Source organism: Janthinobacterium aestuarii (assembly GCF_046113285.1).
Lineage (GTDB): Bacteria > Pseudomonadota > Gammaproteobacteria > Burkholderiales > Burkholderiaceae_D > Janthinobacterium.
Window position 1 is genome coordinate 4639464 of record NZ_CP142524.1, and the last position, 225522, is coordinate 4864985.

Annotated in this window: 229 protein-coding genes, 1 tRNA gene, 1 other RNA gene and 1 pseudogene (2 of these 232 running past the window's edge); 94 read left to right on the forward strand and 138 right to left on the reverse strand. The window is 62.9% G+C overall.

What is annotated here, in order from left to right:
• From OX462_RS20785 to OX462_RS20955, 35 genes are all read right to left on the reverse strand, one after another.
• A protein-coding gene (locus OX462_RS20785; protein ID WP_175444759.1) for a glycosyltransferase crosses the window boundary here: on the reverse strand, window positions 1–386 show its start. Its footprint begins 868 nt before the window's first position; only the first 386 of its 1254 coding nucleotides appear in the window; its start codon is at window positions 384–386; the stop codon falls past the left edge of the window.
• Between the two features lie 145 nt (window positions 387–531).
• Window positions 532–2826 (reverse strand): heparinase II/III domain-containing protein, encoded by a 2295-nt coding sequence (locus OX462_RS20790; protein ID WP_227742126.1) that lies wholly within the window; start codon window positions 2824–2826, stop codon window positions 532–534.
• A gap of 121 nt (window positions 2827–2947) precedes the next feature.
• Window positions 2948–3886: a glycosyltransferase family 2 protein gene (locus OX462_RS20795; protein ID WP_070224580.1), complete on the reverse strand. Its 939-nt coding sequence runs from the start codon at window positions 3884–3886 to the stop codon at window positions 2948–2950.
• On the reverse strand, window positions 3886–5319 hold the full coding sequence (locus OX462_RS20800) for an O-antigen ligase family protein (RefSeq protein ID WP_070224581.1): 1434 nt from the start codon (window positions 5317–5319) through the stop codon (window positions 3886–3888). The genes OX462_RS20795 and OX462_RS20800 overlap by 1 nt, the downstream gene beginning before the upstream one ends.
• A 10-nt stretch (window positions 5320–5329) precedes the next feature.
• Entirely contained in the window at window positions 5330–6838 is a 1509-nt protein-coding gene (locus OX462_RS20805) for a lipopolysaccharide biosynthesis protein (protein ID WP_070224582.1), read from the reverse strand.
• 111 nt (window positions 6839–6949) lie between these two features.
• On the reverse strand, window positions 6950–7645 hold the full coding sequence (gene epsI, locus OX462_RS20810) for an exosortase-associated protein EpsI, B-type (RefSeq protein WP_083287180.1): 696 nt from the start codon (window positions 7643–7645) through the stop codon (window positions 6950–6952).
• Entirely contained in the window at window positions 7642–8547 is a 906-nt protein-coding gene (xrtB, locus tag OX462_RS20815; RefSeq protein WP_070224584.1) for an exosortase B, read from the reverse strand. The genes epsI and xrtB overlap by 4 nt, the downstream gene beginning before the upstream one ends.
• Window positions 8548–9423 (reverse strand): chain length determinant protein tyrosine kinase EpsG, encoded by an 876-nt coding sequence (gene epsG, locus OX462_RS20820; protein ID WP_070224585.1) that lies wholly within the window; start codon window positions 9421–9423, stop codon window positions 8548–8550.
• A gap of 15 nt (window positions 9424–9438) precedes the next feature.
• Entirely contained in the window at window positions 9439–10854 is a 1416-nt protein-coding gene (gene epsF / locus OX462_RS20825) for a chain length determinant protein EpsF (protein WP_070224586.1), read from the reverse strand.
• Between the two features lie 62 nt (window positions 10855–10916).
• Window positions 10917–11705, reverse strand: a complete 789-nt coding sequence (gene epsE / locus OX462_RS20830) for a polysaccharide export protein EpsE (protein ID WP_409026962.1) — start codon at window positions 11703–11705, stop codon at window positions 10917–10919.
• Window positions 11706–11752: 47 nt separating this feature from the next.
• Complete coding sequence (locus OX462_RS20835) at window positions 11753–12742, reverse strand: EpsD family peptidyl-prolyl cis-trans isomerase (protein WP_409026963.1); 990 nt, start codon at window positions 12740–12742, stop codon at window positions 11753–11755.
• Between the two features lie 672 nt (window positions 12743–13414).
• A complete protein-coding gene (locus OX462_RS20840; RefSeq protein WP_070224588.1) occupies window positions 13415–14797 on the reverse strand; it encodes an undecaprenyl-phosphate glucose phosphotransferase in 1383 nt (460 codons plus the stop codon).
• Between the two features lie 8 nt (window positions 14798–14805).
• On the reverse strand, window positions 14806–15999 hold the full coding sequence (gene epsL / locus OX462_RS20845) for an XrtB/PEP-CTERM-associated polysaccharide biosynthesis outer membrane protein EpsL (protein ID WP_227742125.1): 1194 nt from the start codon (window positions 15997–15999) through the stop codon (window positions 14806–14808).
• A gap of 103 nt (window positions 16000–16102) precedes the next feature.
• On the reverse strand, window positions 16103–16792 hold the full coding sequence (locus tag OX462_RS20850; protein ID WP_240453558.1) for a CAAX prenyl protease-related protein: 690 nt from the start codon (window positions 16790–16792) through the stop codon (window positions 16103–16105).
• 151 nt (window positions 16793–16943) lie between these two features.
• Window positions 16944–18836 (reverse strand): ATP-binding cassette domain-containing protein, encoded by a 1893-nt coding sequence (locus tag OX462_RS20855; RefSeq protein WP_070224589.1) that lies wholly within the window; start codon window positions 18834–18836, stop codon window positions 16944–16946.
• Window positions 18837–18996: 160 nt separating this feature from the next.
• Window positions 18997–19071: transfer RNA gene (locus OX462_RS20860), tRNA-Arg, on the reverse strand.
• A gap of 96 nt (window positions 19072–19167) precedes the next feature.
• Window positions 19168–20190 carry an SGNH/GDSL hydrolase family protein gene (locus tag OX462_RS20865; RefSeq protein WP_139143016.1) on the reverse strand — a complete coding sequence of 341 codons (1023 nt, stop codon included), beginning with the start codon at window positions 20188–20190 and terminating at the stop codon, window positions 19168–19170.
• A gap of 6 nt (window positions 20191–20196) precedes the next feature.
• Entirely contained in the window at window positions 20197–21669 is a 1473-nt protein-coding gene (locus OX462_RS20870) for an MBOAT family O-acyltransferase (protein WP_070312093.1), read from the reverse strand.
• Between the two features lie 172 nt (window positions 21670–21841).
• A complete protein-coding gene (locus OX462_RS20875) occupies window positions 21842–22588 on the reverse strand; it encodes a PEP_CTERM-anchored TLD domain-containing protein (RefSeq protein ID WP_256267281.1) in 747 nt (248 codons plus the stop codon).
• A 119-nt stretch (window positions 22589–22707) separates the two neighbouring features.
• Window positions 22708–23100: a RidA family protein gene (locus OX462_RS20880; RefSeq protein ID WP_070224642.1), complete on the reverse strand. Its 393-nt coding sequence runs from the start codon at window positions 23098–23100 to the stop codon at window positions 22708–22710.
• A gap of 26 nt (window positions 23101–23126) precedes the next feature.
• On the reverse strand, window positions 23127–24287 hold the full coding sequence (locus OX462_RS20885; RefSeq protein ID WP_070224593.1) for an acyl-CoA dehydrogenase family protein: 1161 nt from the start codon (window positions 24285–24287) through the stop codon (window positions 23127–23129).
• Window positions 24288–24291: 4 nt separating this feature from the next.
• Entirely contained in the window at window positions 24292–25146 is an 855-nt protein-coding gene (locus tag OX462_RS20890; protein ID WP_070224594.1) for an enoyl-CoA hydratase family protein, read from the reverse strand.
• A 2-nt stretch (window positions 25147–25148) separates the two neighbouring features.
• A complete protein-coding gene (locus OX462_RS20895) occupies window positions 25149–25661 on the reverse strand; it encodes a MarR family winged helix-turn-helix transcriptional regulator (protein WP_409026964.1) in 513 nt (170 codons plus the stop codon).
• 13 nt (window positions 25662–25674) lie between these two features.
• Window positions 25675–26475, reverse strand: a complete 801-nt coding sequence (locus tag OX462_RS20900) for an SDR family NAD(P)-dependent oxidoreductase (protein WP_070312088.1) — start codon at window positions 26473–26475, stop codon at window positions 25675–25677.
• A gap of 1 nt (window position 26476) precedes the next feature.
• On the reverse strand, window positions 26477–28852 hold the full coding sequence (locus OX462_RS20905; RefSeq protein ID WP_409026965.1) for a bifunctional salicylyl-CoA 5-hydroxylase/oxidoreductase: 2376 nt from the start codon (window positions 28850–28852) through the stop codon (window positions 26477–26479).
• The gene (locus OX462_RS20910; protein WP_409026966.1) at window positions 28849–30468 is read right to left on the reverse strand and encodes an AMP-binding protein; all 1620 of its coding nucleotides are present in this window, start codon (window positions 30466–30468) and stop codon (window positions 28849–28851) included. Before OX462_RS20910 ends, OX462_RS20905 begins: the two co-directional genes overlap by 4 nt.
• Before the next feature lie 231 nt (window positions 30469–30699).
• A complete protein-coding gene (locus tag OX462_RS20915) occupies window positions 30700–31407 on the reverse strand; it encodes a response regulator (RefSeq protein WP_070312085.1) in 708 nt (235 codons plus the stop codon).
• Between the two features lie 86 nt (window positions 31408–31493).
• Window positions 31494–35657, reverse strand: coding sequence for a hybrid sensor histidine kinase/response regulator (locus tag OX462_RS20920; RefSeq protein ID WP_409026967.1), 4164 nt, complete (start codon window positions 35655–35657; stop codon window positions 31494–31496).
• A 119-nt stretch (window positions 35658–35776) separates the two neighbouring features.
• Window positions 35777–36946 (reverse strand): patatin-like phospholipase family protein, encoded by a 1170-nt coding sequence (locus OX462_RS20925; RefSeq protein WP_070224601.1) that lies wholly within the window; start codon window positions 36944–36946, stop codon window positions 35777–35779.
• A gap of 41 nt (window positions 36947–36987) precedes the next feature.
• Window positions 36988–38763, reverse strand: a complete 1776-nt coding sequence (ggt, locus tag OX462_RS20930) for a gamma-glutamyltransferase (RefSeq protein WP_409026968.1) — start codon at window positions 38761–38763, stop codon at window positions 36988–36990.
• A gap of 84 nt (window positions 38764–38847) precedes the next feature.
• Window positions 38848–39606 carry a 3-hydroxyacyl-CoA dehydrogenase gene (locus OX462_RS20935; RefSeq protein ID WP_070224603.1) on the reverse strand — a complete coding sequence of 253 codons (759 nt, stop codon included), beginning with the start codon at window positions 39604–39606 and terminating at the stop codon, window positions 38848–38850.
• Between the two features lie 160 nt (window positions 39607–39766).
• Window positions 39767–40111 (reverse strand): DMT family transporter, encoded by a 345-nt coding sequence (locus OX462_RS20940; protein WP_071650290.1) that lies wholly within the window; start codon window positions 40109–40111, stop codon window positions 39767–39769.
• A gap of 42 nt (window positions 40112–40153) precedes the next feature.
• The gene (locus tag OX462_RS20945) at window positions 40154–41596 is read right to left on the reverse strand and encodes a UbiA family prenyltransferase (RefSeq protein ID WP_083287177.1); all 1443 of its coding nucleotides are present in this window, start codon (window positions 41594–41596) and stop codon (window positions 40154–40156) included.
• A gap of 4 nt (window positions 41597–41600) precedes the next feature.
• On the reverse strand, window positions 41601–42845 hold the full coding sequence (locus OX462_RS20950; protein ID WP_139143015.1) for a hypothetical protein: 1245 nt from the start codon (window positions 42843–42845) through the stop codon (window positions 41601–41603).
• 232 nt (window positions 42846–43077) lie between these two features.
• The gene (locus tag OX462_RS20955) at window positions 43078–43500 is read right to left on the reverse strand and encodes a hypothetical protein (RefSeq protein WP_070312082.1); all 423 of its coding nucleotides are present in this window, start codon (window positions 43498–43500) and stop codon (window positions 43078–43080) included.
• 279 nt (window positions 43501–43779) lie between these two features.
• Between OX462_RS20955 and OX462_RS20960 the strand changes: the two genes are divergently transcribed.
• Entirely contained in the window at window positions 43780–45837 is a 2058-nt protein-coding gene (locus OX462_RS20960) for a TonB-dependent receptor domain-containing protein (RefSeq protein WP_409026969.1), read from the forward strand.
• On the opposite strand, the gene OX462_RS20965 is transcribed toward OX462_RS20960, so the two are convergent.
• From OX462_RS20965 to OX462_RS21005, 9 genes are all read right to left on the reverse strand, one after another.
• A complete protein-coding gene (locus OX462_RS20965) occupies window positions 45834–46334 on the reverse strand; it encodes a glycine zipper family protein (protein ID WP_409026970.1) in 501 nt (166 codons plus the stop codon). The genes OX462_RS20960 and OX462_RS20965 overlap by 4 nt on opposite strands.
• Before the next feature lie 13 nt (window positions 46335–46347).
• The gene (locus OX462_RS20970) at window positions 46348–46746 is read right to left on the reverse strand and encodes a hypothetical protein (RefSeq protein WP_409026971.1); all 399 of its coding nucleotides are present in this window, start codon (window positions 46744–46746) and stop codon (window positions 46348–46350) included.
• 200 nt (window positions 46747–46946) lie between these two features.
• Window positions 46947–49070 (reverse strand): sodium-translocating pyrophosphatase, encoded by a 2124-nt coding sequence (locus OX462_RS20975; protein ID WP_409026972.1) that lies wholly within the window; start codon window positions 49068–49070, stop codon window positions 46947–46949.
• Between the two features lie 194 nt (window positions 49071–49264).
• The gene (gene adk / locus OX462_RS20980) at window positions 49265–49921 is read right to left on the reverse strand and encodes an adenylate kinase (RefSeq protein ID WP_070224611.1); all 657 of its coding nucleotides are present in this window, start codon (window positions 49919–49921) and stop codon (window positions 49265–49267) included.
• 275 nt (window positions 49922–50196) lie between these two features.
• Entirely contained in the window at window positions 50197–50955 is a 759-nt protein-coding gene (gene kdsB / locus OX462_RS20985; protein ID WP_070312077.1) for a 3-deoxy-manno-octulosonate cytidylyltransferase, read from the reverse strand.
• Window positions 50956–50957: 2 nt separating this feature from the next.
• Window positions 50958–51134, reverse strand: coding sequence for a Trm112 family protein (locus OX462_RS20990; RefSeq protein WP_010395789.1), 177 nt, complete (start codon window positions 51132–51134; stop codon window positions 50958–50960).
• Window positions 51115–52170: a tetraacyldisaccharide 4'-kinase gene (lpxK, locus tag OX462_RS20995; protein WP_070312076.1), complete on the reverse strand. Its 1056-nt coding sequence runs from the start codon at window positions 52168–52170 to the stop codon at window positions 51115–51117. The genes OX462_RS20990 and lpxK overlap by 20 nt, the downstream gene beginning before the upstream one ends.
• Before the next feature lie 74 nt (window positions 52171–52244).
• Window positions 52245–52685, reverse strand: coding sequence for an ExbD/TolR family protein (locus OX462_RS21000; RefSeq protein ID WP_034751736.1), 441 nt, complete (start codon window positions 52683–52685; stop codon window positions 52245–52247).
• Window positions 52682–53287, reverse strand: a complete 606-nt coding sequence (locus tag OX462_RS21005; RefSeq protein WP_070224614.1) for a MotA/TolQ/ExbB proton channel family protein — start codon at window positions 53285–53287, stop codon at window positions 52682–52684. Before OX462_RS21005 ends, OX462_RS21000 begins: the two co-directional genes overlap by 4 nt.
• Before the next feature lie 869 nt (window positions 53288–54156).
• Here OX462_RS21005 and OX462_RS21010 point away from each other — a divergent pair.
• Window positions 54157–54300 (forward strand): hypothetical protein, encoded by a 144-nt coding sequence (locus OX462_RS21010; protein WP_409026973.1) that lies wholly within the window; start codon window positions 54157–54159, stop codon window positions 54298–54300.
• Between the two features lie 316 nt (window positions 54301–54616).
• Window positions 54617–55978 carry an exodeoxyribonuclease VII large subunit gene (xseA, locus tag OX462_RS21015; protein ID WP_409026974.1) on the forward strand — a complete coding sequence of 454 codons (1362 nt, stop codon included), beginning with the start codon at window positions 54617–54619 and terminating at the stop codon, window positions 55976–55978.
• 94 nt (window positions 55979–56072) lie between these two features.
• On the opposite strand, the gene OX462_RS21020 is transcribed toward xseA, so the two are convergent.
• From OX462_RS21020 to OX462_RS21045, 6 genes are all read right to left on the reverse strand, one after another.
• A complete protein-coding gene (locus tag OX462_RS21020) occupies window positions 56073–58526 on the reverse strand; it encodes a TonB-dependent receptor (protein ID WP_121668758.1) in 2454 nt (817 codons plus the stop codon).
• Between the two features lie 107 nt (window positions 58527–58633).
• Window positions 58634–59674 carry an ABC transporter ATP-binding protein gene (locus tag OX462_RS21025; protein WP_409026975.1) on the reverse strand — a complete coding sequence of 347 codons (1041 nt, stop codon included), beginning with the start codon at window positions 59672–59674 and terminating at the stop codon, window positions 58634–58636.
• A 1-nt stretch (window position 59675) separates the two neighbouring features.
• Window positions 59676–61052, reverse strand: a complete 1377-nt coding sequence (locus OX462_RS21030; protein WP_409026976.1) for a GH1 family beta-glucosidase — start codon at window positions 61050–61052, stop codon at window positions 59676–59678.
• Window positions 61053–61084: 32 nt separating this feature from the next.
• Window positions 61085–61903 (reverse strand): carbohydrate ABC transporter permease, encoded by an 819-nt coding sequence (locus OX462_RS21035; protein ID WP_034751746.1) that lies wholly within the window; start codon window positions 61901–61903, stop codon window positions 61085–61087.
• A complete protein-coding gene (locus OX462_RS21040) occupies window positions 61900–62892 on the reverse strand; it encodes a carbohydrate ABC transporter permease (RefSeq protein WP_121668755.1) in 993 nt (330 codons plus the stop codon). The genes OX462_RS21035 and OX462_RS21040 overlap by 4 nt, the downstream gene beginning before the upstream one ends.
• Before the next feature lie 7 nt (window positions 62893–62899).
• Window positions 62900–64189 carry an extracellular solute-binding protein gene (locus tag OX462_RS21045; RefSeq protein WP_409026977.1) on the reverse strand — a complete coding sequence of 430 codons (1290 nt, stop codon included), beginning with the start codon at window positions 64187–64189 and terminating at the stop codon, window positions 62900–62902.
• A 412-nt stretch (window positions 64190–64601) separates the two neighbouring features.
• On the opposite strand from OX462_RS21045, the gene OX462_RS21050 reads away from it, so the two are divergent.
• The 5 genes from OX462_RS21050 (at window position 64602) to OX462_RS21070 (ending at window position 70928) form a co-directional block, all read left to right on the forward strand.
• Entirely contained in the window at window positions 64602–65621 is a 1020-nt protein-coding gene (locus OX462_RS21050) for a LacI family DNA-binding transcriptional regulator (RefSeq protein ID WP_070312070.1), read from the forward strand.
• A 185-nt stretch (window positions 65622–65806) separates the two neighbouring features.
• Window positions 65807–66385 (forward strand): superoxide dismutase [Fe], encoded by a 579-nt coding sequence (sodB, locus tag OX462_RS21055; RefSeq protein ID WP_071078930.1) that lies wholly within the window; start codon window positions 65807–65809, stop codon window positions 66383–66385.
• A 125-nt stretch (window positions 66386–66510) separates the two neighbouring features.
• Window positions 66511–69477, forward strand: a complete 2967-nt coding sequence (locus OX462_RS21060; protein WP_409026978.1) for a sensor histidine kinase — start codon at window positions 66511–66513, stop codon at window positions 69475–69477.
• A gap of 137 nt (window positions 69478–69614) precedes the next feature.
• A complete protein-coding gene (locus tag OX462_RS21065) occupies window positions 69615–69974 on the forward strand; it encodes a lysozyme inhibitor LprI family protein (RefSeq protein WP_230503927.1) in 360 nt (119 codons plus the stop codon).
• A 78-nt stretch (window positions 69975–70052) separates the two neighbouring features.
• Window positions 70053–70928 (forward strand): Kdo hydroxylase KdoO, encoded by an 876-nt coding sequence (locus OX462_RS21070; RefSeq protein WP_409026979.1) that lies wholly within the window; start codon window positions 70053–70055, stop codon window positions 70926–70928.
• Window positions 70929–70962: 34 nt separating this feature from the next.
• Here OX462_RS21070 and OX462_RS21075 read toward each other — a convergent pair whose 3' ends face one another.
• Entirely contained in the window at window positions 70963–72561 is a 1599-nt protein-coding gene (locus OX462_RS21075) for a CYTH and CHAD domain-containing protein (RefSeq protein ID WP_409026980.1), read from the reverse strand.
• A gap of 120 nt (window positions 72562–72681) precedes the next feature.
• On the opposite strand from OX462_RS21075, the gene mgrA reads away from it, so the two are divergent.
• Window positions 72682–73722: an L-glyceraldehyde 3-phosphate reductase gene (gene mgrA, locus OX462_RS21080; protein ID WP_070224627.1), complete on the forward strand. Its 1041-nt coding sequence runs from the start codon at window positions 72682–72684 to the stop codon at window positions 73720–73722.
• Between the two features lie 75 nt (window positions 73723–73797).
• Window positions 73798–74283, forward strand: a complete 486-nt coding sequence (locus OX462_RS21085) for a hypothetical protein (protein ID WP_409026981.1) — start codon at window positions 73798–73800, stop codon at window positions 74281–74283.
• Here the strand turns inward: OX462_RS21085 and OX462_RS21090 are convergent.
• From OX462_RS21090 to OX462_RS21100, 3 genes are all read right to left on the reverse strand, one after another.
• A complete protein-coding gene (locus OX462_RS21090) occupies window positions 74268–74744 on the reverse strand; it encodes a DUF2244 domain-containing protein (protein WP_409026982.1) in 477 nt (158 codons plus the stop codon). The two genes, OX462_RS21085 and OX462_RS21090, sit on opposite strands and share 16 nt — an antisense overlap.
• An 87-nt stretch (window positions 74745–74831) precedes the next feature.
• Window positions 74832–75149 carry a hypothetical protein gene (locus OX462_RS21095; protein WP_409026983.1) on the reverse strand — a complete coding sequence of 106 codons (318 nt, stop codon included), beginning with the start codon at window positions 75147–75149 and terminating at the stop codon, window positions 74832–74834.
• Between the two features lie 115 nt (window positions 75150–75264).
• Entirely contained in the window at window positions 75265–75594 is a 330-nt protein-coding gene (locus OX462_RS21100; RefSeq protein ID WP_409026984.1) for a hypothetical protein, read from the reverse strand.
• 286 nt (window positions 75595–75880) lie between these two features.
• On the opposite strand from OX462_RS21100, the gene OX462_RS21105 reads away from it, so the two are divergent.
• From OX462_RS21105 to OX462_RS21135, 7 genes are all read left to right on the forward strand, one after another.
• On the forward strand, window positions 75881–76198 hold the full coding sequence (locus OX462_RS21105; RefSeq protein ID WP_162995582.1) for a DUF4148 domain-containing protein: 318 nt from the start codon (window positions 75881–75883) through the stop codon (window positions 76196–76198).
• A 132-nt stretch (window positions 76199–76330) separates the two neighbouring features.
• The gene (locus OX462_RS21110) at window positions 76331–77743 is read left to right on the forward strand and encodes an efflux transporter outer membrane subunit (RefSeq protein ID WP_409026985.1); all 1413 of its coding nucleotides are present in this window, start codon (window positions 76331–76333) and stop codon (window positions 77741–77743) included.
• Window positions 77744–77807: 64 nt separating this feature from the next.
• Window positions 77808–78314, forward strand: coding sequence for a MarR family winged helix-turn-helix transcriptional regulator (locus OX462_RS21115; RefSeq protein WP_046682655.1), 507 nt, complete (start codon window positions 77808–77810; stop codon window positions 78312–78314).
• A gap of 10 nt (window positions 78315–78324) precedes the next feature.
• A complete protein-coding gene (locus tag OX462_RS21120) occupies window positions 78325–80469 on the forward strand; it encodes an FUSC family protein (RefSeq protein WP_409026986.1) in 2145 nt (714 codons plus the stop codon).
• Window positions 80459–80659: a DUF1656 domain-containing protein gene (locus tag OX462_RS21125; protein WP_070224633.1), complete on the forward strand. Its 201-nt coding sequence runs from the start codon at window positions 80459–80461 to the stop codon at window positions 80657–80659. The genes OX462_RS21120 and OX462_RS21125 overlap by 11 nt, the downstream gene beginning before the upstream one ends.
• A 38-nt stretch (window positions 80660–80697) precedes the next feature.
• Complete coding sequence (locus OX462_RS21130) at window positions 80698–81594, forward strand: efflux RND transporter periplasmic adaptor subunit (protein ID WP_230503914.1); 897 nt, start codon at window positions 80698–80700, stop codon at window positions 81592–81594.
• The gene (locus OX462_RS21135) at window positions 81591–82502 is read left to right on the forward strand and encodes a LysR family transcriptional regulator (protein WP_409026987.1); all 912 of its coding nucleotides are present in this window, start codon (window positions 81591–81593) and stop codon (window positions 82500–82502) included. Before OX462_RS21130 ends, OX462_RS21135 begins: the two co-directional genes overlap by 4 nt.
• Window positions 82503–82511: 9 nt before the next feature.
• Here the strand turns inward: OX462_RS21135 and OX462_RS21140 are convergent, their stop codons facing one another.
• The 5 genes from OX462_RS21140 to OX462_RS21160 form a co-directional block, all read right to left on the reverse strand.
• Window positions 82512–83042 carry an ester cyclase gene (locus OX462_RS21140; protein WP_409026988.1) on the reverse strand — a complete coding sequence of 177 codons (531 nt, stop codon included), beginning with the start codon at window positions 83040–83042 and terminating at the stop codon, window positions 82512–82514.
• 136 nt (window positions 83043–83178) lie between these two features.
• The gene (locus tag OX462_RS21145; protein WP_409026989.1) at window positions 83179–83925 is read right to left on the reverse strand and encodes an SDR family oxidoreductase; all 747 of its coding nucleotides are present in this window, start codon (window positions 83923–83925) and stop codon (window positions 83179–83181) included.
• A gap of 91 nt (window positions 83926–84016) precedes the next feature.
• Entirely contained in the window at window positions 84017–84241 is a 225-nt protein-coding gene (locus OX462_RS21150; RefSeq protein ID WP_121668743.1) for a hypothetical protein, read from the reverse strand.
• A gap of 14 nt (window positions 84242–84255) precedes the next feature.
• Window positions 84256–84927 (reverse strand): thiol:disulfide interchange protein DsbA/DsbL, encoded by a 672-nt coding sequence (locus OX462_RS21155; protein ID WP_070219418.1) that lies wholly within the window; start codon window positions 84925–84927, stop codon window positions 84256–84258.
• 146 nt (window positions 84928–85073) lie between these two features.
• The gene (locus OX462_RS21160; RefSeq protein ID WP_409026990.1) at window positions 85074–86609 is read right to left on the reverse strand and encodes a TonB-dependent receptor domain-containing protein; all 1536 of its coding nucleotides are present in this window, start codon (window positions 86607–86609) and stop codon (window positions 85074–85076) included.
• 223 nt (window positions 86610–86832) lie between these two features.
• Between OX462_RS21160 and OX462_RS21165 the strand changes: the two genes are divergently transcribed.
• On the forward strand, window positions 86833–89085 hold the full coding sequence (locus OX462_RS21165; protein ID WP_409026991.1) for a M1 family metallopeptidase: 2253 nt from the start codon (window positions 86833–86835) through the stop codon (window positions 89083–89085).
• The gene (locus OX462_RS21170; RefSeq protein ID WP_409026992.1) at window positions 89082–89966 is read left to right on the forward strand and encodes a hypothetical protein; all 885 of its coding nucleotides are present in this window, start codon (window positions 89082–89084) and stop codon (window positions 89964–89966) included. Before OX462_RS21165 ends, OX462_RS21170 begins: the two co-directional genes overlap by 4 nt.
• Here the strand turns inward: OX462_RS21170 and OX462_RS21175 are convergent, their stop codons facing one another.
• On the reverse strand, window positions 89967–90857 hold the full coding sequence (locus OX462_RS21175; RefSeq protein ID WP_070219415.1) for a LysR family transcriptional regulator: 891 nt from the start codon (window positions 90855–90857) through the stop codon (window positions 89967–89969).
• A 112-nt stretch (window positions 90858–90969) separates the two neighbouring features.
• Between OX462_RS21175 and OX462_RS21180 the strand changes: the two genes are divergently transcribed.
• Window positions 90970–91806, forward strand: coding sequence for a DODA-type extradiol aromatic ring-opening family dioxygenase (locus tag OX462_RS21180; protein WP_409026993.1), 837 nt, complete (start codon window positions 90970–90972; stop codon window positions 91804–91806).
• A gap of 202 nt (window positions 91807–92008) precedes the next feature.
• Here OX462_RS21180 and ylqF read toward each other — a convergent pair whose 3' ends face one another.
• The gene (ylqF, locus tag OX462_RS21185; RefSeq protein WP_071650173.1) at window positions 92009–92956 is read right to left on the reverse strand and encodes a ribosome biogenesis GTPase YlqF; all 948 of its coding nucleotides are present in this window, start codon (window positions 92954–92956) and stop codon (window positions 92009–92011) included.
• A gap of 201 nt (window positions 92957–93157) precedes the next feature.
• Between ylqF and OX462_RS21190 the strand changes: the two genes are divergently transcribed.
• Both OX462_RS21190 and OX462_RS21195 read left to right on the forward strand, forming a co-directional pair.
• Window positions 93158–93955 (forward strand): hypothetical protein, encoded by a 798-nt coding sequence (locus tag OX462_RS21190; RefSeq protein ID WP_409026994.1) that lies wholly within the window; start codon window positions 93158–93160, stop codon window positions 93953–93955.
• 179 nt (window positions 93956–94134) lie between these two features.
• Window positions 94135–94440: a hypothetical protein gene (locus tag OX462_RS21195; protein ID WP_409026995.1), complete on the forward strand. Its 306-nt coding sequence runs from the start codon at window positions 94135–94137 to the stop codon at window positions 94438–94440.
• 12 nt (window positions 94441–94452) lie between these two features.
• Here OX462_RS21195 and OX462_RS21200 read toward each other — a convergent pair whose 3' ends face one another.
• Window positions 94453–95379: a histone deacetylase family protein gene (locus tag OX462_RS21200; RefSeq protein WP_070219411.1), complete on the reverse strand. Its 927-nt coding sequence runs from the start codon at window positions 95377–95379 to the stop codon at window positions 94453–94455.
• Between the two features lie 217 nt (window positions 95380–95596).
• Here OX462_RS21200 and OX462_RS21205 point away from each other — a divergent pair, with 217 nt between their 5' ends.
• The 5 genes from OX462_RS21205 to OX462_RS21225 all read left to right on the forward strand — a co-directional run bounded on the left by OX462_RS21205 (window position 95597) and on the right by OX462_RS21225 (window position 101431).
• A complete protein-coding gene (locus OX462_RS21205) occupies window positions 95597–96505 on the forward strand; it encodes an AAA family ATPase (RefSeq protein ID WP_409026996.1) in 909 nt (302 codons plus the stop codon).
• Window positions 96506–96510: 5 nt separating this feature from the next.
• On the forward strand, window positions 96511–97488 hold the full coding sequence (locus OX462_RS21210; protein WP_409026997.1) for a DUF58 domain-containing protein: 978 nt from the start codon (window positions 96511–96513) through the stop codon (window positions 97486–97488).
• Window positions 97485–99506, forward strand: coding sequence for a transglutaminase TgpA family protein (locus tag OX462_RS21215; RefSeq protein ID WP_409026998.1), 2022 nt, complete (start codon window positions 97485–97487; stop codon window positions 99504–99506). The genes OX462_RS21210 and OX462_RS21215 overlap by 4 nt, the downstream gene beginning before the upstream one ends.
• Window positions 99497–100660 carry a lytic murein transglycosylase B gene (gene mltB, locus OX462_RS21220; protein WP_409026999.1) on the forward strand — a complete coding sequence of 388 codons (1164 nt, stop codon included), beginning with the start codon at window positions 99497–99499 and terminating at the stop codon, window positions 100658–100660. The genes OX462_RS21215 and mltB overlap by 10 nt, the downstream gene beginning before the upstream one ends.
• A gap of 438 nt (window positions 100661–101098) precedes the next feature.
• On the forward strand, window positions 101099–101431 hold the full coding sequence (locus OX462_RS21225) for a hypothetical protein (RefSeq protein ID WP_034751784.1): 333 nt from the start codon (window positions 101099–101101) through the stop codon (window positions 101429–101431).
• A 99-nt stretch (window positions 101432–101530) separates the two neighbouring features.
• Here OX462_RS21225 and cysM read toward each other — a convergent pair whose 3' ends face one another.
• Window positions 101531–102433: a cysteine synthase CysM gene (cysM, locus tag OX462_RS21230; RefSeq protein ID WP_035825682.1), complete on the reverse strand. Its 903-nt coding sequence runs from the start codon at window positions 102431–102433 to the stop codon at window positions 101531–101533.
• Window positions 102434–102685: 252 nt separating this feature from the next.
• On the opposite strand from cysM, the gene OX462_RS21235 reads away from it, so the two are divergent.
• Window positions 102686–104455 carry an FAD-dependent oxidoreductase gene (locus OX462_RS21235; RefSeq protein ID WP_121668734.1) on the forward strand — a complete coding sequence of 590 codons (1770 nt, stop codon included), beginning with the start codon at window positions 102686–102688 and terminating at the stop codon, window positions 104453–104455.
• Here OX462_RS21235 and OX462_RS21240 read toward each other — a convergent pair.
• Window positions 104452–105816 carry a M20/M25/M40 family metallo-hydrolase gene (locus OX462_RS21240; protein ID WP_409027000.1) on the reverse strand — a complete coding sequence of 455 codons (1365 nt, stop codon included), beginning with the start codon at window positions 105814–105816 and terminating at the stop codon, window positions 104452–104454. The two genes, OX462_RS21235 and OX462_RS21240, sit on opposite strands and share 4 nt — an antisense overlap.
• A 199-nt stretch (window positions 105817–106015) precedes the next feature.
• Here OX462_RS21240 and OX462_RS21245 point away from each other — a divergent pair, with 199 nt between their 5' ends.
• Window positions 106016–107581, forward strand: a complete 1566-nt coding sequence (locus OX462_RS21245) for a phospholipase D family protein (RefSeq protein ID WP_409027001.1) — start codon at window positions 106016–106018, stop codon at window positions 107579–107581.
• A 94-nt stretch (window positions 107582–107675) separates the two neighbouring features.
• Here OX462_RS21245 and OX462_RS21250 read toward each other — a convergent pair whose 3' ends face one another.
• The 15 genes from OX462_RS21250 to gyrA all read right to left on the reverse strand — a co-directional run bounded on the left by OX462_RS21250 (window position 107676) and on the right by gyrA (window position 124873).
• Window positions 107676–108338, reverse strand: a complete 663-nt coding sequence (locus tag OX462_RS21250) for a ComEA family DNA-binding protein (protein WP_070313774.1) — start codon at window positions 108336–108338, stop codon at window positions 107676–107678.
• Window positions 108339–108504: 166 nt separating this feature from the next.
• Window positions 108505–109458 carry a D-glycero-beta-D-manno-heptose-7-phosphate kinase gene (gene rfaE1 / locus OX462_RS21255; protein WP_070219403.1) on the reverse strand — a complete coding sequence of 318 codons (954 nt, stop codon included), beginning with the start codon at window positions 109456–109458 and terminating at the stop codon, window positions 108505–108507.
• Window positions 109455–110822 carry a UDP-glucose dehydrogenase family protein gene (locus OX462_RS21260; protein WP_409027002.1) on the reverse strand — a complete coding sequence of 456 codons (1368 nt, stop codon included), beginning with the start codon at window positions 110820–110822 and terminating at the stop codon, window positions 109455–109457. The genes rfaE1 and OX462_RS21260 overlap by 4 nt, the downstream gene beginning before the upstream one ends.
• Before the next feature lie 79 nt (window positions 110823–110901).
• A complete protein-coding gene (gene lapB, locus OX462_RS21265; protein WP_070219401.1) occupies window positions 110902–112077 on the reverse strand; it encodes a lipopolysaccharide assembly protein LapB in 1176 nt (391 codons plus the stop codon).
• A gap of 46 nt (window positions 112078–112123) precedes the next feature.
• Entirely contained in the window at window positions 112124–112426 is a 303-nt protein-coding gene (locus tag OX462_RS21270; RefSeq protein WP_029496228.1) for a LapA family protein, read from the reverse strand.
• Window positions 112427–112666: 240 nt separating this feature from the next.
• Window positions 112667–112972 carry an integration host factor subunit beta gene (locus OX462_RS21275; RefSeq protein ID WP_008446215.1) on the reverse strand — a complete coding sequence of 102 codons (306 nt, stop codon included), beginning with the start codon at window positions 112970–112972 and terminating at the stop codon, window positions 112667–112669.
• A gap of 17 nt (window positions 112973–112989) precedes the next feature.
• Complete coding sequence (rpsA, locus tag OX462_RS21280; protein ID WP_071650172.1) at window positions 112990–114702, reverse strand: 30S ribosomal protein S1; 1713 nt, start codon at window positions 114700–114702, stop codon at window positions 112990–112992.
• 119 nt (window positions 114703–114821) lie between these two features.
• A complete protein-coding gene (cmk, locus tag OX462_RS21285; RefSeq protein WP_070219400.1) occupies window positions 114822–115490 on the reverse strand; it encodes a (d)CMP kinase in 669 nt (222 codons plus the stop codon).
• 111 nt (window positions 115491–115601) lie between these two features.
• Complete coding sequence (aroA, locus tag OX462_RS21290) at window positions 115602–116957, reverse strand: 3-phosphoshikimate 1-carboxyvinyltransferase (RefSeq protein ID WP_034751802.1); 1356 nt, start codon at window positions 116955–116957, stop codon at window positions 115602–115604.
• Between the two features lie 18 nt (window positions 116958–116975).
• Entirely contained in the window at window positions 116976–117884 is a 909-nt protein-coding gene (locus OX462_RS21295; RefSeq protein ID WP_409027003.1) for a prephenate dehydrogenase, read from the reverse strand.
• 4 nt (window positions 117885–117888) lie between these two features.
• Window positions 117889–118995, reverse strand: coding sequence for a histidinol-phosphate transaminase (gene hisC, locus OX462_RS21300; protein ID WP_409027004.1), 1107 nt, complete (start codon window positions 118993–118995; stop codon window positions 117889–117891).
• Window positions 118996–119168: 173 nt separating this feature from the next.
• On the reverse strand, window positions 119169–120239 hold the full coding sequence (gene pheA, locus OX462_RS21305; RefSeq protein ID WP_409027005.1) for a prephenate dehydratase: 1071 nt from the start codon (window positions 120237–120239) through the stop codon (window positions 119169–119171).
• Between the two features lie 83 nt (window positions 120240–120322).
• On the reverse strand, window positions 120323–121429 hold the full coding sequence (gene serC / locus OX462_RS21310) for a 3-phosphoserine/phosphohydroxythreonine transaminase (RefSeq protein ID WP_409027006.1): 1107 nt from the start codon (window positions 121427–121429) through the stop codon (window positions 120323–120325).
• A 26-nt stretch (window positions 121430–121455) separates the two neighbouring features.
• Window positions 121456–122040, reverse strand: a complete 585-nt coding sequence (locus tag OX462_RS21315; RefSeq protein WP_070219422.1) for a DUF2059 domain-containing protein — start codon at window positions 122038–122040, stop codon at window positions 121456–121458.
• A 154-nt stretch (window positions 122041–122194) separates the two neighbouring features.
• On the reverse strand, window positions 122195–124873 hold the full coding sequence (gyrA, locus tag OX462_RS21320) for a DNA gyrase subunit A (protein WP_230503859.1): 2679 nt from the start codon (window positions 124871–124873) through the stop codon (window positions 122195–122197).
• A gap of 656 nt (window positions 124874–125529) precedes the next feature.
• Here gyrA and ompA point away from each other — a divergent pair.
• The 4 genes from ompA to ssrA all read left to right on the forward strand — a co-directional run bounded on the left by ompA (window position 125530) and on the right by ssrA (window position 128286).
• The gene (ompA, locus tag OX462_RS21325) at window positions 125530–126240 is read left to right on the forward strand and encodes an outer membrane protein OmpA (RefSeq protein ID WP_070219395.1); all 711 of its coding nucleotides are present in this window, start codon (window positions 125530–125532) and stop codon (window positions 126238–126240) included.
• Window positions 126241–126365: 125 nt separating this feature from the next.
• Window positions 126366–127061 (forward strand): bifunctional 2-polyprenyl-6-hydroxyphenol methylase/3-demethylubiquinol 3-O-methyltransferase UbiG, encoded by a 696-nt coding sequence (gene ubiG, locus OX462_RS21330; RefSeq protein ID WP_070219394.1) that lies wholly within the window; start codon window positions 126366–126368, stop codon window positions 127059–127061.
• Window positions 127062–127129: 68 nt separating this feature from the next.
• On the forward strand, window positions 127130–127834 hold the full coding sequence (locus tag OX462_RS21335) for an HAD family hydrolase (protein WP_409027007.1): 705 nt from the start codon (window positions 127130–127132) through the stop codon (window positions 127832–127834).
• A 91-nt stretch (window positions 127835–127925) separates the two neighbouring features.
• Window positions 127926–128286, forward strand: a transfer-messenger RNA (tmRNA) gene (gene ssrA, locus OX462_RS21340).
• Window positions 128287–128572: 286 nt separating this feature from the next.
• On the opposite strand, the gene OX462_RS21345 is transcribed toward ssrA, so the two are convergent.
• On the reverse strand, window positions 128573–128950 hold the full coding sequence (locus OX462_RS21345) for a response regulator (protein WP_070219393.1): 378 nt from the start codon (window positions 128948–128950) through the stop codon (window positions 128573–128575).
• Window positions 128951–129245: 295 nt separating this feature from the next.
• Between OX462_RS21345 and OX462_RS21350 the strand changes: the two genes are divergently transcribed.
• Window positions 129246–129488: a hypothetical protein gene (locus OX462_RS21350; protein ID WP_139143671.1), complete on the forward strand. Its 243-nt coding sequence runs from the start codon at window positions 129246–129248 to the stop codon at window positions 129486–129488.
• 535 nt (window positions 129489–130023) lie between these two features.
• Here the strand turns inward: OX462_RS21350 and OX462_RS21355 are convergent.
• The 5 genes and pseudogenes from OX462_RS21355 to OX462_RS21375 form a co-directional block, all read right to left on the reverse strand.
• Window positions 130024–130662 (reverse strand): SOS response-associated peptidase, encoded by a 639-nt coding sequence (locus OX462_RS21355; RefSeq protein WP_100429111.1) that lies wholly within the window; start codon window positions 130660–130662, stop codon window positions 130024–130026.
• Between the two features lie 10 nt (window positions 130663–130672).
• Window positions 130673–130999, reverse strand: coding sequence for a hypothetical protein (locus OX462_RS21360; RefSeq protein ID WP_100429110.1), 327 nt, complete (start codon window positions 130997–130999; stop codon window positions 130673–130675).
• A 516-nt stretch (window positions 131000–131515) separates the two neighbouring features.
• The gene (locus tag OX462_RS21365) at window positions 131516–131731 is read right to left on the reverse strand and encodes a DUF2116 family Zn-ribbon domain-containing protein (protein WP_121668727.1); all 216 of its coding nucleotides are present in this window, start codon (window positions 131729–131731) and stop codon (window positions 131516–131518) included.
• Window positions 131728–132731: pseudogene (locus OX462_RS21370) on the reverse strand (phage portal protein). The gene OX462_RS21365 and the pseudogene OX462_RS21370 overlap by 4 nt, the downstream one beginning before the upstream one ends.
• 62 nt (window positions 132732–132793) lie before the next feature.
• Window positions 132794–134605 (reverse strand): terminase ATPase subunit family protein, encoded by a 1812-nt coding sequence (locus OX462_RS21375; protein ID WP_121670971.1) that lies wholly within the window; start codon window positions 134603–134605, stop codon window positions 132794–132796.
• 136 nt (window positions 134606–134741) lie between these two features.
• Between OX462_RS21375 and OX462_RS21380 the strand changes: the two genes are divergently transcribed.
• From OX462_RS21380 to OX462_RS21495, 24 genes are all read left to right on the forward strand, one after another.
• Entirely contained in the window at window positions 134742–135530 is a 789-nt protein-coding gene (locus OX462_RS21380; RefSeq protein ID WP_409027008.1) for a GPO family capsid scaffolding protein, read from the forward strand.
• 47 nt (window positions 135531–135577) lie between these two features.
• On the forward strand, window positions 135578–136597 hold the full coding sequence (locus OX462_RS21385) for a phage major capsid protein, P2 family (RefSeq protein ID WP_121668724.1): 1020 nt from the start codon (window positions 135578–135580) through the stop codon (window positions 136595–136597).
• Window positions 136597–137313, forward strand: coding sequence for a phage terminase small subunit (gene gpM / locus OX462_RS21390; protein ID WP_121668723.1), 717 nt, complete (start codon window positions 136597–136599; stop codon window positions 137311–137313). The genes OX462_RS21385 and gpM overlap by 1 nt, the downstream gene beginning before the upstream one ends.
• A gap of 95 nt (window positions 137314–137408) precedes the next feature.
• On the forward strand, window positions 137409–137912 hold the full coding sequence (locus tag OX462_RS21395; RefSeq protein ID WP_409027009.1) for a head completion/stabilization protein: 504 nt from the start codon (window positions 137409–137411) through the stop codon (window positions 137910–137912).
• Window positions 137912–138121 carry a tail protein X gene (locus OX462_RS21400; protein ID WP_121668721.1) on the forward strand — a complete coding sequence of 70 codons (210 nt, stop codon included), beginning with the start codon at window positions 137912–137914 and terminating at the stop codon, window positions 138119–138121. Before OX462_RS21395 ends, OX462_RS21400 begins: the two co-directional genes overlap by 1 nt.
• Before the next feature lie 64 nt (window positions 138122–138185).
• The gene (locus OX462_RS21405; RefSeq protein ID WP_035820867.1) at window positions 138186–138557 is read left to right on the forward strand and encodes a hypothetical protein; all 372 of its coding nucleotides are present in this window, start codon (window positions 138186–138188) and stop codon (window positions 138555–138557) included.
• Window positions 138557–139117: a glycoside hydrolase family 108 protein gene (locus tag OX462_RS21410; protein ID WP_121668720.1), complete on the forward strand. Its 561-nt coding sequence runs from the start codon at window positions 138557–138559 to the stop codon at window positions 139115–139117. The genes OX462_RS21405 and OX462_RS21410 overlap by 1 nt, the downstream gene beginning before the upstream one ends.
• Entirely contained in the window at window positions 139114–139626 is a 513-nt protein-coding gene (locus OX462_RS21415) for a lysis system i-spanin subunit Rz (RefSeq protein WP_240453552.1), read from the forward strand. Before OX462_RS21410 ends, OX462_RS21415 begins: the two co-directional genes overlap by 4 nt.
• Window positions 139610–140098: a phage tail protein gene (locus OX462_RS21420; protein WP_121668719.1), complete on the forward strand. Its 489-nt coding sequence runs from the start codon at window positions 139610–139612 to the stop codon at window positions 140096–140098. Before OX462_RS21415 ends, OX462_RS21420 begins: the two co-directional genes overlap by 17 nt.
• Window positions 140095–140562 (forward strand): phage virion morphogenesis protein, encoded by a 468-nt coding sequence (locus tag OX462_RS21425; protein WP_409027010.1) that lies wholly within the window; start codon window positions 140095–140097, stop codon window positions 140560–140562. Before OX462_RS21420 ends, OX462_RS21425 begins: the two co-directional genes overlap by 4 nt.
• Before the next feature lie 148 nt (window positions 140563–140710).
• Window positions 140711–141292: a hypothetical protein gene (locus OX462_RS21430; RefSeq protein WP_162995580.1), complete on the forward strand. Its 582-nt coding sequence runs from the start codon at window positions 140711–140713 to the stop codon at window positions 141290–141292.
• A gap of 137 nt (window positions 141293–141429) precedes the next feature.
• Window positions 141430–142101, forward strand: coding sequence for a phage baseplate assembly protein V (locus OX462_RS21435; RefSeq protein WP_240453551.1), 672 nt, complete (start codon window positions 141430–141432; stop codon window positions 142099–142101).
• Window positions 142098–142442 (forward strand): GPW/gp25 family protein, encoded by a 345-nt coding sequence (locus OX462_RS21440; RefSeq protein ID WP_121668717.1) that lies wholly within the window; start codon window positions 142098–142100, stop codon window positions 142440–142442. Before OX462_RS21435 ends, OX462_RS21440 begins: the two co-directional genes overlap by 4 nt.
• A complete protein-coding gene (locus OX462_RS21445; protein ID WP_121668716.1) occupies window positions 142439–143350 on the forward strand; it encodes a baseplate assembly protein in 912 nt (303 codons plus the stop codon). Before OX462_RS21440 ends, OX462_RS21445 begins: the two co-directional genes overlap by 4 nt.
• A complete protein-coding gene (locus OX462_RS21450; RefSeq protein WP_205602330.1) occupies window positions 143343–143963 on the forward strand; it encodes a phage tail protein I in 621 nt (206 codons plus the stop codon). Before OX462_RS21445 ends, OX462_RS21450 begins: the two co-directional genes overlap by 8 nt.
• Window positions 143960–145519 (forward strand): phage tail protein, encoded by a 1560-nt coding sequence (locus tag OX462_RS21455; protein WP_121668715.1) that lies wholly within the window; start codon window positions 143960–143962, stop codon window positions 145517–145519. Before OX462_RS21450 ends, OX462_RS21455 begins: the two co-directional genes overlap by 4 nt.
• 2 nt (window positions 145520–145521) lie before the next feature.
• Window positions 145522–146004: a hypothetical protein gene (locus tag OX462_RS21460; RefSeq protein ID WP_121668714.1), complete on the forward strand. Its 483-nt coding sequence runs from the start codon at window positions 145522–145524 to the stop codon at window positions 146002–146004.
• Between the two features lie 37 nt (window positions 146005–146041).
• On the forward strand, window positions 146042–147217 hold the full coding sequence (locus OX462_RS21465) for a phage tail sheath protein (RefSeq protein WP_121668713.1): 1176 nt from the start codon (window positions 146042–146044) through the stop codon (window positions 147215–147217).
• A gap of 68 nt (window positions 147218–147285) precedes the next feature.
• Window positions 147286–147795, forward strand: coding sequence for a phage major tail tube protein (locus OX462_RS21470; RefSeq protein ID WP_121668712.1), 510 nt, complete (start codon window positions 147286–147288; stop codon window positions 147793–147795).
• 40 nt (window positions 147796–147835) lie between these two features.
• Window positions 147836–148144, forward strand: a complete 309-nt coding sequence (locus tag OX462_RS21475; protein ID WP_121668711.1) for a phage tail assembly protein — start codon at window positions 147836–147838, stop codon at window positions 148142–148144.
• Between the two features lie 8 nt (window positions 148145–148152).
• Entirely contained in the window at window positions 148153–148266 is a 114-nt protein-coding gene (locus OX462_RS21480; RefSeq protein WP_071650284.1) for a GpE family phage tail protein, read from the forward strand.
• Window positions 148267–151170, forward strand: coding sequence for a phage tail tape measure protein (locus OX462_RS21485; RefSeq protein WP_162995579.1), 2904 nt, complete (start codon window positions 148267–148269; stop codon window positions 151168–151170).
• A 14-nt stretch (window positions 151171–151184) separates the two neighbouring features.
• On the forward strand, window positions 151185–151793 hold the full coding sequence (locus OX462_RS21490) for a phage tail protein (RefSeq protein WP_121668709.1): 609 nt from the start codon (window positions 151185–151187) through the stop codon (window positions 151791–151793).
• Window positions 151790–153034, forward strand: a complete 1245-nt coding sequence (locus OX462_RS21495; RefSeq protein ID WP_121668708.1) for a phage late control D family tail protein — start codon at window positions 151790–151792, stop codon at window positions 153032–153034. Before OX462_RS21490 ends, OX462_RS21495 begins: the two co-directional genes overlap by 4 nt.
• 19 nt (window positions 153035–153053) lie before the next feature.
• On the opposite strand, the gene OX462_RS21500 is transcribed toward OX462_RS21495, so the two are convergent.
• From OX462_RS21500 to OX462_RS21510, 3 genes are all read right to left on the reverse strand, one after another.
• On the reverse strand, window positions 153054–153734 hold the full coding sequence (locus OX462_RS21500) for a hypothetical protein (protein ID WP_162995578.1): 681 nt from the start codon (window positions 153732–153734) through the stop codon (window positions 153054–153056).
• A gap of 65 nt (window positions 153735–153799) precedes the next feature.
• Window positions 153800–154207 carry a hypothetical protein gene (locus OX462_RS21505; protein ID WP_121668707.1) on the reverse strand — a complete coding sequence of 136 codons (408 nt, stop codon included), beginning with the start codon at window positions 154205–154207 and terminating at the stop codon, window positions 153800–153802.
• Window positions 154204–154647, reverse strand: a complete 444-nt coding sequence (locus OX462_RS21510; RefSeq protein WP_121668706.1) for a helix-turn-helix domain-containing protein — start codon at window positions 154645–154647, stop codon at window positions 154204–154206. The genes OX462_RS21505 and OX462_RS21510 overlap by 4 nt, the downstream gene beginning before the upstream one ends.
• Before the next feature lie 81 nt (window positions 154648–154728).
• Here OX462_RS21510 and OX462_RS21515 point away from each other — a divergent pair, with 81 nt between their 5' ends.
• The 10 genes from OX462_RS21515 to OX462_RS21560 all read left to right on the forward strand — a co-directional run bounded on the left by OX462_RS21515 (window position 154729) and on the right by OX462_RS21560 (window position 160283).
• Window positions 154729–154932, forward strand: a complete 204-nt coding sequence (locus OX462_RS21515; RefSeq protein ID WP_162995577.1) for a hypothetical protein — start codon at window positions 154729–154731, stop codon at window positions 154930–154932.
• A 10-nt stretch (window positions 154933–154942) separates the two neighbouring features.
• Window positions 154943–155146 (forward strand): hypothetical protein, encoded by a 204-nt coding sequence (locus OX462_RS21520; RefSeq protein WP_121668705.1) that lies wholly within the window; start codon window positions 154943–154945, stop codon window positions 155144–155146.
• Window positions 155147–155193: 47 nt separating this feature from the next.
• Window positions 155194–155382, forward strand: coding sequence for a hypothetical protein (locus OX462_RS21525; RefSeq protein ID WP_121668704.1), 189 nt, complete (start codon window positions 155194–155196; stop codon window positions 155380–155382).
• Window positions 155379–155642 (forward strand): Ogr/Delta-like zinc finger protein, encoded by a 264-nt coding sequence (locus tag OX462_RS21530; protein ID WP_121668703.1) that lies wholly within the window; start codon window positions 155379–155381, stop codon window positions 155640–155642. Before OX462_RS21525 ends, OX462_RS21530 begins: the two co-directional genes overlap by 4 nt.
• A gap of 122 nt (window positions 155643–155764) precedes the next feature.
• Complete coding sequence (locus OX462_RS21535; RefSeq protein WP_121668702.1) at window positions 155765–156166, forward strand: hypothetical protein; 402 nt, start codon at window positions 155765–155767, stop codon at window positions 156164–156166.
• 101 nt (window positions 156167–156267) lie between these two features.
• The gene (locus OX462_RS21540; protein ID WP_121668701.1) at window positions 156268–156621 is read left to right on the forward strand and encodes a hypothetical protein; all 354 of its coding nucleotides are present in this window, start codon (window positions 156268–156270) and stop codon (window positions 156619–156621) included.
• Window positions 156611–158449, forward strand: coding sequence for a replication endonuclease (locus OX462_RS21545; protein WP_121668700.1), 1839 nt, complete (start codon window positions 156611–156613; stop codon window positions 158447–158449). The genes OX462_RS21540 and OX462_RS21545 overlap by 11 nt, the downstream gene beginning before the upstream one ends.
• Window positions 158446–158598, forward strand: coding sequence for a hypothetical protein (locus OX462_RS21550; protein WP_162995576.1), 153 nt, complete (start codon window positions 158446–158448; stop codon window positions 158596–158598). The genes OX462_RS21545 and OX462_RS21550 overlap by 4 nt, the downstream gene beginning before the upstream one ends.
• On the forward strand, window positions 158592–158831 hold the full coding sequence (locus OX462_RS21555) for a hypothetical protein (protein WP_070313737.1): 240 nt from the start codon (window positions 158592–158594) through the stop codon (window positions 158829–158831). The genes OX462_RS21550 and OX462_RS21555 overlap by 7 nt, the downstream gene beginning before the upstream one ends.
• Window positions 158832–159137: 306 nt before the next feature.
• Window positions 159138–160283 carry an Arm DNA-binding domain-containing protein gene (locus OX462_RS21560; protein ID WP_070313736.1) on the forward strand — a complete coding sequence of 382 codons (1146 nt, stop codon included), beginning with the start codon at window positions 159138–159140 and terminating at the stop codon, window positions 160281–160283.
• Between the two features lie 102 nt (window positions 160284–160385).
• On the opposite strand, the gene OX462_RS21565 is transcribed toward OX462_RS21560, so the two are convergent.
• Both OX462_RS21565 and OX462_RS21570 read right to left on the reverse strand, forming a co-directional pair.
• The gene (locus tag OX462_RS21565) at window positions 160386–161393 is read right to left on the reverse strand and encodes a 2-hydroxyacid dehydrogenase (protein WP_070313735.1); all 1008 of its coding nucleotides are present in this window, start codon (window positions 161391–161393) and stop codon (window positions 160386–160388) included.
• 172 nt (window positions 161394–161565) lie between these two features.
• Window positions 161566–161778 carry a hypothetical protein gene (locus OX462_RS21570; protein ID WP_141750100.1) on the reverse strand — a complete coding sequence of 71 codons (213 nt, stop codon included), beginning with the start codon at window positions 161776–161778 and terminating at the stop codon, window positions 161566–161568.
• 109 nt (window positions 161779–161887) lie between these two features.
• Between OX462_RS21570 and OX462_RS21575 the strand changes: the two genes are divergently transcribed.
• On the forward strand, window positions 161888–163447 hold the full coding sequence (locus tag OX462_RS21575) for a recombinase family protein (RefSeq protein ID WP_070313734.1): 1560 nt from the start codon (window positions 161888–161890) through the stop codon (window positions 163445–163447).
• Window positions 163448–163476: 29 nt separating this feature from the next.
• Here OX462_RS21575 and OX462_RS21580 read toward each other — a convergent pair whose 3' ends face one another.
• The gene (locus OX462_RS21580; RefSeq protein WP_070313733.1) at window positions 163477–163938 is read right to left on the reverse strand and encodes a MepB family protein; all 462 of its coding nucleotides are present in this window, start codon (window positions 163936–163938) and stop codon (window positions 163477–163479) included.
• Complete coding sequence (locus tag OX462_RS21585) at window positions 163935–164168, reverse strand: hypothetical protein (protein ID WP_070313732.1); 234 nt, start codon at window positions 164166–164168, stop codon at window positions 163935–163937. Before OX462_RS21585 ends, OX462_RS21580 begins: the two co-directional genes overlap by 4 nt.
• 98 nt (window positions 164169–164266) lie before the next feature.
• Here OX462_RS21585 and OX462_RS21590 point away from each other — a divergent pair, with 98 nt between their 5' ends.
• Window positions 164267–164623 carry a TfoX/Sxy family protein gene (locus OX462_RS21590; protein ID WP_070313731.1) on the forward strand — a complete coding sequence of 119 codons (357 nt, stop codon included), beginning with the start codon at window positions 164267–164269 and terminating at the stop codon, window positions 164621–164623.
• A gap of 397 nt (window positions 164624–165020) precedes the next feature.
• Here OX462_RS21590 and OX462_RS21595 read toward each other — a convergent pair whose 3' ends face one another.
• The 5 genes from OX462_RS21595 to OX462_RS21615 all read right to left on the reverse strand — a co-directional run bounded on the left by OX462_RS21595 (window position 165021) and on the right by OX462_RS21615 (window position 167832).
• The gene (locus OX462_RS21595) at window positions 165021–165407 is read right to left on the reverse strand and encodes a hypothetical protein (protein ID WP_409027011.1); all 387 of its coding nucleotides are present in this window, start codon (window positions 165405–165407) and stop codon (window positions 165021–165023) included.
• A complete protein-coding gene (locus OX462_RS21600) occupies window positions 165401–165769 on the reverse strand; it encodes a hypothetical protein (RefSeq protein ID WP_409027012.1) in 369 nt (122 codons plus the stop codon). The genes OX462_RS21595 and OX462_RS21600 overlap by 7 nt, the downstream gene beginning before the upstream one ends.
• A gap of 13 nt (window positions 165770–165782) precedes the next feature.
• Window positions 165783–166244 carry a M74 family metallopeptidase gene (locus OX462_RS21605; protein WP_139143186.1) on the reverse strand — a complete coding sequence of 154 codons (462 nt, stop codon included), beginning with the start codon at window positions 166242–166244 and terminating at the stop codon, window positions 165783–165785.
• Between the two features lie 283 nt (window positions 166245–166527).
• Window positions 166528–166980 carry an HD domain-containing protein gene (locus OX462_RS21610; protein ID WP_121668697.1) on the reverse strand — a complete coding sequence of 151 codons (453 nt, stop codon included), beginning with the start codon at window positions 166978–166980 and terminating at the stop codon, window positions 166528–166530.
• 123 nt (window positions 166981–167103) lie between these two features.
• A complete protein-coding gene (locus OX462_RS21615) occupies window positions 167104–167832 on the reverse strand; it encodes a hypothetical protein (RefSeq protein WP_409027013.1) in 729 nt (242 codons plus the stop codon).
• Window positions 167833–168159: 327 nt separating this feature from the next.
• Between OX462_RS21615 and OX462_RS21620 the strand changes: the two genes are divergently transcribed.
• Together OX462_RS21620 and OX462_RS21625 are read left to right on the forward strand one after the other, a co-directional pair.
• The gene (locus OX462_RS21620) at window positions 168160–168510 is read left to right on the forward strand and encodes a hypothetical protein (RefSeq protein ID WP_409027014.1); all 351 of its coding nucleotides are present in this window, start codon (window positions 168160–168162) and stop codon (window positions 168508–168510) included.
• Window positions 168507–169088 carry a hypothetical protein gene (locus OX462_RS21625; protein WP_409027015.1) on the forward strand — a complete coding sequence of 194 codons (582 nt, stop codon included), beginning with the start codon at window positions 168507–168509 and terminating at the stop codon, window positions 169086–169088. Before OX462_RS21620 ends, OX462_RS21625 begins: the two co-directional genes overlap by 4 nt.
• Here the strand turns inward: OX462_RS21625 and OX462_RS21630 are convergent.
• On the reverse strand, window positions 169058–170659 hold the full coding sequence (locus OX462_RS21630) for a GGDEF domain-containing protein (RefSeq protein ID WP_409027016.1): 1602 nt from the start codon (window positions 170657–170659) through the stop codon (window positions 169058–169060). The genes OX462_RS21625 and OX462_RS21630 overlap by 31 nt on opposite strands.
• Before the next feature lie 188 nt (window positions 170660–170847).
• Here OX462_RS21630 and OX462_RS21635 point away from each other — a divergent pair, with 188 nt between their 5' ends.
• Complete coding sequence (locus tag OX462_RS21635; protein WP_070313726.1) at window positions 170848–171204, forward strand: hypothetical protein; 357 nt, start codon at window positions 170848–170850, stop codon at window positions 171202–171204.
• 181 nt (window positions 171205–171385) lie between these two features.
• Window positions 171386–172540, forward strand: coding sequence for a sensor histidine kinase (locus OX462_RS21640; protein WP_099410604.1), 1155 nt, complete (start codon window positions 171386–171388; stop codon window positions 172538–172540).
• 45 nt (window positions 172541–172585) lie between these two features.
• Here OX462_RS21640 and OX462_RS21645 read toward each other — a convergent pair whose 3' ends face one another.
• The gene (locus OX462_RS21645) at window positions 172586–172828 is read right to left on the reverse strand and encodes a hypothetical protein (protein ID WP_070221783.1); all 243 of its coding nucleotides are present in this window, start codon (window positions 172826–172828) and stop codon (window positions 172586–172588) included.
• 249 nt (window positions 172829–173077) lie between these two features.
• Between OX462_RS21645 and OX462_RS21650 the strand changes: the two genes are divergently transcribed.
• The 3 genes from OX462_RS21650 (at window position 173078) to OX462_RS21660 (ending at window position 175083) form a co-directional block, all read left to right on the forward strand.
• Window positions 173078–173836 carry a hypothetical protein gene (locus tag OX462_RS21650; RefSeq protein ID WP_409027017.1) on the forward strand — a complete coding sequence of 253 codons (759 nt, stop codon included), beginning with the start codon at window positions 173078–173080 and terminating at the stop codon, window positions 173834–173836.
• Window positions 173833–174075 carry an Imm32 family immunity protein gene (locus tag OX462_RS21655; protein ID WP_070292076.1) on the forward strand — a complete coding sequence of 81 codons (243 nt, stop codon included), beginning with the start codon at window positions 173833–173835 and terminating at the stop codon, window positions 174073–174075. The genes OX462_RS21650 and OX462_RS21655 overlap by 4 nt, the downstream gene beginning before the upstream one ends.
• Window positions 174076–174138: 63 nt before the next feature.
• Window positions 174139–175083: an SMP-30/gluconolactonase/LRE family protein gene (locus tag OX462_RS21660; protein WP_409027018.1), complete on the forward strand. Its 945-nt coding sequence runs from the start codon at window positions 174139–174141 to the stop codon at window positions 175081–175083.
• A gap of 317 nt (window positions 175084–175400) precedes the next feature.
• Here OX462_RS21660 and OX462_RS21665 read toward each other — a convergent pair whose 3' ends face one another.
• The 13 genes from OX462_RS21665 to OX462_RS21725 all read right to left on the reverse strand — a co-directional run bounded on the left by OX462_RS21665 (window position 175401) and on the right by OX462_RS21725 (window position 187818).
• The gene (locus OX462_RS21665) at window positions 175401–176363 is read right to left on the reverse strand and encodes an ABC transporter substrate-binding protein (RefSeq protein WP_070221785.1); all 963 of its coding nucleotides are present in this window, start codon (window positions 176361–176363) and stop codon (window positions 175401–175403) included.
• A 60-nt stretch (window positions 176364–176423) separates the two neighbouring features.
• Complete coding sequence (locus tag OX462_RS21670) at window positions 176424–177398, reverse strand: ABC transporter permease (protein WP_092714916.1); 975 nt, start codon at window positions 177396–177398, stop codon at window positions 176424–176426.
• Between the two features lie 19 nt (window positions 177399–177417).
• Window positions 177418–178977, reverse strand: coding sequence for a sugar ABC transporter ATP-binding protein (locus OX462_RS21675; protein ID WP_409027019.1), 1560 nt, complete (start codon window positions 178975–178977; stop codon window positions 177418–177420).
• Window positions 178978–179031: 54 nt separating this feature from the next.
• On the reverse strand, window positions 179032–179898 hold the full coding sequence (locus OX462_RS21680) for a fumarylacetoacetate hydrolase family protein (protein WP_409027020.1): 867 nt from the start codon (window positions 179896–179898) through the stop codon (window positions 179032–179034).
• A 21-nt stretch (window positions 179899–179919) separates the two neighbouring features.
• The gene (locus OX462_RS21685) at window positions 179920–180675 is read right to left on the reverse strand and encodes an SDR family oxidoreductase (RefSeq protein ID WP_409027021.1); all 756 of its coding nucleotides are present in this window, start codon (window positions 180673–180675) and stop codon (window positions 179920–179922) included.
• Window positions 180676–180752: 77 nt separating this feature from the next.
• Complete coding sequence (locus tag OX462_RS21690; protein ID WP_409027022.1) at window positions 180753–181082, reverse strand: L-rhamnose mutarotase; 330 nt, start codon at window positions 181080–181082, stop codon at window positions 180753–180755.
• Window positions 181083–181201: 119 nt separating this feature from the next.
• A complete protein-coding gene (locus OX462_RS21695) occupies window positions 181202–182029 on the reverse strand; it encodes an amidohydrolase family protein (RefSeq protein WP_409027023.1) in 828 nt (275 codons plus the stop codon).
• Window positions 182029–183045 (reverse strand): aldo/keto reductase, encoded by a 1017-nt coding sequence (locus OX462_RS21700; protein WP_409027024.1) that lies wholly within the window; start codon window positions 183043–183045, stop codon window positions 182029–182031. Before OX462_RS21700 ends, OX462_RS21695 begins: the two co-directional genes overlap by 1 nt.
• 11 nt (window positions 183046–183056) lie before the next feature.
• The gene (locus tag OX462_RS21705; protein WP_070292089.1) at window positions 183057–184280 is read right to left on the reverse strand and encodes a UxaA family hydrolase; all 1224 of its coding nucleotides are present in this window, start codon (window positions 184278–184280) and stop codon (window positions 183057–183059) included.
• On the reverse strand, window positions 184277–184612 hold the full coding sequence (locus tag OX462_RS21710; protein ID WP_070221792.1) for a UxaA family hydrolase: 336 nt from the start codon (window positions 184610–184612) through the stop codon (window positions 184277–184279). Before OX462_RS21710 ends, OX462_RS21705 begins: the two co-directional genes overlap by 4 nt.
• Window positions 184613–184637: 25 nt before the next feature.
• A complete protein-coding gene (locus OX462_RS21715; RefSeq protein WP_409027025.1) occupies window positions 184638–185555 on the reverse strand; it encodes a GntR family transcriptional regulator in 918 nt (305 codons plus the stop codon).
• Window positions 185556–185669: 114 nt separating this feature from the next.
• Complete coding sequence (locus OX462_RS21720; RefSeq protein WP_409027026.1) at window positions 185670–186806, reverse strand: mannitol dehydrogenase family protein; 1137 nt, start codon at window positions 186804–186806, stop codon at window positions 185670–185672.
• A gap of 1 nt (window position 186807) precedes the next feature.
• Window positions 186808–187818: a zinc-binding alcohol dehydrogenase family protein gene (locus OX462_RS21725; RefSeq protein ID WP_409028772.1), complete on the reverse strand. Its 1011-nt coding sequence runs from the start codon at window positions 187816–187818 to the stop codon at window positions 186808–186810.
• 338 nt (window positions 187819–188156) lie between these two features.
• Between OX462_RS21725 and OX462_RS21730 the strand changes: the two genes are divergently transcribed.
• Window positions 188157–189188: a MerR family transcriptional regulator gene (locus tag OX462_RS21730; RefSeq protein ID WP_409028773.1), complete on the forward strand. Its 1032-nt coding sequence runs from the start codon at window positions 188157–188159 to the stop codon at window positions 189186–189188.
• A gap of 69 nt (window positions 189189–189257) precedes the next feature.
• Complete coding sequence (locus OX462_RS21735) at window positions 189258–190337, forward strand: hypothetical protein (protein WP_409027027.1); 1080 nt, start codon at window positions 189258–189260, stop codon at window positions 190335–190337.
• Here the strand turns inward: OX462_RS21735 and OX462_RS21740 are convergent.
• On the reverse strand, window positions 190312–191535 hold the full coding sequence (locus OX462_RS21740) for a D-amino acid dehydrogenase (RefSeq protein WP_409027028.1): 1224 nt from the start codon (window positions 191533–191535) through the stop codon (window positions 190312–190314). The genes OX462_RS21735 and OX462_RS21740 overlap by 26 nt on opposite strands.
• Window positions 191532–191984, reverse strand: a complete 453-nt coding sequence (locus OX462_RS21745; RefSeq protein WP_070221798.1) for a winged helix-turn-helix transcriptional regulator — start codon at window positions 191982–191984, stop codon at window positions 191532–191534. The genes OX462_RS21740 and OX462_RS21745 overlap by 4 nt, the downstream gene beginning before the upstream one ends.
• A gap of 91 nt (window positions 191985–192075) precedes the next feature.
• Between OX462_RS21745 and OX462_RS21750 the strand changes: the two genes are divergently transcribed.
• Complete coding sequence (locus OX462_RS21750; RefSeq protein ID WP_409027029.1) at window positions 192076–193266, forward strand: MFS transporter; 1191 nt, start codon at window positions 192076–192078, stop codon at window positions 193264–193266.
• On the opposite strand, the gene OX462_RS21755 is transcribed toward OX462_RS21750, so the two are convergent.
• The 4 genes from OX462_RS21755 to OX462_RS21770 form a co-directional block, all read right to left on the reverse strand.
• Window positions 193263–193958, reverse strand: coding sequence for a Crp/Fnr family transcriptional regulator (locus OX462_RS21755; protein ID WP_070221800.1), 696 nt, complete (start codon window positions 193956–193958; stop codon window positions 193263–193265). The two genes, OX462_RS21750 and OX462_RS21755, sit on opposite strands and share 4 nt — an antisense overlap.
• Before the next feature lie 166 nt (window positions 193959–194124).
• On the reverse strand, window positions 194125–194772 hold the full coding sequence (locus OX462_RS21760) for a response regulator (RefSeq protein ID WP_175445255.1): 648 nt from the start codon (window positions 194770–194772) through the stop codon (window positions 194125–194127).
• A gap of 53 nt (window positions 194773–194825) precedes the next feature.
• Complete coding sequence (locus tag OX462_RS21765; protein WP_070221801.1) at window positions 194826–196058, reverse strand: GAF domain-containing sensor histidine kinase; 1233 nt, start codon at window positions 196056–196058, stop codon at window positions 194826–194828.
• A 64-nt stretch (window positions 196059–196122) separates the two neighbouring features.
• Window positions 196123–196704, reverse strand: a complete 582-nt coding sequence (locus OX462_RS21770) for a DJ-1/PfpI family protein (protein WP_070221802.1) — start codon at window positions 196702–196704, stop codon at window positions 196123–196125.
• A gap of 171 nt (window positions 196705–196875) precedes the next feature.
• Here OX462_RS21770 and OX462_RS21775 point away from each other — a divergent pair, with 171 nt between their 5' ends.
• A complete protein-coding gene (locus OX462_RS21775) occupies window positions 196876–197310 on the forward strand; it encodes a hypothetical protein (protein WP_070221803.1) in 435 nt (144 codons plus the stop codon).
• 66 nt (window positions 197311–197376) lie between these two features.
• Window positions 197377–197676 (forward strand): antibiotic biosynthesis monooxygenase family protein, encoded by a 300-nt coding sequence (locus tag OX462_RS21780; protein ID WP_070221804.1) that lies wholly within the window; start codon window positions 197377–197379, stop codon window positions 197674–197676.
• A 193-nt stretch (window positions 197677–197869) separates the two neighbouring features.
• Here OX462_RS21780 and pncB read toward each other — a convergent pair whose 3' ends face one another.
• Together pncB and OX462_RS21790 are read right to left on the reverse strand one after the other, a co-directional pair.
• Window positions 197870–199060, reverse strand: a complete 1191-nt coding sequence (gene pncB / locus OX462_RS21785) for a nicotinate phosphoribosyltransferase (protein ID WP_070221805.1) — start codon at window positions 199058–199060, stop codon at window positions 197870–197872.
• Window positions 199061–199139: 79 nt separating this feature from the next.
• Window positions 199140–200003 (reverse strand): cysteine hydrolase family protein, encoded by an 864-nt coding sequence (locus tag OX462_RS21790; protein WP_070292110.1) that lies wholly within the window; start codon window positions 200001–200003, stop codon window positions 199140–199142.
• A gap of 72 nt (window positions 200004–200075) precedes the next feature.
• Here OX462_RS21790 and OX462_RS21795 point away from each other — a divergent pair, with 72 nt between their 5' ends.
• Complete coding sequence (locus OX462_RS21795) at window positions 200076–200315, forward strand: TIGR02450 family Trp-rich protein (protein ID WP_070221807.1); 240 nt, start codon at window positions 200076–200078, stop codon at window positions 200313–200315.
• On the opposite strand, the gene OX462_RS21800 is transcribed toward OX462_RS21795, so the two are convergent.
• Entirely contained in the window at window positions 200297–200521 is a 225-nt protein-coding gene (locus tag OX462_RS21800) for a hypothetical protein (RefSeq protein ID WP_257218104.1), read from the reverse strand. The genes OX462_RS21795 and OX462_RS21800 overlap by 19 nt on opposite strands.
• A gap of 167 nt (window positions 200522–200688) precedes the next feature.
• Here OX462_RS21800 and OX462_RS21805 point away from each other — a divergent pair, with 167 nt between their 5' ends.
• Entirely contained in the window at window positions 200689–200988 is a 300-nt protein-coding gene (locus OX462_RS21805) for a hypothetical protein (RefSeq protein WP_409027030.1), read from the forward strand.
• Window positions 200989–201005: 17 nt separating this feature from the next.
• Here OX462_RS21805 and OX462_RS21810 read toward each other — a convergent pair whose 3' ends face one another.
• Together OX462_RS21810 and OX462_RS21815 are read right to left on the reverse strand one after the other, a co-directional pair.
• Complete coding sequence (locus OX462_RS21810) at window positions 201006–201560, reverse strand: nuclear transport factor 2 family protein (protein ID WP_409027031.1); 555 nt, start codon at window positions 201558–201560, stop codon at window positions 201006–201008.
• A gap of 113 nt (window positions 201561–201673) precedes the next feature.
• Complete coding sequence (locus tag OX462_RS21815) at window positions 201674–202279, reverse strand: FMN-dependent NADH-azoreductase (protein ID WP_409027032.1); 606 nt, start codon at window positions 202277–202279, stop codon at window positions 201674–201676.
• 134 nt (window positions 202280–202413) lie between these two features.
• Here OX462_RS21815 and OX462_RS21820 point away from each other — a divergent pair, with 134 nt between their 5' ends.
• Entirely contained in the window at window positions 202414–203328 is a 915-nt protein-coding gene (locus OX462_RS21820) for a LysR family transcriptional regulator (RefSeq protein ID WP_121668670.1), read from the forward strand.
• Between the two features lie 143 nt (window positions 203329–203471).
• Window positions 203472–203699, forward strand: a complete 228-nt coding sequence (locus OX462_RS21825) for a hypothetical protein (RefSeq protein WP_070221813.1) — start codon at window positions 203472–203474, stop codon at window positions 203697–203699.
• Window positions 203700–203706: 7 nt separating this feature from the next.
• On the opposite strand, the gene OX462_RS21830 is transcribed toward OX462_RS21825, so the two are convergent.
• The 6 genes from OX462_RS21830 to OX462_RS21855 form a co-directional block, all read right to left on the reverse strand.
• Window positions 203707–204018 (reverse strand): chaperone modulator CbpM, encoded by a 312-nt coding sequence (locus OX462_RS21830; protein WP_070292118.1) that lies wholly within the window; start codon window positions 204016–204018, stop codon window positions 203707–203709.
• Between the two features lie 3 nt (window positions 204019–204021).
• Window positions 204022–204942: a DnaJ C-terminal domain-containing protein gene (locus tag OX462_RS21835; RefSeq protein WP_070292121.1), complete on the reverse strand. Its 921-nt coding sequence runs from the start codon at window positions 204940–204942 to the stop codon at window positions 204022–204024.
• Window positions 204943–205038: 96 nt separating this feature from the next.
• A complete protein-coding gene (locus OX462_RS21840) occupies window positions 205039–205704 on the reverse strand; it encodes a beta/gamma crystallin-related protein (protein ID WP_409027033.1) in 666 nt (221 codons plus the stop codon).
• A 160-nt stretch (window positions 205705–205864) separates the two neighbouring features.
• Complete coding sequence (locus OX462_RS21845) at window positions 205865–206857, reverse strand: beta/gamma crystallin family protein (RefSeq protein WP_070221817.1); 993 nt, start codon at window positions 206855–206857, stop codon at window positions 205865–205867.
• Window positions 206858–206959: 102 nt separating this feature from the next.
• Window positions 206960–207838, reverse strand: a complete 879-nt coding sequence (locus OX462_RS21850; RefSeq protein WP_409027034.1) for a beta/gamma crystallin family protein — start codon at window positions 207836–207838, stop codon at window positions 206960–206962.
• A gap of 180 nt (window positions 207839–208018) precedes the next feature.
• Entirely contained in the window at window positions 208019–208690 is a 672-nt protein-coding gene (locus tag OX462_RS21855) for a beta/gamma-crystallin (protein WP_083287163.1), read from the reverse strand.
• 192 nt (window positions 208691–208882) lie between these two features.
• On the opposite strand from OX462_RS21855, the gene OX462_RS21860 reads away from it, so the two are divergent.
• The 3 genes from OX462_RS21860 (at window position 208883) to OX462_RS21870 (ending at window position 213530) form a co-directional block, all read left to right on the forward strand.
• Entirely contained in the window at window positions 208883–210274 is a 1392-nt protein-coding gene (locus tag OX462_RS21860) for an MATE family efflux transporter (protein ID WP_409027035.1), read from the forward strand.
• A gap of 15 nt (window positions 210275–210289) precedes the next feature.
• Window positions 210290–211129, forward strand: a complete 840-nt coding sequence (locus OX462_RS21865; protein ID WP_409027036.1) for a PhzF family protein — start codon at window positions 210290–210292, stop codon at window positions 211127–211129.
• A gap of 190 nt (window positions 211130–211319) precedes the next feature.
• Entirely contained in the window at window positions 211320–213530 is a 2211-nt protein-coding gene (locus tag OX462_RS21870) for a S9 family peptidase (protein ID WP_409027037.1), read from the forward strand.
• A gap of 73 nt (window positions 213531–213603) precedes the next feature.
• Here OX462_RS21870 and OX462_RS21875 read toward each other — a convergent pair whose 3' ends face one another.
• From OX462_RS21875 to OX462_RS21885, 3 genes are all read right to left on the reverse strand, one after another.
• Complete coding sequence (locus tag OX462_RS21875) at window positions 213604–213789, reverse strand: CsbD family protein (RefSeq protein ID WP_034759763.1); 186 nt, start codon at window positions 213787–213789, stop codon at window positions 213604–213606.
• A 174-nt stretch (window positions 213790–213963) separates the two neighbouring features.
• Window positions 213964–214599, reverse strand: coding sequence for a class I SAM-dependent methyltransferase (locus OX462_RS21880; protein WP_070313705.1), 636 nt, complete (start codon window positions 214597–214599; stop codon window positions 213964–213966).
• 70 nt (window positions 214600–214669) lie between these two features.
• A complete protein-coding gene (locus OX462_RS21885; protein WP_409027038.1) occupies window positions 214670–216739 on the reverse strand; it encodes a M13 family metallopeptidase in 2070 nt (689 codons plus the stop codon).
• A gap of 155 nt (window positions 216740–216894) precedes the next feature.
• Between OX462_RS21885 and OX462_RS21890 the strand changes: the two genes are divergently transcribed.
• Together OX462_RS21890 and OX462_RS21895 are read left to right on the forward strand one after the other, a co-directional pair.
• A complete protein-coding gene (locus tag OX462_RS21890) occupies window positions 216895–217722 on the forward strand; it encodes an HDOD domain-containing protein (protein WP_070292133.1) in 828 nt (275 codons plus the stop codon).
• Window positions 217723–217899: 177 nt separating this feature from the next.
• Complete coding sequence (locus tag OX462_RS21895; RefSeq protein WP_070221823.1) at window positions 217900–218196, forward strand: flagellar protein FliT; 297 nt, start codon at window positions 217900–217902, stop codon at window positions 218194–218196.
• 429 nt (window positions 218197–218625) lie between these two features.
• On the opposite strand, the gene OX462_RS21900 is transcribed toward OX462_RS21895, so the two are convergent.
• On the reverse strand, window positions 218626–219744 hold the full coding sequence (locus tag OX462_RS21900) for a type IV pilus assembly protein FimV (protein ID WP_409027039.1): 1119 nt from the start codon (window positions 219742–219744) through the stop codon (window positions 218626–218628).
• Between the two features lie 172 nt (window positions 219745–219916).
• Between OX462_RS21900 and fumC the strand changes: the two genes are divergently transcribed.
• From fumC to OX462_RS21915, 3 genes are all read left to right on the forward strand, one after another.
• Window positions 219917–221311: a class II fumarate hydratase gene (gene fumC / locus OX462_RS21905; protein WP_070221825.1), complete on the forward strand. Its 1395-nt coding sequence runs from the start codon at window positions 219917–219919 to the stop codon at window positions 221309–221311.
• 95 nt (window positions 221312–221406) lie between these two features.
• The gene (locus OX462_RS21910; RefSeq protein ID WP_035825476.1) at window positions 221407–221628 is read left to right on the forward strand and encodes an RNA-binding S4 domain-containing protein; all 222 of its coding nucleotides are present in this window, start codon (window positions 221407–221409) and stop codon (window positions 221626–221628) included.
• Between the two features lie 125 nt (window positions 221629–221753).
• Window positions 221754–222038: a hypothetical protein gene (locus OX462_RS21915; protein WP_070221826.1), complete on the forward strand. Its 285-nt coding sequence runs from the start codon at window positions 221754–221756 to the stop codon at window positions 222036–222038.
• A gap of 4 nt (window positions 222039–222042) precedes the next feature.
• On the opposite strand, the gene OX462_RS21920 is transcribed toward OX462_RS21915, so the two are convergent.
• The 5 genes from OX462_RS21920 to OX462_RS21940 all read right to left on the reverse strand — a co-directional run.
• Window positions 222043–223668: an MNIO family bufferin maturase gene (locus OX462_RS21920; RefSeq protein ID WP_409027040.1), complete on the reverse strand. Its 1626-nt coding sequence runs from the start codon at window positions 223666–223668 to the stop codon at window positions 222043–222045.
• A 17-nt stretch (window positions 223669–223685) separates the two neighbouring features.
• A complete protein-coding gene (locus tag OX462_RS21925) occupies window positions 223686–223988 on the reverse strand; it encodes a BufA1 family periplasmic bufferin-type metallophore (protein WP_070313700.1) in 303 nt (100 codons plus the stop codon).
• 233 nt (window positions 223989–224221) lie between these two features.
• Window positions 224222–224422, reverse strand: coding sequence for a YjfB family protein (locus OX462_RS21930; protein ID WP_034781856.1), 201 nt, complete (start codon window positions 224420–224422; stop codon window positions 224222–224224).
• Between the two features lie 57 nt (window positions 224423–224479).
• Window positions 224480–225004: a molybdopterin-guanine dinucleotide biosynthesis protein B gene (mobB, locus tag OX462_RS21935; RefSeq protein ID WP_070292141.1), complete on the reverse strand. Its 525-nt coding sequence runs from the start codon at window positions 225002–225004 to the stop codon at window positions 224480–224482.
• 94 nt (window positions 225005–225098) lie between these two features.
• Window positions 225099–225522, reverse strand: partial view of an alkaline phosphatase family protein gene (locus OX462_RS21940; protein WP_409027041.1) — the 3' end only. It continues 1085 nt past the right edge of the window; 424 of the gene's 1509 nt are visible here — the last part of the coding sequence; its start codon lies off the right edge, out of view; its stop codon occupies window positions 225099–225101.

Below are 225522 nucleotides of genomic sequence, written 5' to 3' on the forward strand. Positions count from 1 at the left end.
ACAAAGGGAATGCCCTTGAGGCGGGCAATGACGAGCGCCAGCAAGCCGATCGACACCATGTCGCGCACCTGGATGACGTCGCAGGTCGCGCGGTTGACCTTGAGCAAGGCACTCAGGCAGGTGAGTAAAAAAGCCCCTTCCCTCCGCAGCCGCCCGCCCTGCGCGCTACTTGTCCTGACGCGCGCGAATCGGGTTCCTTCGCTGCGGTCCGGCAATACGCCAAGCACGGGCTTGCCAACCAGCTCGCATTCGATGCCGTGGCGCGGCAGGTAGTCGCCAAACAAGGTAGTGACGTCCACGCGGAACGTAGGCAAGGCTTCGGGAACCAATTGCAAGAGACGCAGCGTCGAAGCATTGTCCTGGGCTGCAGCTACCGGTGTACTCATCAAGTGAACCTCTTCATAACATAAATGCATTTATTGCAATAATACCATGATTAACTGATTTTCCTGCTTGCATCGCTATGAACAGGGCATAAAAAAAGCCGCCTGCCTTGAAGGCAAGCGGCTTACTGGACATGCCGGCAGGTAATCAGTTGGCGATGGTGATTTTCTGCGTGCCGACTGTCAATTGCCTGCCGGTTGCCGTTGCAGTGATACTTACGGGCAAGTTCTTGCACCCAACGTCGAGCAGGACGAGGAATTCGCCGCTGCTGGCACTGGTCGTGCGTACCAGGGCGCCGTGCTCTTCGTAGCTACCCGCCTTTGGTGGCGGCCCTGTTCGTTTCTCATAGCGCACCCCCGGATCGGCTATCGGCTTGATGCACACGGAGCGGCCCTGGTTGACGATGGAAATATTGCCGCTGCCATCTACCAAGATTGGTGCTGCCGCATGAAAATTCCATTCGAAGCTGCGCTGGACAGGCGCAGCCAGCTTGTCGCGCACGACGATGGCATCACTGTCGCGCAAGTACCACAATTGCCGTACCGCCAGGCTTAACGCACCGCCATAAGCGGGGGTCGCATTGCCTTCCACGTAGTCCACCGACGGTGTCGTGGAAAAGGCCGTAATGGCGCCGTTGCGCACCAGGGTTTCGCGGTAGCCATCCACCATTTGACCGACGCCGCCATCGAAAGTAATCGTGTTAGCCGACTTCGACTGGCGATACCATGTCGTGTGCATGGGCGAACCGAACCAGTCATACCAGCCCGTCTCGATCAGCAGGGGAACATTGGCGCTCGTCAGCACGAAGGAATTTTGATTGCCATGGCTATGCGAGAACGAACCATAGGGCGTAGATTTGAAATACACGGAAGTGCGTTTCAAATCAGCAAGATTGCTGTGCATCGCGCTCCAGCCGATGCTGGGAAAAAGGGCGCCATTGGCCGGCGGCCGCGGCGTTTCCGTCACGGTCGATACAGGCATAGGATACGGCGCCTGCAGCAAGGTCAGCATGTCCTCGTTCACAGTGATATTCTTGACGTACCAGGCTGCTTCCGGCGTGGCAAAGCGCGATACATAGGCCTTCAGCAAACGGTACACCGGCTCAATCTCCTGCGCATCGCCGAACATATGTGTCTTGGCGCCGGGCGGAACAAATTCCATGAAGAAACGAGCCAGCCCTGCGGACCACGGCTTGGCAAACAAATCGATGCCGCTGGCCTGCAGCAAGGGCTGCCATATCTGCAAGGCGTTATCCGCGCTGAACTCCGCGTAGGCCGTACCTTCCGAAAAACCGCCCTCCGGGCCGCTCCATACCATCAAGGAACCCGAGAAGTAGCGTACGGAAAAGTCGAACCACGTGGTCGCTTCCGGGATTTCGCCCAGCACCAGCGCGGAAATACCGGCAAGAAAACCGATATTGGTAGCCGTGAAGGCATCGTAAGGTTTCTGTTCGATACCACCATTGTTGCTCAGCAGCTCTTGGTAGATAACGGCCGTACGCGTCTTGACCATCGCCATCCAGACAGCACGCCGGGTCGCGTCGAGGTTGGAACCGAGGCTGTCAAGCGCCTTGCTCAACGCCAGGGCAATAGAGCGGCTGCCCTGCGCCTGATTGACATAGCTGGTCGGCCCATTGGGATTGAGCGCCGTCAGGGCATCCCCCCGCCGCAAGGCCTCAGTCAGAAAGCGTTGCTCGCCCGTCAGGCGGAACATCAGCGCGGCGGCCTCGAGCTGGCGGCTGTTCAAGACGATCGAAGTACGTACCGACGTCATCTGCGCCGCATAGGCAGCAGTCATGACGCTGCTGGCAACCAGGGGCCAGTTGGCGTCGGACGGCAGCGCGACATTGGTCGTTTGCAGGACAACTTCATTGCTCATCCCCTGCAAGGCCGGGCCCCGTTCTGCCTTCATGGCAGCGGTCCAGGCGCTCGCTACCGGCAAGCTGGCAGGCAAACCGCGCGGACGCGGACGTTTCAGGATATTGGCGCGCAAGACATCATTGGCCGGCAAAATGAATTGCTTGGAACTGCCACCGATCTCGAAGGCGCGGTCATCCGACCATGCCGAGCTGACGGTGGGGCGCACGCGCCAGGTATAGCTGCCGACAGGAAGCGGCTCGCTGGGCAAATACCAGTTGCGGCTGCTCGTATAGGTGCGCACCACGGTGGTGCCGATGCGGATCTCGAGCGTATAGGAAGTGGTAGTCGCCGAGTAGGGCGCCCACGTAAATGTCGGCGGGTTCTGCGCCTGCAGCTGGCGGTTCGTCGGCATCGCCTTCACGACCAGTGCATCCGCCGACTGGGCCCAGTCGGCACGCGCATAATGACTATAAGGGAACAGCAGCCAGGCTGCGCTGCATAGCAAGGTACGTTTAGCGGCTTTCATGCTTATAGCCTCCATGAGATAGGATGACATCTTTTCTGGGGCAGCTTCATTTTGCATAATCGCCTTCCCTCAAGACGGAGCGGCGCGCCTCGAGCAAAAGGACTCGTGAATTGCAAGTCCTCAACACTGCATGGGCGCAATGTCCATTATACCGAAAGTACTTTCGGTTACTATGACTTTAGTTGCTCTGCTTCAATTCGCGCCACAATTCCCACCGTTTTAGCAAAGAAGCGTTGCCAGCGGTACACATGACGAAAGTCACCAGCCAGCGCATCGACATGCCGCCGCGCAATGCCTTGCATAATTCCACCAAGGCATCGCCACGGCGCCCATCCTGCAAAGCATAGCGCGCCACCTTGATGCGCGCATCGGCGACGATGCTCAAGGCGCCCGGGCGCGATGGGTCGCCGGCAGGCAAGCTCAGGGCGCGCTGCTCCAACCGAAAAAATACCTGTGGCAAGGTGCGCAAGTCATGCACGGCACACAGGCTGCCAGCCACATCCGTGCGATATGCTACAAGTCTGGCAGGCGTGAAGACCAGCTGCAGGCGCTCGGCCAGGCGGAACCATAAATCCTGGTCCTCGCCAAACTGATCGCCTTCGGGAAAACATTGAGACATGGACATTAAATGGCGGCGCGGCACGGCAATCGAGTTAGTGCAATAGAACACTCCGTGGGCTGCCCGGTAGGCATAGAAATTCTTAATCGGCTCAAACCGCGCATCGGCAACCTGGTCGAGCAGGCCATCGGATGGATCGTTCATGCATAAAAATGATGTAGAAAAAAAACTGTTTTCCGGATACTTTTGGTACATGGAAACAATTGCCAATAAAAAATCTGCAGCATACCAATCATCGGCGTCGAGGAAGCAAACCAGCTCTCCTCGCGAGGCCGCGATACCCACGTTGCGCGCGCGTGACACGCCTCCATTCGCTTGTCGGATCAAGCGTATGCGCGGATCGTCCATCGCTTCCACGAGAGCGGCGCCGCCATCGCGCGAGCCATCGTCGACGACCACAATTTCAAAATCCTGGTGGCTTTGGGACATCACAGAGGCGATCGCCGAGACGATATATTGTTCCTTGTTATATAGTGGGATAATGACGGAGCACAACATCAAGACAAACTCCCTTCCATCATATTGCGCCGTGCCAAGGCTTTCTCACGCCGCTGCTGTGCAGCCGGTACATAGTAGCGGACGAGCACCGCCAGCTGCAGCATATGAATCGGCAAATCAGGGCTCATGCTGGCTAGCGACAGAGGCACTTCACTGATCGACTTGCAAATGAGTAGGATAAACAGCGCCAGCGACAGCCCCTGGCTGGCCCGGACGGTATTGGCGACGAAATAAGCGATCACCAGCGTGTAGAAAAGCAGGCCAAACGCCCCGACGCTGCCGGCGCTCGACAGGCTCTGGAAGAACTGGCTGTGAGCATGGGTGGCGAACGGCATGCCGATGCTGTTGCGGAAAGCCTCATCGAAGATATTCAGTCCGTAGCCAAACACAGGATTCTTGCGCCACTCTTCGACGGCGATCTGCCAGATCTGATCGCGCCCCATAAAGGTCATCAGTTCGGCGCCGTCGCGGGTCGTGAAGAAGCGCGCAATCTTGTCGCCGCCGCCGCCAAACATGAAAATCAAGCATAGCAGGGCGCCGCCAAACATCATCATCAGTATTAATAATACTGGTAGATGGGGGCGCCGGAAATCCTGAATGCGGGCGTTGATTTCATCGCGGCGGCTATACCAGGCCAGCACCACCACCGACAGGATAAAGGCGATCCAGCTAGTCTTCGACTGCGTCAGCAGCAGGCTGATGCCGCCCAGCATCCAGCCACCGCGCATCAGCCAGACATTTTTGAAAGGCCGATACCAAAGGCACAGCATGAACAGCACACACAATGGCCCCAGGCTGTTGGCGTGGCTGGTCAGCCCAGCATAGCGCAGCTTCAGGCCTGGTACCAGACCGTGGTAGTTCGTGCTCATTACCAGACCGTGCTTCCATACGATGCAAGCGGCACTGGCGACAAGCAACGCCAGCAGGGCATTGCGCAGCACAACCGTCATGGCGTCCACGTCGGCCTTGGTATTGGCCATCAGGGCCGCCTGGCAAGCCAGCAGCGCATACAGGAATTCATGGGAAAAATATGGATACATGCCGAACAGGGCGGGGGTCAATGTATTGCTCGCGTAAAAAATCCAGAAGCCAAACAGCAGCATGCCGGGCATGCGTTTGTGCTCGCTTCCAGAGTTCAGCACGTAGCGCAATATGCGCTCGCCACATGAGAAGATCAGAAATACCGAACTCAGGCGGCCCAGCCAAGAAACGATGGAACTCTTGTTGACGACAATGGCCAGCACATCATCTGGAAAAGCCAGGTCGCGGCCCGACAAGAAAATGGTCAAGGCATAGGTCAGGAAAATCGGGTACGCAATATATTGCATCAACCCCAATTCCCGCTTGTGTCCCCAGTGGGCACTCAAAGCCATGCCCGCCACGACCAGGATTGCGGCGATCAACACCACCAAGCCGCCAATAAATTCAATCATATCAATCTCATCATACTGAACATTTACTACGAAGATAAACACCGACCCGTGCCGGCACCGGCGGACTGAAGCGTCCAAGCAGGTCGACGATACGCCGTCCCAGCAATTGTGGCTGAAGCAAACCGGCCAGCAAACACAGACCGCCGCCGCCTAGAGAGCCAAACAACAAGGCAGGCAGCGGCCCGTGGCCGATGGCATGCCCCAGCAGTGAGCCGCCATGGGCGCCGGCCGCCGCCAGCAGCATCAGCACGACGGAGCGCCAGACGCTGGGCCACAAGTCGATTATGCCCAAATGCAAGCGCAGGCATGCCGTCATGCCGATCACCAGCGCGCGCGCCAGCAAGGTACCTGACGCGATGGCGGCCACCACCACTACACCCAGGCCGGAAAACTGCCAGAGTGCGATACCCGCCAGCACGATCAGCGGCATCTGCAGCAGCGCTTCCAGGTGCTTGCCGCCCGTATTCCACAAGATGGGCGTCGACATGCCCCACGTGACGTAGGCGGGCATGCCCAGCGCCAACACCGTCAGCACGCGGCTCGATTCGCGCCAGGCATCGCCGTACAGGGTGGCGATCAGGTCGCCGGCGAGGCAGGCCAACACCACGAAGACGGGACCGATGACGATCCAGGTGGCCGCGATGACGGACAGGTACGCCTGCCGCAAGCCGGCCACGTCGTCCTGCAAGCGCGCACCGGCCGCCAGGAAGGCTGGCTGCAGGGCGCTGAGGAACAGCGAATTGGGCGTGTTAGCCAGGTTGTAACCCACCGCATATACCCCGACCGCGTGGGCATTGAGGATGCGCCCCAGGAAAACCCGATCGAGGTTGTTCAAGAACCAGTTGCTCAGGTTGGTAATAAATACTGTACTGCCCGTATGCGTCGAGCGGCGCGCACCCGCGTACCACAGCAATGGACGCAGCGTATGGGGATTGCGGCAATATGTCAGGATCAGCAAGCTCAGCGCCTGTACCAGCCAGGCACTGACCAGGGTCCAGACACCAGCGCCCATCAGTGCCAGCGGAATGCCCACACACAGGTAGCCCAGCGCATAACTGAGGATCTGCGCGATATTGAGCCAGCGGAAATTGAGCTGGCGCCGCAGCAGGTTGCTGCTGGGCGCCGTCATCGCGCTGAGCAGGCACGTCAGGCTCAGCCAGCAAACGATGGACACCAGCCGTGGCTCCTTGAAGTAGGCGGCGATCCACGGCGCCAGCAGGTACAGGCCCAGCATGGCCGCCGCGCCGGACAAGCATTGCCACGTGAAAGCGAAACGGATGTCGTCGTCATGCAATTGCTGGTTTTGCACCAGGCCCCAGGCAAAGCCGAAATCGGCAAGGAAGGTACTCAGTGTCATGACCAGCAAGCCCATGGCGAACAGGCCGTAGATTTCCGGCCCCAGCAGGCGCGCCAGCACGATCTGCACGCCCATCTGCAGCACGAAGCGCGTCACCGTGCCGAGCGCGGCCCATTTGACGGCGCTTACCGCGCGTGTCTTGACGTCAGCGCTGGCAGACATGGCGCGACGCAGGACAGGAGGAGGCGCACTGGCGCTGCAACGTAAGGTTAATGGCAATTCCTATCGACAAAAATATCGGGGCTACGGCCAGGCAGCGCCGGCGCGCTCCGCTTAACCATGGAAGTTGCCGATGATGCGCGCACGGTCCTGCGCCTTCATGCCCGACAACATGGCGCGCACAAAGCCTTCCTGTATTGCGTAGGCGGCGCCCGTATCGCTGTCGATGCTCGACACGCGCACCAGCATGGCATCGGGAATCGCCCCGCTCAAGCCATAGCGCAATTCCTGCATGCGCTGATCCAGGCCCGGCGTGAGCGCCTTGTCGCCGACGGTAATCCAGTAGGTGATCGGTTCCTGGCGCGGGCCATTCGTCGCATACAGATGTTTCACCGGCAAGGTCCCGTAATCGGTGCGCAGCTCGCTGCGGCCCGACTTCTGCACCTCGTAGCCCTGTGCACCATAGCAGACTTCCGGCAAGTGGACGGCCATATTGCTGCTCTGGTCGCCACCATAGGCGATCGACAGCATGACGCGGTTTCCTTGTGGATCGACATACGTGCGCGACAAGGTCTGGTTGTATATCTTGTCCAGACGCGCCTGGGTTTCCGGATCGACTTGCAGCGGAATGATGGTGGTGTCGATGGTCCAGCCGCCAAAGGCCACCGGGATGATGTCCGCGAGTTGGAACTGGCTCTTGCTGTCGGCGATCTTGACGCTGGGCGTCAAGTGCTTGGCCAGCCCGGCCGACGCCACCATCAGGATGCCGGCCAGCACACTGACCTTGACGGAATTGATCATCGATTTCATGCCTGGCTCCCCGACACTCTACGCTCACGCAATTTAACGATCCATTGCAGCAGGGTATCGGCAGAAAGGATCAGGATCAGCGCCGTAATGAACAGCACCATGCCGGCGAAACCGTGCAGGAAGCCCTGCCCCGCGGCATCGCCGAAATAATAGGTAATCAGGGTCAGCACGATGACGCGCACGACGTTGGCCGAGAACGAGATCGGGATGATCAGGATAGCCAGTGCGATATTGCGCAGTGCCGACGTGTGGCGCACGACATTCAGGTAAAACAGGCCCAGCGCCTCCAGCGACAGCAAGGTCTGCAGGCCGGCGCACGCGTCCGCCACCATCAGCTGGTACTGGCCGATCTGCAGGATCACGCCCGTGCGGGCGATCGGATAGCCGGCAAAAAACAGCAGGTGCTCGACCACGTACGACACGGCCATCTTCATCGGCATCGTCAGCATGATGACGATCTGGGCCGGCAAGGGCACCATGAACAGCATGAAGAAGAACGGGAACCACAATATTTTCAAGGCACGCAAGCCCCGCTTCAGCAACAATACGGCTGCCAGCATCCAGATGAAGGAGCCGATTTCAAAGGCGATGATATGTTGCGAACGGCCCAGCACGTACAGCACCAGGGCGATGGCCAGCACCACCCAGCCCAGCGCGCTGGGTTCGCTGCCACGGGTTTTTTCCAGCATGTCGGGCCAGTTGCGCCAGATCAGCCACAGCGACAAAAACAGGATGATGGGACCGTGCGCCTGCTCTTCCGTCGCCCAGATGCCGCCAAACAGGCCGGCAAAGGACGGAATGTACATGGCCAGCAGTCCGACGGCCAACGGCAGCCATTCTGGCAAGTATTCCTTGCATTGCTGCAAGTTCAGGCCCGACCACCGCTTGGCTTGGGTATTCATTTAGAAATCCACCATCACGGAACCGACCACCTTGGCACCGCTCTGCACGATCTGCTCGGCCATGGCGTTGATGTCGCTCAACAGGGATTGATTCTTGCGCGCCACGATCAGCACGCCACCGGCACGGGCCGCAATGGCCATCGCGTCGGAACCGAGCGCATACGCGGCCACGTCATAGATGACGATGTCGAACAGCGACTCGAGTTCCGTGTTCAGGTTGGCAAACGAGCTACGGCTGAGCAGCTCTTGCGGATTCGGCGGCAGTGTACCGGATCCCAGCACGGACAGATCGACGAACGATTCGACCTTGGTGATGGCGTCGAGCTGAGCACGGCCAGCGAGTATGTCGGACAAGCCCTGGCGCGTCTGAACATCGAAAATTTCATGCTGGCGCGGATTGCGCAAGTTGGCGTCGACCAGCAGGGTGCGTTCACCCAGCTGCGAAAACACGACAGCCAGGTTGGCCGCAAACAGGCTGGCACCGTCGCCGGATGCACCGCCCAGCACCACCAGCGCCTTGTGCCCACGGGCAAACCAGCGCAGCATGACCTGGCTGCGGATCGCGCGCAGCGTTTCCACTTGCGGGCTGAACGGTTCATAAGCAGCCACCAGCAGCTCCGAATACTTGCCCTCGCCTTTTTGCAGGTAGGGATAATCGAACTGGCGTGCCAGCACTTGCTGGATGTCGGCCTCCGTGATCAGGCCCAGGCGCAGGGCCGCTTCGCCGAAGCGGATGCCGAGTTCCTTTTGCATGCGCAGCACGCGCTCGGCGTTCTCGGGCGTGATCTTGCCCGACTCGAGCAGCAGACCGCCAATACTGGAGTCGCCGGTACGTGGCACGGTGTTCATCGAAATGGGGAGCGCGGCTTGGTTCATCGTCATATCCATGTTTTAACGTAAGCGCAGGCGGCGCGGCAGAATGCCGTTCAACACACCTTTTTTGCGCGGCGACTTGCGGGCATTCCAGTCGATGGCGCCGAAGACGGGAATCTGCAGCGTTTCTTGCAAGTCGGCTTCCGAACGCACGCGGCGGTACAGCATCTCGATCACGATGGCCAGTCCCACGCCCAGCAAGGTGCCGAGGAAAATCGACAGCAAGGTATTGAGCAGCACGCGTGGACCGGCAGGATCGATCGGCGGCACAGCCGGATTGAGCACGGAAATATCCGACTGCTCCGCCTGGCCCTCGATGCGCGTTTGCGACAGGCGCTGCGACGTCACGTCAAAGGCGCGCTGGGCGCTCTCGACATCTTTCATCAATACGCCCATCTCATCGCGGGTACGGTTCAATTCCAGCACCTTGGCTTTTTGCGCCTGCAGGGCGGCGCGCACCGCCGCTTCGCGCTGCTGCAGGATCTGCGCATTGTTGCCAACGCTGCTGGAGGTATTGGCCAGCTGCTCGCGCAGGTCGGCGCGCAGCTTGTCGACTTCCGCCTTGGCGCTCTCGTATTGCGGGTGGTTGCGGCCCAGGCGCTGGGCGATTTCGGCCAGCTTGCCTTCGGCGTTACCCAGGCCAATCTTCAAGTTCTGGATCAGCGGATTGGACGACACGTCGGGCGAGGCCATGCCATTGCTGCCCTGCGCCATGCGCTGGCGCGACGACGCTTCCATCGTCTGCCCTTGCGCCATGACCAATTGCGCCGACAAGTCATTCAGGCGATTCGATTCGACATCGAGACGGTTGTCGACGCTGACGATGCCATTGTCCTGCTGGTATTTGGAGAGCTTGCTTTGTGCCACTTCCAGGTTATCGCGCAGCAACTTGGTCTGTTCGCTGAAATACGTCGAGACGCGGCGCATCGGATCGACCTTCAGCTGGATGCTGGTCTTCTGGTACTCGTCCGCAAAGGCATTTGCCACGGCGGCAACGAACTGCGGGTCGCTGCCCTTGAAGCTGATGTCGACCACGCTGCTTTCGCGCGATGGCACGATTTCCACTTTTTTCAGCAGCAGATCGGCCAGCCAGTCGCGCACGGTGCCGCCCTTGCCTTCGGTCGCCTCATTGAATTGCGCAATCACGGCCGGGCTTTCCGCCAGTTTCAAATGGTCGACGACGCGCAAGGCAACGTTTTTGCTGCTGATGATGTCGATTTGCGTCGCCATGAAACCAGGCAACAACTGGCCCGGCATGGCCAGGCCCGTCAGCGGGTCGACCCCTTTGTAGTTCAAGAGCAACGAACTTGTCGCCTTGTATGTTTTAGGCAAGAGCAAACTGACCGACAGCGTGCCGAGAACAGTGACCAGCAGCGTGACCAAGATCAACTTCTTGTGCGCACGCAGGATCAGTAGGAGCTGTGACAAATTCATGGGAAAACCTCAACACAGAATGAAAAACATCCGGCTTGCGCCGGAAAGATACGGACACAGGCTTAAAACAGGCTTTCCTGCACGTACACCATATCGTCAACTTGCAGCAGGTCATCATGCTTGGCGTTGATGATTTCCAGCTTGCCAGCCTCGTCGCGGCGCTTGATGCGAATGCCGCGCTCGGTGCCGCGCTGCGTCAGGCCACCGCCGACGGACAAGGCCTGCAGCACCGTCATCGATCGCTCGAGGCGGAAGGCGCCCGGACGCTGGACTTCGCCGTAGATATAGAAGCGCGGCGCGCGCTCGACAAAGATCACGTCGTTGCCAGCCACGTCCAGGTCGCGGTTCAGGTCAGCCGAGCGCACCATCTCGACGATATCGACGATTTCGCGCGTCGTCTTGCCGTTACGCTTGCGAATCAGGTTGACGGCATCTCCGCCGTCCTGGCTGACGCCGCCAGCCATGGCCAGCATGTCCATCAGGCTGCGCTTGCCTTCAATCGGATAGCGCCCGGGACGGTTGACCTGGCCGAGCACCGACACTTGCTGGCTTTGCAGCTGCGTCACGATGATGTTGACCTGTGCCTTGCGCAGGAAGCCGCCGCTTTCCAGCAAGCCGCCCAGTTTTTTTTCCGCTGCCGAGACCGACAAACCGCCCAGGGCCACATTGCCGACCAGGGGGAAGGTGATTTCACCCGCCTCGCTGACGCGCGTTTCGAGCGCCAGGTCGGGATTGCCATAGACGGAAATTTTCAATACGTCGCCGGCGCCCAGCTGTACATCGGCAGCACCGGCAAAGCCTGCGCTCAGGGCCAACAGGGTGGCCATGCACCACATCAAAAGTCGTTTCATGATTCGCTTATTCCATTGATAGAGTTACTTACCTAAAATGCTGCGACTTACTTCAAGCCAGCAACGCCACGATCATTTGCTTCCGAGGAACTCTTCGCCGGTGCTGCCTGGGCCGCCGAAGCAGGTGCAGGTACCGGAGCCGCGGCGCTGGCCGCTGCCGATGCGGCGGCCGGGGGGCCGTCCTTGCCCAGGTATTCGATCTTGGCGGCGGCACGCAGACGCTTCAGTTCGGCATCGGCGGCATCCTTGTTTTTCTTGTTGAATAAAAATTGTTCGATCTGCGGCGCAGCCTGTGCCAGGGTCGCGGGATTGTCGCGGATATCGGCCAGGGAAATGAGCAAGGTGCGGTCCCCTTCGCGGATAATGAACAACTGGCCCTTCGGCATCGACAGCAATTTCGCGCTCAGCTCGGGCGCCAGGTCGGCGCTGGTGCGCGACAACTGTGTACGGGCGAACTTGACCTTATGCGCCTCGAGCCAGGCAGCCACGTCGTCGAGCGTCTTGGCACTATCCATGGCCGCCTTCAACTGGTCGTTCATGTCCGCGCTGGCAATCACCAGTTCGCGCATGTCGAATTGCTTGCGCTCGCTGAAAAATTGCGGGTTCTTCTGGAAGTACTCTTCCACTTCCTGCTTGGTGGGGCGGGCGATCGTACCGATGCGCTTTTGCATATAGGCTTGCGCGACGATCAGCGCCTTGGCGCGTTCGATCGCTTGCACCACCTTGGGATCGCGGTCCGTCTTGTCCTTGGCCGCCTCGTTCTGCAGCAACTGGCGGTCGATCAGCGATTCGAGCAACTGTTTGCTCGCCGCTTCCTGCTGCGGCGCCTGAACATTGGCGCGCTGCATCTCTTCATTGAGCTGCAGGACGGTGATTTCTTCCCCATTTACACTCGCCAGCGCCTGGCCGGGCTTTTTTTCTTTATTGCCACAAGCAGACAATCCTGCGACGGCCAGCACAACCAGGCCTGCGCACAGCAGACGGGAAGGCATGGCGGACGTGCTCGAAGACACACGGGCGATTTGCACTTGGTTCAAAATGACTCCTTCAGTTCAGGTAAGGAAATCCGCTGATAATTTTGTGAACGTGATGATAACTCACTTAGCAACAAAACATTGTCAAAAAAAGCAGATTTCGATTGAAATTATGGGCTTGCGACCACATGATTGTCAATATTATAAATATGATACACAGTGTACTAGCTTACTAGGGAAATATTTGCTTAAAAAACTATTAAAAGATCTTAAAAACAACTGTTTCATCAGAAACACAAGCCTTGCAATAGCGATGCCTCAATAAATAATTTCCACAGGAAAATATTTATTGCGTAGCGAGGGGCACTTGCACTACGCCGCACAATAATCGGAGGCGGGCAAACATGGGAAAGCGGCAGGAATGGGGCCGGTGCCTTGAGGTCTGCCGCTGTTCAACAGCAGACCGACGCCATGCTGGCAGGGCGAGGTTCCAGCGGGCATGTCGCGCATGCCATGGTCGACTAGCTGGCCCGCCGTCAGGCAGGCGGAGCATGTCACCGTGCACATCATGTCGCCGTGCTTGCCTCATAGGGTCGTCTGGCTCATCGAATCACTGTTCGGCCGGCTCCAGGAACCGGCTATTGGACATCTCGCATGATTGCGCCATTTTAACGCGTATTAAATCTCTGCAAAAAATATTCAAGTCCGGTGTGGCGGCCCGCCATCAATGCGCGCTCAATGCGCATTGTCGCGCTTCAGCACCACCTTGACGGTGCGCAAAATGATCCATAAGTCCAACCACAGCGACCAGTTGCGCAGGTAGTCAAGGTCGAAATGGATGCGCGCCTCCATCTTGTCGAGCGTCTCCGTCTCCCCGCGCAAGCCATTCACCTGGGCCCAACCGGTAATGCCCGGCTTGACCTTGTGGCGCAGCATATAGCCCTTGATCAGCTTGCGATACTGCTCATTGTGCGCCACGGCGTGCGGACGCGGCCCGACAATGCTCATGCGTCCCTGCAGCACGTTAATGAACTGCGGCAACTCATCGAGTGAACTGCGGCGCAAGAAGCTGCCCACGCGCGTCACGCGCTGGTCGTTCTTGGTGGCCTGCACTACCTTGTCGCCATCCTCGCTGACCGTCATCGAACGGAATTTATAGACGATGATTTCCTCGCCATACAGGCCGTAGCGGCGCTGGCGGAAGATCACGGGGCCTTTCGATGTTACCTTGACTGCAATGGCGATGACCAACATCACTGGTAACAGCATGATCTGGATCAGCAAGCCCAGCACGATGTCACTGCCACGCTTGACCATGCTGTTAAAACCGGTAAACGGCGACTCGCGGATGGCGATCACCGGCATGCCGCCCACATTGTCGAAACGCGCCTGCATCAGGTCGAAGATATAAATATCCGGCAAGAAGTACACGGACGCCGTCGTATCCTGCAGTTCATCGAGCATTTTACGGATGCGCGGCTGCGCCGAAATGGGCTGACTGATGAATATCATCTTGATATTGTGTTCGCGCACATAGGCGGCGATATCGGCCATCTTGCCCAGCATGGGCTCACGCATTTTCTCGGGCCAGCGGTCATCGGTACGGTCGTCAAAAAAGCCCCGTACGCTCATGAACAGATTCGGATTGCGCTCGACGGTGGCGGCAAATTTCAGGCTGGCATCATTGGCGCCAATGATGACGACGGAGCGCACTTCGCTGTCGCGCCCGGGATCGGCCACCATGCGCCGCGCAGCCAGATGGCTGAGCAGCAATATGAATGGCGTCAGCAGAAACCAGGCCAGCACCAGTTCGCGGTCGAAATGAAACGCCAGTCCTGTCGCCGAACCCAGGAATACCAGAATCAGGGCTGTGATGCCCCAGCTGACAAAAATATCGCGGGTATAGGCCAGCATCCGACCGCTGCGCCAGGTACGATAGGGATCGACATACTGGAATACGGATGATGAAATAAAGAACGCAAGGATCATCAATACCAGCGAATAGCCAGTAAAGGGGGAACCTGACAAGGCGGACAACAGATACAGCGTACCCATGATAATCAATGGGTCGAGTATGCGCTGAAAGAACGAAATCAAGGGTATATCATTAACCGTCATAGTGCTCTTCAGAACTGGACACTGGCGCTGAACGACACGCCTTTGGCGCGGAAACTGCCAGTATTAATAATAGGTGCGCCCTTGCGCGTGTCGCGGAAGGCGTTCAGACCCAGCTGGATATTCGGCTGCGGAGCATAGGTTAGTCCCAGAGATTCGGTATGCGAGGTGTCGCTGACATCGACGGGCAATACGAGGCCGCTGGCGGCCGAAAAGTCGCGCTTCTCGCGGCGCAGTTGCGCATCCATGCGAACCTTGGACGTGATATCCCAGGCGGCGGCAACACTGGCGCCATTATTCAGGCTGCTCGAAATCAGCGCATTTTCCACTACTCCATACTCATGCCACAGGGAACCGGTGAAACGCACCTTGCCCAGCGGCGCCCAGTTCACCACGATGCGCCCGTTGGCGCCGCTCGAATTGCGCCCCGAATAAAAGGAATGGCTGCGGCGCACCCATCCACCCAAGAGTTGCACTTGGGTAATCGCACTGTAATTCCAATAAATATTCGCCTTGATCTCATCCTGGGTATAGCCATCGTCGACGCCGAACTGGCCGCCGTTGACGCGATTCGGATAGCTGCCATTGATATGCCGCAACTGCACGCCGACACGACTATTACTTGCAGGCAAATAATCAAGCCCCAGTTCCGTCGCTTTTTCTTCACGGTTGGACACGCGCTGCGACAGCAAGTCATACGAGTAGCGCTCACGGCTGTAAGCGCCACGCACGCGCCAGCTCGGATGGAAACGCCAGCCGCCATCGACGTACTCTCGCTGACGCGTACGCAAATTGCGTTCAGTGCTCTGGAAATCGCTGAACGGCGTCAGGGTTTGCGAATACAGGGCGCCCGCATGGCCATCGAGATGATTGCCTAGATGCCATTCAAGATCGGCCAGGAAATCCTTGCCGCTGTAGTTGAACTGGTCAAAATGCTGGAACGACACGCGCGACCACTTGGCCTGTCCCGTCAGCACCTGGCGCCCGATTGGCCGGTTGACGAGAAAACCCGCCTGTATCTGGCGCGACGTATCGGAACGGGGACCGTTATAGCCGGGAACATTGTCGTCGAGGCGCAACAGATTGTCGTCATAGGAATACGAGGTCGCCAGGAACGGGGAAATGGTATCGCTCCAGGCGGCCATTGCCGACGAGCTGGCCACACCTCCGACCACGAGCACGCAAGCGGCACGCAAGATAGACATGAGCGGCATGCCAGGCGGCAGACATGGGTGGCTACGGAGGCTTTTTGGCGGGGAATTCAACATGGGCATTGTCTTTGAAAGAGCAAACAGTTAGTTGGCAATATTACCAGTAAGTCCAGTGTCCACCGGAAACAATCCAGAGGCCCAGCACGCCATTCGTCACGCCATGCGCGAGGATCGGCGACCATAGGTTCTGGCTGCGCATGTACAGCAAGCTATAAGCAGCACCGGCAACGATACCGGCCAGCCACAAATTGTGTTCGAAGCCAAACAGTACCACGCTGACAACAAAGGCCTTTGCACTCGCCAGACGCGGGTTAAATTTCAGAAAGTCCGGGGCATCGATCCAGCGCAGCAGGAAGGAGCGCCAGAACAGCTCTTCCATCACAGGCACCACGAGCGCCGCGCCGGCGATGCGCAGCACCACCAGCGTCCACTCGATGCTGCCGTCATTGCGGGGATCGAAACCGTCGGCGCTGCCGATACTCATCCAGCCCGCATTCAAATTAATCCACAGCAAAAAAACAACAAGTCCGGCGGAGATGGCGACGGCAATAGCGCGCGCACCCAGCCCTGTCCAGACCAGTTCTGTATAGCTGCGGCGCCAGTACAACAACATGCCCAGCACGACGCCGATCTTGACGGCGTACAGCCAGCGCAAATCCTGCGCGGCAAAGCCGGCCCGGCCCAGCATGTCGGCGATGAAGATAAAGGAGAGGTAGGCCAGGAATGGCGCTACCCGGGGCAAGGCGGCGCGGTCAAACATGCCGATGCGCACCGGAGGTGGAACCACGCGCCGGACGCCGTGGTCCGGAGCGCGTGTTTTTGATAACAAACATGCATCCCCCGATGTAAAAAATATAATTATATAATTATATCAAGCAGAACCGTTGCCGTGGCAAGTAATCCTAACTTAAATTACAACAGGGTATGCAAGAAACTAATCAGGCATTGCTGCGCGCCTCGATCTGCTCCCACTTTTCCAGCGCTTCCAGCAGTTCGCCTTCGATCTCGGCCACGCGCGCATTCAGGCGCTTGCCTTCGGCCGGCGTCTTTTTGTAGAAGTCCGGATGCGACAGTTCGGCGGCCAGCACCGATTGCTCGTCTTCCAGCTTGGCGATCAGTTTCGGCAACTCTTCCAGTTCGCGCTGCTCCTTGTAGCTGAGCTTTTTCTGCTTGGCAACGGGTGCGGCAGCTTCGACCTTCACGGCCGGCTTGCTGGCAGGCGCCGTGGCGATCGGCAAGGTGCGCACGCGCTCCCAGTCCGTGTAGCCGCCGACGAATTCGCGCCACTTGCCCTCGCCTTCGGCGACGATCACCTGCGTGACCACGTTGTCGAGGAAGGTACGGTCATGGCTGACGAGGAAGACGGTGCCGGTGTATTCTTCCAGCAACTCTTCCAGCAATTCCAGGGTATCGATATCCAAGTCATTGGTCGGCTCATCGAGCACCAGCACGTTGGCCGGCTTGGCGAACAGGCGCGCCAGCAGCAAACGGTTGCGCTCGCCACCGGACAGCGACTTGACGGGCGAACGGGCACGTTCCGGCGCGAACAGGAAGTCGTTCAGGTACGTCATCACGTGACGGCGCTGGCCATTGATCTCGACCCAGTCGCTGCCAGGCGCGATGGTCTCCATCAGGTTCGCCTCTTCGTTCAGCTGCGTGCGCATCTGGTCGAAATACGCGACCTGCAGCTTGGTGCCCAGGCGGATGGTGCCCGTGTCCGACTGCTCTTCACCCAGAATCATTTTCAGCAAGGTGGTCTTGCCGGCGCCGTTGGCGCCGATCAGGCCAACCTTGTCGCCGCGCAAGATGGTGGCGCTGAAATCCTTGACGATGACCTTGTCGCCGTAGATCTTCGAAACGTTTTCCAGGTCCGCCACGATCTTGCCCGAGCGTTCGCCGGCCGACACGTCCAGTTTCACTTGGCCCTGCTGCTCGCGGCGCGCATTGCGCGTCAGGCGCAGCGCTTCCAGGCGGCGCACGCGGCCTTCGTCGCGCACGCGGCGCGCCTTGACGCCCTTGCGTATCCACACTTCTTCTTGCGCCAGGAACTTGTCGAACTTGGCGTTTTCCACTTCCTCGATTTCCAGCTGCTCCGCCTTGCGCGTCTGGTAAGCCGTGAAGTTGCCCGGATACGACAGCAAACGGCCGCGGTCGAGTTCGATGATGCGCGTGGCAACGTTGTCGAGGAAGGAGCGGTCATGGGTGATGAACAGCACGCTGCCTTTGAAGTCGCGCAACAAGCCTTCCAGCCACAGGATGGAACTGAAGTCCAGATGGTTGGTCGGCTCATCGAGCAGCAGCACGTCCGGTGCCGACACCAGCGCGCGCGCCAGCGCCACGCGCTTCTGCATCCCGCCCGACAGGGTTTTCATCAGCATGTCGCCCGTCAGGTTCAAGCGGTCGAGCACGGTTTCCACCTTGTTCGGCAAGCTCCACGCATCGGCCGCATCGAGTTTGACCTGGATGTCGTGCATGCGTTCCATCAGTTCGTCGTCATTTCCCTGGCCGAACTGGCCCGTCAGCGCATCGTATTCCTTCAGCCATGCCTGCGATTCGCCCATGCCGGAAGCGACGGCGTCGAAGACAGACATGTCCGGGTCAAATTGCGGCTCCTGCTCCACGTACGCGATCTTGATGCCTTGCTGCATCACCAACAGGCCATCATCGAGCTTGAACTTGCCCGAAATGACTTTCAATAAGGAGGATTTGCCTGTGCCGTTGCGGCCGATCAAGCCGACCCGTTCCGAGGTTTCCAGTGAAAATTCCGCGTGATCGAGCAGCGCGACGTGACCGAACGCAAGTTGCGCCGATGAAAGAGAAATGACAGCCATAATGAGTAAAGGTGTACGGGCGCCGCCTCGCGCGCACCGCGTGGTGCGCCAAACAGCTGCCGATTGGATGAATGAAGCACGCATTGTACCGACAACTCGGCACCACCAGTACATTGCAGCCAGCATGAACTCAGGCCACCGGCGCGCGTTGCGTGGAATGTGGTGTCGCCAGCAGGAATCGAACCTGCATTTAAGTCTTAGGAGGACCTTGTACTATCCATTGTACGATGGCGACACGCGCAGCGGCATTATACAGGGTGGCGCGCACCGTGGACATAGCGGACGCTGGTACGCAACGGAAAATCCGGCTGGCGTGGCGCGCGGCTCCCGGCTATGGCTGCCCGGCCGGCAACAGCAAGGGCATGACATGCTGCGCCGCCAAGCCATGCGCCACCTTGTTCCAGTGGCCATCCATCGGCAGAAAATCGAGCCGCTCGGCATGCTCGCGCCAATGCTCCTCGAACACGGGCTGCATGTCGACCACGACGTGGCCATGCTGCCTCGCCTGCGCCATGAAAACTTGGCGGTCATCGCCGTGCCACGACGGTTTGCCCTTCTTCGGCTCATACAAGGTGTTGCGCTCCCCATCGACCACAAAGACCATTTGCCTGTCGGCGGCGCCGGGAAGCGCCTTGATCTGCGCGAAATAGTAGGCCAGCATCTGGTCGCGCGCCGCCGCCCCGGTATCGTCGGCCACTGGCGCGTGAGCTGCGCGTCGCAGCGACGATATCCAGTCCGGCAGCTTCAGGTTGTAATAGGTATAGCGCACAAGGGCCGAGTGCGCCAGCCAGCGCTTGAGCTTTGATTCGACATAGTCGACATGGACCGTCCGCACACCATCAGGGCCGGCCACGAACTGGTTGTGGCTGCGTGGTGCGGGCAACAGCAGGTTGTTCAGATTTCCCGAATCGATCAGAACGACCACGTTGCGTGGATGCAGGCGCGGCGCATAATGGCGCAGCATCTCGAGCGTATCGGCCAAGCCGTTGCCCGAACTGGCGGCCGACACCACGGCCCCGCCCAGCATGCGGTCCAGCTCCCCCTGCAGGGTGTCGGGGTAGTCGAGCATCAGGCTTTCGACAAAGCTGTCGCCCAGCACCAGCACGGCGGGATCCGGCTTGAACTCGGCGGAATTGGCAAAACCCTGCCCGTTGGTGACACCGCGGCGCGCGTTCGACAATGCCCAGCCATGCGAATACACATACTCCTGCCGGGGCAAGTAACGGCTGAGCGGCATGCTTGCACTGCTTTGCGCGAGGCGCAAGCCGGACGACACCGGCAGGCACTGCAACACAGCCTCGAGCACCAGCGCCATCAGCAGCACACCGATTCCTATCGTAATGGATGAACGCATGATGATTTAAAAGTTAAAATACAGAAATTCGGATACGCCACGGGTCTCGCTGATCGACAGCAAGAACAGGCACAACAACAGCAAGGCACCCAGCAACAAGTTGCCGCGCCCGCCTTCCAGACGGTTTTCCTGCTCCAGACGCAAGCCACGGCCCAGCAGGTCATAGGCATTCGGCAAAAAGAAAGCGATAACGGCGCAGGCGCCCAGCCACCACAGGCAACTGCCAAGCTCCATGATGCGGTTCATGCCCAACACGGTCTCGCGCATGGCTGGCGTCAGAGTGCCACCCCACATCGCATGCAGCACTTCCAGCGCCACACCCACCGAATTGGCGCGGAAGAAGACCCAGGCCACAACCACGGCCAGGAAGGTGGCGCAGGCGCCGCCCAGGCGCAGCGCCCAGTTGCTACGCCCGCCCAGCATGTGCCGCAAGGCATGGTTAATGATCAGATAAATACCGTGCAACATGCCCCACAGCAAGAACGTCCAATTGGCGCCGTGCCACAGTCCACCCAGCAGCATCGTCAGCAACAGATTGCGGTAGCGCAAGAACGCGCTCTTGCGATTGCCGCCCAGCGGAATGTACAGGTAGTCGCGCAGAAAATTGGACAGGGTGATATGCCAGCGGCGCCAGAAATCGATGATGGACGCCGCCTTGTATGGCGAGTTGAAATTGATGGGCAAGACGATGCCGAACATATAAGACAAGCCATAGGCCATGTCGGAATACGCCGAGAAATCGAAATACAACTGGAAAGTATAGGCCAGGGCTCCGGCCCAGGCTTCGAGCATGCTCAGGTGCTGATGATGCAGGTCAAAGACGGGCCCTACGAAGCGGGCCACGCCATCGGCCAGGACGACCTTCTTGAACAGGCCGATGGTAAAGAAACTCAGGCCCACCACCAGCCGCCCGCGATGCGGAACGTGCCGGGCCGGTTCCGAGAACTGCGGCATCATCTCCTTGTGATGCAGAATGGGGCCGGCAATCAGGTGGGGGAAGTACGTAACGAACAAGCCGTAGCTTTCAGGTTGATAGTCCTTGACCTTGCCGGCATGGCAATCGACTAGATAGGCGATTTGCGTGAAGGTGAAGAAGGAAATACCGATGGGCAAAGTAATCCCGATGGGCTCTATGGGCGCCCCCGTGAGCGCGGCAATATTGCTCAACAGGAAGTCAAAGTACTTGAAAAAGACGAGCAGGGACAGATTAAAGACGAGTCCGCCGATCAGCCACAGCTTTGCCCGGCGCAGGCGGCCCTGTCCATGGTGCAGCGAAATGGCGCGCCCGACGGCAAAGTTGGTGCAGATCGACAAGGCCAGCAAGGGCAGGAAGGCGATATCCCAGTAACAATAGAATGCAACCGATGCCAGCAATAGAAAGATGATGGACAGGCGCAGCGAATAGCGTGACAGGACAAAGTAGCCCAGCAGTGCCAGCGGAAGGAAAATGAGGAAAAATGAAAAGGTATTAAATAACACTACAAAATCCCAAGCGTGGGTGGTTGCTCATACGACAACATCAAGCCTCGGCGACTGCCGATGAGCTAATGGCCATCAATCATTTTTCCGGCAACGAGGGCGCGGCAGGCGACATGGCGCACCGCTCCTGCGGCACGCGCAAGCGTATCCGATATCGGCGCGACTGCAGCATTCAGCTGCGGGCGCGCAAGCTTGTCCGCTGCTGACGCAAATGCATGCCAGCGAGCAAGATCAGCCCCGCCAGCAGCACGCCATAAGTGGTAGGCTCCGGCACCGCACTGATGGTAAACACCTGTATCGCGCCGTACGTAATGTTCGGTACCGTAAAACTGGAACCATCGATCAGGCTGATCCCGCTCGCCGGGTGTCCACGGTAATTGTAGGTGTAAAGGGAAGAATAGCCGCCGTGCGTCAAGTCCTGCGGTACATACAGATCATGGCCGACACCAAAGGTGGGACCATAATTTTCCTGATTGTAGGTCTGATCCTTGCCGATGCCATCGCCGCTGAAATACTGCTTCAATTGCGGCAGCATGAAACCCGCTGTCAGATTAAACAGGAAGCCTGTGCGCTGGCTATCTTCCATGGTCACATGCATGCCGTCGGTCGAACTCCAGCTTTGCGGGTTATAGCCACCGACGAGCCAGGTTTGCCCCGAGGCATTGGTCGCTTCCATGACGGAAAACGTGCGCCCCTTGCCATCGGAGGCCTTGTGAAAATCCAGCGAGGTGTCGCCCGCCGCCTTGCTGTAGATATTCGTCAGCGCCAGGCGGCCTTCGCCAAGCCAGCTTTCCAGTTGCGTTTGATAGCCGGGAGAGAGTAGCGACGTGCCGGTTCCGGCCTGCGCGCCCAGGCAAACACCCATACCGGCCACGGCCAGCACCACACTTCTTACCGCCTTAAAATTATTGTGCATCATCTGCCTCGACTGTCAGTATTTGAAGCCGGCGTATTTTCCGGTTGCCAAATATAACATAGCAGATATTGTTTTTATATTTCTTATTTTAGCGCAAAAAATATAATTTTGACAAAAACAATTCATTCAGGCAACACGGCCGTCACTTCGATCTCGACCTTCGCTCTGTCCTCGATGAGTCCCGCCACCTGCACGGCCGTCATGGCTGGAAAATGCTTGCCGATGATTTCCCTGTAGGCAACGCCAATGTGTGGATATGCCGCCACATATTCCTTCTTGTCCAGTACATACCAGGTCATGCGCACGATGTGCTCGGGCAAGGCGCCCGCCTCGGCCAGCACGGCGACGATATTCTGCAAGGCCTGGCGCACCTGTCCCGCAAAATCGTCCGTATGAAACTGGCCCTGCGCATCCCAGCCTATCATGCCGCTGACGTACACCGTGCGTCCGCTGGCGGCAATACCGTTCGCATAGCCGCGCGGTCTTGCCCATCCCGCTGGTTGCAGCACTTGCATCGTGTTCTCCTCGTTGTTCTTGCCGTTCATGCGTTCCCCGCCTCGCGCAGCAGTTCGCGCGCGATGATCAATTGCTGCACTTCGCTGGCGCCCTCGTAGATGCGCAGCGCGCGGATTTCGCGGTACAGGCGCTCGACCGGGTGCCCGCTGACGACGCCCATGCCGCCAAACAGCTGCACGGCCGCGTCGATCACCTGCTGCGCCGTTTCCGTGGCCGTCAGCTTGGCCATCGCGGCCTCCTTCGTCACCTTGCGGCCCTGGTCGCGCTGCCAGGCGGCGCGGTAGGTCAGCAGCGCGGCCGCGTCGATGCCGGTGGCCATCTGCGCCAGTTTCGCCTGCGTCAACTGGAAGTCCGCCAGGGTCTGGCCGAACATCTGGCGCTTTGTCGCGTGGCGCAGCGCCTCGTCGAACGCGCGCCGCGCAAAGCCCAGCGCGGCGGCGGCCACCGACGTGCGGAACACGTCGAGCGTGGCCATCGCCACCTTGAAGCCCTGCCCCGCCTCGCCCAAGCGCTGCGACACGGGCACGCGGCAATTGGCAAAGCGCAGGCGCGCCAGCGGATGCGGCGCGATGACGGCGATGCGCTCGGCGATTTCCAGCCCCGGATTGTCGGCGTCGACGATGAAGGCGCTGATGCCGCGCGCCCCTGGCGCCTCGCCCGTGCGGGCGAACACCACGTAAAAGTCGGCGATGCCGCCGTTCGAGATCCACGTCTTTTCGCCGTCGAGCACATAGTCGTCGCCGTCGCGGCGCGCCGCGCACGCCATGGCCGCCACGTCGGAGCCGGCCTGCGGCTCGGACAGGGCAAAGGCGGCGATACGCTTGCCGCTGGCCACGTCCGGCAGATAGCGCGCCTTGTTCCCGGCGCTGCCGAACAGGCCGATGGCGCCGGAGCCGAGTCCCTGCATGGCGAAGGCGAAATCGGCCAGGCCGTCGTGGCGCGCCAGGGTTTCGCGCATCAGGCAAATGGCGCGCGTGTCGATCTGGCCATCGGTGCCCGTGGCGTAGGTCAGCCAGCCGCCCTGCCCCAGTTGCGCCACCCGCGCGCGGCAAGCCGCATCGACGTCGCCGCCATGCTCGTCGTCCAGGTGCTGCGTCGCCCACGCATCGAGGTCACGCTCAAGTTCCGCATGGCGCGCTTCGAAAAACGGCCAGTCCAGGTAAGTGGTGTCGCGTGTCTTGTTCATCTTCTTAATCGCCCTCGAACTGCGGTTTTTCTTTCGCCACGAAGGCGTGATAGGCGCGATGAAAATCGTTGGTGGCCATGCAGATGGCTTGCGCCTGCGCTTCCGCCTCGATGGCCTCGTCGACGCCCATGTTCCACTCCTGCTGCAGCATTTTTTTCGTCATGCCGTGCGCGAAGGTGGGGCCGCTGGCCAGGCCGGCGGCGAACAGCTGCGCCGCCTCGGCCAGTTCTTCCGGCTCGACCAGGCGGTTAAGCCAGCCCCAGCGTTCGGCCTCGGCTCCGGCCAGGGAGCGCCCCGTGTACAGCAGTTCGGCGGCGCGGCCCTGGCCGATCACGCGCGGCAGCAAGGCGCAGGCACCCATGTCGCAGCCGGCCAGGCCCACGCGGGTAAACAAAAAGGCCGTCTTGCTGCGCGCCGTACCGATGCGGATATCGGAAGCCAGCGCCAGCATGGCGCCGGCGCCCGCGCATATGCCGTCGATGGCGGCGATGATGGGTTGCGGGCAGGCGCGCATAGCTTTCACCACGTCACCCGTCATGCGGGTAAACGCCAGCAGGCCGGGCATGTCGAGCCGCGTCAGCGGGCCGATGATGTCGTGCACGTCGCCGCCCGAGCAGAAATTGCCGCCGCTGCCCGTGATGACCACGGCCTTGACGTCGTCCGCATGCGCCAGCGCGCGGAACAGCGCGCGCAGCTCCGCATACGAATCGAAGGTGAGCGGATTCTTGCGCTCGGGCCGGTGCAGGGTCAAGGTGGCCACGCCGCCTTCGACGGAAAACAGAAAATGCCGCGCGGCGTAGCCGGTCAGGCTGGCGCGGTTGCCTGGCAGGTCTTGCGGCTGGCCCGGTAGATGGCGCATGCTCAGTCCTTTAGAGGGGTGTTATTCAACTGCTGCTTCATGTGCGACAGCAGGTCGATCAAACGGGTTTTGTCATCGGGCGTCACGCCGTGCAGCAGTTCGGCGATCCAGCCCTCATGCACGCGCGCCATCTCGTCGAAGGCGCGCCGGCCGGCCAGCGTCAGCTTGACGCTGTACGAGCGGCGGTCTTTCGGGTCGACCACGCGCACCACGAGTTTTTCCTGCTCCAGCTGGTCGGTGATGCCCGTGATATTGCCGCCTGTGACCATCATGCGCCTGGACAGTTCGCCCATGCGTAAACCTTCGGGAAAGCGTTCGAGCTGCGCCATCAGGTCGAAGCGGGGCAAGGTGATGCCGAAGGTGGCGCGCAGGCGCGTGCGCACTTCGTTTTCGATTTTCACTGTGCACGAGAGCATGCGCAGCCACAGCTTGAGCGACTGGTGGTGGTCCTGCGTCAGCCGGCTGGCCAGATCCAGCACGGGTTCGTCCTGCACATTTTCGTTTTCTTTGTCCATGATCTTCATTCTGTTACATGACTTCGCCGCCGGCGACGGCGATCGATTGTCCATTCATGGCGGACGACGCGGGCAGGCAAAGCCAGGCCACCGCATCGGCCACTTCGCGCGGCTGCACCAGCCGCTGCTGCGGATTGGCTGCCGCCAGTTCCGCGCGCGCAGCGTCTTCGCCGCGCCCCGTCTTGCGCACGATGTTCTGCACGGCTTGCGCCACCATGTCCGTTTCCGTGTAGCCGGGGCAGACGGCGTTGACGGTGACGCCGCGCGGCGCCGCTTCCAGCGCCAGCGCGCGCGTCAGGCCGATCACGCCATGCTTGGCGGCGACATAGGCGCTGACGTAACGATAGCCTTTCAGGCCCGCCGTCGACGCCACGTTGACGATGCGCCCCCAGCCCGCGTCCAGCATGGCCGGCATGGCCGCCTGGCAGCAGTGGAACACGCCCGTCAGGTTCACGGCCAGCATCTGCTGCCAGATGGCGGCGTCCGTCTTGCCGAATGGCGCAGCATGCGCCTGGCCCGCGTTATTGACCAGGATATCGATGCGGCCGAAATGCGCGGCGGCCTGCGCGAAGCCCGCCTGCACGGACGCTTCCACGCTCACGTCGAGCACGCAGATGGCCACCCGGCCCGAATGGCCCGCCTCTTCCAGCTGCATGCGCGCGCGCGCCAGCCGCGCGCCATCGCGCCCGGCCAGGGTGACCCTGGCGCCCGCGTCCAGCAAGGCGTGTGCGCAGGCCAGGCCGATGCCGCTGCCGGCGCCCGTCACCAGCGCATGTTTTCCTGATAATGCGTCCATCGATGCTTCCTTGTTCATGTCATCCCTCCAGCAGCCGCGCGGCCACCTGTTGCGGGGTGAGAACCGTGTTGGCGGCCGCCAGCTGGCGCTCGCGCTGCAGATTGCGTTCCAGCTGCTGCTGGCCCGGCCGGTACTGTTTCGGCCAGACTGCGCCTGCGCCGCTGTAGCCGATGCGCGCCATTTCCGTCAGGGTCCAGGCCGGGTTGGCCAGGTGCGGACGGCCCACGGCGCACAGATCGGCGCGCCCGGCGGCGATGATGCTGTTGGCGTGGTCGGCTTCGAAAATCGAGCCGACGGCCATGCTGGCAATGCCCGCCTCGTTGCGCACGCGGTCGGCGAACGGCGCCTGGAACATGCGCCCGTACACGGGCCGTTCGAGCTTGCTGACCTGGCCCGAGGAACAGTCGATCAGGTCCGCGCCCGCCTGCTTGAACAGGCGCGCGATGACGACCGCATCGTCGGGCGTGATGCCGCCTTCGACCCAGTCGTGGGCCGAGATGCGCACGCTCATCGGTTTATCCTGCGGCCACGCCGCGCGCATGGCGCGGAACACGCGCAAGGGATAACGGCAGCGGTTTTCCAGGCTGCCGCCAAATTCGTCCGTGCGGCGGTTGGTCAGCGGCGAGATAAAACTCGACAGCAGATAGCCGTGCGCGCAATGCAACTCCAGCCAGTCGAAACCGGCGACGGCGGCGGCCAGGGTGGCGCGCACGAAGTCCTGCTCGATGCGCGCCAGGTCGCTTTCCGTTGCCGCGCGCGCCACCTGCGACACGCCGGCCAGGTACTGCTGCTCCGAGGCCGAGATCAACGGCCAGTTGCCCTCCCTGAGCGGCTGGTCGATGCCGTCCCACATGGGCCGCGTCGAGCCTTTCGCGCCCGCGTGGCCCAGCTGCAGGGCGATCTTCGCATCGCTGTTCGCATGCACGAAATCGACGATGCGCCGCCACGCCTGCGTATGCGCTTCGCTGTACATGCCGGGGCAGGCGGGCGTGATGCGCGCATCGGCCGACACGCACGTCATCTCGGCAAACACGAGACCGGCGCCGCCCATGGCGCGCGCGCCCAGGTGCATCAGATGGTAGTCGCCCGCCACGCCATCGACGGCGCTGTACTGCGCCATCGGCGAGACGGCGATGCGGTTTTTCAGCAGCACGCCGCGCAGCCGGAACGGCGTGAGCATGGGTGGCAGAGCCGCTTGCGGCAATGCCACTCCGGCCTGTTCGCCGGCGCGCCGCGCCAGCCACAGTTCATAGCCGGCCACGTAGGCGGGATCGCGCAGGCGCAGGTTTTCATGCGAGATGCGCTGGCTGCGCGTGAGCATGGAATAGGCAAACTGCGGCGCCTCCATGGCGCTGTAGCGCTCGACGTTTTCAAACCACTCCATGGAATTGCGCGCCGCGCTCTGGATCTTCAGCACCTCGATGGCGCGCAGCTGCTGGTAGGCGGCCAGCGCGGCATCCGTATCCCCATGCTGGCCGAAGCAGCGCGCCAGCTCGATCGCGTCTTCCAGCGCCAGCTTGGTGCCGGAGCCTATCGAATAATGCGCCGTGTGGGCCGCGTCGCCCATCAGCACGACGGGCACGCCGTCCTGGCGGTGCACCCATTGCCGGCAGACGATGCGGGGAAAGGTGATCCACTGTGCCGAGCCGCGCAAGTGCGGCGAATTGCTCAGCAAACCGTGGCCATCGAGTTCCTCGGCGAACAACGCTTCGCAAAAGGCGATGCCCTCTTCCTGGCTCATGGCGTCCAGTCCCGCCGCGCGCCACACGTGTTCGGGCGTTTCGACGATGAAGGTCGAGGTCTCGCCGTCATACTGGTAGATATGCGCCTGGAACCAGCCGTGCGGCGTCTGGCGGAAGGCAAACGTGAAGGCCTCGAATTTCTTGCGCGTGCCCAGCCAGACGAAGCGGCAATGGCGCTGGTCGATCTCGGGCTGGTAGCTGGCCGCATAGCGCGTGCGGATGCGGCTGTTCAAGCCGTCGCTGGCGAGCACCAGGTCGGCGCCGTACTGCTTCGCGATGGCCTGGTCGTCCAGCACTTCCGTCTCGAATACCAGCTGCACGCCGAGTTCCTCGCAGCGCGCCTGCAGGATATTGAGCAGGCGCTTGCGGCCGATGCCGCAAAAGCCATGGCCGCCGGAGCGCACGGTCTGGCCCTTGAAGTGGATCTCGATATCGTCCCAGTGGTTGAACGCCTGCAGGATGGCGCGCGCCGTCGGCTCGTCCGCATTGGCCAGGTTGCCCAGGGTCTGGTCGGAAAACACCACGCCCCAGCCAAACGTGTCGTACGGGCGGTTGCGCTCGATGACCGTGATGCGGTGATCCGGGTTCTGCTTTTTCATGAGCAGGCTGAAATACAGGCCGGCGGGGCCGCCGCCGATGCAGACGATATTCATGGGGTGTCCGTGCGAAGTTTGAAGCGCTGCAGCTTGCCCGTTTCCGTGCGCGGCAAGGCAGGCAGGAAACGGATGGCGCGCGGGTATTTATACGGGGCGATCTGCTGGCGCACGAAGTCCTGCAGTTCGGCCGCCAGCACGTCGCCGGGCTGGAAACCATCTTTCAGCACCACGTGCGCCTCGACGATCTGGCCGCGTTCGGCATCGGCGCGCCCGACCACGCCGCATTCGGCCACGGCAGGGTGGCGCAGCAGCGCCTCTTCCACTTCCGGGCCGGCGATGTTGTAGCCGGCCGAGACGATCATGTCGTCGCTGCGCGAGCGGTAATAGAAATAGCCGTCGGCATCCATCTCGAAGGTGTCGCCCGTCAGGTTCCAGCCGTTCTGCACGTACTCGCGCTGGCGCGGATCGGACAGGTAGCGGCAGCCGGTGGGGCCTTTCACGGCCAGGCGGCCCGTCACGCCGGGCGGCTGCGGCACGCCCGCATCGTCAACGATGCATGCCTGGTAGCCGGGAATGGCCTTGCCGATGGCGCCGCGGCGGATGCCCTCGCCCGTGGCGGAAATGAAGATGTGCAGCATTTCAGTGGCGCCGATGCCGTCCGTCATGGCCAGTCCCGTCACCGCCTGCCAGGCGTCGCGCGTGGCCAGCGGCAGCGCCTCGCCTGCCGACACGCACAAGCGCAGGCTGCTCAAATCGTGGCCGGCCGCCAGGGGCGCCATCTGGCGGTAAAAAGTCGGCGCCGTGAAGCAGATCGTGGCCTGATAGGCAGCGATGGCGCGCAGCAGGCCGTCGGGCGTGAGTTTTTCCAGCAGCACGGTGGCCACGCCAAAACGCAGGGGAAACAGCAGCAGGCCGCCGAGGCCAAAAGTAAAAGCCAGCGGCGGCGTGCCGATGAAGATATCGTCGGCGCGCACCTGCAGCATGGAACGGGGAAAGCAGTCGCAGATGGCCAGCAGGTCGCGGTGCATGTGCATGGTGCCCTTGGGGACGCCCGTCGTGCCCGAAGTAAAGCTGATCAGGCAGACGTCGTCGGCCGCCGTGTCGTGCGCGGGAAATGGCGCATCGTGGGCCGCCATGCGCCGTTCCAGTTCCGCATCGGCGGCGCCAAAGCACAGCATGGCCGACAGGCCGGGCAAGCCGTCGAGCTCCGCGCGCAAGCCCTGCGCGCACAGCACGGCATTGACTTGCGCTTTGGTCAGGATGGTGGACAGTTCGCGCGCGCGCAGCAGCGGCATGGTGGGCACGGCGATGCAGCCGGCCTTCAGCACGGCCAGCAGGCAGGCGGCCATCATCGGGGTATTCGCGCCGCGCAGCAGCACGCGGTTGCCGGGGATCAGGCCCAGGTCGGCGCGCAGCACGTGGGCGATGCGGTCGACTTGCCGCGCCAGATCGGCGTAGCTCCAGCGCTGGCCGTCGGCAAGGATGGCGGTGCGCTCGCCGCCGCCTTTGGCCACGGCCGCATCGAGCAGCGCGGCGACGCAATTGAGGCGCGGCGGATACTGCAGCTCGGGCAAATCAAGGCACAGCTGCGGCCAGAGTGCGCGCGGCGGCAGGTGCGCGCGCGCAAAGTCGTCCTGGGGAGATGCGGTGGTAGGCGAAGGGTCGCTGCTCATGCTCATCCTGGCTGGTGACGGGCGCGTGCACAAGGCCCGGAAGCAGATACTTTAAACCTAAAGTATTTTTCCAGCAAGCAGAAAACGGCAATTTCAACACACCTAACAAAACCGTAGCGAGCGGATGGGAGGCTCGGCGCCCCCGTTGACCCGAGAAGCGGAGCTGTGCGGATGCACAGTGAGCATCGGAAGCCGCAAATCACGACGCGCAGTAGGTTTTGTTATGGTGTATCAGTCGGCGCCGTCCTGGCGCAGCAAACGCGCCTGCTGCGCCGCGCTGCGCGCCAGCGCGGCCAGGGCCGCCTGTATCTGCTCGCCATCGAGCACGGCCGACTGCAGCAAGGCGCTCATGCCGGCTTCCGCACCATGCAAGCCCAGGGTGCGGCAACCGAGGTGCAGCCGTTCGAGCTGCTGGCGCGCCTGGGCCGGTTCGCCGCGGGCCAGCAAGGCGTCGACCTGTTCGCTGGCGGCGACTATCTGCCCCTGGAAGCCCGTCAAGTAGGCCAGCAGGCGTTCGCCGTCGATGCCCAGCCGCTGCAAGGTGTCGCGCGGCGCTTCGGCCGGCAAGGCGCAGACGTCGAAGCAGGCGTCGATATGCTGGCGCACCTGCTCCGGCTGAAAGGGCTTGACGATGTAGCCGGCGGCGCCGGCCTGCACGGCGTCGCGCACCGTGTCGTGGTCATTGGCCGACGAGACCAGCACCAGCGGCATGGCGTCGAGCGCGCTGTCGGAGCGGATTTTCTGCAGCAGCTCCATGCCTGACAGGCGCGGCATGCGCAAGTCGCAAAAGCACAGCGCGGGGCGCAAGCCGCCTTCGAGCTGCTCCCACGCCGCCGCGCCATCTTCGGCTTCCACGATATCGTGCACGCCGCAGCTGTCGATCAGATGCATCAATACCATGCGCGACACGACATCGTCGTCAACCACCAGTACTTTCATTGCTTTCTCCATTGGCGGCAGCGTCAGAGTGCCTGGCCGCATTCTACCCAGTTTCGCCGCGCGCTCCACGGCAGGAATTGCCTATTTTACATTTCCTTGCCCGAAACGGCTATTTGCGTCAACAGTGCGCGCAATTGCGGCAAATGCAGGGCCACCTGCGTCCAGCGCCCGCCATCGGCCGCCTCCTCCATTTCCGTGCACAGCATGTGCAGCTGCGTTTCGTCGAGATAGGCGGCGCTGCCCTTCAATCCGTGCAACAGGCGCCCGGCGTTGTCCTGGTCCTGCGCCGCCAGGGCATCGTCGAGTTCGCGCAGGCGCCCTTCCAGGTCGGCGACGAAGGCGACGCGGATGCGCCGCTGCAGTTCGCCACTGCGGATGGATTGGGCGGACGCCGCCGCCGGGATGGCCGGCGCGACGCCGAACAGGGCGTCGAGTTCCGCCTGCCCCCGCGCGCTAGCGCGCGGCGCGTTCGATGGCATGCGCGGCAACATGAAACCGCGCTGCAGCTGGCGCTCGATGGCGCGCGCCAGCAAGCCATGCAGCGCCGCCTCGTCCACCGGTTTGCTGAGGAAATCATCCATGCCGACGCCCAAGTAGCGGCTGCGGTCTTCTTCGCTGGCGTTCGCCGTCAGGGCCACGATCATCAGTTCCTGGTCGCGCACGGGCTGGTCCGGCCAGCCGCCCACGCGGATCAAGCGCGTCGCCGTGGCGCCGTCCATCTCCGGCATGCGCCCGTCCATCAGGATCAGGTCATAGCGCGTATGCACGCAGGCCGCCACCGCCAGCACGCCGTTGGCGACCACGTCGACCCGGTGCCCCAGTTCTTCGAGCATGACGCGGATGATGATCTGGTTGGTGGGGAAGTCTTCCGCGCACAGCACGCGCAGCTGGTGGCTGTGCGGCGCCAGCGCCACCTGCGGCACCAGCGGTGGCGCCACGCCGTCGGCCAGCGGCAAGGTGAAGGCAAACGTGCTGCCCTGCCCCGGCGTGCTGGCCACCTCGATCTCGCCGTCCATCAGTTCGACCAGCTGGCGGCAGATCGCCAGACCCAGCCCCGTGCCGCCGTAGCGCCGCGTGGTGCTGGCATCGGCCTGCTCGAACTTCTGGAACAGGCGCGCCATCGCGTCCGCATCGATGCCGATGCCGCTGTCGCTGACGCTAAAGCGGATCAGGTTGACACGGCGTCCGCCGCTGCCGCTGGCCACGCCGGCCCGCTCGACGCACACGCTGACGCCGCCGCGCTGGGTGAACTTGAAGGCATTGCCGACCAGGTTGACCAGCACCTGGCGCAAGCGGGTCGGATCGCCCACCACGAAGGGCGGCAGGTCCGGCGCGAAATCGATGGAGAAACCGATGCTGCGCGCGGCCGCCTGCTCCTCGAACAGGGTCACGACCGTCTCGATGGCCGCGCCGAGCGCGAAATCGATGTTTTCGATACTCAGCTTGCCCGCCTCGATCTTGGAAAAATCGAGCAAATCATTGATGATCACCAGCAGCGATTGGGCATTGGCCTGGCCGCGCAGGATCTGCTCGCGCGTGGCGTCGTACAGCTGCTCGTCGCGCAGGGCAAAGCCCAGCATGCCGATCACGCCGGCCAGCGGGGTGCGCATCTCGTGGCTCATATTGGCCAAAAATTCCGACTTCTGGCGCGTCGCATCCTCGGCCTTGCGCTTGGCCTGGCGCAGGCTTTCCTCGTTTTTCGTCAGGCTGCTGTTGACTTGCGCCAGCTTTTCCGACTGGGCCAGCACCTCGATTTCCTTGCTCTGCAACTCGGCCGTGCGTTCGCCGACCAGTTTTTCCAACTCGTTCTGCTGGCGCCGCAGCGCGCGCACGCGCTGCCGGTACGCGCCATACACGGCGCCCAGCAGCAGCAGCGCCATCAGGGTGCGGAACCACCAGGTCTTCCAGAACGGCGGCAAAATCGTGATGGCCAGCGTGGCGCCGCTCTCGTTCCACACGCCGTCCTTGTTGGCCGCCTTGACGCGAAACACATAGTTGCCCGCGTCGAGGTTGGTGTAGGTGGCAAAGCGCCGCCCCGCATCCGTCATGACCCAGTCCTGGTCGAAGCCTTCGAGCCGGTAGGCGAACATATTGCGCTGGGGCGCGGCGAAATGCAGGGCCGCGAATTCCAGCGAAAAAACGCTTTCACGGCTGGTCAGCACCAGCTCGCGCGTATGGTCGATGGCCTTCTTGAGCACATGCGCGAACTCGCCGCGGCCGATGGCCACCGGCTTGTTGAAGATCTGCAGTTCCGTGACGGCCACCAGCGGCGGCACGCGGTTGTCGTGGATATCCTGCGGCATGAACGCCGTCATGCCGTTGAAGCCGCCGAAATACATGGTGCCGTCCGACGCGCGCAGGGCAGCACCGTCAAAGTACGAGCCTTCCACCGTGCCATCGGCGCTGTCGTAGTTGCGAAACAGGCCGCTGCGCATGTCGAGCCGCGTGATGCCGCTGTTCGTGCTCAGCCAAAGCTGTTCGTTGTCGTCGCCGAGGATGCTGGCGACGGCGTCATCGGCCATGCCATCCTTGCGCAGGAAGCGCCGGAAGCGGATCCCGCCCTTGGCGTCGACGTCCATGCGGTTCAAGCCATTGGCCGTGCCCACCCACAGCACGCCGCGCTTGTCTTCGTGCAGGAAATGCACTTCATCGTGGCTCAGGCTCTGCGGGTTTTGCGGATCGTGGCGGAAATGGCGGAAGCGGCCGCTGGCGCGGTCCAGCAAGTCCAGGCCGTGAAAGGAGCCTATCCACAACCGCCCCTTGCCGTCTTCCAGCACGGGCCGCACCATGTTGTCGGACAGGCTGTTCGGATCGGCCGGGTCGTGGCGGTAAGTGGTAAAACGCTTGCTGGCCGGGTCGAAACGGTGCACGCCGCCCCGCGTCGACACCCACAGCATGCCGCTGCGGTCGCTCACGACATTGCGGATGGTGTCGCTGTTCGGGTCGCCGGCGGCAAAGCGCATGGTAAAAAAACGCCCCAGTGCCGGATCGAAGCGGTGCAAGCCCGTCGAGCCGCCCACCCACAATACGCCGTCCGGCGCCTTGTACAGGGTCGTGACCTGCTCGTCGCGCGACATGCCGGGTGCGCTGCGCAGGTCGAACAGGCGCGAGCTGCCGTCGCGCGTGTCGTACAGTTTCAGGCCGCCCTTGGTGGCCAGCCACAGCTTGCCATTGCCCGCGTCGGCCACGGCGCGCACTTTCTTGTCCGCCAGCGCGCCCACGTCGCCGGGCGCGCGCGCCATGCGCGCAAAGCCGCCGCTGCCCAGGTCGACCCGGCTCACGCCGTTGTACCAGGAACCGACCCAGAAGGTGCCGGCGCGGTCGCGGTAGAGCGACGACAGCTGGTTGTCGGCGACGCTGAACTTGTCGCCCGTCTGGTGCCGGTACTGCAGGAAGGTGTCGCTGTCGGGCAGCCAGCGGAACAGGCCATCGGCATTGCTGCCCAGCCAGACGGTGGCGTCGACATCCTGGTACAGGCTGGCCACGCGGATGGCGGAAAAGCCATGTTTCTCGCCGAAGCGCACTCTTGCCTGCGGCGGCTGGCCGGCGCCACCCAGACGCCAGCGCTCGGCGCCGGCCATGGTGCCGATCCACAGGTTCTGCTGGCGGTCGACCAGCAGCGACTGGATCACGTTGTACTTCGAGCCGGGCGTCGCATCGACGGCGAAATGCTCGAAGCGCTCGCTGCCCGGCGCCAGCATGTCCAGGCCCGTTACCGTGCCGATCCACAGGCGCTGTTGCGCGTCCAGCGCCAGCGCCTTGATTTCATTGTCGCCCAGGCTGTGCGGGTTGCCTTCTTCATGGTGCCAGGTGCGGAAGGCGCCGGTGGCGGGGTCGAAATGCTGCAAGCCGTCCGAGGTGGCGATCCAGAAGCCGCGCGCGCCATCGTCGAGGATGGCGTGGATATGCCGGTTGCCGTTGCCGCGCTTGCTCTTTTCGCCGGGACCATAATGGATGAAGGTCTGGCTGGCGGCGTCGAAGCGGTCCAGCCCATTGTCGGTGCCCACCCACAGCTGGCCCTGGCTATCGACATGCAGCTCGCCGACCCAGTTGTCGGCCAGGCTGGTCTTGTCGCCCTCGATATTCTTGTAGACGACCATGCGGTAGCCGTCGTAGCGGCTCAGGCCGGACTGGCTGCCGAACCACATATAGCCCTGCCGGTCCTGGGCGATGGCCAGCACCGATTCCTGCGCCAGGCCCTGGTCGACGCTGAGCTGGTCGAAACGCAGGGTGGGCGCAGGCGCCGCCATGGCCCAGCCGCCCAGCAGTAAAATTAACAGTGAGGCAACATCGCAAACACGTCGAAATACCAGCACAATCGTCCTGTCAAAAAAAACGCGAAACTCCGGCAACTGTTCCGGGGGCCGTCTCAAGAACCAAAAAACGCCAGTACATCGTCCTTGCGGGCCTGCGTATCGCGCTGTCCAAGACGGATCAGCTCGTTAGTATACGTCGATTCGAACAATAAATACGATGCCAGCGCCGCGCCGCGCGCTTCGGCCGCGCCGATGCCCGACAACATGGTGCGGATGGGACGCGGCAAACTGCCGATATGCCGGCTGGCGATGGCGTCGAGCCGCTCGGACGGCGCGATGACCAGCAATTCCACCGGCCGCAAGGCCGTCTTGCCCAGCAGCTCGGGCGGCAGCATCGACAAGGTCAGGTTGATGCGGTTCAGACGCTCGATGTCGACAGCCAGGCCGTCGAGGAAGATCGACGACAGCGCGTGGCCGGCGATCTGCGCCAGGCTCGGGTAGCGCGCCGCTTCCGACGCGGCCGGTGCCGGTTCCGTCATGCGTCCCGCGCCCACCACCAGCACCTTGTTCGCGCCCAGGTGGATGGCCGGCGAGATCGGCGCCAGCTGGCGCATGGAGCCGTCGCCGCAGTATTCGCGCTGGCCGCCCACGTACAGGGGCACGGCGGGAAAGATAAAAGGGATGGCGGCCGAGGCGAGCAAGTGTTCCACGCCGATCTGGTCGGGCAAGGCCAGGCGCTGCGTGCGCACCCAGGGCGCGATATCCCCGGCCGTCTGATAAAACGTCATGTGGCGGCTGCCCGAATACGACGACGCCGTCACGGCCAGCGCATGCAGCAAGCCGTCGGCCAGGGCCGCGTCCAGGCGCGGCAGGTCGAGCATGCGGTGCAGCAGGCTGACCAGCGGGGTATTGTCGAGCAGGGAATTGGGCGGCGACGCATGCCACTGGCGCAGCAGCCAGCCGAACGACAGCAAGGACAGCCAGCGCGCGCCCGAGCGTATCACGCCCAGCGAATCGGCACGGTAGACCTGCTCGACTTCGATGTGCTGCCACACGTCGAGCAGCTTTTGCACGCCTTCGCCGAAGTTATCGGCGCGGCAAGCCAGCGCCGTGGCGTTGATGGCGCCGGCCGAGGTGCCGCAGATGATGTCGAACGGGTTGCGCGCCGGCGCCCAGCCCGCTTCCCACAGAATCGCCGAAATCGCCTGCAGCACGCCCACCTGATAGGCGGCACGGGCGCCCCCTCCCGTGAGTATCAAGCCTGTTTTATTTTGCATTCCCATGCCGGCAGATTAGCAGGGTCTTGATACTTTGTGGAAAAGTTTCAATCTCCCTTGACCATGCCTTCACGACGCGGATCGGCGCCGCCAAACCAGAAATCCTTGCCATGCGCGTTCAGCCGCATGATGCCCTGCAAGCCGGAATTCTGCTCAATCACGCGCACCTCGTGGCCCATCGCCTGCAGCGCCTCGACCTGGGCGGCCGGCGCGCGGCCCTTTTCCAGCTCCGTCGGACCGTTGCGGCTGCCGAAGTTCGGCAGGCTGATGGCCTGCTGCACGTTCAAGCCCCAGTCCATGGTGCCGACCAGGACCTTGGCCACATAATTGATGATGGACGAACCGCCCGGGGAACCCGTGGCCAGCACCAGCTTGTGCGTGCCCTTCTCGAACACGAGGGTGGGCGACATGGCGCTGCGCGGACGCTTGCCCGCCTCGACCCGGTTGGCAATCGGACCGTCGGCATCGCGCGAATCGAACGAGAAATCCGTCAGCTGGTTATTCAGCAAGAAGCCGTCGACCATCTGGCGCGCGCCGAACGCGTCTTCCACGCTGGTGGTCATCGACAGGCCGCCCCCAAAAGCGTCCACGGCCACCAGGTGCGACGTCGACGGACGCTGCAGGGCATTGTCCATGCCCCACGCCACCTGCATGCCGGGCGGCGTGCCGGGCAAGGCTTTACCCATGGATTTGTCGCCGATCAGGGCGGCGCGCTGCGCCAGGTAGGCTTTGTCGAGCATCGAAGCGACGCCATTGCCCGGCAGCGGCACGAAGTCCGTGTCGGCCACGTAGCGGTTGCGGTCCGCGTAGGCCAGGCGCCCCGCTTCCGAAAACAGGTGGATCGCCTGCGCATCGGGCACGCCGTCGACGGGCGCATACGGGCGGATGTCCTTCACTTCCAGGATGCCCAGCATCTGCGCGATGGCGATGCCGCCCGACGATGGCGGCGGCATGCCGCACACGGTCCAGGCCTTGTAATCGCTGCAGACGGGCTCGCGCACCTTGGCCTTGTAGCCGGCGATATCCTGCGCAGTCAGCTTGCCCGGATTGGTCGGGTGCGACGCCACCTTGGCGGCGATGTCGCGCGCGATGCGGCCCTGGTAAAAGGCGTCGGCGCCGCCGCGGGCGATCTCGCGCAAGGTGCGCGCCAGCTGCGGATTTTTCAGCACGTGGCCGACGGGCCAGGCCTTGCCCTCGCCGTCATAAAAATACGCGGCGGCGACAGGGTCGCGCTTCAGGGCCTGGTCCCAGGTCAACAGGCCGTTGAGGCGCTGGCTGACGGGAAAGCCGCCGTGCGCGAGGCGGATGGCGGGACCGAACAGGGTCGCCCACGGCAGCTTGCCATGCTCCTTGTGTGCCAGCTCCAGCATGCGCAGCACGCCCGGCGCGCCCACGGAGCGCCCGCCCACCACGCCCGTGGCACGCGAGACGGGGCTGCCGTCCGCATTCTGGAACAGGTGTTCATCGGCGGCGGCCGGCGCCGTTTCGCGCCCGTCGAACGCCTGCACGCCCTTGGCCGTGGAGTACAGCAGGAAGGCGCCGCCGCCGATGCCCGACGATTGCGGCTCGACCAGGGTGAGCACCAGCTGCGTGGCGATGGCCGCGTCGATGGCGCTGCCGCCTTTTTTGAGCATCTGGTAACCGGCATCGGCGGCCAGCGGATTGGCGGCGGCGACCATGAATTTCTGCGCCGCCCAGCCACTTTTTTCCGCATACGCGGTGGCGATTTCCGGCGCCTTTTGCGGCACTTCGGCAAATACGGGACTGGCGGCCAGCGCCCCCAGCAAGGTCAGGCTCAGCGCCAGCGGCTTCAATGCGATCATGGATTCTCCGATAAAAAAAGGGCGCACAGCCAGGCAAGGCTGTACGGCCCATACGGGGGTATCCTACATCAAATCACGCCACGCTTATTTGGGCTGCATGCGGATGGCACCATCGAGACGGATGGTTTCGCCATTGAGCATGACGTTTTCCACGATGGCCTTTACCAGTTGCGCGTATTCGCCGGGCTTGCCCAGGCGCGAAGGGAACGGCACCATCTTGCCCAGCGCATCCTGCACTTCGGCCGGCATGCCCAGCAGCATCGGCGTCTCGAAGATGCCGGGCGCCACCGTCATCACGCGGATGCCGTTGCGCGACAGGTCGCGCGCCATCGGCAGGGTCAGTCCCACCACGGCCGCCTTCGACGAGGCGTAGGCCGCCTGGCCGATCTGGCCATCGTAGGCCGCCACGGAAGCCGTGTTGATGATGATGCCGCGCTCGCCTTCCGCCGTCGCGTCCTGTTTCGCCATGGCGTCGGCCGCCAGGCGGCACATATTGAAGGTGCCCACCAGGTTGATGTTGACGACTTTCTGGAACAGGGCCAGCGGATGCGGGCCATCCTTGCCCACGGTTTTCACGGCCGGCGCCACGCCGGCGCAGTTGACCAGGCCGCGCAAAGTACCGAGCTTGGTGGCCGCAGCCACCACGGCCAGGCCGTCCTCTTCCGACGTCACGTCGCATTGCACGAACACGCCGTTCAGTTCAGCAGCCAGCGCCTGGCCCGCCTCCGTCTGCACATCGGCCAGCACGACCTTGCCGCCTGCTGCCGTCAGCATGCGCGCCGTGGCCGCGCCCAAACCCGATGCGCCGCCCGTGATGATGAATACATTGTCCTGAATCTGCATGAAAACTCCTGAGTGATAAGGGCCGTGTTCCCGGCGCCTGATGGTTGCATGGTGCCATAGTTACGTTTACGTAAACGTAATGTCGGCGACAATTGTAGCCATTTTTTGCGCAACACAGCCAAAAGTTATGGATAAACGGAGCAGGCCGGCGTTGGAGCGCTCAGCGGGACAGGACGAAAGCACCCGCCGTGATCAGCAGAATGCCGATCACTTTCGGCATGGTGAGCGCTTCCTGCAGCACGCAGCAGCCGATCAGGGTCACCAGCGCCATCGTGATGGCCGTCATGACGGGATAGGCCAGGCTGATTTGCAGCTTTTCCAGCGCCACCGCATAGCAGATGAAACCGAGGGCATAGGCTCCCCCTGCGCCGCCCAGCCACAGCAGGCGGACGATATTCAGGCCGCTGCCATACTGGCTGGACATTTTGATCAGCAAGGTGGCCGCCGCGCTGGCCACTGAGGCCAGCGCGCACCATAGGAAGCCTGCAGAAGCGGAAGTCATCATCGGTAGCAGTTCGGGTACGGTTTCGGGAGAGGGTGCGACATTCTACAGGCTGGCGCCGACCGCCAGCGCCATGCAGGCGGCGATGACCACGAGGCTGACGGGATCTTTACTCACATACAACACGGGATCCTCGTTGACCTCGCCCCTGAAGGCCAGCGTCCACAATCGTCCCAGCCAGAACACCAGCAGGGGCACGATACCCAGCAACAGGTAAGGGCGCGCATACAGCACCAGGATATTTTGGGAATTAAAGTACAGCATGAACACCAGCAGCGAAATGAATCCGCTGTTCACGCCCATGATGCCGATCGGCGCCTTATCGGCCGTCGTATAGCTGCGGCCGCGCGTCTTTTCCTTGCCTTGGCGCTCCAGATTGAATAACTCGCTATAGCGCTTGAGCAGCGCCAGGCTAAGGAAAATAAAGAAGGAAAAGGCCAGCAGCCAGAACGACGGTTCGATATGCGTCGCCGCGCTGCCCCCCAGTATGCGCAAGGTATACAGGATGGCGAGGGTGACGATATCGACCATCAGCAAGCGCTTCAGGTAAATCGAGTACGCGAGGGTGGTGGCGAAGTAAATCGCCACGGCCAGCAACAGCAGCGGATCGAACAGTGCGCAAATGGCCAGCGCCAGGATGGCCAGCAGCGGACTGGCCAGAAGGGCAACGGGCAGCGGCAGGCTGCCGGCGGCTATGGGCCGGCGGCACTTGCTGGGGTGGCGTCGGTCATCGGGCGCATCGAGCGCATCATTGAGCAGATAGGCGCTAGAGGCGCACAGCGAAAAAGCCACAAACGCCACCAGCGCCTGCAGGAAAGTCGGCAGATTCAGCGCATGGCCGGCCAGCATCGGCACAAAGACCAGCAGATTCTTCAGCCACTGGCGGGGCCGCATTGCCTTGAGCAGGGGCGCGCCCCACCCGGTGCGCGGCGTGCCCGCTGGCTGCGTGGCGCCGCCACCCGCCAGCCGGAACGGCGTGCGCGTGACGGAAAGCGCCACGTTGCTGGCATTCCATACCGCGACGTCAACACTGGCATTGCCTATGTAATCAAACCCCCTGGCACCAAACAGTTCGCTCAGTTGATGCGCCTTGTTGTGCGAAGTGAGATTGATCCCGCCCTCGGTGGCCAGCACGCGGTCAAACAGCCCCAGGTGGACGGCGATGGCATCGGCGAAACGGCGCTGCGAACCTGTCGCCAGAATGATCTGGCGCCCTTCGCTGCGCTGGCGCGCAAGGTCGGCCAGCAAAATCTGATCATACGGCAAGGCTTGTGGATCGATCTCCACCATGTCCGCCATTTTTTCCTTGAAGCCAGCCTTGCCGGAAAATAGCCAGAACGGCAAGCGCCAGAGCTGCAGGAAGCGCACTTTGATAAAGATGAGAATCGCTTCCCACAGCAAGTCCGAATGGATCAGCGTACCGTCGAGATCAACCACCAGCGGTACACTCTTCTGTTCACCCTGCGCGTGCAACATCGGTTCGGCCATGATATTACCTTCCCGTGCCGGATGCCGGCATGCGTAACAGCAACCAGGCGCTGTCCCGATCCAGCGTGGGCATGGCTGGCGCACCGACACGCGCACTCAGTGCGCACAACATGAATGCCACGGCAACGGGGATGAACGCGTCAAACTGGCGCCCTTCATTGAACTGTCCCACCATAAAGGTCATGGTCAGCAAACACGGCAGGATAATCAGGCAGCGCCGCAGCGGCGCCGACGCATAGCGCCAGCCGCAGGCGGCCACGAGATACCACAGCAATAAAGGGCCAACGTTCTGTACCAGCGTACGCGGATGGTGCAGGAAGAGATTGATATTGTTGTCAATCTTGCCGCCCTCCCATGCCTGATGAGCTGGCAACACATAAAACATCAGTACGCGCACCAGGCCGTACAGCAGCAGTTGCAGCAAGATCCATCCCGCCAGCGAGCGCAGCTTCATCTGTCCAAGCAAGACAAAGCCGCTCGTCACGATCAGGAAAAGCGTTATCTCGTGATTGAACGTTCCCGCCACCAGCATCGCCACATAGGGCAGCATTTCACGGCGCAGCAGGTGGTAAAGGCAAAAGGAATAGACAAAAATAATACCGATATCGTAAAACGTGTAATAGGTGACCGTGGGCGCCCACATGCACAACACCAGAAACTGCGCCACGAAGGCCAGGTCTCGTCGGATGAAGAGAGCCGCAAAACGCCGGACCGACCACAGCATCAGCACAATGGCCAGTACCTGGGACCAGAGAAAACACTCGATAGCGCCCAGGCGGGGGAACAGGTACTGCAGGACCTGTGCCGGGAAAATGAACATGACGCGGTGCTGGAACGGCGGCGTACCTTTGAATGCCATAATGTCATCGATCATGTACCAGCTTTCCTGCGTGCCGAAACGCAGGAGCATTCCGGCAAACACTGCGGTGTAAATGGCGAACAACAGGTAGTCGAGCCCATCGTCGCTCTTTGCTGCGGGCCGATGCAAGCGATACAGGAACACTGCGGCAGTGACGGTGAATGCCAGCCAAAGCAACAGGTAAAAGCTTACCAAGGCATCCATTTTCTGAATATAGAATGCCAGCGGGTGGCGGTCAGCGTGTCCCAGTACCTTATTGAGGACCGACCATGAGCGCCCGTCATAGGCCGCCTCCAGCAGTGCGTTTCCTGCCAAAAAATACCAGGAAAATACAGCCAGGGCACAGATGGAAAACGTGACGAACAAGAGACGAAGATGGGCTGGTTTCATTGTGGATTGCTAACAATACGATGACAACAATAAATTATTAAATATTTATTGTTATTGTTTCATGATATATACAAAAAAGCAATAATTAAATCCCGGCCACTCATCCTTGATATTTGTTTTTTATCAATATTTAGAAAATGGAGCCGTGGCAGCATGCATGGCGCCCGGCGGCAACGCACAGGGCCTGCCTATTGCTTCCGGCATGGCAGCGCGATGCGCTGGCACCGACTCCTTAGAAACACTGCATGAAAGCGCCGTTGCGGTGGCAGATGCGCCCGTTGGCATCGAGCGTGGCGTTGCCCGCGCCGTTGTAGCGCGTGCCGGCAGCGTCGCGGCAGCCGCCCGTGTCGCAGGCACCGATGGGCTGCGGCGCGCGCGGCATGGGCACGGCCGGGCTGGGCGGCAGCGGCGCCATGGGCACGACCGGTGGCGCTGGCTGGGCCGGCATGCGGCCGATCACCTGCGCCACGGAACGGCGCGGCTGCACGGGCGGCGCCGGGCGGCACGGTTCCACCGCGAGCTTGCCGCTGTCGCGCGGGTCGAGCTGGCACACGGGCAGTTGATCGGACGCAGCAGGTTCCTGCGCCCAGGCATCGCCGCCAGCGAGCAGCAGGGCGCCGGCCAGCGCCAGCATGGTTTTTGTCATCGTCTTCATGCCCCCTCCCCAAGCATCGATCATACCGCTTTCATTATTGGCACACACGGCGCCAGATGCCAGCGCGAGTAACACGCACACGCTGGCAGCCGCCATGTCCACGCTGCAACGGTGTTTTATTTCCTTTCAGCACTTTCCTTCTTGCCAGGATGGCATTACAATAAGAACGATTCTTATTCTCATTCGCGGAATAGGAGCGCAGTTTATTGCATTTTCAATCATTCATACCCGAGCCACCCGGAAGGCAGCCAGGAAAAAACAACATCCGGAAAGTTCACCATGACCAAGCGCAGTCCCGCCTTCATTCATCCTGTTACGCCCGCCCGCCCCATCCATTGCGCCACTCTGCTTCTGCCCTGCCTGCTCTCCTTGGCCGTCAGCAGCGCCTGGGCCGAAGGCAATGCGGCCGCCGATCCCACCATGAACACGGTGGTCGTCACGGCATCGGGCACGGCCATCGACATCAAGGATGCGCCGGCCAGCATCAGCGTCATCACGCGCGAGGAAATCGAGCGCCAGCCCGTGTATGACTTGAATACCCTGCTGCGCCGCATCCCCGGCGTGACGGGCGGCACCAGCCCCGTGGGCGAAGAGTCGAAGATCAAGCTGCGCGGCCTGCCAGACAAATACACCTTGATCCTCGTCGACGGCAAGCGTGTCGGCAGCTCGGCCGACACGGCCTACCGTCCCGACCTGGGCCGCCAGGACTTGAACTGGATCTCGCCCGACATGATCGAGCGCATCGAAGTGGTGCGCGGCCCCATGTCGTCGCTGTACGGCTCGGACGCCATGGGCGGCGTGATCAACATCATCACGCGCAAGGTGCCGGGCAAGTGGAACGGTTCGGCCACGGCCAACTACACGCAGCCGCAGGACAGCGGCCGCGGCACGGCGCACCAGTTGGGCGTGAACCTGGCCGGCCCCTTGTCGGACACGGTGGGCATGCGCCTGGGCGTGGGCCAGACGCGCCAGAATCCCGATGAAAAAGCGATCGGCAAATCGGGCGGCATCGGCGGCGAACGCAACCAGACTGTCTCGGGCCAGCTGAACTGGGCGCTGGACAAGAAGCAGAACCTGTCGCTGGACGCCAGCTACGGCAAGCAGCAATCGACGGATTCGACCACGCTCGACGCGGACGGCTACCCGCTGTTCGGCGCCTGGGGCGCGAGCAAACTGATACGCAAGAGCGCCAGCATCGGCTATGAAGGCCGCTGGGACTTCGGCAAGGCCGTGGTCAACCTGTACCACAACGATTTCGACAACGAAGTCGTCGGCACGGTGGCCAAATCCAAGGACAGCACGCTGGACGCCAGCCTGGAAAAACGGGTCGGCTGGGGCGGCATCGAGCAAATGCTGGTGATGGGCGGCCAGTGGAAGCACCAGGAATTGACGAACACGGACACCATCGGCACCGTGCCCACCGATTACCTGGGCAACCCCGTGAGCGGCGCCACCCTGTCCGGTACCACCTCGGCCCTGTTTGCGGAAGATCAGCTGTTCCTGCGCGACAACCTGACGGCCACGGCCGGCCTGCGTCTCGATCACCACAGCAAGTTCGGCAACCACTACAGCCCGCGCCTCTACCTCGTGTACCACCCGGCCCCCGCCTGGACCATCAAGGGCGGCATCTCGCAAGGCTTCCGCGCCCCCAGCCTGAAGGAAAACTCGCCGGCGGCGGCCACGCAGTCGGGCGGACGCGGTTGCGGCAGCCTCAAACCGCTCGGCTACATCACGGGCGGCTGCTACATGGCCGGCAATGCGGACTTGAAGCCGGAAACGAGCACGGCCGGCGAGATCGGCGTGGCGTGGGAACAGAATGGCTGGGACGTGGGCCTGACGTACTTCCACACGGATTTCAAGAACAAGATCGACTACGCGCCGCTGGGTTTTTACCAGAAGCAGTGGTGGACCAAAATGACGAATATCCAGAAAGCGCGCACCAGCGGCCTGGAAGCGACGGCGAATATCCCGCTGACGAAAAACCTGAACTGGCGTAACAACGTGACCTACATGGCCGAGGCGAAAAACCTGACCACGGGCGCCAACCTGCTGTCGACGCCGAAGCTGTCGTGGTATTCGGCGCTGGGCTGGCAAGTCAACGACCAGCTGTTCGGCGAAGTGTCGGCCCAGTACACGGGCAAGGAACTCGACGCGGGCAAGCTGGCCGACAAGGCCTACACCATCGTCGACACCGTCGTGTCGTACAAGGTCACGCCCCAGTGGACCGTGCGCGGCGGCGTGCAAAACCTGTTCAAGAAGGGACCGATGGCCGATGGCCTGGTTGACTACTACGTGCCGGGACGCCGCATGTTCGTCGGCCTGACCTCACGGTTCTAATAACGGGGCGGCGGCGTATCGGGCGGCGGCGTGGCGGCATTGGCCGGGACGCTGCTCAGCATCTGCCCGGCGACGGGCACCTTGTGGCCGCTCGCATACATGCATTGCTGGTAGGCGTAGTCATAGCGGCGCTGCATGCCATACGCGGAACTGTCCGCCGCGCCCGTGCCTGCCAGCGCGCCGAACAGCAAACCCGTGCCCGCGCCCACGCCGGCGCCATGGCCGCCATCGATGGCGGCGCCGGCCGCCGCACCGAGCACCGTACCCAGCGCCGCGCTGCGCACGCCGCTGTCGACGCTGGCCTGCTGCGCCGAACTGCCGCCCAACTGGCCTTGCGCATAGCCGCGGCACTGCAGATCGTCGCGGCGGAATTGTTCGAAACTCTTGCCCGTGCCGGGCAAGACCATGGCCGACGGCCCTTCCGGCATCACCGTGCAGGCAGCCAGCAGCAGCGGCGCCAGCAGGCCGGCACGCCCCATTAACGCTCTCGTATTCATGTTGACCTCCCCGTCAGCGCACGCTGGTCGGCAGCACGGCACGCCATGCCGTACTGCAATTTTTCACGTAGGGATAATAGCCCTGCGGCCGCGCGCAGTAGTACCACATCTGCGCCGTCGGCTCGCCGCCCTGCTCGATGTAAACGGGAGGCACGACGGGCGGCGGCTGCACGACCACCGTGCGCCCATACGGATAAGGATAGCCATACCACGGGTCGCCATACCAGCCCGGCCCATAGCCATACAACAAGGGCGCTCCCACCCAGACGCCCACGTGCGAATGGCCATGGAAGTGGCCGTGATGGCCGTGGAAACCGCCGTGCCGGCCCGGCTCCGCCTGGGCCAACCCGGCAACACCGCTCAATATCAGCAACGCCAGCAGCGCGCCGCCCTTCCTGTTGATGCTGTCCATGACATCCTCCCGCCTTCCCTGCCAGACTGTGAAGCTCACCTTTTCACTCCATTATTGGCAAGGGGCCGGCACAAGCAAAGGCGCCGTAACAATTGCTCACTTTTGATACGCCGAGGATATGGAGTGCAGGAAAGTTTCACCTGCAGAAAATGCAAACAGCCCCGCGGCGCGGGCCACGGGGCTGCATGGAGTGGCGCGGTCTATTGCGCCGGCAAGCTTTGCACGGGTGTCGCCGGCGCCAGGATGGGCGGCACGGGCGCGTGGACAGGTGCCGGCGCCTTGACGGCCAGCCAGCCCGTGGCCGGCAGCAGCGGCACCAGCAGCAGGGCCACGATATTGATGATCTTGATCAAGGGATTGACGGCCGGTCCCGCCGTATCCTTGTACGGGTCGCCCACCGTGTCGCCCGTGACGGCCGCCTTGTGCGCGTCGGAACCCTTGCCGCCGAAATGGCCATCCTCGATGTATTTCTTGGCATTGTCCCAGGCGCCGCCGCCCGTGGTCATGGAAATAGCCACGAACAGGCCCGTCACAATCGTTCCCATCAGGAGGCCGCCCAGCGCCGCCGGCCCCAGCAGCATGCCCACGACGATGGGCACCACGACGGGCAGCAAGGAGGGCACGATCATTTCGCGGATGGCCGACGCCGTCAGCATGTCGACGGCCTTGTCGTATTCGGGCCGCGCCGTGCCTTCCATGATGCCCTTGATGTCGCGGAACTGGCGGCGCACCTCGACCACCACGGCGCCGGCCGCGCGGCCCACGGCTTCCATCGCCATGGCGCCGAACAGGTACGGTATCAGGCCGCCGATGAACAGGCCGACGATCACCATGGGGTTCGACAAGTCGAAGGTGATGTGCTGGCCCACGGATTCGAGCGCATGCGTGTAGTCGGCGAACAGCACCAGCGCGGCCAGGCCCGCCGAGCCGATGGCGTAGCCCTTGGTAACGGCCTTGGTCGTATTGCCGACGGCGTCGAGCGGGTCGGTGATGGCGCGCACGGAGTCGGGCAGGCCCGACATTTCCGCGATGCCGCCCGCGTTATCGGTGATGGGGCCATACGCGTCGAGCGCGACGATGATGCCCGCCATCGACAGCATCGAGGTGGCCGCGATGGCGATGCCGTACAGGCCCGCCAGCTGGTACGAAACGAGGATGGCGACGCAGACGGCCAGCACCGGGTAGGCGGTGGACTTCATCGACACGCCCAGGCCGGCGATGATATTCGTGCCGTGGCCCGTCGTCGACGCTTCGGCGATATGGCGCACGGGCTTGAAGTCCGTGCCCGTGTAGTACTCGGTGATGTAGACCATCAGGCCCGTGAGGACGATGCCGACGACGGTGGCGCCCAGCATCTTGTAGCGCATGGCGTCGTCGGGCCACAGCAGCCACGTGACCACGGCAAAGCCCACCAGCGACAGGCCGGCCGCCCACCACAGGCCCGTGTACAGGGCCGACATGATCTTCTTCCCGGGTGCCGTCTTGACCATCGAGCAGCCGACGATGGAGGCGAGGATGGAAACGGCGCCCAGCAGCAGCGGATAGAGGATGGCCGTGCTGCTCGCTTCGGCCATCAGCAGCGCGCCCAGCAGCATGGTGGCGATCAGGGTCACGACATAGGTTTCGAACAGGTCGGCCGCCATGCCGGCGCAGTCGCCCACGTTGTCGCCCACGTTGTCGGCGATGACGGCAGGGTTGCGCGGATCGTCCTCGGGAATGCCCGCCTCGACCTTGCCCACCAGGTCCGCGCCCACGTCGGCGCCCTTGGTGAAAATGCCGCCGCCCAGACGCGCGAAGATGGAAATGAGCGAGGCGCCAAAGGCCAGGCCGATCAGGGGCTTGATCAGGTCATGCTGGGTCAGGCCTGGCGCGCCCGTCGTCACCAGCAGCCAGTAGAACAGGGTCACGCCCAGCAAGCCCAGACCGACGACCAGCATGCCCGTGATCGCCCCGCCCTTGAAGGCCACGTTCAATGCCTGATTGATGCCCAGGGTGGCCGCCTGCGCCGTGCGCACATTGGCCCGTACCGAGACATTCATGCCGATGAAGCCGCAGGCGCCCGACAGCACGGCGCCGATCAGAAAGCCCAGCGCCGTATGCAGGCCGAGCAAGATATAGATGGCTATCAGCAGCGCCACGCCGACGATGGCGATGGTGCGGTACTGGCGTGCCAGGTAGGCGGCCGCGCCCTGCTGGATGGCCAGCGCGATTTCCTGCATGCGCGCGTTGCCGGGATCCTGGCGCAGGATCCAGCTGCGCGACACCAAACCATAGATGACTGCGACCACGCCGCAGGCTACCGCAAACCACAAACTGGCTGCCATATCGTCCCCTTCTGTTTTTATCCGACGTCATTGCCGACAGCTGCAGACCGCACCGGGTAGGCGCGCGCAGCCAGGAAAACACGACCTGCAAAAAACTTCAACTACGAAAACGTAAGACATACAGCCATGCTTGCAGTCTGCCTGAAAAGCGGGCACAAAAAAAGCGGACACTGAGGTCCGCTTTTCAATACTGCTTATTCCGCCAGGGCGGCAAATGCGCTGTCGCGGATTTGCTCGACCGGACCGACGCCGGCGATGCGGCGGTATTTCGGCGCGCCCGGCAGGCCGGATTTGGCCCAGTCGTTGTAGTAACCGAGCAAGACCTTGGTCTGGTTGTGGTACACGTCCAGGCGCTTCTTGACCGTTTCAGCCTTGTCGTCGTCGCGCTGGATCAGCGGCTCGCCCGTGATGTCGTCGACGCCGTCGACCTTGGGCGGATTGAATTTGACGTGGTAGACGCGGCCCGAACCCGGGTGGCTGCGGCGGCCGTCCATGCGCTCGATGATCGACTCATCCGGCACGTCGATTTCCAGCACGTAGTCGACATTGATGCCGGCATCCTTCATGGCGTCCGCTTGCGCGATGGTGCGCGGGAAACCGTCAAACAGGTAGCCATTGGCGCAATCGGCTTCCTGCAGGCGGTTCTTGACGAGGCCGATCATGATGTCGTCCGACACGAGGCCGCCCGCATCCATGACTTTTTTGGCTGCCAGGCCCAGTTCGGTGCCTTCCTTGATCGCCGCGCGCAGCATGTCGCCCGTGGAGATTTGTGGAATATTGTATTTTTCTTTGATGAAGTTAGCTTGGGTGCCCTTGCCGGCACCGGGTGCTCCTAAAAGTATCAGACGCATTGAAAAGTTCCTAAAAAACAGATTTTGGATGGTGGTATGTGTAATTATTTTTAGATGATGTTGCTATGGCTATCTTTCCCTACGAAACTTACCACAAAAAATCCCCGGAACGCCAGTTTGCTGTCGAATTGCTATGCCCTGATTGATCAAAGCCAGCAATTAGCGAAGCAGGTGTTTCAAAATGTGGTTTTTTGTGGCAGGCCCCGCATAAAGTTTTTCTCGCGCACGCACGACGCCTGAAAAACGTTCAGGGCAAGGCAGCCATGGACGTTTTCTCAGGTGGCGTGGCGGTAGTGCGCCTGCACGCGTTCCAGATCTTCCGGCGTGTCCACGCCGGCGGCCGGGGCCGAGTCCGTGACGTGCACGGCGATGGCATAGCCGTGCCACAGCACGCGCAACTGCTCCAGCGCCTCGATCGCTTCCAGAGGCGACGCGGAGAGCGTGGGATACGTTTGCAAAAATGCATTGCTGTAGGCATACAGGCCGATATGGCGCAAGGGCACGTAGCCGGCCGGCAAGCTGTCTTTCGACTGCGCGAAGCCGTCGCGGTGCCAGGGGATGGTGGCGCGCGAAAAATACAAGGCGCGGTTTGCCTTGTCCAGCACCACCTTGACGACATTCGGATTGAAGGCGTCGACCACGTCATGCAGCGGATGGGCGCACGTGGCCATGGGGACGGCGGCGCTGATCTGCGCCGCGCAAGCGGCCAGCAGGGCCGGATCGATCAGCGGTTCATCGCCCTGCAGGTTGACGACGACGGCGTCCGGCGGCAACGCGAGCGTACGCGCCACTTCGGCGATGCGGTCCGTGCCCGACGGATGGTCGGCAAGCGTCATGCACACTTCCACGCCATGCGCGGCGCAGGCGTCGCGGATCGATGCATGGTCGGTGGCGACGATGACGCGCGCGGCGCCGGACAGGACTGCCTGCTCGGCCACGCGCACCACCATGGGCTTGCCGCCCAGGTCGGCCAGCGGCTTGCCCGGCAGGCGGGTCGAAGCCAGGCGGGCCGGGATGATGACGATGAACGCCATCGTTATTCCACTGCGTCTTGCAGGGTGCGCGCTTCGTCCGCCCACATGATGGGGATGCCATCGCGGATAGGATAGGCGAGGCGGTCGGCGCGGCAAATCAGTTCCTGCGCCTTCTTATCGTGTTCAAGCGGACCCTTGCAAACAGGGCAGACCAGGATATCAAGCAGTCGAGCGTCCACGACATTTCTCCACAATTTGTTGGGCCAGCGCGCTATCGATGCGCGCACTGACGGGGACGACCCACAGTCTCGGGTCATCTTTGAGATATTCAATTTGCGCACATTTTACTGCATCCTTCTCGGTGATCAAGATCACATCCGTGTCGAGGGCCGCAAATGGCTGGTCGAGAAAGTCGTGATGGTCGGGCAAGGGCAGCTCCGCGAAGTCCAGTCCGGCCCCGCGCAGCATGGCAAAGAAACGCCGGGGGTTGCCGATGCCGGCCGCCGCCACGATGCGCTGGCCGCCGGCCGCCAGGGTTTCCAGGGGCATGCGTTCGCTGCGGTCCGTCAAGCGCTCAGCCACGCCGCCATCGAGCCGCATCTGCACCACCAGCCCGCCCTTGGGCGCGACCTGGTCCACCAGCGCCGGCGCCAGCTCGGGCGCATTGATCACCGTCACGTCGCGCCGGCGGCGCGGCGATTCGCGCAAGGGGCCGGCCGGCAGCAGCCAGCCATTGCCCGCGCCGCGGCCGTCGAACAGCACGATTTCCACGTCGCGCCGCAAGGCGTAATGCTGCAAGCCGTCATCCGTGACCAGCACGTCGACGTCCGGGTGCGCGGCCAGCAGCGCCCTGCCCGCTTGCGCGCGGTCGCGCCCCACCATCACGGGGCAGCCGCCGCGCTGGAAGATCAGCAGCGGCTCGTCGCCCACCTGCTGCGGCGTGGACGCGGCGGTGACGGCGCGCGGCGAACGGTCGGCGCTGCCATGGCCGCGCGAAATGACGCCCGGGCGCATGCCCGCGTCGCGCAAGGCTTGCACCAGCCAGATCGTCAGCGGCGTCTTGCCCGTGCCGCCGATAAAGATATTGCCGACGACGACGACGGGCACGGGCAGGCGCGCGGATGTCAATACGCCGGCGCGATACAGGCCGCGCCGCACGGCGCTCAGGGCGCCGAACAGCAGCGAGACGGGCCATAGCGCGCACGCCAGCGGCCCGCGCGTCAACCAGGCGCGGGTCAATGTGGTTTCAAGCTTGGCGGGGGAGGATGTGGGCATGCGGTGAGGAGTAAAGGGCTGGGGTCTGACCCGGCGGGTCAGACCCCAATTATGTTGCCGGTAACGGTGGGAATTTACTTGCCGCCCGCCTGCGCCGCAAACGTCAGCTTTTCATAGCCGGCCAGGCGCGCCGCTTCCATCACGTGGATGACCATCTGGTGCATGGCGAACTGGTCGGCGTTGACGACGACCACGGGCGTCTGCGCGGGCGCCTTGCCGCCGTTGGCCGCCTTGGCCGCGTTTTGCAGGGCGTCGGCCAGGCCGGCCACGTCGCGGAACGAGACGGGTTCGCGGTTGACCGTGTAATTGCCCTTGGCATCGATGGTGACGTCAATCTGCTGCGGCTTCTCCTTGGCTTGCTCGGCGTCGGCCGTCGGCAAGGTGATCTGCAGCTCCGTAAACTTGCTGTAGGTGGTGCTGACCATGAGGAAGATCAGGATCACCAGCAGCACGTCGATGAACGGGATCAGGTTGATTTCGGGGTCTTCACGCCCCTTGCCTTTGCGGAAGTTCATTTGCGGCCACTGTGGACGATGTCGACGAACTTGACCGCTTGCTGCTCCATGTCAATGACGAAACTGTCGACGAGGGCGCGGAAATGGCGGTAGAAGACGAGGGTCGGCATGGCGATGGCCAGGCCGAAGCCCGTGTTGTACAGGGCCACCGAAATACCGTGGGCCAGCTGGGCGGGATTCGAGCCGCTGGCATTTTGCGAGCCGAAGATTTCGATCATGCCCACCACCGTGCCGAACAGCCCCATCAGCGGGGCCAGGGTGGCGATGGTGCCCAGGGTCGTCAGGAAACGTTCCAGCGTGTGGGCCACGCCGCTGCCGGCCTCCTCGATCGATTCCTTCATCACTTCGCGCGGCGCGTCGACATTGCGCAAGGCGGCGGCCAGCACCACGCCCAGCGGCGAATTGTCTTCCAGCTTGGCCACCGTGTCCGGCGTGATCTTGCCGCTGCGATATACCTGCACCACTTCATCGAACAGCTTGCGGGGCAGTATCTTGGCGCGTCGCAAATACAGCAGGCGCTCGATGATCAGGGCCAGGGCGACGATGGAAGCGATCAACAACAGCCAGATGGGCCAGCCAGCGGCTTGAAATATAGCGAGCAAAAGAAACTCCTGGTAAAGGGAAGGCGGTGAACCGCCCGGACAGCCTGTATTGTACCGAGCGCCGAAGACCGATGGCACGTGCGCGCAGGAATGGCGCAATGTAGCGCGTTGCCGCGCCGGCGGCAAGTGGCGCCTGCATGTGCCCTTATCCACATCACGCTCCGGGCTGCGGCTCCAGCGCACAGTTTTGCACACTTTGTGTGGATAAGATTGTGAGCAAGCATGAAGTCCAGCGCACAAGTCCTTGATTTACATGGGAATTATCATGCTGCGCAAAATACAGGCATAGCAGCTTATCGGCAGTAATCAATGTCAATAAATTAATACTTGCAGAGTTCTGCACATTTACTGTGGACAAGATTGTGCGCAAAGCCGTGAAATTCAATTAAGCCATTGATTTTAAAAGAAATTAAATCAATGAGTAAAAAAGTGGCAGACGGCGCACAATCGGCGGCAGAGGGACCGTCAAAGTTCTGCACACAATCTGTGGACAAGATTGTGCGCAAGCGCAAAGATACGCGCTAAGTACATTGATTTATATCGTTTTTATTGCCGTGCATAAAAATGTAGCAAGGGCTGGAAAGCGCGATTTTCAGCGTCACATTTCACGGCAAAAAGGCAGTTTTCCACGGCGAACGCAGTTCCACACATAAAGTGTGGATAAGATTGTGAGCAAGCCGATTGACTCCATGCAAGAGCATTGATTTTAAAGGAGTTTTTTTCGATGCTGAAAAATAAGGCAGCGCAAGCATCTGCTCGCGCCGTGGAAAGCTCCCGGAAAAGACGAAACGATTTATGCGGTTTTGCACATATTCTGTGGATAAGATTGTGAGCAAGGCGCACGGTCGAACGCTAGGCCCTTGATCTATATGGCTATTTTTATGCTGCGTAAAATTCAGGCAAGCCATGCCATGGGCATTCCGGTGGATAAATCCGCTGCCGCGCGGGAGTTCTGCACATTTTTTGTGGATAAGATTGTGCGCAAGGCCATGCATGGCATACTAAGCGCTTGATTCCTATGCACTTTATTTCCGTGCGCAAAAATGTAGCAAGGCACTTTTATCGTTCAATCAGGGCCAGCCCGGCCATGTTTGTCCAAGGCAAAAAGTTCCGCACACTTTCTGTGGATAACTTTGTGCGTAAGTGGCAGGGGCTGCACTGATGTGCTTGATATTAAAGGATTTTTTCCCTGTGCACGCAAATCAGGCATACGGGAATTCATCATGAAATCAATTACTTAGAAATAGAACTTGTTGTTTTGCACGATATATGACATAAGCATGACCTCGCCGATAATATGTGGACAGTTCCCTTCCCGCTCCCAGCTTTATGATGACAGACACCCCGACTGACAGCGGCTTTGCCGTCCCGCCCGTGCTGACCGTCAGCGCCCTGAACCAGGCCGTCGCGCGCCTGCTCGAGCGCTCGTTCCCCCTGACCTGGATCGCCGGCGAGATTTCCAACTTCACGCGCGCCGCTTCCGGCCACTGGTATTTCACCTTGAAGGACGATGGCGCCCAGGTGCGCGCCGTGATGTTCCGCGGCCGCGCCCAGTACGCAGGCTTCACGCCGCGCGAAGGCGACAAGGTCGAAGTGCGCGCCCTCGTCACCCTGTACGGCGCACGCGGCGACTACCAGATCAACGTGGAAGCCATCCGCCGCGCCGGCGTGGGCGCCCTGTACGAAGCGTTCCAGCGCCTGAAGGAAAAGCTGGCCGCGCAAGGCCTGTTCGACCAGGAACGCAAGCGCGCCATTCCCATGTTCGCGCGCAGCATCGGCATCGTCACCAGCCCGCAGGCGGCCGCCCTGCGCGACGTGCTGATCGCGCTCAAGCGCCGCGCGCCGCACGTCAACATCATTCTGTATCCCACGCCCGTGCAGGGCCAGCAGGCGCCGGAAAAAATCGCGCACGCGATCCGCACGGCATCGGCCAGGGCCGAGTGCGACGTGCTGCTGGTGTGCCGTGGCGGCGGCAGCATCGAGGATTTATGGTCGTTCAACGATGAAGCCGTGGCGCACGCGATCGCCGACTGTTCCATGCCCGTGATCAGCGGCGTGGGCCACGAGACCGATTTCACCATCGCCGACTTCGCGGCCGACCTGCGCGCGGCCACGCCGACGGCGGCGGCCGAACTGGCGGCCACGCCGCGCGCGGACTGGATGGCTTCCCTGCGCGCCGATGCGGCCGACCTGCGCCGCGCCATGCGCCGCCGCCTCGACGACGCGGCGCAGACGCTGGACCGCCACAGCCGCCGCCTGCTCAACCCGAAGGCGCAGCTGCAGCAGCAGCGCTTGCAGCTGCTGGCCCTGTCCACGGCCATGACGCATGCGGCGCGCGCGCCCGTGAACCAGTCGCAGTACGCACTGGAACGCCTGCGCAACCGCTGGGCCGCCTTGCGGCCCGACGTCACGTCATCGCGCGCGCGCCTGCTGGAAGCGCAGCGGCGCGGCGGCGCGGCCATGGCGCAGCTGCTCAGCCAGCGGCGCCACCGCCTCGACGGCCTGGCGGCGCAGCTGGAGCTGTTGAATCCGCAGCGCACCCTGGAACGCGGCTACGCGATCCTGCGCGACGAAAAAGGTGCCATCGTGCGCTCGCCGGCGCAGCTGCAGGCGCGCCAGAACGTCAACGTGCGCCTGGCCGAAGGCAGCGCGCAGATCGGCATCGCCAGCGTGCAGGCAACGCTGGAATAAGCGCTGGAATAAAAAAGGCCGGGGAAGCTCCCCGGCCCAACACCTTCCCCTACTGAGTGGACTGCGACTGCAACTGCTCTTTCACACTACCTCATCAAAACTTCATCGACACGCGCGCGCCAAACGTGCGCGGCGCGTTGTAGAAAGCGCCGTAGATCTGCTGCGTCGGCTGGCACGGCATGCCCACGTCCGTGCAGATTTCATTGACGTCCAGCTTGACCGCCTTGTCGGTGGCGTTCTGCACGAACGCTTCCACCGTGTACGCCTTGTTCGCCGGCTGGAAGCGCAGGCTCAGGTCCAGGGTCGTGTAGGCTTCCTGGCGCTTGACGCCCGCATGGCCCGGCACGTCGCCGTTGAACGCGCCCGCACCCACGTACGACATGGTTTCATAATGCACCGAGGCGCGCGGCGTGAGCTGGCCGCCGGCCACCGTGAAATCATGCTCGTACTGGACCGTGGTGGAAAACTTCGGCGCGTGCTTCATGGTGCTGCCGCCCACGTTCACCAATGGCGCCGTCGAGCCGCAGGACTGGCCATTCGCGCGCGCCGCATCTACGTCGCACGACATGAAGTCGTCATACACGGCTTTGAGCCAGGTGGCGTTGCCCGTCAGGCGGTCGACCTTCGTCGGCCGCCACACCCATTCCGCTTCCAGGCCCTTGACGGTGGCGCCGGCCGCATTGAAGTTGGCCAGCACGCTGTTGACCACCTGCGATTCGAGCTTGTCCTTGTACTTCATCAGGAAGGCATCGAGGTTCAGGGTCAGTTCGCGGTTCAGCAAGTCCGACTTGAAGCCGATTTCATAGCTGGTCAGCTTTTCCGGCTTGGTCGTGGCGCCGCCGTCGCCGATGGCCGGCGAATGGAAGCCCGTCGTCACGGAGCCGAACAGCAGAATGTCCGGACGCAGCTTGTACTCGATGCGGCCCAGCCAGGTGGCCTGGCCGTATTTCAGGTCGGCCGTATTGTCGCCCGGCGTATTGCCGCAGGCGGCCGCCGTGATGGCGCCACCGGGGCCGATATTGTGCGTGTTGGCCAGGCCCGTGCCCGGCGTGACCAGCTGGCGCAGCTGGTCGGCAGTCAGCACGGTGGTGCCCAGCGGCGTGTTCGCGGGCCAGTTCGGGCACGCCCAGTTCTGGCCGCCGATGTCGAATTTATGGTCTTTCGTGTAGCGCGCGCCGGCCGTCAGCTTGATCTGGTCCGTCAGCTGCTGGCTGACCTGGCCGAACACGGCTTTCGATTTGAGCTGGCGGTCGCCCTGGATGAAGGACATGGACGACGCATACTGGCCCACGGTGGGCTGCACGAAAATCACGGCGCCGTTGGCGATATCCTGCTGCACGGCCGCCTGCGAAATCTGGCTGCGGTCGATATCGAAGCGCACCTTGTTCTTTTCGTTGAACAGGAACAGGCCGGCCACCCACTGGAATGGCGCATCGTCGTCCGAGCGCGCCTGCAGTTCGTGCGAATAGCTGTCGAACTGCGCCCAGTCGGTGCGGTTTTCCGACTTGAAGCCGGGGAACAGGCCCGCATCGGCATCATTGCTGTTCTGGCGCTTGTAGCGGCTCCAGCTGCCCAGGTACGTGAAGTCCAGCGCATCCGTCGGCTTGTAATTGAGCTTGCCCTTGTAGGTCAAAATCGACTGGTCCAGGGTGCCCGGCGTGTCGATCAGGGCCGAGCGCAGCTTCTCGCCCGTTTTCGGTTCCGCCGCCAGGTAGACGTTGCCGGCGCCCTGGTCGAGGAAGTAGTCGGCGATGAAGGTGCCGCGCAGCTGCGGCGTGAACTTCCACAGCAGCGAGGCGCGCACGCCCATCTGGTCGCCGGCGCCATACTTGGCCGTGCCCGGCATGACGTTCGAGCCGCGGCGGAAGTCCACCGTGCCGTCGTGGCTATCCTTGATGGCGGCGATGCGCAGCGCCACGTCGTCGGAGAACGGGATATTGATCATGCCCTGCGTCTGCAGGTGGCGGTAGTCGCCGACGGTGATGCCGGCCGAGCCCATGAACTTCGATGTGTTTGGCGCGGCGGAGACGAGATTGACGGCGCCGGCCGTCGAATTGCGGCCGTTCAGGGTGCCCTGCGGTCCGCGCGCCACCTCGACGTGGCTCAAGTCGTACATCAGCGCCGTGGCGCCCTGGGGACGCGGCGAATACACGCCGTCGACATAGAAGGCGACGGCCGGGTCGCCCAGCTCCGTGTGGTTGGCCGAGCCCACGCCGCGCATGTAGACGTGCACGCCGCCCGAGTCGCCATGCTGCTCGACGACGAGGCTGGGCACCATCGTGGCCAGCGACGCCAGATCCTTGACCTGGTTGTTTTGCAGGGTGTCCTGGTTGAAGGCGGTGACGGCCAGCGGCGTCTCCTGCACAAAGGTATTGCGGCGCGTGGCCGTGACGACGATGCGGTCCATCTGTTCGGCTGCCGGTGGTTTTGCCGCGTCCGTGGCTGCAGCCTCCTGGGCCATGGCGGCGCCGCTGCCCAGCAAGATGAACTGGGCGAAGGTCGCATGCGCCAGGCTGAGGGCGATGGTATTGCGTTTGAGCTGTTGCATTGTTGTTGTCTCCTGTACCGCTGGTTGAATGATGATCACATAGCTCTTTGGCTATTGCTGCACATTTTTTGGGTGTCAATCTGAAGTCATGTCGCCTCCGTGCGGGGTCAATGGGTGGCCACGGCGCGCCCGGCCGTGTCGAACAGAAAGGCATGGCCTTCTTCCGGCGCGAAGCCGATGGCGCTGCCCTGTGCCAGCGCGTGGCGCGCCTCGCCGTGCAGCTTGATGGCCACCGCATGCGAACTTCCCTCCAGCGTCGCGTGGATGATCTGCGCATCGCCCAGCTGCTCGATCAGGGTCACCGTGGCGCCGTAGCCCTCGTTGCGCGGCACCAGGCGCAGGTGTTCCGGGCGTATGCCGACCAGCATGCCCGCCGCGCCGCCAAGCTGGCTGGCCAGGGCCGGGACGGCGGCGCACGGCAAAAAGTTCATGCGCAGCGCGCCGATGAAACCGGCCACGAACTGGCTGGCCGGATGGCGGTACAGGGCCAAAGGCGCGCCCACCTGCTCCAGGTGGCCGCCATGGAAGACGGCGACCCGGTCACCGAGGGTCATGGCCTCGACCTGGTCGTGCGTCACGTAGATCATCGTCGTGCCCAGTTCCTGGTGCAGCTTGGCCAGCTCGATGCGCGTCTGCACGCGCAAGGACGCATCGAGGTTGGACAGCGGCTCATCAAACAAGAACACCTTGGGCTGGCGCACGATGGAGCGGCCGATGGCCACGCGCTGGCGTTCGCCGCCCGACAAGGCCTTGGGTTTGCGGTCGAGCAGGTGCGTGATCTGCAAAATCTCGGCCACCTTGCCGACGGCGGCGCGCACTTCGGCTTCCCCCTTGCCCGCCAATTTGAGGGCAAAGCCCATGTTGTCGCGCGCCGTCATGTGCGGGTACAGGGCATAGCTCTGGAAGACCATGGCGATGCCTCGCTCGGCCGGCGCCACGTCGTTGGCCAGCAGGTCGCCGATGCGCAGCTGGCCCGCGCTGATGTCTTCCAGTCCCGCGATCATGCGCAGCAGGGTCGACTTGCCGCAGCCGGACGGCCCGACGAAGACCATGAATTCGCCGTCGTGGATATCGAGATCAAGGCCCTTGACGATTTCCGGGCCGTCGCCGTAGGTCTTGCGGATGCCGCGCAGCGAGATGGCGGCCATGTCAGTGCTCCCCGGCCAGGACCAGCTGGGCCGGTGCGTGGGATGCGCGCTGCGCGGCGATGAAATCGCGGTACCACAGGGCGCTGTCCTTGAAGCTGCGCTGCTGCGTGGCGTAGTCGACGTACAGCATGCCGAAGCGCTTGGCGTAGCCCGAGTTCCACTCGAAATTGTCCATCAGGCTCCAGTAGAAATAACCGCGCACGTCGATGCCCTGCGTGATCACGGCGCGCAGGGCATCCAGGTGCAGCCGCACGTACTCGATGCGCGGTTCGTCGTGGATCTTGCCGCCGACGGGCTTGTCGGCGACGGCCATGCCGTTTTCCGTGATGTAGACGGGCGGCAGCCGGTACTCGCGGTGCAGGCCCACGAGCAGCTCCGTCAAGCCTTGCGGATAGGTTTCCCAGCCCATGTCGTTGACACCGAGCTTGCATTCGGGCTTGCGCGGCGGCGTCTCGGCGCTCATGTAAGCGCGCGTGTAATAGTTCACGCCGAGGAAATCGATGGGCTGTTTAATATCGATGAAATCGTTTTCAAAGATAGCCAAAGCAGAAGCGTCGGCGTGTTTCAGGGCCAGGGCCGGGTAGCGGCCCTTGAAGATGGCGTCCATATACCACTGCACCGAGCGCGCATATTCGAGTTCGGCCAGTTCGCGGTCCTGGGCGCTGTCGGTGGCCGGCGTGGCCGTCCACTGATTGAGCACGATGCCCAGTTTCGCCGGCGCATTCACCGTGCGCATCGCCTGTATGGCCAGGCCGTGCGACAGCAGCAGGTGGTGCGACACTTGCACGGCGGCGGCCGGATCGGCCATGCCGGGCGCGAACTGGCCCGTGCCGTGGCCCAGCACGGCCGTGCACCACGGCTCGTTGTGCGTGGCGATGCTGGCGACCTTGTGGCCGAAGCGGCGCGCCACCTCGGCCGCGTAGGCGGCGAAGTGATAGCAGGTGGCGCGGTTGAGCCAGCCGCCCTCGTCCTGCAAGGCTTGCGGCAAATCCCAGTGGTACAGGGTCAGATGGGCATCGAGACCCTTCGCGGCCAGGGCGTCGAGCAGGCGCGCATAGAAATCGAAGCCCGCCTCGTTCCAGGCGCCGGAACCCGTCGGCTGGACGCGCGACCAGGACATGGAAAAGCGGTAGGCGTTGACGCCCAGGCTGGCGATCAGCTCCACGTCCTCGGCATAGCGGTGGTAATGGTCGCAAGCCACGTCGCCATTGCTGCCGTCGATGATCTTGCCGTCCGTGTGGCTGAAGGTATCCCAGATGGACGGGCCGCGGCCGTCGATGGCGGCGGCGCCCTCGATCTGGTAGGCGCTGGTGGCCACGCCCCAGGTGAAGGTGGCGGGGAAGTTGGTGTCGATGTCGTCGTTATGCATGGTGGTCATGTCAGTGTGAGGGGTTGAGATAAATGTGTGGATCAGCCTTTGACGGCGCCCTGGGTCAAGCCTTCGATCAGGCGCTTCGAGGCGACAAAAAACATCAGCAGCAGCGGCAGCACGGCGATGGCGGCGCCCGTCATCAGCGCGCCCCACTCCGTGTTGTTCGGCGCCTGCATGCTGCGCAGGGCCAGCGGGATCGTGTAGTTCTCGACCGAGCGCATGACGACCAGCGGCGTGATGAAATTGTTCCACGAGTTGATGAAAGTGATCAGGCCCAGGGTGCCCATGGCGGGGCCGATCAGCGGCAGCACGACCCGCCAGTAGATGGCGAATTCGCCGCAGCCGTCGATGCGCGCCGCCTCGATCAGGTCCTTCGGTATCGCCGTGCCGATGTACTGGCGCATCAGGAAAATCCCCAGCGCGCCGGCCGCTCCCGGCACGTACAAGGCGCGCGGCTGGTCCAGCCATCCGAGGAAATCCATCAGCATGAAGGTCGGGATCATGTTCATGAAGGACGGGATGATCATCGAGGCCATCACCAGGGTAAACAGGGGCCGCTTGAAGCGGAATTCGTACATGGCGAAGGCATAGCCGCCCAGCGAGCAAAAGAACAAAGTCAGGGCGGTGGTCATCAAGGCCACGTAGAGGCTGATGCCGATATTGCGCCAGAACGGCAGGCGCTCCTGCAGCAGTTCGAGGTTGTTCAGCAGGGCCGTGCCGAACCAGCGCGGCGGCGGCAGGCTGTAGATCTCGGCGCTCGTGTGCGTGGCGAAGACGAACATGAAGTAGAACGGCGCGACCATGATCAGGGCGCCGATGGCCACCATGGCGTAGGCCGTCCAGCGGGTGGTTTTCATCGGGCCTCCTTGCGTTCATGACGTTCATTGCGGCTGAAGATGCGGTTATTCACCCAGGTGGTGCTGGCGATGATGAGGAACAGCAGCCAGGAAATGGCCGACGCCGTGCCGAAGTCGCCTGAGGAAAACGCCGTCTTGTAGACGAAGATGGCCGTCGTCATCACCGACTGGCTTACGCCGCTCGATTCGGCCACCAGCACGAACGGTTCCTCGAACAGCTGCAGATTGCCCATGATGGTCAAGGTGACGGCCAGGTAGATCATGGGGCGCAGCTGCGGCAGGGTGATGTACCAGAACTGCTGGCGTGTCGAGGCGCCGTCGATGGTGGCCGCTTCATATAAATCCTTCGGTATCACCTGCAGCGCGGACAGGTACAGCACCAGGTTCCAGCCCAGGTAGCGCCAGAAAATCACGAAGGCGACGGCCGGCTTGATGAACAGCGAGCTGCCCAGCCAGTCGATGGACTCTGACGGAAACAGGCTTCCCACCAGCGGCAGGCTGGCGCACCACTGGAGCAGCACATTGATCTGGCCGTAGTCGCGCGAGAACAGGGTGTTGAAGACCATGGCGATGGCCACACTGGAGGTGATGAACGGTAAAAAGTAAATGCCGATCACCAGGTTGCGCGAGCGCTTGAAGCTGTTGTGGATGAACGCTGCCAGCGGAATGGCGACCAGGTGCTGCGGCACGCCCGAGGCCAGCGCCAGCCACAGCGTATTGCCCAGCGAGCGCAAGAACCACGGGTCGCTCAAGGCGTATTTGTAGTTGTCCAGGCCCACCCACTGCATGGCTTCCACGCCGCTGGCCGCTTCCCACTGGTTGAACGACAGATAGATGGAAAACAGCAGCGGGAACAGGCTGAAGACGGCGAACAGGATGAAGAAGGGGCTGATGAAAATATATGGCGCCCACTGCTTCATGTTGAAACGCTTCCTGGCGCGCCGCGCCGGGACGGCGGCGCGCTCGGTACAAGGCATGGAGGTAGTCATGCTGCTCCTAGCGCCGCGCGCGGTGGGTGATCAGGGCCTTGGCGTCGGCCAGGGCCGTCTTGATATCCTTGTTTTGCGCCAGCACGCTTTCCAGTTCCATGTTGACGATGTCGCGCGCCACGGCGTCGAACTTGTCGACGCGGATGACGGGAATCTTCGCCGCCGTGTCGCGCGCCAGCAGGCGCGTCTTCTGGCCGCCGAAATACGCTTGCGGCTCGTCCATCATCGGGTCCGCATATGCCGCTTTCAGGGCGGGGAAGGCGCCGATCTCTTTCAGCGAGTGCAGCTGGATATCCTTGTTGACGGTCATGAACTTGATGAATTCCCAGGCCTGGATTTTATTCACGGCCTTTTTCGGGATGCCGTAGAAGGAGCCGCCGTAGGACGCCAGCGCGCCGGCCGGCAGGTTGGCCGCGCGCCACTGGCCCTTGGAATCGGGTGCCAGCCATTTGGCCAGGTGGCCGCTGAGCCAGGAACCCATCATCTGGCTGGCCACCTTGTCGCGTTTAAAACCTTCGGCCCACTCGCCCGTCCAGGCCACGGTGCGCGCGTCGATGCCGGCCACCCGCGCCGCCTTGGCCAGTTCGAAGGCCTTGACGAAACGGGGCGAGTCGACCAGCACCTGACCCTTGTCGCCAAAGTAAATGCCTTCGCCATCCTTCAGATTGGCGCGTATAACAATGTCGGCCAGGTCGCTGGCGCCGGCCAGCAGATAGGTGCCCGTGGCGGCCTTGAGCTTCTTGCCGGCGGCGATATACGATTCCCATGAAGCGGTCAAGTCGGCTTCCTTGATGCCCGCCTTGTCCATCAAGTCCTTGCGGTAGAACAGCGTACCCGGTCCCAGGTCGGCCGGCATGGCGCCCAGGGTGCCGCGCGAACTGCTCGCCTGCACGAAGGTGAACGGCACGAACTGGGCGCGGTACTGCCCTGCCCCGTATGGCGGCTGCAGCAAATCCTCCATGCCCTTCGACTCGGCGAAGCTGCCCACGTAGCGGAAGTCGATGGCCATCACGTCGGGCAGGCGCGCGCCGGCCGCCAGCGCCGTCGTCATCGAGTTATGGTGGTCGTCGATCTGCAGGCTGACCAGCTTGACCTTCACCTGCGGGTACAGCTTTTCCCACAGGGGCAAGGCCGTCTTGACGGCGCGGTCCAGGTCGGGGAACGAGGCGACGGTAATCGTCGCCGGGGCCAGCGCCGGCAACGGTGCGGCCGGCGGGATGGCGGCGGGCGCGGCGGCCACGCCACAGGCCAGGGTCAGCGCGGCCAGGGGGGCGGCGCCAAGGATGCTTGACTTCATTATTTCATCTCCGATTATTGAGCGTCTTCTATCTTGAAAACGTTTTCACAACATGTGTCCATTTAACACCGCAAAGAAAATCAAGTCAACCGAAAAAGTTGTCATTTTTATTGAGGGTGGCATGGCAAGCTGCACGCCGTGGCGTGTGTTCTCCTATGAAAAAGGGCAAAAATTCGTCATTTGAGCCGCCGTTGTTTTTTGTGAAAACGTTTTCAAGCGTAGGTCGGATTAGCGTTTCAACGCGTAATCCGACATGCACGGCCAACAATATTGTCGGGTTACGCCCGCAGGGCTAACCCGACCTACGCCGACCTACCCCGATCTGCGGCGCTATCGGCCATTTATGGTAATCTTTCGATGAAAAGGTTTTCAGAGCACTGACGACCAGCCATCTTGACACCCAGGAACCGCCTTGAACGATAGCGCCCACGCTGCTCCCCCTTCCACCCTGCTCGACGTGGCCCGCCAGGCCGGCGTGTCGCCCAGCACCGTCTCGCGCATCCTGAACGGCACGGCCAGGGTCTCCGATGACAAGCGCGACGCCGTGCTGGCGGCCATTGCGCACATGAAATTCGCGCCGAACCAGATGGCACAGGGCTTGAAGAAGGGCCGCTCGATGACCATCGGCATCGTGGTGCAGGATATTTCCAGCCCCTTCTTCGATGAAAGCCTGCGCGGCGTCGACGATGGGCTGAAGGACACGGGCTACGCGTCCGTCATCGTCAGCGGGCACTGGAATGCGCAGGAAGAAGCGGACCGTATCCGTCTGCTGTTGGCGCGAAAGGTCGACGGCATCATCCTGCTGTCGGGGCGCATCTCGGACGAGAGCGTGCTCGATTTCTCGCAGCAGCGGCCCATCGTCTCGACGGGCCGCCTGCTGGCAACGAAAAGCGCCATCGGCTTCAAGCTCGACAACGAATACGGCGCCTACCTGGCCGTGCGCCACTTGATCGAACTGGGCCACCGGCGCATCGCGTTTGTCGCCGGCCCCGCCAACAACACGGATGCGGCCGAGCGCCTGACGGGCTACCAGCGCGCGCTGCGCGAAGCGGACATCGCCATCGACCCGAAACTGATGGCGGAAGGCGATTTCCACGAGGCAAGCGGGATGCTGGCCATGAACCACTTGTTTGATACGCAGCAGCAATTCAGCGCCGTCTTCGCCGCCAACGACCTGTCCGCCTATGGCGTGCGCCTGTGTTTGTACCGCAAGGGCATCCGCGTACCCGACGATATCTCGCTCGTCGGTTTCGATGACTTGCCCGGCTCGTCCTACACGACGCCGCCGCTGACGACCATCCACCAGCCCCTGTACGACATCGGCCGCATCGCCACGGAAGCGCTGCTGGGACTGATCAACGGCGAAGCCGTGCAGGCGGCGATACCTCCTCTGGAACTGATCGTCAGGGAAACTACCCGACGTGTTCGCTAGGTCTGACGCTGAACGAGAATCACTACGCCACCCGCATCCGCGACGCGTGGCGGAATCTGCAGCAATGGCGCATCCGCTTTACAATAGTGGCTCGTTCAGCAAGAATGCCTGCTTCAAGCAAGCTTGGCTCAACCCTCCGGCCGCAGGCCGGTAGACTCCGAATACTCACCATAAAGGGACATCACATGGAACATACTCTGCCACCACTGCCGTATGAAATGGACGCTCTGGCGCCGCATATTTCGAAAGAAACCCTGGAATACCACTATGCCAAGCATCACCAGGCGTATGTCACCAACTTGAACAACCTGATCAAGGGTACCGAGTTCGAGAACCTGTCGCTGGAAGAGATCATCAAGAAATCGTCGGGCGGCATCTTCAACAATGCAGCGCAAGTATGGAACCACACCTTCTACTGGAACGGCATGAAGCCGGCCGGCGGCGGCGCGCCTACGGGTGCCGTGGCTGACGCGATCAACGCCAAATGGTCGTCGTTCGACAAGTTCAAGGAAGAATTCACCAAGTCGTGCGTGGGCAACTTCGGTTCGGGCTGGACCTGGCTGGTGCAAAAAGCCGACGGCTCCGTCGACATCGTCAACACCTCGAACGCCGGCTGCCCGCTGACCACCGGCGACAAGCCGCTGCTGACCTGCGACGTCTGGGAACACGCCTACTACATCGACTACCGCAACCTGCGCGCCAAGTACGTGGAAACGTTCTGGGGCCTGGTCAACTGGGAATTCGTTGCCAAGAACTTCGCGTAAGCGGTCCTTGTCAACGTAGGGCGAAAAAAGCCTGCGCCATCCCGCGCAGGTTTTTTTTCGCCTGCTGAAAAGCAGGACGCTGCGCTACAATCACTGCCCTGCCACCGCTATCTCCCTCTGCACCGATGTCCGCTCGCCTGCTGCGCCGCCTGTTGATGTTGCCCCTGCTGGCGTGCCACCTGCACGCGTGCGCGGCCGCCCCCCTGCTGTCCGACTACACCCACAATGGCTGGGGCGCCTTGCAAGGGGCGCCCGTCGACGTGCTCAAATTCGCCCAGGGCAAGGATGGCTGGCTGTGGATCGCCACGGCCACCGGCTTGTACCGCTACGATGGCGTGCGCTTCGACCGCGTCGACAGCGTGTACGGGCACCGCCTGCCATCGAGCAATGTGCTGGGCCTGGCCACGCCGCCGGACGGTGCCGTGTGGGTCGGCTACCGTCTCGGCGGCGTCAGCGTCTTTCGCCAGGGTGGCGCGCGCACCTACCGCGAAGCGGACGGCTTGCCGCCGGGCGCCGTGTTCCATATCGAGGCAGCGCCCGACGGCGCCATCTGGGTCGGCACGCGCGATGGCGCGGCGCGCCTGGCGCCGGGCGCCGACCGCTTCGTCGCGCAAGCGGCCAACGTGGGCCTGCCCGACAAGCGCGTGTACCAGATCCTGTTCGGGCGCGATGGCACGCAGTGGATGGGCACCATGCATGGCGTCTTTTTCCGCAAGCCGGGCCAGGCGCGCTTTTCCCATGCCTGGCCGCGCACCATGCTCACCAGCATGGATGAAGCGCCCGATGGCGCCATCTGGGCCGTCGACACGCACAGCAATTACTACCGCGTGCGCACCAGCGCGCCGCGCGGCGATGCGCCCATCCGGCCCGACGCCAGAGGCAACGGCATCCGCTTCGACCGCGCCGGCACCATGTGGCTGATGACACCCGATGGCATCGAACGCAAGTTCGACCCTGCCGGCCCCAGTCTGCCGGCCCAGCGCCTGACGCGCCAGAACGGCATCAGCGGCCCGCTGCCGCAAACGTCGTTCCAGGACCGCGAGGGCAATCTGTGGTTCGGCACCTCGACGGGCCTGGACCGGCTGCGACCGAACCGCCTGCAGACCTTGCCCGTCGCCGTGCCCTTCGACCACCCTGGCATGCTGCCGGGACCCGATGGCGACGTGTGGATCGGCGACTACGTGAGCGACGTGCGCAGCTTTACGGCCGACGGGATGAAAAAAGTGATCTTGAAAGGGGCGCTGGCGGCCAGCCACTGGGCGCCCGACGGCACGCTGTGGCTGGGCAACGAGCAGGAGCTGCACCATCGCGCACGCGACGGCACGATGACGCGCGTGACAGCGCCCGTGCAAGGACTCGATCCGCAGGCGCTGCAGCAGGACCGCTCGGGCGCCCTGTGGGCCTCGTTTTCCGGCGGCGGCCTGTTTCGCCTGAGCGAAGGAAAATGGATCGCGAACGGCGGCCTGTCCGGCCTGCCGGCGGTGCTGACCACGGCCATGGCGATCGATGGCGCCGGCACCGTCTGGCTGGGCCATGCCGACAATACGGTCAGCCTGGTGGCCGACGGCCAGCGCGCGGGCGCCGTCAGGCGGCTCGGCGCGGCCGAGGGCCTGCAGGTGGGCACCGTGCTGCAGCTGTACCGCGATGGCGACGCGATATGGGCCGGCGGCGAAAACGGCGTGGCCCTGTACCGCGCCGGGCGCTTCCACACCTTGCGCGGCGCGCGCGGCGCGGCGTTTCGCGGCGTGTCGGGCATCGTGCGCCTGCCGGACGGCGACCTGTGGCTGCATGGCGCGGACGGCATCGACCATATCGGCGCCGCCAGCCTGGCCGCGTGGATGCGGGACGGCAGCGCCGTCGTCTCGGAACACTTCGACGCGCTCGACGGCTTGCAGGGCCATGCCTCGCAGCTGCGCCCCGTGCCTTCTCTGATCCATGCGCCCGATGGCAAGCTGTGGTTCTCCACCTCGGCCACCATCGCCATGCTCGACCCGCTGCATATCCGCCGCAATCGCCTGCCGCCGCCGGTGCAGATCCACAGCTTGCTGGCCAATGGCGCGCGTTACGCGCTCGACGATGGCAAGCCGCTGCAGCTGCCGCAAGGCAGCAAGACCCTGCAGATCGGCTTCACGGCGCTGAGCCTGTCGATGCCGGAACGCGTGCGCCTGCGCTACCGGCTGGCGGGCGTGGACGCCGGCTGGCAAGAGGCGGTCGGGCGCCGCGAGGCGTACTACACCAACCTGGCACCGGGCAGCTACCGCTTCGACGTCACGGCCGCCAACGAAGACGGCGTGTGGAACACGCAGGGAGCCAAGCTCGACATCGTCATCGCGCCCGCCTTCGTGCAGACGCCGTGGTTCGTCGTGCTGCTGGCGCTGGGCGCCGCGCTGCTGCTGTACGGCGGCTATGTGCTGCGCATCCGCCATCTGACGCGCAACATGCAGGAACGGCTGCAGGAACGCTTGCAGGAGCGGCTGGCCGAACGCTCGCGCATCGCCCGCTCGCTGCACGACACCCTGCTGCAAAGCGTGCAGGGCCTGATCCTGTCGTTCCATGCGCATGCGGACATGCTGCCCAAGGGCACGCGCGAACGGGCGCGCCTCGACGGCACCCTCAACCTGGCCGACCAGCTGCTGATCGAAGGCCGCGACCAGATCATGGATTTGCGCGCCTCGGCCGAACCGGACGAACTGCGGCTGGCGCTGCAGCAATTCGGCAAGGGCCTGGCCGAGCACCGCGCGCACGCCTTCACCGTGCACGTCAGCGGCAGCTGCCGGCGCCTGCAGCCGCGCGTGCATGACGAGGTCTATGCCATCGCGCGCGAAGCGCTGTTCAACGCCTCGCGCTATGCCGAGGCGGCAAACATCGTGCTGGAACTCGACTATGCGGAGCAGGCATTCACCCTGCGCGTGCGCGACGACGGCTGCGGTCTCGATGACGCCGTGGCGCAAACGGGCCAGCGGCCCGGCCACTGGGGCCTGGTCGGCATGCGCGAGCGCGCCGCCGGCATCGGGGCCAGCCTGCGCATCGACAGCCGGCCCGGCGCCGGCACGCAGATCGAAGTGAGCGTGCCGGGCCGCCAGGCCTACTGACGGTGCCGGCGGGGCTGACGGAGCACGCCCGCAAGCGTCCGCGGGCGGGAGAGAAAATGTTATACGATGCGCAAGAGCGCCGTCTTGCTCACCGATCCTGCCCCACCACTTTCTGAAAGCCCGCCATGAAAAAATGCATGCTTGCCCTGCTCGTGTTTGCTTCCGGTTCCGCCTTCGCCAACTCGGCCTGCGACACGCCGCGCAACGACTTCGACGGCCTGTATTGCCTCAACAAGGTGTACCAGGAAGCGGACAAGGAACTCAACGCCAACTACAAGACACTCGCCGCCAAGCTCGATGCCGGCGGCAAGCAGAAGCTGAAATCGGGCCAGCTGGCATGGATCGCCAACCGCAACGACGCCTGCTCCAAACGCGAATCGTCGGGCTTCTATGTGAATCTCGATTGCGCCACCAAGACCACCATCGAACGCGCGCAATTCCTGCAGGACCGCGTGCGCGAATGCGTGAGCGCCGGCTGCCAGAACAGCAAACTGTGATGTAAGTCTGCGCCAGCGCAAACGGGAGCGGGCGGCAAGCGCCCATACTGGCCGCTCCGATGTTTCCCCGTTTGTGCCATGAGCAAACTCATCGATATTTCCCTGGACCGGTGGGACGCCAGCGGCAGCGCCGCGCAGCAGGCGGCGGCGCTGCAGGCACTCGAAGATGGGCAAGTCGTGCTGCTGCCCCGCCTGGGCTTTTCCCTGCAACCGGAAGAGCATGCCCTGCTGAACGGCGCTGTGGGTAGCGCCAGCAGCGCCAAGAACATCAGCTGGGAACCGTCACGCGGCGTGCGCGGCCACGGCGATGCCTGCGATGCGGCCCTGCTGGCCGCGCTGATGCAACGTTATGCGCAGCACACGCAGCGCTTGCTGGCCGGCTTGCTGCCCGGCTATGTTCCCCATCTGCAGCAAGGCAAGGGCAGCTTTCGCCCCGTGGAAATCGCCGGCCGGGTGACGTCCTGGCGCAAGGACGATACGCGCCTGCACGTCGACAGTTTCCCCTCCTCACCCACGCAGGGCCGGCGCATCCTGCGCGTCTTCACCAACATCGATCCGCGCGGCGCGCCCCGCGTGTGGAAACTGGGCGCGCCGTTCGAACAGGTGGCGCAGCATTTTTTACCTCTTGCAAAGCGTCCGCAGCCCGTGCTGGCGGCGCTGCTGCACCGGCTGCGCATCACCAAGTCGCGGCGCACGGCCTACGATCACTACATGCTGCAGCTGCACGACGCCATGAAGGCCGATCTCGCTTACCAGGCGCAGGCGGAGCAGCACACCCATGCATTCGCGCCGGGCCAGACGTGGATCGTCTTCAGCGATGCCGTATCGCATGCCGCCCTGCGGGGACAGCATGCGCTCGAGCAAACCTGGCTGCTGCCCGTGCGCGCCATGGCCGCCCCCCACAAATCGCCGCTGGCCATCCTCGAGCGCCAGTTGCAGCGGCCGCTGGCCTAGCCTGGCCTGGGCTCGCGCCCCGATAAAAGCGGATTCAGGCCGGCAAGCGGGCCGCCTTGAAGCGCCGCCAGGCCTTGTGCATGCGGCCATCGCTGCCATCGGTCTGCGCGCGCGCCGCCAGATAGCCGCGCACGAAGGCCGCGTGCAGCCGCAAGCCGTCCTGGGCGGACTGGTCAGCCTCGTCGGCCTGGCCAGCCTGAACTTCGGGCAATTGCTGCAGCAGCCGGTCGGCCACCTGCACATCGTTGAGCCAGCCCAGTTCATCCTGCAAGGCCGACAAGCGTCCCACATACGGTTTCACGGCCCGTCCCGCAAACAGCGAGGCAAAGAATTCCGTCGCATAGCGCGTCTTCTTGGCCGCGATGCGCACTTGATGGCGCTGCTGCGGCGTGGCATGCAGCAGGCGCTTGCCGCGCTTCATCAGGCGGCGCTGGTCCTTGCGCAGGGTGGCGCGGGCAAACGGCGACACGCGCGCATCGAGGCGCCGCAATTGGCGCGCGGAACAGCCATCGCGCCAGGCGCGCGCCTGCAGCCAGCGCTGCAAGCCCAGCATGCAGGCCGTGTAGCGCGCCGAGGTGACGGCCTGGGCGGCTTGTTGGTGCTTGAGCCGCGCCTGCGCGTGCGCCGCCTGTGCCAGCGCCGCCGCATCGGCCTGCGCCTCGCCATCGAGCTGCGCCAGGGTATTGCCAGCCAACACATCCCAGTCGCGCGCCTCGCCCAGCGCGCCGCCCAGCCAGTCGAGTTCGGCCTTCAAGGCGTCCGGCAAGGCCAGCAGGGACTTGAACATGCCCAGCGCCGAGCGCAAACGGCGCAGTCCCACGCGCATCTGGTGCACGCTTTCCACATCCTCGCCCGCCGCCACGCCATCCTGGTTGCCGCTGACCTGTTCCAGGCAATTGCCGGCGATGGCCACAAACACTTGCTCCACCGACATGGCCGCGTCCAGCGCCAGCGGTTGCGCCTTGACGGCTTGCAAGGGGGTCGATGCCGCCAGCCGGTAACCGCGTTCCGCCTTGCTCATGTGGCCCAGCTGCAGCGGCACGTCCTGCAGCAGCGCCAGCGCCACGTCGAACAGGCTGGAAGCTTGCCCCTGCTTCAATTCCAGTTCGACCTCGCTGACGGGCACGCTGTATACGGTACCATCGGCACCATCGGCACCATCCGCGCCGCTTTCAATGACACCCTGGTCCAGCACGCATTCGATCTGGTCGCCCTGCGGCGTGCGCAGCTGCCAGACGGTGCGCTCGATGCGTGTGGTAAACACGGGCTGCAAGGCGTCGCGGACGGCGTCCCGGCGCAGCAGCGCGCGGATGGGCTGCTTGCGGCCGATGGCCGAGTCGAGCGCGGCCAGATCCGGCTGCGGCCCCGGCACGTCGCCTTCCCATTCGTGGCGGCTGTGCAGGCCGCCGTTGACGGTGCCGCCCGCCTTCAGCGTTTGCACCCAGCGCCCGTCCACCTGTCGCACGCGCAAGCCCGCGTGGTGGCGGCACAGCTGCAAATCGGGCGTATCGACATAGATATCGTGCATCTGCAGCACCTGCGGCGCACCTTGCGCAGCCTGCGCCAAGAGCGGGTGGGCGCGCAGACGGGGCGCGTCCTGCGGCGCCAGCAGCAATTTCAATTCGATTTCCATGTCCGCTCCTTGCGAGATTCCTGAACGCCCATTGTAAGGCGCGTCCCGCCGCGCGCAAGGCGCACGCACGCACACCTTGATTTTGCGCCAAAATAGGCGATTCATTTACAAGGAGACGCCATGACCTATCACGCCGCCGAGAACCGCTACGACAGCATGCCATACCGCACGTGCGGGCGCAGCGGGCTGAAATTGCCGCTGCTGTCCCTGGGACTGTGGCATAACTTTGGCGACAGCAACAATCTGGCTTCGCAGCGCGATATGCTGCGCACCGCGTTTGACCTGGGCATCACGCATTTCGACCTGGCCAATAACTACGGCCCGCCGTATGGCAGCGCGGAAAGCAATTTCGGCAAGCTGCTGCGCGACGATTTTTTACCGTACCGCGATGAGCTGATCATTTCCACCAAGGCGGGCTGGGACATGTGGCCGGGTCCGTACGGCCAGGGCGGCGGTTCGCGCAAATATGTGCTGGCCAGCCTGGACCAGAGCCTGCAACGCCTGGGTCTCGACTACGTCGACATCTTTTACTCGCACCGCTACGACGCCGACACGCCGCTGGAAGAAACCATGGGCGCGCTGGCGACCGCCGTGCAGCAGGGCAAGGCACTGTACGTGGGCCTGTCGTCGTATTCGCCGCAAAAGACGGCCGAGGCGGCCGCCCTGCTGAAGGAATGGAAAGTGCCGTGTTTGATCCACCAGCCTGCCTACAATATGCTCAACCGCTGGATCGAGGAAGACGGCTTGCTCGACACGCTGCAAGAGCAGGGCATGGGCTGCATCACGTTCACGGCGCTGGCGCAGGGTTTATTGAGCGACAAATACCTCGATGGCGTGCCGCAGGATGCGCGCGTCAACCGCCCCGGCGGCGGTTCGCTGACGCAACAGCACTTGAGCGCGGAAAACCTGGCCCGCGTGCGCGCCCTGAATCAGATCGCCGCGCAGCGGGGCCAGACCCTGGCGCAGATGGCGCTGGCCTGGGTGCTGCGCGATCCGCGCGTCACTTCGACCCTGATCGGCGCGAGCAGCAGCGCGCAAATCCGCGAAAACGTGGCCGCGCTGCAGCAGTTGTCATTCACGGCCGACGAGCTGGCCGCCATCGACGTGCAGGCGCGTGAAGGCCATATCAATCTGTGGGAAGGCCCGTCGCGGGCCACCTGAGGATCGTCCCCCGCTTGTGGCGGCGGCAGCCAGCAGGTAGACTGCCGCCTCCCACGACATCCGCGACAAGGTTCCATGCAAGTCATCCCTGCCATCACCGTCTGTTTACTGCTTTCCTGTACGGCCCCTGCCAGCGCGGCCAATTATTGCGACTCGCCGCAATGGTCGATCGTGCATAACAAGAGCTACGACGAGGTCATGCAGATTGCCACGAAGCGCGACAAGATCCGCGACGCCGAATGCAGTTTTACCGATGTGATCCTGCGCATCCAGAACGAGGAGGCCGGCATCGGGCGCTATCCGGGCATCCTGCTCATCGCCGACGCGCAGGATGAACGCTTCGTCGTCACCAGCCGCGTCGGCGCCTACACCATCTTCAGCTACCGCTATAACGACAAGCGCCTGCTGCAGTTTGCCATGAAGGATCACAGCTGGGAGGAAGGCGAAGCGTTCCAGGCCGGCGCCTACAAGATTACCGGCGTCAAGGAGTTCAAGACCATCACGGGCTTTCCCGCCACCTTGCTGGTAGTACAGACTTTCCAGTTTTACGGGCCCAAATAGGGCGGCAGCAGCGCGCCCAGCTCCTGCGCCACTTGCCGGCGCCGCTCGGGCGTGGCGAACACGCCCACCGCCACATGACGGGTAGCATCACACATATCGTTGATGTGTATCAATTGGTGCGGCCCTTGCGGCACTTCGACGCGCGTGCGCCATGGCGAAAAGTGGTGGCGCCGGCAGCGGCCGGCGCTGACCTGTTCGACGATCAGCTCGCCGTCGCGCAGGGCGATGTGTTCATAGTCGCGCGCGTGGCGCAGGTAGTGCAGCAGAGCGGCGGCCACCAGGCCCAGTTCGGCGAACGAAAAGACGGGAATGGTCCAGAGGCCGCGCAGCGCAAAGGCGGCGGCAATGACGAGGGAAAACAGGCATAGCAAGCCATAGGCGCGCAGCAACTGGCGCGCCGTCAAGGCACTGTGGCGCGCGAGCAGCCATTGCGGCTGCTCGCGCGAGTGATCGCGTGGCATGGCGCCTCCCGCACTATCGCTCCATCACCGCGGCGGCCTTCGCCGCCGCCAGGTTCCGCCAGATCGTTCAGCCAGCGTGCGCCCGGGTCAGGCGCCCATCCTCACCAGCGCGTGGCCCACGTGCTGCCACCAGTGATCGCGCGACTTGACCTGTTTCAGGCAAGACGTGTCGATTTCCGTCGGAAACACGCGATCCTGGCACGCCTTCGTTTCCAGGGCATAGCGCTGGTTTTCCGCCGCCGCCAGGGCCACGACCAGCCAGAACGCCAGCGCCAGCAAGACCACCAGCGCACTCCAGGCCAGGTGATTGGTGTTACTTTTTTCGCCAAAAAACTCGCGCGGCCGCGTCTCGCGGTACATCGACATCAAGCCTTTTTCTTTCTCTTCCGACATCTGCGTTTGCATCCTCTGACATCCTATCCTGTGCCGGCCGGCTGGCCATGGCGGCGCGCACGCCGCCTTGCCAGCATTTTACGCTGATGGCGCCAGAACGGCGGCAATTTGCGGCCGGCCGCCGGCATCAGGGGCGCGGCGCTGGCGCCTGGGGAACGCCGGGTTCGCCATCGCCCTCCTCTGCGGGCCGCACGGGCGCCAGGCTTTCCACATGATCGACATCGATATCGCCGCCGTCGGGCGCCGTACTGCGCGGCTCCACGCCGGCCCGTTCGCCCGTGCCGGCCGCATCGCTGTCGTTATCGAGTTCTTCCCCATCCTGGCCGGGCACGCCCTGCATGTCGCTGCCGCTGTCGGAACTGTCGCTGGGACCGAGCGCGCCCTTGCCATGGCCGGAGCCCAGAACGCGGTCGGGCGTGACGGGCAAATTGTCCGGATCGAGTGTGCTGCTGCTCATGGCTGACTCCCGTTAACAAAAAAACCAGCTTACTCTCCTGGCCAGTCCAGTGGCGCACGGCTGCCCGACCTTTTCCGAGGGGAAAATGCGGCGGCGCACAACTATTTTCATAAATTAATTCACAAATGTACTATTCATTGCTATAGTTAATCCAAGTAAGCATCTTCTCATCCAGAAATTGCTTCATCGGCGGCACGGCGCCCACCAGCGCCATGCCGCCGAACCGACCGGTACGTGGCGATCCGGCCCATCCACCCAGCCATCATGCACATTTTGGAGTCTTCTCATGCAAGCCAAATCACTCATCGCAGCATTGTTTGCCATTACCACCGCTACTTCGGCGTTTGCCCAGAGCGCCGCGCCTGCCGCTGCCAGCCAGCAACTCACGCGTGCTGACGTCACGGCCGAATACATCCGTGCCCGCAACGCCGGCGAAATCGCCACCAGCGAAGTCGACTATCCGAAAACGCCGTCCACCGCCGCCAGCAAAGTGACGCGCGAACAAGTCATGGCCGAGTTCTACGCCGCCCGCAAGGCTGGCCTGATCCCGCAAACGGAAGCGGACTTTGATGTCGCGCAAACGGCCAAGCACGTCGTGCAATAAGAAACCAGTCAGCCGGTTTCAGTCAGTAACAACTCAGTTGCGGCGCAGCACTCGGGCCACTCCCGAAGCTCCCCGCGGCGAGCTGTGATACCCCAGCAGCCCCCCCAACACTACCTCTCCCGGAGTCCCTGCATGTCCCTGCACCGCCGTTTGCTTGCCGCCAGCCTGATCCTTGCCTTGAGCGCTTGCGCCGACATGGGCCATATCGCGCCGCAATCGGCCATGCTCGACGCCAACAAGCTGCAGGCGAGCCAGGCCATGGATGCGGCCGCCAGCGCCGCCATACAATGGCCGCGCACGCAATGGTGGCAAGACTTGCACGACCCGCAATTGAACCGGTTGATGGACCAGGCGCTGGCCGACAGCCCCACCCTGCGCGGCGCCCAGGCGCGCGTGCGCCAGGCCGAGGCGCTGGCCGGCGCGGCCGAGGACAAGACCCGCCCGCAGGCGGACGCGAACGTCTCCATCAACCGCGAACTGTATTCGCAGCACGGCAGCACGCCGGCGCCGCTGGCCGGCAACTATGCGTGGCGCAACCAGGCCACCGTCACGGCCTCGTACGACTTGGACCTGTGGGGCCGCAACCGCGCCGCCCTGTCCGCCGCCCTGGGCGACGTGCAGATGGCGTCGGCCGAATCGCAGATGGCCCGCCTGGCCCTGGAAACGGCGCTGGTGCGCACCTACATCCAGCTGTCATACGAATTCCAGCTGCAGGACGTGATCGAGCGCAGCCTGGCGCAGCGCGTCCGCATCCTCGACATCACGCGCCAGCGCAAGGCGGCCGGCATCGGCACGGACATTGACGTGGCGCAAATCGAAACCACCTTGCCTGCGGGACGCCGCCAGCTGGAGCAGTCGGCCGAATCGCTGGCCCTGCTGCGCAACCAGCTGGCCGCGCTGGCGGGCAAGGGTCCGGCCGCGGGCGCCGCGCTCACGCGCCCCGTGCTGCGACTGGACCAGCCGCTGGCCATTCCCGCCGCCCTGCCGGCCGACCTGATCGGCCGCCGGCCCGACATCGCCGCCCAGCGCTGGCGAGTGGAAGCGGCGGCGCAGCGCATCGACGCGGCCAAGGCCGAGTTCTACCCGAACGTCAACCTGGTGGCGTTCGCCGGTTTCCAGGCCTTCGGCTTCAGCCACTTTCTCGACGCCAACTCGGAGATCCGCGGCGCCTCTCCCGCACTGAGCCTGCCCATCTTTGCCGGCGCCCGTTTGCGCGCCCAGCTGGGCAGCCAGACGGCCGTGTACGACGGCGCCGTGGAGCAATACAACGCCACCGTCATCAACGCCATGTCGGATGTGGCCAACGCCGTCACCCGCGCCCAGTCGCTGGCAAAGCAGCACCAGCTGACCGTGCAGGCGCTGGCCACGGCGCAGCGCGCGCGCGACCTGGCGGAAAAAGCGTACAAGGCGGGCATGAGCGACGCCATCAACATGCTCAACACGCAAGTGGCGCTGCTGGCGGAAGAACAGCAGCAGGCGCAAAATGGGGCGCGCGAGCTCGATCTCTACGTTTCCTTGATGAATGCATTGGGAGGCGGTATCTAGACTCGCGTTGCCATAGCCCAACAAGATACAATCGGAACTTTATTGACACATGAAGGAATATGACATGACCGCTTTTGACGCCACCTCCAAGCGGCTGCAAAACATCCGCACGCGCATGCCAGGCTTCCCCATGGAACTGATGCGCCTGTTGCGCATGACGTACCACATCCAAAAAGGCATGAAGGACTTGACCAATGCCGCGCTGAAAAAGCACGACTTGGTCGATGCCAGCTACATGGTGCTGGCCGTGCTGTACGGCACGGACGACGAAACCTCGAACGCCTGCACCCTGGGCATGGCGTGCCATGAAAAGCCGGCCAACCTGACGCGCGTGTGCAACGACCTGGAAACGCGTGGCCTGATCCACCGCGGCACGCGCCCCGGCGACCGCCGCTCCGTGATGATCTCGCTGACCGACAAGGGCCGCGCGCTGATCGAAACGGCGCTGCCCGACGTCTATCAGGAAACGTCGGCCCTGTACGAAGGGTTCACGGAAGAAGAGCTGCAAGTGCTCGACAAGCTGTACATGCGGCAGCTGCGCAACCTGAACAATCTCAACAACCAGAACTGATAGCCTATCGATGACGCCAGCCACAGCAACAAAACCCCTATATGGCCCCCTGAGCCGGGCGGCCCACTGGCTGGCGCTGGCGCTGCAGGACTGGCGCGCGACGGAAGGCGAACGCTGGATCTACGTCGGCAAGAACCTCATCGCATCGTTCTGCGCCCTGTGGCTGGCCTACCGCCTGGGCCTCGACTCGCCGAGCACGGCGATGACCACCACCATCATCCTGGCCCTGCCCAGCAGCGGCATGGTGCTGGAAAAAAGCTTTTACCGCCTGTGCGGCACCCTGCTCGGATGCACGGCCGCGCTGACCCTGATCGGCCTGTTCCCGCAGCAGCCCGTGCTGCTGTTCGCCGGCCTGGCCCTGTGGGTGGGCCTGTGCACGAGCGGCTCGGCGCTGCACCGCAACGCGCAATCGTATGTGTACGTGCTGGCCGGCTACACGGCCTGCATGATCGTGCTGCCCGCCATCGAGCAGCCGATGCAGGTGTTCACGCTGGCCGTCACGCGCGTGGCCGAAGTCGGCCTGGGCATCATCTGCTCGGCGGCGGTCTCCAGCGTGCTGCTGCCGCGCCACCAGGGCACGCAGGTGATGCGCACGGTGCAGGCCCGCTACGGCAAATTCCTCGCCTTCTGCCATGACGTGCTGCAGCAAAAGCTCACGCCGGCGCAGGTGGAACTGACGCATCTGCAGTTCGCCGCCGACGTGGCGGCGCTGGAACTGGGCCGCTCGGCCGCGCTGTTCGAAGTGACCAGCAAAGTGAGCCACGTGCGCGCACAGAACCGCAAGCTGCATGCCTTCAACGCCACCTTCATGACGGCGCTGACCACCTTCTATACCTTCCACCGCCTGTTCGACCGCCTGCAGCGCGATGGCGAAAACCAGGTCATGCAGGCGTGCGCGCCCCTGTACGCCATCGTCGCCGAGGCGCTGCAAACGACGCCGTCGCAAGACTCGCTCGACACCATGCAGCGGCATTTGCAGACGGCGCTGGCGCAGGCGCGCGCGGACATCGACGGCGCGGCCATCGTGCATGCGCAGCGCATCGACTTCGACACCGTCTGCGAGCTGCTCGAGCGCTTCGCGCGCGACATGAGCCGGTTTCACGAAGTGTATTTCAGCCTCGTGCACGACACGCCGCTCGACGTGAGCACGCCGCAGGCATATGCGCCGAAGACGCCGCCCGCGCTGGTGCTCGCCAGCGGCGCGCGCGCCGGCATCAGCCTGGCCCTGCTGGCGCTGGGCGCCTACTTCCTCGCCTGGCCCTACGCCAGCACGGCGATGCTGATGGCGGCCGTGTTCTGCGCGCTGGCCTCGTCCTCGCCGCGCCCCATCATGATGATCCGGCAAGTGCTGACGGGTTTTTTGATCGCCATGCCCCTGTCGCTCGTCTGCGTGTACTTCGTGCTGGTGCACGGCGACGGCTTCCCCATGCTGGTACTCAGTTTTGCGCCCTTCCTCGCCGTCGGCCTGTACCTGATGACGAATCCGGCCAAGCTGGGCGTGGGCCTGGGCGTGTCGACTTTCATCACGCAGATGGCGCCGACGAATCTGATGCACGTCGACGGCGCGGCCTTTTTGAACACGGGCATGGCGCTGATCGTCGGCCTGATGCTGGCCGCCCTCGTGTTTGCCGTGCTGCTGCCCGAGCACACGATGGGGCACAAGGACCACATCGGCCCGGCCCTGTGGCGCGAAGCGCTGCAGGCGTGCACGGCGCCGGCGCGACGAGTCAAGCACCGCTTCGACAACCGCGTGCGCGACCTGCTCAGCCAGCTCAATGCGGCGGCCGGGCCGGCGCCGGGCGAGGCCACGCGCGCCGTCGTGCGCCAGGCCCTGACCCTGCTGGAAATCGGCCATTCCGTGATCGAATTGCGCGAACTGATCGCGACCGCCCGCCCGGGCGCCACGCGCCATGCGCTGCAGCAGTGCGTGGACGGCATCGCCGCCTGGCTGCGCACGCGCGGCGATGCGCAACTGCAGGCGGCGCTGGCCGCCACCCTGCAGGCGGGCGCCGTGGTACGCGCGGCGCAAACGCAAGCCGATGCGACAGCCGAACGCAGCGCACGCCTGCAGACGGCTTTGGCCGACCTGCATTCGATCTACACCTCATTACTCGACCACATGGCGCCTGGCGCCGGAGACCACCATGCCGCGTGAATTCGCCCTGTTCGGAATTCTGATTCCTACCCTGCTGCCCCTGTTCATCCTCAGCATCGGCCTGCAAACCCTGCTCGACCGCGTGCTGGGCTGGCTGGGCGTGTACCGCATGGTGTGGCACCCGTCGCTGGCGCGGCTGTGCATCTTCATCGCCATCTTCGGCGCGCTCGCTCTATCGCTTTACAAATAAAAAAAACTGTTCAACCCCATCAAGGAAAGGCTGCCGACATGGTAAGCAAACTGACACGCTATGCAATCACCCTGCTGCTCTTGGCAGCAGCCCTGTGGATAGGCAAGACCGTCTGGGACCGCTACATGGAGTCGCCGTGGACGCGCGACGGCCGCATCAAGGCCGACATCGTCAACATCAGCGCCGACGTGGCCGGCACCGTCACGGACGTGCTGGTGCGCGACAACCAGGTGGTGCAAAAAGGCGACGTGCTGTTCGTCGTCGACAAGGAACGCTACACCAGCGCGCTGGCCCAGGCCGACGCCGTGCTGGCCGCGCAAAAAACGGAAATGGGCCGCCGCGGCAAGGAAGCGCAGCGCCGCGCAGGCCTCGACGCCAGCATCATCTCGACGGAAAGCCGCGAAAGCGCCGCCTACGCCGCCAGCTCGGCCTCGTCGCAAGTGCAGGCCGCCGTCGCCGCGCGCGCGCTGGCCCAACTGAACCTGGAACGCACCACCGTGCGCGCCCCCGTCAGCGGCTACGTGACGAACCTGAACGTGCACAAGGGCGATTTCGCCGCCGTCGGCGCGCCCAAGCTGGCCGTCATCGACAGCGCCTCGTACTACGTCGTCGGCTACTTCGAAGAGACCAAGCTGGGCATGCTGGCGCAGGACGACAAGGCGGAAATGAATCTGATGAGCGGCGGCACCCTGCACGGCCACATCGAGAGCATCGCGCGCGGCATTACCGACCGCGACGCCGCCACGGGCCGCGAACTGCTGGCCGACGTCAATCCCACCTTCAACTGGGTGCGCCTGGCGCAGCGCGTGCCCGTGCGCATCCACATAGATGAACAAGACAGGAATCAGGTCCTGGTAGCCGGCACCACCTGCACCGTGGTGATCACGCCCCATTCGGCACCGGCGCCGAAACCGGCGGCGGCGCACCCCGCATGATGCGCGGCGGCGCCGGGCGCCTGGCGGAAATCGCCCTGTTCCTCGACGCTGCGGTGCTGGGCAGCTTTTCCGCCGCCGGCCGCAAGCACGGCCTGTCGCCGGCCGCCGCCAGCGCCGCCATCGCGCGCCTGGAAACGGCGCTGGGCGCCACCCTGTTCGAGCGCACCACACGCCAGCTGCGCCTGACGGAAGAAGGTTTGCACTACCGCCAGTACAGCGAACAGGCGCTGGACTTGCTGGCGCAGGCCGAAGACGGCTTGCACGCGGGCGGCGGCGCCGTGCGCGGCATGGTGCGGATCTCCGCGCCGTCCGACATCGGCCGCCAGCTGCTGCTGCCCATGCTCGACCGCTTTGCCGCGCTGCACCCGCAGCTGCGCCATGCGCTGACCCTGACGGACATGACGGCCAATCTGGTGCAGGACGATATCGACCTGGCCATCCGCTACGGCGAGCTGCCCGACAGCGACATGGTGGCGCGCCTGCTGCACCCGGGGCGGCGCGTCGTGTGCGTGGCGCCCGCGCTGGCCGCCAAGGTGGGCGTGCCGGCCGCGCCGCGCGACCTGGCACAGCTGCCGACGCTCGTGCTCACGGCGGGCGACGGCGCGCCGCAGGAATGGCGCTACCGCGAAAACGGCAAGCGCCACAGCCTGCGCCTGGCGGGGGACTGGCACAGCAACGACGGCGAAATCATCCGCCGCTGGGCCGTGGCCGGCCATGGCTACGCCTACAAATCGCTGCTCGACATCGGCGACGACCTGCGCGCGGGGCGCTTGCAGACGGTGCTCGACAATTATTTTGCCGACAGCGTCCCCCTGAACCTGCTGTACCGGCGCAGCCGCTTCCAGCCGCCGCGCGTCGCCCTGCTGGCCGACTTCCTCGTGCAGCAGTTCGCCGCGCTGCAAGCCTGACGGCCGCCCTTACTGCGGCAGCACGCCCAGCTGGCGCAGCAGGGTCAGGTTGTCTTCCAGGTGCCAGTTATCGCTGATGCGCCCCTGCGCATCGACACGGTACAGATCAAACGCATGGAAATCGATGGCCTGGCCCTGCCCCTGCAAGGGTCCCTGCGGCGTGGGGAAGACACCCGTGAAGCGGCCCGTGAAATGCAGGCGCAAAGTCACCCGGTCGCCCGCCACCAGCATCTCCTCGATGGCCACCTTCAAGTCCGGCACGGCCGCGTGAAACACCTGCGACGCCTGCAGCGGGCCGGCCAATCCCTGCGGGCGGCCGGCAGGCAAGGTGCGGTCCGTAAAATCGTCGGCCAGCGCCAGGCGCGCCAGGGCCGGGTCGCCGCTTTCCCAGAACGCGGCATAGCGGCGCGCGGCCAGCGCCACCGCGGCGTCGGCTTTCGCGCCGGACAAGTGGGCGGGCAGGGGCAGATTGGTGGCGGCATGGGCCGGCGCGGCGGCCAGCAGGGACAGGGCCAGGATGGCGGGAGCAAAAGTGGACATGGTGGTTCCAAATGAGTTGATCGGCGTGCATATGGCACACCGCCATTCTGGACTCGCTTGCCCTGCTTGATAATTGGCCCCGCACTTGAAGCAATTGCTTGCAAGGGTTGAAAATAAGTTGAAAATGCGTTGAAAATCAGCGCCCGCCCGCCACGTCGAGGATGCTGCCCGTCACATACGTCGCCCCTGGCCCCAGCAGGTACAGGATGGCGTCGGCGATTTCTTCCGGCTGGCCGCCGCGCTGCATGGGCACGCCCGATGCCAGGCGCGCCACCCTGCCCGGTTCGCCGCCCGAAGCGTGGATGTCCGTGTAGATGATGCCGGGCCGCACGCCGTTGACGCGGATGCCTTCGGCCGCCACTTCCTTCGCCAGGCCCAGGGTCAGGGTATCGACGGCGCCTTTCGAGGCCGCGTAGTCGATGTATTCGTCCGGAGAACCGATGCGCGCCGCCACCGACGAGACATTCACGATGCGTCCGCCCTGCCCGCCGCTCGCCGTCGACATGCGCCGCACGGCCTGCTGGCAGCACAGGAAATAACTGATCACGTTGGTGCGCAGCACGCGTTCGAGGCGCTGGGCGGACATGTCGATCAGCCGGCATTTCCGCTCCAGCACGCCCACGTTGTTGACCAGCGCCGTGAGCGTGCCCAGGCGCGCATCGACTTCATCGAACAGGCGCGCCACGTCCGCTTCCTCGCTGACGTCGGCCTGCACGGCGATGGCCTCGCCGCCCGCCGCCGCGATGCGCGCGCACAGTTCCCCGGCCGCCTGCGCATCGCGCACATAGTTGATGCAGACGGCATAGCCCTGGCGCGCCGCCAGCAGCGCCGTCGCCGCACCGATGCCGCGGCTGCTGCCCGTAATCACGATCACTTCCTTCATCGTCCCTCCTGAATAGTTGTGGCTGCTTGTGGCTGCATCATACGCGGCCGAAAAAAAACCCGCGCGCGGCGGGTTTTTCGTACTGACACATTCAATTTCGGAAATGCGTCATGGCATAAGTCAGGTGCTGCCACCAGTGTTCGCGCGACTGCACGGACGCCAGGCATTTCGCATCGACCTCGTTCTTGAACGCGGGGTCCACGCAAGCCTTGCTGGCCAGCGCATTGCGCTGGTTTTCCACGTTGACGATGGCAATCGACAACCACGCCACGAGGGCGAGGGCCAGTACGCACAGGGTCCAGGGCAGCTGTTTCATGGTGTTCTCCGGTGTTACTTCTTCGCTGGCGCGGGAGCGCGCTCTTTCAGGACGCGCGCCACCAGTTCATCCATCACGCGCAGGGTCGCGGCCTGGGTTTGCGGCTCGGACTGGCCAGGACGCGACAACTGCGCCGGCGACGTCACGAAGCGGCCGTCGATGACGATGGTCGGCGCGCTGTCGATCTTGCTGGCCGCGATCAGTTGCTCGTTGCGTTTCAGCTTGGTCTGCACGCCGAAGGAATTGAACATGTCCAGGTATTTCGCCTTGTCGATGCCGTTCTTGACCAGCAGGTCGAGGATGGCGTCATCGCGGTTCAGGCGGTTGCGCTCGACGTGGATGGCGCGGAAGATCTTGTCGTGGAACTGGTCCAGCTGGCCCATCGCTTCCAGGGTGGCATAGGCGTGCGCCTGCGGATCCTTCGGACCCGAGAAGGCCAGGTGGATGCGGCGGAAGGCGATCTTGTCGCCCTGCTTCTTGACCCAGTCGTGCATCAGCGGATCGAGCGCGTAGCAATGCGGGCACGAGTACATGAAGTACTCGACCACTTCCACCTTCTTGCCCGTGTCCGTGCGCACTGGCGTCGGGAGCGTGGTAAAGCCGGTATCGGCCGCCATGGCGCCGCCGGTGGCCGCCACCAGGGTGACGGCGGCAAGCAGGGGACGCAAGAAACGCAGAAAACGCATAATAATCCTTCATCATAAGTGGTCGTGAACGGGGCGAGATTACCACTTTTTGCGCCGGGCGATGAACCCCGGGCGGAAAAAAGGCGCTTTTGCGCGCTCCGTTTGCGCCCGATTAAGCCGCTCTTAAGCGCCGCCGTGCCGCTGCCTCAGAAATGGTAGCGCGCGGCCACGCGCAACTGGCGCGCATCATTGAGGTAAATGCTGGAGCGGCAGCCCGGCGCATCGCCGTAATGGCGGCGGTTGGCCAGGTTGCTGCCGGCCAGCTCCAGCTCCCACGCGCCCAGCTTGCGCACGTAACGCCCGTCCACGGTGGCAAACGCAGGCACTTGCGCCAGGCAGCTGCCGGCGAAATCGGGGCCGTAGCGCAGGGCGCGCAGCCATTGCACGCCCACGTCGGCACTGGCGCCGCCCTGCCCCGTCCAGTACAGGCGCAGACTGGCCAGGGTTTTCGGCACGAGCGCGATGTCCGGGCCGTCATAGGCGTAATCGTCATAGCGCGCATGCACCTGGCGCAGCTGAGCGTCGAGGCGCCAGTCGCGCGCCAGCGCCATGCCGGCCTCGATGGCGATGCCTGCGCGGCGCGAGGGGTCGAGGTTGCCCGCAAAGCCCAGCTGGCCCAGGTTCTGGTCGAAGACGATCTGGTTGCTCAGGCGCTCGCTGAACACGCGCACGGAAGCGCTGCGCGCCGCGTCGCCGAAGGTGGCACCCACTTCCATTTCGCGCCGCAACTGCCCCGCCAGGGGACGGTAGCCGGCGCGGGTATAGCCATCGTCATCGATGCGGTAGCTGCGCGCGGCCCTGGCGTACACGCTCAGCTGCGGGCGCAGCTGCAGGCTGCCCTGCAAGTCCCACGCATTCTGGTTTTCCCAGTCGCTGCCGCTGGCGGGCATGTCGGCCGGGTCGAGCTGGAACTGTTCATGCCGCAGTCCCAGCAGCAGGCGCGGCGCATACAGGCCGCCGAAGGCCAGCTCTTCGCGCAGCAACAGCGCGCGCGAGTACTGGCGCCGCTGCGCATCGCCCGCGCGGCCCGAGCGCCGCTGCCACTGCATCAGGTCCAGGCCCACTTCCGTGTCCGTGCCCACGCCAGCCACCTTGCCGTAATGGCGCAGGCGCGGCGCCAGCTGGCGGCGGCGGCTGCTGTACGTCGATTCGATGCTGCCGTCCTCGCCCGCATAGTGGGCCGTAGCGCGCTTTTCCCGCTGCGACAGTTCCACGCCCAGCTCGAAACTGCCCACATAGCGCTGCACGAAGGCGCTGGCGCGCCGCACCTCATAGCGGTACAGGTCTTCCGGGCGGGCCGTCAGCAAGGCCAGGAACGGTGCTTCGGGCGCGGGATAGCGGGTGTCCTGGTTCAGCTGGTCGGCGCTGAAGCCGAAGCGGCCCTGGCGCAGCTTCCATTCCGCGCCGCCGTTGAAGCCGCGCTGGTGAAACACGCTGCCATCGCGGTAATTGCCATTGCGCAGGCCATCGATGGCCACGTCGAGCGACATGCCGCCCTGGTCGCGCGACAGGGCGCCGCGCATGCTGTGCTGGCCGCCCTGCGCCAGTTCGGCGGACAAATCGCCGTGCGTGACGCCGGCCGCGCCACCATCCGCGCCGTCCTGTGCGCGCGCAGGCATGGTCAGGGTGCACAAGAGCAAGATGCGCGCGGCGATGGTCAGGGCGGAAGGGGCAGGCATCATGGCGGAAAGCTGGGTGCGCTACCTGGGCGCGAACGCACGGTAGTAGGAGGATGGCAAAAGCGAATCATTATACGCACGGCGCGCGGCGCCGCAACAGCGAGCTGGGCTGCCAGCACAATCCATTGCTTATTTGTAATTTTTACAGGTATATTAACGAGCACCCGGCGATCCTGGGCGCAGCCGACTGCATTTGAAAATCAACAAGTCACTGTGGGAGTCACGCATGGAAAGTCGTAGCACGCCGCGCCGCCGCATTGTCCCCCTCGAAGGCAAGCTCAAAGCCCTTGCCATCGCTGCCCTGCTGCTGGCCGGCCTGGCCCTGCAGGCCGAGCTGTTCGCCCAGCCGGACCAGGGCAAGCCGGCCAGCGCACCCATGCCGCCGGCGCCGTCGGCCGACGGCATCGCCCTCGCTTCGCCGCATGCGGCCGCCGTGGCCACGCCCAGCGCCAGCAACGCCTGGGGCGGCGCGCGCACGGGCGCGCAAGCGACCCTGTCGGACCGCGTGGTCGACTACCAGATCGAAGCGACGCTCGATCCCGTCAAGCACACGATAGACGGCCGGCAGAAACTGCGCTGGCGCAACCGCAGCGCGCAAGCCGTCAGCAGCGTGTACCTGCACCTGTACCTGAACGCGTTCGAGGGCGAGCATTCGACCTTCTTTACCGAGAAGCGCAAGCTCGATACGGGCTTTCGCTCGGGCGTCGGCACGCGCGACGGCGAGTGGGGCTACATGGAACTGCGCAGCGTGACGCAGAACGGGGCCACGGCGCCCTGGCATTTCGTCCAGCCCGACAACGGCCCGGCCACCGACCGCACCGTGGTGCGCGTCGACTTGCCGCAGGCCGTCGCGCCAGGCGCCGAGACGACGCTCGACATGCGCTTCTTCGACCAGCTGCCGCGCGTCATCGCGCGCACCGGCTATTTCGGCAGCTTCCACCTGGTGGGCCAGTGGTTCCCGAAGATCGCCGTGCTGGAACTGCCCGGCGAACGGGGCGCCACCGCGCCGCGCTGGAACGCGCATGAATTTCACCTCAATTCGGAGTTCTACGCCGACTTCGGCCGCTACGACGTGAAGCTGACCGTACCCAGGGAGTACACGGTGGGCGCCACCGGTGAATTGCAGGGCGCGCCGCAGGAGAAAAACGGCATGCTCACGCACCACTATGTGCAGGGCGACGTGCACGATTTCGCCTGGACGGCCGACAAGCGCAGCGCAGCGCCATTGACGGGCAGCTGGAGCGCCCCTGGCAGCCCGCCCGTGGCCATCAAGGTGCTGTACCCGCCCGAGTATGCGTCGAACGCGGCGCCCGCGCTGCAGGCGGCGAAAGACTCGCTCACGTATTTCTCGCGTACCCTGGGTCCGTATCCGTACAAGACCCTGACGGTGGTGATCCCGCCGTTCAATGCGGCCGAAGCAGGCGGCATGGAATACCCGACCTTCATCACGGCCTCGAGCTTCGCCAGCCTGCAGCCGAAGACCATCGCCGGATTCGGCCTCGACTTCGTCACCATCCACGAATTCGGCCATGGCTATTTCTACGGCATCCTGGCCTCGAACGAATTCGAGGAACCGATCCTCGACGAAGGCTTGAACGAGTACTGGGACCAGCGCATGCTGCGCGCGCGCGGCCAGGACATCCACGCCACCACGCCCCTGCTCAAGCGCCTGGGCTTCGCTCCCGCCTTCAAGGTCTTCGAGGCCGAACGCATGGCCGCGCCACGCCAGGATGCGGCCGACCCGCTGGGCCAGAATGCGTGGGACCGCCTGCAGGGCGTGGGGCCCGTCTACAGCCGCACGGCCACCACCCTGCGCGACCTGGAAGCGCGCATCGGCAGCGAGGCCATGGAACGGGGCTTCAAGGCCTATTACGAACAATGGAAATTCCGCCACCCCAGCGTGGCCGACCTGCGCGAAGCGCTGGCCGAGGCGACGGGCCAGCGGCGCATCGTGGAACAGGTCTTCGCGCAGCAAGTCCATGCCAGCGCGAATATCGACGACCGCATCGGCAGCTTCACCAGCGAAGAGCAGACGCCGCTGGCCGGCCTGGCGCTGGTGAACGGCAAGCGCGTGGAACGCACGCCCGAGGCGCTGGAAAAAGAAGAGGACAAGGTGCGCGCGGCATGGGACAAGGCGCACCCGGAAGCCAAGCCCGGCACGGGACCGTATCCCTATCTGACCAGCGTGGTGCTGCGCCGCCGCGGCGCGCCCGTGCCGCAGGTGCTGCTGGTGAAGTTCGCCGACGGCAGCTCCGAACGCGTGGTGTGGGACAACGGGCAACTGTGGCAGCGCTACACCTGGAGCAAGCCCGTGAAGGCCGTCTCGGCCGAACTCGATCCCGACCGCGTGCACTACCTCGACGTCAACAAGCTCGATGACAGCCGTACCCTGAAAGCCGACACGTCCGCCGCGCGGCGCTGGAGCCTCGACATCGCCGCCGCCTTCCAATACCTGCTTTCCCTGATCGCCATCGTATGAGCGCCACTTCCACGCCACGGGCCAGCGGCCTGACCCTGACCACGCGCGCCAGCCGCGCCGCCCTGCAATGGCGCTTGCTGCTGCTGTGGGCCGGCCTGCTGCTGATCCCGACCATCGTTGCCGTCATTCCCGTCTGGCGCACCTTGAGCGCCAGCCTCGACCAGGCCGTGCATGCGGCAGCGCTGGCGCAGCGGCTCGACCTGATGACGGTGGCCGACCTGGCCGCCAATGCCAGCCGCAACGGGGCCGCCATCAGCCAGGCCGCCATCGCCGCCATCGCCCTGACCCTGCTGCTGTCGCCGCTGCTGAGCAGCCTGGTGGTGACGGCCGCGCGCGCCCCTGCACCGCCCGGCTTCGGTGCCCTGCTGACGGGCGCCTTCAGCGAATACGGCCGCATGCTGCGCATGCTGTTGTGGAGCATCGTGCCGCTGGGCGTGGCGCTGGCGATCGGCGCCGGCGCGCTGAAACTGGCCGACAAGCATGCGGCGACAGCCATCCTGGAAGCCGACGCCGACCTGGCCCGTCACCTGGCCTTGCTGCTCATGGGCGTGCTGCTCCTGCTGGCCTGCGCCACGCTCGACGCGGGCCGCGCGGCGCTGGCCGTCGACCGGCGCCGCACGTCGGCCGTCAAGGCCTGGTGGCGGGGCCTGGCCATGCTGCGCCGGCGTCCGCTGGCCTGCCTGGCCATCTACCTCGTCATCACCGTGCTGGGACTGGCGCTGTATGCGCTGCTGGGCGTGGCCCGGCTGAACCTGGCCGGCCCCGGTCCGCTGGCCATCGCGGCCGGCTTGCTGGTCACGCAGCTGGCGGCGCTGGCGCTGGCGTGGATGCGCAGCGCGCGCCTGTTCGCGCTGATCGACGTCAGGCGTTCAATCGCCTAGTCAGGCCCCCAGGCGCCCTTCATCGGCGAGGAAGTCGATGAAGGTGCGCACCTTCGAGGACAGGTAGCGGCGGCTTGTATAGACGGCGTACACCTTGCCGCCCGCCAGCTGGTAGCCGTCGAAGAGGCGCACCAGCCGCCCCGCCGCCAGGTCGTCATCCGTTTGCCACGACGGCAGCAGGGCGATGCCCATGCCGTCGAGCGCGGCCGCGTGCAGCAGGCTTTCGTTATTGCATTGCAGCACGGGCGTAAACTTCACCGTCTCGCGTCCCTGCGGCCCGTCGAAGGCCAGCTCATTGCCGTTCGCCAACAAGGAATAGCTGATCATGGCGTGCTGGGCCAGGTCTTGCGGCAGCTGCGGCCGGCCCGCGCGCGCCAGGTAGGCGGGAGCGGCCACCAGGTGAAAGGCGATGCTGCCGATGGGCCGCGCGATCAGGGCCGGCGACGGCGCCTGGCTCACGCGCAGGGCCAGGTCGAAACCCTCTTCCACCAGGTTGACCACTCTTCCGCTCAAATCGATGTCGAACGTGACTTCCGGGAAGCGCTCGCGGTAAGCCACCAGGGTGCGCGTAAAGATGGCATTGGCGAACCAGACGGGGGCGCTCAGGCGCAGCATGCCGCGCGGCACCACCGTCGTGCGGCCGACCGTCGCTTCCACTTCGTCGAGGTTGTCGAGCATGTCGCGGCACTGTTCAAAATACACCTTGCCTATTTCCGTCAGGCTCAGGTGACGGCTGCTGCGGTTCAGCAAGCGCGCACCCAGGTGGCGTTCCAGGTGCATCACGTGCTTGCTGACCATGGCCGGCGACAGATCGAGGCGCTCGCTGGCCCGCACGAAACTGTCCAGTTCCACCACGGCGCGAAACACGCGCATGCTGCGCAAGGTATCCATGACTGTCCCATCATCAACAAAATGGAAATGATATATCAATAATTGCGATCTTGATCAACTGAGCGCGCATGACTATCATCGATAGCATCAGTCATTCCACTCCGGAGCCGCCATGCAAGAGCACACATTTCCCACCTATTTCCTGTCGCACGGCGGCGGCCCTTGGCCGTTCATGAAAGACCAGTTCGGCGGCCGCTACGACGTGCTGGAAGCGTCGCTGCAGGACATCCCGCGCCAGATCGGCGCGCGTCCGAAAGCCGTGCTGGTCGTGACGGCGCACTGGGAAGGGCCGCAGTTTCTCGTCTCGGGCAGCCCGCAGCCGGGCATGATCTACGATTATTCGGGCTTTCCGCCGCACACCTATCAAATCCAGTACCCGGCGCCGGGCGCGCCGGAGCTGGCGGCGCAGGTAAAACAGTTGCTCGATGCGGCTGGCCATCCGGCACGCCTGGACCACGAGCGCGGTTTCGACCACGGCACCTTCAGCGCCCTGTTCCCCATCTACCCGCAGGCGGACGTGCCGCTGGTGCAGCTGTCGCTCAAGCACGGCTACGACCCGCTCACGCACGTCGAGGTGGGCCGCGCGCTGGCCGGCCTGCGCCGGCAAGGCGTGCTGATCGTCGGCAGCGGCCTGAGTTACCATAACCTGCGCCAGTTCGGCCAGGCGGGCGCCGTCGCCTCGCACCAGTTCGACGCCTGGCTGCGCCAGACGATGGCCTTGCCGCCACAGCAGCGGCTGGAACAGTTGCTGGCCTGGGACCGGGCCCCGGGCGCGCGCCAGGCCCATCCGCAGGAAGACCATCTGCTGCCGCTGATGGTGGCGCTCGGCGCGGCCGAGCAGGAAGCGGCCCACGTCGTCTACCACGAAGAGGATTTCTTTGGGGCGCTGGCGGTGACCAGTTTCAGGTTCGGGGCGGCGAGCGGAAATGAGCAGCAAGCAGGGGTCTGACCCTCAACACCGCTAACGGCTGGTTCAGCGTCAACGTAACCGGGGGTCTGACCCCAGAATTTGCTTTGGGGTGAATTCGGAAGCCGGGGTCAGACGGGGACGCCGAGTCCCCCAACACCGCCAACGGCAGGTTCGACGCCTGCGTCACCGGGGGTCTGACCCCAGAATTTAAAAAAGCCGCTAGCTAGCGGCTTTTGTTTCATTACGTGCCGCGCTTGCCCCGCGCCGCATTCTTCGCCTTTTCAGCGGCAATTTCCGCCGCCTTCGCCGCTTTTTCCGCCATCTCGGCCGCGTGCTGGGCCATCAGGGCCGCGCGCGTGTCCGGCGTTTCCAGCGAGATGCGGCCCAGGATGCCGCTGCGGTAGTCGAGCAGCAGGGTATGCGAGGCTTTCTCGAAATCGTAGTCGCCGCCCTTGATGCGGAAGCCGCGCTTGGCGGCGATGCCCTCGACCACGCCGATGGCGTCGACTTCGCCGATCTTGGTGCCGTAGCGGGTTGCCAGCAAGTCGGGGTAGCGCTTGAGCAATTCCTCTGCCAGGAAGACGGCCACTTCCTCTTCGATCAGCGCGTTCGAGCCGATCGCGTGGCTGGCCGCCAGCATCAGGCCGTCGCTGGGGATGGCGATCTTCGGCCACAGCATGCCGGGCGTGTCGACGAGGATGGTGTTCTTGTCCAGGTACAGCTTTTGCTGCATTTTCGTCACGGCCGGCTCGTCGCCCACCTTGGCCACGCGTTTTTTCAGCAGCGCGTTCATCAGCGTCGACTTGCCCACGTTGGGGATGCCCATGATCATGATGCGCAGCGGCTTGGTCGGCACGCCGCGGTGCGGCGCCAGCGATTTCGCCAGGTCCGGGATGCGCGCCACGTCGCCCGGCTTCTTGGTCGTCATCGCATACGCGGTCACGCCTTCCTGGGCATTGAAATAGGCCACCCAGGCGGCGGTGGCGGCAGGGTCGGCCAGGTCGGTCTTGTTGAGGATTTTCAGGCAAGGGCGCTGGCGGAACAGGCGCAGCTCGTCCACCATGGGATTGCAGCTGGCTGCCGGCAGGCGCGCGTCCACCACTTCAATCACCAGATCGGTGTTTTCCATGGTTTCGGCCGCTTTCTTGCGGGCCGCGTTCATGTGTCCTGGGTACCATTGTATCGCCATGCTCTTGCTTTCAAAATCGTTCGGTCAATCCGCTATTTTACGTGGTTGCCGCCGCGACGTCCCATTTTCCGCCGCCAGCGCCAGCCGTGCGACGCGAACGAGACAATTGGTGATAATTTGGCAGTTACACGAATGATAAGATCCGCAGTCCGTCCAGCCTGGCCGGTTTCCACATTGCAAGTACAACCTGGCACGCATTCCATGCATCTTCCCCGTTTTTTCCTCCTCGTCCCCCTTTGCGCCTGTCTGCTGCCCGCCATGGCCCAGGAACAAGCGGCGGCGCCAGGCGACGCAGCGAACCAGGAAATACAACAGATTGTCGACGTGCAAGGCACGCGCGATCCCGACCTGCGCCCCTACCGCACCATGCTCAAGGGACTCGATGCGTACGCCGACCACCAGCGCCTGGCGCCAGGCGCGCCGCTGCGCTTCATGCTGATCCCCGCCACGCCGAAGGCCAGGCTCGAAGGCGTGACCCTGCACCTGTCGGCCGACAATCTGTCCATCCCCGTGCCGCTGGCAGCGGACGGCGGTTTCACCTTGACGCGCGACAAGACCGCCTACGATGCAAATGCCGACCTGGTCAGCAACAAGAAGCGCGACACCGTGCGCTGGCGCGCCGACATTCACACGCCAGGCCTGCCCCAGAACGTGCGCCGCCTGGGCGACTTGCGTCTGGAATGCGAAATCCGCTGGGCCGTCGAGCAGGATGACCTGCCGTTTGTGCGGCGCAACCTGTTCCGTCTGGCGGGCGGGCCTTGCCACTCGTCGCTGATCCACGTGCCGTTTCCCGTATTCCGCAAGCTGCTTGCCGTGCAGGCGCGCTCGGGCGAGCGCACGCTGGATATCCGCATCACGGAAGACCGCCAGCGCTACGTGCCTCCGCTGCATGACGTGAACTGGGACGACAATACCCTGCTGACCCTCACGTATGCCGATGACGGCAACATGGCGGAAGCCGCCCCGGCACCACCCAAGAAGGCGGCGCTGCGCCAGTGATACGCGCGCGGGAACCGGGTCAAATATTTCTACGCAGACTTTTATATTTACTGAAAGAAACAAAAAAGTATGCTCTAATATCGCCTCTTAAATGAAAAGCAATGTTTTCCGGACTGGCTGGCACAGGCGCAGGGAGACAGGCGATGGGATAGCTCGATATGATGATGGAACACACTGGCATGGCGCCCAAACGCGTGCCGCGCAATGACTGGAAGAAGGAATGCCGGCAGCTGCAGGGGCAAGTGGCGCAGCTCGAGGAGCGCTTGAAACGTCAGAGCGCCGACAGTTATGGCTTGCAAATGCTGTATGACCAACTGGTCAATGAAATCAAGCATCACCGCGACATGTTGCAGCTCGACAGCTTCGATGCGGATAAATCATCGCTCGTCTACACGCAAGCATGGCGCCGCTTCATGGCCGGCGACGCGCTCGACTATCAGACACACCGCCACACGCATTCCAGCCGCCGTCCCACCTTGCTGTAGTGCGCTGCGCCCTTACAGTTCCGCCAGCGCCTTCACGTGCGCCGCCACGCTGCGGCCCAGGGACGACAGGTTGTAGCCCCCTTCGAGACAGCTGACGATGCGGCCCTTGCCATACTGATGGGCCACGGCCATCATCTGCTGCGTCATCCATGTGTAGTCGGCCTCCACCAGGCCCATGCCGCCCACGTCGTCTTCGCGGTGGGCATCGAAACCGGCGGAAATGAAAATCATCTGCGGCTGTTGCCGGTGCAGCGCCGGCAGCCAGTGGTCGAGCACCAGCTGGCGCACGGCATCGCCCTTCGAGCGGGCCGGCACGGGCACGTTGACGCGCGTGTCGGTGTAGGATTCGACATCGCTGTACGGATAGAACGGGTGCTGGAAAAAACTCACCATCAGGATGCGCGGGTCGTGCGCCACGGACTCGGCCGTGCCATTGCCATGGTGCACGTCAAAGTCGACGATGGCAACGCGCTCGAGGCCACGCACGTCGAGCGCATGCTTGGCGGCGATGGCGACATTATTGAACAGGCAGAAACCCATCGGTTCGCTGGGCCGCGCATGGTGGCCGGGCGGGCGGATCGCGCAGAAGGCGTTGCTGATCTCGCCATCGATGACGGCATCCGTGGCTGCCACGGCCGAGCCGGCCGCAGCCAGTGCCGCCTCATAGCTGTGCGCATTGAGCAGGGTGTCGCCGTCGAGCGGATAGTAGTCGCCCTCCTGCGGCACATTGTCGCGCACCAGGCCGATGGCCGTGGCGCTGTGGTTGCGCTCGATATCGGACAATTGCGCGCGCACGCCGTCACGGTGCTCGACCAGGTCGCTGATGTGCGCGAGGATCAATTGATCGTTGATGGCCTGCAAGCGGGCCGGTGATTCTGGGTGCCAGTCGCCCATTTCATGGCGCTGGCAATCGGGATGGGTATAAATGGCTGTGCTCATGCGCTGTACTGGTTACCTCTGTCTCTGTCCATTCTCCGGGAACACTGCATGGCATTCCTGTTCGCCCTGCGCGTTCTCGCATAAAATCACTGGCTGGTCTGTGCCGCCGTCGCTGCCTCTCTAATCTACCACGTGCGCGCAACGGGCGGGCGGCACGACTTGACCTGGCCAAAGCGATTGTAAATTAAATAATCCGACTTACTGTGATAGAAATAGCATGTTTTCGAAAATACACCAGGCCGCACAGCAGATCGGCGAAGTTCTCGTCGGCAAACACTTGCAGATCCGCCAGGCCCTCGCCTGCGTGCTGGTCGGCGGCCACCTGCTGATCGAAGACGTGCCCGGCGTGGGCAAGACAACCCTGGCCCATGCGCTGGCCATCTCGCTGGGCCTGCAATGGAAGCGCCAGCAATTCACCAGCGACCTGCTGCCCGCCGATGTGGCCGGCATGAGCGTGTATGACCGGGGCAGCGGCAGCTTCCTCTTTCATCCCGGCCCCCTGTTCACGCAAGTGCTGCTGGCCGACGAGATCAACCGCGCCACGCCGAAGACGCAATCGGGCCTGCTCGAAGCGATGGAGGAGCGGCAAGTGACGCTCGACGGCGTCACGCATGCGCTGCCGCAGCCGTTTTTCGTCATCGCCACGCAGAACTGCGCGCACCAGCTGGGCACCTTCCCCCTGCCCGAATCGCAGCTCGACCGTTTTCTCATGTGCGTCACCCTGGGCTACCCCGATGCGGCCGCCGAACGGGCGCTGCTGCTGGGCGCCGACCGCCGCGCCATGCTGCACACCTTGCCTGCCGTCATGAACGCGGAAGAATTGCTGCAGGCGCAAGCGGGCCTGCGCGCCATCCACGCCTCGGCCGCCGTCGTCGACTACGTGCTGGCCCTCGTGCATGCCACGCGCGCGCCGGGCGTGTTTGCCGATGGCCTGAGCCCGCGCGCCGCATTGGCGCTGCTGCAGGCGGCGCGCGCCTGGGCCGCGCTGGCCGGACGCGACCACGTCACGCCCGACGATGTGCAAGCCGTGCTGCTGCCCGTCTGCGCCCACCGCCTGCATGCGGCGCAAGGCTCGCTGGATAGCCGCGCGCTGCTGCAGCACATGCTGTTGAGCATTCCCGTCTGAGCGGCATGCGCTGGCGCAATATCTCTTGGCTGCCGGCGCGTCCCTGGCTGGGCGCGCAGCGCGTGCACATCCGCCCTTCGCGCGCGGGCCTGGCGTTTGCCGCGCTGCTGCTGGCGCTGTGGATCGCCGCCGTCAATTACCGCCTGGGCCTCGGTTATGCGCTCACGTATTTCGCCGCCGCCTGCGCCATCGCCGACATGCTGTTTGCCAGCCGCAACCTGGCGGGCCTGGCGCTGGCCGCCACGCCGGGCAGCCCCGTGTTCGCGGGCAGCCACGCCTTGTTCACCTTGCGCCTGATCAACCGCAGCGCGCGCCCGCGCCATGCGATCCACCTGGCCATCAGCGGTGTAGAGGCAGCGCCCAGCCTGGCCGACATCGCCGCCCACGGGGAAACGGCCGTCAGCATCGTCGTAACGGCGCGGCAACGCGGCTGGCTCGATGCGCCCTCCGTGCGCCTGTCCGGCAGTTTTCCGCTGGGCCTGTTTGTGGCATGGTGCCACTGGCAGCCCGACGCGCGCGTGCTCGTGTATCCGCAGCCAGAACAGGGCGCGCCGCCGCCGCCCTTGCCTGCCTTCACGGTGCGGCCGACAAAGCAGGCATGGCAGCCAGACTCGCCCGATGGCACCCTGGAACTGGCCGGCGTGCGCGCCTACCGGCCAGGCGACCCTTTGCACCGCCTGGCCTGGCGCCAGATCGCCCGCCACGACGGCGAGCACGTATTCAGCAAGCAATTCCAGCCTGCCGCCGACGCGCCGGCAGGCGCAGCCCATGGCAGCATCGTGTTCGAGCACGCCTCGCTGCACGCGCTGGCGCCGGAAGCGCGCCTGGCCGCCTGGGTGCTGCAGGCGGAGCGCACGGGCCTGCCATATGGCTTGCGCCTGGGCGCGCTGACCTTGGCGCCGGCCCTGGGCGCCAGCCACCGCGACGCCTGTTTGCGCGCACTGGCCCTGCACGACTTACCTCCCAGCAAGGAGTCAACATGATCCGCTGGTTCAACAGCTTGCCGCGCGAGAAAGCCGACATTGTGCTGCTGTTGCTGGCGGCCGCCATGGTGCTGGCGCCGCACGCGCTGCACCTGCCCCCATGGCTGTCGATGGCAAGCGCCGCCCTGCTGCTGTGGCGCGCCGTCATTACCGTGCGGGGCAGGCGCCAGCCGCAGCTAACCCTGCTTGCGCCGCTGGCCCTGCTCGGCATTGCCGGCGTCTACGCCAGCTATGGCACCGTGCTGGGACGCGATCCCGGCGTGGCCATGCTGGCCTTGCTGCTGGCCTTGAAATCGCTGGAAATGCATGGCCGGCGCGACATCTTCGTCTTCGTCTTCCTCAGTTTTTTCCTTTTGCTGGCGAACTTTTTCCATACGCAAGGCATCCTCAGCGCTGCCTGGATGCTGGCCACCGTCATCGTCCTGCTGGCCGCCCTGCTGTCGGCCCAGTACGGCACCGTGCAGCCCCGCCTGGCGCAACGGTTAAATTTGCTGGGGCGCATGCTGGCACTGGCCGTCCCCCTGTCAGCCGTCATGTTTCTTGCCGTGCCGCGCGTCGACGGCCCCCTGTGGGGCGCCGCACCAGAAGACGCGCAGGCACGCACGGGCTTGTCCGACAGCATGCAGCCGGGCGCCATCGCCTCGCTGGCCCTGTCAAGCGACCCTGTCTTTACGGCCCGTTTCAGCACGCCGATCCCGCCGCAAGACCAGCTGTATTGGCGCGCCGTGGTGCTGGGCGACTTCGACGGCGCCACCTGGACGCGCAGGGGGGCAAAGGGGCGCGCGCCTGCCAGCGACAGCCGCATCGACATCGCGCTGCAAGGCCAGCCCAGCCAATACGAAGTCACCTTGCAGGCGAGCGGCCAGCGGCGCATCTTCGCGCTTGACGTGCCGCGCAGCATCGAACGCTTGCCCGGTAACCCGTATGTCGTGTCGTCGGCGCTGGAAGTGCTGACCATACAGCCCATTACTTCGACCGTGCGTTACCGCGCCAGTTCCCAAGCGCGCTACCGGCTGCAGGCCGGCTTGTCGGCCGCGCAGCAACAGCCATGGCTGGCCTTGCCCGCAGGCAGCAATCCGCGCAGCGTGGCCTGGGCCCGTGCCCTGCGCGGCAGCGGCGCGCATGCGCTGGCGCCCGCCGACGCCGTCGCCGCCGTGCTCGAGCACTTCCGCCGCGCGCCCTTCCGCTACACCCTGCAGCCGCCGCTGCTGGGCAAGCATGGCGTCGACGACTTCCTGTTTCGCACGCAGGCGGGCTTTTGCGAACATTACGCGGGCAGCTTTGTCGTGCTGATGCGCGCCATGGGCATTCCCGCGCGCGTCGTCACCGGTTACCAGGGCGGCGCACGCAACAGTGACGGCGCCAGCCTGACGGTGCGCCAGTCCGACGCCCACGCCTGGAGCGAAGTGTGGCTGGCGGGCCGGGGCTGGGTGCGCATCGATCCCACGGGCGCCGTCGCGCCCCTGCGCACGGAGCGCAACCTTGACGCCGCCCTGCCGCCGCCCCCGTCGCCGCTGACGGCGTGGCGCGCCCTGGCCGGCCTCGACGGCGGCGCGCACGGGGCGCTTGCCGCCTGGCGCCAGCAATGGCAGCAGGCCGAGCACGCCTGGAGCAGCTGGGTACTCGACACCACGCCGCAGCGCCAGCGCGCCATGCTCGATCACTTGAAAAACTTGCCAGCGAAGCAGCTGGCAGTCGCTTGCGCCGTGCTGGCCGTGCTGTCCGCCGTGGCCGGTGGTCTGGTCTGGTGGCGGCAGGCGCGGCAAGGCGATCCGCTCGACGCCCTGTACGCACAATTTTGCCGCCAGCAGGCGCGGCGCGGCTACAGCCGTGCGCCGCATGAAGGTCCGCACGGTTATGCTGCACGGTTGGCCGCAGGCAAGGCCACACAAGAGGCGCACGCCGCCACCGCACAGTTTCTGGCAATCTATGCCGCGATGAAGTATGGTAATGCCCACCCAGACGAACAACTCCGCGCGCGGCGCAGCTTGCGCCGCCTGTTAACCCAATGCCGATGAGACGCTCCTTGTTACCGATCAAAACCTCCGCCCTGTCCCTGCTCCTCTCCCTTCCCCTGTGCCTGACGACCGTGCACGCTGGCGAAAACAGCCATATTTCCGCTGCCGACCGCGCCCGCGCCGTGCGCGCGGCCAAGGCCCCGCCCGCCAAGGCGACAGCCAAGAAAGCACCGGCAAAATTCGACTTCGAAGGCGAGTTTGTCGACTATGCCAACTGGAAAGAAGTACGCGCCTTCCTCGACGACATGTCCGCCAAGCATGGCTTTGACCGCGCCGGGCTCGATACCCTGATCGGCAAGGTGCGCTATGTCGAATCGACCGTGCAGCTGATGAAGCCGGCGCCGCCCGGCAAGCCGAAGAACTGGCAAGCGTACAGCGCCCGCTTCATCGAGCCGGTGCGCATCAATGCGGGCGTGAAATTCTGGGAAGAGAATGCGGAAGCGCTGGCGCGCGCCGAGCGCGAATATGGCGTGCCGGCCGAGATCATCGTCGGCATCATCGGCGTGGAAACCGTGTACGGACGCAATACGGGCCGTTTCCGCGTGCTCGACGCGCTGACGACCCTGGCGTTTTCCTATCCGGACAGCCCGACCCGCGCCGCGCGCATGGAATTTTTCAAGGGAGAACTGGAAAACGCGCTGTTGTACGCGCGCAAGGATGGCATCGATCCCTTGACCCTGCTCGGCTCGTATGCGGGCGCCATCGGCCTGCCTCAATTCATGCCCAGCAGCATCATGAAATATGCGGTGGACTTCGATGGCGATGGCCATATCGACCTGCGTAATTCCACGGCCGACGCCATCGGCAGCGTCGCGCATTTCCTCGTCGAACATGGCTGGCGGCGCGACGACCCGGCCATCAGTACGTATCCCGTCACCGTGTCGGCCAGCCGCACGTGGGAAAAGTTCGTCGGCCAGGGCTTGCAAGCCAAATACCGGCTGGGAGAATTGCAGGAAGCCGGCGTGAGTACCGTCGTGGCCACGCCCCAGAACATGTTGTTTGGCTTGATCGATTTACAAAATGGTTCAGAAGCAACTGAGTATCACTTGGCAACCAATAACTTCTTTGCTATAACTCAGTACAACAGAAGTTATTTTTATGCCATGTCAGTGATTGACCTGGGCAAGGCCATCAGTCAAGTGCGCGCACGCTAACCGAAAGTCAGTGTAAAGTTATAATATTACTTGTAAGAAAGCGTAAGCGATGTTGAAGCGACCGGCAAACAGGTCTATGGTGGGGCCGATAACATGTGCCAGCCTCGCTCGCCAGCCTTTGTGCGGCACGGGATGCAGTAGTGGTTTTATACTTAACTTTTGTCAAAGTACAATTTTTGCTCTATCATAGAGCATAATAAAGAATAAATAGGTGTTGCAGCTAGACAACACCGATTCTGTACAAAGCAAGATTAGCGGGCTTTCCCGCCTGAAATTGAATCCTGTTGTACAATTGTGTATATATCATGAAAAACTGTATCCCGGATCGTACCGTGTGTGAATTCGTTCCTTTTAGTAAAGAATGAACATGAACGCAGCAAGAGCGAGCTCCGAGTGTTTTTTACTTTGCAGTGCAACTACAGAAGGAACAATAACATCATGACAAACCAAGTCGGCATTGATATGAACAGCGATTCGGACTCCGACGATCTGCTTCAGTACAACCCAAACAGACTGCTCGATACCCTGATCGAAAACCTGCGCCTGAAAAACGACGCAGCCTTGTCCCGCGCGCTGGAAGTGGCGCCACCGGTCATCAGTAAAATTCGCCACCACCGCCTGCCGGTCGGCGCATCGCTGCTGATCCGCATGCACGAAGTCAGCGACCTGAGCATCCGCGACCTGCGTTACCTGATGGGTGACCGTCGTAACAAATTCCGCATCAGCGACAAGCAATTCAAGCCAAAAGAAGGCGAAACGCCACAAGGCTGATCCTGCCAGTTCGCAGGTTTTCCCTCCCCGCCATGGGGAGGGGGTATTTCCAGCAGTTCTCAGGCCGTTCTGGCCGACCTCACTTCACATCCTTCCCCGTTACGCAGGGAAAACACCTGTGGACAGATATCTGTCGCCACGGTCGCAGACGACGAACACGATGGTCGCGTTTTCCACCGTTTGCGAGATGCGCAGCGCGATTTCGCACGCACCGGCTGCCGAGATGCCGCAAAACAAGCCCTCTTCCGCCGCCAGGCTGCGCGCCATGCGCTCGGCCACGCCCTGGCTCACGTACTCCACCTGGTCCACGCGCGACTTGTCGTAGATTTTCGGCAAGTACGCTTCCGGCCATTTGCGGATGCCGGGAATCTGCGAGCCTTCCTCGGGCTGGGCGCCGATGATCTGGATGGCGGGATTTTGCTCCTTCAAATAGCGCGACACGCCCATGATGGTGCCCGTCGTGCCCATGGCGCTGACGAAGTGCGTGACCTGGCCATTGGTATCGCGCCAGATTTCCGGCCCCGTGCTTTCATAGTGGGCGCGCGAATTGTCTTCGTTGGCGAACTGGTCGAGGATGACGCCGCGGCCATCCTTCTGCATCTGCTCGGCCAGGTCGCGCGCATACTCCATGCCGCCCGTCTTCGGCGTCAATAAAATGTCGGCGCCGTAGGCGGCCATGCTCTGGCGGCGCTCCACGCTCAGGTTGTCGGGCATCAGCAACAGCATCTTGTAACCGCGCAAAGCGGCGGCCATGGCCAGCGCGATGCCCGTATTGCCGCTGGTCGCCTCGATCAGGGTATCGCCCGGCTTGATGACGCCGCGCTCTTCAGCGCGCTTGAGCATGGACATGGCCGCGCGGTCCTTCACGGAGCCGGCCGGATTGTTGCCTTCCAGCTTGCCCAGGATGACGTTGTTGCGCGCAAGCGCATCGGCACCCGGCAAGCGCGTCAGTTGCACCAGCGGGGTATTGCCTATCGTATCTTCAAGTGTCTTGTAAGCCATCGTGTCTGTTTGAGTAGATTCAACAAAGACCCATTCTAATATGAGATGCTGGACGGCGTATCGCTGATCGGCGGCCGCTTCCGGGCCCGCGTATGCATGCGGCTGCGCCGCGACGCGCCGCATGGCGCCTGCCGCCCCGCCATTTCCGGGCGTGCGCAAGGGGTATTGCGGCAGGCGCGCGCCGCATGCGCTAGACTCGTCACTGTTAGTTATTTTTGTTATTTGCTTATTCAGCCTCCGAACGGACCCGCCATGGCCAGCAGCACACCCGAATTCATTCCCGAAACGACGCAGGACGATCCCGTCCAGTTCGCCACGCTCGACTTGCAGGGCCGCAGCCACCAGATCTCGCCCGTCTTCAATGCGCTCGAACTGCAGCGCTTGCAGCGCTACGGCACGCGGCGGCGCTTTGCCGACGGCGAAACGCTGTTCGAAGCGGGCAGCAGCAGCTTCGGCATGCTGGTGATACTGTCCGGGCGGGTCAGCATCACGCGCCACGAAGTGCTGGGGCAGGCGTCCGTGCTGCGCGAAGTGGGCGTCGGCCACTTCATTGCCGAGGTGGCGCAATTGTCCGGCCGCCCTACCCTCGTCAATGGCAGCGCCGTGGGCGAGGTGGAATTGCTCGACATCAGTTCGGAATCCTTGCGCGCGCTGATCGTGGCCGAGGCGGAGATGGGCGAACGCATCGTGCGCGCCCTGATCCTGCGCCGCGTGGCGCTGATCGAATCGAATTCGGGCGGCCCCGTGCTGGTGGGCCCGCGCGGCAATGGCAATCTGTTCCACCTGCAAAGCTTTTTATCGAGCAATGGCCATCCGCACACGGTGCTCGATCCGGCCACCGATACGTCCGCCGCCGCGCTGGCCGGGCGCTACCAGCCCACGCCGCAGGATTGGCCGCTGGTGGTCTGTCCAGACGGCAAGATCATGAAAAATCCCGGCAATGCGGAACTGGGACGCTGCCTGGGCATGCTGCCCGATTTGTCCGGCGACAAGATCTTCGACGTGCTGGTGGTGGGCGCCGGTCCCGCCGGCCTGGCCACGGCCGTGTATGCGGCCTCGGAAGGGCTATCGGTGCTGGCGCTCGAGCAGCGCGCGTACGGCGGCCAGGCGGGCGCCAGCGCGCGCATCGAAAATTATTTGGGCTTTCCCACCGGAATTTCTGGCCGCGCACTGGCAGGACGCGCCTACGTGCAGGCGCAAAAGTTCGGCGTCGAGATCGCCACCCCGGCCAGCGCCGCCAACTTGCTGTGCGACAGCTGGCCGCTGCGCGTCAAGCTGTGCGACGGCACGCAGGTGCGCGCCCGCACGGTGGTGCTGTCGTGCGGCGCGCGCTACCGCCGCCCCTCGCTGGCCAACCTGAAAACGTATGAGGGACGGGGCGTGTATTACTGGGCCTCGCCCATCGAAGCCAAGCTGTGCCGGCAGGAAGAAATCATCCTGGTGGGCGGCGGCAACTCGGCCGGCCAGGCCGCCGTGTTTCTCTCAAGCCACGCCGCAAAGGTCCACATGGTGATCCGCGGCGAGGGACTGGCGGCCAGCATGTCGAGCTATTTGATCGAGCGCATCGCCGCCACGCCCAATATCACCTTGCACACGCACACGGAAATCATCGCCCTCGAAGGCGACGACGACGGCTTGACGGAGGTGCGCTGGCGCAACAACCAGACGGGCAAGGAGTGCGATTGCGCCGTGCGCCGCGTATTCCTGTTTGTCGGCGCCGATCCGAACACGGACTGGCTGCACGACTGCGCCGTGGCCGTCGACGAGCAGGGTTTTATCCGCACGGGCTTCGACGTCACGCGCGCCGAATGCCGCGCCCATGGCCACGGCGCGCATTTAGCCTACCCGCCTCCGGACTTGCCGGAACGGGCCGCGCTGGAAACGAGCGTGCCGGGCGTGTTCGCCATCGGCGACGTGCGCGCCGGTTCCACCAAGCGCGTCGCCGCCGCCGTGGGCGAAGGCGCGGCCGTCGTTTCCCAGATTCACGGTTTCCTTGCCCGCTTGCCTGTCAACAGCGCCTAGCGCAAGGGCATGGGATACGTGGCCACGCTGACATTGCCGTCGCGGTCGATGGCCTGGACGCCAAAGAAATAGCTGTCTTTCGATAGCTTGACCTTGGCCTCGGTGACATTGCCCACATCCTGCGCGCCCTGCCACTGGTCGGCCGTCGTGGCGCGCCAGACGATGCGGTAACCGGCCAGGTCCGGTTCCGTGTTCGGCTGCCAGACCAGTGCAGTGGCGTTTTCCAGCTGGGCCGTGCGCACCTGCACGCCGGCGGGCGCGGCCGGCGCCAGGGCCAGCGAAGCGAGCGCCGCCGCATTTACGCGCGCCACTTTCGCCACGTAGTCATAGTCGACGAATTGCGGCAAGTCGCCGTACTGCACGCCATTTTCCACGCGCACATCCTGGTGCTGATGCGCAAAATCCTCGTGCGGTTCCGTGAAACGCAGCGCCGCGTAGCCTTGTGCCAGAAACGGCATATGGTCGCCGCCGCGCAGGTAACGGTCGGCGCGCTGGATGACGTTGACCTTGAAACCGGGAACGTAGCGCTCGCCCACCTGTTTTACATGGCGCGCCAGCTGGCGCGAGAGCGAATCGTTTTCGCCGCCCGTCGCCACCAGGGCGCGCACGCCGTCGCTCATCTCCTTCACGGCCGGGATACCCTCGGCAAACAGGCGCACCTGGCCGCCATCGACGGTGCCGTCGTCGGCGCGCGAACTGCCGATGATGTCGTTATTGAGCATGCCGGCGATGTTGAGTTTATTCAACTTTGCCTGCTGCGCCCAATGGCCGGAACCCAACAAACCCTGTTCCTCGGCCGCCACGGCCATGAAGACGAGCGTGGCGTCGAACTGGTGGCGCGCCATCGCGCACGCCATTTCGATCACGGCCGCCGTGCCCGAGGCGTCATCGTTGGCGCCGGGCGCGTCGCCCTGCGCATCCATCACGTCGGTGGCGCGCGTATCATAATGGCCGCTGACGACATAGATGCGCCCGGCCGACTGCGGCTGGCTGCCCGGCAAGGTCGCCACCACGTTGACGATTTCCGTCGGCCGCGCAATGCGTTTCGACACGGGCGCCACATGGCTGTCGAACGCCACCTGCAGCCGTCCGCCCGCCTGCGCGCCGCAGCGCTCCAGTTCCGCCTTGATCCAGCGCCGGGCCGCGCCGATGCCGCGCGTGTCGGACACGGTATCGGACATGGTGTGGCGCGTCCCGAAACTGACCAGCTTGCGCACATGCGCCTCGATGCGCTGCGGCGAGATGTCGGCCACCAGCTGCCGTATCTGCTGCTGCGCCGGGTCGGCGCCCGGCGCCGCCGCCACACTCGCCGACAGCATGGCTGCCGTCATTGCCGTCATTGCCGTCACAATCCCTGCCATGCCGCCGTCTCCCGATGATTGATTGAGCTGACCATTCTCGCATTTTTGACGGCAGGCAAGGATGTTCCAGGTCGAAAATCGTGCATTGTAGAAACTGCTACAATCGGCCACTCCCCCGTTCACGAAAGGCACGCATGCGCCAGACCGCCCTCCATCCCGCACGCCGCAGCATGCGCGCGGTCCGCTGACGGTGCGCCGCATGCTCGTCAAATTGCTGCTGCTGGCCACCTTGTTTGCCGTGCTCAGCATCGCTGCCCTGTACAGCTACGGGCGCTTCGCCGAACGCTCGCTGGGCGCGCCGGGAACGGCCTTGCCCGTGGCGACGGATGCCACCCTGCTCGACCGCGTGCTGGCGCCGCAGCTGGCGCAACGCCCGGGCCACAGCGGCACGGCCCTGATCGACGACAACCTGGAAGCGTTTGCCCTGCGCGCCCTGAGCGCGCGCGAAGCGGGCCGCAGCATCGACCTGCAATACTACATCTGGCATAACGACGTCACGGGACGCCTGCTGGTGCGCGAACTGCTGCGCGCGGCTGACCGCGGCGTGCGCGTGCGCGTGCTGCTCGACGACATCAACGCGCGGGGCCAGGACGCCGCCATCCTCGCGCTCGACAGCCATCCGCTGATCGACGTGCGCATCTTCAATCCAAGCCGCAACCGCGACGGCATCTGGTGGCGCGCCGTGGAAATGGCCTTGCGCGCCGTCAGCCTGAACCGGCGCATGCACAACAAGGCCTGGATCGTCGACGGCAGGGTGGCCCTCGTCGGCGGGCGCAATATCGGCGATGAATATTTTGATGCCGCCGAGCAAGTCAATTTCCAGGATGCCGACTTGCTGCTGGTGGGACCCGCCGTGCAGCAGACGAGCGACATCTTCGACCGCTTCTGGAACAGCCGCGCCGTCCTCCCCATCGGCGCCTTGCACGCCGGCAAGGACGCGGGCGCGCCGGAACTGCAGGCTGTGCGCGCCCGCCTCGATACGCTCACGGGCGAAGTGGGCGCTTCCCCCTACCTCCAGCAGCTGACCGATGCGGGCCAGCTGCAAGCCCACCTCGATGGCCGGCTGCGCCTGCACTGGAGCGGGCAAGTGCAGGTGCTGTCGGACCCGCCGGAAAAAGCCGCGCCCGTGGCCAGTTTGCAGCGCAGCGAGCACTGGCTCATGCACAGCCTGCTGCCGCTGCTGACGGACGCGCGCGAGGAAGCGCTGCTGACCTCGCCCTACTTCGTGCCCGGCGCGGCGCTGAGCACGATGCTGGCCGACAAGGTCGCGGCCGGCGTCCAGGTCCAGGTGCTGACCAACTCGCTGGCCGCCACCGATGTGGCCCTCGTGCATGCGGGCTATGCGCGCTACCGCCAGGCGCTGCTCGATGGCGGCGTCGCCCTGTTTGAATTGAAGACCCAGCACCGCAAGCGCATCAGTCTGATGGGGTCGAGCCGCGCCAGCCTGCATACCAAGGCCGTGGTGGTCGACGGCCAGCGGGGCTTCGTCGGTTCCTTCAACCTCGATCCCCGCTCGGCCCAGCTGAATACGGAAATGGGCGTGCTGTTCGACGATACCGCGCTGGCGGCCGACATGCGCGCGCTGTTCCTGCATTCGACGGCGAGCGACACCAGCTATCGATTGTTCCTCGACAACGGCGCCCTGCGCTGGTCCGACGCCACCGAGCAGCCCGCCAAAGTGTGGACGCACGATCCGGAGTCCGGCTTCTGGCGCCGCCTGCTGGTGTCCGTGATGCGCTGGCTGCCGATCGAATCGCAGCTGTAGGTGTATAAAAAAAACCCCGCGCGGCCGGTACCACGCGGGGTTTTCTTCTCGTGCTGCGCGGCACCACCACGCAACACGCTTTACGACAAAACGCTTATTTTTTCTCGGCTTCCGCTTTCTTCGCCTCGGCGGCAGCCAGTTTCGCTTCTTTCTTCGCGGCAGCGGCAGCAGCCTTCGCTTCTTTCTTGGCAGCGGCAGCTTCCTTCTTCGCTTCGGCAGCCGTTTTCACGGGAGCGGCATCGGCCGCTGCAGCGGCAGGCGCGGCGGCAGCTTCTTTCTTGGCGGCAGCGGCGGCAGCCTTGGCTTCTTTCTTCGCGGCAGCAGCTTCTTTTTTCGCTTCAGCGGCTGTCTTGGCTGGCGCCGCAGCGGTGTCGGTCGCAGCAGCTGGCTTCGGTGCGGCTTCTTTCGCTGCAACTTCCTTCACAGCAGCTTCCTTTTTTACCGGGGCAGCTTTCGCCGCCGGAGCGGGTGCCGCCGGCGCGCCGGACTTGGCCTGGCCATTCACTTGCAAGCCCGCTTCCGACAACTTCACGGAACTTTTCGGACCGATGCCCTTCACGCGGCTTTCAAAATCGGCCCAATCCTTGAAGGCGCCGCCCTTGGCACGCTCGTCGATGATGGCTTTCGACGTGACGGGGCCGATGCCCTTGACGCTGTCGAGTGCCGCCTGGTCCGCCTTGTTGACATCGACCTGGGCAAAGGCAAAGCCCATCGTCGCGATCAAGGTGGCGATGGCCAGCAGTATTTTTTTGAACATGGGTATCTCTCCGTGGTGTGGTTTCAAGATGACTCGAACGCAAGGGAAGAGCAGCGCCTTAACGGCTTTAACGGCTGTAGCGTGATACGGTTGACAAGACGGGACGGCGGAAGGATGGGAAAACCTGCGCCAGATCAAACGCTCCGGCGCAGGTGGTACAGCATGGTTACTGGGAGAACAGCTCGTCGCGGGTGACAGTGGCCGTGCCCAGCTTGCCGACGACGATGCCGCCGGCCCGGTTGGCCGTGCGCACGGCGTCGCCCAGGCCCATGCCGGCGCCCAGCATGGCCGCCATGGTGGCGATCACCGTGTCGCCGGCGCCCGAGACGTCGAACACTTCGCGCGCATCGGTGGGCATGTGCAGCACCTCGTCGGCCGTGTACAAGCTCATGCCTTCTTCGGAACGGGTCAGCAGCAAGGCGTCCAGGCCCAGCTGCGCGCGCATCTGCTGCGCGCGTTCCGTGAGCTGCTCTTCCGTGCTCCAGTTGCCGATCACGCGGCGCAGTTCCGACTTGTTCGGAGTGAGCACTGACGCTCCCGTATAGCGGCTGAAATCATCGCCTTTCGGGTCGACCATGACGATTTTTCCGGCCGCCCGTGCCGCCTTGATCATCTCGGCCACGTTCACCAGGCTGCCCTTGGCGTAGTCCGACAGGATCACCACGTCGTAGTGCGGCAAGAGGGCATTGAATTGCTTGAGCTTGTCGCGCAGCACCGTATCACTCGGTGCATCCTCGAAGTCGATGCGCAGCATCTGCTGCTGGCGGCCGATCACGCGCAGCTTGATGATGGTGGAAATGGCCGCATCGCGCTGCAGATAGCTGTGGATGCCGCCGCCTTCGAGCAGGCGCTCGACCTGGCTGCCGGCCTCGTCGTCGCCCACCACGCCCAGCAAGCTCGTCTTCGCTCCCAGCGCGGCCGCGTTGCGCGCCACGTTGGCCGCGCCGCCCAGGCGCTCTTCGCGCTTCTCGATGCGCACGATGGGCACGGGCGCTTCCGGCGAAATACGGCTGACATCGCCGAACCAGTAGCGGTCCAGCATCACATCGCCCACCACCAGCAGGCGTACCTGGGCCAGCGCGGCCGGCGCCGTCAAGGCGACTACCTCCTGGGCGCTCATGCGCGCGTCAGGATCGAGCGACCGATCCCGTGGTATTCGATGCCGTTCTCGGCCATGACGGCCGGCTCGAACAGATTGCGTCCGTCAAAGATCACTGCCTGCTTCAGGCGCGCCTTGACCTGCTCGAAGTCGGGGCTGCGGAAGGCTTTCCACTCGGTCACGATGACCAGCGCATCGGCGTCCTGCAGCGCATCCTTCGGACTGTCGGCAAAGCGCACCCTGGCCAATTGCTCCGGCGTCAAGTCCAGTTGCAGCACGCGGCGCGCCTCGGCCATGGCGACGGGGTCGTACACGGCCACCGTGGCGCCGCGTCCCAGCAAGTCGGCCAGCAGCACGCGGGCCGATGCTTCGCGCATGTCGTCCGTATTCGGCTTGAAGGCCAGGCCCCACACGGCGAAATGCCGGCCCGTCAGATCTTCGCCGAAGCGAGTGACCACTTTGCGTCCCAGCACCTGCTTCTGCTGGTCGTTGACGGCTTCGACGGCGCGCAGGATCAGCAATTCCTGGCCGTGGCCGCGTGCCGTGCGCTCGAGCGCCTGCACGTCTTTCGGGAAGCAGGAACCGCCATAGCCGCAGCCCGCATACAGGAAGCTGTGGCCGATGCGCGGGTCGGAACCGATGCCGTGGCGCACGGCTTCGATATCGACGCCCACCTTGTCGGCCAGGTTCGCCAGTTCATTCATGAACGAGATGCGCGTGGCCAGCATGGCGTTGGCCGCATATTTCGTGAATTCGGCCGAGCGTACATCCATCCAGTAGGTGCGTTCGTGGTTGCGGTTGAACGGCGCGTACAGGCTTTTCAGCAATTCGCGCGCGCGTTCGCCGTCCGGCGTGGCGTCGACGCCGATGACGATGCGGTCGGGGCGCATGAAGTCTTCGACGGCCGCGCCTTCCTTGAGGAATTCCGGGTTCGATGCCACCGAGAACGTGGCGGCCACGCCGCGCGCGTCGAGTTCGCCCTGGATGGCGGCGCGCACTTTTTCGGCCGTGCCGACGGGCACGGTCGACTTGTCGACGATGACCTTGAAGTCCGTCATGTACTTGCCGATGCCGCGCGCGGCGGCCAGCACGTATTGCAGGTCGGCCGAGCCGTCTTCATCGGGCGGCGTGCCGACGGCGATGAATTGCATCGCGCCGTGCGCGGCGGCCGCTTCGACGTCGGTGGAAAAGGTCATGCGTCCGGCGGCGCGGTTGCGCGCCACGACTTCTTCCAGGCCCGGTTCATGGATGGGGATGCCGCCGCTGTTGAGCAAGGCTACCTTCTGTGCGTCCAGGTCGAGGCAAAAGACGTCGTTGCCCAGCTCCGCCAGGCAGGCGCCGGTCACGAGGCCAACATAGCCGGTGCCGATAATAGTGATTTTCATGGATGTACCGTATGGATAAAAAGCAGGTCTTACATAGAAGTACACGCCACATTGCTCAGGGCAAGGTGACGTGTACGAATCAGTTCATGACGTTAAGTTCTTCTGTGCGGCGCGGTGGATACGTTTCCCACTTGTTGCAGCCAGGGCAGTGCCAATAGAACTGGCGTGCCTTGAAGCCGCAGTGGCTGCACTGGTAGCGGGCCAGCTTCTGCGTGTAGCCGTGCACGAGGTTTTTCACCATCGACAGCTCGGACCAGATGGCGGCCGGGGCGTCCATCATGCGCGCTTCCAGCAGTTTGTCGAGGCCCAGCAGGGTCGGCGTGCGGCGCAGCTCGGCGCTGACCAGCTGCTTCGCCGCTTCCACGCCGTCGAGCTCGATAACGGCCTTGAAGACGACTTCGATCAGGTCGATCGACGATGCTTCTTCCAGGTAGGAACGCAGCAGGTTGACGCCTTCCTGTGCACGGCCCAGCTTGGTGTAGCCATCCATCAGGCGCTGCGCGACCAGGGCCACGTGCGGCACGCTTTGCTGTTCCACGCGGCGCCAGGTGGTCAGCGCGCCTTCCACGTCGCCGCGCGCCAGCAGCACGTCGCCCGTCAGGATGGTGGCGCGCACGCTCTTGCGGTCCGTCTGCAAGGCTTTTTCCAGCAGCGGCATGGCGTCGTCCGGCTTCATGTGCACGAGGGCGTCATGCGCCAGTTCGCAATAGAACTGGGCGATTTCCTTCTGGCGCGCGCCGGCGCCCGATTCCTGCAAGCCCACGGCCGCTTCGATGGCGCGTGGCCATTCCTTTTCGCGCTGGTAGATTTCCAGCAGCGCGCGGCGCGCCTGGGCCGCATATTGCGTGTCGACCAGGCTGTTGAAGGTTTCTTCGGCGCGGTCCAGCAGACCTGCTTTCAGGTAATCCATGCCCAGCTCGTAGGCGGCGTGGCCCTGCTGTTCCAGCGGCAAGTCCGGACGGGCCAGCAAGTTCTGGTGCACGCGAATGGCGCGCTCCGTTTCGCCGCGGCGGCGGAACAGGTTGCCCAGCGCAAAGTGCATATCGGCCGATTCCGGGTCCAGCTTGACGACTTCGATGAAGGCGTCGATGGCCTTGTCATGCTGCTCGTTGAGCAGGAAATTCAAGCCCTTGAAGTAATTGCGCGGCAGGCTGCGCGATTCCGACACCAGTTGATGAATGTCCACGCGCGCGGCGATCCAGCCCAGCGCGAAAAACATCGGGATACCCAAGAGCCACCAGAGTTCAAAATCCATGCGATTGTTTTTATTCGAGTAAGAGAGATAGGAGCGACGGCGCCGCTTACTGCGCGCTCACGCTGTCCGGTTGCGGCTGGACATTGCTGGCCACGCCAACGGTCTGCAGCGCGGCAATGGTGGTCTTTTGCTTGTTCGCTTCGCGGCGGTGACGGAACACGGTCGGCGTCAGCGCCAGTACGCCCAGGCTGGCGCCGGCGACAAAAAAGCCCAGCAGCATCAGGACCAGGGGGCCGCGAATTTCATAATTGAGGAAAACATGCAGGTCGACAACCTGCGCATTCTTCAGCGCAAAACTGAAGAACAGGACGAAAAGAACACAGCCAACGATGGTGGAGATGATTTTCATCGATAGGTCCAGAGTGAACAAAAAAATGCCCGTACCACATGGCACAAACGTAGAGTGCTGATCAAACCGTAGCGAGCGGCAGCGATTTGTGGCCGAGAAGCGCAACCGTACTGAAGTACGGTGAGCATCGCCGGCCGCAAAGCGCGACGCGCAGTAGGTTTGAGCAGTGCTCTACAGCATATTAACAAAAAAAAGCGGCATCCAAGGACGCCGCTCTTTATGTCGCCTTCCAGCAGACGATTAATCCTCGATGATCGGTTGCCCGACCATCGCGTCCACCCGCTCGCGCAACTGTTTGCCCGGTTTGAAGTGGGGTACCCGTTTTTCAGGAACCATCACCTTGTCGCCGGATTTCGGGTTGCGGCCGATGCGCGGGGGCCTGCTGTTCAGGGCAAAACTGCCAAAACCGCGGATCTCGATACGCTGACCGGTCGCCAGGGCGTTGGTCATCGCATCGAGAATGGTCTTGACGGCATACTCCGCATCCTTCGCCACCAGCTGAGAATAACGCTCAGCGAGGCGGTTGATCAGCTCGGACTTTGTCATCTGCCGTATCCGCAGTCTTAGTTCTTGTTATCGAACTTAGCTTTCAACAAGGCGCCCAGGCTGGTGGTGCCCGAAGCTGCGTTGTTGTCGGTAGCTGCCATCTTCTGCATGGCTTCCTGGGTTTCAACGTTGTCTTTCGCTTTGATCGACAGTTGGATACCACGGGCTTTGCGGTCGATGTTCAACACCATCGCTTCGACGGTGTCGCCGACTTTCAGGTGCGTACCAGCATCTTCAACGCGGTCGCGCGAGATTTCGGAAGCGCGCAGGTAGCCTTCAACTTCTTCGGACAGTTGGATCACGGCGCCTTTAGGCTCAACCGATTTAACGGTACCGGTGACCAGCGAGCCTTTGTCGTTCATGGCTGCGAAGTTGTTGAATGGGTCACCTTCCAGTTGCTTGACGCCCAGGGAAACGCGCTCGCGCTCAACGTCGATGGCCAGAACGATGGCTTCCAGTTCGTCACCTTTCTTGAAGCGACGCACGGCTTCTTCGCCGGTTTCGGTCCAGGACAGGTCGGACAGGTGCACCAGACCGTCGATGTTGCCGGCCAGGCCGATGAACACGCCGAAGTCGGTGATCGATTTGATCGCGCCGCGGACTTTGTCACCTTTCTTATGGGTAACACCGAAGTCATCCCATGGATTGGCTTTGCACTGTTTCATGCCCAGCGAGATACGACGACGCTCTTCGTCGATTTCCAGAACCATCACTTCTACTTCGTCGCCCAGTTGGACAACCTTGTTAGGAGCAACGTTTTTGTTCGTCCAGTCCATTTCGGAAACGTGTACCAGACCTTCGATACCCTGTTCCACTTCAACGAACGCGCCGTAGTCGGTCAGGTTCGTTACTTTACCGAACAGACGGGTGCTTTGTGGGTAACGACGGGACAGACCGGTCCAAGGATCGTCGCCCAGTTGTTTCACACCCAGCGAAACACGGTTTTTCTCTTGATCGTATTTCAGGACCTTGGCGGTGATTTCCTGGCCAACCGTCAGTACTTCCGACGGGTGACGTACACGGCGCCATGCCAGGTCGGTGATGTGCAGCAGGCCATCGATACCGCCCAGATCCACGAACGCGCCGTAGTCGGTGATATTTTTGACGACGCCGGTCACGACCGTGCCTTCTTTCAGCGTTTCCATCAGTTTCTGACGCTCTTCGCCCATCGAAGCTTCGATGACGGCGCGGCGGGACAGAACCACGTTGTTACGCTTGCGATCGAGCTTGATCACTTTGAATTCGAGGGTTTTGCCTTCGAATGGGGTGGTGTCTTTGACAGGACGGGTATCAACCAGCGAGCCCGGCAGGAATGCGCGGATGCCGTTGGTCAACACGGTCAGACCGCCTTTGACTTTACCATTGACGGTACCGACGACGATCTCGCCCGATTCCATCGCTTTTTCCAGAGCCAGCCACGAAGCCAGACGCTTGGCTTTATCGCGCGACAGGATGGTATCGCCGAAACCGTTTTCCAGCGATTCGATCGCCACGGAAACGAAGTCACCAACTTTGACTTCCAGTTCGCCGTGGTCGTTCTTGAATTCTTCGACAGGGATGAATGCTTCGGATTTGAGGCCAGCGTTCACGATCACGAAATTGTGGTCGAGGCGCACGACTTCAGCGGAAATAACTTCGCCGGAGCGCATATCTTGACGCGACAACGATTCCTCGAAGAGCGCAGCAAAACTTTCCATACCGGTAGATTCGTTAGTTGTAACAGTAGACATAGGGTTCACACAGGTTATCCAGCAGAGATCGCACGATGCGACTTAAACTGGGTTAGGTTTTTGACACACCCGGACAGGCCAGGAGCCGTCAACGGGCACCACATAGCATAGAAATCACACTATTTTGCTGCAGCTGCATACCATTTCAACACGGTTTCAACGGCATCATCTGCCGTCATTGCCGACGTATCGAGGACATGCGCCCCTTCCGCGGGGACCAGCGGCGCAATCGCACGGTGAGTATCACGTTCGTCCCGCGCCTGCAAATCCATCAGAAGGTCTTCCATATTAGCAGAAAAACCCTTGTCTATCAATTGCTTGTAGCGCCGTTGCGCGCGCGCCTCGACGCTGGCCGTGAGGAAGACCTTCAATTGGGCATGCGGGAAGATCACCGTGCCCATGTCGCGCCCGTCGGCCACCAGGCCCGGCGTCTTGCGAAAACCCAGCTGCAAGCTGACCAGGGCATGGCGCACAGTTGGCAATACGGCAATTTTCGACGCCGTGTTGCCCACCTCTTCGGCACGGATCTGCTCGGTGACGTTTTCCTGCGCCAGCAGGATCTCGCCATTGGCGAAGTGGCAAGGCAAGTGCTCGGCCAGCTTGGCCAGCGCGTGCTCGTCGCGCAAGTCCGTGCCGCGGCGCAGCGCGCTCAAGGCCGTCAGGCGGTACAGCGCGCCCGAATCCAGGTAATGAAAGCCCAGCTTGTCGGCCACGCGGTGCGCCACCGTGCCTTTGCCGGAAGCGGTGGGGCCGTCGATGGCGATGACTGGGATGGTGGATGTTGGCATTATTTTGTCACTTTAAAAAAACTAAACCCAAAAGGGCTGGGGTCAGACCCCCGCTTGCATCAACGCCTGAACTGGCGTTGCAGGTGGAGAGAGCCTGACCCCGGATTTCGGTTAAATAAGAGTATCTTTGGCAATCCCCGCGAAGGCGGCGAAATACTCGGGGAAGGTCTTGGCCACGCATTTCGGGTCGTTGATGCGCATCTCGTTGCCGCGGCGGGCGGCGCCGTCCAGCGAAGCGAGCGAGAAGCACATGGCCATGCGGTGGTCGTCATACGTGTCGATGGTCGCTGCCTGGATTTCGGCCGGCGGCGTCACGCGCAGGTAGTCCGCGCCCTCCTCCACTTCGGCGCCGAGTTTACGCAATTCCGTCGCCATGGCGGCCAGGCGGTCCGTTTCCTTCACTCGCCAGCTGGCGATATTGCGCAAGGTCGAGGTGCCGTCCGCGTACAGGGCCGCCACGGCGATCGTCATGGCCGCGTCGGGAATATGGTTAAAGTCCATGTCGACGGCTTTCAGCACGCCGTTCGAACGCGCCTCGATCCAGTTCTCGCCCATGGTGATGGTCGCGCCCATCTGCTGCAAGGCTTCGACGAAACGCACGTCGCCCTGGATGCTGTCGCGTCCCACGCCTTCCACCCGCACGGGACCGCCGCCGATGGCGCCGGCCGCCAGAAAATACGAGGCCGACGAGGCATCGCCTTCCACGTGGATCGTGCCCGGGCTTTGATACTGCTGGCCCGGCTGCACGGTGAACGACTGCCAGCCGTCATGCTCGACGGTCACGCCGAAACGGCGCATCAGGTTCAGGGTGATCTCGATATACGGCTTCGAAATCAGCTCGCCCGTGACATCGATGGTCACGGCATGGTCGCGCGCCATCAGCGGCGCCACCATCAGCAAGGCCGTCAGGAACTGGCTCGACACGTTGCCGCGCACGGCGATGCGTTGTGCGTGGATGTGGCCGCGGCGGATGCGCAGCGGCGGGAAGCCCTGCTCGCCCGTGTACTCGATCTGCGTGCCGACGGCATTCAGCGCGTCGACCAGGTCGCCGATCGGGCGCTCGTGCATGCGCGACACGCCGTGCAAGGTGTAGTCGCCGCCGATCACGGCCAGCGCCGCCGTCAGCGGGCGGATCGCCGTGCCGGCGTTCCCCATGAACAGGTCCGCCTCGTGGTGCGGGAACACGCCGCCGCAGCCTTCCACGTGGTGCACCTGGTGGGCCGTGGCCGGGTCGCCCGTCAATTCATCCTGCGTCCATTTGACGCCCAGCGACGTCAGGGCAGTCAGCATGACGAAGGTGTCGTCGGAGGCGAGCAGGTCGATGATCTTCGTCGTGCCCTTGGCCAGCGCGGCCAGCAGCAGCACGCGGTTGGAAATGCTTTTCGAGCCGGGCAAGCGCACCGTGCCTTCGGCGTGCATCACCGGCTTCAGATCGATATGGTGGGGATAGTGCTTGGTCTGGGTCATGCTGGAATCCTTGAGTATTTATCGTGGGGGCGCGGCCGGTATTTCCGCCGTTTCGATCGCCTCGATCCATTGCTGGCGCGCGTGCTGGGCGTTCGCATACACGCCCTCGATGGCGGCGCCGTCGTGCGCGGCCAGATGGGCGCGCAAGGTCGTCAACTGCGCCAGGTAGGCGTCCAGTTCATGCAGCAGCGCCGGCTGGTTGGCCAGGCTGATGTCGCGCCACATTTCCGGCGATGAGCCGGCGATGCGCGTGAAGTCGCGAAAGCCGCTGGCCGCGTATTGGAACAGCAGGCCCGCGTGCGGTTTCTTGGCGATGTCGTCGACCAGCGCAAAGGCCAGCAAATGCGGCAGATGGCTGACGGCGGCAAACACCTTGTCATGTTCTTCGGGGCTCAAGGTGTGCAGGATGGCGCCGCAGGCGCGCCACGCGGCCGCCACGCGTTCCACGTCGGCGGCGCTATTTTCCACCAGCGGCGTGAGCACCACTTTCTTGCCTTGATACAGGTCGATGATGGCCGCATCGGGGCCATTCGTCTCGCGTCCCGCGATCGGGTGGCCGGGCACGAATTGCGCCACCTTGCCACCGAGCGCTACGCGCGCGGCCGCCACCACGTCGCTTTTCGTGCTGCCCGCGTCGGTGACGATGGTGCCGGGCTGCAGGTGCGGCGCGATGGACGCCAGGATGGCGCCCGTCTGCGCCACGGGCGCGGCGACCAGCACCAGGTCGGCGCCAAGCAAGGCAGCAGCCATGTCGCCGCCGATCTCGTCGATGATGCCCAGCTCCAACGCGCGCGCCATCGAGGCCGGCGAGCGGCCCATGCCGACCACCGTGCCGACCGCGCCCGCATGTTTCAAGGCGCGCGCGAACGAACCGCCAATCAGGCCCACGCCAAAGATGACTACCTTGTTCAGTGCAGGCGTCATCATATCGTCAGGCCAGCGCTTTCGTCAGCGCGGCGATGAGGATGGCATTTTCCTGCGGCAGGCCGATGGAAATGCGCAGCCATTGCGGCAAGCCATAGCTGCCGACCGGACGCACGATCACGCCCTGCTTGAGCAATGCCAGGTTCACGCGCGCGCCCGCTTCGTCATCGTCACCCACCCTCACCAGCACGAAATTGCCGTGCGACGGCACGTATTCCAGGCCCAGGGCATCAAACGCTTGCGTGAACTGCTGGTAGCCGGCCGCGTTGTTGCGCGCGCTTTGCTCGAGGAATGCCTTGTCGTTCAGGGCGGCGATCGCGGCGGCCTGCGCCAGCGAGTTGACGTTGAACGGCTGGCGGATGCGGTTCATCAGGTCCGTCAGCACCGGCTGGGCGATGGCAAAGCCGATGCGCAAGCCGGCCAGGCCATACGCCTTCGACAAGGTGCGCGACACCACCAGGTTCGGATACTGGCGAACCCAGGCCGTCGACTCGTACTGGTCGTCGGCCGACAGGAATTCGTTGTAGGCTTCGTCGAGCACGACGACGACGTGCGCCGGCACTTTTTGCAGGAAGGCTTCCAGCTGCGCGGCCGACAGAAAGGTGCCGGTCGGGTTGTTCGGGTTGGCGATGAAGACCAGACGCGTGTCATCGGCAATCGCCGCAGCCATCGCGTCGAGGTCATGGCCGTAGGCTTGCGCCGGCACGACGATGTGGCGCGCGCCCAGGCCTTGCGTGGCCAGCGCGTACACGGCAAACGAGTACTGCGAGTAGACGACGGATTGGCCATGCTGCACGAAGGCGTGCGCGGCGATTTCCAGGATGTCGTTGCTGCCGTTGCCCAGGGTGATCCAGTCGGCCGGCACGTCGTAGCGCTTCGACAGCACGGCTTTCAAGTCGAAGCCGTTGGCGTCCGGGTAGCGGCCCAGGTCATCGATGGCGGCGATCATCGCCTGCTTCGCCGATTCCGGCATGCCGTACGGGTTTTCATTCGACGCCAGCTTGACGATGGCTGCCTCGTCGAGGCCGAATTCGCGCGCAACTTCCGCGATCGGTTTGCCGCTCTGATAAGGGGCGATGGCGCGGACGTATTCTGGACCGATATTTTTAGACATGGTGTTCTTTAAAAGTTGGTGAATGATTAGGCTGGTGGCTGTTGTTGGGTTACGCTGCGCTAACCCAAGCTACGGCTTACCGTGGTTGTTTGTTGGGTTACGCTGCGCTAACCCAACCTACAGCTTACCGTAGGTCGGATTAGCGCAGCGTAATCCGACACCAGTCAACGAAGTCACAAACTGACCGGATACGACCCCAGCACCTTGAAAAACGCCGCATTGCTCTGCAGCTCGGCCAGCGCCTGGGCGACGGCCGCGTCGTGCACGTGGCCCTCCACGTCGACATAGAAATAATACTCCCAGCTGCCCATGCGCGCCGGGCGCGACTCGAAGCGCGTCATCGACACGCCGTGCCTGGCCAGGGGCGCCAGCAGCTGGTACACGGCGCCCGCCTTGTTCGGCACGGCCAGCACCAGCGAGGTCTGGTCCTTGCCCGATGGCGCCGTCTGCAAGGTGCCCACGACGGCAAAGCGCGTGCGGTTGTGCGGATCGTCCTGGATATGGCCCTTGACCACGCCCAGCTTGTACTGCGCGCCGGCCAGTTCGCTGGCAATCGCCGCCACCGTGCCGTCTTCGCCGGCCATGCGGGCCGCCTCGGCATTCGAGGCCACGGCGCGGCGCTCGATATGCGGGTAGTTCTGGTTCAGCCACACCTGACACTGCGCCAGCGCCTGCGAATGGGCGCAGATGGACGTGACGCCATCCATGCTGCCGCTCTTCGTCATCAGGCTGTGGTGCACGGCGATCGCCACCTCGCCGCTGATGATGAGACTGGTCTGCAGCATCATGTCGAGCGTGCGGTTGACGGCGCCTTCCGAGGAATTTTCGATCGGCACGACGCCGAAGTCCGCCGTTCCCGCCTCGGCGGAACGGAATACTTCATCGATGGACGCGCACGGCAAGCCTTCGACGGCGCTGCCGAACTGCTGATACACGGCCTGTTCGCTGAAGGTGCCGGCCGGGCCAAGGTAGGCCACGGTCACGCGCTTTTCCAGCGAGCGGCAGGACGACATGATTTCGCGGAAGATGGTCTGCACTTCGCGGTTGCCCATGGGGCCGGGATTACGCTCGGCCACGCCGCGCAGCACCTGCGCTTCGCGCTCGGGACGGAATACGGGCGCCTGCGTCTCGGCCTTCACGTGGCCCACCTGCTGGGCGATTTGCGCGCGGCGGTTCAGCAGTTCGAGGATTTGCGCGTCGATCGCATCGATCTGTTCGCGCAGCGGTTTCAATTTATCGGTCATGGATGGTTTGTTTCGTCAGCTGTACTTCAATCATGGCCGCGCGGCCTGCGCCGGCGGCGGGCCGGCGCGGTCGGTTAAGCGACTCAGCGTCCGGCAAACTCGTTCAGATAATTCACCAGGGCTTGCACGCCCTCGATCGGCATCGCGTTATAGATCGATGCACGCATGCCGCCGACGGACTTGTGGCCCTTCAGTTGCAGCAGGCCGCGCTGCTTGGCGCCGGCCAGGAATGCGTCGTTCAGACTTTCATCGCGCAGATAGAACGGGATGGTCATGCGCGAACGGTATGCGGGGTCGACCCGATTCTGGTAGAAGTCGTCCGCGTCGAGCGCCGCGTACAGCAGCGCCGCTTTCTCAATATTACGCTGTTCCATGGCTGCAACGCCACCCTGGCGTTTGAGCCACTGGAAAACCAGGCCGGCGATATAGATGCCGTAGGTGGGCGGCGTGTTGTACATCGACTCATGTTCGGCCACGATGGTCCAGTCGAACGCCGACGGGCAGATCGGCAGCGCCTTGCCCAGCAAGTCTTCGCGCACGATGACCAGGGTCAGGCCGGCCGGGCCGATATTTTTCTGCGCGCCGCCGAAGATCACGCCGTATTGCGACACGTCGATCACGCGCGACAAAATGTGCGAGGACATGTCGGCCACGATGGTGGTGCCTGGCGGCACGCTTGGCGCCTGCTGGAACTCCACGCCGTCGATGGTTTCATTGGTGCAGAGGTGCAGGTAGGCGGCGCCTGGCGTCAGCTTCCATTCGGCGACGGGCGGCACGCCAGTGAAACGGGCAGCCTTCGAGGACGCGGCCACGTTCACATTGGCATACTTGGCCGCTTCCTGGATCGACTTGCCCGACCACGAGCCCGTGTGCACGAAGTCGACGGTGGCCGGCTGCTGCGCGGCCAGGCCCACCAGGTTCATCGGGATGATGGCGTTCTCACCCAGGCCGCCGCCCTGCAGGAACAGGATTTTGTAGTTCTCGGGCACGGCCAGCAGCTCGCGCAGGTCGGCCACGGCCTGCTTGTAAATAGAGATGAATTCGGGACCACGGTGGCTCATTTCCATCACCGACATGCCGCTGCCGTGCCAGTCCTGCATCTCGGCGGCCGCTTGCGCCAGCACTTCCTTGGGCAGAACGGCGGGGCCGGCGGAGAAGTTGTAAATAGGGCTTAAGGCTTGATGGGTCACGATACAGTCCTTGGCGAAAATGAGAATTATTGGGGCGATTGCGTGGCCGCCCGCATGACCTGATCAAGCACGGCGTTCACGCGGGGGATCAGCACGCGCTGGCTGATGGCCATCGATTCGGCCGACAGCTGCGGCATGGTGGCCAGCATCTTGCGGCCCAGCGGCGTCTTGTAGAAGGCCGTCAGCTGCTCGACTTCCGGCACCGTGTAAAAACGCGCATACAGGGGCACCATTTCGTCGCCCAGCTCGTCGATCAGGGTCGGGTCGGCCAGTACCTGCGTCAGGGTGGCGATGGCCAGGGGGATTTCTTCCTCGGCGCTGGCCAGCGCGCGCGCCTTGCGCTGCTCGTCCAGTTTCGGGTTGCTGTTGATTTGCTGCTGCGCCGACTGGCGGATCATGGCGGGCACCGATTGCAGCATCTGGTCGAAGATGCTGCGCGTCAGTTGCGGGAACTGCATCGCGTCGAGCATGCGCCGCACGGCCACTTTCATGGCGGGGCTTGGCGCCGCCTGGCGGGCGGGCGTGGCTTGCGTGCTCTGGGCCAGGGCCGGCAGGGTCGCAAGGAAGGCCAGCGAAAACGCGGCGAAGAAGGTGGCAACGATTTTTCTCATGGCATGCGGGATGTTGAATGACTGGTAAAAGGGCACTGCCGGATGCATGTCGGCTTACGCCCGACGGGCTAAGCCGACCTACGAAATTCTGCTGGCAGCACCACGAAAAGACGCGCCAATAGCAATTGGGGCTCCCGAAAGAGCCCCAATCATCTTACTCCGGCTGGGCCGGGTCGACAGGATCGGCTGGTTCGGCCGCTGCCGGTGCGGCATCCGTGCCCGCCTCCGTCGTCAGCTCGACTTCGTCGATATCCGTTTCCACCACGCGCTGCAGGCCGGACAGCTTGGTGCCGTCTTCCACGGCGATCAGGGTCACGCCCTGCGTCGCGCGGCCCATCTCGCGGATTTCCGACACGCGGGTGCGGATCAAGACGCCGCCGGTGGTGATCAGCATGATTTCATCGCTGGCATCGACCAGGGTCGCGGCAACCACTTTACCGTTGCGCTCGCTGGTCTGGATGGCGATCATGCCTTTCGTGCCACGGCCATGACGCGTGTATTCGGTGATCGGCGTACGCTTGCCGTAACCGTTTTCCGTGGCCGTCAGCACCGACTGCTGCTCGTTCTCGGCCACCAGCAGGGCGATCACGTGCTGGCCTTCTTCCAGGTTCATGCCGCGCACGCCGCGCGCCGTGCGGCCCATCGGACGCACATCGTTTTCGTCGAAGCGCACTGCCTTGCCCGAATCGGAGAACAGCATCACGTCGTGCTGGCCGTCGGTCAGCGCCGCGCCGATCAGGAAGTCGCCGTCGTCCAGGTCGACCGCGATGATGCCGGCCTTGCGTGGATTGCTGAAGTCCTTCAGCGGCGTCTTCTTGACGGTGCCCAGACTGGTCGACATGAACACGTAATGGTCTTCCGGGAACGTGCGGTTCTCGCCCGACAGCGGCAGGATCACGGTGATCTTTTCGTTGTCCTGCAGCGGGAACATGTTGACGATCGGCTTGCCGCGCGAGTTGCGCGAGCCTTGCGGCACTTCCCACACCTTCAGCCAGTACATGCGGCCGCGATCCGAGAAGCACAGGATGTAGTCGTGCGTGTTGGCGATGAACAGCTGGTCGATCCAGTCTTCCTCTTTCGTCGCCATGGCCTGCTTGCCGCGTCCGCCGCGCTTCTGCGCGCGGTATTCGGTGATCGGCTGGGCCTTCATGTAGCCGGTGTGCGACAGGGTCACGACCATGTCCTGCGGCGTGATCAGGTCTTCCGTTTCCAGGTCGGTCGCGTTCAACTCGATCTGCGAGCGGCGCACGTCCTTGTTGCCGGCGCCGTATTCGTTCTTCGCCAGGGTCATTTCATCGGTAATGATGACGGTGACGCGTTCCGGCTTGGCCAGGATGTCGAGCAAGTCGGCGATATGTTCCATCACGTCCTTGTACTCGTTGACGATCTTGTCCTGCTCCAGGCCGGTCAGGCGCTGCAGGCGCATCTGCAGAATTTCCTGCGCCTGGTCGTCCGACAGCTTGTACAGGCCATCCGTCTGCATGCCGTAGTGCTTCGGCAGGTTTTCCGGACGGTAGGCATCGACGCCGCCCGGCGTCGTGCCGTCGCCCGTACGGGCCAGCATTTCGCGCACGACGGACGAATCCCAGGCCTTGGCCATCAGCTCGACCTTGGCGATCGGCGGCGTCGGCGCGGCCTTGATGATGGCGATGAAGTCATCGATGTTGGCCAGCGCGACCGCCAGGCCTTCGAGCACGTGACCGCGTTCGCGCGCCTTGCGCAGTTCGAACACGGTGCGGCGCGTGACCACTTCGCGGCGGTGCGACAGGAAGCATTGCAGCATCTGCTTGAGGTTCAGCAGCTTCGGCTGACCATCGACCAGGGCCACCATGTTCATGCCGAAGGTGTCTTGCAACTGGGTCTGCTTGTACAGATTGTTCAGCACCACTTCCGGCACTTCGCCCCGCTTCAGCTCGATCACCACGCGCATGCCCGACTTGTCGGATTCGTCGCGGATGTCGGAAATGCCGTCGAGCTTCTTGTCGCGCACGTTTTCAGCGATGCGTTCCAGCAAGGATTTCTTGTTGACCTGGAAGGGCAGCTCGTCGACGATAATGGCGATGCGGCCGCCATCCTTGCCGTATTCCTCGAAGTGGGTCTTGGCGCGCATGACAACGCGGCCGCGGCCCGTGCGATAGCCGTCGCGCACGCCGGACACGCCATAGATGATGCCGGCCGTCGGGAAGTCCGGCGCCGGGATCAGCTCGATCAATTCATCGATCGTGCAATCGGGGTTGCGCAGCACGTGCAGCGCGCCGTCGATGACTTCGGTGATGTTGTGTGGCGGAATGTTCGTCGCCATGCCGACGGCAATACCGGACGAGCCATTGATCAGCAGGTTCGGGATACGCGTCGGCAAGACCGTCGGTTCCTTTTCCTTGCCGTCGTAGTTGGGCTGGAAGTCGACGGTGTCCTTGTCGATATCAGCCAGCAGCTCGCCGGCGATCTTGTCGAGGCGGCACTCGGTGTAACGCATCGCCGCGGCGCCGTCGCCGTCGACGGAACCGAAGTTGCCCTGGCCATCGACGAGCATGTAGCGCAGCGAGAAATCCTGCGCCATGCGCACCAGTGTGTCGTAGATCGAGGCATCGCCGTGGGGATGGTATTTACCCATGGTTTCGCCGACCACGCGGGCGCACTTGACGTAAGGGCGGTTCCACACGTTATTCATTTCATGCATCGCGAACAAGACGCGGCGGTGCACTGGCTTCAAGCCATCGCGCGCATCGGGCAAGGCGCGACCGACGATCACGCTCATGGCGTAATCGAGGTAGCTCTTGCGCATCTCTTCTTCGAGGGAAATAGGAATTGTTTCTTTTGCGAATTGATCCATTGGCGGTTCGACTGATCTCAGGCTGTGGTTAACTTATCTGTTACGCAATGTATGACGCAATACTGCATATCCTGGGTGGCTGTCGTCGTGGACGCCGCGCCGCGCGCTGCTGGCGTGGCCCGGCTTCCATGTCGCAGAGTGCCAAAACAAATCGGCGGGCTGGCGGCAAGGCCAGTACGGGTACCGCAAGGGTACGTGCTGGCCATGCAGTGCCGCCGTGGGCATTTGCCCGGCACTCTTAACAGTCAAGCGCACGATTTTAGCATGCGCGCCCAGCTACCTGTACAAATTGGCCAGACCAGCAACATTGGCGGTTTGCACCGGGGTCGTGCATGTTGCTCTGCCGATAATGCACAACGGCAATGTCAGTTCAAGACACCTGCCCTTAAAAGTGGCAAGAAAAGCGATCAATTGTTACAGATGCGTTACAAATGGGCATTTTCGTTGCGCAAAAACAACGCACGGTCTAAAATCGGGCAAGCTTTGATTTAACCACGGTCGTGCGCCCCTGATGCGTGTGGCAAAATGACTGGGAAGTTAATTGCTAGTTTCGCAATCTGAAACGAGCGCATATGGTCTACATGATAAAATCTTGGCACGTAGCACCAGTAGCGCAGTGTTGTTCTGCGGATATCACCCCCCGAAAGGAAAAAAGAATGAATAAATTTGTAACGCTGTTTTTCGCTGCATCCGCAGTGATTGCTGGCTCGGCTTCGGCCCAAACCCCAACCTCCCCACCATTCGCGCCAGTTACCACTGACATCCAAGCACCAAGCCCAAAAAGCGCTTACGTGCAAGATGCCCGCGGCGTGATCGTGCGTGACCCATTCGGCCTGTGCTGGCGCACCGGCTACTGGACACCTGCTGACGCAGTGCCAGGTTGCGACGTACCACTGTGCGTAGAGCCAGAAACCCTGCAAGACGGCAAATGCGTAGCACCTCCAGCGCCAGTCGTACCTGCACCAGCACCAGCACCAGTCGTGCCAGTGCCAGTCGTCGTTGCTCCTACCTCGGAAAAAGTCAGCTTCGCCGCTGATGCATTCTTCGATTTCGACAAAGCTACGCTGAAGCCAGAAGGCAAAGCCAAGCTGGACGAGCTGACCGCACAACTGGGCGGCATCAACCTGGAAGTCATCATCGCTGTGGGTCACACCGACTCCGTCGGCACCGATGCTTACAACCAAAAACTGTCGGTACGTCGTGCTGATGCTGTCAAAGCCTACCTGGTTACCAAAGGCGTTGAAAGCAACCGCGTGTACACCGAAGGCAAAGGCGAAAAACAACCTGTTGCTGATAACAAAACTGCCGAAGGCCGTGCGAAAAACCGTCGCGTGGAAATCGAAGTTGTTGGTACCCGCAACAAGTAATAGCTGCCCCCTCGACTCGGCGCAAATCATCGCGCAAGTCAAGAACAGCTGAAAAACCCCGCCACGGCGGGGTTTTTTTTCGTCCGTGGCTGCCCAATTGTAAAATTGCCGCTATTATTCGACCTATGAACGCCGACCCTCTCGAAATCCAAAAATTCAGTGAGCTGGCCCACCGCTGGTGGGACCCCACTTCCGAGTTTCGTCCCCTGCACGAAATTAATCCCCTGCGCCTGGAATGGATCAACGCGAAAGTGCCGCTGGCCGGCAAACGCGTGATCGACATCGGCTGCGGCGGCGGCATCCTGGCCGAATCGATGGCCCGCAAGGGCGCCGACGTGACGGGCATCGACCTGTCCGACAAGGCATTGAAAGTGGCCGACCTGCACAGCCTGGAATCCGGTGCCAAGGTACGCTACAAGCTGATCGCCGCCGAAGCCATGGCCGCGGAAGAGCCGGGCCAGTACGACGTCGTGACGTGCATGGAAATGCTCGAGCACGTGCCGGACCCCGCCGCCATCGTCAAGGCTTGCGCCACCCTGGTGAAACCGGGCGGCCACGTTTTTCTGTCGACCCTGAACCGCAACCCGAAAGCGTATCTGTTCGCCATCCTGGGTGCCGAATACCTGCTGCGTCTGCTGCCGAAAGGCACGCACGACTATGACAAATTCATCACCCCGGCCGAACTGTCGCAATACCTGCGCAGCGCCGGCCTGGACGTCAACAGCATGCGCGGCATGGGCTACAATCCGCTGACCAAGATTTACTCACTTAATAGCGATACCAGCGTCAATTATCTGGTGGCCTGCACCCGGCCGCTGTAACCATCACGCACAATACAAGGCGGCTGCGGCCGCCATTTTTCATTCCTACTTGACACACTTTGCCCGCCATGATCACTGACCATCTGCCAGCCCCGCGCGCCATCCTGTTCGACCTCGACGGCACCCTGGCCGACACCGCGCCCGACCTGGCAGCGGCCATCAACCTGCTGCGCGCGCGCGCCGGCCTGGCGCCGACTCCGTATGACATCCTGCGCCCCACGGCCTCGGCGGGCGCGCGCGGCATGATAGGCGCATCGTATGGCATCCAACCGGGCGAAAGCGGCTACGAAGCCCTGAAAGACGGTTTCCTGAACAATTACGAAGCGGCCCTGGCCGTGGAAAGCCGTTTATTCGACGGCATCCCCGCCATGCTGGAAGGCTTGAGCGCCTTGGGCCTGGCCTGGGGCGTGGTCACCAACAAGGCCGCCCGCTTCACCGACCCGCTGGTGGGCCAGATCGGCCTGGGCGGCGCCGGCTGCGTGATCTCGGGCGACACCATGGCGTACCCGAAACCGCACCCCGCCCCCCTGCTCGAAGCGGCCCGCCGCCTGGAGCTGGCGCCGGAAGACTGCTGGTACGTGGGCGACGACCTGCGCGACATCCAGGCCGGCCGCGCCGCCGGCATGCGCACGGTCGCCTGCGCCTGGGGCTATTGCGGCCCCGTCGAGCCGCAGCACTGGAACGCCGACCATTTGCTCGATACGCCGCAAGCGTTGCTCGAGCTGGTGACTGGCGTGGTGAAGGCGGCGCAGGAGCGGCAGCTGGCGGCTTAATGGCTTGAAACTGCATCTGCCTGGCCTTCTATCCATTACTGCGAATGCATCATGCAAGAGTGTGAAGATTGCGCTACAATGAAGGTTCTGTGGGGACGACCTGGTTTCGACGTGGGTTGCAAAGCAGTGCAGGGCATACCGAGGGCGGGCTACCTCGTAAATACAACCTGAAAAAACTTAACTGCAAACGATAACTCGTACGCACTGGCAGCTTAATCGCTGTTAGCTCTAGAACACCTCGTCCCTGGGGTGGGCCGTCAAAAGCTCTAGAGTCATTTACAGGGACTCGTCGTATGCTGGGTTACTTAGCGTCCGACTAAATAATAGGTAACTCGCTTGCCCATAACGTGCACATCCGTGCTGGCTGAGTTAAATTAAATGATAGTGCTAAGTATGTAGAACTGTCTGTGGAGTGCTTGCGGACGCGGGTTCGATTCCCGCCGTCTCCACCACTGAATTCTTTAGAATCAAGTAGTTAGCAAGAAGAAGGCTGCCATTATTTGGGTTGTTTTTGGGCTGTTTTAGCCTGGGAATGACAACAAAATGACAGCCTTTTTTTCTGTGTACACGCCTCGTACCCTGATCTGGCATCGGCACGTTAACAATACCTCACCACGCACATAAGAAACAACGCTCGCCTTCGCTATCCCATGTCAGCGGGGCGGCGAAGTAAGTTCATTCGCTGACTTAGTGAGCAAAGAGTCAATTCGATGTTACCAGGCCAGACGATTCCGACGCTCAAGCGCCGACACTCAACAGTCCGAGTATGTCGTCCAAGTCTGCCGGCTTGACCAAATGATGATCGAAACCCACGGCCTTAGTCTGCATCCGAGTGACGTCATCACTCCACGCAGTAAGGGCAATCATTTTGATGTGCTGGAAGCGAGACGCCTGCCGGAGGGTGGAGGCGACCTCCAAGCCGTTCACACCAGGCATTCCCAAATCAAGGAAGACCACATCAGGGATAAAACTATCGGCCGTCTGCAGTGCCTCGGCGCCGCCATATACCGGGACAGCCTCATGGCCACACATCACAAGAAATTCCGCGACAAGATCGGCGGCATCACGATTGTCATCAACAATCATGATTCGCAAGGGGTAGAGTTGGTTTGCCATACAGCACCTGCCGTTCGTTCTGATGCATCCAAATGTAAGGACACATATTGAGCCGGCAAGTTCAAGGCGGCTGAAATTTTGAACAGTCAGGGGTGAGGACTGAGGATAAGATTGCCTGATTGAGATTATACATAACTTTCAGAAAAACATGCAAAAAATGAAATAATGTCATTGGTTTCCACTGGACCAAAACGCATATTAGTTGCTGACTGTAGTGTGCTTTTCAATTTCAAAAAATGCTCTAAAATACAAATTCGAAATTGACTACCCAACATCTTTCATAGCGGAGGCGTAAATGGGAAATGACCAAAAATTGCAACATGGTGACTATGAGTACCAGATAGTTGCCTACAGGAAAGTGAACGGCATGTATCAGGGCATGGTCCTCTTAACCGCTCATGCAGGGATTCAGTATTCCCCTATTGTTGAAATCCCAACGCCAAGTGTATTTAAATCGGAGCATGCGGCACGGATCGAAGCTTCTGCGTTAGCATGTCAGCTCATAGAAACAGGCGGAGTGGTTGCACTTGTGCCATAAGATGGCAAATCCACTTCCTGGCCGAAGGAGTCTCAACCGACTCTCTAACGTCAGTTTCTCGTGATGTTAGTACTTCTAGATATAAAGCGAGAGATGAAAAAATGAATATTGTTTTTTTATCCCCAGACCCCGCGAACGAACGCAGAATTGACGCTCTTTCCGAGTCGATCGTCAATTCAGCCATCGATATGGAAGAACGATTAGGATCTCTACATGCCATCCTCTACATGCGTCGCCATAACATTGACATGTCCGTGGCGGTAAGGGTGGTTTTAAGGCGCGCCGAAAGGAGAAACAACATAGCTTGGTCAACCTGTGAACCTGGCGGCTTCGCTGATTTTGAGGCCAGATCGAATGTTGCACACTGCACAGCCAGAGCCGTAGTCCAGAGCGGCAATCAAGACTGACATTTGGACACGACCTCTGCTTTTATAGAACTGGCGTGGTGAAATTTGCACTGCGTTGAAGCACAAAGCTGTTAAGCTTTTGTCCGATTGTCTGACCGGCCCCTAGCTCGCAAGCGCCCAGCGCGTGTTCATTTTTTCACACGCGGCGGAAGCGGATCAGCTACAGCTATTAGGCGTTCTGCTGGATACTGCTGGAACAAATCCTCTTGGCTCACAAGGGAACCATCGAGCCAGCCGTGATACTGGTCCGGGTCGAGGATCATCACCATCCGCTTTTCATCGTCCGGCTTGTGGAAACGCTGCATGAGCGGGTGGCCATCGGCGTTTATCGTCAGCATCGAGAACGACAGCAGGAAGTCTTGCGGCCGGAATTCCCATATCCCGGCGATGGCGGCCGGCATGCCATCGGCGCGCTCGATGCGCCAGCGGACCGGCTTCCCTGTTTCGTAGCAGGGTTCAAAGAAATTATCTGCAGGAATAATGCAAAACTGTTTGCGCTTCCATGCATTGCGGAAGGATGGTTTCTGCGCCACGGTTTCGGTGCGGGCGTTGTAGGTCTGGCGCGCCAGCTTCATATCGGCCCAATGGGGCACCATCCCGAAACATGCCGGCGTGACTTCCAGCTCACCGGGCACGTCGTGCGACGCTCGAATGATCGGCGCCATGTAGCCTGGCCAGGCTTCCGGCGGCAGGTCAAATTGAGGGGAACGGACAGCAAAATGCTGTTCGATTTGATCGCTACGGCTGGGGGTATAGTCGGCGCACATGCAAATTATTCTACCTGCCTTCCGGCATTGGCGGCGGCTCCGTCCCGACAAAACACAGCCAGGACTGCGCATAGTCGCAAAATTGCATATCTTTCTTGCTGCGCTCAAACCCTGACAAGACCATGCGCCCGTCCCGATACCAGAGCAAATTCACATCGAAAAGTGTGTCAACGTATTTGCCGCTATCCCCGTAAGTGAAGCGGGCCAGCTTTACCAAACGGTGCAAGCCCTGGTCTGTCGTTTCCACGACTTCCAATGTGCCAGACCGGGCCGAGTGGTAGCGATCATTCAACCTTCGCTTGGGCACCTCCACTCCATCAAGGCGCATCTTTAACATTTTAACAATCATTGTGACACCCAAGTAAAATACTGTACATACATACAGTATATCAAGAGTTCTTGAGGTCGCAATACTTGGCAATGATGCGACGGCGTGAAGATGAATGATCCTCAGAATAGAGACGCCCATACATAGCCCATAACCGTGCCAGGACGCCGCGCAGCGCGAAAACAACACTACCCCCACGTCGCAACACCACCAGCACGAAAAACCGCTCAAAGTGCGTCAAAATGCGTCAAATCGCATGCCCCCTCTTCGCCCCGCCGCGCCAGTCCTCATGCGCCTTCGGCCATGGCGCAAATTTGAGTCAAAAGAGCCCTATATAGCGGGCAGGTGTGGAGGGGGGACAACTGCGCGCGCCGGGCCGAAATGGGGCTTTTTCGTGCTTCTGGAGCAACATCATTCCTCCGGACGTGAAAAAGCCGCCTCGTGGGCGGCTTATGCGGTGGCTGGGGCGCTCTGGCGCGGCTGGGCTGTCGCGGCCCTGCCCTGCCGGCTATCGCGGCGTGGCAGTCATCCTGGGCGGCCGGCGCGGATCATCGCCGCCTGCTCCTTGTCGTAGTCGTCGCGGCAGTCCACATCGCAGAACAGCAGCGCGGGCGCCAGCGCCTCGTCGCAGTAGTGGCAGCAGCCGTGCGGCGCCAGGGCGGGACGGCCGCGCACGGCAGCCAGGCCGCGCGCCACTTCGGCGAAGATGATCTTGTCCGTGTTGTCGATGTGGTCACTCATTGCGCGCCCTCCTTGCCCAGGCCCAGGTCATACGGGGCGAACCTCACCACTTCCACGCCCGCCCACTCGTTGATCGCCATGAACTGCGCCTGCAGCGGCACCAGTTCATTGCGGGCGAAGACGCGCGCAGCGGGTTCCACGGCGCCGAAGCCGCCGGCATTGTTCGGCAAGATGCCCATCAGCTGCGGCGGCACGCGGTGCGCAGCCAGCTGGTCGTCGCGCGTGACGCTCTTGATGTTGAAAAACTCGTCTTTCGCGGCCACGTCGGAGACGGGCAGAATCTGGATGCCGTCCTTCTTGCCGTTCGGCGCGTACATGAACAGGTTGCGAAAGTTGCCCGGCCCCTTGCTGTCGCGCATGGCCTGGCGCAGGTTGTCCACGTCCTGCGTGTTGGCGGCCGCGTCCGTCATATAGAACACGAAACCCGCGTGCGAGCCGTTCTTGTAGTACTTGCGGCGGAACAAGGTGGCCGCCTCGTTGAGCCAGGCCGATTGCAAAGCGCTCAGGTACTGCGGCACGCCGTACAGCTCTTGATTGACGTCCGGCTCCATCAGGTGGAACACGCGGCCCTTGTCGAACTGGTGCACGGCCTGGTAGCCGTTCACAAAAAATACGTGTCCAGGTCGACGCCGCGCCGCATGTACTTGGCCAGGGCGTGCTGGTATGCCAGCGCCTTGCCGCTGCGGCTGGGCCGGTCTTCCAGGTAGGCATTGCCGAACGTCAGGAAGTCCAGGGCCATGCGCTTGAAGGCGTCGCGCGACAGGTACTTGCTGGGGATCAGCGTAGACGCCAGCACGTTGGCCTTGAAGTGGATGGCGCTGCTGTGGTGCACGCCCGCGTTGAACGACTTGGCCAGGCCGGCCAGATTGACGGGCGGCTCATACCAGTGGCCGTTCTTCCAGCATTCGAAGCAGTCGAGAATATCGGCGTGCTCGAGCACGGGCGTCGGGTCGCCGAAAGAAAACGCCTCGATGCCGGCGGCGGCCGGCGCCGTGGCCATGGCCGCTGTTGATGGTGCGCCCTCGGCCTGCCGGCCGCGCGCGCGCAAGTGTCGTGCTTTGCTCAAGAATAAATCTCCATGAAAGAGTGGTGGTTGTCGGTGGTGCCTTCGAACGGCTCGTGATCGAGGGCGTGCATGCAGGCCCACGCCAGATCGGCGTGGCCGGTTTCATCGCTGCGGCCAGCCACATAGGTCACGTGCCGCCCGCTGGGGGTGAGGGTCTTGTGGATGGCCATGAACGATTGCGCGATATCCGTCCAGCCGGCGTCAAACTCCAGCCGGCCCTTGCTGATGATGTTTTTGGCTTTTAGCACCATGCGGGTTTTGACTTCGGGCGAGTAATTCAGGGCTGTGACGGCCGGGAAGAAGCCGCGCACGATCGGCAGCACGCCGATGCCCATGCCCGTGGTATCGATGCCGATGTATTCGACGTTGTAGCGCTGCGTCATCTGGCGGATGGCGTCGGCGTGGTCTTCGAAACTCTGCCCGCGCCACTGGTGGCGCTCCAGGATGCGGAACTTGCCGCCGGCCGTCATGGGCGGCGCCAGCACGACGCACCCGGCGCTGTCGCCGTTCAAGGCCGGGTCGTAGCCGATCCACACGGGCCGGTTGCCGAACGGGCGCAGGCCCAGCAAGGGCTTGTAGTCGTCCCACTCGACCCAGGAATCGACCATGCAGCGCTGCAGCTCGGCCAGCGGGAAGACCGAGGCCGAGTCGTCGATAAAATTGCACATCAGCAAATTGTCGAACTGGTCCGGGCTGTATTCGAAGTTGCGCAGCTCGTCGATGTCAAACAGGTTGCAGCCGCCGCGCTCGGCGTCGAGGATGGTGACGATCTGGCGCCAGATCTTGTCCTCGCCTGTGAAACCCGACGACAAGCGGCCATGGCTCACATCGATGTTGACCTGGTCGGCCTTGGCGCGGCGCTTGTTGAACAGTTCGCCCGTCCAGAACGGATAGGCCTGATGCGTGGTCGAGGATGGCGTTGAAAAGTAGGTCTTGCGCCACTTCTTGTGGATGGCCATGCCCGAGGCCACCTTGTTCAACTCCTGGAAATTCTGCGTCCAGAAGAATTCATCAAAGTAGAAATTGCCGTGGTAGCCCTGTGCCGTGCGCGCGTTGGTGCCCAGGAAGTACAGATGCGCGCCGTTCGGCAGCACGATGGGGTCGCCCGTCAACTCGATGCCGGCCGCCTCGCGCGCGAATTGCACAATGTATTGCTTGAAGACGTGCGCCTGGCTTTTTGAGGCGGACAGGAAAATCTGATTGCGGCCCGTCGCCATGGCGTCGGCCAGCGCCTCGCGGGCGAAGTACCAGGTGGCGCCGATCTGGCGGCTCTTGAGGATGGCGCGCGTGCGCTGGTCGCCGTTGCGATACCAGACTTTTTGATAGTCGAAGAGCGAATCCTGGAAGGCGTCGAGCAGCTGGATTTTCTGTTCTTCGCTGAAATCGTTGCGCGTCGGCTTCTTCTTCGGGCCGGCATTGCGGTTCGCCAGTTTGGGGTTGAGGTCTACCTCGTTGCCGCCCGGTTGCTCATAGCGGCGCACGCGCGCCATCTGCACGATGGTGCGGGCCAGCAGATCAATTTCCTTGTAATCGCTGCCGCTCTTGACCTCTTTTTCGATCAGCTTGACCAGGCGCAGCTCGGCCGACGCCTCAACGTGCTCGATGGCCTGCGCCTTGTCCCATTCGTCGCGCGCCTTCCAGCTATTGATGGTGCTGCGCTTGAGTCCCAGGTGGCGGGCGATGGACGAAATGCGCCAGCCCTTCCAGTACAGGGCGCGCGCGGCGCGGCGTGGCTCAGACTCAGGCACGGCCAGTTCGGCGATTTTCTCGTCGGGAGTTTGTTCGCTTATTTTCTCGATTGTCAGCATGCCGCCAGCGTAGGCTGCGCGCGCGCGGAACGGGGAAAGGCAAAAGTCGCTATGGCCCATAGCAACCCGCAGCGCATTGAGTCGCAGCGCCAAGACGTTGACCATGGCGTTATCCGATCAACCGAGACACGCCACCATGCCTAAATCCCAATTCTTCCGCGTCGCCACCGAAGGCGCCACCACGGACGGCCGCAACATCGACCGCGCCACCATCGAGCAGATCGCCGCCAGCTACAACCCGAAAACCTACGGCGCGCGCATCTGGCTGGAACACATTCGCGGCATCCTGCCCGACAGCCAATTCAAAGCCTACGGCGACGTGATCGCGGTGAAAGCCGAGGAAGTCGACACCGACAGCGGCAAGAAACTGGCCCTGTTCGCGCAGATCGAACCGACGCCGGAACTGGTCGCCATCAACAAGGCGAAACAGAAGCTGTACACCAGCCTGGAAATCCAGCCCGACTTTGCCGACTCTGCACAACCCTACCTGGTCGGCCTGGGCGTCACCGACAGCCCGGCCAGCCTGGGCACCGATGCGCTGAAATTCTCCGCCAGCCGCAAGCAGCAAAGCGCCAACCTGTTTACCTCGGCCGTCGAGGTGACGCTGGAGTTTGACGAGCCGCAGGGAACCAAGCTGGCCGACGCCGTGAAAAACCTGCTGTCGCGCTTTTCGAACAAATCCGGCGCCGACGCGGCGCAGTTCGCCGACATCAGCGAAGCCGTGCAGGCGCTGGCCGGCCACGTCGTCACCGCCAACGATAACTACACGGGCACCCTGGCGCGCCTGGAGAAAACCGAAACGGCATTGAAGGCCACGCAGGACGAGCTGGCCGCCTTCAAGGCGCAGATGGACGAAGCGCCCGGCAACGGCCCGCGCCGCCCGGCCGCCACCGGCAACGACGGCGCCGTGCAGACCGAGTTTTAAGCGCCCTCGCCCTTTCTTCCCCCCATTCAACAACGGAGCACTGATTTATGAAAAAGCAAACGCGCCAGGTCTTTGGCCAATATGAAACCCGCCTGGGCCAACTGAACGACACGGACAATGTGGCCAAGACCTTCAGCGTCACGCCCAGCGTGCAGCAAAAGCTGGAAACGAAAATGCAGGAATCGAGCGAGTTCCTGACGAAAGTGAACATCATCGGCGTGACCGAGCAGGAAGGCGAAAAGCTGGGCCTGGGCGTATCCGGCCCGATTGCCGGCCGCACCAACACCAAGGACAAGGAACGCAAGACGCGCGACCTGTCCACCCTGGACGGCACCAAGTACCGCTGCGAACAAACCAACTTCGACACGCATCTGAACTATGCCAAGCTGGACGCCTGGGCCAAGTTCCCCGATTTTCAATCGCGCGTGGCCAATGCCATCCTGACGCGCCAGGCGTTAGATCGCATCGTCATCGGCTTCAATGGCGTCAAGGCGATGGCCGACACCGATCTGGACGCCAACCCACTGCTGCAGGACGTGAACAAGGGCTGGCTGCAGCACCTGCGCGAGCTGGCGCCCGAGCGCGTGCTGGGCCTGGTCGCGGCCGGCATGCCGGGCAAGGTCGTCATCGGTGACGTGGCCGATGCGGATTACGCCAACTTGGACGCGGCCGTCACCGATGCCGTCAACCTGCTGGACCCGTGGTATCAGGAAGACACCAATCTGGTGGCCATCGTCGGGCGCAAGCTGTTGAACGACAAGTATTTCCCCCTGGTCAACACCAAGCAGGCGCCCACGGAAACGCTGGCGGCGGACATCATCATCAGCCAGAAACGCATCGGCGGCTTGCCGGCCGCGCGCGTGCCCTACTTCCCGGATAACGCCATCCTGATTACCCGTTTCGACAATCTGTCGATCTACTTCCAGGAAGGCGCGCGCCGCCGCCGCGTCGAGGACGTGCCCAAGCGCGACCGCATCGAGAACTACGAGTCATCGAACGACGCCTACGTGATCGAAGACCTGGGCCTGGCGGCGCTGGTGGAAAACATCGAGCTGAAAGACAAGTGATGGGCAATCTTTCCCCCGCCCTGCGCCACCGCGCGCGCATGCTGGCCGAGCGCACGGCCGGCGCCGCCGCGCCGCAGGGCGTGACCACCGGCACGGCCTACGAAATGATGCTCTACAAGCTGGCCGATGACCGGCGGCGCCTGAAATCCATCCAGTCGGTGGAACGCAAGATCGAGGTCAAGGCCACCATGCTGCCCGACTATGCGCAGTGGATCGACGGCGTGCTGGCCGGCGGCAAGGGCGCCCAGGATGACGTCTTCGCCACCCTGCTGGTGTGGCACATCGACACGGGCGAATACGACCGCGCCCTGGTCATGGCCGAGTACGCGCTGGCGCACAAGTTCACCCTGCCCGACACCTACAGCCGCGACATCGCCACCCTGATGCTGGACGAATTTGCCGAGGGCTTCCTGCACGGCAAGCTGGCCGCCGATCCGCAGCACGCGGCCCAGGTGCTGGGCACCGTCGAGCAGCTGACGGCTGCCAGCGATGCGCCCGACCAGGCGCGCGCCAAGCTGCACAAGGCCATCGGCCTGGCCATGATCGCCGTGCTGGACCAGGCCGACGACGCGGAGATTGCGCCGGCGCTGGTGGCGCAGGCGGAAACGGCCATGGCCCAGCTGAAGCGTGCCCGCGCTTTATCCGAGTCGTGCGGCGTCAAGAAAGATATGGAACGGCTGGAGCGGCGCATCAAGCGCGCGGCCGGTTCCACGTAAAGAGCATCCCCCGCAGCACGGCGGCACGGGGGGATTCTGGTCATACCCTTGACCTGATGAACCCCGTCCACCGCCCCATTTTGAAAGCGTCCCGTATGTCCTTCATGGCCCTACCCCCGTCCACCCCGCCTGGCACCACCCCGGCGCCACCTGCAACGGTCCCCGGCATCATCGAGAACGACGGCTGGTTTCCCGATATTGCCCTCACCGACATGCGCGACGCTATGCGCCTGGACGGCACCGTCACCGACGCGCGCCTGGTGCAAGCCGTGGTGGACGCCATCCTGCAGGTCAACCGCGAGCTGGCCGACTGGCAGGGAATGCAAGCCGCCGCCGGCATCGCCACCCTGGTGGACGTGCCGGCCGCGCGCATCAACCGCGAATCGCGCCTGCTGGCGCAGTACCGGCGCGCCGTCTACAGCACGGCGAAAGCCGATCTGATCGAGCGTTACCGCGACTACGACAGCACGGCCACGTCCGTCAGCGACAAGAAAAGCATGGAGTGGCTCGACGAGGCGCCCGGCGCGCAGCGGCGCAATGCGCAATGGGCGATTGCCGATATGGTCGGCCGCACGCACCTGATCGTCGAGCTGATCTGATGCAGGTGCGCACGCAGCAACACGACACGGTGGACGCCCTGGTGTGGCGCTACCTGGGCGACGGCGCGGGATACGTCGAGCACACCCTAGAAATGAATCCCGCGCTGGCGCGCCATGGCGCCGTGCTGCCTGCCGGCCTGCTCGTCTCCCTGCCCGAGCCGGCACCCAGCACGGGCCAGGCGGCGGACATCGTGCAGCTATGGGACTGATCCTGGCATTTAACCTTTATCCATCATGAAAAATCTTTCATCCCTCTTACCGGAGAATCAAGCAATGTCCGCAGAATCGTTTGGTGGTTTCGCCACCCTGGTCAAACTGTACGGCTTCAAGGCGGCGCTGGGCATGGTCGGCGCCGCCATGCTGTACATCGTGCTGCCGCCCCTGAACAGCGACGGCACCTTCAACAAGGGCGAATTCGTCGCCCGCCTGGCCTGCGCGGGCGTCTTCTCCTGCCTGCTGGGCGGCACCGTCTACCAGCTGCTGTGCGCCCAGCTCCCGGCCATCGGCGCCATGGTCAACGCCTCCGCCATCGATCTGATCGTGGGCGCCCCCGGCTGGTGGGTATCGCGCGCCGTGGCCCTGTGGTTCCAGCGCCGCAGCGACAAGGACATCGCCGAGCTGGTCAAAGACGCGAAGGAACATTGATGGCCACCGTGGAAAATCCCCTGATCGCACGCGTCATCGACGCCATCCTGCGCGCCGAAGGCGGCTATGTGAACGACCCGCAAGACAAGGGCGGGGAAACCAATTACGGCATCACCGTGGCGGTGGCGCGTGCCAACGGCTACACGGGGCCGATGCGCGACCTGCCTGTATCGGTGGCGCGCGCCATCTACACGGCCCGCTACATCACGGAACCCAAGTTCGACCAGGTGCTGGCCCTGCATGCCGGCATCGGCGCCGAAGTCATCGACACGGGCGTCAACATGGGGCCGCACCGCGCGGCCGAATTCCTGCAGCGCTGGCTGAACGGTTTTAATGACACGGGCGCCCGCTATCCCGCCCTGTTCGTCGACGGCCGCCTGGGCGCGCAGTCGCTGGGCGCGTTGGCCGCGTTCCTGAAATGGCGCGGCCAGGAAGGCGCCACCGTGCTGCTGCGCGCCCTGAACGGCCTGCAGGCAGCGCGCTACCTGGAAATCACCGAGGCCAACAAAACCCAGCGCCGTTTTCTGTTCGGCTGGATCAAGGAACGGGTGGCCATGTGACAGCACCCACCTGGCGCCCACTGGCCGCTGTTCTCCTGTGCGGCGCTCTGGCCGGCTGGACGGTGCAGGGCTGGCGCAAAGACGCCAGCATCGCCGAACTGCAGCGGGCGGCCGCTATCCAAACAACCACCTCCGCCACCGCACTGGCCCAGGCCACCGCCCGCGTGCTCACCTTGGAGCGCGCAGCCGGCGCCGTCCTGGCGCAGCGCGCCGACCACCTCACCCAGGAACAAACCCATGCGAAAACTGAACGTGACCGTTTTAACGATGACGTGCGCAGCGGCGCTGTGCGCCTGTCAATCCCCGTCGCCGGCGGCCAGTGCGCCGCCACTGCAGATACCTCCGCTGCCGCAAGCAATCGGCATGAAACGCGCGCCGAACTTGACCCAGCGACTGCGGCAGCTCTTGACACCATTGCCGGCGACGGCGACGACGCCGCCCGCCAGCTGAACGCCTGCATCGACGCCTACAACCTAGTACGAGACGCCTACCATGTACAAACCGAATAGCCTGCGCCAGCACCTGGCCGCCGCCATCCCCGACCTGCAGCGCGATCCCGACCGCCTGCTGGTCTTCGCCGACGAAGGCAACGTGGTGGCGTCGGCCACCGCCTCCCTCTCCTTCGAATACCGCTTCAAGCTCAACCTGATCGTCACCGATTACGCGGGCGACGCGGACGCCATCATGGTGGCCCTAATCGCCTGGCTGAAAGTGCATCAGCTCGACCTGATGGCCAACGAGGAAACGCGCAGGCACGGTATCGCCTTCGAGGTCGATTTTAATAACCACGAAACGGTCGACATTTCCATCAAGCTGGACCTGACCGAACGCGTGGCAGTCAAGGCCGGCGAGGCGGGCCGCCTCGACATCAAGCACCTGGCCGAGATACAGCACATGCCCGCCTATGCGGACGAGTTCTGGAAGTTGTACGCCGGCGAGACGCTGCTGGCCGAATGGCGCACGCCCGAGGCCACGCCATGAGCGACGACCTGCATGCACTGGAAGCCTGGGCCGGCGCCCTGCTGGCCAAGCTGCAGCCGGCCCAGCGCCGCGCCATCAACCACAAGGTGGCCATCGACCTGCGCCGCAGCCAAGCGCAGCGCATCAAGGCGCAGCAGGGGCCGGATGGCACGGCCTATCCAGCGCGCAAGCGGCGCAAGGAATTCAAGGGGAAGAATGGAAGGATCAAGCGGCAGAAGGCGGCCATGTTCGCCAAGATTCGCACTGCCAAACACCTGAAAGTAAAGGCAACCGGCGATCAGATCGAGGTCGGGTTCTTTGGCTGGGTGGCGCGCGTGGCGCGCGTCCATCAGTTTGGGCGACCAGATCGGGTATCAAAAAAGGGGGCGATATACACCTATGTAGCGCGGCCCCTTATTGGAATCAACGAACAGGATCAGAGCTTAGTACGTGAATCCTTATTACGATATCTATGTCAAATCTAGAATCCGAACAATGATTCTTGCTGATATTAGTTGCCAAATGAGTTAGAGTCCAGCGAGCACTAATTGTCACATATTGATCAGGTCAAATATGTACACGATCTTTGCTTGCCTATTATTCTAGTCATCACAACACTCATTTGGAGCAACAATGCGTCACTTTCTTTCAATCACCCTGCTTGCTATTCCTCTACTGGTCAATGCGCAAGAACAAGCCGACGCAACCAAGGCCCCCCCAGCAACGAAACTAGAAGCATTTTCAGCAAGAACTGGTATCGTAATCGTAAAAGGCTTCTCGACTATAGGTGTTGTCAATGGCATGGGACGAGTATCAATAGACGTACGCGAGTTTCGAGACGCGAGTAACCCAAAATCTGTCCAATACGGAGTTTCGTTTGAAGTCAAAGAATCGGGAAGGCTTGAACGCCAAAGTACTTCATTCATTGACGAGGAAGAAATTGATTCTCTTATTCGGGGCTTGGACTACATCAGCAAAATAGAACGAAATGTGACTACATTGGGTAACTTTGAGGCCCAGTATAGAACAAAAGGCGACTTATCCATGACCGTATTCTCCGGCACAAATGGCGAAGTAAGTTTCGCAGTGTCGAGTGGCAGAATTGGTAAGACCTCAGCATTTCTCAAGCTGGCCGATGCTGAAAAAATCCGTTCTTTATTGAACGAAGCTAAGGCCGCCATTTCAAAGGCAAAGTCGTCTAGCGTGAAATCTTGATCGCTCAGAAATAAGACCTACCAACCTCAAATTTAGCCCCTGATCACAAGCCAGCAGAAGCCCACGAAGAACCGCAAAAGTCACTAATCCGCTTATCAACCCGCCCCCGCGTGCATCCGCACGCGGACTTCGGCAACATGCATTGCATGAACGCCGACCTGTCCGACCTCCTCCGCTTGCTGCAAAACCTGATCCGCCTGGGCACCATTGCCGAGGTCAAAGGGGCCAAGGCGCGCGTGCGACTCGGGCCAACCCTCACCACCGAGTGGCTGAAATGGGCCACGCGCCGCGCGGGCAGCACGCGCACCTGGTCAGCGCCCACCGTCGGCGAACAGGTCATCGTCTTTTCCCCGGGCGGCGACCTGACGCGCGGCATCATCGTTCCGGCACTGTACTCGCAGGAATTTGACGCGCCCGAAACCAGCGACACCATCCACACCACGCATTACCCCGACGGCGCCGTGGTGCAGTATGACCACGCGGCCCACGCCCTGACGGCTACCCTGCCTGGCGGTACCGCCACCATCACGGCCGACAAGGTGACGTCGAACGCGCCCAGCACCATCTGCACGGGCGACCTGACCGTCATGAAAAACCTGATCGTCATGCAGTCCACCACTGTGGAAGGCACCACCACCCTGAACGGCGGAGTGAACGCCAAGGCCGGCGCCGCTGGCGGCGTGGCCATGGCCGTGCAAGGCAAAGTCACAGCCAGCGAGGACGTGCTGGCCGGCGCCATCAGCCTGGCCAAGCACCCGCACGGCGGCGTCAAGGCCGGCGGCGACCAGTCGGGCGGGCCGCAAGCATGATGGGCATGCACGCCGCCACCGGGCGCAGCCTGACGGGCCTGGATCACCTGCGCCAGTCCGTGACCGACATTCTCACCACGCCCATGGGTTCGCGCATCCGGCGCCGCCGCTATGGTTCCGAGGTGCCCGAGCTGATCGACCAGCCCTTAAATAGCGCCACGCAGTTGCGCATCTACGCCGCCACCGCCTTTGCCCTGCGCCGCTGGGAGCCGCGCCTGCAGCTCGCCAGCGTACAGCTCACGCGCGACACGGACGGCGCCATCACCCTGCTGCTGGACGGCACGGCGAATAGCGAGGGCATCACCTTGGCCGTGCCCGTCAAGCAAGGCGGCATCGTATGAGCACGCCCATCGACCTGACCCAATTGCCCGCGCCAAGCGTAGTCGAGGTGCTGGACTTCGAAGCCATCCTAGCCGGCCGCAAGACGCATCTGGTCAGCCTGCTGCCGGAAGCCGAGCGCGCGGCAGTCACGGCCCTGTTGGAACTGGAATCGGAACCGGCCACCAAGCTGCTGGAAGAAAACGCATATCAGGAAACCATCCTGCGCAACCGCGTCAACGAGGCGGGCAAGGCCGTCATGCTGGCGTTTGCCCTCGATGGCGACCTCGATCAACTGGGCGCCAACGTCAACGTGGCGCGCCTGACCATCACGCCAGCCAATCCCAACGCCCTGCCACCTGTGGCGGCCGTCATGGAAGACAACGACGCCTACCGCCTGCGCATCCAGGAAGCGCCGGACGGCCTGTCCGTGGCCGGCCCGAAAGCCTCCTATGAATTCCACGCCCGCAGCAGCGACGGCCGCATCAAAGACGCAAGCGCCACCAGCCCGGCGCCGGCGCACGTCACCGTCACGGTGCTGGCCAACAACGCCACCGGCATCGCCGACGCTGCACTGCTGGCCACCGTGGCGCGCGCGCTCAACGCCGAGGACGTGCGCCCCCTGGGCGACCGCTTGAGCGTGGAAGCCGCCCAGGTCGTCGATTACCAGATCGAGGCCACCTTGTTTATCGGCGTCGGCCCGGAAGTGCCGATTTTGCTAGCCGCCGCGCAAGCCAACGCCGCGCGCGTGTCGCAGCCACGCCGCCCGTTGGGGCACAGCATCTACCGTTCCGCCTGCAGCGCCGCCGTCCACGTCGAGGGCGTGCGCAAGGTCGTCTTGACCAGCCCGGCCACCGATATCGAGCTGGACGCCACCCAGGCCGCACGCTGCACCGCCATCAACTTGAACGTGGTGGTGCTCGATGAATAAGACTGTGCCCACCCTGCCGTCGAATACCACGGCGCTGGAACGCGCCATTGCCGTGGCCTGCGCCGAGCTGGTCAACGTGCCCGTGCCGCTGCGCGACCTGTGGAATGCCGACCGCTGCCCCGTTGCCTTGCTCCCATTCCTGGCGTGGGCGTGTTCCGTCGACCGCTGGGACGACGCCTGGCCCGAGTCGATCAAGCGCGGCACGATCAAGGCGTCCTACTTCATCCACAAGCACAAGGGCACGATTGCCGCCGTGCGCCGCGTGGTCGAGTCCCTGGGCTATTTGATCCGCATCACCGAATGGTGGCAAACCTCACCGCCCGGCGTGCCCGGCACTTTCCGTCTCGATGTCGGCGTGCTGGACTCGGGCATCACAGATGCCATGTTTCAGGAAATGGAACGCCTGATTGCCGACGCCAAGCCCGTCAGCCGTCACATGACGGGCCTGGCCATTTATCTGGAAAGCCGTGGCAACGTCTACGCGGGCGCTTGCGCCTACCACGGCGACAGCATGACCGTGTATCCCTGGATCGCGGAAACCATCGAAGTGCGCGGCACGCTGTTACAAAGCGGCGCATCCCATACCATCGACACTCTCACCATCTATCCATGAGCACATACTTTGCCATCCTGACCGAAGTGGGCGAGGCCAAGCTGGCCAACGCCATCGCCCTGGGTCAAACCCTGAAACTGAAAAATCTTGCCGTAGGCGACGGCAACGGCAACCTGCCCATGCCTGTGCGCACGCAAAAGGCACTCGTCCACGAAGTGCGCCGCGCTGGCCTGAACCAGTTGACCATCGACCCGGCCAACAGCAGCCAGATCATCGTCGAGCAAGTCTTGCCCGAGGACGTGGGCGGCTGGTGGATACGCGAGATCGGCATCTTTGACGAGGCCGGCGACCTGTGTGCGGTCGCCAACTGCCCGCCCAGCTACAAGCCCCTGATGGCCGAGGGTAGCGGGCGCACGCAAGTGGTGCGCATCGTGCTGATCGTCGCAAGCACGGCCGCCATCGAGCTGAAAATCGATCCGTCCGTCATCCTGGCCACCCGTAAATATGTCGATGATCAAGACATTACCGTGCGCGCCTACAGCGACGCGCAACTGGCCAAGCACCTGGCAGCTGTTGATCCTCACCCGCTGCTGGCAAAGGTCGCTTATGTCGATCAGCAGGACGCCAGCGCACGCGCCTATGGCGACCAGCAACTGGCCAAGCACCAGGCGGCCGCCGATCCGCACCCGCTCCTGGCCAAGGTCGCCTATGTCGATCAGCAAGACACCAGCACACGCGCCTATGGCGACCAGCAACTGGCCAAGCATCAGGCGGCTCTTGACCCGCACCCGCTGCTGGCCAAGGTCGCCTATGTCGATCAACAGGACACCAGCGCACGCGCCTATGGCGACCAGCAACTGGCCAAGCACGCAGCGGCGGCAGATCCGCATCCGCAATACAGCATGAAGGAAGTGGCGACACTGCCGAAGTTTGACGCGTCAAGCAAGCTGGTCAATGCCGACTTTGTGCAGCGCGCACAAGGAAACATGGTGCGCTATGCCGGCGTCACTGAAAGCCGTTCGCTCACCGCCGAGGATATGGGCTGCGCCCTGTACTTCCCGACTGCGGGCAAGGCCATCACCATTCCTGACCCAGTATCGCTTGGCATTCCCCACAATTCCGGCAAGTGCGTCAAGTTCTTCGGACTTTTCAATAGCGGCACCATCCTTGCCGCGCCAGGCGTGAACATTGGATTTGATGTTGGCAGCGTGCCGAGCATCACGATCAAGGCGGGACAATTTCTCACCCTCATGGCGACCGGGACAAACGTCTGGCAAGTCATCGACTCGACCGCCGAGCTGTGGCGCAATGCCGACTTTGCGGCCATGTTGTTTTCGAACGGCTTCAAGCAAATTTCCGGCGACTTCATTTTCCAGTGGGGCACCGGCACAACGACACAGGCCACCGGCTACGCCGATGTGATCTTTCCCATTCCGTTTCCGAACAAGTGTTTTCGCGTCTTTGGGGGATATGACGGGCAAGCCGGCGCCGGGGCCAGTGCGCCCAGCAATATCAATGCCGGCATGCAAACCAAAACGGGCTGCCGCCTGTTCACCTACAACGGGACAACGCTGTCGGGCGGCATCACCCCATCCTATTTTGCGATTGGAAACTAATCATGGCCGTCAGATATTCACCGAGCACAGGTTTTTTTTACCCCGTCAACATCGAGTACCAGGACATCCCGTCCGATGTGTTTGAGGTATCCGAGGCTGACCACCTGGCCGCCCATACCGCCCGTGCATCCGGCGGATCGTTCAAGTTTGTCAAAGGGGCGCTGCGCATCACGCCGGCCCCTGCCATTCCCTATGGCCAAGTGTGCGCCTTCTACCTCGATACCGTTCGCGCGCGCCGTGACGGGATTCTCAACCGCCTGGCCGGTATCGGCTTTGCCGCCATGGCCAGCGGCGACGCGGCAATCGCGCAAGCCATCGCCACGGCGCGCACCTGCCTGCTCGACATCACCATCTGCGCGACGGTCGTCGCCGCACAGGATGTGGACGCCCTGCAGGCGGCCGTCAGCGCCGAATTCCAGCGCATCGCCGACGCCTTGCCGCAAGAGGCCCGGCGCGCCTTCGATGATGCAGGCAACACCCAGTAACACCCCCGACATTCACTACCTACCAGGAGAGCCAGCAATGCCCACCGACTACCACCATGGCGTGCGCGTCATTGAAATCAACGAGGGTTCGCGCCCCATCCGCACCGTGTCCACGGCTGTGCTGGGCCTGATCGCCACGGCCGACGATGCCGACCCGGCCGTTTTCCCGCTCGACACGCCAGTGCTCGTCACCAACGTGCTGGCCGCCATGGGCAAGGCCGGCAAGACCGGCACCCTGTATCGCGCGCTGGAAGCCATCGCCGCACAAACCAAACCCTTGACCGTCGTGGTGCGCGTGGCCGAAGGCGAGACGGAAGCGGAAACCACCACCAACGCCGTGGGCGGCGTGTCACCGGACGGCAAGTACCTGGGCGCCCAGGCGCTGCTGGCCGCGCAAAGCAAGTTGGGCGTGAAACCGCGCATCCTCGGCGCGCCGGGCCTGGATACCCAGGCCGTCACCAACGCCCTGGTCAGCGTGGCACAGCGCCTGCGCGGCTTCGTGTATGCGTCGGCCTATGGCTGCGCCTCCGTCACGGCGGCCACCACCTATCGCGGCCAGTTCGGCCAGCGCGAAGTAATGGTGATCTGGCCGGATTTTGTGAACTGGGATACGGCCACGGACGCCGAGGCCAGCATCTCGGCTGTCGCCTTCGCCATGGGTCTGCGCGCCAAGATCGACGAGGAAACGGGCTGGCACAAGACCCTGTCCAACGTAGTCGTCAACGGCCCGACCGGCATCACCAAGGACGTATTTTTCGACCTGCAAGACCCGGCCACCGATGCCGGCGTGCTCAACGCCAAGGAAGTGACCACCCTGATTAACATGGGCGGTTACCGCTTCTGGGGTTCGCGCACCTGCGAGGCGCCGGGCGGCTTCTTCTATTTCGAAAGCTACACGCGCACGGCCCAGGTGCTGGCCGACACCATCGCCGAAACGCACTTCGCCTATGTCGATGTGCCCCTGCATCCGTCCCTGGTGCGCGACCTGCTGGAGAGCATCAACGCCAAGTTCCGCGACCTGAAATTGCAGGGCTACATCATCGACGGCCACGCCTGGTATGACGAGCAATACAACGACAAGACGGCGCTGAAAGACGGCAAGCTGGCCATCGACTACGACTACACGCCCGTGCCGCCGCTGGAAAACCTGAAATTCCAGCAACGCATTACCGACCGCTACCTGGCCGACTTCGCCTCGCGCATCGCCGCATAGTCGTACTGGCGCCGCCATCACCACCCTGCCCGCGCCAGCGCGGGCGCATTGAATAACTGGAGAACACCATGGGCCTGCCCCGCAAACTGAAAAATTTTAACTTGTTCCAGAACGGCGTCTCCTTCATGGGCATGGTGCCGGAAGTCACCTTGCCCAAGCTCAGCCGCAAAATGGAAGAGTACCGCGCCGGCGGCATGAGCGGCCCCGTGTCCGTGGACTTCGGCAACGAGGCGCTGTCGCTGGAATGGAGCGGCGGCGGCCTGATCGCCGAAGCCCTGAAACAGTACGGCGCGCACACGCACGGCGCCGTGCAACTGCGCTTTGCCGGCGCCTATCAGGAAGACGATGAGGGCACGGTCGCCGCCGTCGAGGTCGTCGTGCGCGGCCGCTACAAGGAAATCGACATGGGCGGCGCCAAGATGGGCGACGACACCACGCACAAATACACCATGGCTTGCAGCTATTACAAGCTGATGATCGACGGCGCCACCGTCATCGAACTGGACTTCATGAGCGGCACCGAGAACTTTGGCGGCGGCGACACCAATGCGGCCATCCGCAAGGCCATCGGCCTGTAATCCCCTTTTCTATTCACCACCACCCTACAAGGACAACACCATGCACAACGATACCCAAAACAGCGCCGTCATCGAACTGGACGACCCGATCAAGCGCGGCGATACCTTCATCAACTCGCTGACCGTGCGCAAACCCAAGGCGGGCGCCTTGCGCGGCATTTCCCTGATCGAGCTGGCCAACCTGAACGTGTCGGCCTTGCAGATCGTGCTGCCGCGCATCACCGAGCCGACCTTGACCGCGCACGACATCGCCAACATGGACCCGGCCGACCTGCTGGCCGTGGGCGCCGAGGTTGCCGGTTTTTTGGCGAGCAAAGCAGATCGCCTTTCGGTATCCCCGGCGAAGTAGAGGACGCCATGGCCGACATTGCCGGCGTCTTCCACTGGACGCCGGCAGCGATGGACGGTTTTACCATTGATGAACTGATGGCCTGGCGCGAGCGCGCCCGGCAGCGAAGCGGAGCGGAATAGATGGCTGGTCGGGATCTGAAATTACAAGTGGTATTTGCGGCACTGGACAAGATTACCGGCCCGCTGAAAAAAATCATGGGCGGCTCGAGCGATACGGCCAAAGCGTTGAAGGCCACCAGTGACCGCTTGCGCGAACTGAACACCCAGCAGAGAAACCTGGGGAAATTCCGCGAACTGCATAGCGGTATCAATGCGACGCGTACCAAGCTCAAGGAAGCGCAAGACAAACTGAATGATCTTGCTGCGAAAATGAAGCAGACCACGACGCCCACGCGCGCCCTGACGCGCGAATTTAACGCAGCAGTCAAAGTCACGCAGGCATTGACGCTGAAAGGCCGCGAACAAAGCCAGCAATTCCGCGTCCTGCGTACCAGCCTCAAGGAAGCCGGCATTGACACGCGCCAACTGGGCAAGGCCCAGGAATGGCTTAAGAACAGTATCCAGTTGACGAACGTTGAATTGGCTTCGCAACAAAAGCGTCTGGCCGCGTCAGCCGACAAGCAGCAGCGCGTCACCAACGCCACCCAGCATGCCGACAAGCTGCGCAACAAGGCGGGCAACCTGGCCATGGCCGGCGCCGGCGCGACCGCCACGGGCGCCGTCATCGGCGCGCCCGTCGTCAAGGGGCTGAACGAGGCCAAGCACTATCAAACGGAAGTGGGCAGGGTCAATGCCCTGGGCCTGGGCGATAAAGTGTCAGCCGAGGCCGTCGCCTTCGCGCGCAACATGAAGACCTACGGCACCAGCCAGCTCGACAACCTGCAGTTGATGCGCGACGGCATGAGCGCCTTTGCCGACGTGCACCACGCGGAAATGGTCGCCCCTACCTTGGCGAAGATGAAGTTTGCCAATCATGCCTTCTTCGGCGAGGCCGAGGGCGCCGACAACGAACGCAAGTTCATGGACATGCTCAAGGTGATCGAACTGCGCGGCGGCCTGGAGAGCAAGGAAAAGTTCGAAGCCCAGGCCAATATCGTGCAGAAAGTGATTACCGCCACAGGCGGGCGCGTCGGGCCGAATGAATGGCTGAACATGATCAAGACGGGCGGCCTCGCTGCCAAGGGTTTGAAGGACGATGCGTTTTACTACCAGATGGAGCCGCTGGTGCAGGAAATGGGCGGCAACCGCGTCGGCACGTCCCTGATGAGCGCCTACCAGAACTTGTACCAGGGCCGTACCACGAAACGCTCGGCCAAAAAGCTGGAAGAGTTTGGCCTGATCGGCGACAAAAGCAAGGTCAAGCACGACAAGGCCGGGCAAATTTCCTTTCTCGATCCTGGTGCGCTGCTGGGTTCCGAGCTGTTCCGCGAAAACCAGTTCGAATGGATGGAAAAAGTGCTGTTGCCGCAATTGGCCAAGAAGGGCATCACGGAAAAGAAACAAGTGCTCGATGCCATCGGTAGCATCTTTTCCAACCGCACCGCGTCGAACTTGCATTCGCAAATGTATTTGCAGCGCGTGCAGATCCACAAGAATGAAAAGCTGAACCGTGGCGCGGCGAACATCGATCAGCTGGACAAGCTGGGCCGCAACTCGGCCGCCGGCAAGGAACTGGAAGCGCAGTCCAAGCTGGCCAACTTGAAACTGACTATGGGCGAAAAAATCCTGCCGCTGTACGCGCAGGGGCTGGAAATGGCGATTTCCGCCGTCACGCGCCTGAACGGCTTCATGGAACGCAACCCGACCGTGGCCAAGGTCATGATTACCGCCTTTGCCGTACTGGCCGGCCTGCTGCTGGTGCTGGGGCCGCTGATGCTGGGCATTGCCGCCATGATCGGCCCGTATGCCATGCTGCATGTCATGTTTGCCAAAATGGGCGTGACGGGCGGCGTGCTCACGCCCATCCTGCGCGGCCTGGGCGGCGCCTTCATGTGGGCGGGCCGCGCCGTACTGTGGCTGGGCCGTGTCCTGACGCTGACCCCGATTGGCATCGCCATCACGGTCATCGCCGGCGCCGCCTTCCTGATCTACAAATACTGGGAGCCGATCAAGGCTTTCTTTGGCGGCCTGTGGTCAGACGTCAAGGCGGCGTTTGCCGGCGGCTTCGTCGGCATCAATAACCTGATCGCAGACTGGTCGCCGCTGGGCCTGTTCTATCGCGCCTTCGCGGGCGTGCTGGGCTGGTTCGGCATTGCGCTGCCGGCCAGGTTCAGCGACTTCGGCAGCGGCCTGCTGCGCAGCATGGCCAGCGGCATCACCAGCAGTTTGAACGTCATCTATCAATGCTGGGAGCCGGTCAAGACGTTCTTTGTCGGCGTGTGGTCGCAGCTCAAGGCGACGTGTGCCGGTGGCCTGACGGGTATCAGCGCCCTGATTATCAACTGGTCACCGGTCGGCGTGTTTTACCAGGCGTTCGCGGGCGTCATGAGCTGGTTCGGCATCAAGCTGCCGGCCCAGTTCACCGAATTCGGCGCCAACATCCTGCGCGGCCTGGTCAACGGCATCACGGGTTCCATGGGCGCCGTCAAGGACGCCATCAGCAATGCCGGTTCCAGCACCATTGCCTGGTTCAAGGAAAAGCTGGGCATCCACAGCCCGAGCCGCGTGTTTGCCCAGCTCGGCGACTACACCATGCAGGGCCTGGCCGTGGGCCTGGACCGCAGCGAGGGCGCGCCGATTGCCAAGGTTTCGGGCCTGGCGCAGCGCCTGACGCAACTGGGTGCCGGCATTGCCATCGGCGCGGCAACCGCCCTGCCCGCCAGCGCCTTCGACACGCGCGCGCCGCTGGCACAAGGCGGGTTCGGCGCCGGCATGACCATCCAGGGCGACAAGATCGAAATCACTTTCAACGTGCAGGCCGGCACCGATCCCCAGGCCATTGCGCGCGCGGTGAGCGTGGCGCTCGATCAGCGCGACCGCGAAAAGGCGGCGCGCATCCGCTCGTCCTTGCGCGACCACGATTAAGAAAGAAGCACACCATGATGATGATTTTAGGAATGTTCGTGTTCAGCCTGCCGACGCTGGCCTATCACGAGCTGCAGCGGCAAACGGAATGGAAGCACGCCAGCACGGCGCGCGTGGGCCTGCGCGACGCGCACCAGTACGTGGGGCCAGGTGACGACACCATCACCCTGTCGGGCTGGGTGGCGCCGGAACTGACCGGCTCCCTGTATTCGCTCGATGCGCTGCGCATGATGGCCGACACGGGTAAATCGTGGATTCTGATCCAGGGCACGGGCCGCATTCTCGGCTCGTATCGCATCACCAGCATGACCGAGGGCCGCAGCGTCCTCGACGGCAGCGGTGGCGCGCGCCGCGTTGAGTTCTCCATTGCGCTCAAGCGCGACGACGACGGCGTGCTGGCCATGCTTGGCCTGGGCGACATCGGCGACCTGAAAAACATGCTCAGCATCGACGGCATGACCAGCAGCATCGCCGGCGCGGCCAGGAATGCCGTGGGCAGCGTGGTCGGCAATGTCGTCGGCGGCATCACGTCGAAATACGGTGGCGTGGTCAGCGAGATGAAAGACAAGATCGGCGGCAGCATCAGCGGCGCCATCGGCAGCGCGGCGGACAAGTTCAAATGAGCGAGCATATCCCCGCCTTCAAGGTCAGCATCGAGGACAAGGATTTGACCGCCATCGTCTCGCCGCGGCTGATTAATCTGACCTTGACCCTGTGCCGTGGCGACGAGAGCGACCAGCTCGATATCTCGCTCGACGACAGCGACGGCAAGCTGGCCCTGCCGCCGCGCGGCGCGCAGATCGCCCTGGCGCTGGGCTGGCAAGCCGCCGGTCTGGTGGATATGGGCAAGTTCACCGTGGACGAGGTGGAACACAGCGGCGCGCCCGACACCATCACCCTACGCGCGCGGTCGGCCAACCTGATCGACACCTTTAAACAGCAGCAGGAACACAGCTTTCACAAGACCACCCTGGGCGCGATCATCGAGGCAATTGCCTTTCGCAACGAGCTGGCGTCGGGCGTGTCGGCGCGCCTGCGCGATACCGCCGTCGAGCACATCGACCAGACCCACGAAAGCGATGCGGCCTTCCTGCGCCGGCTGGGCAGAAAATACGACGCGGTGGCCACCGTCAAGAATGACATCCTGCTCTTCATCCCCATCAACCAGAGCCGCACGGCCAGCGGCAAGGCGCTGCCCGTCATCCCCATCACGCGCGCCCTGGGCGACGGCCACCGCTACCACAGCGCCGAAAGCGACGCCTACACGGGCGTGCGCGCCTTCTGGCACGACGAGCGCTATGCGCGCCGCCGCAGCGTCGTAGCCGGCGTGCCGGGCAACAGCAAGCGCCTGCGCACCACCTTCGCCAACGAAACCGACGCGCGCGCGGCGGCCGTGGCCGAATGGCAGCGCATCCTGCGCGGCCTGGCCACCTTCGAAATGAGCCTGGCCCTGGGCAACCCGGCAGTGTTCCCGCAATCGCCCGTGACGGTGACAGGCTTCAAGCCTGAGATCGACGCCACCGAATGGCTATCGGTCAAGGTCACGCACAGCCTGGGCGGCAACGGCTTTACCACGCGAGTGGAGTTTGAAACGAAAACGGAAGCGGTCGAGGCCGAGCGCGAGGAAGAGAAAGACCCGGACGAAGGCATCACGGGCGTGGTGGCGAAGTGGAAGGATGTGGCGGCGAAGAAGAAAAAAGCGGGGCAGGAACAGGCTGGCGCCGCTGGCACGCTCAAAACGCTGGAGCATACCTACAAGAGCAAGCAGGCAGCGAAGCGGGCGGCGCTGCATGCGTGGAAGCATATTGAGGAAGTACGAGAAATCATTCGTGAAAATAAAGAGGACGTGGCCAGCGCTCAATAGGAGCTGGTTCCGCGCTGGCTTATTGTCCTCGATTTGCGTCCAGCCACATTGCTGGCATATCACCTACAGCACCGACACATTCCATCGCTTTGCCGCGTGATCGCTCAATATGCCCGGCGGTGTAAGCCTTTCCGGCAATGTAGCATTTCCCGTCTTTTGCCTGATTAACATCATGACCTACAGGTGCTTGAACTTTGTAAAGTAGCCAGCCACAAGCAATCAGGCATGCAATCAGGGCCGCAAGTTGCAAGCGAGCGGTGCGTTGCAGGCGTATAAAGCTCATCGTTTTTTCAGCACATGCGATGCAGGGGAGCGCAGTGTGCGCATGGTGAGCTATAGCTTGGGGGGATTTGACGGTAGAGGTCGGAGCATCAACAAGGGGCTTTCCGGCCTCTTCAATTCTTTGCTCTAGAGTAGTTTTCACTTCTTGATACTTATTCCTAGGCAATTCTTTAAATCTTTGGAGGCCGTAATCGGTAATCAGTCCTCGATATATCTTTACATCCTCAACGCCAATTAGGCTGGCAAGCCTGTCCACCAGCAATTTGATGTTTGAACGCTGATAGGAGGTAATCAGCTCAACTTCTTTTTCCTTGTCGCCGACATGTAGCGTGACTACGTTGCTCAAGCGCGGCGCCTCATTCACGTTTCCAATAACCGCTTGCCCTACTTCGCGCTTGAATTCAAATTTTTCAGACATCTGCTAACTTTACTTTCCACAACCAAAACTAATCTACGTTCATCGACTAAGGATGCTCAGTCGGTCTAGCCTTTGTAATCGCATTTGTTGGTCATCAGCCAGTAAGCCGTGCGCGTCTGCGGAATGATTTTCTTGCCACGTATGACATACGAAGCCTGGCCGCCGCTGATTGGGCAAATGGCTTTCACAATCTGATTCGGCTCACTTAGGAAAATGTCTATAATTTCATCCCCGGCAAGGATGTGCGGCGGTTCGTCCTCGCCTTTAGCGACCTTCGTTATCTTCACGAACTCCACGGCCATGCCAACTTTCGGGAGACGCACACTAAGGTCTTTATAGCCGAGGTCTTTATCCGTCACCGGAATGCGGACTAAGGCCAATTTGATTTTTTTTGCATCGGAGGTGGACTCGTTTGCGTAAGCAGATGAAATTGGCAATGCGGCCAAGAGCAACGATATTAAAATGGCCTTCATTTTCTCTTTGTGCCCACGTTGAATGTCTGCTTCCCCGTCACATCACCAGTTACTTGCTGGCCGACTTTGCCGTGGAAAATTACAGTGGGGGTGGCTGTATCCGCCTTTTGCTGCGCCGGCTTGGTCGCAGGAGCTGCGGTCATACCGTCTATCATCCCTAATACACCCGCCTTGCCGCGAATATCTAAACCACGATAACCCGACAGCAATTCCTTTTCGTCGTCTGTCAACGAGGCCGCTGCCTGATCGCCAGTAAGGATGAATTGGACATCAACACCAATAGCGGAAATAGCCCGTAGATAAACGGCGTCTGGAGACCGCTCATCCTGTTCGTACGATATTTGAGTACGTTTTTTCACGCCACCTGCAGCGCCAAAATCTTCTTGATTCATGCCCAAGCGGAGGCGCTCCGCCTTCAATGCTTCGCCGATGGTGCTCATATTTTCACTAAATCTCATTGACAGGTGTACATTCGTACACTATAGTTACGCCATCCTGTAGCGATTACACATCATAACATTATGAAAAACGTATCCAAAATAGGGCGCACTACCAAGGGCGTCACTTCTCAGCCTTTAGGTGTCCGCTTGGCGCCTGATGAAGTGCTGGAGGTCGAAGACTTTGCCGCGCAGCAAGAACGATCCCGCGCTTGGTTTTTGCGCTTCCTGATCTTGCGCGGCCTCGCCGATTACAAGCGCGAAATCGCTTCCCAAATCACCCACTAAGGACGACGCCATGTACCCCGATGCAAAACGTATCCGCAACCACCGCGTCATGTTGCGCCTGGACGATTACGAACACCAGCTTGTTTCCTCGCTCGCCGATTACCAAGGCGAAGCTCTTGCGGTGCTGGTGCGCCAGATTGTCATGCGTGAAGCCTTGGCCGTTGTTGCCGCAGATGACGCCAACATCGATAGCGTACAGCTTCGCAATGCTTAATCCGAGACGCTGAATAGTAACTTTTAAGCAACTGCAAAGCTACCCACATGCCAGATCACCAAATTAATCTCAATGACGACGAGCGCGCGCTGCTGGAGATCGTGCGCCAGCGCCAAGGACTGGCCGATATCGAACAGGCTGCGGAATGGCTCATCAAGTCGCGCTTGCGCAAGCAGTTGAAAAACATGACAGGTCGCGGTCGCGCCCTGTATCAAGTGGAAAGAAAGCTGAAATGAGAGTCATCGGCCTGCCCTGCCCGCATTGCGAATACACCGTCCGCGCCGTCAAAAGCCGCACGATGTCCGTCATGTTCAAGGAAATCACCTACATGTGCCAGAACCCCGACTGCGGGCACTCTTTCGTGGCAGGCCTGGAAGTGCTGCGCACCCTCTCGCTGTCCGCCATGCCCAAGCCGGATATCCGCATCCCGATGTCCCAGCATGCGCGCGCGGCAGCCACCAGCCAGCTGGCCCTCGACCTGACTGCGGGCTGCTGATGACTATCCCGATCCTCGCGCCGCCGTAGCCCGGCCGCCGTAACTTCCCCCTCTTTTGCTGTGCCCTGCAGCGCTCCGTTTTGAGCGTGCGGGATTCGTTCAACCTGAAATAAGGAAAACCGATGGAAAACACGCTGCACGCCACCCGTCATGCCGACCAATCCATGGCACCAAGCACGATCCGCCCCGCCTTGCAAAATTGCATTGTCCCCGTGGCGCCAACGTGTTTTCTGCTGCAAGCCAGCGCGGGCATCGGCATCGCGGCGCTGACCGCCCACATCCATGAGATCGCCAAGACCTATCACGCCTACGGCGCTGCCAATTTGACCTTCATCGTCAGCGATGGGCAGGCACTGGAGCGTGACGGCTTTTTCGCGCCAGCCAAGCAACGCGCCCTGGTCGGCAAGCTGCCCATCGAGGTGAACTACATTTTTGCCACTGAAGCGGGTTCCCGCCACTGCTGCGGCGCATCGCACACGCTCCCGTACTGGGCAGAACATTTTCTCAAGGCAGGGGCACGCTGATGCTGCGCTTGGCCAAAACCTGCGGAATCTGGTTGCTGTCACTCCTGATCGTCATTGCCCCCGGCGTGCTGCGGGCCATTGGCTTCATCAAGGACTGAACCATGCCGGCGTCCCTTATCGACAATCACCTGTCCTTCCAGCCTGTCGCCGAGATTCTGGCCGCGCGCGACAAGGACATGCCGACGCCACCGGGCGCCGGGCATGCGCTGGCCGCCATCGCCGAAGCCAAGGCCCAACTGCGCAGCATCAAGCCGCGCAACCTGGCGCCCTTCATCGCCCAGGCCTGGGGATTGTCGCCACGTGGCGCGCGCCGTTCCGTGTTGATTGCCGCCGGGCTGGACGCCGACCGCTGGGAATCGCCCATCCACTCATTTACCGAGGAAGAGCGCATCGAGCTGCGCGCCGCCACCTCGGCCGCTATCCGTGTGTACGAAAGACTGTTAAATGCAATCTAAACAAATCCTGCTACCTACCCCGCAGCGTCACGAAGCCTTTTTGCGCTCCACCCAGTTCGCGCCCGAGCTGGCCCGCATCCCGTTCAAGTGGCGCAACCGCGTCATCAACGCAGCCATGGCCAAAATGGCTTGGTCGTCCTGGTACAAAATTTATGAGTCCATCGCCACCAGCTTTGTGCGCGAATTCGCCGAGCAGTACGTGCCGGCCGGCGTCGACCTGTCGCAAAGCGATGCGGACATCGTGGCCACCGCCGAACGCGCGGCGGCCGGCGTGACCAAAATGCTGTGGATGGCCGTGTCCGACACGCACGCCCTGCAGATCATGGAAGACGAATGTGCCTCGTATGGCATCGAGCTGCCCGAGTTCGACACGATGACCGACACCATCGCCCGACTGGTGGACGCCCGCTGGTGGCGCCGCCAACTGCGCAAGCGCGTTAAGCGCGCCTTTGAAGCGGGCAATATCCGCCTGGGCTATGTGAAGTACAGCGGCGAACCCTACGCCAGCAACGACGCCGTGCTGTCGCGCCTGGCGCAAAACCGCCGTAACGCGGCAGCGCTGGCCGCCACGCTGGTGCAGAACGAGCACGGCCAGCAATTTAGCATCGCCGAGCTGGCCGAGAAAACCACGGCCAACAAGGCCATACGGCGCGGCGAGCTGATGCTGCGCATCAACGGCTTTGAGCAGATCGCCCGCGAATGCGGCGACCAGGGCATATTCATCACCTGGACGTGTCCATCGCGCTTCCACGCCATGCAGCACAGCGGCAAGCCGAACGACAAGTTCGACGGCTCCACGCCGCGCGAGGCGAATGCCTACCTGGGCAAGATGACGTCGCTGTGCCGCTCCGCGCTGGCGCGCCGGGGCATCGGCCTGTACGGCTTTCGCATCGCCGAGCCGCACCACGATGGCTGTCCACATTGGCATCTGCTGCTGTTCGTGCGCCCGACCGCGAAATACAAGACGACCCACCTGCAGGACGTGGCCGGCCGCGCCATCCGCATCATGAGGCGCTACGCCTGGCGCGTGGACCGTGGCGAACCGGGTGCCTTCGCGCGCCGCCTGGACGTGAAGCGCATCGACTGGGCCAAGGGCAGCGCCGCCGGCTACATCGCCAAGTACGTGGCCAAGAACATCGATGGCGTGGCCGAGCACAAGACGAAAGAAGGCTACGTCGTCACGGCCGATACCGAAGGCGATGTCGAGCTGACGCCATCGGCGCGCGTCGAGTCCTGGGCCGCGTGCTGGGGCATCCGTCAATTCCAGCAATGGGGCGGCGCGCCCGTGACCGTATGGCGCGAACTGCGCCGCATCGAGGAGAGCATGCTCAACGAAGCGCCGGCCGCCATGCGCCGCGCCTGGGACGCCGTACAAAAGATCGACGGCGAAAAGCGCGCCTGCTGGGCCGAATACCTGCGCGCCCAAGGCGGCGCCCTGGTGCCGCGCAAGGAATTGGTCGTCACGCTGGCCAAGGACGAAAAGACCGTCATCGGCCGCTACGGCGAAACGCTGCGCACTACGCCCTACGGCGTGCGCTGCAGCGACCTGATCGGGGTGGTCTTCAAGTCCGTGCGCCATACGTGGACGCCCGTACAGGCCACAGGCGCTCGCGGGGTGGCTGTTGGGGTTGCCGTTCCTCGGACTCGTGTAAATAACTGTACGCACCCCGACCGCCCTGCCCCGGCCACGCCGCCAGGGGCGCCCATACCTGACCTGCCCGACGAGGCAAAAACAGCCCTGATTGCCGCCTGGGCGGCCGTCAACGCCTGCCCGTGGCCCCGGCTGATCGTCCCCGACAACCCACCACAAGAAGGAAATGGCACATGAGCACTTATGCCGTGATCGTTCGCACGCAAACCGAACGTTTTGATTTTTTTGAGATTGCCGCATCCAGCGGCGACGTGATCGACGCCGCCATCGACCGCTACGGCGTGTGCGGCGTTACCGCCAAACTGAAAGGAGCACCGCAATGCTGACCACCCTGACCGATTCGCCGCGGCAAATCGCCCTGGGCGACAGCGTGACATTCGATACCGATGAAGGCTACCAGGTCGGCACCGTCAACGACCTGCGCCGCGACGTGGGCAATGGCGAGCTGCATGCGTGGGTCGAGTTGGACCACCAGTGGCCGGGCATGTTCCGGGCCGTGCCGCTGGGCGCCATCGAGGCGGTCAAGAAAGCAACCGCGCCTATCGGGTGTCCAGCATGACAGCGCCCTCCCCGGCCGAGGAAGCGGATTACAAGGAATTTTGTCGACTGCGAGATTACCGCAAGCCAGGCGCTGAGGTGCCGCAATACACGGAGGCTGAAGCGTTTGCTTTGGCGGTACAAACCGATTCCAAGAATAGGAAAAAGAAATGCTTCGCTACATGACCATACCGAAGTTCTCCACCGAGTCGGGTTACACGCCCGACGCGATCAGAACAAAGATCCGGGACGGGATCTGGCCGAAGGACGCCGTCTGGATCAAAGCGCCAGACAATCGAATTTTAATTGACGTGAAAGGGTATGAATCATGGGTAGAGACGGGCGAGGTGTTAAAGCTGCATCGGAAAGCAGCATCGAAATCACCTTCATGTATCGCGGCACCAGGTGCCGGGAAAGGATCGCGCTCAAGCCCACTTCCGCTAACCTGAAACGGGCAGAGAACCATCGAGCGGCGATCCTGCACGCGATTGCCACCAACAGCTTTGACTACACGGCCACCTTTCCGCAATCGTCCAATGCCGCCAAGTTTGCCGACCAGGTCGGTGACGTGCAGACCATCGAGGCGTTTCTGGATAAGTGGCTCGACAGGCAAAAAAAACACCTCAAGGCCAGCACATACAACGGCTATCGCAAGATCGTCGTTGGCCAGCTGATCCCCTGGTTCGGCACCATCATGCTGTCGGCGCTGCGCAAGAAGGACGTGCGGGCGAAGCTGGAGCCCATGAGCGCGACCAACAAGACCATGGCCAATATCCAGAGCGTGCTGCGCAAGGCACTGGACGACGCGATAGAGGACGAGTTGATCGAGGTGAACCCTCTGGCGCGCTGGTGCTATTCCAAGGTCGAGGGGCCGCAGTCGAAGGACGATATCGACCCGTTCACGAAGGAGGAACAGGCAGCGATTCTTGCTCAGGCAACCGGCCAAGGACGTAACCTGTTGCAGTTTGCCTTCTGGACCGGCCTGCGCACGTCCGAACTGGTGGCCCTGGATTGGGCCGATGTGGACTTCGTGCGTGGTGTGGTGATGGTAACGCGAGCCCTCACCCAGCATTCCAAAGTGGCAGAAAGCACGAAAACGAACGCCGGCCGCCGCGAAGTCAAGCTGCTGGAACGCGCCATGCACGCGTTGCAGGAACAAAAGGCCTTCACTTGGGCCAAGGGCGAGGAAGTCTTTCAAAATCCACGCCTGGAGCGGCGCTGGGAGGGTGACCAGCCGATCCGCAAGACACTATGGACCGGCATTCTGCAAAACGCTGGCGTGCGGTATCGCAACCCTTATCAGACGCGGCACACCTACGCCAGCATGATGCTGTCAGCAGGGGAGCACCCTATGTGGGTTGCAAAGCAGATGGGGCATGCGGACTGGACAATGATTGCGCGGGTGTACGGACGGTGGATGCCGGATGCAGATCAGACGGCCGGATCAAAAGCGGAAATTGTGTTCGGTCTTTAAGGATTAAGACTATCGGCTGCCTGTCATTCAACATTGCCTATCCTGACTGAGGGGCGGGAAACGCCCCAAAGCGGACGGAAAACACAGACCAGGTAACAGTCATTAATATGTTCCAGGCACGAGATTTGAGCATTCGGCACCAAGCTGATATGCCGACAAGTTTTCAAATGTTGTCGATGCAATCTCACGCATGGCTTCAATAGTAAAGAAACCTTGATGTCCGGTAACAAGAACGTTTGGGAACGTCATTAGGCGCTGGAAAACATCATCCGTAATGATGTCGTCGGAGCGATCTTCGAAGAAGAGATTGCTTTCTTGTTCGTACACGTCAATCGCCAAAGCCCCCAATTGGCGCGACTTTAGCGCATCGATTACTGCCTGCGTATCGATGAGAGCGCCACGCGACGTATTGATCAACATGGCCCCCTCTTTCATTAGATCCAGCGTATCTGCGTTTATCAAGTGATGGGTATCAAGAGTGAGTGGACAGTGCAGTGAGACCAGGTCCGATTCGGCAAGAAGGTCAGACAATGCGACCATCTCACCAATGGCCTCAAACTCTGGAGACGGATAGGGATCAAATCCCAGTAAACGGCAGCCAAAGCCATTAAAAATCTTGGCTGTCGCCAAGCCAATTTTTCCTGTACCGATGACGCCAACGGTCTTCCCATGCAGATTGCTCCCAAGGAGACCGTCAAGTGCAAAATTGCCTTCGCGTACCCGCGCATATGCGCGGTGAGTTCGGCGATTCAATGTAAGAGTGAGTGCTAAAGCATGCTCAGCCACTGCCTCCGGAGAATATGCGGGTACGCGCGCGACGAAAAAGTCCAAATGCCTTGCGGCTTCCGTGTCGAGATTATTGAAACCTGCGCAACGCAACAAGATCGCGCGCACACCAATGTGAGCAAGAGCATGCAGCACGTCGGCGTCAAGCACATCGTTTACAAACACGCAGATTGCCTTGCATCCTTGTGCAAGAGCCACCGACTGCAGGGACAAGGATTCAGTGTGAAAACGCATCTCCACGGCATCTTGAGTATCGCGTTGATCTGCTTTCTCATTGAGAAAACGGCGATCATATGGTTGGGAGCTGAATACAGCGATTTTCATCTTAAAGATCCTTTGCGCGAACGCAATTTGTAATTATTAAAAATGGCTACACAGAAGATTACTCCTTTCCAAACTGTATGGCCACGCAATTGGGTACCTAACGACGAGGACTGCCGGCCAGAGAAAAAGGAAAGGGTTACCCGAATCGTGCGACACTGCAATAGGATGCAGATCATTCTGGATGTATGCCGTCACTCAGGCAGTTTTTCAACGTCAAGTCCCTACCTAAGTAAGCCCGGTCTTCTTGCAGGGCAGCTCTTGCAATACCTTCACAAAGCCCGGCATCTATCAGCACAAGAACCGCGAACTCCAGGCCATGTATTCGTTTCAGATACACCCCGGCAGCAATCAGTCGTAACGTTTTTTCAGTGGCATTATCAAACATAGCACCCTCCCCGTTTCAGTAGAATGCGACAGGTGAAGGGCCAGGTGTTGATCCGCATCAAGCAAGTGCAAAAAGCTCGCCGCACTTGGCACCGTCCATAGGGAATAGCATGCGACGCAAAGCAGCCATACACGTTCCAAAGGCGAAGGAAAAAATTGCAAAGCCGACAGCTGCGGTATACGTCCGGATGTCTACAGACAATCAAAATCATTCTGTTTCACATCAGCTTCATTGCATTTCGGAGTACGCAGAACGCCATGGCATAGACATTATCAAAACATACACCGACGAGGGTAGGAGCGGGCTCGATTTTTCCTCTCGCCCAGGCTTACGAAGCCTGATAGAAGACGTGCAAAGTGGCGTAGCACCATTTCAGTCGATACTTGCCTATGATATAAGCCGCTGGGGAAGGTTCCAGGACTTGGACGAAAGCGCCTACTACGAATACATATGCCGCCGCGCAGGAGTCGCCATTGTCTATTGTGCAGAAGACTTCGAGAACAATGGATCTTCGGTCTCGTCCATAATTAAGAGCGTAAAGCGCGCCATGGCCGCCGAGTACAGCAGAGAACTTTCAACCAAGGTGTTTGCAGCTCAGTGCCGTTTTGTAGAAATGGGATTTAAGCAAGGTGGCAGAGCGGGATTTGGATTGCGCCGAATACCTATCAGTGTAAGTGGCAAGGCCAAGCCGGCACTGGAATACGGAGAAAGGAAGAGCCATCCTACAGACCGCGTAATACTAGTTCCTGGACCAAATGAGGAGCTTGAGATTCTTCGAGGAGTGTACGACTGGTACGTACTGGAAAGGCTAAGTGAAAGCGAAATTGCTTTCTTGTTAAATGCAATGGAGGCACCTCGCGAATGCGGCCGCGCTTGGACTCGTGACTGCGTTCGTGATGTGCTTACAAACGAAAAGTACATCGGCAACATCATCTACAACAGAGCCTCTTTCAAGCTCCGAAAGTATCACGTCGAGAATCCTGCATCCATGTGGATACAAAGGATCGGTGCCTTCCCTCCCCTTATCCCGGTGGCCCTTTTTCGTAAAGCGCAGCAAGAGCGCAAACATCGCCTCGCTCCGATTCCAAAAGAAGAACTCTTGGCAATGCTGCGCAAGTTACATGAAAAACATGGGAAGGTGACAACCACGCTAATAGATCAGGACGATACACTTCCCGGCGCGCAGATGTTCGCTTACTACTTTGGCACCATGTTAGAGGCCTACGCCCTCGCAGGGCTTCCCCCGACCAACATTTGCAAGTTTATAGCCACGCGCGCGGTTATCAGCAATGTTCGGGCAGCTACGCATGAGCAAATCAAGGCATTGATAATCGGTGCGGGCGTCGGTTTGGAGAAAGGCCCGTCCCGAAATACCTTTTTGCTGAATGGGGAAACATTACTAAAAATAGCTATCGCGCGTTGTCTTTATGAGAAAACGGCCCTCCCCCGCTGGCGCGTGCGCATGGATGAAGAGTCAAGGTGTGACTTCGTGCTCGCAGTACTTCTTGATCTTCAAAACCAGAAGGCAGATTCATACTACCTATTTCCAAAGGCAGACTTCTTGAAGGTGCAAATTACATTGACAGAAGCAAACATGTCCACGTTAAGTCAGTACAAGCATGCCTCCCTTGATGCGATGTTTGGAGCTGGGCATAAAACTACTCGCTGAACAACTGCTAGGAAACTTCGCGTACGGCATTAAGTTTCGAGGATACGAATGAGGCTTAGCTGATCACCAACGTCCACAAACCATACTGCCTGCCAGCGCTGCGTGCGCTGCGCCTGCACCGATTCTGGCGCGCACCAGGGTGGATACACGCGCAGCGCGCGCTTGCCGCCCTGGCCGGTGCGCGACATCACGCCGTGCTCGATTAGCACGGCGCGAGAAAAGATAAAAAAGCCGTGCCGCGCGCCGTTGCTGACGGCGATGATGACGACATCAACGGGGTCCGCTTCGTCCAGCGGAGCGATCTCGGCGTCGGGATGGGGGCGCTTCCAGACGGTGACGAACTGGCCGGTTTTCGTCGGCGTGGTTTTCGCTACGCGCAAGACTAGGCGCTTGCCCTCCAGTTCGGCGCGGCAGGCACCGTACTCCGCACTTTCAGCTTCCGGCACGGGCGCTTTCGGCAAGCCCAGGAAGGCCCAGGGGCTGACCTTCATTGCGTGCTGAACTCGGCTGCGGCCTTGGCCGCCCAAAGCGCTTCGGCGTGGCTGGCGAACGGGCTGTCGTAGCCGTCGACCTTGCCGTCTTCATCGACAAAATACAGCCACCAGCCGTCGGCCTGTTCGCGGATGGCCGTGTGGCCAGGTGCGCAATGAGTTTCGACGGACTGGCCGGCGGCCAGGGTGGCGATGCAGATGCCGCGGTGAGTAATATGCTCGCGTGTCATGGGAAAATATTTCATGCAAAAAAATTAATGACCATAGTGTAGCCGCGCCGGCCGCTCCTGGCCAGTGCGCTACACTGTTCTTTCAAACGGAGGACAACATGGCATCACAACAAGGTACGGTGGATTTTCTGCTTGACCAGATGGCGGGCGCGGGTAGCCTCAGCGCGAAAAAGATGTTTGGCGAGTACGGTGTGTATTGCGATGGCAAGATGTTCGCCATCGTCGCAGACGACCGTCTTTTCATCAAGCCAACGGAGGCTGGCCGGGCTTGGATCAGCAAACTCGGCACCCTGCAGGAGGCGCCTCCCTACCCGCAGGCCAAGCCGTACTATTTAATCAGCGGTGAACTATGGGATGAACGAGAATGGCTAGTACAGCTTGCACAGCGCACCACGGCGGAACTGCCACTACCAAAACCCAAATCTCAGCCAAAGCCAAAGTTAGAGTCTCGTTAGCGTCAATGTCCGCTTTTGGCCGATAGCTGCCGTTGCGGGTTGATTGTCTGCATTTTGCCAGCAAAACCTTCCAGATGCCTAAGAAATCTAAGTTTACGGTAGGTTCGATTCCCGCCGTCTCCACCACTGAATAAATAAAAGGGCTTCCCCGTTTTGGCGGGGAGGCCCTTTTTATTTATTCCATGCATGCAGAGCGCGGGCAGCGCATCCGCGTCCGGTACGGGCGCGGGGGTTGTGCGGGGCCTTCGGCGAGCGCAGCTCGGCGCCGCACAACCGGGTTGCGCTTGCAAGCGCAACCCTCTCCGATTCGTCTGACTGGCTTTTGCGCCGCAGGCGGTTTTTCCTAACAACAACCTTAGCTGTTCAGGCTGTGCGCGTATGCCGGGCCTGACCCTCGCTACTCCCCGCACACCGCCCCACCCACCGTTCCCCCAATACTCAAGCCCGTCGACAAATCAAACCCAAAATCACAGCGATAACCATCCTTTGATCGATATCGGCACAGCAGCATGTCACGATTACGAATGCGTATTTGCGGATCGGCGCAGCCATCGCGCATATCCGGACCGATGGCTTCGAACACGTCTTTTGCGGCGGTGCCCGTCAAGCGAAACGCGACTTTGGTATCGCCCGCAACCGGGGCCACTGCATCGTCGAGATATGCGCCATAGATCGCGTACGAACCTGAAAAATCCTTCTGTACAAACTGCCAGACGGCCCGGACCTGATGCGCCAGCAGCAAGCACAGCATAGTGGCAAGTATCAGACTGACGCGTTTCAGCATATGGCGCCGCCGATGCTGCGCCCGGTCAGCAGATCAAAGCCGAAGTCGCAGTGATGACCATCACGGGGATGGTAGGAGCAGCTCACTTCCGCCCGCTGGCGCAGGCGATATTCGCCATCCACGCCGCACGCGTTGCGCAAGTCGGGGCCCATCGCATCAAATAGCTGTTTCGCCGCCTTGCCGTCGATCCAGAACGCGATGCGCTTGTCTTTCCTGGTCGGCGGCTGTGGATCGCTCAGGCTTCCGCCATAAATCGCATAGCGGCCTTTGAATGGCTGATAAGAAAATAGCCATTGGGGGGCGGATTGGGCCATGGCCGTAGCCAAAACAAAGAGAAGAAAAACAGCGAGAAGACGTTTCATGTCATCTGCCCCGCTACTTGATCGTGACATGAAAATGGTCGTCGTGGCGTATCAGTGGTCTTATCCGGGGGATGGTGGGGTCATTAAAAAAGATAACCTGGACAAAGCTGAATTCAAAAAATATGCGGATCAGCTGCGCCGTTGCATCGCGGTCGTAGTGCGTGTCAAACCTTGTTACAGCGCTCTCCATTTTGTCTTTGCGAAGCAATCGGACGTCGACGTCTTTTCCGCTTCGATGACCTTTATGTTCACTGTAGGGAGTTCCATCAGCCAGGCTGATATTCCCAAAACCAATTTTCCGGCTATCGATGCCTTGCCATTGATGTTCAACCAAGAATAGCAGCGAAAGCAACTTGGGATGAGCATACTGGCCGGCACCATTGGGCGGTGTTCCATAGGTGTAGTAACCCGCGCCTTCCGGCCTTTGCGGAAGATTAAAGTAGCCGCGTCTATCCATGGGCTGCAATTCCAGCATGCGCACTCCTGAATGTAAAACCTCAGCGCTCAGCTCAACGCAAATGGCGCCAGGTGATGCTCCCGTACATCTCACGGAGCATGTCACGCGCCGATGTAGTTGGCAGCGCTCGCACCTTCGCTCGCAAAAAAACATGCGCACGCGACGATTTTTGCCGTTATGCATTTTCTGGGCATTGCGTAGAATCAAACATCCATACACTGATGGGATCGTTTTCGGGTGTTCCCGCTACTTGAAGCCAAGATATTGATGCTGCGCAAAGGTGCGCCGCGCCACCTTGAAACTAAAAAACGTCCCCCCGTAAATACCCGATCGCCCTCCGATATTTCTCTATCCTCTCCAGATCCTTCTGCGTCGGCTCCCCTATCCGCGACAGATCGCTATTCTCCGCCAGATCCGCCAGCTTGACGGCCTTGCCGACCGGGTCCAGGGCCGCGCGGGCGATGAAATCTTCATACAACTCGCCCTCGATCTTGGTCACGGCGCGCACGCCGTCAATGACGTCCCGGGAAAATCCTTCGCGCGCCAGATCGTCGAAGGTGACTTTGCCATCGCTGTCTTCCACCACGTCATGCAGCACGGCGACGATCTGCTGGGCGCCGGGGGCGACGCGCAGCATCACGCGCAAGGGGTGCAAAATGTACGGCGCGCCGCCCTTGTCCGTCTGGCCGGCATGGGTGGCGGCGGCAATTTCTATGGCGCGCTCGAGGGTGCCGCGACTTGCGTGTTCACGCATGTTCACTCCTTGTTAAGTCCACGTTGATTGATGTGTCCCTTGCGCGCCAGCCGCGGCGCTGCAAGTGGCACACGCTGGTGCACAGCAAGGCTGGCACCAATAAATTGAGAACCGGCACGAGCATCAGCAAGCATAACAGCAGGCCCAGGGCAACAATCGCCGGACGCTGTTCGCGGCGCAGTGCCGCTTGCTGTTCCGCGCCAAGTACCTCGCGGCCGCCGCTCCGTAGATCATCTGGACGTTCCAGGCCAGCAAGTACGCGATCAGCACGCACATGGCCCACACAGGGATCAGCAGGGAGAGCAGCAGCAACAGGCGCCGCCGCCAGGCGGGGCGCGCGGCGCATGCATCCAGGCCGGCCGGCGCTTGCCACATGGCATAGCGGCGCGCCACAACGGCCTTGGCGCGCTCCAGCAACAACCAGCGCAGCGGCAAGCGCACCGTGCCGATGGCGCCGACGACAAAGACCATCACATAGAAAAATGCAGCCAGCGCCAGCAGCGCCAGGGCGATCTGGCCGATCGATAGCAAGGCTTTGGCGGCGCTGCCCAGGCCGCCGGCGATATTGCCCATCTGCGTGACGGTGGCAGGCCCGTTGGCCAGTGCCCCGACGCCATTCATCACGCCCAGGCCCAGCAAGCCGGTAACGGACACCAGCGCCAGCATGGCGCTCAGCTCGACAAAAAAACGGCCGAAGCTGCTATACAGTCCCAGCCACAGCGCCACGACCGCCATGCACCACAGCGCGGAACGCCACCACAGCCCCGCATGACGGGCATCGCGCAGCCCCAGCCCCACGCACGTGAAGGCTTCCCGCCAGGCCAGCAGCCAGGTTTGCAATGTTGGTGTCACCTTCGGGCGTACTCCGCAATGAAGAGGCGGATACGTCGATCCGGATGTTGCCGATTGTACATGGACGAGGCTGGCGCACGCGCCGCCGAGAGCAAGGAACAAACCCGGCTCCGGCTTGCCATTGTTTGCGATCCCGCAATTCCAGGCGGAAAGAAATGCGAAACAATACCAACTCCCCCACCGTTGCGCCTAGCGGAGTCGACCATGCTTGAAGTTCAACCCAGGGACAAGCGCGGGTTTTTCATCCTGCCCCAGGCTCCGGAAGACGCAGGGTATTAAGTCTATGGCACCCCCGGGCAGGGGGCGGGCCAGTACGCGCATCCAAACATGATGATGGCGCTCCTGTATGTGGAACGCGAATGGCAAGCAATCGATGACCGGCAATTCGGGATTGGCAACATCAGTCTGGCTAACGGCACCGCCTACGGGGAACACTCAACGCACAAATCCGGCCTGGAGGTAGACATTCGTCCACTGCGCAGGGACGGCCTTCAACTCCCTGTTTATTGGTACGACAAAGACTACGATCAAGCCGCGACGGCAAAGCTCATCGCACTTTTTCGGGCCCATGCCAGTGTGCGCAGGGTGCTGTTTAACGATACCGGCATTCCATTCGTGACACCATTCAAAAATCACGACCATCATTTCCATCTGGAACTGAGAGCCTGCCTGATATGAAAAAACTGTGGGCTGTGGCCTTCGGCGCCATCACCGTATTCTCGCTGGCCTATGCAGGCGGCAGCAGCGACTGGGGCGAATACAAACAGTTCAAAGGGGCTTATCTGATTTATTCGAATACCTTGGGCGAGCAACAGCCGCCCACACCGCATGACCGCAAGATTTCTTTCGTGGTCACGGGGGCCGTTGCCAGGGACATGTTTGACTCGATGGCTCCGGATTCGAAAGAGCGCTGCAGTTTGGAGAAAGGCTATCGGCAGCGCGACAAGGAAAATGTTTCCTGTCTCCGGGATCATGACGGCTATAGGTGTCACTTCGGCTTTAACTTGCGCAGTGGCAAAAGCATTGCTGGATCGATTTGCCAGATCGCGTGGGGTGACCGGAGCCTTAGCCCAGCCAATCCTGCACGACTTCCAGTCCCTGCAAGCGTACTCCAGAATGAAGAGGCGGACACGTCGATCCGGATGTTGCCGATTGTACATGGACAAGGCTGGCGCAGCGCAGCGCAGGGCAAACCCGACGCAGCGCCATCAGCCTTCAACAATGGCTATCGAAACGCCAAAGCCGTCGCAGCCTGATCGGCATGATCGCAAGCTGACGCATGGCAGACCCTGTTTCTCCCCGCTGCCTTGGCCTTGTACAGTGCCTTATCCGCGAGTTCAACCAGCTCGACCGCCTGGTTTTTCAGGTACGTCGGCATCAACGCCGCCACACCGACGCTGGCCGTCACCACGCCAAGAGGATTGCCACGATGCTCGATTCCCAGCGATTGCACGGCCTGGCGGACGTCTTCCGCCACCGTCAAGGCGCCCGGCAGATCCGTCCCCGGCAATAAAATGACCATTTCCTCGCCGCCATAGCGCGCCGCAAGGTCGCCCGGCCGGCGCATGCTGTAAGCCACCACCTTGCCGAGTTTTCTCAGGCACTCGTCGCCGGCCACATGGCCATAGATATCGTTGTATTGCTTGAAGAAGTCGACATCGATCAACACCAGTCCAAGTGAGCTATTTTCACGCTGCGCACGGCTGAACTCGGCAAGCAGCGACTGGTCGAAGTGGCGCCGGTTCGCCAGCCCCGTCAACCCATCCTGATTGGCAAGGCGGGCCAGGGTTTCATTGATCAATTCCAACTCGTTGCGCGCTTCAAGCAGTCCCGCCTCGCTTTTTACCCGCAAATCGATCAGCCGCACCACCCGGTATCCGATAAACGCGATCAGCAATACCAGCACCCCGCCCACGGCGTTTTGTATCACGGTATCGAGGCGCCATGCAGCGAGGACTTCATCCTGTGACAATGCGGCAGAGACCACCAGCGGATATTCTTCGACTCTTCGATAGCTGTTGATGCGCGTCACGCCATCGACCCGCGACTTGATCACGGCCGTGCCTGCGGGACTTTTCGGTAAATAATCATGAAATAAGGGAAACTGCGAAAGATCGCGCCCCAGCAAACTCTCATCGAACGGCCTGCGCAATAAAAGAATGCCTTTTCCATTCGCGATGAAAATGGCGCCTTTTTCTCCTATTGAAAAACGTTCATAAAACTGCCTGAAATAATGCATATCGATCGTCGCCAGCGCCACGCCGCCGAAGCTGCCGTCAGGCAAATTGATCCGCCGCGATACCGTGACTATCCAGTCCCCCGTCGATTTGCTGCGCACGGGCGGGCCGACATAAGGCCCCCGGTCATCATGCGTTCGATGGTAGTTGAAATAATCTCGATCGGAATTATTCAGATTACTCAACAAGGTTTTCTGAGAGTTCACGAGCCAGCTGCCATCCCTGGCATAGACGAAGATGCCGTGCAGCTGCCGCAGCTCGGCTACGCGGGTGACCAGCAATTTATGGAGACGGGCCAGTTCAAGGTCGGAGACACCGTCCGCCTCCACCCTTTCCACCAGGCCGACCAGCACCGTATCGGCCTCCTTGATGGTGTCATAGGCATGCTGGGCAACAGATTGCGCCAGGTTGGCGCTTTCACGGCCCGCTTCATTCAATTGCACCTCGCGTGCACGCAAGGTCATCCATAACTGGGTCGCCAGGAGCGACAGGCACACGAGCACGACAAATGAGATCGCCAGCGGCAGCAAGGAAAATCCCCGGAAGCCCGCTCCCAGCAATCGTGGCGGCAAGCTGCGTGACCTGGTCATGGATACACTCCCGGTTTGATATCCGGCAAAGTGTGCACGAAATAGGCAGCGACATACTCACACTTGGTAACAAACATGATATAAAAAAGTCACCATGACACTTGCTGGGCCACGTCTCCCCTCGGCCATGGCATCGGTGAGTGCTATATCGGAGAGCACTGATGCATACTCGGCTTGCATGCTGCGCCATGGCGCTCGCTGTATTCTTACCTTCCCAAGCCGCGGACAAGCCGCCGGCATGGACTGGTGAACCACGCCCCTTGCGGGGTGACTATCAGATCTATGGCGGAACGCTGTCCGAAATGCTGCCGCCCACGCGAAACGACCGGAAAGTGGCAATCATGGTCAAAGGGGAATTGGCACGGGAACTGTTTGCCCAGCTCGGCCCCGATGTGAAACAGGAACAGGCGTGCAGCACCTCAGCAGACTACCGGGAGCGGCGCAGGGGGGACATTAGCTGCGTTCATACAAAAGAGGCGGGATACGCATGCTATTTCGGACTCGATTTACGTACGGGAAAAGGGATGTATGGAGCGATCTGCTAGCCTGGACGCCGTCCGGCACCGTTAAAACCAGAGGCCGCCTCATTCTACCGGCGCACAGCCTGCCGGATGCTTCTGCCTGAGCGACTCTGCCTGCATACGGCACCCGGAGCAGAACCCAATCCCCCATCCCTCACCGCAACAGCGTACACTGACTCCTCTTCCATCAACACATCGGTCCACAGTGAAATTATCGCGCTTTATTACCGGCCATCTGGAGCCGATCCTGGAAGAGTGGGAACTTTTCGCCAGGTCGCTTCCTATTCCGGGCAATGCCATTTCGAAGGCCGAATTGCGCGATCATGCGAAACAGATGCTGGAAACCATCGTGCGCGACATGGATGTCATCGAAAGCGCGGCGCAGAGAAAAAAGAAATCGACCACGGGCGTGTCGGAAATCACGGGCAAGGAGACGGCAGCCGCCACGCATGGCTCGCTGCGCCAGCAGATCGGCTTCACGCTGCCGCAGCTGACGGCGGAATTTCGCGCGATGCGGGCCAGCGTCCTGCGCCTGTGGATGGCACAGGTGTCGGTGACGACGAAAACGGCGACGCAAGACATCTTGCGCTTCAATGAAGCGATAGACCAGGCGCTGCAGGAATCGGCCATACGCTATTCGCAGCAGAGCGACCGGACCCGCAATACCTTTCTCGCCATCCTCAGCCACGATCTGCGCAGTCCGCTGAGCACAATGACGATGGCCGGTGCGCTGCTGAGCAGGCCAAGCGCGAGCTCTTCTTCCACGGTACAGATCGGTGCGCGGGTCGCCCGCAGCGCAGCGACCATGACAACCATGGTGAACGATCTGCTGGAATTCGCCAGGACACAGCTGGGGGGACGCATGCCCATTTCACCCACCTTGGGCGATCTGGGGGAAATCTGCAAGACGGCCGTCGAAGATGCCTCGGCCGCCCACCCGCAGTGCAAATTCGAGCTGAGCACCACGGGCGAGATGATCGGCGACTTCGATGCGGCCCGCCTGGCCCAGCTGTTTTCCAATTTGCTCAATAATGCCGCGCAATATCGCACCGACGACCAGCCGGTGACCATCACGGCCTGCGGCGATGCCGATACGGCCGTGGTGCAGGTGAAAAATTTCGGCCACCAGATCCCGGAAAGCTCGCTGAAGAGCATTTTCGATCCCCTGGTGCAGCTGGCCATTTCCGACGATCACAAGGCACCCAACGCCACCAGTATCGGCCTGGGTCTGTTTATCGCGCGTGAAATCGCCAGCGCACACGGCGGCACCATCGGCGCCGAGTCGAGCCTGGAATCCGGCACGGTATTTACCGTGCGCCTGCCCAGGGTGGCGCTGAATGGCAGAGGGAACGGCGGCTAGGGACTATCCCGGCAGAAAGCGGCATCCCACCGGGACAGGCTCGCCTCACCTGCGGCTGAGCGGCACATACTCGCCCGGCAAGCTGGCCGCTTCCAGCGCATCGGCAAAGGCCAGCAGGAACTTCGCCGGGCCATGTTCCGACACCAGCAGCGATGCGCCCTTGTGGCGCAGCAGTTTCAGCACTTCCTGCTGGTGCGCCTGGTATTCCTGCGAATGGCCGTAGAAGGTCTGATACATCTCCAGCGTTTCCATGGCTTTCGCGGCCAGGATGAATTCGGGTTTGTCCATGATGTCTCCTCGTTGTCATTGCTGCCAAAAACACGAAAAAAACCTGCAAGATGTGCGCCCCATGCCCGTCGCACTGCCTTGCGGCAACCACATCCGTATTTCCATCATACGCCTCAAGCCAGCCATTGCGCCGTCCTGTCGTGCATCTTTTTCTCTCCCGCCCGTCCGGCGCCATCGCTACGGTGTACACGCTAGCGCCATGTGCCCGCGCATGGCATCATGCGCGTTGCCCATTCCTAATAACGACATATGGACCAATATCACTTCCTCGTAGGCGAATTCAAGAAAAATAGCCCCTTTATTCCCGCCACGACCAGCGCGCAGTTGTTCGCCTGGTTCGAGCACATCGGCGAATCCGTCGAGCGCTACGGCAACAAGCGCGGCAAGATCGTCAAGTACTCACAGCGCAATTACGAGAAGATGCTGTTCGCGCCAGAGACCAACGGCATCGGCCTGCTTTCGCCGCGTATCGTGCCGCCCGACGAAGCTGACGAGGCCGTCAACTGCGACGCGCAAGCCATGTATTCATCGGGCTCGGAGCTGGTTCTGTCCATACGCGCCAGCAAGCTTGCGCTGGCGCCGCTGTTCGACGGTGCGCGGGCCATACCCGGCCTGTTTGACCATTGCGAGTATCTGTACTGCTACGCTGAAACGCAGGGCTATGGCACCGGTTACGCACTCGGCTACCGGCAGGTCGACGAGGCCCACCCGATGACCTTTGGCACGCCTTGCCCCGCAAATAACTGGGCCGCCATCAAGCGGCGCGGGTTGCAAGATGCGCACCTGCGCGATGTCTATCCCATCAACGGTTTCACGCCAGCCAGGCTGGATGCGCTGCCGCCCGGGCGCCGGCAAGCGCTGCGCGCTGCGATGCAAGCTCATGGCCGCTGCGAAGACCATGCCGGCTGGATCTTCTGGTACCTGCAGCCCGGGGAACTGGACACCGTCCGCGCCGCACTGAACGCACACGCCATGCTGGGCGCCTACATCAGCCACCGAAGCTCATGAGCACACATTTATCGCTGCACTGTTATCTGCAGGACGAGGCCGCAGAACGGCCCCTGCCCTGTTCCGACGTGACCATCCAGGCCGACCCGGCCACCTTGCGCGCCATTGCCCATTTTCTGCTGGCCAGCGCGGACACCTTTGATCAGGCGCAAGACCGGGCCGGCATGCACGCGCACCTGCAGGATGCATGGGATGGCTGGCAGGACAATTTCCCCGACCTCGTCGTCGTGGCGGCATAGACTGGCGCCCCGCCTGGCGCGCGTCGGGTAACATACGCCACCCTTGCCATATAGAGAACCTTGATGCCCGATTTTCGAACCGTCCTGCCGTCGCTGCGCGCCGCCGTGCTGGCCGCAGCGCTGGCCAGCCTGTCCGCCTGCGCCAGCCAGCCCGCGCACGAGGCACTGTTCCTCGCCACCACTTTCACGCCCGCGCATTCCTTTACCAAGGGTATCGAAGGCCCGGCCGTCGATGCGGATGGCAATATCTATGCCGTCAATTTTGCGCGCCAGCAAACCATCGGCAAGGTCAGCCCCGGCGGCGCTGGCGAGGTGTACCTGACCCTGCCCGGCACCAGCATCGCCAACGGCATCCGCTTCGGCAGCCGCGGCCAGATGTATTTGGCCGACTACATGGAGCACACGATTTACCTGGTCAACCCGGCCACGCGCGCGCTGACCATCCACGCGCGCGAGCCGCGCATGACGCAGCCGAACGACATCGCCATCACGGCCGACGACGTGCTGTATGCGAGCGACCCGAACTGGAAGGAAAACACGGGCCGCGTGTGGCGCATCGCAGCCGACGGCACGGTGACACTGGCGCTCGACACCATGGGCACGGCCAACGGCATCGAAGTGAGCCCCGACGGCAAGATTTTGTATGTGAATGAAAGCGTGCAGCGCAATATCTGGATGTACGACATCGCCGCGGACGGCAGCCTGAGCGGCAAGCGATTGCTGATCAAGTTCGACGATTTCGGCATGGACGGCATGCGCGTGGACGTCGACGGCAACCTTTACGTGACGCGCTACGGCAAGGGCACGGTGGTGAAATTGTCGCCGCAAGGGCGCATCCTGCGCGAGATCAGCGTGCCCGGCGCCAAGCCCAGCAACATCACCTTCGGCGGCCCCGATGGCCGCACGGCCTACGTGACGGAAGTGGTGCAGGGCCGCTTGCTGCAATTCCGCGTCGACCGCCCGGGCCTCGAATGGCAGCGGGCGCAGGAGCGCCGCAAGGCCGAATAGCAAGCCACGTGGTGCTGGCAGCGCATGGCGCGATGTCGGCTTACGCGCTTGCGCGCCAAGCCGACCTACCCTACGTCACGATGCATGCGCAGGCCGGGTAGGCCAGGTAGGTCGGCTTAGCCGGAACGGCGTAAGCCGACGAACCAAATAGCAAGCCGACATGGTCCTGGCTGCGCATGACGCGATGCATGCGCACGCCCGGTAGGTCGGCTTAGCCGGAACGGCGTAAGCCGACGAACCAAGTAGCAAGCCGACGTGGTCCCGCCATGCCACGATTGCTCAAGGAATTGAAGCAGCGCCTGACGATCGGCTGAGGCTCAATATAAAACGTTCTTCGCTTCCGGCAGATCGACATTGGCCTTGGTGACGATCACCACGCCCGTGTTGACGAACGGTGCGACCTTCTTGCCCTCGATCAGGCTGACCAGGGTTTTCACACCCAGCGCGCCCATCGAGTACGAACCCTGCACGGCGGTCGCATACAGGGTGCCGTCCTTGACGAAGTTTTTCAGGTCTTCATTGCCGTCGAAGCCCACGGCGATCACCTTGCCTGCCTTGCCCGCCTGCGCGATGGCGCGGCCCATGCCCACGGCCGTCGGCTCGTTGGCGCCGAAGATGCCCTTCAAGTCCGGATTCGAGGCCAGCACGTCGGTCGTCTGGTTCAGCGCCGTGGCCATCTGCGACTGCGAGTAATACGTGCCGACGATCTGCAGCTGCGAATTCTTTTCGATGTAGCGCTTGAAGCCGCCCACCCTGCCCGTCTCGGAACCGGCGCCCGCCACGTACGACATCACGGCGATCTTGCCCGTCTTGCCGACCTGCGAAATGAGGGCCTTGGCGCTTTGCTCGCCGGCTGCTTCATTGTCGGTCGACAGGAAGGACTGGTAATAGCGCTTGCCGCTGTCGGCCACCAGCGAATCGATCAGCACCACGGGAATCTTCGCTTCCCACGCCTTCTTCAGGGCCGGCACCAGCGCGTCCGGGTCCGACGCGGCCAGCACGATGCCGGCCACCTTGCGCGTGACGGCGTTTTCCACCATGCTGACCTGGTCGGCGATGGCCGATTCCGAGGCCGGTCCCTGGAAGGTCAGGCTGTAGCCCTTGGCGTCGGCGGCGCTGGCCGTGGCGCCCTTCCTGACGTTTTGCCAGTAGTTGGAATTGGTCGTCTTGACGATCACGGCGATCTCGCCCGGGGCGGCCAAGGCAGCGCTGGCGCTCAGGGCAGAGGCTGCGGTCAACAGACCGAGCAAGACGGTGTTGAAGGCTTTGAAGGTGTTCATTGTCGTCCTCATTTAATTATAGATTTGGTGGATTGACTTCATGGCGTGCTGCTTGCTGCTTCAGGCGCGGTTGCGCTTCTGATCGATCCAGACGGTCAGCAGGATGACCAGTCCGATAATGATTTGCTGGATAAAGCTCGATACCCCGTTCATGTTCAAGCCGTTGCGCAGGATGCCGATGACGAAGGAGCCGATGACGGTGCCGGAAATGGTGCCGATGCCGCCGATCAGCGAGGCGCCGCCGATCACGGCGCTGGCGATCGCATCAAGTTCATACATCACGCCTTCGTTCGGCTGCGCCGTCACCAGGCGCGACATCAGCACGCAACCTGTCAGGCCCGACAAGGCGCCGGACAGGGTATACACCAGCAGGGTCACGCGGCCCACCTTCACGCCCGACAGGCGCGCCGCTTCCGCATTCGAGCCAACGGCATAGATATGCCGGCCGAAGGTGGTGCGGCTGAGCATGATGGACACGGCCACGGCGATCACCACCATCAGCACCACGGGATACGGAATGCCGGGAAACACGACTTCGGGAAACGTGCCGCCCGTGTCGCGCTCGATGCGCCACAGCACGCCGTTGCCCAGTTCGCCGAACGACTCGCCCAGGCCGGAAATGGCGCGCGCGCCCGTCACCTGCAGCGCCAGGCCCCGTGCGATCAGCATCATGCCGAGCGTGGCGATAAAGGGCGGCAGTTTCAATTGCGTGATGCAAAAGCCGTTGACGGCGCCGCACATGGCGCCCACCACGACGCCGCCCAGCATGGCGGCCGGCACGGGCACGCCGCTTTTCACCAGCAGCGCGGCGGCCACGCCGGCCAGCGCCAGCACGGAGCCGGAACTGAGGTCGATGCCGCCCGTGATGATGACGCAGGTGGCGGCTATGCCCAGGTAGGCGATCGACGTGACTTGCAAGGCCACGCTCATGCCGTTGCTGACGGAGAAAAAGGCGTTGCTGGTCAGGGAAAACACCAGCAGCAACAGCGACAGGCTGCCCAGCGCGGCGAATTTTTGGATCAGTTCTTTATTCATTTTTTTAAGCTTTCTGTTTTTAGTGGACTGCCGCCTGGCCAGGGATTGGAGCGACGACGCGCCCCGACGCCAGCTGCATGATCTCTTCCTGCGACGACTCGCGCGTATTGACGATGCCGCTGATGCGCCCTTCATGGAACACGGCCACGCGGTCCGTCATGCCCATGATCTCGGGCAGCTCGGACGTGATCAGCACCACGCCGATGCCTTCCGACGCGAGCTTGTCGAGCAGCTGGTAGATGGCGAACTTGGCCCCCACGTCGATGCCGCGCGTGGGTTCGTCGAAGAAGATGATTTTCGATTCGCGGTACAGCCATTTGCTGATGACGATCTTTTGCTGGTTGCCGCCCGAGAGGTTGCGCGCGACCTGTTGCGAAGTCGGCGTCTTGATGCCCAGCGCAGCGATGTACTGCTGCGCCACCGCCTCTTCCCTGGCGAAATCGATGAAGCCGAAACGGTTGGCCAGCGCCGAAACATTCGTCAGGGTCAGGTTGGCCGCCACCGACATGCGCACCGCCAGGCCGTGGCTCTTGCGGTCTTCCGACAGGTAGGCGATGCCGTGTCCGATAGCGTCGATAGGGCTGGTGATCGTCACCGCCACGTCGCCCAGGTGGATCGCGCCGCTGGTGAGCGGATCGGCGCCGAAGATGGCGCGCGCCACTTCCGTGCGCCCCGCGCCCATCAGGCCGGAAAAGCCGAGAATTTCGCCGCGCCGCAAGTCAAAGCTCAGCGGGCCGAAGACATCCTTGCGGTGCAAATCGGTCACGCGCAGCAGCACTTCAGCCGTCGGCGTCGAGACGCGGTCGGGAAATTTTTCATCGAGGGTGCGGCCCACCATCCTGGCCACGATGGCGTCCAGCGTGGTGCTGGCAAAATCGTCGGTGCAGACGAATTTGCCGTCGCGCAGCACCGTCACCCTGTCGATGATGTGCTGCATCTCTTCCAGCCGATGCGAGATGTAGACCACGCTCACGCCGTTGCGCTTGAGTTCATTGATGATGTCGAACAGCTGGCCCGTCTCGCTTTCCGTCAGCGAGGACGTGGGCTCGTCCATGATCAGCACTTCCGTATTGAGCGACAGCGCCTTGGCGATTTCCACCATCTGCTGCTGCGCGCAGGACAGGTTTTTCACCAGCTGGCGCGGGTCGATGCGCAGCTTCAACCGGTCCAGCAGCGCCTGCGCATCAGCGCGCATCTTCTTGCGGTCGATGAAGATACCGCGCACCGGTTCGCGCGCGAGGAAAATATTCTCCGCCACGCTCAGGTGCGGGATCAGGTTCAGTTCCTGGTGGATGATGGCGATGCCGGCCGCTTCCGCCTCCACGCTGCTGGCAAAGCTGCACACCTTGCCCTTGTAGACCAGTTCCCCCTCGTCGGCCTGGTACACGCCGCTCATCACCTTCATCAGGGTGGACTTGCCGGCGCCGTTTTCGCCGCACAGCGCATGGGCCTCGCCCTTGCGCAGGCTGAAACTGACGTTGTCCAGGGCCAGCACGCCGGGAAAGCGCTTGCTGACCTTGTTCAAGGCCAGTATCTCTTCGGATTGATTCATGGTGTGTCTCCTCCACTCCACTGCCATAGGCCGGCGCGCCGATGTCTGAGCATCTTGGCGGCGCGCCGGTCTGCTACTCGTTTAACTGTCGATCAGCTGCGGATTCCACGCATGCACGGTCTGCCGCTGTTCGCCGAGGCCTTCGATCCCCAGGCGCATGGTGTCGCCCGGCTTCAAATACACGGCCGACGGTTTCTGCCCCATGCCCACGCCCGGCGGCGTGCCGGTGCTGATGATGTCGCCCGGGTACAAGGTCATGAAGCGGCTGATATAGCTGACCAGATTCGCCACGCCGAAGACCATCGTTTGGGTATTGCCGTCCTGGACGCGCTTGCCGTTCACTTCCAGCCACAGGCCCAGGTTTTGCGGGTCCGCCACTTCGTCAGCGGTCACCAGCCAGGGGCCGATCGGGCCGAAGGTATCGCAGCCCTTGCCCTTGTCCCACTGGCCGCCGCGCTCCAATTGGTATTCGCGTTCGGACAAATCGTTCACCACGCAGTAGCCGGCCACGTGCGACAGCGCCTCCGCTTCGCTCACATAGCGCGCAGTGGTGCCGATTACCACGCCCAGCTCCACTTCCCAGTCGCTTTTCTGCGAGTCCTGCGGCATCACCACGGCATCGTTGGCGCCGATGATGGCGCTGGTGGCCTTCATGAACAGCACCGGCTCAGCCGGCACGGCCATGCCCGATTCTGCCGCATGGTCGGCATAGTTCAGGCCCACGCATAAAAACTTGCCCACGCCCTGCCACGGCGGCGCGATGCGGCCGGGGTTGGCCACCACGGGCAGGCTGGCTATGTCGATGGCGGCCAGGGTCGCCAGGCCATCCTTGCCCAGGGTCGCGGCCGTGATATCGGGCAGCACGCCGGACAGGTCGCGCACGGCGCCGTCAGCATCGATCAAGGCAGGTTTTTCAGCGCCCTTGGCGCCATAACGCATCAGTTTCATGTGGTTCTCTCGTTGTAGTAATCAGTTGGACCAGCCGCCATCAATGACGTGAGTCATGCCGGTGGTAAAGGCGGATTCGTCGGAAGCCAGATACACGGCCAGGGCGGCGATTTCCTCTGCCCGGCCCACTCGTCCCATCGGCTGGCGCGCCACGAAAGCGGCTTGCACTTCATCGATACTCACGCCCGTCGCTGCCGCCTGGGCGGCAATGCGTTCCTTCAGCGAGGGCGATTCGATGGTGCCGGGGCAGATCGCATTGCAGCGGATGCCGCGCGTGACGAAATCGGCGGCCACCGCCTTGGTCATGCCCACCACGGCCGCCTTCGAAGTGCCGTAGATAAAACGGTTCGGCGCGCCCTTCACGCTCGACGCCACCGACGACATATTGACGATGGAGCCGGCGCCCCTGGCCAGCATCCCGGGCAGCACGGCGCGCATCAGCCGGTACATGGAACGGGCGTTGATGTCGAAGGAACGGTCCCAGGCAGCATCGTCGCAATCGAGGATGGTGCCGCCATCGACGAAGCCGGCGCAGTTGAAGAGGATATCGACGGGGCCGATCTCGCCGGCCAGCGCGGTGATCGCCGCGCCATCGGTCACGTCGAGCAGGCGGATGGCGCAGCCCGTCGCTTCCTTCAGCGCGTCGAGCTGGGCCTGGTTGATATCGGTGGCGATCACGGTCGCGCCTTCGCGCACGAACGCTTCGGCCGTGGCCCGGCCGATGCCCTGGCCGGCGGCGGTGAGCAGGGCGATTTTTCCTTGTAGTCTGGCGGTCATATTGTCTCCTTTTATTTTTTTAACCCGACACCTTAAGTGCTGGGGTCAGACCCGGCGGGTCTGACCCCGGATTCTTGCTAAGCAAAGTAGAAAACCTGCTCCATCATCGCCCAGTGCTCGCCCTCGGCGCGCGAAGCCAGCGGCAGCTGGCAGGGGGCGCAAAAGGTCCACCAGCGCTGCGTTTCCGGGTCGGAGGCGATGGCCGCCATGTCGGATTCAAAATCCTCGCCGTGGTATTCCCAGTAACCGAACAAGAGGTTTTCCGGTTCGCGCAAAAAGATCGAATAATTGCCGACATGCGCCGCCGTCAGCTTGGCCAGCACCTGCGGCCAGACGGCGGCGTGCAGGGTCTTGTATTCAGCGATCCGGTCCGGCGCGATGCCGATGACCATGCCCATTCTTTGCATTTCAGCTCCTCTTTGTTGGCTTACGCCGGCCAGGGCCGGCTAAGCCAACCTACAGTTGGCATCGAGGTGTTTCGTAGGTCGGCTTAGCCGGAACGGCGTAAACCGACAAGCCAGCCACCTCATTTAAGCCCATAAAAGCGGCATGCATTGAGGCCGAAAATATCGTCCCTGTCCTGCTGCCCCAAGTGCGACAGCAGCGCTTCGCTCGCCAGCAGCCAGGCCGCATAGCCGCCCGCCAGGTCGACTACCGGCCAGTCGCTGCCCCAGATCACGCGCCGGGTGCCGAACACGTCCAGCACATGTGCGGCATAGGGGCGCAGCTCGTCCACGTTCCAGCCGGGCCGCGCTTCCGTCACCAGCCCGGACAGCTTGCAGTGCACGTTCGGCAGCGCGGCCAGCTGCGCCATGTGTTCGCGCCAGTGGCCAAATTCAGCTTCGGCGATCGGCGGCTTGGCCGCATGGTCGATCACGATCGGAAGCGCTGGAAAATCGCGCGCGCATTGCAGCAGCGCGGGCAAGTGGCGCGGCAGCACCAGCGCGTCAAAGCGCAAGCCGTGTGCCGCCATGGCCGTCAACGCTGGTCTCAGCGCCGGGTTGGCGATCCACTGATCGTCGTCGAGGTCCTGCAGCATCGGGCGCAGGCCTTTGAGCTTGCCGTGCGACGCCAGGCGGACAATCGCCGCCGGTGCGTCTTTGGCCAACAAATCGGTCCAGCCCACGACGGCACGGATAAAGCTGGTCTTTTCCGCCAGCGCCAGCAGGTAATCGGTATCGGCGGACGACGGCAGCGACTGCACCAGCACCGTTCCAGCGATGCCATGTTCGGCCAGCAGCGGCGCCAGGTCGGCGGGCGCGAAATCGCGGTGGATGGCGGCCAAGGATGGCGGCGGCCAGCTGCCGGCGCGCGCGGCCAGTTGCCAGAAGTGCTGGTGGGCGTCGATGCGCATCAAGCGGCTCCCTTGGGCACCGGTGCGCGCGCATCGATCAGGCCAGCTTCCTGCAAGGCCGTCCACAAGGCGTCCGGCAAGGGCGTGGCGAACCAGTCGAGGTTTTGCCGCAACTGCGCCAGGTCCTGGCCGCCCGGGATGCAGGATGCGACGGCCGGATGCGCGAGCGGAAACTGCAGAGCGGCAGCCTGCAGCGGCACGTTGAATGCGCGGCAGATGGCGTCGAGCTGCGCCACGCGCTGGAGTATCGCGGCCGGCGCATCGGCATAATTGAATTTGCCGTTCCCGGCCAGCACGCCCGAGTTGAACGGGCCGCCGATCACGATGGCGTTGCCGCGTTCCACGCACAGGTCCAGCAATGGCGACAGTGAAGCCTGTTCCAGCAAGGTGTAGCGGCCGGCCAACAGGGTGCAGTCGAGGTCGAATTCCGCCATCGCCCGCAGCACGATCTCGCATTCGTTGACGCCGAGGCCCACGGCCTTCACCTGGCCGCCGGCGCGCAGCTGGTCCAGCGCGCGAAAGCCGCCGCCGTCAGTCAGCTGGCGCCAGTATTGCTGCTCGCGTTCGCCATGCGTGGCCGTGCCGATATCGTGCACGAACAGGATATCGATGCGCTCGAGCCCCAATCGCTGCAGGCTGTCGTCGTGCGAACGCAGCACGCCGTCATACGTGTAGTCGTAATGGGGGCGGAACGGCAGCGGCGCGGCAAAGCCGTCGTCGCCGGGACGCACGCAGGGGTCGGGCCGCATCAGCCGTCCCACCTTGGTGCTGATCACGAACTCGTTGCGGGGCCGCTCGCGCAGCGCCGCGCCGAGACGGTGTTCTGACTGGGTATAACCATAGAACGGCGCCGTGTCGAAGAAGCGCACGCCCGCGTCCCAGGCGCCATCGAGGGTGGCGCGCGCCTGCGCGTCGCTGACCGGCTGGTACAAACCGCCGAGCGGCGCGCAGCCCATGCCGATGCAGGGCAGCGAGAGGCCGCCACGCGGCAAGCTGCGCAATTGTGTGACATCCATGAACCCGGTCCTCAAGCAGCGCGCAAGGGGAAGCAGCCTGGCCCCACCGCGTCGAATTGTTTATAGGTCAGCACGAACTCCTGGTGGCCCAGGTCTTCCGAGCGGCTCAGTTCTCCGTTGGCCACGTTCAGCACGGCGGCGACGATCTCGGCGCCCACTTCTTCCAAGGTGGCTGCGCCCGTGAGGATCTTGCCGGCGTTGATATCCATGTCGTCGGCCAGGCGCTCGAAGGTTTGCGGATTGGCGCACACCTTGATGACGGGCGAAATCGCCGAGCCCACCACGGAGCCGCGTCCGGTCGTGAACAAGGTGATGTGGGCGCCGCAGGAAATGAGCTCGACGATTTCCGCGTTGTCCGACACGTTCGGGAAACCGAAGCGCGGCTCGCCGTCCGGTACCACGTCGAGCAGGTACAGGCCGCCGCCGGCCGGCTGGTCGCCCGGCTTCAGAATGCCGACGATGGGCGAGGAACCGCTCTTGGCGTAGGCGCCAAGCGACTTTTCTTCCTGCGTGGTCAGGCCGCCATCGGCGTTCCCCGGCGAGAAGCTGCCATGGCCCATGATAGTGTAGTAGCGCGCGGCCTTGGCCACGGTGTCGACGATGGCGTTGCCCAGGTCCGGGCTGACGGCGCGCCGCTGCATGTGGTATTCGCAGCCCACCAGTTCGCCCGTCTCCTCGAAGATGCAGGGACTGCCGGCCGCGATCAGCGTGTCGAAGGCGACACCGACGGCCGGGTTGGCACTGATGCCGCTGGTGCTGTCGGAGCCGCCGCAGATGGTGGCGACGACCAGTTCCTCGATCCCCATCGGCACGCGCTCCTGCCGCGCCAGGTGATCGAGAGCCCAGCCTATCCATTCGACGCCGCTGCTCACGCTGGGGCGCGTACCGCTGTTTTCCTGGATGGTGATCGTGTGCACGGGGCGGTCGCTGTCGGCCACGGCGCTGGAGAGGCCATATTTGTTGAAGCCTTCGCAGCCGAGAGACACCAGCAGCACGGCGCCCACGTTCGGGTGCGTCAGCAGGCGGCGCATCACCTGGTCCGCGTATTCGTTGGGGAAGCAGCCCGTAAAGCCGATCAGGTGCACGGGCTGGCCGGGAAAGGCGTTGACCATCAGGCGCGCCACGTGGTGCGCGCATTCGACCATATAGGCCACCACCACGATATTGCGGATGCCCTTGCGGCCATCGGCGCGCAGGTAGCCCGACAGGGCGGGTGTCGTTACGGGAGCGTTCATGCTTGGTCGTCCTTGTGCAGGAAATGGTGGCCGTCCTGGCCCAGGGTAAACGTGGGGATGTAGTCGCTTGCCAGGTTGTGCGTGTGAATATGCTCGCCGATGGCGACGGGAGCCGTGATGCTGCCGATCAGGGCGCCGTAGCGCAGCACCTTGTCGCCCACGGCCAGCGCGCGGCGCGCCACCTTGTGGCCGATCTGGATGTCTTGCGCCAGGGTGACGGGCAGGCCGTCGATGGCGACGACGTCGCCGCTGGCCAATGCCGTCCTCGCGATCAGGCAGTTATCCTCGGGCGACATCAGGAGCAGGCTGGCAGGCCGGGAAGCGAGGCTCATGGCGCACCCTCCCCGGCAAAGACGGTTAGGCGCCTGGCTGGCTCAGTTTTTCGCGCGTGCCTATCGAGGACAGCATGGTGCGGCGCGAGGAATCGAGGTGCGAACGCATGCACTCGAGCGCCTTCGGTATGTCGTGCTCCGCCAGCGCATGCAGGATCGCCAGGTGCTCCTGCACCGCGTACTGGTTGCGGCCCTTTTCCTCGCCCTTGTCCCACTGGTAGTGATAGTGGAAGACAAACGAGACGATATCGTAGAAGCCCTGCGCGAAGCGGTTGTTCAAGAGGCCAATCAAAAAGGTGTGGAACTCGCGGTCCAGCGCCGGAAAGGCGTTGTGGCGCGTGTCTATCCTGGCCGCCAGCTTCTCGTGCTGTTTGATCAGCCGCGCCAGTTCCACATACGCGGGGTCGCCATGCGGCAGGTGCGCAAACTGCTCCACGGCCGCCATCTCGAACATGCGCCGCATGTCCGCCAGTTCGGTGGCGAACGAGCGGTCGAACGCGCACAGGCGCCAGCCGCCGCGCGGTTTCTTTTCGATCAGGCCGAAGCGCGAAAAGCCGATCAGAAATTCGCGCACGCTGACGGTACTGGCGCCCGCCTCGCGCGCCAGTTCCGCTTCCGAGAATTCCGCGCCGGGCGGCATGTCGCGCTGGTACACGCGCTCCATCAGCACTTGCTGGATGCGCTCGGCCCCCGACTGCAATTCGGAGATATCGAAGTAGTCGCCCGGTATGGGTTTGCGCAGCAGGCGCCGGTCCGCCGGGCTGGCGATCAGCCGCCGCGTCGACAGATACGCGATCGCGCTGCGGACCGCCGTGCGGCTGCCCTGGCAGATGGTGGTCAGGAACTGCTCCGTCGGCAGCGTCTCGCCCACTGCGACATTCTCGGCGAGAAATTGCAACAGCAGATTGGTACTGCGCTTGAAGACGGTGGCGGGTTTGGACATGGATGAATGAACGCGCTATGCCAGCGAAAGGGAAAGTGGATGAGTGGGCCATTTTAGTCGATATCGGATTGGATCGGCATGCCGAAAAAGAAACAACTGCGGTGACGGCGGCGTTCATGGCTGCGCTCCCGGCGCCAGCATGGCGCGCAGGCGCGGCTGCCCCAGCGCGGGACAGAGCTGCCGCGCCAGCGCCGCCACGGGCGCCACGCGGCGCGCGATCTTGCCGGCGTGGTGCTGGGCGATGTCGGCCAGGCGGTGCGCAAGAAATGGATTGCAAAAGCGTTCCCTGACCTGCGCCACGTAGGCCAGCGCGGCGTCGCCGTGCCGCGCCCCCATGGCGCCAAACACGGGCAGCACTTCCTCCTGCCACAGGGCTTCCAGCGCGGCGCGCATGGCGCGATCGTCCATCGCCTCGCGCACCGTCATGCCGGCCGGGCTGCCCCGCTCCATCCACAGCTGCGCCAGATAGGTGTGACCGAGGTTCAGCAAGAACAGCTTGCGCTGTTCATAGTCGCGCAGGCTGCTAGTCACTACCACCTGCCGGTGGCGGCATGGCAGCAGCATGCCTTCCTGCGCCTCGATGGCCCACAGCGCATAGGGCTCGGCCACGGCGCCTATCGGTTCGATCGGTTCCGAAACGATGCGGTCGACGAGGGAATTGATCCACAGGCAGCCCGTTTCCAGGTAGACGATGAACGCGGCATCGCAGCGCCACTGCCGCGCCAATGTCACGATCACCTGGCGCAGTACATGACCGTTGTCGGCCACCAGTTCGCACGGAAAAATCGAGAGGGGCGCGGCGCCGGCCAGGAAGCGGTCATGCAGCAGCACCAGCAGCTTGGCGGGAAAGCTGGCGGGGACGGCCGCGCCGTCGAGCATGCCGGCGTGGTCGGATTCGTCCAGCTGGTAACCCGTGTCGCCCGTATTCGACAAGATCACGCGCGCGGCCACGGCCGCATCGCGCACCTGCCGCCAGTCGCTGCCCGCTTGCCACGCCTGCGTGACGGCGTGGGCGCGGCGCTCTTCATCGACCTGCACGCCGTCCTGCCATCCGCGGATGCGCACGGGATAGCCGCCGGGCCGGCGAAACGCCGCCACCCGCGCCGCGCCCTGCGCGCTGCCGGTCGTTTGCACGATGGTGATATGGCCCAGCGCCTTGCCCAGGCTGGCCGCTTCGCTGACGAACAGGTCGGCGTGCGCCTGCAGGAAGCGGCTGGTGCCAAATTGAAGTATGGGGTTGAGATCGCTCATCTCAGACCTCGACGATGGCCTTGATGACGCCCGCCTCGGGCTGCATCCAGCGATCGAGCACGCCCGTAAATTCGTCGAGCGTGGTGCGGTGGGTATTGAGCAGTGCCGTTGGCACGAGTCCCGCCTGCATGGCCGCCACCACGTCCTCGAAATCGTCGACGGTGGCATTGCGGCTGCCCAGCAAGGTCGTTTCGCGCTTGTGGAATTCAGGGTCGGAAAAGGACAGGCGGTCGCGCACGATCGATACCAGCACATAGGAGCCGCCGTGGGCGACGAAATCGAGGCCCCGCTCCATGGCGGCGATATTGCCGGTGGCGTCAAACACCACGTCGAAGAATTCGCCGCCTGTGGCGTCCGACAGCAGCTCCTTGTCGCCGTCGCCCAGCTGCACCGTGCGGGCGATGCCCAGCGCGTCGCGGCAAAATCGCAGGCGGTCGGCGCGGCCGTCGAGCACCGTCACGTCGGCGCCCTTCAACGATGCGAACAGCATCACGGCCATGCCGATCGGGCCGGCGCCCACCACCAGCACGCGCTTGGCCGCATCGACCGCGCCGCGCTTGACGGCATGCGCGCCGATGGCGAGAAATTCGATCATGGCCGCGTCATCGAGCGAGATGCCTTCCGTCTTGAAGACGAAGCGCTCGGGCAGCGCCAGGTATTCGGTCATGCCGCCGTCGCGGTGCACGCCCAGCACTTCGATGCGGGTGCAGCAGTTGGTCTTGCCCTGGCGGCAGGCCACGCAAGTACCGCAGGACAGGTAGGGCATCACGTAGACCTGGTCGCCCACGGCCAGGCGCGAGCCGGCCGGCGCGCCGTGGATATGGCCGGACAATTCATGGCCCATCACGCGCGGATAGTTGAGGAAAGGCTGGGTGCCGCGGAAGATGTGCATGTCGGTGCCGCAGATGCCGACGCGGCGTATGCGCAGCAGCACTTCGCCCTCGGCGGGCACGGGCACGGGGCGCTGCTCCATGCGCAAACTGCCGGGCGTATCGCAAACGATGCTTTTCATCATGGTCGTCTCTCTCGCCGTCCGGATCTTGCCGGCGGCATATTATATTTAACGTACAAACCAACTGTGAAAAAATCCGTCTGCGCGGATTGTCTTTCCAGCCCTGCCAGTGGTGCGTCTTGCTGCTCCGCACAACGATCATGCCGTTATGCCGCCTGGCCCGAACCTGTTTGTTTTGCTGCTACCGTCATTCGGTTTTATAAATATACCGTACAAAAAAATGAAGGTCAACGGATTCTTTTTCCGATTTTTTCAGGCCCTCTGCTACATTCCTGCTTGACCCTGACGTAACGTCAGGCACCATCGTGGTAGCACGCACTGAAGACAAGGAGAAGACGATGCTGCTGAAAATCGGTGAACTGGCCAGGCTAACGGGCCTGACCATCCGCACCTTGCACCACTACGACAGCATCGGCCTGCTCTCGCCTTCGGCGCGCACGCAAGCCGGCTACCGCCTGTACCAGCACAGCGACATGGACCGGCTGCACCGGATCATGGCGCTGCGCAAGTTCGGGCTGTCGCTGGCCGATATCGCCAATGCCCTCGCCGGCCCGGACCTGCCTTTGCATTCCATCGTGGCGCGGCAAATCGCCATGCTGGAGCGCCAGATCGCGCAGGCTTCCACCCTGCGCGAGCGCCTGCGCACCCTGCAGGCACAACTGGCGCAGGGACAGGCACCGGAACTGGCCGAGTGGCTTACCACTATGGAGTTGATGACCATGTACGACAAATACTTTACCCAAGAAGAACTGCAGCAATTGCCGCTGCTCTCCGATACGGCCGTGGAACAGGAATGGAAGGCGCTGGTGGCCAGAGTGCGCGCCCTGCAGGCGACGGGCGCCGGCCCCGGCGACGCGCCAGCGCAGGCGCTGGCCACGGAATGGATGGTCAAGCTGGTGCGCGACACGGGCGCCCACCCTGGCCTGTTCGCGCGCCTGAACGACATGCATGCGCAGGAGCCATCAATGCAGGCCACGACCAGCATCGATGCGGAACTGATGCAGTTCATCCTCGCCGCCTTCAACGCCTCGCGCATGGCGCTGTACAAGCCTTTCCTCGATGAGCAGGAATATGCGTATTTACTCGCCAACTACGGCAAGCGCTCGGGCGAGTGGCCGGCCCTGATTGCCGCCGTGCGCGCCGCCATCGATGCGCGCACGCCGCCCACCGACCCGGCCGTGCTGCAGCTGGCGCGGCAGTGGCTGGACCTGTTCCGTTCGTATGCGGGCACGGACCCGGCCACGCAGCTGAAATTCCGCCAGGCGCACCAGCAGGAACCGCGTCTGATGGAAGGCAGCTTCGTCGACGGGGCCATGGTGCAATACCTGGGCGCGGCAATGGCCGTGGTGGCGCAGGAAAAACAAGCGTAAAAGTTGGCGTGCGGCATTTCCAGGCGGTGGCCATGTAGAATCGGCCATCGCCAATCACAGGAAAATCCGATGCGCCGCTTTTTGTTGATATGTCTGACCCTGCCCGCCCTGAATTTCGCCATGGCGGCCGAGCCGCCCGTGCAAGGGGTGTGGCAGGGCACTCTGGGCAAGGCCAGTATCGTCGCCTGCTTCAACCAGCCCAGTCCCACGCAAGGATCTGACCGCAGCGGCAATTACTACTACACGCGCTACAAGACACCGATCATGCTGTCCATGGCGAACGGCAAGAGCGACTGGAGCGAGTCCGACGCCAAGGGCGATACGACGGGCACGTGGCGCCTGGGTGCGCCGCAAGGCGGCAAGCTCACCGGCACCTGGACCGATCCGAAAAGCGGCAAGACCCTGCCCTTGACCTTGACCCTGCTGGAAGCGGCGGGCGACCGCGAACACCCGTCCTGCGCCAGCGACGCCTACAACCTGGCGCTGGAAGACTTTCCCAACACCAAGGTCAGTAAACCCATCGCCTTCGAAGGCAAGCAATACCGCAACCTGCAAGTGGGCGACACCATCACCGTGGAACTGATGGCGCCCGGCGACGGCATCGCAAAAATCAATGCGCAGCTGCGCGCCGTGCTGGCGAAGAACAAGAAAGACCTGGCCGATTTCTATGCCACGCGCCGCGAATACCTGGGCCGCAACGGTTTCACGACGGAGGACGAAGTGTATGCGGAGCCCACCTACTGGTCGCCGCGCTGGGTGACGATCAAATTCTACCGCTGGGCGGCCGGCTATGGCGCCAATGGCATCTCCATCAAGTTTCGCACCTGGGACGTGAAGACGGGCCAGGAAACGGACGTGTGGAACTGGTTTGGCGCCAGCGCCAGCGATGGCGACGACAAGGCCGAATTGCCGGACCGATTGCGCCAGGCCCTGTTCAAGGGTGTGACAATCGACGCCGAATGCAAGGGCACGGATTACGACGGCCACGGCCGCTTCCACCTGTCCTTGAAGCCGGAAGGCGTATCGTTCTGGGAAGACTCGAACGGCAGCGGCTGCGAAAACGATTTTTTACTGCCCTACAGCAAGGTCGGCCCCTTCCTCACCGTCAAGGGCCGCGCCGCGCTCAGCGATCTGCTGCCGAAGAACTAGGCGCGACCGCCTCTGCCACCATCTCCGCCGTCGCGGCCGCCAGGGTCCAGCCCAGGTGGCCGTGGCCCGTGTTGTAATACACGCCCGGTGCCTTGCCTGGCCCCACTTTCGGCAGCATGGCCGGCAGCATGGGGCGCAAACCGGCCCACGGCACGACCTTGCGGGTATTCACACCAGGAAAACACTGCTCGACCCACTGCAGCAGCGGGCGGATGCGGTCGGCGCGAATGTCGTCATTGAAGCCATTGAATTCCGCCGTACCCGCCACTCTGAGCCGGTCTTCGCCCAGGCGGCTGCTGACCAACTTGGTCGCATCGTCGAGCAGGCTGACGCACGGCGCCGCGGCGCGGCTGGCGCCGTCATCGAGCTGCACGGTAATCGAATAGCCTTTCACGGGATACACATTCACATGGTCGCCCAGCATGGCCGCCATGGCGCGGCTGGCCGTGCCCGCGCAGATGACGACGGCGTCGAACACGGCGCTGTCTTCGTCCATGGAGACACGCACTTTGCCGTGCTCGCGCGCCAGCGCGGTGACCTGTGCACCATAGCGGCAGGCCACGCCCAGGCGCACGCAGGCGTCGGCCAGGCCGCTGGTGAATTTGTGGATGTCGCCCGTGGAATCGCTGTCCGTGTAGTAACCGCCGTAAAAGTCACCGTGCAAGGCAGGTTCGATGGCGCGCATTTCCAGCAAGCTCACGGCGCGCCGCTGCAAGCCCCCTTGCGCCAGCAGGCGCGACACGCCGGCCGCCCGCTCGAAGCCGCGCCGGTCGCGGTACACGTGCAGGATGCCGGCGCGGCGGTGATCGAACGCTATCTTCTCTTCTTCCGCCCAGGCAAACAGATGTGCGCGCGCGGCAATCGCCATGCGCGCCGTGGCGATGGTGTTGCGCTCGTAATCCGGCATGGCGGCGAGAAACTCGGCAAACCAGCTCAGCTTGTGCCAGCCGGGAGTCGGATTGAGCAGCAGCGGCGCATCGCGCCGCGTCATCCATTTCAGCGCGTTCCATATCGTCGCCTTGTGGTTCCACACTTCCGCGTGCGAGGCCGACAATTGCCCCCCATTCGCATACGACGTTTCCATGGCGGCATAGCGGTGGCGCTCGATCAAGGTGACAGCGACGCCCCGTTTCGCCAGCGCGTACGCCGTGGTGACGCCCGTGATGCCGCCGCCGATGACGGCCACCGTGCGGCTCATGGCGACCCTACCTTCTGCACGACGGTATCGCCCGCCTGCAGCACGCGGCCATCCTCGGCCAGCACGTCGATGCGGCGCACTGGCAAGCCTGAACCGCGCTGCAGCAGGGTGGAATGGGCCTCGCCTGGTTCAAACAATTGCGCCTCGCTCCACTGGCGCAAGCCGACGACGACGGGAAACAGGGCCAGGCCCTTGGGCGTGAGCACATATTCCTGGTAGGCCGTGCCGTCCGAGGCGGGCGCGACCGTAAAGATGCCCTCTTCCACCAGGGTATGCAGGCGGTCGGCCAGGATGTTCTTTGCCACGCCCAGGCTTTTCTGGAACTCCCCGAACCGGCGCATGCCGTCGAAGGCGTCGCGCACGATCAAGAGCGACCAGCGCTCGCCGATCGCGTCGAGCGCGCGCGCCACGGGACAGGGGTCAGTTTTCAGGCTCTTGCGCTTGGCCACGGAGTCTCTCCTTGATTGAGTGGTTGCATTTTAAAACTAATCACCGTAGACTCCAACTGGTTTTAATTTGCAACCACTTATAGGCAAGCCCATGCGCGACACGACCACCCCCATCACGGCAGCACTTCCTTCCCCTCTCGTCTGGCTGTTTGCCTGTGCGGCCGGCCTCAGCGTGGCCAATGTGTATTACGCCCAGCCTTTACTCGCCACCCTGGCGCACGAGTTCGGCATGACGGAAGCCGCCAGCGGCATGGTCATCACGGCCACGCAGCTCGGCTGCGCGCTGGCCCTGCTGCTGCTGGTTCCCTTGGGCGACATGCTGAACCGGCGCCGACTGACCCTGTTCCAGCTGGGCTTGCTTGCCGTCTCGCTGGCGGCGCTGGGCTGCGCCCGTTCCACGGCAGCCTTGCTGGGCGGCATGCTGCTGGTGGGCTTGCTGGGCACGGCCATGACGCAAGGCCTGATCGCCTATGCGGCCAGCGCGGCGGCCAGCCATGAGCGGGGCAAGGTCGTCGGCATGGCGCAGGGCGGCGTGGTGATCGGCTTGCTGCTGGCGCGTACCCTGTCCGGCGTGGTGGCGGACCTGGCAGACTGGCGCGCCATGTATTTTGTGTCGGCGGCCATCGCCTGCGCCCTGCTGATGCTGCTGTGGCGCAAGCTGCCGCCGGTGCAGCCATCCGATCACAAGCTGGCCTACGGCGCCCTGCTCACCTCGATGGCAGACATGCTGCTGCACAACAAGGTGCTGCGCGTGCGCGGCATGCTGGCCCTGCTGATGTTTGCGGTCTTCAATATCTTCTGGAGCGCGCTCGTATTGCCCTTGACGGCGCAAGGCTATGGCCATGCGGCCATCGGCGCCTTCGGGTTAGTGGGCGTGATCGGTGCGCTGGGCGCGGCGCGTGCGGGGGCGCTGGCCGACAATGGCCGCGCGCAGTGGACGACGGGCGCGGCCCTGCTGTTGCTGCTGGCCGCATGGCTGCCGCTCAGTTTTGCCGGCGCGGCCCTGTGGCCCTTGATCGTCGGCATCATCGCGCTGGACCTGGCGGGCCAGGCCATCCACGTGACGAACCAGAGCCTGATTTTCAAGCAGGACAGCGACGCGCACAGCCGCCTGGTGGCGTGCTACATGCTGTTTTATGCGGTGGGAAGCGGACTCGGTGCGATTGCCGCCACCAGCGTGTATGCGCTGGCGGGCTGGCATGGGGTATGCGCGCTGGGCGCGGCGGTCAGCTTGCTCGCCCTGCTGTTCTGGCGGCTGACCTTGCCTGCTGAAAAAGCTTAGTTCAGCATGGCCGCGGCGGAACCGTGGCGATACGTCTTCAGTGCATCGGGCTGGATCTGGATCAGCGAACCGCTGACTTTAATCAGGTGCAAGTCCGTCAGCTGGTGCAGCACGCGCGACAGGGTGGCGGGCGCCAGGTTCAAAAACGATGCCAATAAGCTTTTCTTCAGGTCCAGCTTGACTTCGTTCGAACGCTGCTGGTCCGATGCCTGCAACAGATACTCGACCACGCGCTGGGTGGCGTTCTGCACGGAGCAGCGTTCCACGTTGCGAATGAAGCCCATCAGGTGATGCGACAGGCTGTTCATCATCTGACGCGCGATGCGGGGCGACTGGTCCAGCAGGCGCAGCAGCGCATGCGGCGGGATGCGCAGCAGCAAACAATGTTCGAGCGCTTCGGCGCAGAACGGGTATGGTTCATCGAGGAAAATCATGGCTTCGCCGAAGCTCTGGCCCGGGCGGATCAATTCCAGGACCTTGTCCGTCCCTTCCATGGAAAACACGCTGAGCTTGACGAGGCCGAAGACCACCACGTAGGCGCCTTCCGCCACTTCGCCCTTGCGGAACAACACTTTGCCTTTTTCCACTTCGACACGCACGACATCCTGGCGCAATTGCTCTAATTGCGAAGGGGAAATATGGCGGAACAGAGCCTGGCTCGACAGCAAGCCATCGACGTTGACCTTATGCATGACACTCTCTTATTAGATTAGCGAATGACTAAGAGTGTAATGCGCAGGCACGGTCAAGGCCATACGTCAAAGGAACTAGGGTTGTCTAGGCCGGAACGCCATGCAGATCAAACAATCGCGCATTCCTTGTGGCTTTTTGGCACGGTATTTGCGCTTTGCTTGATCTTTATTTACCGAGTTCGCGCTCGACCGCATACACGGCGATCTGCACGCGGCTGCTGAGCTTAAGCTTTTTGAGGATGTTTTGCACGTGGATTTTCACCGTGCTTTCGGCCACGTCCAGCTGGCGCGCGATTTCCTTGTTGCTCAGCCCTTGTGCCAGGCAGGCCATGGCTTCGCGTTCGCGCGGCGTCAATTTGTCGTAGTCGGCCTGGGGCGCGTTCTGCCCCGCGCGGAACTGTGACACGAGCTTGGCCGTCATGGCGTCGGCAATCACGGATTCGCCGGCGGCGGCGCGGCAGATGGCCTGCCCCAGCTGCTCGGCTTCTATATTTTTCAGCAAATAGCCACGTGCACCCGCGCGCAGGGCCGCGCCCAGGTCGGCCGCGTTTTCCGACACGGTCAGCATCAGCACGACCATCTGCGGCATGTCCTGCAAGATCAGCTGCAGCGCCTCGACGCCCGTCACGCCGGGCATGTTCAAGTCCATCAGCACCACGTCGGGCTGCAGTTCGGCCGTCAGGCGCACGCCGTCGAGCCCGTTCGATGCCTCGCCCACCACCTGGAATTGAGGATTGCGCTGCAGCAGCAGCTTGACGCCGCTGCGCAGCAAGGTGTGGTCGTCGACCAGCAGGATTTTGATTGGTGCGTTCACTATGTTTGTTTCTTTAGCCTGATAAATAGCGGGAATAGATTCGGAATCATCTGTTACGCGGCCTGGCGCCGCGCCGCCGGCAAGGCCAGCGAGATCGTCGTGCCGCCGCCGGGCGTGCTGTCGATGGCAAATTGCGCACCGAGCCGCTCGGCCCGCTCCTGCATGATACGCAAGCCGATCTGCAATTCCGTTTTCTTGTCGCGCAGGTTGGCGGCAAAGCCTTCGCCATCGTCGCGCACCTGCAGCGCAAAATCGCGCCCGTTTTCCACGCGCAGCGCCACATTGCTCGCCTGCGCATGCTTGCGGATATTCGACAGCGCTTCCTGCACGATGAACAGGATCTGCAACTGCTGCTCTGGCGCCAGCGGCGCGCCATTGCCGCTCATCTCCAGGGTGCCGGCGACACCCGTCTGCAGCTCGAACTTGGCCAGTACTTCGCTGAGTTTGCTTTCGAGGTCGCTGCCATGCCAGCGCGTGCGGAAATTGACGAGCAATTCGCGCACGTCCTGGTAGCTCTGCTCGACGCCCATGCGCATCAGCGGCAGCACTTCGGCCGCCTCGTCGAGCTGGCCCCGGCGCACGGAATCGTCGAGCATCTGCACTTGCAGGCTGATGAAGTTCAGGCTTTGCGCGATGCTGTCGTGCAAGCCCTCGGCCAGCAGGCTGCGTTCGCGCGCCACGGCAAATTCCTTTTCGCGCGCGATCAGGCGCTGGTTCTCGATGGCGATGCCCAGGCTCTGGCCCAGCGTCTCCAGCCAGCCCTGCTGCTGCGCCTGCACGGCTTGCGGCTGCGCAAAGTGCAGCGAAAAGCTGCCCACCACCTGGTCGCGCGCGAGGATGGGAAAGACGGCGATGGCGATAAAGCCTTCGTCCTGGCAACGGTAGCGCTGCAGCGCTTCGACCTGGCGGAAATCGCGGATCTGGATCACGCCCTGCGCCACGGCCGCGCCGCACAGGCAATCGTTGTTGCGGATGCAATGTTCCTCTTCCACCATCGCGTCGGAAATGCCTTCGTGCACGATGATATGCACGGTATCGTGCTGCGGATCGAGGATGCGCACGGTACCGCCTTCGGCTTGCGCGAACTGCATCACGTGGCGCAGGAAGCCGCGGCACAGCGCATCGATGGCGTGCTGTCCCGCCAGCAAGGTGGAAATGTCATGCAGGGTGGCCAGCTGGCGCTCCTGCGCGGCGCTCAGGCCCGATGCGGCTTGCGCCAGGCGGCGCTGGCGCCAGCGCGACGCTGGAAGTTGTTTGCGGGAAGGTTGACTGCGCGGCGCATGCATGAAGAACTCGAATCTGAAAAGTGGTGCGCCCGGCGAACGCTGCGGCCTGCCGGGCAGGTAAAGGTTACAAACGGATCTCGGTACCGAGCAGCTTGACGAACTGCGCCAGCCAGGCCGGATGGGCGGGCCAGGCGGGCGCGGTGACGAACTGGCCATCGGTGACGGCGTCCGTGACGGCGATGTCGGCATATGTGCCGCCCGCCAGTTTCACTTCCGGCGCGCAGGCGGGATAGGCGGAAATGCGCTTGCCGCGGATGACGTCGGCGGCGGCCAGCAATTGCGCGCCGTGGCAGACGGCGGCGACGGGCTTGCCCGCCTCGGCGAAATGGCGCACGGCGGCGATGACTTTGTCGTTCAGGCGCAGGTATTCGGGCGCGCGGCCGCCGGCGATCATCACGGCGTCATAGTCGGCCGGGTCGATCTCGTCGAAGCTGGCGTTCAAGGTGAACAGGTGGCCCGGCTTTTCCGTGTAGGTCTGGTCGCCCTCGAAATCGTGGATGGCCGTCTTGATCGTCTCGCCGCTCTTCTTGCCGGGACAGACGGCATGCACGGCATGGCCGAGCATCAGCAGGGCCTGGAACGGCACCATCGTTTCATAATCTTCTGCAAAATCGCCGGTCAAAAACAGAATTTTCTTCGCTGCCATTTAGTTCTCCTATGAAAGATTGATTCCGCAAGACGTATCTTAGCGCGACTTGGTAGCCATACTGGATATTTATCAAACTTTTGCGCCTTGATCGAGGATTTTACAGGCTGAGGCAGAATTTTTTACAGGCTCGCCGGTCAAATCAGGTACACCTCCTTGAAAGGCCGGGCCATGGACAGCAGCACAAACAGCGGCGGCAGCACGCTGATACGTATCTTCGACCATTTCCCCGATGCGGAGCGCGCCCGCATCCGCTTGCTGGCCGAAGGCTTTCCTCCTCACGCCGTGCAACTGGACGCGGGCGACGACGAGGCCGGCCCCGTGCAGGGCAATTTTACGGTCGGCAACCGCGACACCATGACCAGCCGGCTGGAACGCGCGATCAACGCCCTGTTCGGCGGCGACAACCATATGTACCGGCGTAACTACGGCAAGACGGCGTTTCGCGGCATGGTGCGCCTCATCGTCGCCGTCCGCGATCCGCAGGAGCAGGAACGCGCGCACGCCATCGTGCAGGCATGCAATGGCTGCGACATCGAACAGCGCACGGCCAGCCACGCGGGCAGCCGGCGCGCCGATGCAGGCACACCGGCGCTGGCGGGCTGACGCCCTCCCCTGCACGGCGAAATTATGGCAAGATCACCGTTCCTTCATTCCACAGCGGAAATTGCCATGATTTTTGAAATTGCCCACATCCAGATCAAATCGGCCACGCATGAAGCCTTCGAAGCGGCTGTAGCGAAAGCCGTCCCCCTGTTCCAGCGCGCGCGCGGCTGCGAATCGATGCGCCTGGAGCGCTCGATCGAAAACGGCGACGCCTACCGCCTGGTGGTCGGCTGGACGACCCTGGAAGACCATACCGTGCATTTCCGCGGCAGCGACGACTTCCAGGCCTGGCGCGGCCTGGTGGGCGAATTCTTTGCCGCCCCGCCCCAGGTCGAGCACATGAACACGGTGGTGACGGGGTTTTAAGCCGGGGGTTGCACACGGCACGCCGTCTGCCCGCCCAGCTTGTCGGCGAGTTTGTCGGCGAGTTTATCGGCGGACGTGGCCGCGAAGTTGTCCGCGCAGTTGTCCGCGCAGTTGTTCGATTACGCGCGGCTTTGCCGCGCCTCGGCGGCCCCGCTAATCCGACCTACGCCACGCATAGGCGCCTGGGCGCAGCTTAGACGGCAGGATGATGGAACACCTGCCGCAGATACGCGAGGAAGGTTTCATCCTTGCACAGGGTCTTGCCCGGGGAATCCGACAATTTCGCCACGGACTGGCCATTGCAGCGCACCAGTTTCATGACGATGTTGAGCGGCGTCAGACCGACGTCGTTGGTGAGATTGGTACCGATGCCAAAGCCCGTCATGATGCGGTCGGCGAAGTGCTGGTACAGGGCAAACGCCTTGTCCAGGTCCAGGCCGTCGGAAAACACGAGGCGCTTGGTGTTGGCGTCGATGCGCAGGGCCGCATAGTGGGCCAGCGCCTTCTCGCCCCACTCGACGGGGTCGCCCGAATCGTGGCGCAAGCCGTCGAACAGCTTGGCGAAATACAGGTCGAAGTCGGCCAAAAAGGCATCCATGCCGACCACGTCCGTCAGGGCGATGCCCAGGTCGCCGCGGTATTCCTGCACCCAGTCTTCCAGTGCCGCCTTTTGAAAGTCGCGCAGGCGCACGCCGAAGGACTGGAACGACTGCATGTATTCATGCGCCATGGTGCCGATCGGCACGATGCCGAGCTTTTTCGCCAGGTAGACATTCGACGTGCCCTTGAAGTATTCGGGCACTTCGCGCGCCAGCCGTTGCACCACCTCGTCATGCCAGGCACCGGAAAAACGCCGGCGCACGCCGAAATCGGAAAATTCAAACGGATGCTTGCGCCTCGGCAGCTTGCCGAATTCCTTGACGGCCGCCACTTTCAAGCCCAGGCGGTGGCGCCCTTCGCGCATGGCCGCATCGAGGTCGAAGCGGCGGAAATACAGTTCGTTGATAATGTACAGCACGAAAATCTCGAAACCCATCACGTGCACTTGCGGCCCGGCCGCATGCACGATCAGGGTGTCGCCGTCCGTGCTGACGTCGATGAATTTTCTCTGGAAGCGGAACACCGTCAAAAAATCGACGAAATCGCTCTTCATGAAACGCAAGGTGCGCAAATAGGCCAGCTCGTCGTCGGCAAACGACATCGAACACAGGTGGTCGAGCTGTTCTTCCAGCTCGCCCTTCAGTTCGGCCAGGGGAAAGGCAGTGGCGTTGCGGCAGACAAATTCGTATTCGGTATGGGTATTCGGATGACCGTGCAGCAAGGCTTGCCACATTGTAAATTTATACAGATCGGTTTCCAGCAAACTGCGCACTATCGGGGTCATGTGTGTTTTCTCCAACTTCCTGAAGCCAGAATAGTACGCCACCGCAAGCATTTCAGCAGGGTTCGCTTGCAGGAAAGCATCAATCGCCTGCGTTGGCCAGCAATTCAGGCACGACCTCGGTGGATGTGGCCAGCCGCGCGCCGCGCTCATGCATGGCGGCAAGGAAGTCGCGCTGCTGCGCGGCAAAGCCCGTGACGGGGCTCATGCAGTCCGTCAGCAAGACCAGGCGCGACAGGGCCCCCTTGCCTTGCTGCGCTTCCAGGTAATCGGCGATGTGCTCGGTGCTGGCTTTGACACAATGGCTGCCCGCTTCGCCGCAGATGTAGAGTTGCTGCGCCGGCAGCAAGGTGTCGAGGAATGCACGGTTGAGCTGGGTGGCTGCATCCTGCGCATCGGGCACTTCCGCCATGACGGCCGAGTAATGCTCGGTCCACGGATTGGAACCCTTGCTCAGCTTGGCCACCACTTGCAAGTTGGCCACTTCCCAGGCGTTGTAGGCGGCGCGCACGGCCGCGTGGATATTCTGGCCCCAGCTGCCGATCTCGCAGTGCACGGGCCACACCATCAGCTGGTAGCGTCCCGCCTGCTGCAAGGCATCGAGGTAAGCCAGCGCGCGCGGCAAGGCGCCGCTGGCGGCGGGCAGGAACAGGCGGTCGCGCACTTGCTGGGCGCTGATCTGCGTAAACGGCGGCACGGCGCCGCCATCGCCCGTGCGCCAGAAGGCGGGGTGGGCGATGTCGTAGCGGTGGTGGGCGTCAAGCGTTACGCTGATCTGCGTCAAGCCGCCGCCCCCTTCGCGGATCAGCTGCGCTACGCGCAGCATGTCGGCGTGGGCGCCGGGCACGGCCAAGGCCGGTGCCGCATCGGGCGGCAGCCAGGTAGCGGGCAAGTCGCAAAAATCGTTTTGCGGGTCGATGACGAGCAAGTGCAGCTGGCGTTTCATGGCGGTCCTCGTGCGTGGCAGGAAGTTGCATGATAATGGCAACATCGCCATCACGCCAATCCGGAGACCGCCATGCACCTTGTCAATCGCAATAACTTGCGTCCGAACAAGTTACTCAACAGCAAATGGACCGCCGTCACGCCCGTCAACAAGGAAAAACATTTTCTCGTCATCAAGCTGTGCGCCCCGGCCACGCCGGATGAACCGGCCACGCACGTGGAACTGGAAGCCGTGCATTCGGGCCGCGTGCACATCCTGCCCTGGCGCGCGCTGCAGGATACCGCGCAGTGGCATCAGGGGTGGAAGACATAGCGGCGCTGGCGCCGCTCGACCAGTTTGACGGCCGCCTCGCCCGCTTCCGCCATGGCATCGGCTTCCGTTGTAAACTGATGGTCGGCCGACACCCGGCGCTTTTTCACCAGGTTCACCCGGTGCATGGGGTTGGGCGAAGGGGCATAGATGGCGACGTACGCGCCCCATAACTTGCAGCCCCGCAAGCGCTCTGCCGTGTAATTCACCTCATAAAAATCAACATACTTTATCGGCACGATGTGCGCTCCAAAAATGACATGGCCGGACAGCTTGTCTCTACGGACTGACGCGGTGAGGGTAAAACCATGCGCTCGCGATTGCTCAGGATACTCAATTCAGCTCTCTTTTTATCACGCGGCACAGGAGAAAAAGGATGAATGACTACATCATCTTCATGCATGACGACACGGAAACACCGATGGACGTCGCCACGTCCGCCTGGGAAGACTACTTCGCCATGCTCAGGGCCAGTGGCCGCTTCTGCGGTGGCAGCTCCATCGGGCCCGGCATCTGCGTGCACCGCTCAGGCCAGGCCAGAGCGGTCACGCCACACTTGTCAGGCTATCTACGTGTGCAAGCTGAAAGTATAGACGATGCAAAAAAAATGTTGATCGGAAACCCCGTACTGAACGCAGGGGGCACGGTGGAAATCCGCGCGCTGCCGCGCGACTGACGCGGCATGGCGGGCGGCTATTTTCCTGCCTCGGCGGCGGGATGCATGGACCAGACGACGCTGAGGATTTTCCAGTCGCCGTCGCGCTTGACCATCTGCCACGCTTCCACGCCATAGTTCGACAATTTGCCACCGACGAGGAATTCGTAGTCGAAGTTGACCCACGCCACATGGCGGTCCTGGGTGATCTTGACGTTGTAGAATTTTTCTTCCGTGCGCTGCGGTTCGCGCTTGATGAAGTTGGCGAAAGCGGCGTAGCCACCCGCCCCGACGCCGTCGAAGTGGACGTCCGTCGTGTCGCGCATGTTCTTGATGAAAGCATCGTCGGCCGGCGAGGCGAACAGGATATTCGTGTGCAGCATCAGCGACGACAGCAGCTTGACATCCTTGGCGATCAGGGCCGCCTGGAAGTCGGCGACGACTTGCTCGATGGCGCGGAGATCCTCGGGCGTGGCGGCGTGGCGGCCCACGTGGGGCGGCGCAGGCGGTGCGGCGGGCGCGGTCTGCGCCAGCGCCATGCCTGCCGAAAACAGGGAACAGCCGAACAGTATTGCGCTTGCCAACTTGTGCATGAGGGACTTTCATGGCGAACGGCTCGCCGGCCTGGCACGGGGCGTGCCGCCGGCAAGCTTATGTCAACCATGGCAGATTGGCAATCCCTCTTTGGAACTACGGCGGAGTAGACTCAGGCAGCCAGCGCTGCGATCGAGGCGCGGCCCTTGGCGATCGCGCTGGCGACGGCATCCTCGCCCATGGCCACGCCTTCCGCTTGCACGAACTCGATGTCGGTGATGCCGATGAAGCCCAGCGCCGTGCGCAGATAGGTGCTCAGGTAGTCATACGCGGCGCCCGGGCCTTCGCTGTAGACACCGCCGCTGGCCGTAAAAATATATGCTTTCTTGCCCGTGGCCAGGCCGACGGGGCCCGTTGCCGTGTACTGGAAAGTGCGGCCCGCGCGCGCCACGTGGTCGATCCACGCCTTCAGGGTCGATGGCACGGAAAAATTGTACATGGGCGCGGCCAGCACCAGCACGTCGGCGGCCAGCAATTCGTCGACCAGGGTATCGGACAATTGCACGGCCGCTGCCGCCTGGGCGCTGCGCTGGTCGGCCGGCGTGAAGAAGGCGCCCATCACCTCTTCCGTCAGGTGCGGCACCGGTTGCGCGGACAGGTCGCGCTCGACGACACTGGCGCCTTGCGCGGCCAGTTTCGCGACGAATTCGCCGGACAATTGACGCGACAGGGAACCGCTGTTGCGCACGCTGCTATTGATGTATAAAACCTTGCTCATGAAGTGCTCCTGGGAAAACGGGTGACGGGATGGGCCGCATCGCAGCCCTTGCATACAGCATAGTTCGGGTCTACCATCGAGAAAACCATGTAAATATAAATGGTTAGCATCGAATTTTTAGATAGGGAATCATCATGAGAGAACCAGGCCAGCCTTCGCTCGACCAGTTGCGCGTGTTCGTCGCCGTCATCGACGCGGGCGGTTTCGCCCACGCGGCGCGCCAGCTGCACCGCACGCAGTCGGTGATCAGCTACACCATCGCCAACCTGGAAGAACAACTGAATGTGGTGCTGCTCGACCGCGGCAAGCGCAAGCCCACGCTGACGGACGCGGGCAAGGCCCTGCTGGCCGACGCGCGCGCCGTGGCCCTGAAGGTCGACGGCATGCGCGCGCGCGCCAAGGCGCTGGCCGGCGGGCTGGAGGCGGAAGTGTCGGTGGTGGTCGACGTGATGTTCCCCACCTGCGTGCTGGTGCGCGTGCTCGAGGCGTTCCAGGCACAGTTCCCCACCGTCGCCCTGCGCCTGCGCATCGAAGCCATGGGCGCCGTGGCGCAGCTGGTGATGGATGGCAGCTGCCACATCGGCCTCGGCGGCTGGATGACGGCCACGGCCAGCGTCTTCGAGCGCCTGGCCGTCGGCCACGTGCGTCTGATTCCCGTGGCCGCGCCCAGCCACGCGCTGGCGCAGCTGGCCGGCCCGATTCCTTCCGGCGTGGCGCGCGAACACGTGCAGCTGGTGCTCAGCGACCGCAGCGTGCTGACGGAGGGCCAGGATTTCGGCGTGCTGGGATTGCGCAACTGGCGCCTGGGCGACCTGGGGTCAAAACACGCGCTGTTGCGCGCCGGCCTGGGCTGGGGCAACATGCCCGAAGCGATGGTGCGCGAGGATTTGACGGAAGGACGGCTGGTGCACCTGCCGCTGGCCGTCGACAACGGCGAGAATTACCCGATTTACCTGATCCAGCGCGCCGACACGCCGCCGGGCCAGGCGGGCAAGTGGCTGACGGAGCGGTTTGCGGAGCAGTTGCCGCTGCTGGTGCAGGGCTTCTAGAAGAGCGCGCGGACGGGTATCATGCGGGGGAAAGCCCTAAACAACTGCTGGGGTCAGACCCTCAACACCGCCAACGCAAAGCTCAGTGCCAACGTGTCCGGGGGTCTGACCCCGATTTCAGACACAACCTTGAAGAGATTCACATGGCCGGTATCGACGACTTCGTCAACAAGCAAAAACCAGGCGCGCGCTTCGTCATCACGGCGCAGATGCTGCGCATGACGCCGCAGCAGTTCGACTCGCTGGCCCAGGAGTGGATGGAAGACGGCGGCCCCGGCTTCGACGTGGCCGGCATCCCGCACCGGGTCGTCGTCGATGGGCAGTTTTATATCGGCAGGATCACCGTGCAGCGGCACGGCGAGCCTGAGTAAATAAAAGCTACTCGACGCCCAGCACGTGCAGGCGGCGGCGCAGGCGCGCCACTTCTTCCGATAGATCGACCACCAGCGCGGCCAGGTCCGCGTTCGCGTCGAACACGGATTCGATTTCGTGCAGGCGGCGCGCGCGCACCAGATCCAGGCTGGTGAAGCGCCAGGCCGTCAGCTGGCCAGCCGGCGGGCCGTCCTGCAGCAGCACGCCGGTCTGCACATGCTGCACCACCCAATCCGGTTCCACCGCGCAGGCGCGCGCCAGTTCTTCCAGGCTCAGGGCACGATCTTCGAGCAATTCGCCAATTACCTTGTTTGTCATGATTTATCCTCCCAGCTTCTGGCGCGGATTGAAAGCCATCTCGCGTGCCATGGTTGCATACAGTTCGCGCGCCTTGTCATCGTTCGCCGGCGGCAGCACCACTTCCAGCAGCAGATACAGGTCGCCCGGCTGGGCGGCGGGAATGCCGCGCCCCTTCAGACGCAGCTTGCGCCCCGTCTGCGAATTGGGCGGCACGGTGACGGTCACGGTGCCCGATGGCGTGGGCACGTCGATCTCGCCGCCCAGCGCCGCTTCCCACGGCGTAACGGGCACCGTCTCGAACACGTCGCGCCCTTCCACCTTGTAGCGCGCGTCGGGCCGGAAGCGGATTTCCAGGTACAAGTCGCCGGCGGGCGCGCCGCCGCTGCCGGGATTGCCCTGCCCCTTCATGCGCAGCTGCTGTCCTTCCGTGACGCCTTTCGGTATCGTCACTTCCAGGGTGCGCTCGCGCGTCACCACGTGGCCCTGCGCATCCGCTTCGGGCACGCGCATGACGATGTGGCGCTTGGCGCCCTGGTAGCTGTCCTGCAGGTCGATGGTGATGGCGGCGTGGCTGTCTTCGCCCTGCATCTGGAAACTGCCGCCGGCGCGGCGGCGCCCGCCCACGTGGGCGAACAGGTCGGCAAAGAAGTCGCTGTCGTCGGTGCCCGATGATTCGTAGCCCGAACCCCAGTCCGGCGGCGGCCGGAAGGGCTGGCCCTGCGCGCCCTGGTTACGGCCCAGTTCATCGTAGGCGGCGCGCTTTTCCGCGTCGCCCAGCACGCCGTAGGCCTCGTTGAGGGCCTTGGTGCGCTTGTCGGCGTCCGGTTCCTTGCTCACGTCGGGATGGTATTTGCGCACCAGCTTGCGGTACGCCTTCTTGATCTCGGCCTCGGACGCCGTCTTTTCGACGCCAAGCTCCTTGTAATAATCCTTGTATTCCACCGTGCCTGCTCCCCATGGTTGAACTGCCTATGGGAAGAGTACACGAATTGGGCGCTGGGCAGCGTGTGCACGATACAACGCCGCCCGGCAGCGGGATCAGCGCACGCGGCGCACCGAGGAAATGCGACGGTCGAGGCCACCGTGCAGGCGGCCATAGCTGCCTGGCCCCATCACCACGCAGCGGCCGCGGAAGTTGGCATCGACGCAGAATTCCCAGCGGCCGTAGTTGACGACGACCGATTCGGCGCGGTCATTGAAGCCATAGCGGCTCAAGTCGCGCACTTCGCGGTCCAGGCGTACGGGCCGGCCGCGCATGCCCGCGTCGGGGAACAGCAGCACGGCGCCATTCATGTCGGGACGGTGGCCGCCGCCGTGGCCGGGATAGCCGGGGTGAGGACGCTCGGGACGCGGCGGGTAAGGCCGGTGGTCGCCGCCGCCATGGCCAGGACGGCCCACTTCGCGCACGGAGGAAACGGCGTCGTTCATGCCCGGCATGCTGCCGTAGCGGCCAGGTCCGAAGGTACGGCAATTGCCACGGTAATTGGCGTCCTTGCACACTTCCCAGGTGCCCGAGCGCACGATGATGCTCGAGGTCTTGTCGTTAAAGCCCATGCGCGACAGGTCGCCCGTGTCGGAATGCAGGGTCACGGGGCGGCCGCGGAAACCGGCGTCTTCGAACAGGGTGATTTCGCCCGCAGATGCGGCAAGGGGGGCGAGGAAGGTGGCGGCGCACAACAGCGCGGGCCGGAAAGATCGAACCATGACAACTCCAATACTGATGACATTTTCGCCAGTGTAGACCAGGCGGCAGGCGGCGAGTGTAACAAAGGGCAAGCAAATGTCAGCGCACGGCAGCGAATGTAAAAACCGCCTGGCGGGATCAACCCGGCAGGCGGTCTGTCAGCACGACGTCAGGACGGGATCAGCGTACGCGGCGCAGCGAGGAAATCTGGTTTTCCATGCTGTTCAGGCGGCCATATTCGCCCGGCCCGATCACTTCGCAGCGGCCATGGAAGTTCGAATCGCTGCACACTTCCCACTGGCCCTCGTTGACGACGATGGACGAGGCGCGGTCGTTGAAGTTGTAGCGCACCAGATCTTCCGCATTGCGGTCCAGCGCCAGCGGTTCGCCGCGCATGCCCGCTTCGGGGAACAGCAGGACGGCGCCGCGCTGCTGGTATTGCGGCTGCTGGTATTGCGGATACTGGGGCTGGTCGTACTGCGGCCGCTGGTACTGATTATCGTACTGCTGCTGGCGGCGCGCCTCGCGCTCGTCGACCATGCGCGCCGACGAGACGCGCCCATCGAGGCCGCGTCCCAAGTCGTCGTGGCGGCCAGGGCCGAAGATGCGGCACACGCCGTTGTAGTTCGAATCGCTGCACAGCTGCCAGTAACCGTTATAGACGACGATGCTGGTGGTGCGGTCGTTGAAACCGATATTGACGAAATCGTCCGTGTCGCGGTTCAGGCGCGCCGAGCCGCCATTCTGGCCCGCGCCCGAATACACTTCCAGGGTGCCGCCACGGCCATAGCCGCCATGGCCCCGGTCGGGATCGCGTCCCGGGCGTCCCGGATTGTTGCCATCGCCGCGCCCCGACTCGCGCACCGAACTGATGGCGTCGTTCATGCCCGGCATCGAACGGTATTCGCCCGGTCCCAGGGTACGGCAATTGCCGCGAAAACCGGCATCGGTACACACATCCCACGTGCCCGAACGCACCAGGATGCTCGACACCTTGTCGTTGAACCCAAAGCGCGACAAATCGTCCGTCGTCTCGCGCAGGTTCACTGCGCGGCCACGCAGATCAACGTCTTCGAACAGGGTGATATCGCCTGCATGGGCGGCCGCATGAGCCCCCAGCGAGAGCAGCAAGGTCGCCGCGCATGCCAGCGTGTGTTTGAAAGGGCCCGTCATGATTAACTCCATTCTTCATTCTTTGGTGATGATTTGCCTGGCGGTTGCGCCAGGATGCTAGTGTAACAAATACAAGGCCATGCGGAAGGCCCGGTCATGCGTTCAGTACAGCCGGCGCAGCGAGGAAATACGCTTGTCGAGCGTCGTGTTCAGCACTTCATACTTGCCCGGCCCCATGCGCTCGCAGCTGCCGTTGAACTGCGAGTCCGTGCAGACTTCCCAAGTACCCTCGTTGATGGCGAGGGATGCGGCCTGGTCGTTGAAGTTCAGGCGCACCAGGTCGCTGACGTCGCGGTTCACCTGCAGCCCTGATCCCTTCAGGAAAGCGCGGCCATACAGCACCACCAGGCCCTCGTCATTTTGCGGACGATTCTCTTCGCGCGGATCGACCAGGCGCGCCGACGACACGCGTCCATTCAGGCTGCCCAGGTCATCGTGGCTGCCAGGCCCGAACACGCGGCAGCTGCCACGGTAGTTGGAATCGCTGCACAACTGCCAGTAGCCATATTCGACACGCGCGCTGCTGGCGCGGTCGTTGAAGCTGATGTCGACCAGGTCGTCGCGGTCCGAGTTCACGCCGGCCGACGCGCCGCGCTGGCCGCCGTCGGCGAACAACTCCAGCGCCGCGCGGCGTCCACCGCCGCTGCCGCTGCCGCTGCCCTGCCCGGCGCCGGTTTCCCGCACAGACGAGATTTTATCGTTCATGCCCGGCATCGAGCGGTAGTCGCCCCGTTCCAGCGTCTTGCAATCGCCCTTGAAATCGGCATGCGTGCACACTTCCCAGCTGCCCGAATCGACCTGGATGCTCGAGACGGTGTCATTGAAATTAACGCGCGACAAGTCGTCCGTCGTATCGCGCAAGACCACCACCCTGCCCTTGAAATTGTCATCGGTGTACAGGCGGATCTCGCCGGCCTGCGCCGCGAGGTGGACAAACAGCGAACTGGCACACAGCAGAGCAAAGGCGAACGGGCGATTCATGGGGCGGTCTCCGGTGGCGGCAAAAGTGTAAGTGATCGACATGACAACTGATGTCAGTGTAGCCATCCACAGAAAAAACGGTGTAACAAAGTATGCGAAAAGCACAATAAATTGTTACCAAAAGCAATAACAGGCCCCTGCGGGCCTGTTATTGCCACTTCGCGTACTTCCTGCCCCGCGTCAGCGCACTTCGCGCACCGACGAGATGCGGTTGCTCATGCGTTCAAGGCTCGCGTACTCGCCCGGCGCCAAGGTGCGGCAGCGGCCACGGAAGCCCACGTCTTCGCACACTTCCCAATAGCCGGATCGCACGCGCACGCTTTGCACCGTGTCATTGAAATCGCGCTCGCGCAAATCGGCCGAAGCGTTGCTCACGCTCAAGCTGCGGCCGGCGAAATCGTCGCGCGTATAAAAGGTCAGCTCGCCGCCCAGCGAGCGCCCGGGCAAATGGCCGCGCTCGCGGTCACGGCGGCCGTCCCAGTCGCGTCCCCGGTCGCGCTCACCGTCACGGTCGCGGCCCCGATGGCCGTCCCAGCCGCCGCGCACTTCGCGCAGCGACGTGATCTTGTTGGCCTGGCCGTCCAGCGACGGATACTCGCCCGCCTCGAGCAGGAAGCAGGCGCCGCGGAAATCGGCGTCCTCGCACGCTTCCCAGCGGCCCGAGCGCACGCGGATGCTTTGCGTCGTGTCGTTGAAACGCAGATCTTCCAGGTCGGCGACGGCGTCGCGCACGGTCTGCGAGCGGCCGTGATAATCGTCGCGCGAATACAGGGTCAGTTCGCCGGCGCCGGCCAGTTCGGCCGTCATGGCGGCGCCCAGCAACAGGGCGCAGTTCAGGGTATGTCTCAGCATGGTCTTGCTCCATAGTCAGGGTACTGCGGTTGACTATTTGGTCATTTTGCCAAATAGAGCGCGCAGTCTATCCGCGACTGGCCCACTTAGCTGTAACAAATGATTACCGTGCCGGTCCGGCCGCCGGGGCGCCCCGGCGGACAAGCAGGGCGAATGCCGGTAGAATCTTGTGTTTAGTCAAGCTTGCAGACCATGCCACACACTACCTCGTTCACCCTGCCCGCCATCCGCACTGAAGTCTCGTCGCTGTGGAAACTGGCCTGGCCCATCCTGATCGGCCAGCTGGCCACCGTCGGCATGGGCGCGGCCGACGTGGCGATGACGGGGCACACGAATCCCGAGGAACTGGCGGCCGTGTCGCTGGGCGCGGCCATCTGGTCCATCGTACTGGTGACGGTGAGCGGCATCATGATGGCGATCAATACCCTCGTGGCGCATGAAATCGGCGCCGCGCGCCACGACCGGGTGCCGCACATCGTGCGCCAGTCGCTGTGGAAGGCGCTGCTGGTCGGCCTGGTGGCCTGCCTGCTGACGAACATGGCGGCGCTGGTATTCGACCACCTGATGCTGGAGCCAAACGTGGCCGCCAAGGCCAAGTTGTTCGTGCACATCATCAGCTGCGCGCTGCCGCCGTTCGCCGCCTACCGCGCGCTGTACGGCTACAGCACCAGCATCAACCAGACCAAGCCCGTGATGGTCATCGCGCTGGCGGCGCTGGCGCTGAACATTCTCGTCAACTACCTGCTGATCTACGGCCACTGGGGCATGCCGAAGCTGGGCGGCGTGGGCTGCGCCGTGGCCACCACCTGCTGCGTGTGGATGATGCTGCTGGCCATGCTGGCGTGGATCCGGATCGCGCCCGCCTACCGCGCCACGTATCCATTCACGCACTGGGAATGGCCGCAGTTGTCGTCCATCGGCCCCATGCTGCGCCTGGGCCTGCCCATCGGCGTCACGTATTTTGCCGAAGTGAGCGCCTTTGGCGTCATCAGCCTGCTGGTGGCGCGCTTCGGCGTGATCCAGGTGTCGGCGCACCAGATCGCCCTCAATTTCTCGTCCGTCGTCTTCATGGTGCCGCTCACCTTCGGCATCGCGCTCGTCACGCGCGTGGGCCATGCCGTGGGCGAAGCCAATCTGCGCCGCGCGCGCTTCATTTCCTGGGTGGGCGTGGCCATGTCGCTGACGGCGGCCATCGTCTCGGCCACCGTCATCACCATCTTCCGCCACCAGATTGCGCAAGCCTACACATCCGACCCGCAGGTGCAGGAACTGTGCGCGCAACTGCTGCTGTTCGCCGCCCTGTTCCAGCTGTCCGACGCGACGCAGGTGGCCACTTCCTGCGCCATCCGCGGCTACAAGGTGACGCGCCAGCCGATGCTGATCCAGCTGCTGGCCTTCTGGGGCTTCTCGCTGCCGATCGGCTATGTGCTGGGCCTGGCGCCGCAAGGCTTCATCTGGTCGCCGGCCGAACCGATGGCCGCCGCCGGCTTCTGGATCGGCCTGGTCACGGGCCTGACGGTGGCCGCCGTGCTGCTGACCTGGTACTTGAACCGTTTGTCGCTGCAGCGCCTGCGCGCAGCCTGAGACAAGGAGCACCCCATGCCGCAACCACGCCCCTTCAAGCAAGTCGATGTCTTCAGCAGCGTGCCGTTCCTCGGCAATCCGCTGGCCGTGGTGCTCGACGCGAATGGCCTCGACGACGCGCAGATGCAGGCCATCGCGCGCTGGACGGGCCTGTCGGAAACCACCTTCGTGCTGGCGCCGCGCGACCCGGCGGCCGATTACCGCGTGCGGATTTTTTCCCCCGAGATGGAATTCCCGTTCGCCGGCCACCCGACCCTGGGCACGGCGCACGCCCTGCTTGATGCGGGCATGCGGCCCAAGGGCACGCGCATCGTGCAGGAATGCGGCGTCGGCCTGGTACAGATAGAACGGGGCGCCGGCGGCATGCTGGCGTTCAAGGCGCCGCCCTGCGCCACGCGCGCGCTCGCCCCGGCGCTGCTGCCGCTGCTGCAAACAGCGCTGGGCGGAGAACTGGCCGCGGGCGCCACCGTCGCCGACATGGGCATCCGCTGGCTGTGCGTGCCGCTGGCAAGCGCCGCCGCCTGCCTGGCCGTGCGCGCCGACATCGCCGCGCTGACGCCATTGCTGGCCACCGCCGGCGCCGACGGCCTGGCGCTGTACGGCCCGCACGCGGCGGACGGGCCGGCCGACTACGAAGTGCGCGCGCTGCTCAGCGAACACGGCGCGCTGGTGGAAGACCCCGTCACGGGCAGCGCCAACGCCTGTATCGCGCAGCTGCTGGCGGGCAGCGACTACACGGTCCGCCAGGGCACGTGTCTGCAGCGCGACGGCCGCGTGTCCATCAGTTTCCGCGCTGGTCACGCCTGGATAGGCGGCGCATGCCTGACGGTAATCGAAGGCACGATATTGGCCTGAACGGGGCAAAGCGCCATGGAATGGGCGGCTGCTGGACATTTTTGACGAAGTAAATACGGCCATGAACGGTTTATTCCGTGGCTGGCGCTATCGCATAAACAGGCACGCTCTGGTATCGTCTTACGCTTAGGCAACGCTCAAGCTCGCCTGTACATGCAGTGCCCTTCTTCTTCCAACTACCGAGACATCCATGCGTTTTATTCTTTGTTTTCTGGCCGCGATGGCCAGCGTTCCCGCATCGGCTGAAAAGCTGACCCTGGAACGCATCCACGCCGATCCGGCGCTGGCCGGCCCCGGCGTGCGCAACCTGAAGGTCTCGCCCGACGGCGAGCGCGTCACGTTCCTGCGCGGCCGCGCCGACAACCAGTTCCAGCTCGACCTGTGGGAATTCAAGCTCAAGGACAAGAGCACGCACCGCCTGGTCGACTCGAAGGCACTGGTGCCGAATGAAACGATTTCGCCCGAAGAGCAGGCGCGCCGCGAACGCGAGCGCACGGCCAGCCTGAACGGTATTCTCAGCTACAGCTGGTCGCCGGACGGCAAGCAGCTGCTGGTGCCGCTGGGCGGCAATCTCTACCTGGTCGACGCGGCCCACCCGGACAAGGCACGCCTGGTCGCCAAGGGCAATGTGCTCGATCCGAAAATCTCGCCGAAAGGCCGCTACGTGTCGTTTGTGCGCGATCAAAACATCCATGTGATCGACCTCAAGACGGACAAGGAACGCCAGCTGACGACCGACGGCAAGGGCACGATCCGCAACGGCGAAGCCGAATTCGTGGCGCAGGAAGAAATGGGCCAGCGCACCGGCTACTACTGGGCGCCGGACGATTCCGCCATCGCCTACAAACGCTATGACGAAGCGCCCGTGCCCGTCGTGCGCCGCTTTGAAATCTTCGCCGACCGCACCGATGTCGTGGAACAGCGCTACCCGGCCGCGGGCGACCCGAACGTGCTGGTGCAGCTGCTGATCGTCTCGCCGGAAACGGGCGTGCAGCGCCAGGTGGACCTGGGCACGAACCCGGACATCTACCTGGTGCGCGCCGACTGGAGCGCGGACAGCAAGTCGCTCGTCTACCAGCGCCAGTCGCGCGACCAGAAGACCCTGGACCTGGTCGCCGTCGACGCGGCGACCCTGGCGCAGCGCACCCTGCTGACGGAAACGTCGGCAACCTGGGTCAGCATCCATGACGACCTGCGCTTCCTGTCGAACGGCACCTTCCTGTGGTCGTCCGAGCGCACGGGCCGCAACCATCTGTACCTGTACGACATGAGCGGCAAGCTGCTGCACCCCGTCACGTCCGGCGAGTGGGGCATCGACAGCGTGCTGGCCGTGAACCAGAAGACGGGTAAAGTGTTCGTGTCGTCGAACCGCGACGCCGTCATCGACAAGCAGACCTACGCCCTGGCCCTCGACGGCAGCACGGCCGACAAGCCGCAGCGCGTGACGAAAGCGGACGGCTGGCACGACACGACGTTCTCGCGCAATGGCGAAGTCTTCGTCGACACGTATTCCGACCCGGCCACGCCGCCGCAGGTCAGCATCCGCCGCCCGGACGGCGCCATGGTGGGCTGGCTGGAAGAAAACGCGCTCAACGCCAGCCACCCGTACTTCAAGTACAAGGCCGACCACCTGCCGACGGAGTACGGCACCCTGAAGGCCAACGATGGCCAGACCCTGCACTATTCGATCGTCAAGCCATCGAACTTCGATGCGGGCAAGCGCTATCCCGTCTACCTGTCGACGTACGGCGGCCCGCACTCGCAGCACGTGGCGCGCCGCTGGGGCAACAACTTCGACCAGTACATGGCGCAGCAGGGCTTTGTCGTCTTCCGCCTCGATAACCGGGGCTCGTCGCGCCGCGAGCGCGCATTCACGGACGCCATCTATCACAAGCTGGGCGCGGCCGAAGTGGCGGACCAGCTGGTCGGCATCGACTGGCTGGGCAAGCAAAGCTTCGTCGATCCTAAACGCATCGGCGTGTTCGGCTGGAGCTACGGCGGCTTCATGACCCTGCGTTTGCTGTCGGCCGCGTCCGACAAGATCGCCATGGGCGTGTCGGTGGCGCCCGTGACCGACTGGTCGCTGTACGACACCCACTACACGGAACAATTCCTCGGCATGCCGAAGGAAAACGTGGACGGCTACAAGGCCAGCACCGTGTTCGCCCACCTCGACGGCCTGAAGTCGCCGCTGCTGCTGGTGCACGGCATGGCCGACGACAACGTCTTGTTCAGCAACAGCACGCGACTGATCGACGCGCTGGTCAACCGCGGCGTGCAATTCGACCTGATGACGTATCCAGGTGCCAAGCACGGCATCTCGTCGCGCGCGGGCCAGCGCCACGTGTACAAGAAAATCGAGCTGTTCTTCAAGCAGAACCTGATGCAGCCAGCACAGTAAGCTTGCGCTGCATCAAATAAAAAACCGCCGCCTGTCTTGCGACAGGCGGCGGTTTTTTATGCTGGAGCAGAAATTATGGCTTGCGGGTCACAGTTTCGACTGCATCCTTGACGTCGCCAACTTTCTTCTGCACTTTGCCTTCCACCTGGTTTGCCAGGCCCTTGGCTTGCTGTTCTTCGCTGCCGACGACTTTGCCAGCGGCTTCCTGGATTTTACCGCCGACTTCCTTCAGTTTACCTTCGACTTGATCTTTGTTCATGATAAATCCTCACTGTAGTTGGTACATCTGTTGTCCAGCCCAAAGGGCCGGTACTGCGGCTCACACGCCGTTGCAAACTGCTTGCTGCGTGTCGATGTATCCATAGTACGCCCGAGGCCGCAAAAACTATGTACGGTTCCTAACACATGCCCAAATTCATACAAAATGCGTCCATCAGGCTGGCTTGCGCCAGACGGTGGCCAGCCACGGCTGCTGCTCGCGTGGCAAGCCGGGCGGACGGTAGTATTGCTCGACCAGGGTAAAACCGGCCGCCTGCACGTAGGCGGCCCACGTCGCTTCGTCGTGGTAACTGCCGTAGCGCGCGCCATTCCAGCCTTCCTCGTTCTGCCCGCGCGGGTTCGAGCTGAACAGCACGCCGCCCGGTTTCAGGCACGCGTACAAAGCGCGCAGCACGCCGGGCAAGGCGGCGCTGGGCACGTGGAACAGTACGGCATTGGCGAACACGCCGTCGAAGTGTGCGGCGGGCAGGTCGAGGTCGACGAAATCCTGCTGCCACACGGTACAGCCGCTGTAGGCGCGCGCCATCCCGACGAAACGGGGGCAGCCGTCGACGCCCGTCGCGTGGTGCCCCAGGGCCGTGAACGCCTTCAGGTCGCGGCCGGGGCCGCAACCGAGGTCGAGGATGGCCAGCGGCGCGGGCTTGCCGATGGCGTTCAGCAGCGCGGCGATGTTCTGGCTGACGTCGTGATCGCGCGTGCCTTCGAAAAACTGCTCGGCGCTGGCGTCGTAGTGGGCCAGGGTGCGGCCCGTGATGGCGTGGATGGGATCTTGCGGTGGGGTCGGCTTCATGGCGCTCCAATCAGTAATCACGCCATTTTACGGTGCCGGCGCATTGCGCGTCCGGCACCGTCCACATTGTCTACCAGACGCGCACGCGCTGTTCCGGTGCCAGGTACAGCTGCTGCCCCGGCTTGACGTCGAAGGCCGGATACCAGGCGTCGAGGTTGCGCACGGTGGCGGCGCGGTATTGCGCCGGCGCATGGCCATCCGTGAGGATTTGCTGGCGCGCCGCCGCTTCGCGCGCCTTGCTGCGCCAGCTGACGCCGTAGCCGATGAAGAATTCGCGGTCCGCCCCCGCCTGCGCCGGCTTGCCCTGCTGCGACAGGGTGAACGCGTCATAGGCCGCTGCCACGCCGGCCAGGTCGGCCAGGTTTTCGCTCAGGGTCAGCTGGCCATTCACGGCCAGGTCGGGGAACGGTTTGTAGGCCGCGAACTGTTCCACCAATTGCTTGGATGCCGCCTGGAAATGCGCCAGGTCCGCTGGCGTCCACCAGTCGCGCAACTTGCCCTGGGCGTCGAACTGCGCGCCCTGATCGTCGAAGCTGTGGCTGATTTCGTGGCCGATGGTGGCGCCGATGCCGCCATAGTTGGCCGCATCGGATGCTTGCGGGTCGAAGAATGGCGGCTGGAGGATGGCGGCGGGGAAATTGAGCGCATTTTGCAGCGGCAAGTTGACGGCATTGACCAGCTGCGCCGGCATGGCCCAGGCCTTGCGGTCGGGCGACTGGCCCAGCTTGGCCAGTTCCTGCCGGTAATGGAACTGCTCCGCCCGCTGCACATTGCCCAGCGCATCGCCGCGCACCACGCGCAAGCCCGCATAGCTTTCCCACTGTTCGGGGTAGCCCACGCCCACGTACAGGGTCTTGAGTTTTTCCTGCGCCTGCGCCTTGGTGGCCGGCGCCATCCAGTCCAGCTTGTCGATGCGGCGCGAGAAGGCGGCGACGATATTCGTCACCATGTCTTGCACGCGGGCTTTCGATTCAGGTGGGAAATAGCGTTCCACGTACAGCTTGCCGACGGCGTCGCTCAGGGCCGCATTCGTCGCGGCCAGCGCCCGCTTGCTGCGCAGCGACTGCTGCGGCGTGCCGCTCAGGGCGCTGCCATAGAAGGCGAAGCGCTGTTCGGCCGCCGCCTTCGGCAAGACCGTGCTGAAGTGATTGATCGCGTGGAAGGCGAGGAAATCCTTCCACGTGGCCAGCGGCACGCTCGCCGCCAGCGCGGCGCTGCCCGTCATGGCCGTCGGATGCCAGACAATGAAATCGTTCTGCCGGCCCAGCCCTGCCGCCTGGAAAAAGGCTTTCCAGTCCAGGCCAGGCGCCTTGCTGGCGAAGTCGGCGGCGCGCCACGCATTGTTGCCCTTGGCGACATCGGCCGAATCCTCGCGGCTGGCGTGACTTGCGGCAATTTGCTGTTCCAGCGCAAACACGCGCGCGGCGCGGGCCGGCGCATCGCGGTAGCCGGCCTGCTTGAGCATGGCGGCGATATGCGCCTGGTAGCCCGCGCGCAAGCCCTGCATGCGCGCGCTGTCGCTTTGGTAGAACGCGCGGTCGGGCAAGCCCAGCCCGCCCTGCAGCAGATAGGCCACATTGCGCGTGGTGTCGTTCAAGTCTTGCGCGACCCACAGGCCGAACAGGTTTTCCGTATAAAAATTGGTGGCGTTGAGCGGGTCGACGTCGGCGCGCAGGCTCTCGCCCAGCGCGCGGGCCAGCCCTGCCTGGTCGCGTATGCCGTCGATCTTCTTGAGCAGCGGCTTGATCGGCGCCCAGCCTTTCGCTTCGATAGCCGCTTCATCCATCCAGGAACGGTAAAAATCGCTGACCTGGCGCGCCGATGCATCCGCCTGCGGCGCCGCCGCCAGACCTTCGACGAGGCCGATGATGCGCTCGTTGGTGGCGTTGGCGAGGATGGCGAACGAGCCCCAGCTGCTGCGGTCGGCGGGAATTTCCGTGCTGCGCAGCCAGTCGCCATTCACGTAATCGTAGAAATCGTCGCCGGGCAAGGCCTTCGCGGCAGCGGGGGTGGCGGCGCTGGCGGCCCCTTGCTGGCCATGCGCCCGGGCAGGCAAGCTGGTCAGCGAAACGCCGGCCAGGGCGAGGATGATGGCGGCCTGGACTGGCGTCCGGGACCAGGAAAAACGCAAACCGTGCATGGCGATCCTTTCGATGTAATAGCCAAAATCATAACCTGAAAATCCTGCCTTTTTGGGGCGAAAAAGCGTCCCCTAACTTTTTTGCATGCGGACAAAAAATCGGCATATAGTGGCACGACCGCATCCCGTACCGCACGAACGCCAAGGAGATTGCCATGCAACTGGAAGCGCTGTTCCAGCATCCCCACGCCCTGCCTGCCGCCCCGAAAATCGTCGATGAACTGGTGCGCAGTTTCGACAACCCCGCCATCGCCACCGAAGACATCGCGCGCAAGCTGGGAGCGGACCCGGCCTTGAGCGCCAAGCTGCTGCGGCTGGCCAACTCGGCCTATTACCATGTGTCGCGCAGCATCGGCACGGTGGAAGATGCCGTGCTGATGCTCGGTTTTGTGACCGTGCGCACCCTCGTCATCAGCTCGGGCCTCGTCAGCGGTTTCAAAGCCGTGCCGGGCCTGAATTTGCCGCAGTTCTGGCGCTACAGCCTGCACAGCGCCGTATCTGCCCGCTGGATCGCGAAGCAGACGGGCGACAACCAGGATCTGGCTTTCACCATCGGCATGATGCATGCGATCGGACAACTGGTGATCCATGCCGCCATGCCCGAGCAAGCCATGCAGCTCGACAAGATCGCCCCGCCGCTCGACGCGCGCCGGCTCGACGCGGAGCGGGTGTCGCTGGGCTACGATTATGCGCAGGTGGGCGCCGAACTGGCGCGCCGCTGGAAGTTTCCGCCCGCCTTTGCCGAGGCCATCGCCGCCTTCCCCGCTCCGCTGGCCAAGGCGCCGTTGAACCGCCTGGCCGCCATCATCCACCTGGCCGCCTGGCGCGCGCGCATCGATGAAAACCAGCTGAGCAATGAAGAAATCATCGCCTGCTATCCCAACGCGGTGGCCGAAGCGCTCGGTTTGCCGCCCTCCGTGCTGGTCGACAGGATGCCGCCGCTTGCCGAACTGAGCGCGGGCCTGGAAGAACTCGTCAAGTAAGCTGGCCGTTGCCCGCATCGCCAACCGAGCAGGCATGCGGGTTTGCGGGCATGCCGGCTGCCCGCAAAAAACATCCAAATTATTTTCACTTTTTTTTCAAAAACACCCTCAAGTTCCCGTTGGACCCGCCGTTAATCTAGACAAGCGGTAATCCATTCACTAGTTACGGGTGTGCTCATGACCTCCAACGACGTTCTCTCGATGTATGAAAATATTGCAGGAATGACCAATCAAATGGTCGTGGCCGCACGTTCGAGCGACTGGGATGGCTTGGATACCCTGGAAAACCAGTGCGCCAGCGCCGCCAGCGCGACCATGACGGGCAAGGCGCCTGCCCTGGCCGGCGCCTCGCGTCTGCGCAAGATCGACTTGCTCAAGCAAATCCTGGCCAATGACCGCGAAATCCGCGCCATCACGGAACCGTGGATGACCCAGCTGTCGAACGCCATGCCAGGTTCGCGCGCCCGCATGTAAGAAGCTTGCCGCGCCAGAAACGACAAAAGCACCCGCGGGTGCTTTTTTTACGTCTGCCGCCATGCGAGAGAGCGCCATCTGCGGCGCTCAAAAAGGCAAGGCGGGGGAATTTGGAAGGCGAGCCCCAGGTATCTCCTGGCGTCGCCTCGCTGCCGGTTGCATCCGGCGTTCGCGAGCACATCGTCGGCATCGCGAACCGCTTCCAGACCCAGGCGTTTATGCAACGCTACACCTGGTTTGCCGCGCCACACTATCGTTGGTGACTGCGCCAGGCTGGGGCTGTTTTGTCGTAGAGCAAGTCCACTGAATTCATCATAGCACCATCTTTAAGAAACAGGCAACGTGCTTGGCAAGCGTTTCCATGTATTTTTTCAATATCTTTTTTTATATCAAATTGTGAGCGGCCTGCGGTAGCGCCTTGCGGCAGCATTAACGCGAGAACGGCTCCGGTTCCGCTTCCGGTTCGGCCGCCGCCCCTTCTTCCACCGCCTCCGTCAAGACGGGCACATCCTTCTTCCTGCGGCCAAACGGCTTGCGCAGCAAGACCCAGTATTTCGACGATGCGCCCGGCCCTGCCACTTGCCTGCGCTTGCGCACGATGTACACGATGAGCGCCGTCAGCAGCAGGAAGACCAGGGTGCCGATACCGAGCCACAGCATGCCGCCCGATTTCTTTTCCTTGTCGGCAGCCGGCGCCGCGTGCAGGGGTTTCGGTTTCGCATGGGGCGCTTCCGCCACGGCTGGCGCGGCGGCGGGCGGCACGGCGGCTGCAGGCAGGGCCAGCGCCTTTTGCAAGACGCCGATCTTGCCTTCCAGTTCGCCCAGCTTTTCAGTCAGGGCCGTATTTTTCTCGTCCAGCCCCACGCACGCTGCTGCCTGCCCCGTCTCCGCCTGCGGCGCGCAGGCGGCCACGGGCGCCGTGGCACGGCGCGGCAGCGCGGGGGCGGCCAGTTTGGGTGCGGCGGGCGGCGGCACGAACACGCGCGCCGGACGCACGAGGCCATCGGCCCGCGCGCGGGCCGCCAGCGCGGCGGCGTCGGGCGACGGCGCGACGGGTACGGCGCGTGGCAACGGCACAGGCGTGGAGACCTGCGCGGGCAACGGAATAGCTGGCCGGACTGGCGCACTGGCGGGTACGGCGGCGGGCGGCGCCGGCGTCAGCCACAAGGTGCCCAGGCGCACGACGGCGCCACTGCCATTGCCCAGCAATAAATACAGGTGCACATGCCCCGCCTGGATCGCTTGCCGCGTGGCCACGCGCACATAATGGCGTCCACCGCGCTCAAACGGACTGATCGTCAAGGTTTGCAGGGCAGGATCCATGCCGATGCCGCCACCGCGGTACACATCGGGCGAAGCCATGCGCACGGTCACGCCATTGGCCTCCTCGGGCGCCAGGGCCGTCAGTTCGAGCTCGGCCAGCAAAGGCTGGCCCACGTGCGACAGGACGGCCATGTCGCCCAGTTCGGCCGCCATGACGGGCGGCAAGGCCAGGCTGGCGGCGGCGCACGCGATCAAAGACCAACGGGGAAGGATGCTGCTCTGCATGGACTGATCGCTTTGATAACAGGATAAATAATGGGGGCTCGCCTGTCTTTAACGGCAGGAAATCGCAAAAATATAGATGGGCCAGGGCAAAAATGATGCAATACAGCATCATCCTGTGCCTTTTTGACGTCTGGAGTACACTCGATCCACCTCCATCGATGAAAGGGATGCCATGAGTAGCAGAATCGAACGCGACAGTTTCGGCCCGATCGACGTACCCGCCGACCGGCTGTGGGGAGCGCAAACGCAGCGCTCGCTCGAGCATTTCCATATCTCCACAGAGAAGATGCCGCCCGAACTGATCGCCGCCCTGGCCACCGTCAAGCGCGCGGCCGCCCACGTCAACCTGGACCTGGGATTACTGGATGGCAAGAAAGCCATCGCCATCACGCAGGCGGCCGACGAAGTGCTGGCCGGCAAGCATGACGCAGAATTCCCGCTGGCCGTCTGGCAAACAGGGTCCGGCACGCAAAGCAATATGAACATGAACGAGGTGCTGGCCAACCGCGGCTCCGAGCTGATCGGCGGCTTGCGGGGCGCCGAGCGCCTGCTGCACCCGAACGACGACGTCAACCTGGGCCAGTCCTCGAACGACATTTTCCCCACCGCCATCCACGTGGCCGCCGCGCTGGCCGTCGCCAACACGGTCTTGCCGCCGCTGCGCCAGCTGCGCGCCACCCTGGACGCGAAAGCCACGGAGTTTGCCGACATCGTCAAGATCGGCCGCACGCATTTGCAGGACGCGACGCCGCTGACCCTGGGCCAGGAATTTTCCGGCTACGTGGCGCAGCTGGACTTTGCCGAGCACATCATCACGGCAGCGTTGCCGCCGCTGCTGCAGCTGGCCGCCGGCGGCACGGCCGTGGGCACGGGATTGAATGCCCATGTGGAATTTGCCGGCCGCATCGCCGCCGAACTGGCACGCCTGACGGGCCAGCCGTTCGAAACGGCCAGCAACAAGTTTGCCGCCCTGGCCGCCCACGATGCCTTGGTCGCCGCCCATGGCGCTTTCAAAACCCTGGCCACGGCCTTGATGAAAATCGCCAACGACGTGCGCTGGATGGCGTCCGGCCCCCGCTCCGGCCTCGGCGAAATCACGATCCCCGAAAACGAGCCGGGCAGCTCCATCATGCCGGGCAAGGTCAATCCCACCCAGTGCGAAGCGCTGACCATGCTGTGCTGCCAGGTCTTCGGCAACGATGTGGCCATCACGGTGGGCGGCGCCTCGGGCAATTTCGAGTTGAACGTCTTCAAGCCCTTGATTGCACACAACTTCCTGCAAAGCGCGCGCCTGCTCGGCGACGGCATGCGCAGCTTCGACGAGCATTGCGCCCACGGCATCGCGCCGAACCGCGCACGCATCGCCGAACTGATGGAACGCTCCTTGATGCTGGTCACGGCGCTGGCGCCGCACATCGGCTATGACAAGGCGGCGCAAATCGCCAAGCAGGCCCAGCACGAAGGCACGACCTTGAAGGAAGCGGCGCTGGCCCTGGGCTTTGTGACGGAAGAGCAATTCGGCGCATGGATCGTGCCGCTGGAGATGACGCGGCCCAACAAAAGCTGACTTACACCCTGCATTGCTGGCGGCTTCAGGTAAACTATGGATTAGTTGAGGTCGTCATCAAGTGTTGAAAACACATCATTGCAATAAGGGATACAATGCAAAAAGTAAGCTTTGATTTAACATCCGAGTTCGTCGAGCTGAACCAGCTGCTCAAGCTGGTCGGCTTGTGCGACAGCGGTGGCGCAGGCAAGGTCATGGTCGATAGCGGCGTGGTAAAGGTCGATGGCAAGAAGGAATTGCGCAAGACCGCCAAGATCCGCGCCGGCCAGGTCGTCAGCGTGGGCGATATCCGTATCACGGTCGTCGCTCCTGTCTGACCCCGGCATGGGGCGCGAAAGCGGCCCCATGCGTACAGCCAGCACTCCTGCCAGCCCGGCTGCCCAAGTCAAGCTGCGACACGTCGTTATTGTCAGATAAATATCGATTGCAGAAGGGAAGCGCCATGGACCATCCCGAACAAGGTACGCGCAGCCAGGAACGCCTGATCGGCGACTTGCGCCAGGTAATAGAAAACGCGGAAGAACTACTGCGTAACACAGACAAATACACCAGCAGCCTGTACCAGAGCGCGCGCGCCAGGCTGCAACTGGCCCTCGTCGCGGCCACGGCCGAACTGGCCCGCTTTGAAGAAGAGCAAGTCACGCGCATGATGGATGCCACCCTGGCCGCGAATGCCCTGTACCGCGATCAGACGGGCGAAGCGCGCCTGCTGCGCGCCTTCGAATAAACCGTCACGCTGCCAGGACCGCATGCGCCAGCCACTGGCGCAGGTGCGCGGTCAGGTCGAAGGCCGGGTCCAGCTCGAACGCCGCATCGAGCGCGGCGCCGAACGTTTGCCCCTGCTGCAAGGCTTGCAAGGCGGCATGCGCAGCCGCATCGAGCACCAGCACCTGCACCTTCCAGCGCGGCCGGCAGACCAGCGCCCAGCTCGCCACCTGCAGATCTTGCGGAAACATCCCCGAACCGTCCTCCTCCTGATGCGCCTGCCACAAGGCCGCCACCTGCCAGTCGGACGCGAGCAAGGTGCAAGCGGGATGCAAGGTAAAACGCCGCGCTTCCAGCTGATCGGGATGCAGGGCAGCCAGCGACTCGGGCGCCAGCGCTTGCGCATCGGCCGCGTAATGGGCCAGGTGCAAGGCCCATTCCAGGCGCGCCATGTCCGGCAGGTAGGGCAATGCGGCCACAGGCGGGAAAGCCGTCAGAAAATCGGCGAAACGGGCGCCAAACTGGTTCAAATCTGCGCTATCGGATGGCATCTGCCGGCCATACGCGCGCGCCAGGCCGCCAAAGAAATCCTCGCCCACCAGCGCCAGCACGACGGGATAGGCGTGGCCCAGGGTACGGCGCCAGGTGGCGCTCAAGTTGCCGCGGTACAGCGCGAAACGCTGCGGTACCGCCTCGCCTGCGAACGATGGCAATGTTGCCCCGGTATCGAGCAAGGCTATGGCAAATGCCTGCTGGCCAGCGGCCAGCGCGTCAAGCGACGCGGGTAGCGGCGGGGACGGCGGCGACGCTGCCTGCCATGATGGCGTTTGCGGCGCATGGCGCGCCAGCATGGCTTGCGCCTTGTCCGCTTCGCCCAGCAGGATATCGAGCGGCGGCAAATCCGTGTCCCATTCGACCAGGGTGGGAATGGCGCCAAAGCGCTGCAAGGCGGCCGCATATAACGCCCAGACGGGATCGGCCACGGTGGCGCCATGGTGGTCGATCAAGGCGTGCGGCGTCAGCAGATGGCCGCCCAGGTGCAGTTCCCCCACGCTTCCCGGCGCGATGGACTGCATGGCCGCCAAGGCATCTTCGCCGTGATTGCACTGGTTCACATACAGATTATTGATATCGAGCAGCAGCCCGCAACCGCTGCGGCGCGCCAGTTCCGCCAGGAATTGCGCCTCGCTCATGGCATCGTCGGCAAAACGCAGGCAAGTGGAGACATTCTCCAGCAAGATCGGCCTTTTCAGCACATCCTGCACCCTCCCCACTCTTGCGCACAGTAAATCGAGGGCGGCGCCATTCAAGGCCAGCGGCAACAGATCGTTGAGTTGCTGCTGCACCACGGCGCCCCAGCTCAGGTGTTCCGACACGAGGGCTGGCTCGATACGCTCGACCACGCTGCGCACGCGCTGCAAATGGGTCTCGGAAAAGCCCTGCGCGGATCCCAGGCCGAGGCCCACCCCATGCAGGCTGATGGGGTAATCCTGACGCAGAGTCTGCAGCACATGGTTATCCCAGCCCGACGGCTGCAGATAATTTTCAGTGTGCACTTCCAGCCAGCCGACCTTGGGCCGGCGCGCCAGAAAGTCGTGGTAGTGCGCGGCGCGCAGGCCGACGCCGGCAAGCGCCTGGATGGGCGGCGGCATGGGCAGGCGGCGGACGTTTACGGCTGCGTGGCCGGTTTTGCCGCCTTGCCGGCCTTGATGGGCTTGACGGAACCGCCCGCCTGTTCGCACGTCCCCTTGGCAACATACGCCCATTCCGTGGGCAAGTTGTCCGCCTCCGCCTGGCCCGCGCAGGAATGCGCACCGTCGGACGAAGCGCAATCGTTCTGCCCCGCCTTGGCCACGCCATAGCATTTTTCCTTGTCGCCTGGGGCGGGGCCATCGTGGGCGGCCGCGTTGACGGAAGTACCGGCACAGAGGCCCGCGAGGGCGGCGGCGATGAGAGCTTGACGTTTGTTCATGGGGATTCCTCTTGCATGGGTCAAAGTAAAGTGGGAACGCCCCGGGCTGCACGATGGACAACGCGAGGTGATGGACGTCATTCTACTGAATCGGCCGGGTCATGGCGAACGGAGACGGGAGGAAGGCGAAAAGGATGGCGAAACGACAGACAAAAACGCCCACGCGCCACCGTCGATGACGGTGGTGTGGGCGTATCTATGGCGAGCGCCGGACTGGCGCCGCGGGACCGCGCTCAGGCTGTCGTGTTGATGCGGTTACCGAGATGAGCCGGCAGACTTGGCGCCGATTGTACCGGCGGCAACGCTGCCAGCAAGGCGGTGGCGGTCGAGCTTTGGATATCCTGGGCTTTTTTCAGGACAGTCAAGCCAACGGCTTGCCGCGTGCCTGTCTCCGCCATCGTGGTTGACAGTTGAGCAATGCTTCCGACGTCCATACGTTTCTCCAATGAGGTTCTACTCTTGTTAACGGATGCCGCCGGCAAACCTTTAGCTTATTTTTCCAGCCTGTGCAGCAACCAGGCCAGCACGTGCTCGCGGGCATTCAAGTCCAGCCATTGCACGCCCTCGCGCAAGTCGGCCGGCGCCGGACTGTCGGAGGCGACGGCGATCACATGCGGGTCATGCGGATACAGGGGCGCCTGCCCTACTTCCGGACGGAACACTTCCAGCTTGGGAATGGGGTCCGTCTTGAAACCCTCGACCAGGGTCAGGTCTGCCGGCCCCATGCGGGCCAATTGCTGCGCCAGGCTCGGCTCGGGAGCCCCGCGCAGCTCATGCACGATGGCAAAACGATACGGCGACGCCACCAGCACCTCCGCCGCCCCCGCCATGCGCAGGCGGGCGCTGTCTTTTTGCGGCGGTTCCAGCGCCAGGTCATGGTGGCTGTGCTTGACCAGGTTGACGCGCAAGCCGCGCGCCGCCAGTTCCTTCACCACAAATTCCAGCAGGGTCGTCTTGCCGCTGCCGGAACGGCCGATCACACCGAGTACCGGGTGTGGGGGCATCGCATCGTGCATGGTCACTCCTTGATTGAGAAGGAATGATTATACGCAGCCCCACGGGCGCGACCGCCGACGCAGACCCGGCGCATCGTCCAGCTCTTCATCCAAGTCACGCGACTCCAGGTTTTTCGCCATTTCCGGCGGCAAGAGGCGCCGGCTTGCCGCCCTGCCGACGGCGCCGGCCCGACGACTTCGGCGCTGCCGCGCCCGCCGTTTTACCCGCAGCTTTGCCCGCTGGTTTGCCCGCTGTTTTGCCCGCTGCTTTGCCATTTAGCGCATGTGCATTCCTGGCCGTGCGCGCCAATTGCCGGTGGGCGGCGATCGCGCCCGCCTCGGCATCGGACTGGAAGGGGACGGCGGCAGCGGAGGCCAGCTCGCCATCAGACTGGCAAGCGGGCGGCGGCGGGGCGAAATCCTGCGCCCGCACATCGGCCTCCCAGGCGGCGCGCTGCGCCACGACAGCGGCGGGCACGGCGGGCGCCACGCGGCCTTGCGCCAGGGTCAGCACGGCACCCAGGCCGCTGGCGGCCGCC

Bases quoted from the DNA above. Each gene is read 5' to 3' on its own strand.
- OX462_RS20865 (WP_139143016.1), bottom strand. From the start codon at position 20,190: ATGCGTTCATCCATTACGATAGGAATCGGTGTGCTGCTGATGGCGCTG.
- OX462_RS21500 (WP_162995578.1), bottom strand. From the start codon at position 153,734: ATGTCTGAAAAATTTGAATTCAAGCGCGAAGTAGGGCAAGCGGTTATT.
- OX462_RS21875 (WP_034759763.1), bottom strand. From the start codon at position 213,789: ATGAACAAAGATCAAGTCGAAGGTAAACTGAAGGAAGTCGGCGGTAAA.
- OX462_RS21580 (WP_070313733.1), bottom strand. From the start codon at position 163,938: ATGAAGGTCAGCCCCTGGGCCTTCCTGGGCTTGCCGAAAGCGCCCGTG.
- OX462_RS21295 (WP_409027003.1), bottom strand. From the start codon at position 117,884: ATGATGACGCCTGCACTGAACAAGGTAGTCATCTTTGGCGTGGGCCTG.
- epsE (WP_409026962.1), bottom strand. From the start codon at position 11,705: ATGAAACGACTTTTGATGTGGTGCATGGCCACCCTGTTGGCCCTGAGC.
- OX462_RS21085 (WP_409026981.1), top strand. From the start codon at position 73,798: ATGCAAGTCATCCCTGCCATCACCGTCTGTTTACTGCTTTCCTGTACG.
- OX462_RS21710 (WP_070221792.1), bottom strand. From the start codon at position 184,612: ATGAGCCTCGCTTCCCGGCCTGCCAGCCTGCTCCTGATGTCGCCCGAG.
- OX462_RS21530 (WP_121668703.1), top strand. From the start codon at position 155,379: ATGAGAGTCATCGGCCTGCCCTGCCCGCATTGCGAATACACCGTCCGC.
- OX462_RS21570 (WP_141750100.1), bottom strand. From the start codon at position 161,778: ATGTTTGATAATGCCACTGAAAAAACGTTACGACTGATTGCTGCCGGG.
- OX462_RS20950 (WP_139143015.1), bottom strand. From the start codon at position 42,845: ATGAAACCAGCCCATCTTCGTCTCTTGTTCGTCACGTTTTCCATCTGT.
- OX462_RS21165 (WP_409026991.1), top strand. From the start codon at position 86,833: ATGGAAAGTCGTAGCACGCCGCGCCGCCGCATTGTCCCCCTCGAAGGC.
- epsG (WP_070224585.1), bottom strand. From the start codon at position 9,423: ATGAACCAAGCCGCGCTCCCCATTTCGATGAACACCGTGCCACGTACC.
- OX462_RS21235 (WP_121668734.1), top strand. From the start codon at position 102,686: ATGGCCAGCAGCACACCCGAATTCATTCCCGAAACGACGCAGGACGAT.
- OX462_RS21495 (WP_121668708.1), top strand. From the start codon at position 151,790: ATGAGCGAGCATATCCCCGCCTTCAAGGTCAGCATCGAGGACAAGGAT.
- OX462_RS20900 (WP_070312088.1), bottom strand. From the start codon at position 26,475: ATGAACAAGGAAGCATCGATGGACGCATTATCAGGAAAACATGCGCTG.
- OX462_RS21450 (WP_205602330.1), top strand. From the start codon at position 143,343: ATGAATAAGACTGTGCCCACCCTGCCGTCGAATACCACGGCGCTGGAA.
- cysM (WP_035825682.1), bottom strand. From the start codon at position 102,433: ATGGCTTACAAGACACTTGAAGATACGATAGGCAATACCCCGCTGGTG.
- OX462_RS21315 (WP_070219422.1), bottom strand. From the start codon at position 122,040: ATGAGAAAAATCGTTGCCACCTTCTTCGCCGCGTTTTCGCTGGCCTTC.
- OX462_RS21465 (WP_121668713.1), top strand. From the start codon at position 146,042: ATGCCCACCGACTACCACCATGGCGTGCGCGTCATTGAAATCAACGAG.
- OX462_RS21125 (WP_070224633.1), top strand. From the start codon at position 80,459: ATGCCGCGTGAATTCGCCCTGTTCGGAATTCTGATTCCTACCCTGCTG.
- OX462_RS20975 (WP_409026972.1), bottom strand. From the start codon at position 49,070: ATGGCAGCCAGTTTGTGGTTTGCGGTAGCCTGCGGCGTGGTCGCAGTC.
- OX462_RS20855 (WP_070224589.1), bottom strand. From the start codon at position 18,836: ATGGCTGTCATTTCTCTTTCATCGGCGCAACTTGCGTTCGGTCACGTC.
- OX462_RS20840 (WP_070224588.1), bottom strand. From the start codon at position 14,797: ATGACGGTTAATGATATACCCTTGATTTCGTTCTTTCAGCGCATACTC.
- OX462_RS21020 (WP_121668758.1), bottom strand. From the start codon at position 58,526: ATGCAACAGCTCAAACGCAATACCATCGCCCTCAGCCTGGCGCATGCG.
- OX462_RS21870 (WP_409027037.1), top strand. From the start codon at position 211,320: ATGCGTTTTATTCTTTGTTTTCTGGCCGCGATGGCCAGCGTTCCCGCA.
- OX462_RS20875 (WP_256267281.1), bottom strand. From the start codon at position 22,588: ATGATGCACAATAATTTTAAGGCGGTAAGAAGTGTGGTGCTGGCCGTG.
- rpsA (WP_071650172.1), bottom strand. From the start codon at position 114,702: ATGTCTACTGTTACAACTAACGAATCTACCGGTATGGAAAGTTTTGCT.
- OX462_RS21040 (WP_121668755.1), bottom strand. From the start codon at position 62,892: ATGACTACCTCCATGCCTTGTACCGAGCGCGCCGCCGTCCCGGCGCGG.
- OX462_RS21405 (WP_035820867.1), top strand. From the start codon at position 138,186: ATGTCCGCAGAATCGTTTGGTGGTTTCGCCACCCTGGTCAAACTGTAC.
- OX462_RS21775 (WP_070221803.1), top strand. From the start codon at position 196,876: ATGGACAGCAGCACAAACAGCGGCGGCAGCACGCTGATACGTATCTTC.
- OX462_RS21700 (WP_409027024.1), bottom strand. From the start codon at position 183,045: ATGGATGTCACACAATTGCGCAGCTTGCCGCGTGGCGGCCTCTCGCTG.
- aroA (WP_034751802.1), bottom strand. From the start codon at position 116,957: ATGACCCAGACCAAGCACTATCCCCACCATATCGATCTGAAGCCGGTG.
- OX462_RS21540 (WP_121668701.1), top strand. From the start codon at position 156,268: ATGCCGGCGTCCCTTATCGACAATCACCTGTCCTTCCAGCCTGTCGCC.
- OX462_RS21715 (WP_409027025.1), bottom strand. From the start codon at position 185,555: ATGTCCAAACCCGCCACCGTCTTCAAGCGCAGTACCAATCTGCTGTTG.
- OX462_RS21335 (WP_409027007.1), top strand. From the start codon at position 127,130: ATGATCACTGACCATCTGCCAGCCCCGCGCGCCATCCTGTTCGACCTC.
- xrtB (WP_070224584.1), bottom strand. From the start codon at position 8,547: ATGAATACCCAAGCCAAGCGGTGGTCGGGCCTGAACTTGCAGCAATGC.
- OX462_RS21350 (WP_139143671.1), top strand. From the start codon at position 129,246: ATGGGAAATGACCAAAAATTGCAACATGGTGACTATGAGTACCAGATA.
- ggt (WP_409026968.1), bottom strand. From the start codon at position 38,763: ATGATCGCATTGAAGCCGCTGGCGCTGAGCCTGACCTTGCTGGGGGCG.
- OX462_RS21155 (WP_070219418.1), bottom strand. From the start codon at position 84,927: ATGCGTTTTCTGCGTTTCTTGCGTCCCCTGCTTGCCGCCGTCACCCTG.
- OX462_RS21200 (WP_070219411.1), bottom strand. From the start codon at position 95,379: ATGAGCACAGCCATTTATACCCATCCCGATTGCCAGCGCCATGAAATG.
- OX462_RS21045 (WP_409026977.1), bottom strand. From the start codon at position 64,189: ATGAAGTCAAGCATCCTTGGCGCCGCCCCCCTGGCCGCGCTGACCCTG.
- OX462_RS21600 (WP_409027012.1), bottom strand. From the start codon at position 165,769: ATGAAACGTCTTCTCGCTGTTTTTCTTCTCTTTGTTTTGGCTACGGCC.
- OX462_RS21505 (WP_121668707.1), bottom strand. From the start codon at position 154,207: ATGAAGGCCATTTTAATATCGTTGCTCTTGGCCGCATTGCCAATTTCA.
- OX462_RS21260 (WP_409027002.1), bottom strand. From the start codon at position 110,822: ATGAAAATCACTATTATCGGCACCGGCTATGTTGGCCTCGTGACCGGC.
- OX462_RS21060 (WP_409026978.1), top strand. From the start codon at position 66,511: ATGTCCGCTCGCCTGCTGCGCCGCCTGTTGATGTTGCCCCTGCTGGCG.
- OX462_RS21250 (WP_070313774.1), bottom strand. From the start codon at position 108,338: ATGTTCAAAAAAATACTGCTGGCCATCGCCACCTTGATCGCGACGATG.
- OX462_RS21635 (WP_070313726.1), top strand. From the start codon at position 170,848: ATGGCGCTCGCTGTATTCTTACCTTCCCAAGCCGCGGACAAGCCGCCG.
- OX462_RS21735 (WP_409027027.1), top strand. From the start codon at position 189,258: ATGCGCCGCTTTTTGTTGATATGTCTGACCCTGCCCGCCCTGAATTTC.
- OX462_RS21670 (WP_092714916.1), bottom strand. From the start codon at position 177,398: ATGAATAAAGAACTGATCCAAAAATTCGCCGCGCTGGGCAGCCTGTCG.
- OX462_RS20800 (WP_070224581.1), bottom strand. From the start codon at position 5,319: ATGATTGAATTTATTGGCGGCTTGGTGGTGTTGATCGCCGCAATCCTG.
- OX462_RS21150 (WP_121668743.1), bottom strand. From the start codon at position 84,241: ATGAAACAGCTGCCCTGGACCCTGTGCGTACTGGCCCTCGCCCTCGTG.
- OX462_RS21470 (WP_121668712.1), top strand. From the start codon at position 147,286: ATGGGCCTGCCCCGCAAACTGAAAAATTTTAACTTGTTCCAGAACGGC.
- OX462_RS21485 (WP_162995579.1), top strand. From the start codon at position 148,267: ATGGCTGGTCGGGATCTGAAATTACAAGTGGTATTTGCGGCACTGGAC.
- OX462_RS21685 (WP_409027021.1), bottom strand. From the start codon at position 180,675: ATGACCGCCAGACTACAAGGAAAAATCGCCCTGCTCACCGCCGCCGGC.
- OX462_RS21740 (WP_409027028.1), bottom strand. From the start codon at position 191,535: ATGAGCCGCACGGTGGCCGTCATCGGCGGCGGCATCACGGGCGTCACC.
- OX462_RS21535 (WP_121668702.1), top strand. From the start codon at position 155,765: ATGGAAAACACGCTGCACGCCACCCGTCATGCCGACCAATCCATGGCA.
- epsI (WP_083287180.1), bottom strand. From the start codon at position 7,645: ATGAAATCGATGATCAATTCCGTCAAGGTCAGTGTGCTGGCCGGCATC.
- OX462_RS21750 (WP_409027029.1), top strand. From the start codon at position 192,076: ATGCGCGACACGACCACCCCCATCACGGCAGCACTTCCTTCCCCTCTC.
- OX462_RS21840 (WP_409027033.1), bottom strand. From the start codon at position 205,704: ATGGTTCGATCTTTCCGGCCCGCGCTGTTGTGCGCCGCCACCTTCCTC.
- OX462_RS21620 (WP_409027014.1), top strand. From the start codon at position 168,160: ATGATGATGGCGCTCCTGTATGTGGAACGCGAATGGCAAGCAATCGAT.
- OX462_RS21565 (WP_070313735.1), bottom strand. From the start codon at position 161,393: ATGAAAATCGCTGTATTCAGCTCCCAACCATATGATCGCCGTTTTCTC.
- OX462_RS21110 (WP_409026985.1), top strand. From the start codon at position 76,331: ATGTCCCTGCACCGCCGTTTGCTTGCCGCCAGCCTGATCCTTGCCTTG.
- OX462_RS21910 (WP_035825476.1), top strand. From the start codon at position 221,407: ATGCAAAAAGTAAGCTTTGATTTAACATCCGAGTTCGTCGAGCTGAAC.
- OX462_RS21275 (WP_008446215.1), bottom strand. From the start codon at position 112,972: ATGACAAAGTCCGAGCTGATCAACCGCCTCGCTGAGCGTTATTCTCAG.
- rfaE1 (WP_070219403.1), bottom strand. From the start codon at position 109,458: ATGAGCGCCCAGGAGGTAGTCGCCTTGACGGCGCCGGCCGCGCTGGCC.
- OX462_RS21000 (WP_034751736.1), bottom strand. From the start codon at position 52,685: ATGAACTTCCGCAAAGGCAAGGGGCGTGAAGACCCCGAAATCAACCTG.
- OX462_RS21480 (WP_071650284.1), top strand. From the start codon at position 148,153: ATGGCCGACATTGCCGGCGTCTTCCACTGGACGCCGGCAGCGATGGAC.
- OX462_RS20890 (WP_070224594.1), bottom strand. From the start codon at position 25,146: ATGCGCCATCTACCGGGCCAGCCGCAAGACCTGCCAGGCAACCGCGCC.
- OX462_RS21820 (WP_121668670.1), top strand. From the start codon at position 202,414: ATGAGAGAACCAGGCCAGCCTTCGCTCGACCAGTTGCGCGTGTTCGTC.
- lpxK (WP_070312076.1), bottom strand. From the start codon at position 52,170: ATGCCCACATCCTCCCCCGCCAAGCTTGAAACCACATTGACCCGCGCC.
- OX462_RS21795 (WP_070221807.1), top strand. From the start codon at position 200,076: ATGCACCTTGTCAATCGCAATAACTTGCGTCCGAACAAGTTACTCAAC.
- OX462_RS21360 (WP_100429110.1), bottom strand. From the start codon at position 130,999: ATGTTAAAGATGCGCCTTGATGGAGTGGAGGTGCCCAAGCGAAGGTTG.
- ylqF (WP_071650173.1), bottom strand. From the start codon at position 92,956: ATGGCGATACAATGGTACCCAGGACACATGAACGCGGCCCGCAAGAAA.
- OX462_RS21915 (WP_070221826.1), top strand. From the start codon at position 221,754: ATGGACCATCCCGAACAAGGTACGCGCAGCCAGGAACGCCTGATCGGC.
- OX462_RS21650 (WP_409027017.1), top strand. From the start codon at position 173,078: ATGGACCAATATCACTTCCTCGTAGGCGAATTCAAGAAAAATAGCCCC.
- OX462_RS21455 (WP_121668715.1), top strand. From the start codon at position 143,960: ATGAGCACATACTTTGCCATCCTGACCGAAGTGGGCGAGGCCAAGCTG.
- OX462_RS21400 (WP_121668721.1), top strand. From the start codon at position 137,912: ATGCAGGTGCGCACGCAGCAACACGACACGGTGGACGCCCTGGTGTGG.
- OX462_RS21755 (WP_070221800.1), bottom strand. From the start codon at position 193,958: ATGCATAAGGTCAACGTCGATGGCTTGCTGTCGAGCCAGGCTCTGTTC.
- OX462_RS21610 (WP_121668697.1), bottom strand. From the start codon at position 166,980: ATGCGTGAACACGCAAGTCGCGGCACCCTCGAGCGCGCCATAGAAATT.
- OX462_RS21515 (WP_162995577.1), top strand. From the start codon at position 154,729: ATGAAAAACGTATCCAAAATAGGGCGCACTACCAAGGGCGTCACTTCT.
- OX462_RS21520 (WP_121668705.1), top strand. From the start codon at position 154,943: ATGTACCCCGATGCAAAACGTATCCGCAACCACCGCGTCATGTTGCGC.
- OX462_RS21865 (WP_409027036.1), top strand. From the start codon at position 210,290: ATGCCGCAACCACGCCCCTTCAAGCAAGTCGATGTCTTCAGCAGCGTG.
- OX462_RS21035 (WP_034751746.1), bottom strand. From the start codon at position 61,903: ATGAAAACCACCCGCTGGACGGCCTACGCCATGGTGGCCATCGGCGCC.
- OX462_RS21590 (WP_070313731.1), top strand. From the start codon at position 164,267: ATGGCATCACAACAAGGTACGGTGGATTTTCTGCTTGACCAGATGGCG.
- xseA (WP_409026974.1), top strand. From the start codon at position 54,617: ATGATGACAGACACCCCGACTGACAGCGGCTTTGCCGTCCCGCCCGTG.
- OX462_RS21790 (WP_070292110.1), bottom strand. From the start codon at position 200,003: ATGAAACGCCAGCTGCACTTGCTCGTCATCGACCCGCAAAACGATTTT.
- kdsB (WP_070312077.1), bottom strand. From the start codon at position 50,955: ATGGCGTTCATCGTCATCATCCCGGCCCGCCTGGCTTCGACCCGCCTG.
- OX462_RS21270 (WP_029496228.1), bottom strand. From the start codon at position 112,426: ATGAAAATCATCTCCACCATCGTTGGCTGTGTTCTTTTCGTCCTGTTC.
- OX462_RS21215 (WP_409026998.1), top strand. From the start codon at position 97,485: ATGATCCGCTGGTTCAACAGCTTGCCGCGCGAGAAAGCCGACATTGTG.
- OX462_RS20935 (WP_070224603.1), bottom strand. From the start codon at position 39,606: ATGCAGATTCAGGACAATGTATTCATCATCACGGGCGGCGCATCGGGT.
- OX462_RS21860 (WP_409027035.1), top strand. From the start codon at position 208,883: ATGCCACACACTACCTCGTTCACCCTGCCCGCCATCCGCACTGAAGTC.
- OX462_RS21900 (WP_409027039.1), bottom strand. From the start codon at position 219,744: ATGCAGAGCAGCATCCTTCCCCGTTGGTCTTTGATCGCGTGCGCCGCC.
- OX462_RS20805 (WP_070224582.1), bottom strand. From the start codon at position 6,838: ATGTCTGCCAGCGCTGACGTCAAGACACGCGCGGTAAGCGCCGTCAAA.
- OX462_RS21655 (WP_070292076.1), top strand. From the start codon at position 173,833: ATGAGCACACATTTATCGCTGCACTGTTATCTGCAGGACGAGGCCGCA.
- OX462_RS21830 (WP_070292118.1), bottom strand. From the start codon at position 204,018: ATGACAAACAAGGTAATTGGCGAATTGCTCGAAGATCGTGCCCTGAGC.
- OX462_RS20960 (WP_409026969.1), top strand. From the start codon at position 43,780: ATGACCAAGCGCAGTCCCGCCTTCATTCATCCTGTTACGCCCGCCCGC.
- lapB (WP_070219401.1), bottom strand. From the start codon at position 112,077: ATGGATTTTGAACTCTGGTGGCTCTTGGGTATCCCGATGTTTTTCGCG.
- OX462_RS20795 (WP_070224580.1), bottom strand. From the start codon at position 3,886: ATGTTGTGCTCCGTCATTATCCCACTATATAACAAGGAACAATATATC.
- OX462_RS21190 (WP_409026994.1), top strand. From the start codon at position 93,158: ATGCATCTTCCCCGTTTTTTCCTCCTCGTCCCCCTTTGCGCCTGTCTG.
- OX462_RS21810 (WP_409027031.1), bottom strand. From the start codon at position 201,560: ATGCACAAGTTGGCAAGCGCAATACTGTTCGGCTGTTCCCTGTTTTCG.
- OX462_RS21445 (WP_121668716.1), top strand. From the start codon at position 142,439: ATGAGCACGCCCATCGACCTGACCCAATTGCCCGCGCCAAGCGTAGTC.
- OX462_RS21065 (WP_230503927.1), top strand. From the start codon at position 69,615: ATGCTTGCCCTGCTCGTGTTTGCTTCCGGTTCCGCCTTCGCCAACTCG.
- OX462_RS21665 (WP_070221785.1), bottom strand. From the start codon at position 176,363: ATGAACACCTTCAAAGCCTTCAACACCGTCTTGCTCGGTCTGTTGACC.
- OX462_RS21725 (WP_409028772.1), bottom strand. From the start codon at position 187,818: ATGAAAAGCATCGTTTGCGATACGCCCGGCAGTTTGCGCATGGAGCAG.
- OX462_RS21595 (WP_409027011.1), bottom strand. From the start codon at position 165,407: ATGCTGAAACGCGTCAGTCTGATACTTGCCACTATGCTGTGCTTGCTG.
- OX462_RS21075 (WP_409026980.1), bottom strand. From the start codon at position 72,561: ATGGAAATCGAATTGAAATTGCTGCTGGCGCCGCAGGACGCGCCCCGT.
- OX462_RS20940 (WP_071650290.1), bottom strand. From the start codon at position 40,111: ATGATGACTTCCGCTTCTGCAGGCTTCCTATGGTGCGCGCTGGCCTCA.
- OX462_RS21680 (WP_409027020.1), bottom strand. From the start codon at position 179,898: ATGAAACTGATGCGTTATGGCGCCAAGGGCGCTGAAAAACCTGCCTTG.
- OX462_RS21160 (WP_409026990.1), bottom strand. From the start codon at position 86,609: ATGATGCCTGCCCCTTCCGCCCTGACCATCGCCGCGCGCATCTTGCTC.
- mltB (WP_409026999.1), top strand. From the start codon at position 99,497: ATGCCGATGAGACGCTCCTTGTTACCGATCAAAACCTCCGCCCTGTCC.
- OX462_RS21510 (WP_121668706.1), bottom strand. From the start codon at position 154,647: ATGAGCACCATCGGCGAAGCATTGAAGGCGGAGCGCCTCCGCTTGGGC.
- OX462_RS21130 (WP_230503914.1), top strand. From the start codon at position 80,698: ATGGTAAGCAAACTGACACGCTATGCAATCACCCTGCTGCTCTTGGCA.
- OX462_RS21420 (WP_121668719.1), top strand. From the start codon at position 139,610: ATGTACAAACCGAATAGCCTGCGCCAGCACCTGGCCGCCGCCATCCCC.
- OX462_RS21115 (WP_046682655.1), top strand. From the start codon at position 77,808: ATGACCGCTTTTGACGCCACCTCCAAGCGGCTGCAAAACATCCGCACG.
- OX462_RS21095 (WP_409026983.1), bottom strand. From the start codon at position 75,149: ATGCAAACGCAGATGTCGGAAGAGAAAGAAAAAGGCTTGATGTCGATG.
- OX462_RS21120 (WP_409026986.1), top strand. From the start codon at position 78,325: ATGACGCCAGCCACAGCAACAAAACCCCTATATGGCCCCCTGAGCCGG.
- OX462_RS20895 (WP_409026964.1), bottom strand. From the start codon at position 25,661: ATGGACAAAGAAAACGAAAATGTGCAGGACGAACCCGTGCTGGATCTG.
- OX462_RS21765 (WP_070221801.1), bottom strand. From the start codon at position 196,058: ATGCATGCGCCGCGCAGTCAACCTTCCCGCAAACAACTTCCAGCGTCG.
- OX462_RS21245 (WP_409027001.1), top strand. From the start codon at position 106,016: ATGCTCGTCAAATTGCTGCTGCTGGCCACCTTGTTTGCCGTGCTCAGC.
- OX462_RS21100 (WP_409026984.1), bottom strand. From the start codon at position 75,594: ATGAGCAGCAGCACACTCGATCCGGACAATTTGCCCGTCACGCCCGAC.
- OX462_RS21695 (WP_409027023.1), bottom strand. From the start codon at position 182,029: ATGCGCATCGACGCCCACCAGCACTTCTGGCAACTGGCCGCGCGCGCC.
- OX462_RS21430 (WP_162995580.1), top strand. From the start codon at position 140,711: ATGCGTCACTTTCTTTCAATCACCCTGCTTGCTATTCCTCTACTGGTC.
- OX462_RS21170 (WP_409026992.1), top strand. From the start codon at position 89,082: ATGAGCGCCACTTCCACGCCACGGGCCAGCGGCCTGACCCTGACCACG.
- OX462_RS20920 (WP_409026967.1), bottom strand. From the start codon at position 35,657: ATGGCGGCGCCTGCGCCCACCCTGCGTTTCGACCAGCTCAGCGTCGAC.
- OX462_RS21825 (WP_070221813.1), top strand. From the start codon at position 203,472: ATGGCCGGTATCGACGACTTCGTCAACAAGCAAAAACCAGGCGCGCGC.
- OX462_RS21175 (WP_070219415.1), bottom strand. From the start codon at position 90,857: ATGGATACCTTGCGCAGCATGCGCGTGTTTCGCGCCGTGGTGGAACTG.
- OX462_RS21770 (WP_070221802.1), bottom strand. From the start codon at position 196,704: ATGGCAGCGAAGAAAATTCTGTTTTTGACCGGCGATTTTGCAGAAGAT.
- OX462_RS21030 (WP_409026976.1), bottom strand. From the start codon at position 61,052: ATGACCACCATGCATAACGACGACATCGACACCAACTTCCCCGCCACC.
- hisC (WP_409027004.1), bottom strand. From the start codon at position 118,995: ATGTCTAAAAATATCGGTCCAGAATACGTCCGCGCCATCGCCCCTTAT.
- OX462_RS20970 (WP_409026971.1), bottom strand. From the start codon at position 46,746: ATGGACAGCATCAACAGGAAGGGCGGCGCGCTGCTGGCGTTGCTGATA.
- fumC (WP_070221825.1), top strand. From the start codon at position 219,917: ATGAGTAGCAGAATCGAACGCGACAGTTTCGGCCCGATCGACGTACCC.
- OX462_RS21355 (WP_100429111.1), bottom strand. From the start codon at position 130,662: ATGTGCGCCGACTATACCCCCAGCCGTAGCGATCAAATCGAACAGCAT.
- OX462_RS21560 (WP_070313736.1), top strand. From the start codon at position 159,138: ATGGGTAGAGACGGGCGAGGTGTTAAAGCTGCATCGGAAAGCAGCATC.
- OX462_RS21375 (WP_121670971.1), bottom strand. From the start codon at position 134,605: ATGCTGACAATCGAGAAAATAAGCGAACAAACTCCCGACGAGAAAATC.
- OX462_RS20945 (WP_083287177.1), bottom strand. From the start codon at position 41,596: ATGGCCGAACCGATGTTGCACGCGCAGGGTGAACAGAAGAGTGTACCG.
- OX462_RS21855 (WP_083287163.1), bottom strand. From the start codon at position 208,690: ATGCTGAGACATACCCTGAACTGCGCCCTGTTGCTGGGCGCCGCCATG.
- sodB (WP_071078930.1), top strand. From the start codon at position 65,807: ATGGAACATACTCTGCCACCACTGCCGTATGAAATGGACGCTCTGGCG.
- OX462_RS21705 (WP_070292089.1), bottom strand. From the start codon at position 184,280: ATGAACGCTCCCGTAACGACACCCGCCCTGTCGGGCTACCTGCGCGCC.
- OX462_RS20955 (WP_070312082.1), bottom strand. From the start codon at position 43,500: ATGAAGACGATGACAAAAACCATGCTGGCGCTGGCCGGCGCCCTGCTG.
- OX462_RS21025 (WP_409026975.1), bottom strand. From the start codon at position 59,674: ATGGCCGCCATCTCGCTGCGCGGCATCCGCAAGACCTACGGCGACGGC.
- OX462_RS21440 (WP_121668717.1), top strand. From the start codon at position 142,098: ATGATGGGCATGCACGCCGCCACCGGGCGCAGCCTGACGGGCCTGGAT.
- OX462_RS21895 (WP_070221823.1), top strand. From the start codon at position 217,900: ATGACCTCCAACGACGTTCTCTCGATGTATGAAAATATTGCAGGAATG.
- OX462_RS20880 (WP_070224642.1), bottom strand. From the start codon at position 23,100: ATGCAAGTGCTGCAACCAGCGGGATGGGCAAGACCGCGCGGCTATGCG.
- epsF (WP_070224586.1), bottom strand. From the start codon at position 10,854: ATGAATTTGTCACAGCTCCTACTGATCCTGCGTGCGCACAAGAAGTTG.
- OX462_RS21625 (WP_409027015.1), top strand. From the start codon at position 168,507: ATGAAAAAACTGTGGGCTGTGGCCTTCGGCGCCATCACCGTATTCTCG.
- OX462_RS20925 (WP_070224601.1), bottom strand. From the start codon at position 36,946: ATGGGAATGCAAAATAAAACAGGCTTGATACTCACGGGAGGGGGCGCC.
- OX462_RS21645 (WP_070221783.1), bottom strand. From the start codon at position 172,828: ATGGACAAACCCGAATTCATCCTGGCCGCGAAAGCCATGGAAACGCTG.
- OX462_RS21425 (WP_409027010.1), top strand. From the start codon at position 140,095: ATGAGCGACGACCTGCATGCACTGGAAGCCTGGGCCGGCGCCCTGCTG.
- OX462_RS21690 (WP_409027022.1), bottom strand. From the start codon at position 181,082: ATGCAAAGAATGGGCATGGTCATCGGCATCGCGCCGGACCGGATCGCT.
- OX462_RS21090 (WP_409026982.1), bottom strand. From the start codon at position 74,744: ATGCCACGCGATCACTCGCGCGAGCAGCCGCAATGGCTGCTCGCGCGC.
- OX462_RS20885 (WP_070224593.1), bottom strand. From the start codon at position 24,287: ATGAACAAGACACGCGACACCACTTACCTGGACTGGCCGTTTTTCGAA.
- OX462_RS21815 (WP_409027032.1), bottom strand. From the start codon at position 202,279: ATGAGCAAGGTTTTATACATCAATAGCAGCGTGCGCAACAGCGGTTCC.
- OX462_RS21395 (WP_409027009.1), top strand. From the start codon at position 137,409: ATGTCCTTCATGGCCCTACCCCCGTCCACCCCGCCTGGCACCACCCCG.
- cmk (WP_070219400.1), bottom strand. From the start codon at position 115,490: ATGCCAACATCCACCATCCCAGTCATCGCCATCGACGGCCCCACCGCT.
- ompA (WP_070219395.1), top strand. From the start codon at position 125,530: ATGAATAAATTTGTAACGCTGTTTTTCGCTGCATCCGCAGTGATTGCT.
- OX462_RS21660 (WP_409027018.1), top strand. From the start codon at position 174,139: ATGCCCGATTTTCGAACCGTCCTGCCGTCGCTGCGCGCCGCCGTGCTG.
- OX462_RS21180 (WP_409026993.1), top strand. From the start codon at position 90,970: ATGCAAGAGCACACATTTCCCACCTATTTCCTGTCGCACGGCGGCGGC.
- OX462_RS21240 (WP_409027000.1), bottom strand. From the start codon at position 105,816: ATGGCAGGGATTGTGACGGCAATGACGGCAATGACGGCAGCCATGCTG.
- OX462_RS21575 (WP_070313734.1), top strand. From the start codon at position 161,888: ATGCGACGCAAAGCAGCCATACACGTTCCAAAGGCGAAGGAAAAAATT.
- OX462_RS21805 (WP_409027030.1), top strand. From the start codon at position 200,689: ATGAATGACTACATCATCTTCATGCATGACGACACGGAAACACCGATG.
- OX462_RS21605 (WP_139143186.1), bottom strand. From the start codon at position 166,244: ATGCTGGAATTGCAGCCCATGGATAGACGCGGCTACTTTAATCTTCCG.
- OX462_RS20965 (WP_409026970.1), bottom strand. From the start codon at position 46,334: ATGAATACGAGAGCGTTAATGGGGCGTGCCGGCCTGCTGGCGCCGCTG.
- mobB (WP_070292141.1), bottom strand. From the start codon at position 225,004: ATGCACGATGCGATGCCCCCACACCCGGTACTCGGTGTGATCGGCCGT.
- OX462_RS21550 (WP_162995576.1), top strand. From the start codon at position 158,446: ATGAGCACTTATGCCGTGATCGTTCGCACGCAAACCGAACGTTTTGAT.
- OX462_RS21145 (WP_409026989.1), bottom strand. From the start codon at position 83,925: ATGAAGGAAGTGATCGTGATTACGGGCAGCAGCCGCGGCATCGGTGCG.
- OX462_RS21780 (WP_070221804.1), top strand. From the start codon at position 197,377: ATGATTTTTGAAATTGCCCACATCCAGATCAAATCGGCCACGCATGAA.
- OX462_RS21385 (WP_121668724.1), top strand. From the start codon at position 135,578: ATGAAAAAGCAAACGCGCCAGGTCTTTGGCCAATATGAAACCCGCCTG.
- OX462_RS21380 (WP_409027008.1), top strand. From the start codon at position 134,742: ATGCCTAAATCCCAATTCTTCCGCGTCGCCACCGAAGGCGCCACCACG.
- OX462_RS21460 (WP_121668714.1), top strand. From the start codon at position 145,522: ATGGCCGTCAGATATTCACCGAGCACAGGTTTTTTTTACCCCGTCAAC.
- OX462_RS20910 (WP_409026966.1), bottom strand. From the start codon at position 30,468: ATGAGCAGCGACCCTTCGCCTACCACCGCATCTCCCCAGGACGACTTT.
- OX462_RS21345 (WP_070219393.1), bottom strand. From the start codon at position 128,950: ATGGCAAACCAACTCTACCCCTTGCGAATCATGATTGTTGATGACAAT.
- pncB (WP_070221805.1), bottom strand. From the start codon at position 199,060: ATGACCCCGATAGTGCGCAGTTTGCTGGAAACCGATCTGTATAAATTT.
- OX462_RS21205 (WP_409026996.1), top strand. From the start codon at position 95,597: ATGTTTTCGAAAATACACCAGGCCGCACAGCAGATCGGCGAAGTTCTC.
- OX462_RS20905 (WP_409026965.1), bottom strand. From the start codon at position 28,852: ATGAATATCGTCTGCATCGGCGGCGGCCCCGCCGGCCTGTATTTCAGC.
- OX462_RS21925 (WP_070313700.1), bottom strand. From the start codon at position 223,988: ATGAACAAACGTCAAGCTCTCATCGCCGCCGCCCTCGCGGGCCTCTGT.
- OX462_RS20915 (WP_070312085.1), bottom strand. From the start codon at position 31,407: ATGAAAGTACTGGTGGTTGACGACGATGTCGTGTCGCGCATGGTATTG.
- gpM (WP_121668723.1), top strand. From the start codon at position 136,597: ATGGGCAATCTTTCCCCCGCCCTGCGCCACCGCGCGCGCATGCTGGCC.
- OX462_RS21555 (WP_070313737.1), top strand. From the start codon at position 158,592: ATGCTGACCACCCTGACCGATTCGCCGCGGCAAATCGCCCTGGGCGAC.
- OX462_RS21850 (WP_409027034.1), bottom strand. From the start codon at position 207,838: ATGAATCGCCCGTTCGCCTTTGCTCTGCTGTGTGCCAGTTCGCTGTTT.
- OX462_RS21490 (WP_121668709.1), top strand. From the start codon at position 151,185: ATGATGATGATTTTAGGAATGTTCGTGTTCAGCCTGCCGACGCTGGCC.
- OX462_RS21720 (WP_409027026.1), bottom strand. From the start codon at position 186,806: ATGAGCGATCTCAACCCCATACTTCAATTTGGCACCAGCCGCTTCCTG.
- OX462_RS21880 (WP_070313705.1), bottom strand. From the start codon at position 214,599: ATGAAGCCGACCCCACCGCAAGATCCCATCCACGCCATCACGGGCCGC.
- OX462_RS21585 (WP_070313732.1), bottom strand. From the start codon at position 164,168: ATGACACGCGAGCATATTACTCACCGCGGCATCTGCATCGCCACCCTG.
- OX462_RS21210 (WP_409026997.1), top strand. From the start codon at position 96,511: ATGCGCTGGCGCAATATCTCTTGGCTGCCGGCGCGTCCCTGGCTGGGC.
- OX462_RS21475 (WP_121668711.1), top strand. From the start codon at position 147,836: ATGCACAACGATACCCAAAACAGCGCCGTCATCGAACTGGACGACCCG.
- OX462_RS21365 (WP_121668727.1), bottom strand. From the start codon at position 131,731: ATGAGTGACCACATCGACAACACGGACAAGATCATCTTCGCCGAAGTG.
- OX462_RS21675 (WP_409027019.1), bottom strand. From the start codon at position 178,977: ATGGCAGTGGAGTGGAGGAGACACACCATGAATCAATCCGAAGAGATA.
- OX462_RS21885 (WP_409027038.1), bottom strand. From the start codon at position 216,739: ATGCACGGTTTGCGTTTTTCCTGGTCCCGGACGCCAGTCCAGGCCGCC.
- OX462_RS21890 (WP_070292133.1), top strand. From the start codon at position 216,895: ATGCAACTGGAAGCGCTGTTCCAGCATCCCCACGCCCTGCCTGCCGCC.
- OX462_RS21225 (WP_034751784.1), top strand. From the start codon at position 101,099: ATGACAAACCAAGTCGGCATTGATATGAACAGCGATTCGGACTCCGAC.
- epsL (WP_227742125.1), bottom strand. From the start codon at position 15,999: ATGTCTATCTTGCGTGCCGCTTGCGTGCTCGTGGTCGGAGGTGTGGCC.
- OX462_RS21545 (WP_121668700.1), top strand. From the start codon at position 156,611: ATGCAATCTAAACAAATCCTGCTACCTACCCCGCAGCGTCACGAAGCC.
- OX462_RS21845 (WP_070221817.1), bottom strand. From the start codon at position 206,857: ATGACGGGCCCTTTCAAACACACGCTGGCATGCGCGGCGACCTTGCTG.
- OX462_RS21920 (WP_409027040.1), bottom strand. From the start codon at position 223,668: ATGCCGCCGCCCATCCAGGCGCTTGCCGGCGTCGGCCTGCGCGCCGCG.
- OX462_RS21410 (WP_121668720.1), top strand. From the start codon at position 138,557: ATGGCCACCGTGGAAAATCCCCTGATCGCACGCGTCATCGACGCCATC.
- mgrA (WP_070224627.1), top strand. From the start codon at position 72,682: ATGACCTATCACGCCGCCGAGAACCGCTACGACAGCATGCCATACCGC.
- OX462_RS20790 (WP_227742126.1), bottom strand. From the start codon at position 2,826: ATGCAAAATGAAGCTGCCCCAGAAAAGATGTCATCCTATCTCATGGAG.
- OX462_RS21435 (WP_240453551.1), top strand. From the start codon at position 141,430: ATGCATTGCATGAACGCCGACCTGTCCGACCTCCTCCGCTTGCTGCAA.
- OX462_RS21630 (WP_409027016.1), bottom strand. From the start codon at position 170,659: ATGACCAGGTCACGCAGCTTGCCGCCACGATTGCTGGGAGCGGGCTTC.
- OX462_RS21195 (WP_409026995.1), top strand. From the start codon at position 94,135: ATGGCGCCCAAACGCGTGCCGCGCAATGACTGGAAGAAGGAATGCCGG.
- ubiG (WP_070219394.1), top strand. From the start codon at position 126,366: ATGAACGCCGACCCTCTCGAAATCCAAAAATTCAGTGAGCTGGCCCAC.
- OX462_RS21010 (WP_409026973.1), top strand. From the start codon at position 54,157: ATGGCTATTTTTATGCTGCGTAAAATTCAGGCAAGCCATGCCATGGGC.
- pheA (WP_409027005.1), bottom strand. From the start codon at position 120,239: ATGACCGATAAATTGAAACCGCTGCGCGAACAGATCGATGCGATCGAC.
- OX462_RS21140 (WP_409026988.1), bottom strand. From the start codon at position 83,042: ATGTCCACTTTTGCTCCCGCCATCCTGGCCCTGTCCCTGCTGGCCGCC.
- OX462_RS21730 (WP_409028773.1), top strand. From the start codon at position 188,157: ATGCTGCTGAAAATCGGTGAACTGGCCAGGCTAACGGGCCTGACCATC.
- OX462_RS21070 (WP_409026979.1), top strand. From the start codon at position 70,053: ATGAGCAAACTCATCGATATTTCCCTGGACCGGTGGGACGCCAGCGGC.
- adk (WP_070224611.1), bottom strand. From the start codon at position 49,921: ATGCGTCTGATACTTTTAGGAGCACCCGGTGCCGGCAAGGGCACCCAA.
- gyrA (WP_230503859.1), bottom strand. From the start codon at position 124,873: ATGGATCAATTCGCAAAAGAAACAATTCCTATTTCCCTCGAAGAAGAG.
- OX462_RS21135 (WP_409026987.1), top strand. From the start codon at position 81,591: ATGATGCGCGGCGGCGCCGGGCGCCTGGCGGAAATCGCCCTGTTCCTC.
- OX462_RS21525 (WP_121668704.1), top strand. From the start codon at position 155,194: ATGCCAGATCACCAAATTAATCTCAATGACGACGAGCGCGCGCTGCTG.
- OX462_RS21930 (WP_034781856.1), bottom strand. From the start codon at position 224,422: ATGGACGTCGGAAGCATTGCTCAACTGTCAACCACGATGGCGGAGACA.
- OX462_RS21105 (WP_162995582.1), top strand. From the start codon at position 75,881: ATGCAAGCCAAATCACTCATCGCAGCATTGTTTGCCATTACCACCGCT.